The 230686-nt window shown below is 52.0% G+C and carries 196 protein-coding genes, 1 tRNA gene and 5 pseudogenes (2 of these 202 cut by a window edge); 78 read left to right on the top strand and 124 right to left on the bottom strand.

The genetic code is table 11. The annotated features are described in order from the left end of the window. The 5 genes from mglA to folE form a co-directional block, all read right to left on the bottom strand. Positions 1 to 1047, bottom strand: partial view of a galactose/methyl galactoside ABC transporter ATP-binding protein MglA gene (mglA, locus tag HV041_RS04855; protein ID WP_048211171.1) — the 5' portion only. The gene continues 474 nt to the left of window position 1, outside the view; only the first 1047 of its 1521 coding nucleotides appear in the window; it begins with the start codon at positions 1045 to 1047; its stop codon lies beyond the left edge, outside the window. Between the two features lie 71 nt (positions 1048 to 1118). Next, positions 1119 to 2117 carry a galactose/glucose ABC transporter substrate-binding protein MglB gene (gene mglB / locus HV041_RS04850; RefSeq protein ID WP_003027399.1) on the bottom strand — a complete coding sequence of 333 codons (999 nt, stop codon included), beginning with the start codon at positions 2115 to 2117 and terminating at the stop codon, positions 1119 to 1121. A gap of 295 nt (positions 2118 to 2412) precedes the next feature. Further along, the gene (gene galS / locus HV041_RS04845) at positions 2413 to 3435 is read right to left on the bottom strand and encodes an HTH-type transcriptional regulator GalS (protein ID WP_048211170.1); all 1023 of its coding nucleotides are present in this window, start codon (positions 3433 to 3435) and stop codon (positions 2413 to 2415) included. A 143-nt stretch (positions 3436 to 3578) separates the two neighbouring features. After that, positions 3579 to 4736: a DUF418 domain-containing protein YeiB gene (gene yeiB, locus HV041_RS04840; protein ID WP_061068164.1), complete on the bottom strand. Its 1158-nt coding sequence runs from the start codon at positions 4734 to 4736 to the stop codon at positions 3579 to 3581. 14 nt (positions 4737 to 4750) lie between these two features. After that, positions 4751 to 5419, bottom strand: coding sequence for a GTP cyclohydrolase I FolE (folE, locus tag HV041_RS04835; RefSeq protein ID WP_003027410.1), 669 nt, complete (start codon positions 5417 to 5419; stop codon positions 4751 to 4753). 321 nt (positions 5420 to 5740) lie between these two features. Here folE and fghA point away from each other — a divergent pair, with 321 nt between their 5' ends. After that, complete coding sequence (gene fghA / locus HV041_RS04830; protein ID WP_048211168.1) at positions 5741 to 6577, top strand: S-formylglutathione hydrolase; 837 nt, start codon at positions 5741 to 5743, stop codon at positions 6575 to 6577. A 278-nt stretch (positions 6578 to 6855) separates the two neighbouring features. Continuing rightward, a complete protein-coding gene (locus tag HV041_RS04825) occupies positions 6856 to 8841 on the top strand; it encodes a ligand-gated channel protein (protein WP_048211167.1) in 1986 nt (661 codons plus the stop codon). A gap of 728 nt (positions 8842 to 9569) precedes the next feature. Here the strand turns inward: HV041_RS04825 and lysP are convergent. Continuing rightward, entirely contained in the window at positions 9570 to 11039 is a 1470-nt protein-coding gene (gene lysP / locus HV041_RS04820) for a lysine-specific permease (protein WP_048211166.1), read from the bottom strand. 194 nt (positions 11040 to 11233) lie between these two features. Then, the gene (gene yieE, locus HV041_RS04815; protein WP_048211165.1) at positions 11234 to 12115 is read right to left on the bottom strand and encodes a DNA-binding transcriptional regulator YeiE; all 882 of its coding nucleotides are present in this window, start codon (positions 12113 to 12115) and stop codon (positions 11234 to 11236) included. A gap of 133 nt (positions 12116 to 12248) precedes the next feature. On the opposite strand from yieE, the gene HV041_RS04810 reads away from it, so the two are divergent. From HV041_RS04810 to HV041_RS04800, 3 genes are all read left to right on the top strand, one after another. Further along, entirely contained in the window at positions 12249 to 13298 is a 1050-nt protein-coding gene (locus HV041_RS04810) for a YeiH family protein (RefSeq protein ID WP_121584818.1), read from the top strand. Between the two features lie 65 nt (positions 13299 to 13363). Then, positions 13364 to 14221, top strand: coding sequence for a deoxyribonuclease IV (gene nfo / locus HV041_RS04805; protein WP_048211163.1), 858 nt, complete (start codon positions 13364 to 13366; stop codon positions 14219 to 14221). A gap of 2 nt (positions 14222 to 14223) precedes the next feature. Beyond that, positions 14224 to 15312 (top strand): sugar kinase, encoded by a 1089-nt coding sequence (locus tag HV041_RS04800; protein WP_048211162.1) that lies wholly within the window; start codon positions 14224 to 14226, stop codon positions 15310 to 15312. Between the two features lie 47 nt (positions 15313 to 15359). Here HV041_RS04800 and HV041_RS04795 read toward each other — a convergent pair whose 3' ends face one another. The 4 genes from HV041_RS04795 to hypT all read right to left on the bottom strand — a co-directional run bounded on the left by HV041_RS04795 (position 15360) and on the right by hypT (position 19783). Continuing rightward, positions 15360 to 16610, bottom strand: a complete 1251-nt coding sequence (locus HV041_RS04795) for a NupC/NupG family nucleoside CNT transporter (RefSeq protein WP_048211161.1) — start codon at positions 16608 to 16610, stop codon at positions 15360 to 15362. Positions 16611 to 16705: 95 nt separating this feature from the next. Next, on the bottom strand, positions 16706 to 17641 hold the full coding sequence (locus HV041_RS04790; protein ID WP_048211160.1) for a pseudouridine-5'-phosphate glycosidase: 936 nt from the start codon (positions 17639 to 17641) through the stop codon (positions 16706 to 16708). Further along, entirely contained in the window at positions 17629 to 18570 is a 942-nt protein-coding gene (locus tag HV041_RS04785) for a pseudouridine kinase (protein WP_048211159.1), read from the bottom strand. The genes HV041_RS04790 and HV041_RS04785 overlap by 13 nt, the downstream gene beginning before the upstream one ends. Positions 18571 to 18871: 301 nt before the next feature. Beyond that, positions 18872 to 19783 (bottom strand): hypochlorite stress DNA-binding transcriptional regulator HypT, encoded by a 912-nt coding sequence (gene hypT / locus HV041_RS04780; protein ID WP_048211158.1) that lies wholly within the window; start codon positions 19781 to 19783, stop codon positions 18872 to 18874. A gap of 351 nt (positions 19784 to 20134) precedes the next feature. Between hypT and HV041_RS04775 the strand changes: the two genes are divergently transcribed. Together HV041_RS04775 and HV041_RS04770 are read left to right on the top strand one after the other, a co-directional pair. Next, positions 20135 to 20854 (top strand): amino acid racemase, encoded by a 720-nt coding sequence (locus tag HV041_RS04775; protein WP_048211157.1) that lies wholly within the window; start codon positions 20135 to 20137, stop codon positions 20852 to 20854. A gap of 76 nt (positions 20855 to 20930) precedes the next feature. Next, positions 20931 to 22229, top strand: a complete 1299-nt coding sequence (locus HV041_RS04770) for an anaerobic C4-dicarboxylate transporter (protein ID WP_101741562.1) — start codon at positions 20931 to 20933, stop codon at positions 22227 to 22229. A 67-nt stretch (positions 22230 to 22296) separates the two neighbouring features. Here HV041_RS04770 and HV041_RS04765 read toward each other — a convergent pair whose 3' ends face one another. The 4 genes from HV041_RS04765 to fruB all read right to left on the bottom strand — a co-directional run bounded on the left by HV041_RS04765 (position 22297) and on the right by fruB (position 26452). Beyond that, entirely contained in the window at positions 22297 to 22533 is a 237-nt protein-coding gene (locus HV041_RS04765; protein WP_048211155.1) for a YgdI/YgdR family lipoprotein, read from the bottom strand. 145 nt (positions 22534 to 22678) lie between these two features. Continuing rightward, the gene (gene fruA, locus HV041_RS04760; protein WP_048211154.1) at positions 22679 to 24367 is read right to left on the bottom strand and encodes a PTS fructose transporter subunit IIBC; all 1689 of its coding nucleotides are present in this window, start codon (positions 24365 to 24367) and stop codon (positions 22679 to 22681) included. Between the two features lie 16 nt (positions 24368 to 24383). Next, positions 24384 to 25322 carry a 1-phosphofructokinase gene (gene fruK / locus HV041_RS04755; RefSeq protein WP_003027446.1) on the bottom strand — a complete coding sequence of 313 codons (939 nt, stop codon included), beginning with the start codon at positions 25320 to 25322 and terminating at the stop codon, positions 24384 to 24386. After that, positions 25322 to 26452 carry a fused PTS fructose transporter subunit IIA/HPr protein gene (gene fruB, locus HV041_RS04750; RefSeq protein ID WP_048211153.1) on the bottom strand — a complete coding sequence of 377 codons (1131 nt, stop codon included), beginning with the start codon at positions 26450 to 26452 and terminating at the stop codon, positions 25322 to 25324. The genes fruK and fruB overlap by 1 nt, the downstream gene beginning before the upstream one ends. A gap of 368 nt (positions 26453 to 26820) precedes the next feature. Here fruB and setB point away from each other — a divergent pair, with 368 nt between their 5' ends. Next, positions 26821 to 28002, top strand: a complete 1182-nt coding sequence (gene setB / locus HV041_RS04745) for a sugar efflux transporter SetB (protein ID WP_115643161.1) — start codon at positions 26821 to 26823, stop codon at positions 28000 to 28002. Here the strand turns inward: setB and HV041_RS04740 are convergent. After that, a pseudogene (locus HV041_RS04740) lies at positions 27999 to 28178 on the bottom strand (YkgJ family cysteine cluster protein); the annotation flags it as partial. The gene setB and the pseudogene HV041_RS04740 sit on opposite strands and share 4 nt — an antisense overlap. Positions 28179 to 28273: 95 nt before the next feature. Between HV041_RS04740 and HV041_RS04735 the strand changes: the two are divergent. From HV041_RS04735 to HV041_RS04720, 4 genes are all read left to right on the top strand, one after another. Beyond that, on the top strand, positions 28274 to 30190 hold the full coding sequence (locus tag HV041_RS04735; RefSeq protein ID WP_004864803.1) for a recombinase family protein: 1917 nt from the start codon (positions 28274 to 28276) through the stop codon (positions 30188 to 30190). A 510-nt stretch (positions 30191 to 30700) separates the two neighbouring features. Beyond that, on the top strand, positions 30701 to 31465 hold the full coding sequence (locus tag HV041_RS04730) for a lysozyme inhibitor LprI family protein (RefSeq protein WP_016537358.1): 765 nt from the start codon (positions 30701 to 30703) through the stop codon (positions 31463 to 31465). Next, positions 31455 to 31823 (top strand): hypothetical protein, encoded by a 369-nt coding sequence (locus tag HV041_RS04725; protein ID WP_000429602.1) that lies wholly within the window; start codon positions 31455 to 31457, stop codon positions 31821 to 31823. Before HV041_RS04730 ends, HV041_RS04725 begins: the two co-directional genes overlap by 11 nt. Further along, entirely contained in the window at positions 31807 to 32403 is a 597-nt protein-coding gene (locus HV041_RS04720; protein ID WP_016537359.1) for a hypothetical protein, read from the top strand. Before HV041_RS04725 ends, HV041_RS04720 begins: the two co-directional genes overlap by 17 nt. Positions 32404 to 32560: 157 nt before the next feature. Here the strand turns inward: HV041_RS04720 and HV041_RS04715 are convergent, their stop codons facing one another. The 3 genes and pseudogenes from HV041_RS04715 to HV041_RS24980 all read right to left on the bottom strand — a co-directional run. Further along, on the bottom strand, positions 32561 to 33250 hold the full coding sequence (locus HV041_RS04715; protein ID WP_000549951.1) for a VIT family protein: 690 nt from the start codon (positions 33248 to 33250) through the stop codon (positions 32561 to 32563). Between the two features lie 134 nt (positions 33251 to 33384). Further along, positions 33385 to 33966 (bottom strand): cytochrome b/b6 domain-containing protein, encoded by a 582-nt coding sequence (locus tag HV041_RS04710; protein ID WP_001004932.1) that lies wholly within the window; start codon positions 33964 to 33966, stop codon positions 33385 to 33387. Between the two features lie 95 nt (positions 33967 to 34061). Then, a pseudogene (locus HV041_RS24980) lies at positions 34062 to 34292 on the bottom strand (IS3 family transposase); the annotation flags it as partial. A 328-nt stretch (positions 34293 to 34620) separates the two neighbouring features. On the opposite strand from HV041_RS24980, the gene HV041_RS04705 reads away from it, so the two are divergent. Further along, positions 34621 to 36918, top strand: coding sequence for a heavy metal translocating P-type ATPase (locus HV041_RS04705; RefSeq protein ID WP_182294052.1), 2298 nt, complete (start codon positions 34621 to 34623; stop codon positions 36916 to 36918). A 495-nt stretch (positions 36919 to 37413) separates the two neighbouring features. Here HV041_RS04705 and HV041_RS04700 read toward each other — a convergent pair whose 3' ends face one another. After that, positions 37414 to 37788: a cytochrome b562 gene (locus tag HV041_RS04700; protein WP_013096889.1), complete on the bottom strand. Its 375-nt coding sequence runs from the start codon at positions 37786 to 37788 to the stop codon at positions 37414 to 37416. Positions 37789 to 37905: 117 nt separating this feature from the next. Next, positions 37906 to 38844 (bottom strand): cation diffusion facilitator family transporter, encoded by a 939-nt coding sequence (locus HV041_RS04695; RefSeq protein ID WP_001198019.1) that lies wholly within the window; start codon positions 38842 to 38844, stop codon positions 37906 to 37908. A 240-nt stretch (positions 38845 to 39084) separates the two neighbouring features. On the opposite strand from HV041_RS04695, the pseudogene HV041_RS24975 reads away from it, so the two are divergent. The 3 genes and pseudogenes from HV041_RS24975 to HV041_RS04685 form a co-directional block, all read left to right on the top strand. After that, positions 39085 to 39189, top strand: a pseudogene (locus HV041_RS24975) (reverse transcriptase); the annotation flags it as partial. Between the two features lie 350 nt (positions 39190 to 39539). After that, positions 39540 to 40154 carry a recombinase family protein gene (locus HV041_RS04690; RefSeq protein WP_007890845.1) on the top strand — a complete coding sequence of 205 codons (615 nt, stop codon included), beginning with the start codon at positions 39540 to 39542 and terminating at the stop codon, positions 40152 to 40154. A gap of 76 nt (positions 40155 to 40230) precedes the next feature. Then, a complete protein-coding gene (locus HV041_RS04685; RefSeq protein ID WP_016537363.1) occupies positions 40231 to 40677 on the top strand; it encodes a hypothetical protein in 447 nt (148 codons plus the stop codon). 221 nt (positions 40678 to 40898) lie between these two features. Here HV041_RS04685 and HV041_RS04680 read toward each other — a convergent pair whose 3' ends face one another. From HV041_RS04680 to HV041_RS04660, 5 genes are all read right to left on the bottom strand, one after another. After that, positions 40899 to 41486 carry an SLATT domain-containing protein gene (locus HV041_RS04680; RefSeq protein WP_007890843.1) on the bottom strand — a complete coding sequence of 196 codons (588 nt, stop codon included), beginning with the start codon at positions 41484 to 41486 and terminating at the stop codon, positions 40899 to 40901. Between the two features lie 5 nt (positions 41487 to 41491). Next, positions 41492 to 42850, bottom strand: a complete 1359-nt coding sequence (locus HV041_RS04675; RefSeq protein WP_016537366.1) for a nucleotidyltransferase — start codon at positions 42848 to 42850, stop codon at positions 41492 to 41494. A gap of 797 nt (positions 42851 to 43647) precedes the next feature. Then, the gene (locus HV041_RS04670) at positions 43648 to 43866 is read right to left on the bottom strand and encodes a hypothetical protein (RefSeq protein ID WP_004864807.1); all 219 of its coding nucleotides are present in this window, start codon (positions 43864 to 43866) and stop codon (positions 43648 to 43650) included. 465 nt (positions 43867 to 44331) lie between these two features. Then, positions 44332 to 45021: an inovirus-type Gp2 protein gene (locus HV041_RS04665; RefSeq protein WP_004864809.1), complete on the bottom strand. Its 690-nt coding sequence runs from the start codon at positions 45019 to 45021 to the stop codon at positions 44332 to 44334. Between the two features lie 180 nt (positions 45022 to 45201). After that, positions 45202 to 45456, bottom strand: a complete 255-nt coding sequence (locus HV041_RS04660) for a YkgJ family cysteine cluster protein (RefSeq protein ID WP_004864811.1) — start codon at positions 45454 to 45456, stop codon at positions 45202 to 45204. Positions 45457 to 45676: 220 nt separating this feature from the next. Between HV041_RS04660 and HV041_RS04655 the strand changes: the two genes are divergently transcribed. Continuing rightward, a complete protein-coding gene (locus HV041_RS04655) occupies positions 45677 to 46768 on the top strand; it encodes a DUF4236 domain-containing protein (RefSeq protein ID WP_004864813.1) in 1092 nt (363 codons plus the stop codon). Between the two features lie 36 nt (positions 46769 to 46804). Here the strand turns inward: HV041_RS04655 and HV041_RS04650 are convergent. Then, positions 46805 to 46888: pseudogene (locus tag HV041_RS04650) on the bottom strand (YkgJ family cysteine cluster protein); the annotation flags it as partial. A gap of 157 nt (positions 46889 to 47045) precedes the next feature. Between HV041_RS04650 and yeiP the strand changes: the two are divergent. After that, a complete protein-coding gene (gene yeiP / locus HV041_RS04645; RefSeq protein WP_005129255.1) occupies positions 47046 to 47618 on the top strand; it encodes an elongation factor P-like protein YeiP in 573 nt (190 codons plus the stop codon). Between the two features lie 55 nt (positions 47619 to 47673). Here the strand turns inward: yeiP and torD are convergent, their stop codons facing one another. The 3 genes from torD to torC are packed head-to-tail and all read right to left on the bottom strand — an operon-like array spanning position 47674 to position 51937. Further along, positions 47674 to 48306 (bottom strand): molecular chaperone TorD, encoded by a 633-nt coding sequence (gene torD / locus HV041_RS04640; RefSeq protein ID WP_182294051.1) that lies wholly within the window; start codon positions 48304 to 48306, stop codon positions 47674 to 47676. Continuing rightward, the gene (torA, locus tag HV041_RS04635) at positions 48296 to 50794 is read right to left on the bottom strand and encodes a trimethylamine-N-oxide reductase TorA (protein ID WP_121584819.1); all 2499 of its coding nucleotides are present in this window, start codon (positions 50792 to 50794) and stop codon (positions 48296 to 48298) included. Before torA ends, torD begins: the two co-directional genes overlap by 11 nt. A 12-nt stretch (positions 50795 to 50806) precedes the next feature. Continuing rightward, a complete protein-coding gene (gene torC / locus HV041_RS04630) occupies positions 50807 to 51937 on the bottom strand; it encodes a pentaheme c-type cytochrome TorC (RefSeq protein ID WP_121584820.1) in 1131 nt (376 codons plus the stop codon). A gap of 167 nt (positions 51938 to 52104) precedes the next feature. On the opposite strand from torC, the gene HV041_RS04625 reads away from it, so the two are divergent. Further along, complete coding sequence (locus HV041_RS04625; RefSeq protein ID WP_182294050.1) at positions 52105 to 53586, top strand: PLP-dependent aminotransferase family protein; 1482 nt, start codon at positions 52105 to 52107, stop codon at positions 53584 to 53586. Positions 53587 to 53656: 70 nt separating this feature from the next. Here HV041_RS04625 and uxuA read toward each other — a convergent pair whose 3' ends face one another. Beyond that, a complete protein-coding gene (uxuA, locus tag HV041_RS04620) occupies positions 53657 to 54847 on the bottom strand; it encodes a mannonate dehydratase (protein ID WP_121584821.1) in 1191 nt (396 codons plus the stop codon). Between the two features lie 202 nt (positions 54848 to 55049). Between uxuA and HV041_RS04615 the strand changes: the two genes are divergently transcribed. From HV041_RS04615 to yejF, 9 genes are all read left to right on the top strand, one after another. Further along, on the top strand, positions 55050 to 56516 hold the full coding sequence (locus HV041_RS04615; RefSeq protein ID WP_165712402.1) for a fructuronate reductase: 1467 nt from the start codon (positions 55050 to 55052) through the stop codon (positions 56514 to 56516). Positions 56517 to 56635: 119 nt separating this feature from the next. Continuing rightward, positions 56636 to 57622: a GTP-binding protein gene (locus HV041_RS04610; RefSeq protein ID WP_121584823.1), complete on the top strand. Its 987-nt coding sequence runs from the start codon at positions 56636 to 56638 to the stop codon at positions 57620 to 57622. Positions 57623 to 57656: 34 nt separating this feature from the next. After that, a complete protein-coding gene (locus HV041_RS04605; RefSeq protein ID WP_121584824.1) occupies positions 57657 to 58370 on the top strand; it encodes a phosphatase PAP2 family protein in 714 nt (237 codons plus the stop codon). Positions 58371 to 58783: 413 nt separating this feature from the next. After that, the gene (gene mepS / locus HV041_RS04600) at positions 58784 to 59353 is read left to right on the top strand and encodes a bifunctional murein DD-endopeptidase/murein LD-carboxypeptidase (protein WP_121584825.1); all 570 of its coding nucleotides are present in this window, start codon (positions 58784 to 58786) and stop codon (positions 59351 to 59353) included. A gap of 182 nt (positions 59354 to 59535) precedes the next feature. After that, complete coding sequence (locus HV041_RS04595) at positions 59536 to 61095, top strand: cyclic di-GMP phosphodiesterase (RefSeq protein ID WP_121584826.1); 1560 nt, start codon at positions 59536 to 59538, stop codon at positions 61093 to 61095. Between the two features lie 99 nt (positions 61096 to 61194). Beyond that, on the top strand, positions 61195 to 63009 hold the full coding sequence (locus HV041_RS04590; RefSeq protein WP_121584827.1) for an extracellular solute-binding protein: 1815 nt from the start codon (positions 61195 to 61197) through the stop codon (positions 63007 to 63009). After that, entirely contained in the window at positions 63010 to 64104 is a 1095-nt protein-coding gene (locus tag HV041_RS04585; protein ID WP_040230596.1) for a microcin C ABC transporter permease YejB, read from the top strand. Further along, positions 64104 to 65129, top strand: coding sequence for an ABC transporter permease (locus tag HV041_RS04580; RefSeq protein WP_061068180.1), 1026 nt, complete (start codon positions 64104 to 64106; stop codon positions 65127 to 65129). The genes HV041_RS04585 and HV041_RS04580 overlap by 1 nt, the downstream gene beginning before the upstream one ends. Before the next feature lies 1 nt (position 65130). Next, complete coding sequence (gene yejF, locus HV041_RS04575; protein ID WP_048211140.1) at positions 65131 to 66720, top strand: microcin C ABC transporter ATP-binding protein YejF; 1590 nt, start codon at positions 65131 to 65133, stop codon at positions 66718 to 66720. 3 nt (positions 66721 to 66723) lie between these two features. On the opposite strand, the gene HV041_RS04570 is transcribed toward yejF, so the two are convergent. From HV041_RS04570 to rsuA, 3 genes are all read right to left on the bottom strand, one after another. Further along, the gene (locus HV041_RS04570; protein WP_087051313.1) at positions 66724 to 67068 is read right to left on the bottom strand and encodes a YejG family protein; all 345 of its coding nucleotides are present in this window, start codon (positions 67066 to 67068) and stop codon (positions 66724 to 66726) included. A gap of 333 nt (positions 67069 to 67401) precedes the next feature. Beyond that, positions 67402 to 68592: a Bcr/CflA family multidrug efflux MFS transporter gene (locus tag HV041_RS04565; RefSeq protein ID WP_048211138.1), complete on the bottom strand. Its 1191-nt coding sequence runs from the start codon at positions 68590 to 68592 to the stop codon at positions 67402 to 67404. 15 nt (positions 68593 to 68607) lie between these two features. Next, positions 68608 to 69315, bottom strand: coding sequence for a 16S rRNA pseudouridine(516) synthase RsuA (rsuA, locus tag HV041_RS04560; protein ID WP_086523393.1), 708 nt, complete (start codon positions 69313 to 69315; stop codon positions 68608 to 68610). 151 nt (positions 69316 to 69466) lie between these two features. Between rsuA and HV041_RS04555 the strand changes: the two genes are divergently transcribed. After that, positions 69467 to 71227, top strand: coding sequence for a DEAD/DEAH box helicase (locus HV041_RS04555; protein WP_165712405.1), 1761 nt, complete (start codon positions 69467 to 69469; stop codon positions 71225 to 71227). Positions 71228 to 71351: 124 nt separating this feature from the next. Further along, entirely contained in the window at positions 71352 to 71636 is a 285-nt protein-coding gene (rplY, locus tag HV041_RS04550; protein ID WP_003027502.1) for a 50S ribosomal protein L25, read from the top strand. A gap of 120 nt (positions 71637 to 71756) precedes the next feature. On the opposite strand, the gene yejK is transcribed toward rplY, so the two are convergent. Further along, complete coding sequence (gene yejK / locus HV041_RS04545) at positions 71757 to 72764, bottom strand: nucleoid-associated protein YejK (RefSeq protein ID WP_005129293.1); 1008 nt, start codon at positions 72762 to 72764, stop codon at positions 71757 to 71759. 134 nt (positions 72765 to 72898) lie between these two features. On the opposite strand from yejK, the gene HV041_RS04540 reads away from it, so the two are divergent. The 3 genes from HV041_RS04540 to HV041_RS04530 all read left to right on the top strand — a co-directional run bounded on the left by HV041_RS04540 (position 72899) and on the right by HV041_RS04530 (position 75070). Continuing rightward, positions 72899 to 73126: a YejL family protein gene (locus tag HV041_RS04540; protein WP_003027506.1), complete on the top strand. Its 228-nt coding sequence runs from the start codon at positions 72899 to 72901 to the stop codon at positions 73124 to 73126. Positions 73127 to 73157: 31 nt separating this feature from the next. Further along, a complete protein-coding gene (gene yejM / locus HV041_RS04535; RefSeq protein WP_061068183.1) occupies positions 73158 to 74918 on the top strand; it encodes an LPS biosynthesis-modulating metalloenzyme YejM in 1761 nt (586 codons plus the stop codon). A 75-nt stretch (positions 74919 to 74993) separates the two neighbouring features. Continuing rightward, a tRNA-Pro gene (locus tag HV041_RS04530) sits at positions 74994 to 75070 on the top strand. A gap of 118 nt (positions 75071 to 75188) precedes the next feature. On the opposite strand, the gene HV041_RS24970 is transcribed toward HV041_RS04530, so the two are convergent. The 4 genes from HV041_RS24970 to HV041_RS04510 form a co-directional block, all read right to left on the bottom strand. Then, positions 75189 to 75389 carry a hypothetical protein gene (locus HV041_RS24970; RefSeq protein ID WP_226814018.1) on the bottom strand — a complete coding sequence of 67 codons (201 nt, stop codon included), beginning with the start codon at positions 75387 to 75389 and terminating at the stop codon, positions 75189 to 75191. Between the two features lie 335 nt (positions 75390 to 75724). Continuing rightward, a complete protein-coding gene (locus tag HV041_RS04520) occupies positions 75725 to 76024 on the bottom strand; it encodes a hypothetical protein (protein ID WP_115601761.1) in 300 nt (99 codons plus the stop codon). A gap of 13 nt (positions 76025 to 76037) precedes the next feature. Continuing rightward, positions 76038 to 87518, bottom strand: a complete 11481-nt coding sequence (locus tag HV041_RS04515; protein ID WP_275052606.1) for a hemagglutinin repeat-containing protein — start codon at positions 87516 to 87518, stop codon at positions 76038 to 76040. 12 nt (positions 87519 to 87530) lie between these two features. Next, positions 87531 to 89168 carry a ShlB/FhaC/HecB family hemolysin secretion/activation protein gene (locus tag HV041_RS04510; protein ID WP_165712417.1) on the bottom strand — a complete coding sequence of 546 codons (1638 nt, stop codon included), beginning with the start codon at positions 89166 to 89168 and terminating at the stop codon, positions 87531 to 87533. Positions 89169 to 89761: 593 nt separating this feature from the next. Here HV041_RS04510 and narP point away from each other — a divergent pair. Then, the gene (gene narP, locus HV041_RS04505) at positions 89762 to 90409 is read left to right on the top strand and encodes a nitrate/nitrite response regulator protein NarP (protein ID WP_061068186.1); all 648 of its coding nucleotides are present in this window, start codon (positions 89762 to 89764) and stop codon (positions 90407 to 90409) included. Positions 90410 to 90510: 101 nt separating this feature from the next. Here the strand turns inward: narP and HV041_RS04500 are convergent, their stop codons facing one another. From HV041_RS04500 to napF, 15 genes are all read right to left on the bottom strand, one after another. Then, positions 90511 to 91560: a cytochrome c-type biogenesis protein CcmH gene (locus tag HV041_RS04500; protein WP_121584830.1), complete on the bottom strand. Its 1050-nt coding sequence runs from the start codon at positions 91558 to 91560 to the stop codon at positions 90511 to 90513. Beyond that, complete coding sequence (dsbE, locus tag HV041_RS04495) at positions 91557 to 92114, bottom strand: thiol:disulfide interchange protein DsbE (protein ID WP_121584831.1); 558 nt, start codon at positions 92112 to 92114, stop codon at positions 91557 to 91559. The genes HV041_RS04500 and dsbE overlap by 4 nt, the downstream gene beginning before the upstream one ends. Next, positions 92111 to 94066, bottom strand: coding sequence for a heme lyase CcmF/NrfE family subunit (locus tag HV041_RS04490; RefSeq protein ID WP_121584832.1), 1956 nt, complete (start codon positions 94064 to 94066; stop codon positions 92111 to 92113). The genes dsbE and HV041_RS04490 overlap by 4 nt, the downstream gene beginning before the upstream one ends. Then, entirely contained in the window at positions 94063 to 94542 is a 480-nt protein-coding gene (gene ccmE, locus HV041_RS04485; RefSeq protein ID WP_005129319.1) for a cytochrome c maturation protein CcmE, read from the bottom strand. The genes HV041_RS04490 and ccmE overlap by 4 nt, the downstream gene beginning before the upstream one ends. Continuing rightward, entirely contained in the window at positions 94539 to 94751 is a 213-nt protein-coding gene (gene ccmD, locus HV041_RS04480; protein WP_005129320.1) for a heme exporter protein CcmD, read from the bottom strand. Before ccmD ends, ccmE begins: the two co-directional genes overlap by 4 nt. Next, positions 94748 to 95485, bottom strand: coding sequence for a heme ABC transporter permease (locus HV041_RS04475; protein ID WP_061068190.1), 738 nt, complete (start codon positions 95483 to 95485; stop codon positions 94748 to 94750). Before HV041_RS04475 ends, ccmD begins: the two co-directional genes overlap by 4 nt. A gap of 86 nt (positions 95486 to 95571) precedes the next feature. After that, a complete protein-coding gene (gene ccmB / locus HV041_RS04470; RefSeq protein WP_005129323.1) occupies positions 95572 to 96231 on the bottom strand; it encodes a heme exporter protein CcmB in 660 nt (219 codons plus the stop codon). After that, complete coding sequence (gene ccmA, locus HV041_RS04465) at positions 96228 to 96845, bottom strand: cytochrome c biogenesis heme-transporting ATPase CcmA (RefSeq protein ID WP_121584833.1); 618 nt, start codon at positions 96843 to 96845, stop codon at positions 96228 to 96230. The genes ccmB and ccmA overlap by 4 nt, the downstream gene beginning before the upstream one ends. A 13-nt stretch (positions 96846 to 96858) precedes the next feature. Beyond that, a complete protein-coding gene (napC, locus tag HV041_RS04460; RefSeq protein WP_005129332.1) occupies positions 96859 to 97461 on the bottom strand; it encodes a cytochrome c-type protein NapC in 603 nt (200 codons plus the stop codon). Positions 97462 to 97470: 9 nt separating this feature from the next. Beyond that, positions 97471 to 97920 (bottom strand): nitrate reductase cytochrome c-type subunit, encoded by a 450-nt coding sequence (gene napB / locus HV041_RS04455; protein ID WP_048212558.1) that lies wholly within the window; start codon positions 97918 to 97920, stop codon positions 97471 to 97473. Between the two features lie 132 nt (positions 97921 to 98052). Further along, positions 98053 to 98904, bottom strand: a complete 852-nt coding sequence (napH, locus tag HV041_RS04450; protein ID WP_182294048.1) for a quinol dehydrogenase ferredoxin subunit NapH — start codon at positions 98902 to 98904, stop codon at positions 98053 to 98055. Further along, complete coding sequence (gene napG / locus HV041_RS04445; protein ID WP_048211125.1) at positions 98891 to 99586, bottom strand: ferredoxin-type protein NapG; 696 nt, start codon at positions 99584 to 99586, stop codon at positions 98891 to 98893. The genes napH and napG overlap by 14 nt, the downstream gene beginning before the upstream one ends. A 6-nt stretch (positions 99587 to 99592) precedes the next feature. Next, positions 99593 to 102079: a nitrate reductase catalytic subunit NapA gene (napA, locus tag HV041_RS04440; RefSeq protein ID WP_048211124.1), complete on the bottom strand. Its 2487-nt coding sequence runs from the start codon at positions 102077 to 102079 to the stop codon at positions 99593 to 99595. Then, positions 102076 to 102339, bottom strand: a complete 264-nt coding sequence (gene napD / locus HV041_RS04435; RefSeq protein ID WP_121584834.1) for a chaperone NapD — start codon at positions 102337 to 102339, stop codon at positions 102076 to 102078. Before napD ends, napA begins: the two co-directional genes overlap by 4 nt. Further along, the gene (gene napF, locus HV041_RS04430; protein WP_048211122.1) at positions 102329 to 102820 is read right to left on the bottom strand and encodes a ferredoxin-type protein NapF; all 492 of its coding nucleotides are present in this window, start codon (positions 102818 to 102820) and stop codon (positions 102329 to 102331) included. Before napF ends, napD begins: the two co-directional genes overlap by 11 nt. A 413-nt stretch (positions 102821 to 103233) precedes the next feature. Here napF and eco point away from each other — a divergent pair, with 413 nt between their 5' ends. Next, entirely contained in the window at positions 103234 to 103731 is a 498-nt protein-coding gene (gene eco / locus HV041_RS04425) for a serine protease inhibitor ecotin (RefSeq protein ID WP_048212557.1), read from the top strand. Positions 103732 to 103828: 97 nt separating this feature from the next. On the opposite strand, the gene mqo is transcribed toward eco, so the two are convergent. Then, entirely contained in the window at positions 103829 to 105490 is a 1662-nt protein-coding gene (mqo, locus tag HV041_RS04420; RefSeq protein ID WP_048211121.1) for a malate dehydrogenase (quinone), read from the bottom strand. Between the two features lie 278 nt (positions 105491 to 105768). Between mqo and HV041_RS04415 the strand changes: the two genes are divergently transcribed. Further along, a complete protein-coding gene (locus HV041_RS04415; protein WP_048211120.1) occupies positions 105769 to 107016 on the top strand; it encodes a SulP family inorganic anion transporter in 1248 nt (415 codons plus the stop codon). Here the strand turns inward: HV041_RS04415 and mgtE are convergent. The 6 genes and pseudogenes from mgtE to HV041_RS04385 form a co-directional block, all read right to left on the bottom strand. Then, the gene (gene mgtE, locus HV041_RS04410; protein WP_048211119.1) at positions 106979 to 108415 is read right to left on the bottom strand and encodes a magnesium transporter; all 1437 of its coding nucleotides are present in this window, start codon (positions 108413 to 108415) and stop codon (positions 106979 to 106981) included. The two genes, HV041_RS04415 and mgtE, sit on opposite strands and share 38 nt — an antisense overlap. A gap of 105 nt (positions 108416 to 108520) precedes the next feature. Continuing rightward, a complete protein-coding gene (locus tag HV041_RS04405) occupies positions 108521 to 110164 on the bottom strand; it encodes a multidrug ABC transporter permease/ATP-binding protein (protein ID WP_121584835.1) in 1644 nt (547 codons plus the stop codon). A 35-nt stretch (positions 110165 to 110199) separates the two neighbouring features. Further along, a pseudogene (gene alkB / locus HV041_RS04400) lies at positions 110200 to 110890 on the bottom strand (DNA oxidative demethylase AlkB). Then, positions 110890 to 111954 (bottom strand): bifunctional DNA-binding transcriptional regulator/O6-methylguanine-DNA methyltransferase Ada, encoded by a 1065-nt coding sequence (gene ada / locus HV041_RS04395; RefSeq protein WP_048211116.1) that lies wholly within the window; start codon positions 111952 to 111954, stop codon positions 110890 to 110892. Before ada ends, alkB begins: the two are co-directional and overlap by 1 nt. Before the next feature lie 79 nt (positions 111955 to 112033). Further along, on the bottom strand, positions 112034 to 113089 hold the full coding sequence (gene apbE / locus HV041_RS04390; protein ID WP_048211115.1) for an FAD:protein FMN transferase ApbE: 1056 nt from the start codon (positions 113087 to 113089) through the stop codon (positions 112034 to 112036). Positions 113090 to 113204: 115 nt separating this feature from the next. Then, complete coding sequence (locus HV041_RS04385; protein ID WP_005129375.1) at positions 113205 to 114305, bottom strand: porin OmpC; 1101 nt, start codon at positions 114303 to 114305, stop codon at positions 113205 to 113207. A gap of 741 nt (positions 114306 to 115046) precedes the next feature. Between HV041_RS04385 and rcsD the strand changes: the two genes are divergently transcribed. Beyond that, complete coding sequence (gene rcsD / locus HV041_RS04380) at positions 115047 to 117716, top strand: phosphotransferase RcsD (RefSeq protein ID WP_121584837.1); 2670 nt, start codon at positions 115047 to 115049, stop codon at positions 117714 to 117716. A gap of 16 nt (positions 117717 to 117732) precedes the next feature. Further along, positions 117733 to 118383, top strand: a complete 651-nt coding sequence (gene rcsB, locus HV041_RS04375; protein ID WP_003027592.1) for a response regulator transcription factor RcsB — start codon at positions 117733 to 117735, stop codon at positions 118381 to 118383. A 112-nt stretch (positions 118384 to 118495) separates the two neighbouring features. Here the strand turns inward: rcsB and rcsC are convergent, their stop codons facing one another. Continuing rightward, positions 118496 to 121342, bottom strand: a complete 2847-nt coding sequence (gene rcsC / locus HV041_RS04370) for a two-component system sensor histidine kinase RcsC (RefSeq protein WP_048211112.1) — start codon at positions 121340 to 121342, stop codon at positions 118496 to 118498. A gap of 168 nt (positions 121343 to 121510) precedes the next feature. Between rcsC and atoS the strand changes: the two genes are divergently transcribed. From atoS to HV041_RS04340, 6 genes are all read left to right on the top strand, one after another. Continuing rightward, the gene (atoS, locus tag HV041_RS04365; protein WP_048211111.1) at positions 121511 to 123349 is read left to right on the top strand and encodes a two-component system sensor histidine kinase AtoS; all 1839 of its coding nucleotides are present in this window, start codon (positions 121511 to 121513) and stop codon (positions 123347 to 123349) included. Continuing rightward, positions 123346 to 124731 carry an acetoacetate metabolism transcriptional regulator AtoC gene (gene atoC, locus HV041_RS04360; protein WP_048211110.1) on the top strand — a complete coding sequence of 462 codons (1386 nt, stop codon included), beginning with the start codon at positions 123346 to 123348 and terminating at the stop codon, positions 124729 to 124731. The genes atoS and atoC overlap by 4 nt, the downstream gene beginning before the upstream one ends. Before the next feature lie 196 nt (positions 124732 to 124927). Beyond that, complete coding sequence (atoD, locus tag HV041_RS04355) at positions 124928 to 125587, top strand: acetate CoA-transferase subunit alpha (RefSeq protein WP_121584838.1); 660 nt, start codon at positions 124928 to 124930, stop codon at positions 125585 to 125587. A 2-nt stretch (positions 125588 to 125589) separates the two neighbouring features. After that, on the top strand, positions 125590 to 126240 hold the full coding sequence (locus tag HV041_RS04350; RefSeq protein WP_048211108.1) for a 3-oxoacid CoA-transferase subunit B: 651 nt from the start codon (positions 125590 to 125592) through the stop codon (positions 126238 to 126240). After that, positions 126237 to 127559, top strand: coding sequence for a TIGR00366 family protein (locus HV041_RS04345; protein ID WP_048211107.1), 1323 nt, complete (start codon positions 126237 to 126239; stop codon positions 127557 to 127559). Before HV041_RS04350 ends, HV041_RS04345 begins: the two co-directional genes overlap by 4 nt. 30 nt (positions 127560 to 127589) lie before the next feature. Next, complete coding sequence (locus HV041_RS04340) at positions 127590 to 128774, top strand: acetyl-CoA C-acetyltransferase (protein ID WP_121584839.1); 1185 nt, start codon at positions 127590 to 127592, stop codon at positions 128772 to 128774. Positions 128775 to 128817: 43 nt separating this feature from the next. Here the strand turns inward: HV041_RS04340 and gyrA are convergent, their stop codons facing one another. After that, a complete protein-coding gene (gene gyrA, locus HV041_RS04335) occupies positions 128818 to 131454 on the bottom strand; it encodes a DNA topoisomerase (ATP-hydrolyzing) subunit A (protein ID WP_115643145.1) in 2637 nt (878 codons plus the stop codon). 158 nt (positions 131455 to 131612) lie between these two features. On the opposite strand from gyrA, the gene ubiG reads away from it, so the two are divergent. From ubiG to yfaE, 4 genes are all read left to right on the top strand, one after another. After that, on the top strand, positions 131613 to 132341 hold the full coding sequence (gene ubiG / locus HV041_RS04330; protein ID WP_048211104.1) for a bifunctional 2-polyprenyl-6-hydroxyphenol methylase/3-demethylubiquinol 3-O-methyltransferase UbiG: 729 nt from the start codon (positions 131613 to 131615) through the stop codon (positions 132339 to 132341). 487 nt (positions 132342 to 132828) lie between these two features. After that, complete coding sequence (nrdA, locus tag HV041_RS04325) at positions 132829 to 135114, top strand: class 1a ribonucleoside-diphosphate reductase subunit alpha (RefSeq protein WP_121584840.1); 2286 nt, start codon at positions 132829 to 132831, stop codon at positions 135112 to 135114. Positions 135115 to 135224: 110 nt separating this feature from the next. Continuing rightward, entirely contained in the window at positions 135225 to 136355 is a 1131-nt protein-coding gene (gene nrdB / locus HV041_RS04320; protein WP_003834668.1) for a class Ia ribonucleoside-diphosphate reductase subunit beta, read from the top strand. Then, on the top strand, positions 136355 to 136609 hold the full coding sequence (yfaE, locus tag HV041_RS04315) for a ferredoxin-like diferric-tyrosyl radical cofactor maintenance protein YfaE (RefSeq protein ID WP_061068202.1): 255 nt from the start codon (positions 136355 to 136357) through the stop codon (positions 136607 to 136609). The genes nrdB and yfaE overlap by 1 nt, the downstream gene beginning before the upstream one ends. A gap of 3 nt (positions 136610 to 136612) precedes the next feature. On the opposite strand, the gene HV041_RS04310 is transcribed toward yfaE, so the two are convergent. Further along, positions 136613 to 137803 (bottom strand): MFS transporter, encoded by a 1191-nt coding sequence (locus tag HV041_RS04310; RefSeq protein ID WP_121584841.1) that lies wholly within the window; start codon positions 137801 to 137803, stop codon positions 136613 to 136615. 162 nt (positions 137804 to 137965) lie between these two features. Here HV041_RS04310 and HV041_RS04305 point away from each other — a divergent pair, with 162 nt between their 5' ends. Then, on the top strand, positions 137966 to 138844 hold the full coding sequence (locus HV041_RS04305; protein ID WP_101741533.1) for a LysR family transcriptional regulator: 879 nt from the start codon (positions 137966 to 137968) through the stop codon (positions 138842 to 138844). Positions 138845 to 138906: 62 nt separating this feature from the next. Here the strand turns inward: HV041_RS04305 and glpQ are convergent, their stop codons facing one another. Together glpQ and glpT are read right to left on the bottom strand one after the other, a co-directional pair. Beyond that, complete coding sequence (gene glpQ / locus HV041_RS04300) at positions 138907 to 139974, bottom strand: glycerophosphodiester phosphodiesterase (RefSeq protein ID WP_121584842.1); 1068 nt, start codon at positions 139972 to 139974, stop codon at positions 138907 to 138909. Between the two features lie 3 nt (positions 139975 to 139977). Further along, positions 139978 to 141336: a glycerol-3-phosphate transporter gene (glpT, locus tag HV041_RS04295; protein ID WP_115643141.1), complete on the bottom strand. Its 1359-nt coding sequence runs from the start codon at positions 141334 to 141336 to the stop codon at positions 139978 to 139980. Between the two features lie 272 nt (positions 141337 to 141608). Here glpT and glpA point away from each other — a divergent pair, with 272 nt between their 5' ends. The 4 genes from glpA to HV041_RS04275 all read left to right on the top strand — a co-directional run bounded on the left by glpA (position 141609) and on the right by HV041_RS04275 (position 146786). Next, complete coding sequence (gene glpA, locus HV041_RS04290; RefSeq protein ID WP_048211097.1) at positions 141609 to 143237, top strand: anaerobic glycerol-3-phosphate dehydrogenase subunit A; 1629 nt, start codon at positions 141609 to 141611, stop codon at positions 143235 to 143237. Next, the gene (gene glpB / locus HV041_RS04285; protein ID WP_121584843.1) at positions 143227 to 144486 is read left to right on the top strand and encodes a glycerol-3-phosphate dehydrogenase subunit GlpB; all 1260 of its coding nucleotides are present in this window, start codon (positions 143227 to 143229) and stop codon (positions 144484 to 144486) included. The genes glpA and glpB overlap by 11 nt, the downstream gene beginning before the upstream one ends. Continuing rightward, positions 144483 to 145673 (top strand): anaerobic glycerol-3-phosphate dehydrogenase subunit GlpC, encoded by a 1191-nt coding sequence (glpC, locus tag HV041_RS04280; protein ID WP_048211095.1) that lies wholly within the window; start codon positions 144483 to 144485, stop codon positions 145671 to 145673. Before glpB ends, glpC begins: the two co-directional genes overlap by 4 nt. A 183-nt stretch (positions 145674 to 145856) precedes the next feature. Continuing rightward, positions 145857 to 146786 (top strand): Rpn family recombination-promoting nuclease/putative transposase, encoded by a 930-nt coding sequence (locus tag HV041_RS04275; protein WP_121584844.1) that lies wholly within the window; start codon positions 145857 to 145859, stop codon positions 146784 to 146786. A gap of 38 nt (positions 146787 to 146824) precedes the next feature. Here the strand turns inward: HV041_RS04275 and HV041_RS04270 are convergent, their stop codons facing one another. Then, a complete protein-coding gene (locus HV041_RS04270; RefSeq protein ID WP_048211093.1) occupies positions 146825 to 148021 on the bottom strand; it encodes a nicotinamide mononucleotide deamidase-related protein YfaY in 1197 nt (398 codons plus the stop codon). A 79-nt stretch (positions 148022 to 148100) separates the two neighbouring features. Further along, positions 148101 to 148643, bottom strand: coding sequence for a YfaZ family protein (locus HV041_RS04265; RefSeq protein WP_048211092.1), 543 nt, complete (start codon positions 148641 to 148643; stop codon positions 148101 to 148103). A 318-nt stretch (positions 148644 to 148961) separates the two neighbouring features. On the opposite strand from HV041_RS04265, the gene nudI reads away from it, so the two are divergent. From nudI to arnF, 8 genes are all read left to right on the top strand, one after another. Then, the gene (gene nudI, locus HV041_RS04260) at positions 148962 to 149387 is read left to right on the top strand and encodes a nucleoside triphosphatase NudI (RefSeq protein ID WP_048211091.1); all 426 of its coding nucleotides are present in this window, start codon (positions 148962 to 148964) and stop codon (positions 149385 to 149387) included. 284 nt (positions 149388 to 149671) lie between these two features. Then, positions 149672 to 150811: a UDP-4-amino-4-deoxy-L-arabinose aminotransferase gene (arnB, locus tag HV041_RS04255; RefSeq protein ID WP_121584845.1), complete on the top strand. Its 1140-nt coding sequence runs from the start codon at positions 149672 to 149674 to the stop codon at positions 150809 to 150811. Positions 150812 to 150813: 2 nt separating this feature from the next. Further along, positions 150814 to 151797 carry an undecaprenyl-phosphate 4-deoxy-4-formamido-L-arabinose transferase gene (gene arnC / locus HV041_RS04250; protein ID WP_101741528.1) on the top strand — a complete coding sequence of 328 codons (984 nt, stop codon included), beginning with the start codon at positions 150814 to 150816 and terminating at the stop codon, positions 151795 to 151797. After that, positions 151794 to 153776 carry a bifunctional UDP-4-amino-4-deoxy-L-arabinose formyltransferase/UDP-glucuronic acid oxidase ArnA gene (gene arnA, locus HV041_RS04245; RefSeq protein WP_121584846.1) on the top strand — a complete coding sequence of 661 codons (1983 nt, stop codon included), beginning with the start codon at positions 151794 to 151796 and terminating at the stop codon, positions 153774 to 153776. The genes arnC and arnA overlap by 4 nt, the downstream gene beginning before the upstream one ends. Next, positions 153773 to 154675 carry a 4-deoxy-4-formamido-L-arabinose-phosphoundecaprenol deformylase gene (gene arnD / locus HV041_RS04240; RefSeq protein ID WP_121584847.1) on the top strand — a complete coding sequence of 301 codons (903 nt, stop codon included), beginning with the start codon at positions 153773 to 153775 and terminating at the stop codon, positions 154673 to 154675. Before arnA ends, arnD begins: the two co-directional genes overlap by 4 nt. After that, complete coding sequence (gene arnT, locus HV041_RS04235; protein WP_101741525.1) at positions 154672 to 156327, top strand: lipid IV(A) 4-amino-4-deoxy-L-arabinosyltransferase; 1656 nt, start codon at positions 154672 to 154674, stop codon at positions 156325 to 156327. The genes arnD and arnT overlap by 4 nt, the downstream gene beginning before the upstream one ends. Continuing rightward, positions 156324 to 156659, top strand: a complete 336-nt coding sequence (gene arnE / locus HV041_RS04230; protein ID WP_048211085.1) for a 4-amino-4-deoxy-L-arabinose-phosphoundecaprenol flippase subunit ArnE — start codon at positions 156324 to 156326, stop codon at positions 156657 to 156659. Before arnT ends, arnE begins: the two co-directional genes overlap by 4 nt. Beyond that, on the top strand, positions 156659 to 157045 hold the full coding sequence (gene arnF / locus HV041_RS04225; protein WP_048211084.1) for a 4-amino-4-deoxy-L-arabinose-phosphoundecaprenol flippase subunit ArnF: 387 nt from the start codon (positions 156659 to 156661) through the stop codon (positions 157043 to 157045). The genes arnE and arnF overlap by 1 nt, the downstream gene beginning before the upstream one ends. A gap of 2 nt (positions 157046 to 157047) precedes the next feature. Here the strand turns inward: arnF and pmrD are convergent, their stop codons facing one another. From pmrD to HV041_RS04180, 9 genes are all read right to left on the bottom strand, one after another. Next, positions 157048 to 157311, bottom strand: coding sequence for a signal transduction protein PmrD (pmrD, locus tag HV041_RS04220; RefSeq protein WP_048211083.1), 264 nt, complete (start codon positions 157309 to 157311; stop codon positions 157048 to 157050). Positions 157312 to 157417: 106 nt separating this feature from the next. Beyond that, the gene (gene menE / locus HV041_RS04215; RefSeq protein WP_161958611.1) at positions 157418 to 158848 is read right to left on the bottom strand and encodes an o-succinylbenzoate--CoA ligase; all 1431 of its coding nucleotides are present in this window, start codon (positions 158846 to 158848) and stop codon (positions 157418 to 157420) included. After that, positions 158845 to 159807 (bottom strand): o-succinylbenzoate synthase, encoded by a 963-nt coding sequence (menC, locus tag HV041_RS04210; protein WP_121584848.1) that lies wholly within the window; start codon positions 159805 to 159807, stop codon positions 158845 to 158847. Before menC ends, menE begins: the two co-directional genes overlap by 4 nt. Further along, positions 159807 to 160664, bottom strand: coding sequence for a 1,4-dihydroxy-2-naphthoyl-CoA synthase (menB, locus tag HV041_RS04205; protein WP_048211080.1), 858 nt, complete (start codon positions 160662 to 160664; stop codon positions 159807 to 159809). The genes menC and menB overlap by 1 nt, the downstream gene beginning before the upstream one ends. A 14-nt stretch (positions 160665 to 160678) precedes the next feature. Beyond that, positions 160679 to 161437, bottom strand: coding sequence for a 2-succinyl-6-hydroxy-2,4-cyclohexadiene-1-carboxylate synthase (gene menH / locus HV041_RS04200; protein WP_115601732.1), 759 nt, complete (start codon positions 161435 to 161437; stop codon positions 160679 to 160681). Further along, positions 161434 to 163104 carry a 2-succinyl-5-enolpyruvyl-6-hydroxy-3-cyclohexene-1-carboxylic-acid synthase gene (gene menD, locus HV041_RS04195; RefSeq protein WP_048211078.1) on the bottom strand — a complete coding sequence of 557 codons (1671 nt, stop codon included), beginning with the start codon at positions 163102 to 163104 and terminating at the stop codon, positions 161434 to 161436. Before menD ends, menH begins: the two co-directional genes overlap by 4 nt. Before the next feature lie 87 nt (positions 163105 to 163191). Next, on the bottom strand, positions 163192 to 164490 hold the full coding sequence (gene menF, locus HV041_RS04190; protein ID WP_121584849.1) for an isochorismate synthase MenF: 1299 nt from the start codon (positions 164488 to 164490) through the stop codon (positions 163192 to 163194). A 94-nt stretch (positions 164491 to 164584) separates the two neighbouring features. Further along, positions 164585 to 164890 (bottom strand): stress response protein ElaB, encoded by a 306-nt coding sequence (elaB, locus tag HV041_RS04185; protein ID WP_005129450.1) that lies wholly within the window; start codon positions 164888 to 164890, stop codon positions 164585 to 164587. Between the two features lie 53 nt (positions 164891 to 164943). Next, the gene (locus HV041_RS04180) at positions 164944 to 165405 is read right to left on the bottom strand and encodes a GNAT family N-acetyltransferase (protein ID WP_121584850.1); all 462 of its coding nucleotides are present in this window, start codon (positions 165403 to 165405) and stop codon (positions 164944 to 164946) included. 67 nt (positions 165406 to 165472) lie between these two features. Between HV041_RS04180 and rbn the strand changes: the two genes are divergently transcribed. Then, a complete protein-coding gene (rbn, locus tag HV041_RS04175; RefSeq protein WP_121584851.1) occupies positions 165473 to 166390 on the top strand; it encodes a ribonuclease BN in 918 nt (305 codons plus the stop codon). A gap of 64 nt (positions 166391 to 166454) precedes the next feature. Further along, entirely contained in the window at positions 166455 to 167459 is a 1005-nt protein-coding gene (locus HV041_RS04170) for a chemotaxis protein (protein ID WP_061068219.1), read from the top strand. A 58-nt stretch (positions 167460 to 167517) separates the two neighbouring features. Here HV041_RS04170 and nuoN read toward each other — a convergent pair whose 3' ends face one another. The 14 genes from nuoN to lrhA all read right to left on the bottom strand — a co-directional run bounded on the left by nuoN (position 167518) and on the right by lrhA (position 184318). Continuing rightward, complete coding sequence (gene nuoN / locus HV041_RS04165; RefSeq protein ID WP_048211072.1) at positions 167518 to 168975, bottom strand: NADH-quinone oxidoreductase subunit NuoN; 1458 nt, start codon at positions 168973 to 168975, stop codon at positions 167518 to 167520. A 6-nt stretch (positions 168976 to 168981) separates the two neighbouring features. Continuing rightward, positions 168982 to 170511 (bottom strand): NADH-quinone oxidoreductase subunit M, encoded by a 1530-nt coding sequence (gene nuoM / locus HV041_RS04160; RefSeq protein WP_003027692.1) that lies wholly within the window; start codon positions 170509 to 170511, stop codon positions 168982 to 168984. 251 nt (positions 170512 to 170762) lie between these two features. Next, the gene (nuoL, locus tag HV041_RS04155; protein ID WP_048211071.1) at positions 170763 to 172604 is read right to left on the bottom strand and encodes an NADH-quinone oxidoreductase subunit L; all 1842 of its coding nucleotides are present in this window, start codon (positions 172602 to 172604) and stop codon (positions 170763 to 170765) included. Then, the gene (gene nuoK / locus HV041_RS04150; RefSeq protein ID WP_000612644.1) at positions 172601 to 172903 is read right to left on the bottom strand and encodes an NADH-quinone oxidoreductase subunit NuoK; all 303 of its coding nucleotides are present in this window, start codon (positions 172901 to 172903) and stop codon (positions 172601 to 172603) included. Before nuoK ends, nuoL begins: the two co-directional genes overlap by 4 nt. Further along, on the bottom strand, positions 172900 to 173454 hold the full coding sequence (gene nuoJ / locus HV041_RS04145; protein ID WP_016153833.1) for an NADH-quinone oxidoreductase subunit J: 555 nt from the start codon (positions 173452 to 173454) through the stop codon (positions 172900 to 172902). The genes nuoK and nuoJ overlap by 4 nt, the downstream gene beginning before the upstream one ends. Positions 173455 to 173465: 11 nt before the next feature. Further along, complete coding sequence (nuoI, locus tag HV041_RS04140; protein WP_003028062.1) at positions 173466 to 174008, bottom strand: NADH-quinone oxidoreductase subunit NuoI; 543 nt, start codon at positions 174006 to 174008, stop codon at positions 173466 to 173468. 14 nt (positions 174009 to 174022) lie between these two features. After that, entirely contained in the window at positions 174023 to 175000 is a 978-nt protein-coding gene (gene nuoH / locus HV041_RS04135) for an NADH-quinone oxidoreductase subunit NuoH (RefSeq protein ID WP_003028063.1), read from the bottom strand. Beyond that, the gene (gene nuoG / locus HV041_RS04130; protein ID WP_048212556.1) at positions 174997 to 177723 is read right to left on the bottom strand and encodes an NADH-quinone oxidoreductase subunit NuoG; all 2727 of its coding nucleotides are present in this window, start codon (positions 177721 to 177723) and stop codon (positions 174997 to 174999) included. The genes nuoH and nuoG overlap by 4 nt, the downstream gene beginning before the upstream one ends. Before the next feature lie 183 nt (positions 177724 to 177906). After that, positions 177907 to 179244 carry an NADH-quinone oxidoreductase subunit NuoF gene (gene nuoF / locus HV041_RS04125; protein ID WP_005129472.1) on the bottom strand — a complete coding sequence of 446 codons (1338 nt, stop codon included), beginning with the start codon at positions 179242 to 179244 and terminating at the stop codon, positions 177907 to 177909. Further along, entirely contained in the window at positions 179241 to 179741 is a 501-nt protein-coding gene (gene nuoE, locus HV041_RS04120) for an NADH-quinone oxidoreductase subunit NuoE (protein ID WP_003028069.1), read from the bottom strand. Before nuoE ends, nuoF begins: the two co-directional genes overlap by 4 nt. 2 nt (positions 179742 to 179743) lie before the next feature. Further along, positions 179744 to 181546 (bottom strand): NADH-quinone oxidoreductase subunit C/D, encoded by a 1803-nt coding sequence (gene nuoC / locus HV041_RS04115; protein ID WP_075551358.1) that lies wholly within the window; start codon positions 181544 to 181546, stop codon positions 179744 to 179746. An 85-nt stretch (positions 181547 to 181631) separates the two neighbouring features. Continuing rightward, the gene (gene nuoB / locus HV041_RS04110; protein WP_003028075.1) at positions 181632 to 182294 is read right to left on the bottom strand and encodes an NADH-quinone oxidoreductase subunit NuoB; all 663 of its coding nucleotides are present in this window, start codon (positions 182292 to 182294) and stop codon (positions 181632 to 181634) included. Positions 182295 to 182309: 15 nt separating this feature from the next. Continuing rightward, positions 182310 to 182753 (bottom strand): NADH-quinone oxidoreductase subunit NuoA, encoded by a 444-nt coding sequence (nuoA, locus tag HV041_RS04105; RefSeq protein ID WP_040230134.1) that lies wholly within the window; start codon positions 182751 to 182753, stop codon positions 182310 to 182312. A gap of 626 nt (positions 182754 to 183379) precedes the next feature. Beyond that, positions 183380 to 184318 carry a transcriptional regulator LrhA gene (gene lrhA / locus HV041_RS04100; protein WP_005129482.1) on the bottom strand — a complete coding sequence of 313 codons (939 nt, stop codon included), beginning with the start codon at positions 184316 to 184318 and terminating at the stop codon, positions 183380 to 183382. A gap of 926 nt (positions 184319 to 185244) precedes the next feature. On the opposite strand from lrhA, the gene alaA reads away from it, so the two are divergent. Together alaA and yfbR are read left to right on the top strand one after the other, a co-directional pair. Continuing rightward, positions 185245 to 186462: an alanine transaminase AlaA gene (gene alaA, locus HV041_RS04095; protein WP_005129483.1), complete on the top strand. Its 1218-nt coding sequence runs from the start codon at positions 185245 to 185247 to the stop codon at positions 186460 to 186462. Between the two features lie 97 nt (positions 186463 to 186559). Then, the gene (gene yfbR / locus HV041_RS04090) at positions 186560 to 187159 is read left to right on the top strand and encodes a 5'-deoxynucleotidase (protein WP_003028083.1); all 600 of its coding nucleotides are present in this window, start codon (positions 186560 to 186562) and stop codon (positions 187157 to 187159) included. A 101-nt stretch (positions 187160 to 187260) separates the two neighbouring features. On the opposite strand, the gene HV041_RS04085 is transcribed toward yfbR, so the two are convergent. The 4 genes from HV041_RS04085 to yfbV all read right to left on the bottom strand — a co-directional run bounded on the left by HV041_RS04085 (position 187261) and on the right by yfbV (position 190874). Continuing rightward, on the bottom strand, positions 187261 to 189093 hold the full coding sequence (locus HV041_RS04085; protein ID WP_048211069.1) for an SLC13 family permease: 1833 nt from the start codon (positions 189091 to 189093) through the stop codon (positions 187261 to 187263). 77 nt (positions 189094 to 189170) lie between these two features. After that, a complete protein-coding gene (locus HV041_RS04080) occupies positions 189171 to 189848 on the bottom strand; it encodes a sugar phosphatase (protein ID WP_086523398.1) in 678 nt (225 codons plus the stop codon). Next, a complete protein-coding gene (locus tag HV041_RS04075; protein WP_003028086.1) occupies positions 189841 to 190335 on the bottom strand; it encodes a YfbU family protein in 495 nt (164 codons plus the stop codon). Before HV041_RS04075 ends, HV041_RS04080 begins: the two co-directional genes overlap by 8 nt. Before the next feature lie 83 nt (positions 190336 to 190418). Then, positions 190419 to 190874, bottom strand: coding sequence for a terminus macrodomain insulation protein YfbV (gene yfbV, locus HV041_RS04070; protein ID WP_003028087.1), 456 nt, complete (start codon positions 190872 to 190874; stop codon positions 190419 to 190421). Between the two features lie 339 nt (positions 190875 to 191213). Here yfbV and ackA point away from each other — a divergent pair, with 339 nt between their 5' ends. The 3 genes from ackA (at position 191214) to yfcC (ending at position 196358) form a co-directional block, all read left to right on the top strand. Continuing rightward, the gene (gene ackA, locus HV041_RS04065) at positions 191214 to 192416 is read left to right on the top strand and encodes an acetate kinase (protein ID WP_048211067.1); all 1203 of its coding nucleotides are present in this window, start codon (positions 191214 to 191216) and stop codon (positions 192414 to 192416) included. A gap of 75 nt (positions 192417 to 192491) precedes the next feature. Then, positions 192492 to 194636, top strand: coding sequence for a phosphate acetyltransferase (gene pta / locus HV041_RS04060; protein WP_101742312.1), 2145 nt, complete (start codon positions 192492 to 192494; stop codon positions 194634 to 194636). Between the two features lie 201 nt (positions 194637 to 194837). Next, a complete protein-coding gene (yfcC, locus tag HV041_RS04055) occupies positions 194838 to 196358 on the top strand; it encodes a putative basic amino acid antiporter YfcC (protein WP_048211065.1) in 1521 nt (506 codons plus the stop codon). Positions 196359 to 196444: 86 nt separating this feature from the next. Here the strand turns inward: yfcC and yfcD are convergent, their stop codons facing one another. The 3 genes from yfcD to yfcF are packed head-to-tail and all read right to left on the bottom strand — an operon-like array spanning position 196445 to position 198307. Further along, the gene (gene yfcD, locus HV041_RS04050) at positions 196445 to 196999 is read right to left on the bottom strand and encodes an NUDIX hydrolase YfcD (RefSeq protein ID WP_048211064.1); all 555 of its coding nucleotides are present in this window, start codon (positions 196997 to 196999) and stop codon (positions 196445 to 196447) included. Between the two features lie 56 nt (positions 197000 to 197055). Then, on the bottom strand, positions 197056 to 197607 hold the full coding sequence (gene yfcE / locus HV041_RS04045; RefSeq protein ID WP_121584852.1) for a phosphodiesterase: 552 nt from the start codon (positions 197605 to 197607) through the stop codon (positions 197056 to 197058). A 55-nt stretch (positions 197608 to 197662) separates the two neighbouring features. Continuing rightward, positions 197663 to 198307 (bottom strand): glutathione transferase, encoded by a 645-nt coding sequence (gene yfcF, locus HV041_RS04040; protein ID WP_048211062.1) that lies wholly within the window; start codon positions 198305 to 198307, stop codon positions 197663 to 197665. Positions 198308 to 198441: 134 nt separating this feature from the next. On the opposite strand from yfcF, the gene yfcG reads away from it, so the two are divergent. From yfcG to HV041_RS04020, 4 genes are all read left to right on the top strand, one after another. Next, positions 198442 to 199077: a GSH-dependent disulfide bond oxidoreductase gene (gene yfcG, locus HV041_RS04035; RefSeq protein ID WP_048211061.1), complete on the top strand. Its 636-nt coding sequence runs from the start codon at positions 198442 to 198444 to the stop codon at positions 199075 to 199077. Between the two features lie 54 nt (positions 199078 to 199131). After that, positions 199132 to 199494, top strand: a complete 363-nt coding sequence (gene folX / locus HV041_RS04030; protein WP_005129505.1) for a dihydroneopterin triphosphate 2'-epimerase — start codon at positions 199132 to 199134, stop codon at positions 199492 to 199494. 19 nt (positions 199495 to 199513) lie between these two features. After that, positions 199514 to 200407 (top strand): TIGR01777 family oxidoreductase, encoded by an 894-nt coding sequence (locus HV041_RS04025; RefSeq protein WP_105242182.1) that lies wholly within the window; start codon positions 199514 to 199516, stop codon positions 200405 to 200407. A 71-nt stretch (positions 200408 to 200478) separates the two neighbouring features. Then, positions 200479 to 200994 (top strand): GNAT family N-acetyltransferase, encoded by a 516-nt coding sequence (locus tag HV041_RS04020; RefSeq protein ID WP_121584853.1) that lies wholly within the window; start codon positions 200479 to 200481, stop codon positions 200992 to 200994. Between the two features lie 33 nt (positions 200995 to 201027). Here HV041_RS04020 and hisP read toward each other — a convergent pair whose 3' ends face one another. From hisP to pdxB, 15 genes are all read right to left on the bottom strand, one after another. After that, positions 201028 to 201801, bottom strand: coding sequence for a histidine ABC transporter ATP-binding protein HisP (gene hisP / locus HV041_RS04015; protein WP_061068225.1), 774 nt, complete (start codon positions 201799 to 201801; stop codon positions 201028 to 201030). A 13-nt stretch (positions 201802 to 201814) separates the two neighbouring features. Continuing rightward, complete coding sequence (gene hisM, locus HV041_RS04010) at positions 201815 to 202522, bottom strand: histidine ABC transporter permease HisM (protein ID WP_003028116.1); 708 nt, start codon at positions 202520 to 202522, stop codon at positions 201815 to 201817. Then, positions 202519 to 203205: a histidine ABC transporter permease HisQ gene (locus HV041_RS04005; protein ID WP_003028118.1), complete on the bottom strand. Its 687-nt coding sequence runs from the start codon at positions 203203 to 203205 to the stop codon at positions 202519 to 202521. The genes hisM and HV041_RS04005 overlap by 4 nt, the downstream gene beginning before the upstream one ends. A 186-nt stretch (positions 203206 to 203391) precedes the next feature. Then, entirely contained in the window at positions 203392 to 204174 is a 783-nt protein-coding gene (hisJ, locus tag HV041_RS04000; protein ID WP_003028120.1) for a histidine ABC transporter substrate-binding protein HisJ, read from the bottom strand. A gap of 247 nt (positions 204175 to 204421) precedes the next feature. After that, a complete protein-coding gene (gene argT / locus HV041_RS03995; RefSeq protein ID WP_003028123.1) occupies positions 204422 to 205204 on the bottom strand; it encodes a lysine/arginine/ornithine ABC transporter substrate-binding protein ArgT in 783 nt (260 codons plus the stop codon). A gap of 287 nt (positions 205205 to 205491) precedes the next feature. Next, complete coding sequence (locus HV041_RS03990; protein WP_121584854.1) at positions 205492 to 206061, bottom strand: UbiX family flavin prenyltransferase; 570 nt, start codon at positions 206059 to 206061, stop codon at positions 205492 to 205494. Positions 206062 to 206157: 96 nt separating this feature from the next. Further along, entirely contained in the window at positions 206158 to 207675 is a 1518-nt protein-coding gene (purF, locus tag HV041_RS03985; RefSeq protein WP_005129677.1) for an amidophosphoribosyltransferase, read from the bottom strand. Positions 207676 to 207708: 33 nt separating this feature from the next. Further along, positions 207709 to 208197, bottom strand: a complete 489-nt coding sequence (gene cvpA / locus HV041_RS03980) for a colicin V production protein (RefSeq protein WP_005129678.1) — start codon at positions 208195 to 208197, stop codon at positions 207709 to 207711. 220 nt (positions 208198 to 208417) lie between these two features. Next, positions 208418 to 209092 (bottom strand): cell division protein DedD, encoded by a 675-nt coding sequence (dedD, locus tag HV041_RS03975; protein ID WP_048211056.1) that lies wholly within the window; start codon positions 209090 to 209092, stop codon positions 208418 to 208420. Next, positions 209082 to 210350, bottom strand: coding sequence for a bifunctional tetrahydrofolate synthase/dihydrofolate synthase (folC, locus tag HV041_RS03970; RefSeq protein ID WP_048211055.1), 1269 nt, complete (start codon positions 210348 to 210350; stop codon positions 209082 to 209084). Before folC ends, dedD begins: the two co-directional genes overlap by 11 nt. Before the next feature lie 192 nt (positions 210351 to 210542). Beyond that, positions 210543 to 211457, bottom strand: coding sequence for an acetyl-CoA carboxylase, carboxyltransferase subunit beta (gene accD / locus HV041_RS03965; protein ID WP_115601722.1), 915 nt, complete (start codon positions 211455 to 211457; stop codon positions 210543 to 210545). A 149-nt stretch (positions 211458 to 211606) separates the two neighbouring features. Further along, positions 211607 to 212266, bottom strand: a complete 660-nt coding sequence (locus HV041_RS03960) for a DedA family protein (protein ID WP_003028140.1) — start codon at positions 212264 to 212266, stop codon at positions 211607 to 211609. Positions 212267 to 212290: 24 nt separating this feature from the next. Continuing rightward, the gene (truA, locus tag HV041_RS03955) at positions 212291 to 213103 is read right to left on the bottom strand and encodes a tRNA pseudouridine(38-40) synthase TruA (RefSeq protein WP_048211053.1); all 813 of its coding nucleotides are present in this window, start codon (positions 213101 to 213103) and stop codon (positions 212291 to 212293) included. Beyond that, positions 213103 to 214116, bottom strand: a complete 1014-nt coding sequence (locus HV041_RS03950; RefSeq protein ID WP_048211052.1) for an aspartate-semialdehyde dehydrogenase — start codon at positions 214114 to 214116, stop codon at positions 213103 to 213105. Before HV041_RS03950 ends, truA begins: the two co-directional genes overlap by 1 nt. Positions 214117 to 214183: 67 nt before the next feature. Next, positions 214184 to 215320 (bottom strand): 4-phosphoerythronate dehydrogenase PdxB, encoded by a 1137-nt coding sequence (pdxB, locus tag HV041_RS03945; RefSeq protein ID WP_121584855.1) that lies wholly within the window; start codon positions 215318 to 215320, stop codon positions 214184 to 214186. Positions 215321 to 215428: 108 nt separating this feature from the next. On the opposite strand from pdxB, the gene flk reads away from it, so the two are divergent. Then, on the top strand, positions 215429 to 216436 hold the full coding sequence (gene flk / locus HV041_RS03940; RefSeq protein ID WP_121585493.1) for a flagella biosynthesis regulator Flk: 1008 nt from the start codon (positions 215429 to 215431) through the stop codon (positions 216434 to 216436). On the opposite strand, the gene HV041_RS03935 is transcribed toward flk, so the two are convergent. Both HV041_RS03935 and HV041_RS03930 read right to left on the bottom strand, forming a co-directional pair. After that, entirely contained in the window at positions 216433 to 217611 is a 1179-nt protein-coding gene (locus tag HV041_RS03935) for an MFS transporter (protein ID WP_121584856.1), read from the bottom strand. The two genes, flk and HV041_RS03935, sit on opposite strands and share 4 nt — an antisense overlap. A gap of 179 nt (positions 217612 to 217790) precedes the next feature. Then, a complete protein-coding gene (locus HV041_RS03930) occupies positions 217791 to 218165 on the bottom strand; it encodes a hypothetical protein (RefSeq protein ID WP_048212552.1) in 375 nt (124 codons plus the stop codon). 171 nt (positions 218166 to 218336) lie between these two features. On the opposite strand from HV041_RS03930, the gene HV041_RS03925 reads away from it, so the two are divergent. The 3 genes from HV041_RS03925 (at position 218337) to HV041_RS03915 (ending at position 219632) form a co-directional block, all read left to right on the top strand. Further along, a complete protein-coding gene (locus HV041_RS03925; RefSeq protein ID WP_048211049.1) occupies positions 218337 to 218582 on the top strand; it encodes a helix-turn-helix domain-containing protein in 246 nt (81 codons plus the stop codon). 163 nt (positions 218583 to 218745) lie between these two features. After that, positions 218746 to 219114, top strand: coding sequence for a hypothetical protein (locus HV041_RS03920; protein ID WP_048211048.1), 369 nt, complete (start codon positions 218746 to 218748; stop codon positions 219112 to 219114). Beyond that, positions 219114 to 219632 carry a YbjP/YqhG family protein gene (locus HV041_RS03915; RefSeq protein ID WP_086523400.1) on the top strand — a complete coding sequence of 173 codons (519 nt, stop codon included), beginning with the start codon at positions 219114 to 219116 and terminating at the stop codon, positions 219630 to 219632. The genes HV041_RS03920 and HV041_RS03915 overlap by 1 nt, the downstream gene beginning before the upstream one ends. Positions 219633 to 219679: 47 nt before the next feature. Here the strand turns inward: HV041_RS03915 and fabB are convergent, their stop codons facing one another. Beyond that, the gene (gene fabB, locus HV041_RS03910; RefSeq protein ID WP_005129715.1) at positions 219680 to 220900 is read right to left on the bottom strand and encodes a beta-ketoacyl-ACP synthase I; all 1221 of its coding nucleotides are present in this window, start codon (positions 220898 to 220900) and stop codon (positions 219680 to 219682) included. A 159-nt stretch (positions 220901 to 221059) separates the two neighbouring features. On the opposite strand from fabB, the gene mnmC reads away from it, so the two are divergent. Next, positions 221060 to 223060: a bifunctional tRNA (5-methylaminomethyl-2-thiouridine)(34)-methyltransferase MnmD/FAD-dependent 5-carboxymethylaminomethyl-2-thiouridine(34) oxidoreductase MnmC gene (mnmC, locus tag HV041_RS03905; RefSeq protein WP_182294047.1), complete on the top strand. Its 2001-nt coding sequence runs from the start codon at positions 221060 to 221062 to the stop codon at positions 223058 to 223060. Between the two features lie 120 nt (positions 223061 to 223180). On the opposite strand, the gene HV041_RS03900 is transcribed toward mnmC, so the two are convergent. Genes HV041_RS03900 through prmB form a run of 6 tightly spaced genes read right to left on the bottom strand, consistent with a single transcriptional unit; the run spans position 223181 to position 227733 of the window. Then, complete coding sequence (locus HV041_RS03900; protein ID WP_101742325.1) at positions 223181 to 223459, bottom strand: YfcL family protein; 279 nt, start codon at positions 223457 to 223459, stop codon at positions 223181 to 223183. Between the two features lie 32 nt (positions 223460 to 223491). Next, complete coding sequence (locus HV041_RS03895; RefSeq protein WP_003834819.1) at positions 223492 to 224040, bottom strand: elongation factor P hydroxylase; 549 nt, start codon at positions 224038 to 224040, stop codon at positions 223492 to 223494. Further along, entirely contained in the window at positions 224040 to 224849 is an 810-nt protein-coding gene (locus tag HV041_RS03890; protein WP_048211044.1) for a sulfite exporter TauE/SafE family protein, read from the bottom strand. Before HV041_RS03890 ends, HV041_RS03895 begins: the two co-directional genes overlap by 1 nt. Then, positions 224849 to 225673: a penicillin-insensitive murein endopeptidase gene (gene mepA, locus HV041_RS03885; protein WP_061068236.1), complete on the bottom strand. Its 825-nt coding sequence runs from the start codon at positions 225671 to 225673 to the stop codon at positions 224849 to 224851. Before mepA ends, HV041_RS03890 begins: the two co-directional genes overlap by 1 nt. A 2-nt stretch (positions 225674 to 225675) precedes the next feature. After that, complete coding sequence (aroC, locus tag HV041_RS03880; protein WP_048211043.1) at positions 225676 to 226761, bottom strand: chorismate synthase; 1086 nt, start codon at positions 226759 to 226761, stop codon at positions 225676 to 225678. 39 nt (positions 226762 to 226800) lie between these two features. After that, entirely contained in the window at positions 226801 to 227733 is a 933-nt protein-coding gene (prmB, locus tag HV041_RS03875; protein ID WP_043017082.1) for a 50S ribosomal protein L3 N(5)-glutamine methyltransferase, read from the bottom strand. Between the two features lie 166 nt (positions 227734 to 227899). Between prmB and smrB the strand changes: the two genes are divergently transcribed. Beyond that, a complete protein-coding gene (gene smrB / locus HV041_RS03870) occupies positions 227900 to 228451 on the top strand; it encodes an endonuclease SmrB (RefSeq protein WP_048211042.1) in 552 nt (183 codons plus the stop codon). A gap of 93 nt (positions 228452 to 228544) precedes the next feature. Here the strand turns inward: smrB and sixA are convergent, their stop codons facing one another. Both sixA and fadJ read right to left on the bottom strand, forming a co-directional pair. Next, entirely contained in the window at positions 228545 to 229030 is a 486-nt protein-coding gene (sixA, locus tag HV041_RS03865) for a phosphohistidine phosphatase SixA (protein ID WP_048211041.1), read from the bottom strand. 208 nt (positions 229031 to 229238) lie between these two features. After that, positions 229239 to 230686 carry the 3' portion of a fatty acid oxidation complex subunit alpha FadJ gene (fadJ, locus tag HV041_RS03860; protein ID WP_121584858.1) on the bottom strand. Its footprint extends 700 nt past the window's final position, so 1448 of the gene's 2148 nt are visible here — the last part of the coding sequence; the start codon falls outside the window, past its right edge; it ends in the stop codon at positions 229239 to 229241.

The following is a 230686-nucleotide window of genomic DNA, read 5'->3' as shown; positions in this document are numbered from 1 at the left end:
TGAGCGACGCTCTTCGGTGACCAGCGCAAAACCATGGTTAATCGCTTCATTCGCGCTGTGGTTATTGATTTTTTTGCCGTGGAGCGTAATCGTGCCCGATGATTTCTCACGAATGCCAAACAACGTTTCAACAATATCGGTGCGTTTCGCGCCAACCAGGCCGGCAATGCCGAGAATTTCCCCTTTATGGAGATCAAAAGAGATATCACGAATCGACGGCTGACGCAGAGAAGTCAGGTTACGCACTTCCAGAATCACTTCTCCCGGCTTGTTCTCTTTATCCGGGAAACGTTGGTTCAGTGAGCGTCCGACCATCATGGCGATGATCTTATCCATGTCCAGCCCTTCCAGCGGCTGGGTCGCAATCCATTGACCATCACGCAGCACGGTAATTTCATCACACAGTTGAAATATTTCTTCCATTTTGTGAGAAATATACACAATCCCGCATCCACGCTCTTTCAGCTTACGGATGATGGTAAACAGATGATTAACCTCTTTCTCGGTTAACGATGAGGTCGGTTCATCCATAATGACGATTTTGGCGTCATACGAAAATGCTTTCGCAATTTCAATCATCTGCATTTGCGAAACGGATAATGTGCCGACGCGCGCACGCGGATCGATATCAATATCCAGTTCATCGAAAATCGCTTTGGTATCGCGGTACATTTTTTCCTGATCGACAAACATACCTTTGGTGGGATAGCGTCCCAGCCACATGTTGTCCATCACAGAGCGTTGTAATACCAGGTTTAATTCCTGGTGTACCATCGAAATACCATTCTCAAGCGCTTCCTTAGCAGAATGAAAATCGATTTCTTTACCCTGAAATAAAATACTACCGGAATCTTTTTGATAGATCCCAAAAAGACATTTTAATAATGTTGACTTTCCAGCGCCATTCTCGCCCATCAGAGCATGAATAGAATGTGGGCGGACTTTTAAATTGACATTATCAAGAGCCTTAACGCCGGGAAAGGACTTGTTGATGCCGCTCATTTCCAACAAGTATTCGCCTGACGACTGAGTATTAGTGCTGACCATAATTATACCTTGTTGGCCTTGCAGAGTGCGCAATTAAGGGCGCAATGAAATTGCGCCCACAGACGGAGTATTTATTTGTTGGTGAACTCTGCCAGATTATCTTTATCGACACCTACATATGGAACGCGAACAATTTTGTTCTCAATTTTCCAGTTGGTGCCGTCTGCCGCGCCTTTGCCATCAGCCAGGTTTTTCGCCAGATCAAAGGTGGCTTTCGCCTGGTTATTTGCATCGTTCAGCACGGTACCGGCCATAGCGCCAGATTTCACCAGAGCCAGGGCTTCAGGCAGCGCATCGACGCCAAATACCGGGACGCTGGTTTTGTTGTGTGCTTTCAGCGCTTCAACTGCGCCCATTGCCATCGCATCGTTGTTGGCGATAACCACTTCGATTTTGTTTGCGTTAGGACCGGACATCCACGCATCCATCTTATCTTTCGCCTGAGCGGTATCCCACATTGCAGTATCTAACTGCAGTTGTTCAGTTTTGATGCCTTTATCGTTCAGCTCTTTAATTACGTAGGTCGTACGAGCTTCGGCATCCGGGTGTCCCGGTTCGCCTTTCAGCAGAACAAACTGAATTTTGCCATCTTTGTTCAGATCCCAGTTCGGGTTAGCGGCCCAGTGCTTGGCAATCAAGTCACCCTGAATAATCCCGGACTCTTTAGAGTCGGTACCGACATAATAGGCTTTGTCATAGCTGTCCAGCGCTTTACGGGAAGGCTCTTTGTTGAAGAACACAATCGGTACGTTCTGACCGCGTGCTTTTTCAATGACCGTTCCTGCTGCTGCCGGGTCAACCAGGTTGATAGCCAGTGCTTTAACGCCTTTTGCCAACAACACGTCGATCTGATCGTTCTGTTTGGACTGATCGTTTTGCGAGTCATTCATCAGCAACTGTACATCCGGCGCCGCTTTGGCATCTTTTTCAATAGCCTTACGTACCACGGACATAAAGTTATCGTCATATTTATAGATAGTCACACCAATGCGGGTATCAGCAGCGTGCGCAGCCGCGCCGAATAACATGCTTGCCATTACAGCAGACAGGGTCAACACCTTCTTATTCATGGTATCTCCGGTTTTATTATGCAGGGTAGTGCTTGAGATAAATGCTCGGCAGGCAGAACGTTACTGAAGTGTTACTGAACGCCGAAGCTCACTTTTAAAAATATTTCTTCCGTATCTGGCAACGCTCCAAAAACAGGCTTTAATTGTTGTTTAAGACGCCTATACCTCGATGAAAGTGATTATTCACCGTTACATAGTAGTTACAGCGCAGCAAACAGTGTCATCATAGCTATCGCATTGTTAAGATACTGTGAATTTACTCACATATTGAAAGCGGTTACATAGCCCGACATTATCAGTTAGTGATCGGTGCCGCATTCTGCCGCAAAGCCACAGAATGACGTCGCACCAGCGTCGGCATAAAGCAATGCGTTGCGTCAGGATCCAGCGTTCCCGCTGCGCCTTGTAGCGCAAGCTCAGTGGCCATTTTTGCCATAGAAGCAATGGGATAGCGAACCGTTGTCAGCTGCGGGTCAGTGTAACGTGCGATGGGAATATCATCGAAGCCAATGATTGAAAGGTGTAATGGAATAGCGATACCGTTATCTTTTAGCGCCGTTAGCGCGCCAGCGGCCATATTGTCGTTATAAGCGAAGACTGCCGTCAGTTGCAGGTTACGTCCCAGCAGTTCCACCATTGCGGACTCTCCGCCCTGCATATCCGGTGAACCGGTACCTATCCAACTGTCTGCCGGGGTAACCCCCTGTTCTTTCAGGGCACTTAGCCACCCTTCTTTACGCATTGCATCGTCCTCAATGCGGTGACTGGATGCCAGGTAACCAATACGTTGATGCCCATTATTCAGCAGCATACGGGTTGCCATTTTAGCCCCGCTAATATTATCCAGACAGACGCAACGATGCGCATAGCCCGGCACAATGCGGTTGATCAGCACCATGCCAGGGATCTGATCCATGAACTCGGCCAGTTCGCGATCGCTCAACGCTTTCGAGTGAACAATCAGTGCGTTACAACGCTGACGAATCAGTACCTCAATGGCATGACGTTCTTTTTCAGCCTCATGGTAGCTGTTGCCAATCAGGACGTACTTCTGATGCTGTTGAGCAACCATATCCACGGCCTTGACCAGCGCGCCAAAAAATGCGTCTGAAACATCCATCACCACAACGCCAATCGTGTCGCTCACCTGCGTCGCCAGCGCTTGCGCGTTGGCATTCGGTCGATAGCCGAGCTGAGTAACCGCCTTCATTACCGCTTCACGCGTATCGGGACTCACCAGCGCGCTGTTGTTCAGTACGCGGGAAACAGTCGCGACAGAAACGCCAGACTGTCGTGCCACATCACGGATGGTTACCATATTCACTACCCTGTTTAAGATGCGGTTACCCGCAGACACCCCAGGCTGGGTATTTTGTCAGCACAACGAAACGGACTGCGTGAGTGATGTCACAGGAATGAAAGCGCTTACATCCATTTTGTTAATGAATGTGATCCAGATCGTTATCTGGATGTTCGCGGTAATGATGTCCCTGACGCACGCAGGGTCAATTGACGCCATAGCCATTCTACCGGGCCTTGCCGGTAAAAATGCAACCAAATGACGGAGAAAAGCAGGTTAACGGCCCAGACCGGAATGACGAAATACAGCAACTCCAGCCGGTCGAATTTCATAAATAAGCCGAATTGATAAAACAGCGTGGTGCAAATTAAGGTTTGTAACAAATAGTTGGTTAGCGCCATGCGCCCAACGCAGGCTATGGCAATGACCCATTTTAAACGGCTAAGCTGCGGCCAGAAACCGAACATCAGCGCAGCGTAACCAATGGTCTGCAACGGCGCGCCCAGCTCTCGCGGGGCTTGTAACAGGAAAGCACACCAGCGGTAGGCCCAGTCCAGATGCCACTGCGCAACGATAGCAGGCAGGTTAATCGCCATCCCAATAATGACCAATAACGCGCCGGTACGTCGATAGTGCTGCAAACTGTACTGCCCTTTCAGCCAACCGCTGCGCATCAATGCCGCGCCCAGCAGCATCATCCCCGCCAGTTGCCAGCCGTACTGCGCACCCAACGCCAGCAAGCTATTGGACATCATATCTACGCGATTGCTGACCGCTTCCATACCGCCGTTCACCTTCCAGTATTTCTCATACAGCAACGCAGAAGCATCCGGTGTCCAGGCCCGACTGGTCTCACTTCCGGAGATAAATCCCAGCAGCAACAGCACACCAACGCCCGCCAGATAGAGCAACACGCCGGTATTAAACAGACTTTTGACGGAAGGGGCATCGCGAACCAACCGCCAGCAAATCAGCCCAATCAGGCCATACGCCAGCAGGATATCGCCATCCCAGAACAGCAAACCGTGAATAAACCCCAGCAGAACCAGCAAAGTGAGTCGTGACTGGATCCAACGTTTGCCTCGCGGTAGCAGCATCTGCAGACCCGCGCCAAACAGCAGCGCAAATAACGTGAGGAATTTCACCTGCGCGAAGAGATCAAGCACGGCCCAGGTCCAGGCATCTGACGGGGTAATGTTGCCGTACCAGGCAGGGTTCAGATAGGCCGCCTTTGGCAGACCAAAGGCGCTAATATTGAGAAGCAGGATGCCGAGGATGGCGACGCCACGAATAAAATCCAGCGTGACATTACGCTCCATGGCCCCTGCCCTGATCAGTTGTGGTGACGCACGGCGCGCAGGAATTCCTGACGCGTATTCTGGCTGGACTTAAACAATCCGCCAAGCGAGGTAGTGGTGGTAGCGCTGGTCGCATCACGAATACCACGCGCTTTCACGCAGTAATGCACAGCATCAATTGAAACCGCCACATTATTCGTCCCGAGCAACGTTTGCAGCGCGGTGAGAATTTGCTGAGTCAGGCGTTCCTGGACCTGCGGGCGCTGAGCGAAGAACTGCACAATGCGGTTAATCTTCGACAGACCGATGACCGAATCTTTCGGGATATAGGCCACCGTCGCTTTGCCATCAATCGTTACGAAGTGATGTTCGCAGGTGCTGGTCAGCGTGATATCGCGAACCGTGACCATCTCATCAACCTTCATCTTATTTTCAATGACGGTGATTTTCGGGAAGTTGGCGTAATCGAGGCCGGAGAAAATCTCATCGACATACATTTTAGCGATGCGATGTGGCGTTTCCATCAGACTGTCATCGCTCAAATCAAGATTGAGCAATTGCATAATCTCGGTCATATGACCGGAGATAAGACGTTTGCGCGTTTCATTATCCATCTCTTGCACAGGCGGGCGTAGTGGTGTTTCAAGACCACGCGCGACCAGCGCTTCATGAACCAGTGCCGCTTCTTTACTGAGTGATGACATTTCTTTTTCTCCTGCAGGTGGGGCGCCTCTGCCCTGCGTGGGGCAAAGTTTTTAGGCTGTGTCACAGCCAGAACATTGTGCGTGAGGCGGCGCACATAATCCAGTATTCACCGCGATAATTATTGAAATTGGTGCTGCCTTTTAGCACACAGATTTCATATGTCGTTCAACCGGGTGAATTCGAGTGTTAATGTAAAGTTATATAGATGATGAAGTATGTTTGCTCAATGCGGAAGTGAAAGTTACTCACAGTGCAATGAATAATCTGTATTATGGTGAGTTCGCAAACACATTCAGGTTCAACACAACAAGGAGCCACGCATGGAAATGCTTGAAGAGCACCGCTGTTTTGAAGGCTGGCAACAACGCTGGCGTCATGACTCCACCACGCTAAATTGCACCATGACCTTCAGTATTTTTCTTCCACCCCCCCGGGATAACACCCCACCTCCGGTGCTGTACTGGCTGTCAGGTTTGACCTGCAATGATGAAAACTTCACCACTAAAGCCGGAGCACAACGTATTGCGGCTGAACTGGGCATCGTTCTGGTGATGCCTGATACCAGCCCGCGTGGCGAACAGGTCGCCAATGATGAAGGCTACGATTTAGGCCAGGGTGCCGGATTTTATCTCAATGCCACGCAACAACCGTGGGCCTCACATTTTCGCATGTATGACTATATGCGTGACGAGTTGCCGGCACTCATTCAGTCACAGTTTAACGTCAGCGATCGCTGCGCCATCAGCGGGCACTCTATGGGGGGGCATGGTGCACTGATCATGGCACTGAAAAACCCTGGCAAATACACCAGCGTTTCTGCCTTCGCCCCCATCGTCAATCCATGTCGCGTACCGTGGGGTGAGAAAGCCTTTAGCGCCTACCTGGGTGAGGATAAATCACGGTGGGCGGAATGGGACAGCTGTGCGCTGATGCTGGCCAGTAAACCCGCAGATGCGATCCCAACGCTTATTGATCAGGGGGATAGCGATCAGTTTCTCGCCGATCAACTGCAACCCGCAGTGCTGGCCGAAACGGCCCGTCAAACCGCATGGCCGATGACATTACGCATTCAGCCGGGTTACGATCATAGCTACTACTTCATTGCATCATTTATTGAAGATCATCTGCGTTTCCACGCCCAATATTTGCTGAAGTAACGCCTGAGTGAGGGCGTCAGCCCTCTTCATTTCTCCATCATTCCTTCACTTTTTCTCCTTTTTTATTTCACCACTATCCCACTGAATTAAAAAGATTTTCCATGCCAAATACATCAAACACAAATGATTTCTATTATCATTTGTGTTTACAAATATTCATACTTTTGTACAATCCCCCCGCTTCTTTACTGAAAAGAGTCCTTAAAAGACAAATACATACAATTGTCATGGCCTTTCACATGACACGCAGTTAGATTCATTTAAATGGAATGATACAAATGACTATACCTCACGTTAAGGCTGTAGCCGCCGCAGTATGCGTCGCGAGTCTCCCATCACTCGTCTATGCCGCCGACCAGGATACCGTGGTCGTCACTGCCACCGGGTTTGAGCAAAAAATTCAGGATGCCCCCGCCTCCATTTCGGTTATTACCAAGCAGCAGATCGAAGATAAAGCCTATCGCGATGTGACCGATGCACTGAAAGACGTCCCAGGTGTTGTTGTGACCGGCGGCGGTAGCAGCAGTGATATCAGCATCCGCGGTATGGCCTCACAATACACGCTCTTCCTGGTTAACGGTAAACGTATCAGTACACGCGGTACCCGCCCGAACAGCGACAACGCGGGTATTGAGCAAGGCTGGCTACCGCCACTGGAATCCATCGAGCGTATCGAGGTGATCCGCGGCCCGATGTCGTCTCTGTACGGCTCTGACGCTATGGGCGGCGTGATTAACGTGATCACCAAAAAAGTCTCGAATACTAAAGCCTGGACCGGCTCCCTGCATGGTGATGCCACCCTCCAGGAAGATCGGGACTCCGGAGACCTTTACCAGACAAATGCATACGCGTCCGGACCACTGATCGACGGGCTACTCGGCGCAAAAGTGACCGGGCTGTTCTCCCATCGCGGAGAAGATAAGATAGTCAATGGTTACAATGAACAACGCCTGCGCAACGGCGGACTCACCCTCAACTTCACCCCGGATGATAAAAATGACATCGACTTCGATGTCGCGCATGAACTACAGGATCGCAACAGCACACCGGGCGAATCGATGGCGGCAGAAAACTGCCGTAACGGTGTTTGTAAGCCAAACAGCAAAAGCTACAACCGTTATGAACACACAACGTATTCATTAACCCACAGCGGTTATTACGACGATTTCAACAGCACCAGCTATGTTCAGCAGGAAGAGACCAAAAACCCTGGTCGTCAGATGAAATCCTACAACACGATCTTCAATAACCAGAACCAGGTCTTCCTCGGGGCGCACACCCTGACAGTTGGCGGGCAATACCGTTATGAAAAACTGCGCGATAACGGCAACCAACTGCAAGCAGCTGACGGTTTGAACAAATTGACCCGCTGGAGTTGGGCGTTGTTTGCCGAAGACGAATGGGCGGTTACCGATACTTTCACGCTGACCGGCGGTCTGCGTATGGATAAAGATGAAAACTACGGTGACAACTGGACGCCGCGCGGCTATGGCGTATGGCACCTGAGCGATCAGTGGACCTTAAAAGGGGGAGTTTCTGCGGGCTATCGTGCACCGGATCTGCGCCAGTCATCCGCAAGCTGGGGGCAAGTGACCGGTGGCGGTCGTCTGAACGGTATCATTGTCGGCAACCCGGATCTGAAACCAGAAAAAAGCCTGAGCGAAGAGATCGGTTTGCTGTGGGATAACGGCAACGACCTCAATGCGGGTGTCACGCTGTTCAATACTGACTTCAAAAACAAAATTACCGAAGTCCGTCGCTGTAACAGCAGTGCCGATCCGGCTTGTACTATTGGCAGCACTCATTACGACTTTGTCAGCGATCGGGTTAACGTTGATAAAGCCAATATGCGCGGTGTCGAATCCACCTTCGGTTGGAAGATGACCTCCGACATCAACTGGACAGCGAACTATACCTACACTGAATCTGAACAGAAAAGCGGTCAGTTCTCGGGCCAGCCGTTGAACAAAATGCCGAAGCATATGTTCAACACCACGCTGGACTGGCAGGCTACGCAGGATATCGGTTTCTGGAGCCGTTTGAATCTGCGTGGCAAAACATCAGAATACCTGAGCCGTACCTCCATGGCGCAAGGCACCCCTTCCTATACCCAGGTCGATATCGGTATGCGTTACTATGCGACCAAAGATGTACTGCTTACTGCTGGCGTGTATAACGTGCTGGATAAACAGATTGATTACGAGACCTATGACACCGTGCTTGATGGTCGTCGTTACACTGTTGGCCTGACATATAACTTCTAAATTTTAGACCATAAAAACCCCGGCATTCACCATGCCTAATGCTGTTCAGTTAACATAAAGCATCAACATGTGTTGGCGGGGTAATGAACATGCTCTCTCAGAGAAAGGGTTCCGTTCACCTCATGTTCATCGCTTCTCTGTACACTGAACACCCGTGAACGTGTTAAGGGTGCTATCTCCGCACCCTTAACAATCCCGGCTCCCGGCAGGAAAATTGTTGCTTCGCAATCCCCTCCGCTTATTCCTCCAGGCTACCGGGCCGGGCGCGATGCAACATCCCTGTCGTTCACACCCTGAACCCGCATCCCTGCGGGTTCTCCCGGCCTTATGGATACACGTCGGCAATTATCAGCCGGACCAGCCCACACCTCACCATCTGCGTTTTTTGTTTAAACAGCAAAACAGATTTAACTGGAAGTCAGAGCGTTGAAGCGATGACCCCGGTCCGGCTGAAAATCGATGAGGCGTTGACGGTTGACCGGGACGGCCTGCAGGGAGGCGTGCCCGGGCCGGGCCGACCCGGCAGGCAGACGGAATAAGACGAATACATCGTGCAGCGGCGATTTTCCCGCCGGGAGCCAGGGTTGCAAGGGAGGCGGCGGCGAGCCTCCCTTGCACGTTCACAGATATCTGTGCTTCAGAGAAATGACACCACTAAGATGAACGGAACCCTATAGCGGAATCAAATGTTCTCCATAATGCTTACCTGGCAAGCATTATGCACTGGATTACTTCTTCACACGTTTCGGAAAGTGCATTTCGCTGTAACGAACGAAACGGGTTCCTTTGGTCAGCTTATAGCCAAACCAGATGATCAGGAACAGCGGGATACCAATATAGGTTGCCATTACACCGCCCCAGTCAATGGTATCTTTCAGGAACGCTTCGTAGTTCTGGCCGAGAGTGATAATCAGGCACAGGACAAAGGCAAAGATCGGCCCCAGAGGGAAGAAGCCTGAACGATACGGCAGATCATTAATATCATGGCCCTGCAACACGTAACCACGGCGGAAACGATAGTGGCTAATTGCAATTCCCAGCCAGGCGATAAAGCCCGTCATCCCGGAAGTGTTCAACAGCCACAGGTACACAGTCTGGTTACCAAACATGGATGTCAGGAAGCACAGACCTGCCACAACAGTCGTCGCATACAGCGCGTTACGCGGTACGCCGCCACGAGACAGTTTAGAGAAAATACGCGGCGCTTTACCGTCACATGCCAAGGTGTAGAGCATACGTGTTGATGCATACATCCCGGAATTACCCGCCGACAGCACCGCCGTCAGGATAACGGCGTTCATCACCGCCGCCGCAGACAGCAGACCCGCATGCTGGAATACCAGCGTGAACGGGCTGACGCTGATGTCTTTTACATCATTGCGCAGCAGGCTCGGATCGGTATACGGTATAATCAGGCTGATAATCAAAATCGCGAACACATAGAACAGCAGGATTCGCCAGAATACCTGACGCACCGCGCGTGGAATGTTCTTCTCTGGATCTTCAGATTCGCCCGCGGCGATACCAATCAACTCGGTCCCCTGGAAAGAGAAGCCGACGATCATCGCCACACCAATCATGGCGGCAAAACCGCCAGCAAAGGGGGCATCACCTGTCGTCCAGTTACTCCAACCCACCGGTTGAGCACCTTTGAAGATACCGATAATCATCATTACGCCAACCACGATGAAGATAATCACGGTGGTGACTTTAATCAGTGAGAACCAATACTCCGCTTCGCCAAATCCACGTACCGAGATGTAGTTCAGCAGGAAGATAACGCCAAGGAACAGCGCACTCCAGATCCAACCAGGCGTATCCGGGAACCACCAGCTCATTACCAATTGTGCGGCCACCAGGTCCACGGCGATAGTCACCGCCCAGTTGTACCAGTAGTTCCAGCCGAGCGCGAAGCCAAAGCCTTCTTCTACATAGTTCTGACCGTAGGTAGAGAACGAACCGGAAACCGGCATGTAGGCAGCCAGCTCACCGAGACTGGTCATCAGGAAGTACACCATCAGGCCAATCAGAATATAAGAAAACAGCGCGCCGCCAGGACCCGCCGCAGAAATGGTTGCACCAGATGCAACGAAAAGACCCGTACCGATGGAACCACCAATGGCGATCATCGTCAGGTGACGCGCCTTCAGTTCACGGCGTAGCGTGGGCGCTTCTGTGGTTTTAGTTTCGGAAACCATGTGAAAATGCTATCCATCCAAAAAATGAGGCGCGATTGTAGCAGACGAAATGGCATTCTTCCGGCACAAATGCGCTGTTATAAGAGACCTTCATGACTGGCCGCGGATTATAAGTAAAGCAGAAATGGGCAACGTATGACGATTGCCCTCAGTTGACGATGGGGTGTTTATTGCAGGTACGACGCATCAGCGCCTTATTCAACCTGCTCTACCTGGTCGCTATAACGTAAAAAACGCAGCAGCGAGTTTGAAAGATGTTTTTGGCGATGATGGACGCGCCAAAGCGTGCGGACCAGACGTGGCAACGGCACCGGAACTTCGCTTAACGTTCCTGCCTGCAGTTGTTCTGCAATAACCCGACGCGACAAGCAGCTGATCCCGAGACCATGGCGCACCGCATGCTTAATGGCCTCAGAGTTACCCAACTCCATTGCCATCTGAAATCTCGGTAGATGAGACAACAGCAGATAATCCACCAGCTCGCGAGTACCAGACCCACGTTCGCGCAGGATCCAGGGCGAAGCCGCAAGTTGCTCCAGCGTCACGGGCCCCGTGGTTAGCGGCGATGACGGCGCAGCAAATACCACCAGTTCATCTTCCAGCCACGGTTCAGAGATGATTTCGGTACTGTGACAGGGCCCTTCAATCAGCCCGATATCGACCCGAAAATCCAGCACGGCATTGATAACATCCTGGCTGTTGCCCACGCTGAGTTCCAGCGGCAAATCGGGGAAATCCCGCCGGTAACCTGCAATCATGGCAGGTAAAATATAGTTGCCAATGGTGCTACTGGCATAGACGCGAATCGCGCCATTATCTTCACGAAAAAGCTGTTCAATTTCTGTCGTTTGCTCGAGCAAGGCCAACGCACGCGGATAGAGTAAGCGCCCGTGCTCATTAACGACCAGTCGCTTGCCGACGCGGTCAAACAGTTGCACGCCAAGTTGCCCCTCTAAATCGGTAAGCGCAGCACTGACCGCTGACTGCGACAATGACAACATGACAGATGCCTGAGTCGTCGAGCCGCTTTTCAGTACCTCAGCAAACACTTCAAGTTGTCGCAGGGTGATATGCATAGTCGTTTTCCACCGGGTAGCCCGTGCTTACCACTTATAAAGATTAATTATAAATATATAATCAATTTTATTTTTAAGCCACTTCACCTTACAATTTTTGCCAAGAAATCATTCAAATTGTTCAGGAGGGGTTATGACTGAACTCGCCCTACAGAATCATCGTCGTACAGTGTGGCATTTTATTCCGGGGCTTGCCCTGAGTGCAGTTATCACCGGGGCCGCCTTATGGGGAGGTTCCATTCCCGCCGTCGCAGGTGCCGGGTTCAGCGCCCTCACCTTAGCCATTTTATTCGGGATGGTTATCGGCAACACCGTGTATCCACAAATCTGGAAAAGCTGTGACGGTGGCGTGCTGTTTGCCAAGCAACATTTACTGCGTCTGGGGATCATCCTTTATGGTTTCCGCCTCACCTTCGCGCAAATTGCTGACGTCGGCGTCAGCGGTATCGTGATTGATGTGTTAACGCTCAGCAGCACCTTTATGATTGCCTGCTTCCTTGGGCAGAAAGTGTTTGGTCTGGACCGCCACACCAGTTGGCTGATTGGCGCGGGGAGCAGCATTTGTGGTGCCGCCGCCGTATTAGCCACCGAGCCGGTGGTGAAAGCAGAAGCCAGTAAGGTAACGGTCGCCGTTGCTACCGTGGTTATCTTCGGGACCATTGCTATCTTCCTGTACCCGGCAATGTACCCGCTACTGGCGCACTGGTTTAGCCCGGAAACCTACGGGATTTATATTGGCTCCACGATGCATGAAGTCGCACAGGTTGTTGCTGCCGGGCATGCAATCACTCCGGAAGCTGAAAACGCAGCCGTCATTGCTAAAATGCTGCGCGTCATGATGCTGGCTCCGTTCCTCATCATCCTGGCAGCACGTGTTAAACAACTGTCTCCGTCGGCCAGCGGAGAAAAAAGTAAAATCACTATTCCGTGGTTTGCCATCCTGTTTATTGTGGTCGCGATTTTTAACTCGTTCCACCTGCTGCCGCAGTCGGTAGTGAACATGCTGGTAACGCTGGATACCATTTTGCTGGCAATGGCGATGGCCGCGCTGGGGCTGACCACTCACGTTAGCGCCCTGAAAAAAGCCGGTGCAAAACCTCTGCTGATGGCACTGGTGCTGTTTGTCTGGCTGATTGTGGGCGGTGGCGCGATTAACCTCGCTATCCACGCGCTGATGGCATAAACGAGCACGACTCCCCCCCATTAACCCGCTATACTCTCCCCTTTTGAGTATGGCGGGTTTAATTTATGAAATATATTGGAGCGCACGTAAGCGCCGCTGGCGGTCTGGCTAACGCCGCTATTCGAGCCGCAGAAATCGAAGCGACCGCATTCGCCCTGTTCACCAAGAATCAGCGTCAGTGGCGTGCCGCGCCGCTGACCACCGAAATCATTGATGATTTCAAATCTGCCTGCGAGAAGTATCACTATACTTCTGCGCAAATCCTGCCTCACGACAGCTACCTGATAAACCTCGGTCATCCGGTCAGCGACGCGCTGGAAAAATCACGCGATGCTTTTCTTGATGAAATGCAGCGCTGCGAGCAGCTTGGTTTATCCCTGCTTAACTTTCACCCGGGCAGCCACTTAATGCAGATCCCGGAAGATGAATGCCTGGCGCGTATTGCCGAATCAATCAACATTGTCCTTGCTCAAACTCAGGGCGTGACGGCAGTCATTGAAAACACCGCCGGGCAAGGCAGTAATCTTGGTTTTAAATTCGAGCATCTGGCGGCAATCATCGACGGCGTCGAGGATAAATCCCGTGTCGGCGTCTGCATCGACACCTGCCACGCCTTCGCGGCCGGTTACGATTTGCGTTCCGTTGACGAGTGTGAAAAGACATTCGCTGAATTTGAACGTATTGTCGGCTTTAACTATTTACGCGGTATGCACCTGAACGATGCCAAGAGCGCATTTGGCAGCCGCGTTGACCGTCACCATAGCTTAGGGGAAGGTAATATCGGTCACGATGCATTCCGCTGGATCATGCAGGACAACCGTTTTGACGGCATCCCACTGATACTGGAAACCATTAATCCAGATATCTGGGCAGAAGAGATTGCCTGGCTGAAAGCGCAGCAAACTGAAAAAGCGGTGGCCTAATCATGAACGACAGGGAAAAGCAGATCCTTAAGATCCTGCGACGTAATCCGTTGATTCAGCAGAATGAAATCGCCGATATTTTGCAGATCAGCCGTTCGCGCGTCGCCGCACATATTATGGATTTGATGCGCAAAGGAATGATCAAAGGTAAAGGTTATATCCTTACCGAACAAGATTATTGCGTCGTCGTCGGAGCTATCAACATGGATATCCGGGGTATTGCAGACATCCACTATCCTCAAGCCGCATCTAACCCCGGCAGCATCCACTGTTCTGCAGGCGGCGTGGGACGCAATATCGCTCATAATTTGGCGCTGCTGGGCCGTGACGTGCATTTAATCTCCGCTGTTGGTAGCGATTTCTATGGCGAAACGCTGCTGGAACAGACCCGTCAGGCTGGTGTTAACGTTTCCAATTGCATTCGTCTGCATGGACATAACACCTCCACCTATTTGTCGATCGCGAATCAGCAGGAAGAGACCGTACTGGCGATTAACGATACCCACATTCTGCAACAGCTAACGCCGCAGTTGCTGAACGGTTCACGGGATCTTATCCGCCATTCCGGCGTCGTGCTGGCGGATTGCAACCTGACTGCTGAAGCCATCGAGTGGGTATTTACTATTGCTGATGACATTCCGGTATTTATTGATACCGTTTCAGAGTTCAAAGCGGCAAAAATGAAGACCTGGTTTACACGTATTCATACGCTCAAACCCACGCAGAAAGAGCTGGGCATTTTATGGGGTAAGCCTGTCCAGTCGGATGCGGATCGCATGCAGGCCGTCAACGACCTTCATCAGCAAGGAGTAAAACGCATCTTTGTGTGTCTGGAAGACGAATCCGTTTTTTGCAGCGAAAAGGACGGCGAACAGTTTTTATTGACGCCGCCTGAGCATACGGTGGTAGACAGTTTTGGCGCCGATGACGCTTTTATGGCGGGATTACTGTACAGCTTTCTGGAAGGTAGCGAGTTTCGTGAAAGCGCGCAGTTTGCCATGGCCTGCGCGGCATTATCGCGGGCCAGCGTCAGTATCAACAACCCAACGCTCTCCGCCGATAATGCCCTGTATTTGCTGAAAACCGCTTAGATATAATGCCGGATGGCGCTCTGCTTATCCGGCCTACAAACTTTATTTTATGCCAGTCCGATAAAGAAACCGGCTATTGTGGCGCTCATCAGGTTAGAAAGCGTTGCCGCTGCCAAAGCACGCATTCCAAGTTGCGCGATTTCCGGTGCGCGCTGTGGCGCAATGGCTGAAAACGCACCGACGACAACACCAATTGAACCAAAGTTTGCAAAACCACACAAAGCAAACGAGATAATCGCGATGGTCTTCACGTCCAGCGCACCGCCCATTTGCAGATACGGTGAGAAGTTGAGATAAGCGACAAATTCGTTGATCGCCAGCTTCTGTCCAATCAGGCTACCTGCCAGCGTCGCATCGCTCCAGTCCACGCCCATAATCCACGCCAGCGGGGCCAGAATATAGCCAAAAATGCCTTCCAGAGTGGCGTGACCGAAGCCAAACCAACCACCAACGCCACCAATAATGCCGTTAATTAACGCAATAATGGCGACAAATGCCATTACCACCGTCGCCACACCTGCGGCGATCTTCAATCCGGTCATCGCCCCACTGGCCGCCGCTTCGATGATGCTTTTCGGTGGTGTCTCAGTAAACGACAGATTCTCGAAGGTAACGCGAGACTCTTCCGTTGCCGGACTCAGCATACGCGCGAACAAAATACCGCCAGGGATTGCCATCAATGATGCCGCCAACAAATAATCGATGGGTACACCCATTCCGGCATAACCAATCATCATTGAACCCGCAATAGATGCCATCCCGCTACAAATTGCAGTAAACAGCTCATTGCGATTCAGGCGATCAATAAAGGGTTTCACGATTGCCGGAATTTCGTTTTGCCCGAGAAAAATCGTCGTCACCGCGACAAATGATTCGATTTTGCTGATGTTCAGCGCTTTCTGGAAAATACCACCGAGAATACGGATCAACAGTCCCATTACGCCAATGTAGTAAAGCAGGCTTATCAGCGCGGTAACAAAAATGATCGCGGGGAGTACCCGGAAGGCAAAGATAAAACCGGCACCGTCAAACAGCACATCCATTTTAGGACCGACCAACGAGCCGAAAATAAATGCGCTTCCCGCATCGCTATATGACATGACCTTGTGGACGCCGAGTGCAGCCTGTTCAACCAGCCATTTCCCCGGAGGGAAATACAACATGATACCGCCAATGGCGATTTGCAAAACCAACGCAGCGCCAACGGTACGCAGGCTAATCCGTTTTTTATTTACTGACAGCAGAAACGCGATGGCCAGTAATACCACCATACCCACAACACTTCTCATTATATCCATAATGAAATCCCTTCATGCCAGGAAACCCGGCGCTAACGCCAGGTTTTGGTAGGTTTGATATTCACGGGCGACCGCTTTCTGCCCGAAAAATTTGGTCAGGCGAGGCGTTGGTATTCCTTCGCAATCTCGCAAGCCAGTACGGCGTTGTTGAACACCAACTGAATGTTTGATTTCAGACTGTCGCCTCCGGTCAGTTCCGCAACCCGCGCCAGCAGGAACGGCGTGCTATCTTTGCCCACAACGCCCTGTTCTTCAGCTTCCTTCACGGCCCGATCGATTGCCGCGTTAATTTTTTCCTCTGCCATGGCAAACTGCTCCGGGATTGGATTGGCGACAACCAGGCCGCCGTTCAGACCGGTTTGCCATTTCACCGCCATCGCGCGGGCAATTTCTTTTGCGCTGTCCAGACGAATACTGACGTCAAACGGGCTGGTGCGGCAGAAAAATGCTGGCAGCGATGTTGTCTGATAACCAATGAGCGGCACACCGAAGGTTTCTAAATATTCGGTTGTTAATCCGAGATCGAGAATAGATTTTGCCCCTGCGCAAATAACCGTGACATTGGTATGAGCCAGTTCTTGCAGATCCGCAGAAATATCAAATGTATGCTCAGCCCCGCGGTGAACACCGCCGATCCCCCCGGTTGCAAATACTTTAATTCCCGCCATAGCGGCAATAATCATGGTAGAGGCAACGGTAGTCGCGCCATTTTTCCCTGCGGCTACAACAAACGGTAAATCTCGGCGGCTAACTTTAGCAACGTTATGCCCTTCACGTCCTAAAAGTTCAATTTCGTCTTTACTCAAGCCAACTTTCATTACCCCGCCAATAATGGCAATGGTTGCAGGCACAGCACCATGTTTGCGAATAGTTTCTTCTACTTCAATTGCTGTTTGCGCATTTTGTGGAAATGGCATGCCATGGGAAATAATGGTTGATTCAAGTGCAACAATGGGTTTTTTACTGTTTAATGCTTCCTGAACTTCTGGAGATATTTGTAATAATTCAGAGGAAAGAGTTAATTCAGACATTCTGTGTTCTCCACTATTAAGCTAACATTCGCAACAGACAAATCAGGGTTGTTGGTATATTCACAGGCCAGTGCCATAGATGAGCAACCCTGCGCAAATCGAACCGAATCAATAAAGGGCAGACCGTCTACCCAGCAGGAAGCCAGTCCCGCCATCATGGCATCACCAGCCCCCGTGACATTAATGACGTGAGTTTTAATGGGCAGCGACCAGCCGCTACTCCCCGAGATATCACTGTAATAAACACCGTCCCCCCCCATGCTGAGCACAAGGCGGTTTAGGCCGCGTTCATGAAACCACGTGGCAACTTTGCCAACATCCTCTCGCCCGGAGAGTGCAATCCCACTCAGGGTTTCAGCTTCAAGTCGATTAGGTTTTAAGGTATGGATTTTGCCGAGCTGCTCGCGAATTTTAACGCACTTCCATGCCGATACCGGGTCAATAAACACCGGTACCTCGCCCGCATTTTCCAACACCCATGTCAGCGCGTCTTCACTGATATTACAGTCAGCGACAATGACTTTTGCTGCACGAATAAAATCACGATGTTGCGACAAAAAATCCGCTGAAATGTGGTCGGTAATACTCATATCATTTATGGCAACCAGCATCTCACCGGTATTATCAAGCAGCGACAAATAACTTGATGTATTTTCTCCAGCAACAATCAGGCATTTTTCGACATGAACGCCAGATTGATTAGTTTGCGCCAGCAATGATTGTCCATAGAAATCGTTACCAACTGCAGTCAGTAACCATGAATCTTTTCCCAACAGCGCCAAATTATGAGCGATATTGCGTCCCACGCCGCCTGGCGTAAATTTTATTTTCCCTGGATTCGAGTCCGCATAATTCAGAGAAGCATGCGAATACCCGGCGACATCCATATTGGCCGAGCCAATGGTTACTATGTATTCCTTTTCACGCATAGCACGTCCCCTGGCAATATAATTACCACTAATGAGTTCGTCAAAAATAACAATTGCTACAGCAAAGGTTATTAGAGCACATGTTCACTATCAAACATGTGTTCATGTTAGCCAGGTTTTTTGTAAAGTAAATCCATCCGCAAGATCTAAAACAAATAGATATGAACAGAGTCACAATTTTTTATAGATACAGTTTGCAAGGGAGAGAAAAAATGAGAGGCAGAACACAAATTGAGCAAACCAGAAAAAAACCTCCGGATAACCGGAGGTTTTTCAGATGTGCCAGGCAGACTGGTGTGTATTAACTGAGCGAAACCAGGTCCTCCGGCATGTGGTTGTACAAAATCCGCCAGAAGTGCTCAGCCGTTTTATTCAAGCGGGTATCCATCCGGTAAATATAGGCCTGAATAGGCACCATCAGTTCCGGCGTCTGCAGACAAACCAGCCGCTTGTCACGCAGTTCGTTTACGATAGTCCACGCCGGCAGCCAGGCGATACCATGGCCATCTAATGCCATATTTTTCAATAACTCACTCATCGAAGACATAAACAGTGTACGAGCAGAAATACCGCCCACTTCCGCCAGATGACGGTTTACCAATCTTCCCATGTAGGATGTACTGGTATAGTTCAGAATCGGCACCTGCGGCTGATAGATATCAAACAACGCCTTCCCCTTCGCATCAGCCGCACAAACGGGATACAACTCAGACTCAAAAACCTTCAAACCGCAGAAGGGTGACTGCATTAAATCTTCATCCCGAAAAGAGATAATAAAATCACTTTTCCCTTCACGCAGGGTATTCACCGCTTGCACCACATCAATCGCCTCGACGTGATAAACAAACTCTTCCCCCCAGGCCGCCATTGAGTGCACTAATCTGGGCAACATCGTCAGCGACAGAGAATGTGCCGCCGCTATTTTAATATTGGGAACCCCAAGCAGGTTGTGCCCACTTAGCTCATCCAGATTGCATTCCAGCTGTTGCAGCAGGCTACGGGTTTGCGAATGGAATAGCTTGCCCTCCTCCGTGAGTTGCAGTGGACTCGTCGTGCGATCAAAAAGCTGTACTCCCACGGCGGATTCGAGCGCCTTGATCCGCCTGCTAAATGCCGGTTGGGATATATTGCGTTCCTCAGCCGCCTGGGAAAAATGACGACACGCCTCCAGCGTCAGGAAATCATATAACCATTTTGTCTCAATATTTTTCATGCCTGTCACGCGGATGTTTAAATAGGGTGATTAACCTAAAACATCATGCCAGAGGCGTTCCAGAGATGATATTGGCGATTAGCCACTGATGATTCGTTTTTTGCATCAAGCCTTCGTTTTTGGCATTAACATGTTGGCTTCGCCATTCAGTCATCCCCCTTCTCTGCAGGCAAAACTTCAGGTTTCGCACGCTTTCCGAACCTCATGGGAGGACGAAAGAAACTACAGTCATGCAGTTTTTGCATTTAGACAAACATTATTGCATTTCTCCTCTCGACTCTCTGCTGTTAAACATTAGGGCAAGATAAAAACAGCCTGAATATTATTTAACGGTAAATCGAGGTATATATCGTGAAAGGTTTAATTGGTGTACTGGGTGGTATGGGGCCAGCGGCAACCGTCGATCTATTTAATAAATTCGTCACCTTTACCGCGGCACAACGTGACCAGGAACATATCCCATTAATTATTTCATCTATTCCTGACATTCCTGACCGAACTGACGCGTTAATGCATCATGGTAATTCCCCACTCCCGGCAATGCGCGATTATATGCATAAACTCGAAGATGCTGGCGCTGAGTGTATTGTCATCCCCTGTAATACCGCCCACTTTTGGTTTAATGAATTAAAAGAGTGCTGTCACACAGAGCTGCTCAGTATCGTTGAAACGACCATCAGTGAGGTCAGGAACTGTGGAAAATCACGTATTGGACTACTCGCCACCAACGCCACGTTGTACATGGGTCTCTATCAAAAAGGCATTGAATCTCTTGGGTTAACCTGCATCAGTCCTGACTCTGCCAGTCAGGAAAAAGTGATGGAAAGTATCTATTGCTTAAAAGCCGGTGATGTTAAGCGGGCGCAAACGCTGATGAATGAACAGGCTCAAGCACTCTTCTCTCGCGGCGCACAAGTTATCGTACTGGGATGTACTGAAGTTCCCGTCATCCTTGCTGAGGCTGTCAAAACGTCACCTGAAAAATATATTGATTCAACCGGTTCGTTGGTTCGCGCCGGTATTAAATGGTACGAGAAACGCGTTGGTAAAGATCATCTTTTGGTGCAATGAAAATCTATGCCTGGCTAATTATTGAATTAAATAAACACCCATTTTAATAACGAATTATTCTCTGGCGGAGGCCATTATGATTTGGCTGGAAATTATCGTAGTGTTGGGCGCAATATTTTTTGGTATCCGCTTCGGCGGTATTGGTATTGGTTTATGTGGCGGGCTGGGGCTGGCTATTTTAACACTGGGATTTGGGTTGCAAATTGGTTCGCCACCCGTTGACGTGATTCTCATTATTATGACGGTGGTAGTGGCTGCCTCAGCACTACAGGCCGCGGGTGGTATGGATTATCTGGTACGCGTTGCCGGGAATTTTATGCGGCGTAACCCTAAATATATCAATGTTATTGCGCCCATTATTACCTGGTCGATGACCATTATGGCGGGGACCGGATTTATTGTCTTCTCTACCCTACCGGTCATTGCCGAAGTAGCAAAAGAGTCCGGTATCCGCCCCTCACGCACGCTCGCAGGATCCGTCGTCGCCTCCCAGGTGGCAATATCCGGCTCGCCGATCAGCGCTGCAATGGCCGCAATGTTGACCATCATGGAGGGAAACGGCGTCAGCTTTATACAGGTCATGGCAGTATGCCTGCCGGCCTCGTTCGTTGCCGCAATGGTGGCGGCATTAATCGCTTCACGCCAGGGGTGCGAGCTACAGGATGATGAAGTGTATCTGCAACGCCTGCAAAAAGGTCTGGTCCGTAAATATGAAAGCCAGAGTAGCACGACGCCGGGTGCCGTGCTTTCCGTTGCCCTGTTTATGCTGGCAACGGTCGTCATCGTTATTCTTGCAGCATGTCCTCAACTACGTCCTGGATTCGATGCAGGTAACCCAATGAATACCCGGGATATCATCATTATCTGCATGTTATCTGCCGCTTGTCTGATGGTCGTACTGTGCAAAACATCGACAGATGCCATTGTACTGACATCCACTTTTCGAGCAGGTATGAGTTCGCTGGCCGTCATTCTCGGCATTGTTACACTGGGAACCACATTCATTGACGCACACTTAGCGGAAATTAAAGACATCGCGGGTAATATTCTACAGGCCTACCCGATGCTGTTGGCTCTGGTACTGTTTGGGACCTGCGCGCTGCTCTATTCGCAGGGAGCCACCACGCCGCTGATTATCCCGCTTGCCGTCGCGCTCGGCGTACCCACCTGGGCCATTCTGGCTTCCTACGTGGCAGTGACAGGTGTGTTTGTTCTACCCACATACCCCACTTCACTGGCGGCAATGGAGTTCGACACCACCGGGACAACGCGCGTGGGCAAATATGTCTTAAACCATCCGTTTATGTTGCCAGGACTGGGTGGGATCATCGCGGGCGTTGCCTTTGGTTTTATCATCGCGCCAATGATTGCCTGACCCGTTTTATTCAGGGGGCCGAAAGCGATATCGCCTCCTGAATACTTCGCGACTTACCTGACCTGACTCACCATAGCAATACCGTCTTACCTTTATCTATTTGCTTCACATCGCTGCTTTTAATCACGCGGTGATAGCCATAGGTGTCAGCATATTTTGTCAGTCCAGTCCCGGAATCCTGCTCAGGCTTGCCTTGCGTCTCTATCGTTGCCCCTGATGTTGTTGTCATCACCCAGGTGGTTGAGCACCCCGTAAGCAACAGCGTAGCGAGTGACAGAGAGGCAAAAATGTGCGTTTTTTTCATATTCGATTTCCGTGACGAGTTTGATTTAAGGGCACTTTATCGAATTTGGTTAAGACAGGATGGATTATTGTGGCGGTGCCGCAACTGCCGGGATCAAAGAATAAAAAAGGGCAGAGAAATCTCTGCCCAGGGAAGTAAAGAAGAGTTAGGCTACTTTCGCGACAGCGTCCACTTCCGGGCGCTTCAGCACCGCGTAGGAGAGACCGGCCACCAGCGTACCAGCAACAATCGCCAACAGGTAACCCAGTACAGGGGTAATGGCGCCTGGGATCAGCAGTACAAATAGTCCGCCGTGTGGCGCCATCAACTTCGCACCCACAGCCATTGAGATTGCTCCCGTCACCGCGCCACCGACGATACAGCATGGCAGAACACGCATCGGATCGCGTGCCGCGAACGGAATTGCCCCTTCGGTGATAAAGCATAAACCCAGAACCAGCGCCGCTTTGCCACCTTCCTGTTGTGCTTTGTCGAACTTGCGACGCGCAACCAGCGTTGCCAGACCCAGCGCCAACGGTGGCACCATACCTGCCGCCATAATGGCTGCCATCGGTGCATAAGTTTGCGTACTCAGCAGCCCCACCCCAAACGCGTAGGCCGCTTTGTTCACCGGACCGCCCATGTCGGTACACATCATGCCGCCAAGAATAGCGCCAAGCAGAACCGCATTCGCCGTCCCCATGGTTTGCAGCCAGTGAGTCAGGCCTTCCAGAATGCCCGCAACCGGTTTACCAATCAGGTAAATCATTGCCAGACCAACGACCAGGCTCGAAAGCAGCGGAATAATCAGAATCGGTTTCAGCGCTTCCATACTCTGTGGGAGTTTCAACTTCGTGCTGATGAGCTTCGCCACATAACCGGCAAGGAAACCGGCGATAATCCCACCGATAAAGCCAGAACCGGTGCTTACCGCCAGCATACCGCCGATAAGACCCGGCGTCAGACCAGGGCGGTCAGCGATAGAAAATGCAATGTAACCTGCCAGAACGGGCACCATCAGTGCGAAGGCTGAGCCCCCACCAATCTGCATCAGTGCTGCCGCAAGCGTTCCCTGCTCTTTGAATGCTTCAATACCAAAGGCGAATGACAGCGCAATACACAGACCGCCCGCAACCACCATCGGCAGCATGTAAGACACACCGGTCAGCAGGTGACGATACGCGCCCGCGCCCTCTTTTTTTCCTTCGGTGGCCGCAGTCTGATTTTTCCCGGCTGGCTGATACGGGGTCGCTTCATCCAGCGCTTTATCCAGTTCCTGCTTCGTTTTCTTCAGCGCCAGGCCCGTAGACGTGCGATACATCGGTTTTCCAGCAAATTTCGCCAGATCAACCTCAATATCAGCCGCCACAATCACCAGATCGGCCTCGGCAACCTCTTCCGGCGTAATGGCATTACCTGCCCCTACTGAGCCGCGGGTTTCCACTTTCACCCACCAGCCGCGTTTTTTCGCTTCGGTTTCGATAGCTTCAGCAGCCATAAACGTATGTGCGACGCCTGTCGGACAGGCTGTCACTGCCACCACACGTTTTGGACCATTGCTTGCCGCTGGCGTTGCCACAACCGGCGCACTATATGGCTGCGCATGACCTTTTGCTTCACTGAGAAAAAGCTCGGGATGCGCAACCGCACGACCGATGTCACCCAGCCAGACTTTTTTGCCGTTCAGCGAATTGTCGACAGGTAGCTTATCGCCCAGGACAATCGCCAGCTCTGCATCATTTGGATTGTCGATGATCTCCAGATGCGCTTTCTGTGCCGCCGCTCCAAGCAGGGTTTTCGCCATATAGGCGCGAGCCTGGCCGAGATTAGCGTCAATAATCAGCAGCGTTTTCATTATGCCTCTCCTGCTGTCAGTTAAACGGTTTTAAGTCGACACGCGCCATCATTGCGGCCAACTGAGGACGATCGGTAATACCCACATTACTTTGGCTTACCGCCAGGGCGGCAACTGCCGTCGCCAGACGCAGGGTATGTTCGCTGGATTCACGCATCAGCAAGCCATAAATCAGACCGCCAACCATCGAATCACCCGCACCTACAGTGCTGACCACCTCAACTGACGGTGGCTTAGCAATCCATTCACCCGAAGCGTTGACCCACAACGCGCCTTCCGCACCGAGTGAAATCACCACGTGCGCAATGCCTTGCTCACGCAGAGCATGTGCCGCATCGATAACATCTTTCATTTCTGGCAGCTTACGGCCAGCCCAGATTTCCAGCTCACGACGGTTTGGTTTCACCAGCCACGGAGCTGCCTTCAGGCCAGCGACCAGCGCTTCACGACTACTATCAAAGATAATGCATGGACACTGGCTGCGCAGGCGCGTCATCCAGTCAGTGAATGCTTCAGGGCTCACGCCGGTCGGCAAGCTGCCGCTGACGCACACCATATCGAATTGCCCCAGCCAGCTTAGTGAGTCATTCACAAAGCGTTCCCAGTCAGCCGGGGTGACTTCAAAGCCGGAGAAATTGAAGTCAGAAACTTCACCATCTTTTTCAGTCAGCTTGACGTTAATTCGGGTACGCCCCTGCACCACCTGAAAACGGTTAGCGATGCCCAGTTCACTGAACAATTGCTGAAAACCATCCTGGTTGTCCTTACCCAGAAAGCCGCCGACCGTCACGTCAATCCCCAGGTCCTTAAGTACTTTTGCGACGTTAATCCCTTTTCCCGCCGCATGCAGACCGGTCGTTTTCACCAGATTGACTTCACCGCGTTCAATTTCCGGGCAAAAACCGACCAGATCGTAAGCCGGGTTCAGGGTGATAGTTGCAACACGTCTGCTCATTATGCGCCCTCCCCAAGGCCTGCCGCGATGGCATCGCCAATGGCTTTCAGCGCCTGTTCAGCATCTTCACCCTGTGCGGTGAAGCGCAGGTGGTGTCCTTTTTTCACGCCCAATGCCACAACTTTCATCAAACTGCGTCCATTTGCCGGTTTTCCGGTTCCATCAAGATTTGTCACGGTTATTTCACTATTAAATTGTTTAATCGTATTCACCAGCATGGTGCCCGGACGGGCGTGTAAACCATGCTCATTACGCACCACAAACTCGGCACTCAGTACATCATCAGTTAATGCATCATCGCTGGTCAGCATCGCTAACACCGTTGCAGCATCCGCCTTCAGCAAACGGTCAGCTTTATTGCTCAGCAACAGATCGCCCAGACGCTTCAACACCGCAACGGGCTGGTCATCATTCATCGCGACAGTCACCAGCAGCGCAGCGGCTTCGCCCTGCACCTCAAATGCGGTTGCCGCACGACTGACCGCGACGGCGCTGCGCACATTGCCTTCAGCACAGTCATTCAGCCAGATGCCCTGACCAAGATTCATTGGTTGCTCGTTAATCGTTCTGGCCACAAAGGTGGCATCTACTGCACCGGCTTCTTTCAGACGCGCGGCGTTCAGCGCCTGCAGCGTCACCAGCGAATTGGCGACGACGTCCAACGACAGCGTTTCGTTATCAAGCTTCAGTTGCTCGCTCTGCTTTTCGCCCATCAGCAATGCGCGTAATTCTTCTGCCGTGGTGGCTGATTTCAGCTGTTCCGCAACCGAGTCATCACTCAATACATGAGTCAGCTGACGCAACAACCCAAGGTGCTCATCTGAGCTGGCCGCAATGCCGATAGCCACATACGCAATCTGACCTTCGCCCCACGTCACACCCTGCGGAAACTGAAACACCTGCACCCCGGTTTTCAGCACCTGATCGCGTGTGTCTGTCGTACCGTGAGGAATGGCAATACCATTGCCGAGAAACGTCGATGTTTGTTGTTCGCGCGCCAGCATGCCATTGACATAGCCGTCCGCAACGTTGCCCGCTTGCACAAGGGCTGCGGCAACCTGGCGAATAGCCTCTTCTTTGTTCCCGGCCTGTTCGCCCGGGTGAATATCCTGAACAGATAACTGGAACATGATTCTCCTCTCCTGCTGAATTGAAACGATTCAGCTAACATGAGAAAAAAGGCGTCACCCGACTCCATCAGTTAAGGCAAGATGACGCTGAAACGTTTCAAGGAGTCTGGATCTTTCTGCTTCATCACGCAAGTAAAGTTAACAATTAACTTGCTGAATTTAGATGTACCGCACATTTTCTCGACGTTTCTTTGAAACAAGCTGACGAAAAAATGTGTTCAGCTACTCAACTTCAGCATCGTCAGCATGTGGACTTCTCAGACTGAAATGACATTTTGATTTTCCATACCGATTTTGATTTAGTGCCCTGTTTATTTTCTGGCTAGCAGCGTAAACTCCGCCTCTCTTCACTCCACTGATAGCTAAACATGCATAACACCCCCGTAGCCGCCACACCCAAGGCGTTTGATTTAACGTCTTCGGCGTTCCTGCTTGTCGCTTTTCTCACGGGCATCGCCGGGGCATTACAGACGCCCACGCTCAGCCTTTTTCTGACCGATGAGGTCCATGCCCGTCCCGGTATGGTTGGGTTCTTTTTTACCGGCAGCGCCGTGATCGGCATTTTGGTAAGCCAGTTTCTGGCCGGACGCTCTGACAAAAAAGGCGATCGTAAAAACCTGATCGTTTTTTGCTGTGTGCTGGGTATGCTGGCCTGCGTGTTGTTTGCCTGGAACCGTAACTATTTTATTCTGCTGTTTATCGGGGTATTCCTCAGCAGCTTTGGATCGACTGCCAACCCGCAAATGTTTGCGCTTGCTCGTGAACACGCCGATCGCACAGGCCGGGAAGCCGTCATGTTCAGCTCGATTTTACGTGCCCAGGTTTCACTGGCCTGGGTGATCGGCCCACCATTGGCCTACGCGCTGGCCATGGGGTTCAGCTTTACGGTGATGTATCTCAGCGCCGCGGTGGCGTTTGTTGTCTGCGGCGTGATGGTCTGGTTTTTCTTACCGTCAATGAACAAAAGCGTACCTCTCGCAACAGGGGCGGTTGAAGCTCCACGCCGTAATCGTCGTGATACGCTGCTGCTTTTTGCTATCTGCACATTAATGTGGGGCACCAACAGCCTCTATATCATTAATATGCCGCTGTTTATCATCAACGAACTGCATCTGCCTGAAAAACTCGCCGGTATCATGATGGGCACCGCCGCAGGACTGGAAATCCCAACCATGCTGATTGCGGGATATTTTGCGAAACGTCTGGGCAAACGTCTGTTGATGAGAATCGCCGTCATCGCCGGGTTCTTTTTTTATGCCGGCATGCTGTTGGCACATTCACCGGCTGTTTTGCTTGGCTTACAGTTGCTGAACGCGATTTACATCGGCATCCTCGGCGGGATTGGCATGCTTTATTTTCAGGATTTAATGCCGGGGCAGGCGGGATCAGCCACAACGTTGTACACCAATACCATCCGCGTCGGCTGGATTATTGCCGGCTCACTGGCGGGGATTGCCGCTGAAATCTGGAACTATCACGCGGTGTTCTGGTTTGCGTTGGTGATGATCGTCGCGACGGTTGTGTGCCTGGCGCGCATCAAGGACGTTTAAGGCGCGGTCAGCGCTTCAAGCTCGATGAGATAAATCATGGCCTGGTGCGTCGTCTGTCCGCACATTTCCGCACTGGGCTGTAAACCGCCGCACACTTTTGGTCGCAACGGAGACGCAAAAATTTTGCAACGCAGGGATTCATCCAGCTGAACGCATGGCGTATTAGCAGGTTTGCCTAACATATAATTATTCACTGTTTAAAATTCACATTCCTGCTGTTAGCATCAGGTCCATCTGATCAATCAATACCATCCGAAGGGAATCACACTTAATGAAACCTAAGCTGTATTCGTACGTGCGTTTTTCATCTGTGAAACAACGGGAAGGCAACTCCCTGGAGCGTCAGCAAGATACCGCTCTAAAAATTGCGACCCGTTATAATCTCGAACTTGATACAACGGCTTTCCATGATCTCGGCATGTCCGCGTTCAAAGGAAAAAATGCTCATGAAGGGAAGCTATCGGAGTTCATCAAGCAGATTGGGGTTAAAGTTCCCGTTGGTTCGTGGCTGGTAGTCGAAAATCTTGACCGCATTAGTCGTGATGATGCCTGGAGCGCTTTGGATATATTCAAGAGCATACTTAGCAAGGGGATAGTCGTTGTTACTGGTATGGATGAAAAGGTCTATAAGTACGCGGACGTAAAGAATAATCCAACCGATTTAATCATTTCGTTGTTGATGTTCACACGCGCCCACGACGAATCGTTGACAAAAAAGAATCGGGTTGAAGCCCAGGCTCGTTCGCTGATACGACACAACCTGACAAGAGAACCGGGAACACCAGCAAAAGCCATAGAATCAGTAGGTCAGAATGTCTGGTGGGTAGACACAAAATCAGGATACGTTACCCCACACTCCATTTATTTTGCCGCAGCGCAGAAGATTATCGAACTAAAACAAAACGGTGAAACTCTTCTTGGTATCCAACGATATCTTAACGAACACTACACTGCCCCTAAAAAGAGGGTTTATAAAGACAAGACAGGTCAAGCGCTGACACCCAAAACGGAGCAATGGGGCAAACATTTGATCAGAACCTTTTTGAATCCCACTGTTCACGGACAAAAAATCTTCACGCTGGATAAACGCGATGAATCAGGTGCCATCATATACGATTCCGAATCAGATGAACCGTTGAAAGAAACATTCATTATTCCGGATTACTATCCAGCACTTATGTCGGAAGTAGACTACTTGACACTTTCGAAGTTAGATCGACATCGTGCTGTCACTCGTAGTTCATCAACATATCCAGGAGGTAATCCTGAACCTGAAATACCGCTACTCTCAGGTATCGGTATTCTTTTTTGCGGTAAATGTGGATCTTTCATGTTCAAATCTGGTTCAAGTGAAAACAAGTACCGATATATATGTGGTTCAAAAATCGTTCAGGGTAAACCTTGCGGTAAAAAAGGGTTTACGTCATACCAACTTGAGCACACTGTTTTACAACTAATCGCTGATCACGTCTGGAACAACCACCAAGAGGATAAAACAGCATGGTACGAATCTGAGATTGAAAAGGCATCTGAAGCGGTTAAGAAGCTGCTAAAACTAGCAACTTTGACAGACAACATCGAAGAATTGGCAGATCAGATTAATGCCAATAAACAAAAAAAAATTACGCTTGAGAAAGAATTTCAACAGTACAAAATCAGCCGTTCAGAAATTCAAACTACTGGCTGGGATCAATTCCGACATTTCGATGTTCATGACACAAAGAATCCTGAGCGTAAGCGGATTAGACTGAAGGTAAAGCAAGCTATCAAACGTATTGATTGTTATGACATTGATGGTCGGCACAGTCATTTTGAAGTGACCTTCGCCGACGAAACAAAGCAGAGAATAGTGATTAAGTTTAATCGCAACAGATCACCTGGTATTTCGTATGTAGAGGCACAAACAGTAAACGATCATGACTTACTAAAAATGCAGGGACTTGTGTTGCACTCCTTCATTGATGAACTGATTTCACCTGAAAAATTTGCGCAGCATATTAAAGACAAACACGAAGTCAGCATTCTAAACCCGACATTTATAACCGAGCTGGAGGATGGCGTAACCCGAGACGAAGACAGTGGAATGGCTATCAGGGTAGATGGCATTACGAGCAAATCATATGCAACTGTCAACGGCATTAAGTACGAGATTAACTCACTGGAAGACTTAGAGAAACTTTCACAGTAAATAACACGCTAAATCACTCTCCCCTTGCCTACCTGACAAGGGGAAAGCAACCAAACCGTCCCCCAGAAACCATTCCATACCAAAGCCCCGTAAAACTTTATACCGAGCGTTTTAGAGCAAGGGTTCAAATTACATCGTATTCATTATGTCTACGAACTGTGCGAGTTGCACCGCTTCTTATCGAAACACCTCTATGGTTGCCGGAAACCCCGCACAAAGTAGATGGTTATGTCTTTCAATCGCAGTATTCAAGACTAAGCGCAGCCCCGCCCCACATTAGCATCAAGCATATGAACCATACAAAAACCCTGTAAATACAATCGACTTAGTAACAATCCCCTCTCTTCCTCTCATGTTAATTGATCGTTTTTATAGATCAATTAAGCAATATTGATAGATTTTATAGATCGATGTAAGATCATGATTCTTCGGTTGGTGTTTCTCGTAAACAAGACTCATGGAATGAATACTCTGTCCACGATGGAGTGAGAACGATAGAAGGCATCCAGAATGACTATCCTTATAAAAACCTTAAAAATCATGGCGTCAGGTGTTGTTTTCGTTTCAGGTATAACCACCGCCACCAGTACCGTCTATTTCTTGCCAGAGGCAAAATCAGCAGGTGTCGCAAGCAGCGACAAAAACGCCCTGATGTTTCTCGGGATGGACAGGGATGTAAATCTGAAGGGGATATGCTTCGCGATGACAAAGCAATCCTCATCAATCGTTCCGCTGGTAGATATCACTGCTACAACTGATAACGGCAGATTCACGATGCACGGACTGCGCCCAAAGAATAACGACGATACGAAGGAATTGGTCTGTTCTCTTGGTTCAGAAGCCGGGGATTTCTTGACGGGCATTTCGAAGTCAACAGTCGTTAACGTGAAGCTGGATTTCAACGGCGAGATCCGCAGTTACAGCTTCAACACTACAGAGTTCGGAAAGATATTGACTACCAATGGGCAAGACGTGTGGGAAGAAGCAGCTAAAGGCTACGCTCAGGGAGTACGTGCCCCCGTTTTCTATGGAAGCGGCAGCGAGGCCCCCAAAAACAATAAAGTAACCTCAAATGTCGATACACCCAGTTATGAAGCAAGCGATGAGAAACTTAATGCTGTCTGGAAAAGACTTAGTCCTGAAACACGAAAACGTTTACTCCCTTCTCAAAGAGAATGGATAAAGCAAAAATCCGCCTGCAATAATGAGCAGAAATGTCTTATCGACATGACGAACAATCGCATTCGTGAACTGGAATCTGAACATGGAAAATAATGCGCTGGCTTTGGTTTTAAAAAACGATTGGGTAGCTTTATCTTCTTCTAATGCCTATACAGGAAAATACACGGTCGGACGATTTCACCTGACAGATACGTTTATCATTGAGTATATGAAGTTGATACATGAAATCGAAATACCTGATTCATGGGTCAGTAGCAGTTTCACTAACATACCAGATACCGATACCCGTAGGGTTATGTATATGGAAGGCTGCGATATGTTATCGAAAGAAACAATGAACGAAATTCGTAATACGGTGAAGTCCCCAACAGACAATATGAAAATACACCGCAATGGCAATCATGTTACCAAAATAGAATTCATGGAAGAACGAAATGAAATCACCCTATGAACGTTATATTAAAATAGCAGTCATAACCGTCGCAATAGCCTACGGCATCAATCTCCTTTACGGGCTGACGCCCCCCCCATATCAGCCTAAAACCCCCGAAGTGAAGGCCAAGGTAAATGCTGATACCGTAACTCAGCAACAACCTGAGCAACCATCCAAACCATCGATAATCGATATACTTCCGCGAATGTATACAACAGGGGAAGTTTATGCGCGGTTTGAACAACATGAATTCAGGGCAACAAATGACTTCAAAAAATGTCAGTTAATGGTAACAGGAAAAATAACTGGTATCGGTACTGTTACTTTCAGAAAAAATCCTGTAGTAACATTGGGTATTCCCGGTTCAGATGAAGGCCTGAAGTTCATATTTGAAGATACGAATTACAATAACGATAAAGTTGCTGCATTGAATATTGGGGATCTGATTATAATCGCCGGGAAGAATGCACGACCAGGAACCTTTGGTGGTATCTTTCTTGATGACTCGAAGATAATGACTGATATGATTTCAAAGAAGAAACGACAAATTTTGGTTGTCAATGGTGGCGTTTACGACCGGGAAATTTGCCAGAAGTAGCGTTGTCCTTGCCCTTGAAATGGAGGGGGAGAATCCCCTCCATCACCCCTTCAACAGGTATTGGCGCAAGCAGGAATCGAGTTTGAAGGGAGCTGCATTGCAAATTGTTTTGCGAAGCATCGCCAGTAAGATGGTACTCGAATTGTGCTTCATAACATTAAAGCAGGGCCTGCCCTGCAAAATGACCAATCCCCATAGACAAAAGCATAGCCATGGTACTCCAGAACGTAATTCTTATGATCGCCCTGACAGGAGAGGCTTTACTCAAAACCGAAGATATATAGCCAAGGACTGCCAGTGAAAAAAGGGTGGAAAGGATTATCAACAAAAAAGCCAGTTTCAGAGGGGAGAGCCATGCCACGATTAAGGGTAACACCGCACCAGCGGAAAAACTCAGGGCAGAAAAGACAGCTGCCTGTAGGGGCTGTGCAGAATTTATATCCGTCAACCCCAGTTCTTCACGGGCATGAGCATCCAGGGCATCTTTGACCATAAGTTGCTCCGCAACCTGCCGGGCAAGCTCTGGCTCCAGTCCACGTTGCATATAAAGTGAAGTCAGTTCCCGCACCTCTCCCTGATAATCAGTTTCCAGCTCCCTTTTTTCCTGGGCAAGTGCTGCGTTTTCGGTATCCGCCTGAGATGAGACGGAAACATATTCCCCTGTAGCCATTGACATAGCTCCGGCAACCAGTCCTGCAACACCTGCAAGTAAAACACCGGAAGGACTGCTATTTGCAGATGCAACCCCAAGAACAAGGCTCGCTGTCGAAACAATTCCGTCATTTGCCCCCAGTACAGCTGCCCTCAGCCATCCCACTTTTTCGATACTATGTCGTTCAAGATGCATATATTTTTTCCTTCAAATACGCATACTCATCGGAATTACGGATAAATAGAAAATGCATTGACGGATAAATGCGCGGTTATAGTCTGTTTTAGCCAACCATTACAGGGCATCTTATCCATCATAAACCTACAGCACTATTCGGTAACGGGATTTTTCCTTTGGCTACGAACGGTGAGGAAGATATGCAGCAACCCCATCGCACCATGTGCCCAGAAATAGGTTTCAATAAATACAGTCAGAAACTTATGCACATGCAGGACGGTTTCTGTCAGCACAGGTGACGTGCCAAGAGCAGTATTGAGAGCAAACCAGAATCCACCACATAATGCAACGCCCAATAGTGCAAGTACACCAAGCCCCTGAACCAGAGCAGCAATCCCACCAGCATGAGCTTCAGGAAGACGGAATGATATCAGCATTTTGATATCTTCAACCACACCTCGAAAATCAAGGACCACCCAGGCAAAATAGTAACGAAATCCTCGTTGTGTCAGCATCCATGCAAGCATGACAAACCCAAGGACAATCAGTGATAATCCAGTGATAACATGGAACCATGTTACGAACCCAGTGAGAGTATAGTCACTAAGCGCATCGCTTTCGGTAAGGTTTGAATTAATAATCTGCAATAAAATCAATACAGCTACGATGATATGCAGCACACGTAGAAATGGTGTGTTTTTGTGAGGAAGAGCATTACGTAAATTTTCGTTCATAATTTAGCCACTTTTTTTAAGGTTGGTTGACCACTCAATATTATGCCTTTTTATTAATGATAACCTTAACTTCTCAAAACCAAGATGCACTCAGTAATATCCAAACCATGTTCAAAGGCCCAGTACTCGACAGGTAAATTCAGGTTCCTGAGTGGTTCTTATCGTCGCCAGATAGCCACGAAACAACGCAATGCTGTACAGAATGCTTATATCTGAACGCTTGAAATTCCAAAAGCGACGTGGATCGTACGGCACTTAATCCGACGACCGATGAAGAGTGCAGCCATGACAAAATCCATTCACCAAGCCACATTAGGTGACGTCGGAAATGATCTTCTTACGGCAAAGCACATGGCTTAGAATCCCTGTTCCAGCCTCGAAGAGGATACTGATGATTTATTTGCCGGAAAAAAGCATCTTCATGAGGGTCTCATACCGATGATGAAGACATTACGGGCATCAGTGTGTTAATCAACGGGGAGCAGGTCAATAACTTTTGGTATACTAACTGACTCCAAATATCAAAATTGATGATACAGGTTTTCATGAGAAAGCAACTGGCACACTTATTATGATTCCTTTATCATCATTTCAACGATAACTGCCCCACGGTTCCCATGCTTTTCTGAACGCGAAAAAAACGGAACACTATTTATGAAATATAACCACCTGTTGTCAGATATCGCGCTGTTGTGTTTCCCCCTGTTGGCATTAATGTTGAGCTTTTTCAACCAGAACGCTCAATGGGGGATCAATTCAACAATTGTGTTGATCTTATCCACTCTTCCTTCGTTATTGTTAACAAGTTATGAGATGGTTAAATCTTTGCTCAAACACCAGGTTGGGGTTGATGTCCTTGCGATTATTTCAATGTCTGGTGCACTTTGGATGGGAGAGTCGGCAACGGCAGCAGTGATTGCCGCTATGACCGCCACAGGCAGATTGCTTGAAAGCTATGCTCAGGGCCGTGCCGAACGAGAAATGACCTCTCTGCTTTCTAAAGCACCTCGTTCAGCGAATAGACTTCTTAAAAACGATATTCAGGTTATCCCCGTAGAATCTATTCAGCCCGGTGATTTGCTCTTAGTTAAGCCGGGAGAAACTATTCCTGTAGACGGTCCACTGGTGAGTGCGAGCGCTGTCTTGAACGAATCCTCAATTACCGGAGAATCATTACCCGCCCCCCGGAAGGCTGGTGCACTGATGCTTAGTGGTGCAATTAATGCGGGAGATGCCCTGAAAATGTATGCAGCCCGTTCAGCAAAAGACAGCACGCTTCAGGGTATTATCCGTGTGGTAGAGCAGGCCAGTCAGTCACGTGCGTCAACAGTACGACTGGCAGACCGTTATGCCGTCTGGTTTATCCCCTTTGCCCTTGGCATTGCTCTACTGGCATGGGCCGTGAGTAACGAACCCGTTCGCGCATTGGCTGTGCTGGTTGTCGCAACCCCCTGTCCACTTTTACTGGCTGTACCGGTGGCGTTGGTCTCCGGCATTTCCCGCTCTGCACAGAGAGGGGTACTAATTAAAGGAAGTGCCGCACTGGAGCAACTGGCTCGGGCAGATCACCTATTTTTTGACAAAACAGGGACCCTGACAGGGGGGACTGCAAAACTGACGTCGATTCAGAGCCTTAATCCACATTATACGCAGCAGGATTTACTCAGGCTGGCAGCAAGTCTGGATCAGTTTTCCTGTCACATTATCGCCAGCGCTATTTTACAGGAGGCACATGAACAAGGCTTAGGCTCTTTACCAATACCGGAATCAGTGCAGGAAGTGGCCGGAGCGGGTCTGACAGGAAAAATCAACGATCAGCAAGTATGTATTGGTACATTGGATTTTGTTCTGAGCCACGCCAGAAGTGGTAGCTGGTTTGAGTCCGCACGTCAGCGCTTGTTCATTGAAAATGTGACGGTAGTTGCGATCGCAATTGATGCGGAGTTGGTCGGCTGGCTATTGCTCTCTGATCAGTTACGGCTGGAAACACCAAGAGCTTTGCGCATGTTGCGAAAAGCCGGTGTGCGCGAGATAGTTATGCTGACAGGGGACAGGCAGGAAGTGGCGGACAGTATTGGTACAGGCCTTGGTGTCGATCGTGTTCTGGCTGAACTGACCCCGGAGATGAAACTGGCGCATATATTAGATGCCTCAGACTCTTTTTGCACGATGATGGTTGGTGACGGGGTAAATGATGCCCCGGCACTTGCAGCAGCTGGGGTCGGAGTCGCAATGGGGGCAAGGGGAACCGCTGCGGCAGCAGAAAGTGCTGATATCGTACTGCTGACAGATCAGTTAGACCGATTGGTTGATGCCAGACAAATAGCCAGACTTTCCATGCGTATCGCCACACAAAGTGTCTTGCTCGGAATGGGGTTATGTTGCATAGCTATGGTTATTGCAGCCCTTGGTATGTTACCACTGTTTGAAGGTGCACTTTTACAGGAATTCATTGATCTCCTGGCTATTCTCTCAGCTTTACGGGTGCTGACCTGTCGGGTTACACGCCCACTAGACAAGGCTATAAGTAACCAACAGCTTGAAACATTGAGAAACGAGCACAAGCATTTACAACCTGTTCTTCAATTTTTGGCTGAAGTTGCTGCACGTTTCCCCCTAGCAGATCAGGAAGAGCAACGTATGCTCCTTAAGGAGCTGCATGAACAACTGGTCCAGAAGATCCTGTCTCATGAGCAACAGGATGAACAAGATCTGTACCCTTCATTATCGACAATGCTGGTCGGCGATGACCCCCTTGCTGCTTTGTATCGTAGCCACAAGGAAATATATCAGGAAGTAAGGAAGTTAGGTCGACTCAGTGAACTCCTGCAGAACACAGATGTTTCAGCTGATATTATTCGTGATGTACAACGTTCCTTGTATGGGCTTGAGGCTATTCTGCAGCTACATTTTGCTCAGGAAGAAGAGTTATACAACAGTCTTCAGGCTTAAATCTTATCCACATATCCATGGTGATCCTGCAGATCTCACTATAGGTGTCTTTAACTCCTATTGAAGTGGCATACCGATGAAATGCCAGAATTTATATACAATAAGTAGTTTTATTACCGTTAGGTTTGTTCAACTTTTCCAGGATTCCAAACATACAGCCTAGTGTGTATAAAACGAAATAAGTACCTATGTACTTCATGACCAACAAACAAAACACAGACTGACGCGTGACCACCAAATATAATTTGGCCCCCTGAATCCACCCCGCGCAACACCAATAGGTACTTAACTTATGTTGAGGCAACAAACTAAAATATGTAGCATTGATAATGCATGTTTGTTACCCCAACATTTTTATATGTATTTTGCAGATAAGATAACGTTGTGAAATTTCCTCACCAGTGCATAGCTATCTGCTTGATTACAGGCACGTGTATCATGTCAGTTCAGGGATATCTTTCCAGCATATCTACCTTCACCGAATAATTCCCGGTCTCAGTCAACACCTAGTTTATTGTGGTATTTTCTCATCAGACTGCCTAGTTTCTGTGCTGCAATTTTCCCGGCGTCAAGACCTTCCTTCTCAGCGGTACTTTCAACGGCAGTTACCTCATCAATTAGAAGTGACATGCCTGCAACATACGTTTCCCTGTCATACCCTTCTACAGGGCTGTTCAGGATGGACTCTGCTGTTGCTTTCAGTTCCCGCATATCTTTCCTGAAGGATGTAACGTCCTCCTCCTTAAGTGCTGCGCGGTAGCTTTTATTCATCATCTTCATGGCATGTTCAACACCGTCAGAACCAGCCATTACACAGGGGGATAAAAGAAGAGTGGCTCCTATCACAACAGTACGCATAATTTTTCTCATAATAGCCTCCATATTGTTTACTCTCGTTTTCACAGTCAGAAGGGGTAATATTGCGCAAAAAAATAATCCCTTCCCAATCTTCTCAAAAAACAGCAGCATTCATATTATTTTTCAGGATTATTTGCCCCCGCAACCAGGACTATTATCACCTTTAAAATAAGGGTCAACATGTGTCATAACATTTAAAACATGATGATTATCTAAAACTGATTTCCTGGCCAAAACAGCAATGTCATGTCCTACTTTCACTGATAAATCACCATCAATTTCCAGATGAACATCAACAACAACAAGGTCCCCCATTTTTCTGGTCTTGAGGTCATGGATGCCTTCGACCCCAGGCGTGGACAATAATGTTGTTTTTATACTATTTTCAGTTTCAATATCCACGGCCCTGTCCATCAAGTCATGAAGCGAATCTGACATAAATGAATATCCCATTCTGGTCACAATCAGTCCCACAACCAGTGCAGCTACCGGATCAAGCAATTTAAACCCTGATAAACTACCAATAATACCAATAGCCACCACCAAAGATGAGGCGGCATCAGAGCGGGCATGCCAGGCATTGGCAACCAGCATAGTGGATTTTACTCGGGTTGCTACTGCCAGCATATAGCGAAAAAGAAGCTCTTTGATAACCAGTGCGGCTAAGGCCACCCACAGAGCAACAATATGTACCTGAGGAATATCATCTGGTTGTTGCATTTTATTTGCTGCTGACCATAACATCCCGATGCCAACAATGAATAAAATTGTCCCCAGAATTAATGATGCACCATTTTCATAACGATGATGCCCGTAGTGATGGTCATCATCGGGATTTTTTTTACTTTTATGATTAGCAATAAGCACCACAAAGTCTGAAACTAAATCAGACAGAGAATGGATACCATCCGCAATAAGCCCCTGAGATCCGGAAAATACGCCAGTAATCACTTGCCCGGATGTCAGAAAACAATTAACAAGCACACTAACCCATGTGCTTTTACGGGCCGCGAGGAAACGCTCATGAGAACTAATATCAATATCATCCGTAAGTTTGTTTACCTGCACCTGAAACTCCTAATAACAGCATCTACAGTTAATACTAAGCAGCCAATACTACCCGGCCAAGTTCAGTTTTGGTATATGAAATTTTGAGGTACTGTGGTGAAAATATAAAAATGGTGAGATTTATTCCTGTAAAGACCGCGCCATGGTGGCGATAACATTTATTTATCATAACGCCTGAACATTAATTTATTCTGAACAGAAGAGAGAAGAAAAGTTGACAGTTATCACAACTATACACTTACGCCCAGTGTGGATGGGTTCAACAAACTAAAATTGCAAACCCGATTAACTGAGGAATTGAGCGCTCTCGAAGAGGAGTTGCTTTCGGGTAGCTGTCAACCATTGCAAAATGGTAAACAACATCCTTTGGGTCCCCAACTGTGTGGCCACTGTAGTGACTGTGGTGGGTGATAGAACTGGTCACATTGATGCCAGACTTTTTCGTGCCGCATGTATGGCACACTGAATTTGATTAAGACCTGCTGAAATGAAACCGGAGTGCTTCAGCTACAGAAACTGACCAAATCGTATACCCCAAGCAAGATCTGAATACCATCCGAACAATATCTCTTTTAGGTATACCTGATAAAGACCATGACACACAGTATCAATAGGGTTAAATTTGACTCTATTGACAATAAAAACACGCACTGTATCATATGGGTATCAATTTAATACTCAAAAGAGAATGCATAATGAATGTCCGTATCTATTGCCGTGCATCTACCGAAGGCCAACATGCTGATCGTGCATTAGTTAGCCTGCGCGAATTTGCGCAAAGCAAAAACTGGCAAGTAGCCGGAGAATACATTGAGAATGCCAGCGGTGCGAAGCTGGAACGTGTGGAACTGATGCACCTACTTGCCGAAGCACGGCCTGGCGATTTGCTTCTAATTGAAGCGATTGACCGTCTCAGTCGTCTTCAACATGAAGAATGGGCTGAACTCAAAGCTACGCTGAACAGTAAAGGACTGGTTATTGTTTCGATGGATTTGCCAACAAGCTGGCAGATGGTTGAAATGTCTGGTAACGACCTTACTAGCGGCATTCTTCGGGCAGTCAATGCTATGCTGATCGATATCCTTGCGACAATGGCACGACAAGATTATGAAACCCGCCGTAAACGCCAGGCACAGGGGATCGAGAGAGCAAAACTGGCAGGTTTGTATACGGGGAAAGAAAAAGATATGGAAGCCCGTGAAACTGTTCGCGAAATGCTGGCGCAGAATGTTAAACCAGCCCACATCATGAAAGCGGCAGGTATCAGCCGCGCCACCTTTTACCGAATCAAGAAAGAGCTTTTGTGTTAAAAACGGACTTGATAACAGTATTTGCTGCCCATATGTCCTGACTTTGAAACGCTCATATTATAATTAAGGATATCCCATGGTAGGTAACTTATTCTTCAAAGGTGTTGATGAAAAAATAGGCAGACAAAAACAAGAGCAGATTGAAGAAAAAGAAACGTTAGCCCAGGAACGAGAACGCTTATCGGAAATTATTGAATCTCTCGTACCAGAAGTTGAAACGTACAAAAATGGTTTACTTGAAAGAGGAATCCACGCTGAAATTTCTACATCTGCACGGCATATAAGCTTCAATATGAAGTATAAAGACGGCGGGAAGCATGAACTTTTATTATCAGAAACTGAGCGATTTGATGGCCGCTATTCGATAACGACATTTTCTACAAACGATAATGGTCGTACTTTTAGTTCTACAAACGGTGCATCTTATAGTTCAACTACTTGGTCGAATGATGATTTCTTTAAAGCTTTAGAACGGCATATCAATTATTTCTTGTTCTATGCGAATCGTCATGGTGGTCTTTAAACAACGACCGTTGTATAACAAGCCTCGCTGAAGTGCGAGGCTTTATTTTATCCATACCGATGCTCGATTTCGATAACACCAACACATTCATCAAACCAGCAACAGTCAAATACTTTCATATATTCAGTCTAAACTGTTGTAAAATTTATCAATAGTCTGACTTTGACAAATTCATTTAATCTAATTCGTAATTTTACTTTTCAAATTAGGTTATGAATGCATCAAATCCAATTCAACCTGTGGCAGATCAAAAAAACAACCATACCTAAAATTATAATCAAAAATATTTTTAATGTATTTGGAAATTTATCTTTCCAAAAAGTTAAGGATAACTGTTCCTCAATCCATCGCTTCTCCAATTCACTGTAAAATTTATAGTGAGCATACCAATTACTACCACAAATTTGTTTAGTAATTGTGCTATTATCAAAATCTTGCATCAGAACTTCAAGTTCCTGAATATACTTAGCTGAATCTGGCTGGCTCTCTGATTTTGCATCGTAATACAGTCGTTCAATCTTTCTGAAGATGTCAGTTTGCCTTTTCCCCGCCTCTTCATATTTACTTTTATCACCATCATAGAAATTAATGTATAGGCTACCAATGCTCAGAATAATAAAAATTGCAGAAATATTCTTAGAACTCATTTCATCCATATAAAGACCAAGAACAGATACTGCGAGTGATATTATGCCAATCCAGCCAGGAAGCTTACTTACAATGTCAAATGTTGCAAAGGTTTTCTTTGCTCCGAACCCAACGTTGTATCCAGCAGAAGCAATATGATTCAGCAAGTCATTTTTTAGCATGTTTTTCACTCAATTGGAATGTCGATAGTAGCCTGGGCAATTACTATATGATTCTTAACGATATAACACCACACCTTATGACTACCTCTGAACTTTGTATGTTCAGTATGGGTAGTTTGACCTAAAATTATTTGACCTCGAATTTCATCACGTTCTTCAGCCTCTTTACCTCTATTCAATACTTTCCAGTATATGTCATAAGGTTCAGGAATCAGATCTAAACTTGCTTGATTGATCGAGAATGATAAAGTCTTATTAGGAGGTAACCAAGGTCGAGCTATATCCGAAAGGTAAGCTCTAATCGAGCGTTCCCTATACCCACTTTCTTTGACAATACAGTTTACTTCAAGTGGATATCTAATATCGACATCATCAAATTTTTCATCCGTAAATTCTTCCGTATTACGCCATGTGCGGGCAAAATATGATTCATTAACGAAATTATCTGACCCCAGCCCCAGAGAGTCTTGCATTTCCGTTGCTGCTTTAGGAAAAGTAAGTCCGAAAACTTCCCGCCAAAGTTCATGACATTTCTTTGTATAGCCATTCTCGTACGCGTCAATCGCTTGCGTGCATAGTTTGAAGGCACGTTTTGATTGTCGCTGGAAATTTTTGTAGACCTTAACCCTTTGTCCACTGCCTATTGCAGCATAGTGTTCATGAACGTCTTCTTTTTGCAAAAAATCAAAAAAGTCACGGCACATGAAACCATAACTAACCATTCCAGTTTCATCATAATCATCGGTTTGTTTAAGGAACCTCCATGCTAACGTGTCAATAAGAAGTCCTCCCATGTCTACTGTATTTCTGTTTTTCCAAGCTCGCAACATGCGACAAAGATTATGGAGATTACGACTTTTGTTATTTCGGAAATTCCTCATTTCGGTAATTTCCATACGAGGTTTAGTTACCCGCCACCCACCATTACCATTGTCAGCTTTCGTATCAGGGTATTTAAAATGATCTCCGTCAGCAAAGACTGGTTGCACCTCTATATGGAAAGAGTCAAAAACAATCTGCACTACTAATCGATCAACCTTGACTTCTTGCTGCGAAAAGGTTTGTTTTAAAGCATCTTTTACATCACGAAGTAAACGTCGTTGAGGATTCAAACCTACTTGATAAGCCTCCCACAACCCTGAAGGCATAATGTACAGCATATCTAAATCTGACGTTTTGCTGACCGCCGTACGACGACCTGCTGAACCAACCTTCAGTCGATTATTGAAACCGTTTTCAGTTTCCCGAAACCTTATGTTAAGCCTTCTTGTGGCATTTTTATAATGTGTTGCAATTGCCGTCATTCGTTCATTAGGTATTTTCAAATTGTCCAGGAAAATACGAAACATCTCTGCTGTTTGCATCTAATTATCCTTAACTGTCCAGAGGTTACACAATGTGCTGGTACTAACGCTAGTAATCACACCTTTTCATTACTTTCGTAAAATCAAGCACTTTTGAAGCCTGCATTTTAGAAAGCTTTAGAAGGCATACGGAGGCTAATGCTAATACAAAAAGTGTGTTTTTCATCCTTTTTCACACAATTACATAATCTCGAATAAAATACTAATTATATCAATAGACTACACATTGCATAGAGAACTAAAGAAGGTCTTGACCGAGCAAGGAAGGTAGGTAAAAGTTAGGCGGTTGCAACAGATATTCGTAAGCGACTTCTGGAAGCCAATATGAAGAGGTCTCAGCCAAGCAAAAAGTGGGATTAAGTCTTCCTACGATCAAAGGGAACTGGAACATGCATCAAGAATGACGGGCACGTTCCAACAACCCAAAAACAAGACCGCGAGCGAAGCGAGTTCCGTCAAGCGAAGCGAAGACGGATAGTTAGCGTTGATTAAAAAACATACGGAAATGTACTGTTTTTTCTATATATAAAATATAAATATTATAAACAGTACATAGTACACAGACACTCACTACGTTCGTGTCCCTCGCTTCGCTCGGAATTTTGAAGGAATGTATTATTCTATAAGCAAAGCAACTATAGTTGAACTATCATGCATCTGACCGAAGCATAAAGTTAACCAGCTACAAATTATGCCTTAAAACGCTCTGAGCGAGACTGTAAGCGATTTTCATGATATGGGTAATGCGATTGCATACCTTGGAAAGAAAAACGCGCTACGGGCTTCCTGTGCGATATTTACGAATTTAGTGCTTTACGACTCAATTTTGATGTTGAGTACATGCGTGTTCCCTTCCCTGTTTGCGCTTTACCACGTTCTTTTGCCAGGTAAGAAAGCCAGAATACCGGACCTTCGAGTGATGAAGGATGTTCACGATGAATGACGTAGTGATCGGGATAGTCTTTAGTGGCTTTAGACAAGTTTACCAGCGTTGCTTTACCACCTTTCAGTTTCATCCAGATTTCCGTAATAATACCAGCAATCCCTCTTTCATATACTCGTAAGCGAGTTCAGGAAGCGAGGAGCAGAGGTCTTAGCCAGTCAAAAGCGGCTGCTGGAATTAGGGTTGAGTCTTCCGACCATCAAACGGAACTGGAACCTACAGCAAGCCTGATGCAGCCACTCCCAGCGACTTCGCAAACATAGGAGGCAGCTCTGCGTTATACTGAAAAATAGCGTGACACTACTCACAAATCATAAACGTATTCATGAGAAACTAAAACCAATCAGTTATAATGAAAGGTTTATCAAACAAACATTGAAAACCGCTCTAAAACAGCCTGTATGAAGCTATAAGAGGTTTAAATCACGCAGGTAATGCGAACGTACTACCGCCCCCTTAGAAAGGCTTAGAATGTGTTACAGGAAGAATTTGTATTTTCTGTTCAAACTGACCTACACGAAAGATTTTGCCACCTGCGTTAATTACTCTCTTTCATTCTGAGCTTAGACGTTGAAAAGATCCTCTGCCCTTCCCCAGATGAAAACTTACCGCTGTTTTTCGCGAGGTACGATATACGCTCAACAAAATCCACAAGACTATCGTGATCACCCCTTACAATAGAGTATCGACTATTCTCGGCTAAATGCACGCGACTGATATTGTCTGTTAATTCATCCCAAAGCTCACTTATCAACCCAATCATGCCTGTGTTACCAAAGCCAGCAGTTTGAACCTGGAAGTAAGGTAATGCAATCCAGCAGTGGTAATGAACCTGATTAGCAGCTTTTTTTTCTCGAACCCAGCCATAAGCAAATTTTTTGATCGGCTGTTCATTCCACGCCTTCTTTTTGAAACGACCTCTCAGCCGCTCAAAAAGATTACTCACTAAGACATTACTTTCCGTAACGTGCATCCCTTCCGGCACTGATAAGTCAAATCGGAAAGCAAAAATCTTACTGTAGTGCGATTGCATAGCCTGTAACTGCTTAATGAATGCATCAATGATTTCTTTTCTGATCGGATGATAACCTTTCTTCATCGAATCATAGTTCAAACGGTATATAAGCCCATCAAGCACATATTCAGAGCTATGGATAAGTGAGTAACGGCCATCATCACGATGGTTGGTTATTTTTTGAACGACAGGAAAAAGCAGATCTACGGACATATAACTAACACCACATAACAGATATTAATAATAACCAGTATGAGGGAGAGAATCCCAAGGAGGACCAAGCCCTACAGCCACTGGCATAAATGCGGTGTTAGTAGACAAATAGAAACTCCGAAAAGTTTCCACAGCAAATTTTTATTACTATACACCATCAAATTATTTATGGCAACAACTTCATGATGAGGTCAGCTTTTCAAGATGAATCAAGTAACCCATAGCCTCATCACGATTTGTATGGCACATATCGAGTGAAGGGCGCAGATTGCTACACACCTTGGGGCGGTGGATTGACCCAAAGATGTTGCATAAATTATCTTCCGATAACTGCACACATCTTACATTTGCTGGCTTGCCTTGTGGCATCCCGGGAATAGGGCTTGATATAGAAGGAGCAATGCAACAGGCCCCACAGTCGATTCGGCATTCCATCAGGACCTCTTAAATTCTTTGTCTTCGAATAAAACATTAACACACTGTCACAATCGGAGCGATAGCATGTAACCCAGAACTATTCCCCTATAAAATGAGCGATTTTCCTCTTAGATGGGTTAATGTTCCTTTAAAAATATGAAACATATGCTGTAAAATCCACCAGTTACACCGCCCTAGCTTACGATGAATTAAGCCCCTCGTTTTACAAGGAGTTACCATGAGCTTTTACATTAAGAAAAGCATTCGAGTCGGACCGATGAGATTTAACCTATCCAAATCAGGAGTCGGTGCATCTATTGGTATAAAAGGACTGAGGTTTGGTACTGGCCCAAGAGGAAATTACATCCACATCGGTGCTGGCGGAGTCTATTATCGTGCTTCGCTTTCACCAAGCCTGGTCCCACAGAACAGAAAGAAAGTTCAACATGTACCAGACCACTCCCCAATAGAACATGACACTACACATGCACCTCTCGAGGAAATCGAGTCATCCCATATCTCGGAAATCGTTGATTCAAGTTCCCGAGAACTGCTTGAAGAGTTGAACAACAAACGTAAGAAGTCACAAATATGGCCCCTGGTCATGTGCCTTTCGATTGCGCTGTTACTTTACGGTTTTTCACAGACATGGCCTGATTGGTGCCTCGCTATAGGCTTTATCGTAGGGGTAGCAATCTCTGTTTTTGCTTACATGTACGATCAGCTAAGAAAGACTACTGTTCTTTTTTATGACTTTGATGATCAAATGATGGCATGTTACCAGCAACTTCATGAAAGTGGAGCCAAGCTCGCAAGCTGCTCAAAAGTATGGCATATAGAAGCTTCTGGAGCCGTTTATGACCCCAAGTATCATGCCGGAGCTGGTAACTTACTACGTAGAAAAGTCACCTCAATCAGCAAATCAAAGCCTCCCTTTGTTAAAACAAATATTGAGACGATTGCTATCAATGTCGGTCGCCAAACATTGCATTTTTTTCCAGATAGAGTACTGGTTTATGACCGTGAAGGTGTAGGCGCTGTTGGTTATAACCAGCTATTCGTTAATGTAGATGATAGTCGATTCATTGAGAGCGAAGGTGTACCTGGAGATGCCATAGTCGTTGGCAGGACATGGAAGTATGTGAACAAGTCTGGAGGCCCAGACAGAAGATTTAAAGACAATTCAGAACTTCCTATATGTCTTTATGAAAACCTTTCGTTTACAAGTCATTCTGGGCTAAATGAGTTATTACAACTGTCTAAAACTGGCTATGGAGAAAGCTTTTCACATTCAATTGAAACACTTAGCAAAAAAGTCATTTCTGCTTAGCTATGTCATTTTTTATACTGAGAATAATTGACTGTTAGGCTTGCCATCAGGCATGCCAGGGATGGGACTGGAGATTGAAGGCGCGGTGCAGCATGCACCACAATCCGGACGGCATTCCATACAGTACTCTCTTTATCGTAAACCATCGGATTGTGCGGGAAGCGCACAGTACCACCTTTTTGGCACCAGCAAAAGCATGAATTCCGCTTGCCTGAATGCCCCGGCGCGAGTAGTTTTACGCGATATTTTAGACACTCCTCACTACAGGATTTTTTCGATGCCAAGAGCGAACGAAATTAAAAAAGGTATGGTACTGAACTACAACGGCAAGCTGCTGATTGTAAAAGATATCGATATTCAATCACCGTCCGCACGTGGTGCAGCTACGCTGTACAAAATGCGTTTTTCTGATGTCCGTACCGGTCTGAAAGTTGAAGAGCGCTTCAAAGGTGACGATATCGTGGATACCGTCACCCTAAGCCGCCGCGGGGTTGATTTCTCCTACGTTGATGGCAACGAATATGTCTTTATGGATAAAGAAGACTATACCCCGTATACCTTCACCAAAGACCAGATTGAAGAAGAGCTGCTGTTCATCCCGGAAGGCGGAATGCCAGACATGCAGGTACTGACCTGGGACGGCCAGCTGCTGGCGCTTGAACTGCCACAGACCGTAGACCTGGAAATCGTTGAAACCTCACCGGGTATTAAAGGTGCTTCAGCGAGTGCACGTAACAAGCCAGCAACCCTGAGCACCGGTCTGGTGATCCAGGTTCCTGAGTATCTGAGTGCGGGTGAGAAAATCCGTATTCATATCGAAGAACGCCGCTATATGGGCCGTGCAGACTAATTTTCTGCCGCACATTGACGTATAAGGGACAGCGCAGGCTGTCCCTTTGTCATTTTCAGCGCTGACTGCTGAGGTAAAAATCATCCATCAACAATGATTCCAGATACTGCTCATCTTCCCGTATAAAACCCACAATGACGCTAACCGCCCACGCATAAAATCCCTTCTCATCACGCTGCAGGCAGCTATCACGAAACAAGGGTGCCCAACACATAATATGATGATGTAAAAAGTAATATTGTGCAGATAGCGTTTCCTCTTTGGCTGCCATCCTCGCCATCAAAGCCAGCTGTATAGCGATATGATCGGAGGGCTCATTTTCCTGCGCAGCCAGCCCGTGTTCAACCAACAGTACATTCATTTGTCGACGTTCTTCGGCCGCCGTTGTGTGCGGATAATGTCCCGCATACGGGGAAACACCGCCAGGCGGCGCCAGCAGAAATAACGTTGCAAAATCTGCGGCCAGCTCCAGTTGTCGGCTTTCACGACGCAGAGCCTGCGTCAGGCTACGCTCCAGTTTTTTGACATCCAGCGAAAGCCCAGGGATACCCGCCAGCGACGCAAGCCACTGTCGGGTATCCTCGCTTTCAAGACGAGCGAGTTGTTTCTGGTCCAGCTCACGAAACAGCAATTGTGAAAACCACTGATAGACCGCGGCACGTTGCTGGAAAATAAGGCTATGCTGCATTGTCCCCCTCCTCTTTTACTATCTCCGGCCCACCAAATCCCGTGACCGGTGGAACATGTTGCTGATAGCGCTCGACATCCACCAGCACGGTATGCGCTGAAGGCCCTTGCGCCAGTTGAGACGTACCAATATCCGCGCTCAGGACATTAGGATCGCCATAGGTACATAGCGTCCCGGCTTTCCCACCTTCCTGTGGGGAATACCATGCCCCTTCATGAATGCGGATCACGCCAGGGGTAAAATCAGGGCTAATCACCACCCCCGCCAGCACCTGACCGCGCGCGTTAAAGACCCGCGCAATATCCCCGGCTTTTAACCCCCGCGCGGCAGCATCTTGCTCGCTGATGTAAAGCGGTTCTCTTCCCGCTACCGCATACGTGCTGCGAAACGCATCACTTGAGCACAACTGGGAGTGCAGGCGTTTATCCGGATGACAGGATTGCAGGTGCAGTGGATATTTATCTTTCCTACTCTGATGGCTACGTTCAAACGGCTCCATCCACACCGGATGTCCAGGGCAATCGTCATACTGAAAACCGGCAATCGTTTTGCTGTAAATTTCAATCAGACCGGATGGTGTGCCCAGGGGATTAAGATCGGGCTGATCGCGAAATTCGCCATGACGCACCCACGGTTGTCCCGCGGGATATTCAACATACCCTTCACCTTTCCAGAACGTGTCAAAGTCTGGCAACGTAACACCGAGCGAGGCCCCCATTTTGACCCCTTCGTCATAAAGCGCTTGTACCCACTGCATCTCATCGCGGTTTTCCCGGTATACCGACTCCTTGTCAAAACGTTTACAGAGTCCGGCAAACACGTCGAAATCATGCCGCGCTTCATATTGCGGTTTGACGACCTGATGCAGCGCCATCAGTCCCTTATTCGAATGGGTGCCAAACTGCTCAATATCGTTACGTTCAAAGCGTGTGGTAACAGGCAGGACGATATCGGCAAAACGACAGGATGCGGTCCATTGGTGATCTAACACCACCACGGTCTCCAGTTTCTTCCACGCCTCGATCATCCGGTTGCGATCCTGCTGGGCGTGGAACGGGTTAGCCGCGCTGAAGATCGCCATTTTGATGTCAGGGTAGATTAACGTCTCACCGTTAAACGCAATCTTTTTGCCCGGCTCCAGCAGGCAATCAACAATACGTGAGGTAGGAATATGCTCGGATACGCCGCGAAAATCTGGTTTATACTTCGCCTCTGGCGGATTGTTAATGCTCCCCAGACCAGAAAGTACCGGCCCGGCTGACGTCACCGTCCCTCCGCCGTTGTAGTGCCAGCCGAACCCCACACCGCCGCCCGGTAAGCCAATTTGACCAACCATACTGGCCAGCACCACCAGCATCCAGGGATACTGTTCGCCGTGGTGCATACGCTGTACGCACCAGCCGCCCATAAACTGCGTCCGACCTTTCACCAGCAGCCGGGCAAAGTCACGTATCTGATCCGCCGTTAGCCCACAGATTTCAGCAGCCCACTCGGCGCTTTTCGGTTGTTTGTCTGTTTCTCCCATCAGGTAGGGTAAAAACTGCTCGAAGCCGACGGTGTAGTCGTTAATGAATGCCGTGTCGAACAGTTTTTCTGCATACAGGGTATGTGCGAGCGCCAGCAGTAACGCAACATCGGTCTGTGGTCGTAACGCCAGCTGTTCACACCCCAGAAAATTTTGCGATTTGCTGCGCACCGGATCAACGCTGATGACGCGCATTTTGCCCTGGGCGACGGCCTCTTTGATCTGCTGCCAGTAGCCAAACGCATCGTGATCGGGAACCAAAAATTCAATCTGCAAGTTCTTAATGGGATCACAGCCCCACAGTACGATGGTATTGCTGTTCTCGATAACCAGCGGCAGCGAGGTTTGCTGTTCATAGACTTCAAGCGAACCAATAACATGCGGCAAAATCACCTGGGCTGCAGCCGCTGAATAGTCGCCTACGGTCGTCACATAGCTACCATGCAGGCCGAGCCCTCTGTCCATTGCACCGCCAGCCTTGTGGTATTTGCCCACCATTTGCCAATCTGCCAGCCCGGTAAAGACGCCGGATGAACCGTAGGTTTTTTGCACCCGCTCAAGCTCTTCATAAAACAGGTCCAGCGCCTGATCCCAGCTAACCCGCACAAAACGATTATCTCCCCGCTGGCTACGATCCGACTTCTCACGCTTGCGTAACCAGTCCAGTCGAACCATCGGATAGCGAACCCGTGAAGGGTTGTAGACGATTTCACGTACCGCATTGAGCATATCGCACGGGTGTTTGTCATGTTTGAACGGACGCGTTTCCGTCCACTCGCCGTTAACCACTTTGGCTTCAAAAGCACCATAATGTGAGCCGGACTGGATCCATTGTTCGGGGTTTTCCCCCGCCGCCCATACTTTTGATATCAGCGGATTAGGCGCCAGCGCACTGGCTGCGCCAACCGCCAGCATTCCGGTCAGAAAACGACGGCGGGACGGATTAAAGTCATGAATATCCATATCTTATCCTTATTATTTGTTGGGTTCAGACACATCGCTGGCGTGTGTCTGGAGGTATTTCAACAACGTACGTTCTTCCACCGGATTGAGTCGATAATACGTCGACATCGCTTTCAGTCCGGCAATCCAGCCATTGGCGGTGTATCGGGTAGCCGGCGGCGTGCTGTGACAGGCGCTACACGTCGATTGCAGCATCTGATCTGAGTACTCCCATACCGGAGTAATGCTATCGATGAGTCCCTGCGCGGAGGTCCATGCGGTCACGCTCACCTGCTGCCATTCCTGATGCGAACCTGGGTCAGTCTGGGTTTGCAGGACTTTCACGTTTTCCATCAGTGAAGCATCCAGAACCGCGGAGAATACGCGTTTACCCATATACTGGGTGATCACCCGCCCACGCCCCTTGCTTTCACGCCAGCCCGTCACTTCCAACTGGACGTTGCCTCCCTCTTTTTGCAGCACCTTGACCTGGGTCGCCGGAAATAACAGCGCTTTCCCTGCTGGTGCCCCTGCCGTGGCTGTCAGTGTTTTTTCGCTTAACGAAAACAGCGTCATCGCAGTTGACAGTTTTTCTCCCTGCTGTTGTAGCTGCTTGTAGCGATCGCGAAAACCACTGCTCATGTCCGGTTTGTGGTGCGCGATCCCTTTGTGGCAATCAATGCAGTTGCTGTCCTTCGCCGCTGCCGCCGTCATCTGCGCCGCGGCATTGGCGGATTGTTTTCCATGATCCATTGCTTCATAGCTGTGACACGATTTACAGGCTGCCGAGTTGTTGGCGCTCATCCGCGCCCACTCTCGCTGGGCGAGCTCAGCCCGTTTAGCATTGAATTTTTCCGGGGTATCGATAGAGGGTGAGATAAAGGTGTGATAGAGATCGTTTAGGGCTTCGGTTTTACGCATCAACGTCGGGACGACTCCCGGGGGAATGTGGCAATCCTTACACTCCGCTCGCACGCCAGAGGCATTACGAAAATGCACGCTGGTTTTATACTCCTCTCCAGGTGTGCGCATCGAGTGGCACGATAAACAAAACTCCGTAGTGCTGGTGTAATGGACTCCTTGCCATGTTCCCCAAATAACAATGGCCATTACGACAGCGCCACCTAACGCACACCAAAGCGCGTTCTTTTTTATCCACGACATACCTGCCTCCATTTTTTTAATAGCGTCACGCTAAGGGATATTAAAAAGCAAAAATAGAGACAGCGATTTCAGATTATAGGAACAGCCTTAACTCTATGAGGCGTGTCAAAATAGCAATATTCTGAAACGTGTAATATGCCGCTATTGTTTAAACAAGGAATTTCCTCATGCTGGCACTGTTTCTCAATAGGGAAAGTCGCACCCCGCTACAATTACAGATCTTTCAATTCTACTTTCAGGCAATTCAGCAAGGCGATTTGCTTTGTGGGGATAAACTGCCCTCTATCCGCGAACAGGCACAGACGCTAAACGTGGCCAAAATCACGGTGGTGATGGCGTATGAAAAACTGATGGCGGCCGGTTTTATTAAGAGCAGGCAGGGTATCGGCTATGAAGTCACATTTACGGCACCTATGCGTAGTCCCCCAACACACGTGCCATCTGCGGAAGGCTCACCACCGATAAAGCCTAAGCCTGCCGGTGTTTCTACCGATGTTTACGCTGAAATGGGACGTGAGTGCTATTGCCGGATGGGCGTCCCTGACCCCAATGCGTTTCCCTGGTCAAGCTGGCGTAAATGGAATAATGCCCCCAGCGTACTTAAAGAGCAGCTACTGACTCGATATCATTCACCAAATGGATTATTTTCATTGCGTGAGCAAATTGTCAGATACCTTAATTTATCCCGTGGTATTAATACCAGTGCACAAAACATCATCATTACTGATGGAATTCAGGAAGGGTTGTCACTGCTCAGTCAAATATTCATTATTCATCATGCACTAAGCCAGAATAAAAAGTGTCACGTGGTCGCCGAATCACCTTGTTATTCTGGCGCATGGCATCTGTTTAATTATTATGGTGCCGATATTACGTCTATTGCCGTGGATAATCACGGGCTGTGCACCAATAATTTACCCGAGGTTGAAACCCAGCTTTGTTATGTGACACCTGCTCACCAGTATCCAATGGGCAGTGTTCTGTCACTTGAACGACGTAAGTCATTACTCACGTGGGCACAGCGAGTGGGCGCCTGGATTATTGAAGACGATTACGATGCCGTATTTACGTATGGCGAGAATCCCCTTCCGGCACTGAAAGCCATGGATTACCACAACCGGGTTATCTATATGGGGACCTTCTCAAAAACGCTGGGACCGGGGGCACGTCTCGGTTACCTCGTTTGCCCCGATGAGCTGCTGCCCGCCGTTCAAAATATGAAAGCGCTGAACAACAATGGTAGCCAGTGGTTATTGCAGCAGTTTTTAGCCGAGTTAATGCAAAACCAGGTGTTTTATACCCATCTCGGTAAGCTAGCCTGCAACTATGCAGCACGCCTCGCATTACTGCGTGATGGCTTATCAGCCCTGTTCCCTGAAGGAAAGATCGATGGTGCCACGGCAGGGTTACATCTCTCATTACGCATTGACTGGTCGCCTGACGTCATCGCAAAACTACGCCAGCGCTGCCTGCAGGCAGGGATGCGCTTTGATACATTACAGGAAATTGAAAACGGCTCAGAAACAGCGTGGCGGCAAAAAAATTCCGATGCGGTGATGTTCTTTGGTTTTGGCGGACTGCAGGTGCCGCACCTCAGAAAGGTATTAAACGTACTGGAGCAGGAGAGGTGTGCGTTATTACAGCAATAACAACGCACCTGAGTATTGCCGGGGGCGGGACAAGCGCCATCCGGCAATTTATCGCCTGGTGTTGGGCGAATTACAGCAGATCGCGGAACTGCGTTTTTTTCAGCGCCAGCTCCACGCCGCGAACTTCTGCCAGTCCTTTCAGGCGACCAATCGCGGAATAGCCCGGATTCGTTTTCTTATGCAGATCGTCAAGCATCTGATGCCCATGATCCGGGCGCATTGGGATCGGACGCAAATCACCCGCTTTCTTACGGCGTTGCTCTTCGCTCAAAATAGCTGCCACCACCGATACCATATCCACATCGCCCTGCAAGTGTGCGCCTTCGTGGAAGGTTTTCGGGTTTTCTTCACGGCAGGTTGAACGCAAGTGTGTGAAGTGAATACGATCGCCAAAGGTCTCAATCATTTTTACCAGATCGTTATCGGCGCGCACGCCGTACGAACCGGTACACATGGTGAAACCGTTATTGATACTGTCTACCGTTTCTTTCAGCCATTGCATATCTTCAATGGTCGACACGATACGTGGCAGACCGAGGATTGGCCTTGGCGGATCGTCAGGATGCACTGCCAGACGTACACCAACTTCCTCAGCAACAGGCACAATCGCCCGCAGGAAGACAGCCATGTTATTGCGCAAATCATCTTTGCTGATCCCATCATATTCCGCCAGGCGCGCGCGGAACTGATCCAGCGTATAACCTTCTTCGGCACCGGGCAGGCCAGCAATAATGTTGCGGGTCAGCTTTTCAATGTTGGCAGCGGTCATTGCATTGAAATAATCCAGCGCCTGGCGCTGCTCTTCAGGGGTGTAATCGGCTTCGGCACCGGGACGTTGCAGAATGTGCAATTCAAAAGCCGCAAACGCAATCTGGTCAAAACGCAGCGCTTTGGACCCATCCGGTAGCTGATATTCAAGGTCGGTACGCGTCCAGTCGAGGATCGGCATGAAGTTGTAGCACACGGTATCAATACCGCAGGTCGCCAGGTTACGAATACTTTGCTGGTAGTTTGCAATCCACGTCAGATATTGGCCGGACTGTGTTTTGATGTCTTCGTGGACGGGGATACTTTCCACCACCGACCAGGTCAGCCCTTTTTCGGCCAGAATCGCCTGGCGCTTTTGAATTTCTTCTACGGGCCACACTTCACCGTTTGGAATATGGTGCAAGGCGGTCACAACACCCGTTGCGCCAGCCTGACGCACATCATCAAGCGATACTGGATCGTTTGGTCCGTACCAACGCCAGGTTTGTTCCATTGCTTCACCTCACAAGTTGTTATACCAAATTAAACGACTTTTATGACGACTACCATACAGGCATCCGGTATACGATCAACATATCACCCATCATTGATTGATCCAGCTCACACTACCCGGATAAATGAGGCACACCAATTTAATTTGTTGTCATATAACTTTATACTGACATTGTTAATTAATGGTTAATCAGGTGTATTAAATGAAGACTATTGCCTCAGCGTCTCTTGCGGAAAATGTCATGATGCCTCAGTACGATCGCCAACAGCTAAAAACGCGGATCGTACATTTTGGTTTCGGTGCATTTCATCGCGCCCATCAGGCGTTATTGACTGACCGGGTGCTAAATTCGCAGGGCGGAGACTGGGGGATTTGTGAGATCAGCCTGTTCAGCGGCGACCGGTTGATGAGCCAGCTACGTGAACAGGATCATTTATTTACCGTGCTGGAAAAAGGTGCGACCGGCAACCAGCCGATTATCGTCGGGGCCGTCAACGAGTGCCTGAATGCAAAGCTGGATTCACTGGCGGCTATTATCGAAAAATTCTGCGAGCCTCAGGTCGCGATTGTCTCGTTAACCATTACGGAAAAAGGCTACTGTATTGATCCTGCCACCGGGTCACTCGATATCGCTAACCCGCGTATTATTCACGATCTGCAAGTACCGACTGAACCGCACTCCGCGCCCGGAATTATTGTTGAAGCACTGCACCGCCGACGTCAACGTGGGCTGCAACCGTTTACCGTCCTCTCCTGTGATAACATCCCGGACAATGGTCATGTGGTAAAAAACGCCGTACTGGGAATGGCGGAGAAACGCTCACCTGAACTGGCTAACTGGATTCGGGAGCACGTCAGTTTCCCGGGAACCATGGTAGACCGGATTGTCCCGGCAGCGACTGAAGAATCACTGGATGAAATTGCCCGAGAATTAGGCGTGGCAGACCCTTGCGCAATCAGCTGCGAGCCGTTTATTCAGTGGGTCATTGAAGATCATTTTGTCAGCGGCCGTCCGCAATGGGAAACGGCCGGTGTACAGATGGTTGATGACGTTTTGCCGTGGGAGCAAATGAAACTGCGGATGCTGAACGGGAGTCATTCGTTTCTCGCTTACCTCGGTTATCTGGCGGGATTCCAGCATATCAGCGACTGTATGCAGGACCGCGCATTTCGCGAAGCGGCTCACCGCCTGATGCTCAGCGAACAAGCCCCGACGCTGCGCATCACCAATGTTGATTTAGACCAGTATGCCGACAGCCTGCTGGAACGCTTTGCCAATCCGGCGCTGAAACACAAAACCTGGCAAATCGCGATGGATGGCAGCCAAAAATTACCGCAACGTATGCTGGACGGGATTCGCGTTCATTTAGCACGTCAAAGCGAGTGGCCGCTGCTGGCACTTGGCATTGCGGGCTGGATGCGCTACGTAAGCGGGATTGATGATTCAGGTGCAATTATTGATATTCGTGACCCGATGAGTGACAAAATCCGCACTATCGTCGAACAGAGTACGGAATCAGAACGCGTCAGCGCGCTGCTTTCACTGCACGAAATCTTCGCCACTGACCTCGCACAGAACCCACACTTCGTCGATACCGTGGAACGCGCCTGGCAACGTATCGCCCAATACGGTGCACATCAGGCGGTCATCGAGACGTTAAAAAGTTAACGATTTCTGCCATTAAACAGGACGAAGTTCGTCTTCGTCCTCTCTGCCCTTCTCTTTTCCCCCGTTTTTCGCCAGGATTGTTAACAGCCATTACGGTAATTTATGATTCTGGAGTAAACGTGACAAAAACCAATCTCATCACGGGTTTTCTCGGCAGTGGCAAAACCACCTCTATTCTTCATCTATTGGCCAACAAAGATCCCGCAGAGAAGTGGGCTGTGCTGGTCAATGAGTTTGGCGAAGTGGGTATCGACGGCGCACTACTCGCCAACAGCGGCGCAATGCTCAAAGAGATCCCCGGCGGCTGTATGTGCTGCGTTAATGGTTTGCCCATGCAGGTTGGCCTCAATACGCTGTTACGTCAGGGAAAACCAGATCGGCTGCTGATTGAGCCCACCGGTCTCGGGCATCCCAAACAGATTCTGGATTTACTGACCGCGCCGGTTTACGAACCGTGGATCGACTTGCGCGCAACGCTTTGTATCCTGGATCCACGCCTGTTGCTGGATGAAAAAAGCGTAGCGAATGAGAATTTCCGCGATCAGCTGGCCTCTGCCGATATCATCGTTGCCAATAAATCCGATCGTGCCACGACAGAAAGCGAAATTGCGCTGCAAACCTGGTGGCAGCACTACGGCGGTAACCGCCAGTTAGTTCATGCCGATCATGGACAAATCGACGGACAACTCCTGGATTTGCCCCGGCTGAATCTGACGGCGCTTCCCTCCAGCGCGGCACATACTCACCAGCATGCTGATAAAAAAGGGCTGGCAGCACTAAGCCTGCCTGCGCAGCAACGCTGGCGTCGCAGTCTGAACAGCGGTCAGGGGCATCAGGCCTGCGGCTGGATTTTTGACGCTGACACGGTGTTCGATACCATCGGCCTGCTGGAATGGTCACGTCTCGCCCCTGTCGGCCGCGTAAAGGGAGTGATGCGTATTAAAGAGGGGCTGGTGCGTATCAATCGTCAGGGTGAAGACTGGCATATTGAGACGCAAAACGTCGCCCCTCCTGATAGCCGTATTGAACTCATCTCCGATACCGAGACCGACTGGAATGCATTACAGAGTGCATTGTTGAGGCTTCGTTTAGACGTTGGCGCGTAAGGTTGCCTCCGTTTTATGGCAATGGTAAACGACGATGAAAACCCGATACCCACTCATACTCCTGCTTAATATTGCTGGTCTGGCGCTATTTCTGTCCTGGTATCTTCCACACGGGCATGGGTTCTGGTTTTCTCTTGATTCGGGCATCTTCCACTTCTTCAATCATAAGCTGGTTGAGAGCCCGCTCTTCCTGTGGATCGTCGCTATCACCAATAACCGGGCATTTGACGGCTGTTCATTATTGGCGATGGGTACATTAATGCTGAGTTTTTGGCTAAAAGAAACGCAGGAAGGCCGTCGCCGTATTGTGGCAATTGGGCTGGTGATGCTGCTAACAGCGGTGATATTAAACCAACTGGGCCAGGCGCTTATTCCGGTTAAGCGCGCCAGCCCCACTCTCACATTCGATAATATTAATCGCGTCAGCGAGCTGCTGCATATTTCAACAAAAGATGCGTCCAGAGACAGTTTTCCTGGCGATCACGGCATGATGCTGCTTATTTTTTCCGCATTTATGCTGCGTTATTTCGGAAAAGTCGCAGGAATCATCGGCCTTATTATCACTGTGGTTTTTGCCTTTCCACGCGTAATGATCGGCGCACATTGGCTCACAGATATCGTAGTAGGTTCAATGACCGTCGTATTGATTGGCTTGCCCTGGTGGTTAATGACGCCATTAAGCGATCGCCTGGTTATGCTGTTTACCCATTATCTTCCCGGCAAAAACAAACAATTTTTAAACAAATAACGCAGAGTAATTAACATCATCAGGGATACTTCTGATTTCCTGATGATATCTGCCGGAAAACTATCATTCTGACTGTCATTCTCCTGTCATATTATTCCTGTTTAAAATGAATGAATTGCGTGTTTTTTGCCCTATCTGTTCTTAATTTAGCCAATGCAGTTTATTCACTTTCTGTATCACTTTTTCTTATAAGAAATCACATAAAATCACTCGCAATGACCGGAGCGATCGGGTAACCTCAGACTCGTTTTGCCTCGCGGGATAATTATTCACTATAAGAATAAATTTGTGCGTTCTGCCACAGATTTGACCTTAAAGAATTGTCTCATCATGCGTTGGTAATTAGTCTCGTCACGTTTGGCATTTTTTATAACGATATTTATCGTTAAGGACTTCAAGGGAAAACAAACAAAATGGTCAAATCTCAACCGATTTTGAGATATATCTTGCGGGGGATTCCCGCGATAGCAGTTGCGGTTCTGCTTTCTGCATGTAGCACAACGAACACCGCGAAGAATATGCATTCTGAGACGCATGCTGTGGGTAATGGAGATAACTCTTCACTGCAAGCCTCTCAGGATGAATTTGAAAGTATGGTACGTAATATCGATGTTAAATCACGTATTATGGATCAGTACGCTGACTGGAAAGGCGTGCGTTACCGCCTTGGCGGCAGCACTAAAAAAGGTATTGATTGTTCAAGCTTCGTACAGCGTACGTTCCGCGAGCAATTTGGTTTAGAGCTTCCGCGCTCAACCTACGAGCAACAGGAAACGGGCAAATCCGTTTCGCGCACTAATCTGCGTACAGGCGATCTGGTTCTGTTCCGTGCGGGCTCCACAGGCCGTCACGTCGGTATCTATATCGGCAATAACCAGTTTGTACATGCCTCGACCAGCAGTGGCGTTATCATTTCCAGCATGAACGAGCCTTACTGGAAAAAACGTTACAACGAAGCTCGCCGGGTCCTGAGCCGCAGTTAATTTCGTTTGGCAGCTATCCCTTGGCTATCCTGATGAGACTTATCAAAAGCACTGCTTCGGCAGTGCTTTTTGCGTTGCGCTATGTTTAAGAAAAATCTCACTATACGGATCAATCCAGGTTATAGTTTTACAGATCAAGCCGTTTAATAATAAGCAGATACCCCAGGTAAACATAAGGAACTATGTTCAGACGTCCTTCATCTTCCAGTCGAAATGTCCTTTTTACCTGTATTTTTACGGGGGTAGTCGTCGCGGTACTTGTCAGCACCCTGCAGTTTTTTGCCACCTGGCACAAACGAGATGTTAAGTACGAAACACTTCTTTCCGATATCGAGTATTACATCAGCAGTTACCTCTCAGACCTCAAAAGCACAACAGATGCCCTGCAGCCGCTAGTCTCATACAATTGCCAACAAGTTGCCGCCAGGCTGACCGCCAGCGCAGCGTTTAACCTCAATGTACGCGCTTTTTTATTGGTAAAAGATGGTATTGCTTTCTGCTCCTCCGCAACTGGCGCGATGGACTCGCCTATTCTGTCGCTGGTTCCGAAGCTGGATCTCAAGCAAGATGTCGATGTGGAATTACTGTCCGGTACCCCGATGATGCCGGACAATCCGGCGATCATGATTTGGCAGCGGAATCCTTCATTTAAGAATAGCGGCGTGTTTTCCTCACTGAATATCAATCTGGCGCCTTACCTGCTCTATACCGCCCGAGAAGATGATTTTGACGGTATTGCAATTATTGTTGGTGATACCGCTATCACGACATTTTCATCCCGACTGATGGACGTCTCCGCGCTGCCGGATACCACCTGGCGCCAGACGACGCTGAAAGGGATCCCGATGAAGATCCGGCTATACGCGCAAGAGTGGACGTACACTGACGTCTGGTATGCCGTCATGTTGGGATGTATGGCCGGGATCATGACCGGGTTGCTTTTGTGGTACTACAACTACGCCGTTCGTTTACGCCCGGGAAAGGATATTCTCAACGCTATCAAGCACGATCAGTTTTATGTGGTCTACCAACCGGTCGTTGAAATGCAGACGCTGGAAGTAAAAGGCGTTGAAGTATTGTTACGCTGGCGTCACCCGACAACAGGTGAGATCCCGCCAGATGCGTTTATTCACTACGCTGAATCACAGCAAATGATCGTGCCGCTGACGCAGCATTTGTTCAAACTGGTGGCCCGTGATGCCCCCGCATTAAAAAACGTGTTACCGCAAGGCGCAAAGCTCGGGCTCAACATCGCCCCAACGCACCTGCATGGTGAGAGCTTTAAAGACGATATTCAGCGCCTGAACGCCTCCCTGCCGCCACACCATTTCCAGGTTGTACTCGAAATCACCGAACGCGATATGCTCAATCAGCATGAAGCATCAAAGCTTTTTGAATGGCTACACGCTGCCGGATTCGAAATTGCAATTGATGATTTCGGCACCGGCCATAGCGCACTCATTTACCTGGAACGCTTTACCGTTGACTATCTGAAAATCGACCGAGGATTTATCAACGCCATTGGGACAGAAACCCTAACGTCTCCGGTACTGGATGCGGTGTTGACACTGTCTAAACGTCTTAATATGCTGACGGTTGCCGAAGGGGTAGAAACGCCTGAGCAAGCCCGATGGCTGCGCGATCGCGGGGTTCATTTCTTCCAGGGATACTGGATCAGCCGCCCATTAATGCTTGATGATTTTGTGCGTTGGATGGCGCAATACGATAAGCCAACGTGGTGATCACACCAGGCGATTATATATTTTCACTCGCCACCCCAACCGCTATTTCTCGGGCAAGAAGCCTGTCGGGTTGTGGCAGGACAAGGAAACCTCTGTGATATGATTCCTCGCGTACTGCTTCTGTTTATCGCCCTTATCGGGTTTAACGTTCATGCCCAATCCATCAAAGAAAGCTACGCCTTTGCCGTGTTGGGCGAACCTAAGTATGCGTTTAATTTTAATCACTTTGATTATGTAAACCCCGCAGCCCCCAAAGGCGGGCAGCTCACCCTCTCCGCCCTGGGTACCTTCGACAACTTCAACCGCTACTCGATGCGCGGCAACCCTGGCGCACGCACCGAAACGCTCTACGATACGCTGTTTACCACCTCGGATGACGAACCCGGCAGCTACTACCCGCTCATCGCTGACAGAGCGCGTTACGCCGATGATTATTCGTGGGTAGAAATCGCAATTAATCCGCGGGCCCGTTTCCACGATGGTTCCCCCATTACCGCACGCGATGTCGAATTCACCTTCCATAAATTTATGACCGAAGGCGTACCGCAGTTTCGTTTGGTCTACAAAGGGACAACGGTAAAGGCAATTGCCCCGTTAACAGTGCGAATTGAACTCGCCAAACCGGGCAAAGAGGATATGCTCAGCCTGTTTTCCTTACCCGTTATGCCCGAAAAGTACTGGAAAGATCACAGGCTTAGTGACCCCTTGTCGTCGCCACCGCTCGCCAGCGGCCCTTATCGCATCAGTCAATGGAAAATGGGACAGTACATTGTTTATTCGCGCGTTAAAGATTATTGGGCGGCAAACCTGCCCGTCAATCGCGGACGCTGGAACTTTGATACCATCCGCTACGATTACTATTTAGATGATAACGTCGCTTTTGAAGCATTTAAGGCTGGAGCATTCGACCTGCGACTTGAAAACGATGCCAAAAATTGGGCAACCCGTTATACCGGTAAGAATTTCGCGAATCATTACATTGTCAAAGACGAACAAAAGAATGAGTCCGCGCAGGATACACGATGGTTAGCCTTTAATATTCAACGTCCAATGTTTAGTGACCGACGTGTACGGGAAGCCATCACGCTGGCCTTTGATTTTGAATGGATGAATAAAGCTCTGTTCTATAACGCCTGGAGCCGGACCAACAGCTATTTTCAGAATACCGAATATGCCGCGACAAAATACCCAGATGCGGATGAACTGGTGATACTCGCGCCTTTGAAAAAAGATATCCCCCCTGAGGTCTTTAGCCAAATATACCAGCCGCCAAAATCAAAAGGCGATGGCTACGATCGTGAAAACCTGTTGAAAGCCGATACGTTACTCCAACAGGCGGGATGGATACTGAAAGGGCAACAACGGATAAATAGCACCAGCGGTAAACCGCTGACCTTCGAGTTATTACTCCCGGCAGGTAGCAACAGCCAGTGGGTGCTGCCGTTCCAGCACAACCTGCAACGCTTAGGCATTACGATGAATATCCGCCAGGTCGATAACTCGCAAATCACTAACCGTTTGCGCAGTCGCGACTATGACATGATGCCAAGGTTGTATCGCGCAATGCCGTGGCCAAGCTCAGACCTGCAAATTCTCTGGGCCTCTGAATATATAGACTCCAGCTATAACGCGCCCGGAGTGCAAAGCCCGGTCATTGATAAACTGATTAGCCAGATCATTGCCGCACAAGGGAATAAAGCTAAACTGATCCCGTTGGGGCGGGCACTGGACCGGGTATTAACCTGGAACTACTACATGTTGCCGATGTGGTACATGGCTGAAGATCGTATCGCCTGGTGGGATAAGTTTTCGCATCCGGCGATCCGCCCGATTTATACCATTGGCATCGACAACTGGTGGTATGACGTCAACAAAGCGGCGAAGCTTCCCGCAGCCAGACGACAGGGAGAGTAAATGGGCGCTTATTTGATTCGACGTCTGCTGCTGGTGATCCCAACGCTTTGGGCCATCATTACTATCAACTTTTTTATCGTACAGATAGCACCTGGCGGTCCTGTTGAGCAGGCCGTCGCCGCCATTGAGTTCGGACAAAGCGGCGCGTTGCCCGGTGCGGGCAGCGAAGGTGTTCGCGCCAGCCACGCGCAAACCGGCGTAGGGAATATCAGCGACAGTAACTACCGTGGCGGTCGGGGTCTGGATCCGGAAGTCATCGCGGAAATTACCCGTCGTTACGGATTCGATAAACCCATTCATGAACGCTATTTCAAGATGCTCTGGGACTATATCCGTTTTGATTTTGGCGATAGTCTGTTTCGCAGTGCCTCTGTTCTTACGCTAATCAAAGACAGCCTCCCGGTGTCCGTTACCCTGGGGCTGTGGAGTACGCTCATCATCTATCTGGTGTCGATACCGCTTGGGATCCGCAAAGCGGTTCACAACGGCAGTCGTTTTGACGTCTGGAGCAGCGCATTTATTATTATTGGCTATGCCATTCCGGCCTTTCTGTTTGCCATTTTGCTGATCGTTTTTTTTGCCGGGGGCAGCTATTACGACCTGTTCCCGCTACGTGGGCTCGTGTCCGCTAACTTTGATGCCCTGCCCTGGTATCAAAAAATTACCGATTATCTGTGGCACATTACCCTGCCAGTGCTGGCAACCGTCGTAGGTGGGTTCGCCGCGCTGACCATGCTGACCAAAAACTCATTTCTGGATGAGGTTCGTAAGCAGTATGTCGTTACTGCGCGCGCCAAAGGCGTTAGTGAGAAAAATATTCTATGGAAGCATGTGTTCCGCAATGCCATGTTGCTGGTAATCGCAGGATTTCCCGCCACATTTATTAGTATGTTTTTCACCGGCTCACTGCTGATTGAAGTGATGTTTTCGCTTAATGGTCTGGGATTACTGGGGTATGAATCTACCGTATCGCGCGACTACCCGGTGATGTTCGGCACACTCTACATCTTCACCCTGATTGGCCTGTTGCTCAATATCCTCAGTGATATCAGCTATACGTTGGTCGATCCTCGTATTGATTTTGAGGGACGCTAATGTCGCGATTAAGCCCCGTCAATCAGGCCCGCTGGGCGCGTTTTCGTCATAACCGCCGCGGCTACTGGTCATTATGGATTTTTTTGGTGTTGTTTGGCCTGAGCATGTGTTCCGAGCTGATCGCTAATGATAAGCCGCTGTTGGTACGCTATGACGGCAGCTGGTATTTCCCTCTGGTTAAAAACTACAGTGAGAGCGATTTCGGCGGCCCGTTAGCAACAAAGGCTGATTATCAGGATCCGTGGCTGCAACACCGTCTGGAGAGACAGGGTTGGATACTATGGGCCCCCATCCGGTTCGGTGCTACCAGCATTAACTTTGCCACCGATAAGCCCTTCCCCTCTCCACCCTCTGCGCAAAACTGGCTGGGTACTGACGCAAATGGTGGTGACGTGCTGGCGCGTATCCTTTACGGCACCCGCATCTCAATTCTGTTTGGCTTGATGCTGACCCTGTGTTCCAGCGTCATGGGGGTGATGGCTGGCGCGCTACAGGGCTATTATGGCGGTAAGGTAGACCTGTGGGGACAACGGTTCATCGAAGTGTGGTCCGGTATGCCAACGCTGTTTCTGATTATTTTGCTATCCAGCGTCGTTCAGCCTAACTTCTGGTGGCTATTAGCGATCACCGTGCTGTTTGGCTGGATGAGCCTGGTGGGCGTGGTACGCGCGGAATTTCTGCGCACCCGAAACTTTGATTATATTCGTGCCGCTCAGGCGCTCGGGGTTAGCGATAGCAGTATTATTTTGCGTCATATGCTACCCAATGCGATGGTTGCCGCCCTGACCTTTTTACCGTTTATTTTATGTGCCTCAATCACCACACTCACCTCGCTGGATTTTCTCGGGTTTGGATTACCGCTTGGCTCGCCATCACTGGGAGAATTGCTGTTGCAGGGTAAAAACAACCTGCAGGCGCCGTGGCTTGGCATCACCGCGTTCATCTCCGTTGCCCTCTTATTATCGCTACTGATTTTTATTGGTGAAGCGGTACGCGACGCATTTGATCCCAATAAGGCGATTTAAGATGACACAACCTCTGTTAGCTATTGACAATTTATCGGTAGGTTTTCGCCAACAGAACACCGTGCGCACCGTGGTCAACAGTCTGTCACTGCGCGTTGATGCCGGACAAACGCTGGCGCTGGTGGGCGAGTCCGGCTCAGGTAAAAGCGTCACCGCGCTTTCGGTGTTGCGTCTGTTGCCCACGCCGCCTGCGGTGTACCTCTCCGGTGATATCCGCTTTCACGGCGCATCACTACTTCACGCTAACGAGCAGACGCTTCGCGGTGTGCGGGGAAATAAAATCGCCATGATTTTCCAGGAACCAATGGTGTCGCTAAATCCACTCCACAACCTGGAAAAGCAGCTTTATGAAGTGCTGTCGCTGCATCGGGGAATGCGTCGGGAAGCCGCACGGGCAGAAATTCTGACCTGTCTGGATCGTGTAGGCATTCGCCATGCAGCGAAACGCCTTACAGATTATCCGCACCAGCTTTCCGGCGGTGAGCGCCAGCGCGTAATGATTGCTATGGCGCTGTTAACCCGCCCGGAGCTGCTAATTGCTGATGAACCAACCACCGCGCTGGATGTCTCTGTGCAGGCGCAAATTTTGCAACTGCTGCGGGAGTTGCAGCGTGAGCTGAACATGGGATTGCTGTTCATCACTCATAATCTCAGCATCGTGAGAAAGCTAGCCGATTCCATTGCCGTCATGCAGAACGGTCAATGCGTTGAACAAAACCGTGCCGAGCCACTGCTTGCCGCGCCAACCCATTCCTACACACAGAAACTGTTAAATAGCGAACCCTCCGGCGATCCAGTCCCTTTAGCCGCCGGACAACCGCCATTGCTGGAAGTGAATGGGCTCAGGGTCGCCTTTCCCGTACGCAAGGGTATCCTCAAGCGCGTGGTGGATCATAACGTCGTGGTTAACAACGTCAGTTTTACCCTCAGACCCGGTGAAACACTGGGACTGGTGGGTGAATCAGGCTCCGGGAAAAGTACCACTGGTCTGGCGCTACTGCGATTAATCACATCGCAAGGCAGTATTGTGTTCGATGGTCTGGCGCTGCATACCTTAAATCGCCGCCAACTGTTGCCAGTACGTCACCGCATTCAGGTGGTCTTTCAGGACCCCAACTCTTCACTGAATCCGCGTTTGAGCGTATTACAAATTATTGAAGAGGGATTGCGCGTTCACCAGCCAACGCTTTCCGCTGAACAGCGTGAAGCGCAGGTAAAAGCAGTGATGGCTGAAGTCGGACTCGATAGCGAAACCCGCCATCGTTATCCTGCAGAGTTTTCTGGCGGTCAACGCCAGCGCATAGCCATTGCCAGGGCATTGATTCTCAAACCCTCGCTGATCATTCTGGATGAGCCAACATCCTCGCTCGACAGAACCGTACAGGCGCAAATCCTCACGCTGTTAAAGTCCTTACAGGAAAAGCATCGTCTGGCTTATATTTTTATCAGCCATGATTTGCATGTTGTACGTGCATTATGCCATCAGGTAATTGTGTTACGGCAGGGAGAAGTCGTGGAACAGGGGCAATGCGAGCACGTATTTAACGCGCCACAACAGGCCTATACGCGTCAGCTGCTCGCGCTAAGCTGACGCTCAAAACGGATTGTTGTTTGAAAACGGTTCTGCGATGGCCACGCCGAAATTTTTCAGTCTGCAGGTCGCGGCAAACTCATCCTGGCGATTCACAAACAGGCACGGTTCCCCTTCACATTCCAGCACGGAACAAGGTACCTCAATGTCGCTGAGAGCCTGGCTAAGTTTATGCATGACTGACCATGCGCTGTCACCATCAGGACTAAGCAATTTGAGGGCCACCAGGCTGTTCTCATTGCTCTGACCGTTGTGCGGAATCGGTTCAACCTTTGAACCTGCGAAACCCACCGACCAACGATAGCACTGCGGCAGACGATGAACGATTGAGAGTTGTAATGTCATCACTTTCTTTCCCTGGAAGTACAATCACTTCACAATTATTTTACATCAATATTAACACATCATTGACAATACGTCTTTAGACAGTTGGTAAACGTTTACACCCAGTCTTTATGCCGCTTTCCGAACCCACTATTTAAATTTATTCAACGGTTCAGGCATGTTTCCGCGCTATATGTACTCGTTTCTGCGATCTAACTCAACCTTTTTAACTACAATGATGTGACTTTTTACATAAATTGATTTTACATAAAATAAACATAAGCGGGGAAAATGATAGATTTGCGGTTGATGTACATCAACTCTGGAGGCCTTATGACCCCCAGGTTGTGTAATAGATCACCGTTTTTTGGCGCGACTGGCGTAGAGATAGAAGAGAATTGAGCTGGTGGCGCAAAACGCTATCGACCATATCATTGGCCAGGCCGAGTTAAAGGTTGCCAGAGATAACAGCGCGCCAACAATCGCGCCGATGCCAAAACGAAACGTCCCCGCCAACGATGAGGCCGTCCCGGCCATGTGTGGAAACTCATCCAGAATGACCGCCATCGCATTTGATGACACCATCGACACACAACCTACAAACGCCGCAACACCGACAACCAGTGCCCAGAATCCAACGCCGAACAGCGCGCTGAATACCATCCAGCCCGCCATCACAAACTGGATCCACAGCCCGGTACGGAACATATTTAGTGCACCAACCCGCCGAACAAAGCGGCTGTTGATGATGGTCATCACGAACAGGAACACAATATTCAGCGCGAAGTAATAGCCGAAATTCTGCGGTGAAACGTGGTTGATCTCAATGTAGACAAAAGGTCCGGCGCTCAGGAAAGAAAACATCCCGGCAAAGCTAAACCCACTGGCCAGCATGTAACTCAGCACGCGCTTGTGGCGAAACAGCGAGGCAAAGTTGCCCAGAGTCGTGCGCAAGCGAAACGGCTGGCGACGCTCTACGGGCAAGGTCTCTTTGATCAGCGTAAAGATCATCACCGAGGCCAGAATCGCCGCCACAGCGAGGATCCAGAAGATATAGTGCCAACTCAGCCATACCAGCACCCAACCGCCCACAATAGGTGCCATCAGTGGCGCAATCGTCGTCACCAGCATGACAAATGACATCATGCGCGAGAATTCTTCTTTCGGATAGATGTCGCGCATCAGGGCATTGATGACCACGCTTGCCGCCGCAGCCGCCAGACCATGGAAGAAACGCATAGTGATCAACTGATCGATAGTTTGCGCCAACGCACAGGCGACCGCTGCTGCCGCAAACACCAGAGTCCCGCCCAGTATCACCGGTTTACGCCCGATGCTGTCGGCCATCGGACCATAGATCAACTGCCCAACCGCGAACCCCAGAATATAGGTACTGAGGGTCATTTGCGCGCTGCCTGCCGGCACGCCAAATTGAGCAGAGATCACCGGCAGTGCCGGAAGATACATATCAATCGACAACGGCATCAACATGGCCAATAAGCCAAGGATAAAAACAATGGCAATTGAAGAGTTCTGCCGGGTGGTCACATTTAGCTCCTGAAATTAACGCGGGGTTAAGTTAACGCTGGCGATTTCTTCTTCGGTCAATGGACGGTATTCTCCGGGCGCCAGATCCTCATCAAGCTTGATGGCACCGATGCGTTCACGATGCAGTTCCACAACGTGGTTACCCACGGCGGCAAACATACGTTTAACCTGATGATAGCGCCCTTCACTGATGGTCAAACGTACCTGAGTCGGCGTAATCACTTCCAGCACGGCGGGTTTGGTCAGGTCTTTCTCATTGTGCAACTGTACGCCACGGGCAAACTGTTCGGCGGTATCATCTGCCACTGGCGACTCCAGCGTCACCAGATAGGTTTTCTCACAATGGTGGCGTGGCGAAGTGATGCGATGAGACCACTGTCCGTCGTCGGTCATTAACACCAGTCCGGTGGTATCGATATCCAGACGCCCTGCCGCATGCAGTTTGTAGGCCACTGGTTCATCAAGGAAATAGAGCACAGTCGGGTGATCCGGGTCATCCGTTGAGCAAACATAACCCTGGGGCTTATTCAGCATAAAATAGCGCGGGCCATTTTGTTGAACCAGGGAATTACCGTCATATTCTACGTCGTGCTCTGGCAGTAGCTTAAAAGCGCTATTTCTGACGATTTCGCCGTCGACGGTAACACGGTTACCACGGATCTCACGCCCGGCAATAGCGCGGCTGACGCCGAGTTGCTGAGCGATAAATTTATCAAGTCGCATGAGTGTGATTTTGCCTGTAACAATACGGAAATCGGGCGTTATGCCCGAAAAGTGGAGCCGTTTTCCGCTCAGTATAACGAGCTAACAACTTCCCTCAAGGGAAAAAGATTCGTGGCATACTATACGCGAGACTGTTACATATTGTGAGCCCATGATTTTTACTCTTCGTCCTTACCAAAAAGAAGCCGTGGATGCCACGCTCAACCATTTTCGCCATCACCGTACTCCGGCAGTTATCGTCCTCCCCACAGGCGCAGGCAAAAGCCTGGTGATTGCCGAGCTGGCCCGCGTGGCGCGGGGTCGCGTACTGGTACTGGCGCACGTCAAAGAGCTGGTCGCGCAAAACCACGCGAAATATTGCGCGCTGGGGCTGGAAGCCGATATTTTTGCCGCAGGTCTGAAGCGTAAAGAGAGTCACGGGAAAGTGGTATTTGGCAGCGTACAGTCGGTGGCGCGCAATCTGGACGCCTTTCAGGGAGAATTCTCCCTGCTCATCGTCGATGAATGCCATCGCATTGGTGATGATGAAGAGAGCCAGTATCAACAAATCCTGACACACCTGACCAACGTAAACCCTCACTTACGCCTGCTCGGGCTTACCGCCACGCCTTTTCGTTTGGGCAAAGGCTGGATTTATCATTTTCATTATCACGGAATGGTGCGCGGCGATGAAAAAGCACTGTTTCGCGATTGCATTTATGAATTACCGCTGCGCTACATGATTAAACATGGCTACCTGACGCCGCCAGAACGCCTCGACATGCCGGTCGTACAATATGATTTCAGCCGCCTGCAGGCGCAAAGTAACGGCCTGTTTAGCGAAGCGGACCTGAATCAGGAACTGAAAAAGCAGCAGCGAATAACGCCGCATATCATCAGCCAGATTGTCGAGTTTGCTCAGACACGCAAAGGGGTAATGATTTTCGCCGCTACCGTTGAGCACGCCAAAGAGATAGTCGGCCTGCTGCCTGCTGATGATGCGGCGCTTATCACCGGGGACACGCCTGGCGCTGAACGCGACGTGTTGATTGAAGAGTTCAAAGCCCAACGTTTTCGCTATCTGGTGAATGTGTCGGTCCTGACCACTGGCTTCGATGCCCCGCACGTCGACCTTATCGCCATTCTGCGCCCGACCGAGTCAGTTAGCCTTTACCAACAAATCGTTGGACGAGGGTTGCGCCTGGCGCCGGGTAAAACCGACTGTCTGATCCTTGATTACGCCGGGAATCCGCACGATCTGTACGCCCCGGAAGTGGGTGCGCCGAAAGGGAAAAGTGACAACGTTCCGGTACAGGTGTTCTGTCCTGCCTGCGGATTTGCCAACACCTTCTGGGGCAAAACAACGGCCGACGGCACGCTGATTGAGCACTTTGGCCGCCGCTGTCAGGGATGGTTTGAAGATGATGACGGCCATCGCGAACAGTGCGATTTTCGTTTTCGTTTTAAAAACTGCCCGCAGTGCAACGCGGAAAATGACATCGCCGCCCGCCGTTGTCGGGAGTGCGACGCGGTACTGGTTGACCCGGATGACATGCTGAAAGCCGCGCTCAGGCTTAAAGATGCGCTGGTTCTGCGCTGCAGCGGGATGGCGCTACAAAATGGGCAGGATGAAAAAGGCGAATGGCTGAAAATTACCTATTACGATGAAGATGGCGCCGACGTCAGCGAACGCTTTCGCCTGCATACTCCCGCGCAGCGTACAGCCTTCGAGCAACTGTTTATTCGCCCGCACACCCGAACGCCCGGCATTCCCTTACGCTGGATAACCGCCGCCGATATCCTCGCCCAGCAAGCGCTGTTACGTCATCCTGATTTCGTGGTCGCGCGCATGAAAGGTCAGTACTGGCAGGTCCGTGAAAAGGTCTTCGATTATGAAGGACGCTTTCGTCGGGCACATGAATTACGCGGTTAATCGTACTTTTGATTGATGTACCAGCCGTTTGAGTATAGAATCTCGCCCGCTTTTGCATACGCAAAGCAGATCACTTACCTGTTGCTGGGTCGCCTGTAGCAGGAATTATTAAAGAGAGATTTAAATGTTTACTATCAACGCTGAAGTACGTAAAGAGCAGGGTAAGGGTGCGAGCCGCCGCCTGCGTGCCGCTAACAAGTTCCCGGCAATCATCTACGGTGGCGCAGAAGCCCCGATTGCTATCGAACTGGATCACGATGCAGTTATGAACATGCAAGCTAAAGCTGAATTCTACAGCGAAGTTCTGACCATCGTTGTTGACGGTAAAGAAGTTAAAGTTAAAGCTCAGGCTGTACAGCGTCACCCGTTCAAGCCGAAGCTGTCTCACATCGACTTCGTTCGCGCGTAATCGCAAACAAGTTGAAGAAAAACCCCGCCAAGGCGGGGTTTTTTTATGGGATTTTGTAATCGATACTGATGGTTCTCGTCGACCGGATAAGGCGTATACGCTCTCACCCGGCAAACGGTTTTATTTCCCGCCCGACGTGCGACGCTGGAGCTGATCGCGCAGGTTCGGCGGCGTACCTTTGATGGTCAAAGTATCTGTAGCCGGATCCCAGAAAATACGTTCACCCAGTAACATGGCGTCGAAGTTGATGGTTAACCCACCGCCGCTTCCGGCAAATTTGGTTAACTGACGCAGCGTACTGCGATCCGCCGGAAAGCTCTCTTCCAGCTCGTAGCCTTTATCTGCGGTAAATTCGCTGAAGCTGACTTCACTGACGCCGGAAAGCTCTTTGGACAGCGACTCCAGCTCGATCTCTTCACCGGCTTGTAGCTGTTCGTTGCAGTAGCTGTACACCTGCTGACGCACGTTCTGGCGTTCAGCTTTATCGAGCTGCGCCTCGGCAGTAAAGTCGTCCACTGCCTGCAGCAGGCCACGGTTTTGCGCTTTGGCATTCAGACCTTCGCTGGCACCGAGGAAATCCATAAAGAAATCGGCGACTTTGCGCCCTACCCGCCCTTTCAGGAACGTCAGATAGCGCGTGGACTCCGGATTGGTTTCCCACTCGGTTAAATCAATACGCGCGACGATATCCGCATGATTGATATCCAGATAGTGCGTCGGGTTGATATCCAGATTTTCATTGACGCGCATGCTGCTTAAATTGTTCAGCACGGCGACCAACAGATACTCTACCGCCAGATAACGGTAATGGCAGAACAGGACAATACCGCCGTCGGCAAAAGGATATTTCGCCAGCTCGTCCCGCAAGCGTCCGGTCGCGGCACGACTAAATGCCAGAAAATCCTCTTCACCCTGACGCTGTAAACGCAGCGTTTGCGCCAGTTCACTCTCTTCGCTAAACAGGCCATAGGCTTTATTCTTGGCGCTATACACCCGGTGCAGCTCAGCCATCATCTCGACAACCGTCGCTGTCGGTTCCAGTAATGAATCGCGCAAGACCAGCTCAAGGTTCTGCTCGTCACGTTTGATAAGCTGGTGCAGGGCAATCTGGTTGATATCCAGACTCATGATAAACTCTCCTTTTAGACCGGGCGGTATTCAACCACCTGCCGGGCAGTGACGCAATAGAAGATAAAAAAGCAGAAAAAAAACTGTCTGTACGGTAATATGTTGCCCTTTCATGAACAGACTGATTTCGATTTATGCCACAAATTTCCCGCTATAGTGACGAACACGTTGAACAACTGCTGAATGAGATGCTCAACGTACTGGAAAAACATAAGGCGCCAACCGATCTTTCCCTGATGGTATTGGGAAATATGGTGACTAACCTTATCAATACAAGCATCGCACCGGCCCAGCGCCAGGCGATTGCCAACTCTTTTGCCCGCGCATTGCAGTCTTCGGTAAACGACGACCAAGCGCATTAAGAGCCTGCTCCGGGGAAACGAACAACAGTTTATGGTAACTCATCGTCAGCGCTACCGTGAGAAAGTCTCCCAGATGGTTAGCTGGGGGCACTGGTTTGCCTTGTTCAACATTCTGTTGGCCATGGTACTCGGTAGCCGTTACCTGTTTGTCGCCGACTGGCCGACAACGCTTGCAGGGCGTGTTTATTCCTATGTAAGCCTGGTCGGACATTTTAGTTTTCTGGTGTTTGCCACCTATCTGCTAATCCTGTTTCCTCTGACGTTTATCGTCATGTCCCAGAGGCTGATGCGATTCTTATCAGCCATTCTGGCGACAGCAGGTATGACGCTGTTGCTCATCGACAGCGAAGTGTTCACCCGCTTCCACCTGCATCTCAACCCCATCGTCTGGGAGCTGGTCATTAACCCTGACCAGAATGAAGCGGCGCGTGACTGGCAACTGATGTTTATCAGTGTGCCAATCATTCTGCTAATCGAAATGCTGTTTGCGACCTGGAGCTGGCAGAAACTGCGCAGCCTGACGCGTCGCCGCCATTTTGCCAAACCGTTAGCCGCATTCTTCTTCATTTGCTTTATCGCCTCGCACGTGGTGTACATCTGGGCTGATGCCAACTTCTATCGCCCGATTACCATGCAGCGCGCAAACCTGCCGCTCTCTTACCCGATGACGGCGCGTAAGTTTCTGGAAAAACATGGTCTGTTGGATGCGCAAGAGTATCAACGCCGCCTGATTGAACAGGGTAATCCGGAAGCGGTCTCCGTCCAGTATCCGCTCAGTGAGCTGCGTTACCGTGATATGGGAACGGGTCAGAATGTCCTGCTGATCACCGTTGACGGTCTGAACTACTCGCGCTTTGAACAGCAAATGCCTGCTCTGGCAGAATTTGCCGGGCAGAATATCTCCTTTACGCGCCACATGAGTTCGGGAAATACTGCCGACAACGGGATTTTTGGCCTGTTTTATGGCGTTTCACCAAGCTACATGGACGGCATTTTGTCGACCCGAACGCCTGCCGCGCTAATCTCTGCGCTGAATCAACAAGGCTATCAGTTGGGATTGTTCTCCTCTGATGGCTTCACTAGCCCACTGTATCGCCAGGCATTGCTGTCAGACTTTTCGATGCCAAACGTGCAAACGCAATCTGATCAACAAACTGCAAGCCAGTGGATTAACTGGCTGGGCCGCTATGCGCAAGATGATAACCGTTGGTTCTCATGGGTTTCCTTTAACGGAACGAACCTTGATGACAGCAACCAGAAGAATTTTGCCAAACGCTACGCCAGCGCGGCGCAAGATGTGGATGCCAACATCAACCGTATACTCAGCGCCCTGCGTGACTCCGGCAAACTGAACAACACGGTGGTCATTATTACCGCGGGCCGGGGCGTGCCGTTGACGCAGGAAGAGAATAACTTTGCCTGGTCGCGTGGCCATCTACAGGTGCCTCTGGTTATTCACTGGCCGGGAACACCTGCGCAGCGTATTAATAGCCTGACCGATCATACTGACCTGATGACAACACTGATGCAGCGCCTGCTCCACGTCAGTACCCCAGCAAGCGAGTACTCACAGGGTCAGGATTTGTTTAATGCAACACGCCGCCATTACTGGGTCACGGCAGCTGACAGCAGCACCATGGCCATTACCACACCAGAGATGACGCTGGTGCTTAATAACAACGGTAATTACCAGACCTATAATTTACGCGGCGAGAAAATTAAAGATCAGAAACCGCAGCTAAGTTTGCTGCTGCAAGTGCTGACGGATGAGAAACGATTTATCGCTAACTGATTAATTATAAATCAGTTAGCAGTCCATCCTCTTGCATTCGTGGTGGAAAGCAGTAGTATTAGCAGCCATAAGTGTCGGCACGTAGCGCAGCCTGGTAGCGCACCGTCATGGGGTGTCGGGGGTCGGAGGTTCAAATCCTCTCGTGCCGACCAAAATTCCCCAAAAAAACCAACCTTCTACGGTTGGTTTTTTTATGCCTGTTTTCTGTATGGGGAAGCAATGGGGAATTATCGGGGAAAAACCCCGGCGCACAGTGTAAATAGACCCGTTTTAGTTCCATGCTTTTTTTGAGATCCCGGCCAAATTGCCCCTAGCTCCCAGGTCTTTACCAACATCCTTTTCTGATTGTTTATGTGAAGGCAGACCATTAGCGATTCCACCGCCACCTTTCATCAACTCTCCGTCAACATCCTCAATCCCAATTTTCAGCATCGGATTGATATCAAAGATACCGGGCTTATCCTTGCTCAACGAGTTATTCTCAACAACAACTTTTTCCGTTGCGAAGTCAGCCTGTGAACGACAGTTTTTCCTGTGTACTCAGCAAGTTACAACCCAGTTTTCCTGCTGCATTTTGCTGTACTGGACCCAACGCCCCGATACGCGGTTTTCGCCCCCGGCACGCTACCGCCTCGCCGTGGTGTTTGTACCTGCACCCCGCATCATAGCAGCGATGTCAGCCGCTGCTATTACCGTTGAGCGCCTGTACACCGGCGAACTGCCGGTGTACAGGCGCGGGGGCGGGCATTGTGGGCAAGTCTGACGGCTGATAACACGATCCCAGCACAGAGCCGGGATCTTCATTATTACTCTTTTCTTAGATATACCAGTAAACCATTTGTATTCTTTATCCTCTGTGGAGAATCAAGGCGCTGAACTGTTGTATCTACAGTAAAATCATCATCAAAATCGGCAATAATTTCCGTTTCTATTACCGACGCAAGCTCTTCGTCGTCATCATCAACTTCACCTTCAAAATAAAAAAGTAAGCTAATGTTCTTACCAGATAATTCAGCAATAACGGCTCTAATATTAGGGGTCACGTTTCCCAACAAAGCCCTCTGCAATGAAAGTCTCAGGTATACACTTAAATCAGATAAAACCATTACTTCTCCCTTATTATTCTGAAGGTCTTGCGGGAACAATATGCACACCATTTTTACCATAGTGGACTATGCCATTTGTAGTAGGAGTAGATACTCCTGTCTGAGGGTCAATATAGTTTCCAATATTTTGACCATAATTTATGCGCTCCTTAGAACCAGGAACACCTACGGGAGTATTACCTACCTGCTGACCCGTTCCCAATTTGGGTAGCAATGAATCAGGTGCTAGGGTAAGAACACTTTTATTCAAACCCGCTTCGGAAGCTATTTTATACTCGTTCGTTCCTGGTAAGTGCTTGTTCTGTTGTCCTTTATTAATCGTGAACTTACCAATGCCACCACCACCTTTCAACGGCTCCCCATCAGTGTCCAGCACATTTGGTTTCAGCGGATTGATGTCGAAAATATTGACCGGTAACTTGTCCTTATCACCAAGTGCATTATTCTCAATCGCATTTTTCCCGGCCTGCGCCCCGGCAGCCGCCGACGCCGTGCTATCGCCCGACAGACCACCGGCCATCCCTGCTGATATCGTTGCCAGCGTGCTGATGGTCTGCTTCTGATCCTCACTCAGTTGCGACAGGTCAGTCACATCAGGATACAGCATACCTGCAATCGCCCGGGCCGCAAGTTCACCCGTTGCCGCACCCGCTGCGCCCGCCGCCGCGCTGTTGCCCTGCATCGCCGCCACTGCGCCGCCCAATATCGCGTGGGCAATGACATTTACCGCAGTATTGCCCTCTGTCGATTTAAGCAGATGCGCCAGCTCCGGTGCCGACGCCCCCGCCAGCGCGGCCCCCATATCACCGCCAGCCAGCCCCTGAAGCGCCGCCGTTGCCGCCTGAATCCCCCGCTGAATATCGCTGCCCGTGCCATACTTCGCCAGTTCTTCCTTATACTTCGGCGTATCTTTCAGCTTATCCGCAGGCAGATTCGGATTGTCCCTGCGCGCCTCTTTCAGCGCATTTATCTCTCCCTGTGTTCTGGCAATATCCGCTGCCTGACCGCCAATATCACCGATGAGACTTACCGTCTGCAGCCGCTTCTGCTCTTTCTCTTTGTCAAAAATCGGGCTGATGCTGTCGTTCGCATGTTCCGTATCACGGCTCAGACCGGATACATCCTGCTGCTGGTTCGCTGTATCACGAACCGTAATTGTTCCTTCCGCTACCGCCGCCTGCGTAGTTCCTTCCGCATGCCCGCTGTTGCCACCCGCTGAAATCATTCCACCCGGCATATTGCCTTTGAACGCGTCGCCGCCAAAAGAACCGCCGCCGCTCAGGCTGACGCCTGAATGACTGACCTTAAAATCCGCTTCGTTATGAATGTCCCTGAACCCCAGCGTTCCGGTATCCAGGCTGTTTTTGTCCCCCGTTGCCGTCGAAGCGATTACCGCGCCATCCAGTTGCGTGTGACGTCCCACCGTCACATCAAATCCGCCATCGCCGGCAAAAAGCCCTGTCTGCTCCTGAACCGAGTCATAAGTGCTTTTCATCTTGTCCTGGCTGGCGCTGATATAGCCCGAACCGGTCATGCTACCGAAGGTAAAACTGCCGCCTGCCGCTACGCTGTTCTGCTTCGATTTGTAGTCGTTGCTGTCCTGCTGGCTGCTCATCCACAGGTCGCGACCAATATCCGCGACCACTTTATCGCCGCTGACCTGCGCGCCATTCAGAAGGGCATCGCGACCACTGGTCATCGATACAATGCCACCGCTGTCCAGCGTGGTCTCCGTCCACGCCGTGCCGTTACCCTTCTCATGTCCTTTTGCCGCATTCACGTTGGCGAAGACGCTGATACCATAGCCATTGGTTCCTCCGCCAATGCTGACCCCTACACCGCCGCCGCTGCTGCTATTTTTCCCGGTTGTCTGTTGAGTGTTTGCCGCACCGCTCAGTACGATATCATTCGCTGCTGCAAGCGTGGTGTCCCCACCCGCCTTTATCTGGCTGCCGCCGTTCAGAATATCGCCGCTGTTCCCGCTCTGACCTTTACCCGTCGCCGTAATAGCCAGATTGTTGCCTGCATTCAGGGTGCTGCCTGCCACAGTATCACTCCGGGCATGCTGCTCAGACTTTGATTTCTGGGAAGTCAGAGAAATGCTGACGCCTATACCGTTATTCGGATCGCCGCCAGCCTGAGCAACTGCAACCCCCTGCGCAGCCTGCACGCCGGAAAGCGCCGCTTTCGTTGCCTTCAGAGCCGCAAGACGATCGTCACTCTCATCTTTCGCATCCTGCGCTGCTGAAACCGCGCTGTTCACCGCACTGCCCACAGCCCCTGACAACGCCACCGTCAGTCCGCTGGTTTTCTGCTCAAACTTCTCATCACGGGTGCGTTTGTCGTGTCCCGGTTCAATAAGTACACTATCGCCGCCAACAGCAATATCTTTCTGGGCGATGATATCCGCGCCGCCGATATGTGCCTGCTGGCCTGCGGTGATACTGACGTTGCCCCCCGTAGAACCGACCGTACTGAAGCTCTCGCTTTGGGTGGTGCCTTTTTCGCGCAGATCGTGCGTCGTTTTACTGCTACCGATGGTGAAGCCGATCCCGCCCGACCCCATCAGCCCGCTCTTTTTCGTCTCTTTAAAGCGCCATGAGGTATCCGTATTGGTGGCAGCAACGATATCCACATTGTTGCCAGCCCCCAGCGCCACATTGCCGTCACCGACAACGGCTGAGCCCTGTACCAGAATGTTATTCCCGGCGGCGACAGTCACATTGTCCCCGCTCAGCAACGCGCCTTTTTCCCGCGTAGCACTGTCTTCTTCAATCGTATGGGTAGTCTTTTTACTGAGGAATCCTTTTTTGGTTTTCGTGGTTTCCTGGTAGTGATAATCGCTCTCTGTGGCGGTCGTGAGATTCACATCCCGGCCTGCCGTGACGCCGATATCGCCCTGCGCCGTAACATCCGCTGCCTGCGCACTCACATCGCGCCCGGCGATAATGACCGTGTCGCCACCGCTGGCAATTTCCGTCCCCTGCTGGCGTACGGCGTCATTGACCACGGTTTTCTTCTTCGCACGATAGCTGTTGCCGTCGGTTGTTGCTTCAGCCAGCAGGTTAACATCACGCCCGGCCAGCAGACCCACATCATTTTCCGCTGCCAGCCCGGCCGCGTGAGAATTAATATCCTGACCCGCTTTCAACACCAGATTGTCACCCGCTGAGACGGTGGTACGGGAAAGCCCGGTGCTGTGCGATTCACTGCCGCCGTTACGGCTATTCTGCTGAGTGGTGGCCGCATTCAGATTGAGATCGTTACCCGCTGTAAGCTGAGCATTCCCCCACGCGTTAACATTGCTGGCGGTGACGTTGAGGTTATTCCCGGCATTGATACCGAGGTTACCGCCCGCGCTGATGGTGCTCCCCTGCCAGTCCACGGACGAACGACCGGTCTCTGTGACCCTGCGTCCGGAATGGCTCCGGGCATCGTTAATCTGGTTGGCATTTACCGCAATATCTCCCCACGCAGCCATCAGCAATGAGCCACCCGCAGAGAGATTCGCGCCAGTAACGGTGATATCCTTGCCTGCCGAGAGCGACAATCCGTCCTGCGCGGTAATGGACGCCACAGAACCTAGCAACGTATCTTTAAAGCTCACATTGCGGTATTTGTCCCTGGCACTTACATCAATCTGCTCCGCCAGCGTCAGGTTATTGATGTTGCCGCCCAGGCTTTCCAGCGTCACCGTTTTTCCGCTAATGGCGGAGCTGACGTTGTTGATATCGCCAATCGCACTCAGCTCAAGGTTGCCCCCGGCCTGCATCAGACTATTGTTAAGGTTGCTGATGCTGTTCTGACTGTCGAGAGTGAGATCGTTTCTCGCCAGCAGCGTACTGCCAGCGTTGGTGATATTCCCGCTGGTAAGCTGAACATTATTCCCGGCAATGACGCTACCGTTGCTCACCGTGATATCTTTCGGCGAGAGATACAGCTTCGGTATCATTACCGTCTCACCGTTGACGGTCGCGGCTTCCCACCACAGCATGCTGTGCTCAAGGGACGCTATCTGATCGGCCGTCAGGGCCACCCCAAATTTCAGCCCCAGCGACTGCTGGGTACTGGCAGCGCTGTCCATCAGGTAACGCATCTGCTCCAGGTCAGAACCTATACCGTTGATGTAACGACTTCCCGTCTTATTCAGCATGGCGTTACTGACATAGCGGGTATCGAACGCCGCATCACCGAGGAAACGGTAGTCATATTCCGGGTTCAGTTTGAGACGATCGAGCATATAGGCCGATCCCAGAAACTGGTTTTGATCGGTATACGCAACGTTAGTTTCACGCGGCGCTTTGCCCGGTTTGATACCCAGCATGGCATTCAAATCACCAAACAGGCTGGGATCGAGTTGACCAAGGCCATTCAGTTTCGGGTTGACGTTGATCAGGTACGGGCTTTTCGGATCGTCGGAGACGACGAAATAACCGTTCTTTCCGGAAGGCAACGGATACGCGCTGGTATCCACCGTTTTGCCCTGATTTTGCCCGGCGATATTCACGCCCTTCTCGCCTGGGTTAATCAGGCCATTGAGTTGACCGAGGCTGGCATCACCTTTCTGCGTGGTAGAAACAGAGCTGAGCGTGGCGTCTGATACGCCACCGCTTTCCAGCGCGCCGCCGCCGGTAATCTGCTGTAATGCATCCTGCAGTTGGTCGTTCCACTGTGGGGAACTGACGTTCACCGTGTCATTGTCTGCCAGCGCCTGTTTTTGCCCCCCGGCGTCAATGGTCTGGTTGCTGAGGGTGTTGAGGGTTGGCACAGAAATAGTGGTGCCAACGCCACTGTTTGCTGTTGTATTGGTATTACTGATGTTATGAGTGAACGTCGCGCTGATATTGCCAGCGGCGCTTATCACCGCACGATAAGCATCACCATCAGCGACAAACTCAGTTTTTCTTTCACCCAGGATATAGGAGACCGATGTCCTGTCACGTTCTTTGTCCCGCCACCAGTACCATTTATCCCCCTCACCAGAAAGTGGGCGCCAATCCTCACTGCCGCACTCATTACTGAACCATTCACAACGGTACTCTGCCTGAATATAAGTTACTTGCCGCCCGCTCTCAGCGGAGAGATTATTCAGTGTTTCTCCGGTAAGCCCTGCATTGCGTCCGGCCAGTATCTGGCTGGCGCGATTATCCAGGTTACTGGCATCAACAATAATATCGCGGGCGGCCACAATACGGGCTGCCCCCCCCGCCACAGAGACCGTGACAACCGACTCACTCTGTACAAACTGACGGATATCATTACCTGTAAGAAGGTAAGAAACGCCAGTCCGGCAGTTGTCATTCTTACCACCTGTACAACGCTCCCACTCCTTCCAGACGACATTATCACCCCGGTCAATCCACTCGTTCAGACTGACAGCAAAATCCGCATATTGGCCCAGAGAGCTGGAGTAGGCAGGATACTTTTCCGGAGCAGGAACAGCATCCGGATAGTTTTTATCGAACTGGTTAATCGTCAACCCATCCCGCTGGTTCAGCAGATGCCCGGTTTTGATGGTGATATCACCGTTCTGGGTTTCGATATTGCCGGAGGTGTTGACCACTTCGCTGTTGGCATTTCCCGCCGCATCTCGCTGCATCCACAGATTGTTGCCTGCAAGGATATCGCCGCGCTGGTTGGTAATGGTGTTGGCATAAAGCGCCAGATTATTTGCCGCGTACAACAGCGCCGTATTAACGATAGCGCCAGGCGCATTGAGCGTCAGAGAACCACGCGTGCCGGTGAAACCATCGACTGAAATATTACCGCGACTGGTCAGCGTAATATCCCCACCGCCCTGTAACGTTCCGGCGGCATTGAGCGCCACGTTGCTGCCGCTGAGGTGGCTCGCACCGTTGCCCGTTGTGATTTGCCCGTTATTGCTGAGCTGCCCGCCCGCCGTCAGGTTGAGCGACTGCCCCTGAAGCACGCTACGGTTGTCGATAGCACCTTCGCTGGTCATGGTCAGCGTTTTACCCGCGGCAAACGCGCTTTGCGCAGTAAAGCCATTCACCAGTTTCAGCGTCAGATTACCCAGCGCAACCACCTGCCCCAACGCATCCAGCCCGTGGCTTTCAACGGACAGGTCGCCACCGCTGAACAGTTTGCCTGCTGCATTCTGATTAACCTGGCTGGCATTAACACTCAGTTGCGAGTTGCCCAACAGCGTACCGTTATTCGTCAGTTGCGTGTATTTCACCGCCAGTTGACCGGCCTGTGTCGTTCCCTGGTTGGTAAAATTGTTACCTGTAAGCGTGGCGCTGTCGGCCAGCCAGTTCCCGCCATTGGTGGCCGTTGCCGCATTCAGAATGAGGTTTGTCGCCTGTAACCAGCCTGCGCCGGAATACTGCGGCGTGGTCAGTGTCATTCCCGCGCCGGAAAGCAGTTTACCGTCATTGAGCGCGCGAGCTGTGGCGTTAAGATGGGTTTCTCCACCGCTCTGCATTAAACCGTAGTTGGACAGCACTGGAGTAGAAAGCGTCAGCCCCTGACGGCTGACAATCTCCCCGGAAGCCTGGTTTATCAAATCGCCGCTCAGCGACAGCGTTGCGCCATTATCCCCTTGTAGGCGTCCGCTGTTGGTCAATGCGCCGGACGTCATGCCCAGCGTCGCCCCCTGAATTTTGCCCTCGTTGGTGACTGACGCCGCAGTCAGATCCAACGCGCCGCCGCTCAGCATACTGCCCGCTTTCTGCTGCCTGACCGCGCCGTTCATGGCAAGCGTGAGCGCATTTACGCCGCTAATTGCCGCGCTGTTATCGAGGGTTGCCCCCTTCAGCGTAAGATTTTTCGCCGTCCATTGCCCGGCGTTAGTCAGAGAAAGCGCCTGTAGCGTCGCGTTACCCAGCGCGGTAATTTTGCTGCCCGCCGCAGAAGTCAGGTTATTCGCGAGCGTAAGCTGCAGAGCGTCGGCGCTGTGTATTGCCCCATTGTTTGTCAGCGCTTGCGCATTGAGCAGAATCGACTGCCCCTGCCATGTGCCATTATTCGTCACATCGCCAGAAGTGAGTTTCAGCGTTCCCTGCGTCAGCAGTGAACCACCTGCTGCGTTAATCAATTCCTGTTGCGGTGAAGCCATCGCCATGCGCGCCATCAGACGCTGACGCGCTTCCAGCGTCAGGCTTTGCAGGCCGGTCAGCGTGCCCTGGTTGTGGATCCGGTTTTGCTGCAGGGTCAGGGTCTTTCCCTGTACCGTGCCGCTGTTATCAAGCTGTGCGCCGTCGAGCGTTACGTCGCTTTCGCTGAGCAGCTTTCCGCTGTTATCAAGCTGCTGCGCGGTCAGTGACATTCCGCCATGACTCATCACATCGCCTGACGTGGTAAGGCCGTTGTTTACAGTCGCCGTCAGATTACCCTGGCTTATCAGCGAGCCTTTGTGCAGCCAGTCATCAGCGGTCAGCGTAAGTTGCTGCCCCTGCAGCGTTCCCTGCGTCGTAATATTGCCGACATCGAAGGTCAACGCGCCACCGCTCAGCGTACGGGACGTTATACCCGTCGTGAGCACATCGCCAGACAGCGCAAGCCCGTTCGTCCCCTGCCACAGGCCAGTATTGTTTAGCGTCGAGGCTGCAAGTGTCAGCCTGTCACCGGCAATACGCCCGGCGCTGTTGATATCATCAGCCGTCAGCGTCAGTGCGCCGCCACTTTGAATGTATCCGGGGTTGATAAGTCGCCCGGATAGCTTGCCTTCCAGGCCATGTAAACCGTTAAGCACGCCGCTGTTATTCAGCGAGTCGGCAGTGAATGTCAGGACATCGCCCTGCAGTACACCGGCGTTTTCCATCGCACTGGTATGCACCAACAGCGCATTACCGGCCAGCCATTTACCAGTGGCATCCGTGGTGAAGGTATTCGCAGAAACCGAGGTACTGTCATTACCCTGAACCAGACCGCTGTTACGGATGGATTTTCCATCCAGAGTGACACTTTTCGCCGCCAGCGTACCGCGGTTATCCAGAGAGGCGGTATTTATCGACGCCCCCTGTTTCGCCACCAGGTTACCCTGGTTTTCAACTGAGTTTGCCAGCGTCAGATCCAGGGAATCGGCCTGAATATCACCGGCGTTAATTAATGTGCTGCCGCGCAGCGTGAAGTCGGTATTCGTCAACAGCAGACCGTGGTTTTCCAGCGTGTCGAGGCCTAAATCCAGCCCCGCGCCGCTAACCAGTTGTCCCTGCTGACCATTAAACAGATTGCGGGTGGTGAGCTGTAGCACCGAATTACCCTGCACAGTGCCGTTATTCATAAGCTCCGGCGCGGAAATGCTAAGGGATTTTGCTGCAATCGTTTTGTCGTTAAACAACTGCGCTGCAGCCAGTTCGAACAGATTCAGACTGCGCAGCGCTCCCTGATTGTCCAGTCGCTCGCTGGCAGTGATCTTCAGGCTATTCTGAGCCTGAATACTGCCGCCGTTCCGCAGGATGTCCAGCGTAATTGCCGCCGTACGGGCCTCCAGTTGGCCATCGTTGTCGATACGCTTTCCGCTAAGATGCAACGCTTCGCCGCCGGTTACCTGCCCGCCAGCAAGGTTAGTGAAGCGATTGCCATCCCAGCCGAGCATCTGATTCCCCTGCAGGATCCCGCTGTTACTGAGATCGCCGTGTAATGCCAGCACCTTCGCCGCCAGCAGTCCGCCGTTATTCACGCTGGCGGCATGCACGGTCATACCCTGTTGGCTGAGTACGTTGCCCTGGTTAGTGAACACGTCGTGTACCGTTGCCGTTACCCCTGTTTCACCCAACGCATTACCGCTGTTTTGCCACGTATTTGCTTCCAGATTCAGCGTGCTGCCCTGCAGCAAGCCGGCGTTGTGGAGGGTCTGATTCTTCAGGATTAATTCCCCCACCGACAGCACATTGCCGTCGTTATTCACGTCCCGACTGTTCAGCACAAGCGTATCGGCGGCCATGAGTCCGAGGTTATCTGTCTTCTGTCCGTTAACAGATAATGACGTGTCCGCCAGCAGGCGCCCCGCGGTTTCGTTTTTTACCGTCGCATATTCACTTTGCAGATCAACGCCGTTAATTTCTCCGCCGTTAACCAACTGGCGACCGTTGAGGTGCAATGAACCGTCGGTAGTAATCAGCCCATGGTTGGTCAGATACGGTATATCCAGCGCCAGAGAACGCCGGGCATAGAGCGAGCCGCCGCTAAGGTTATCTAACGTATCAATCTGCAGGTCCATTGCCGCGTTGCCCTGCATCAGACCGCTATTCACAACATGCTGACTGTGAAGAGCTAGCGTTTCGGCTACCAGAGAGCCGCTGCTGGTGAAAAGTTCAGGGGCAATAATCGAGATGCGTTCAGCGCTGGCGCTACCGCTATGAGTCAGCGTCGCCGTGCTGAGCATCAGGGTATCGGCCAGCAGTTCACCCTGGTTATCAACTGACTGCTGCGCGCTGAAACCAACGCGTGTCCCGGTGGATTTTCCGCCATGACTGAGCCTGTCCGCCGTTACGTCCAGCGAACCTTTTGCCGCCTGTACACCGTCCAGCGTGACGCTGTTGCCGGTAATCGCAAGGTCCAGACCACTCTGCAGATGGCCGTCCTTGCCAGTAGCCAGCTGCTTTGCGCCCACGTTAAGCGCACCAGCGGCATTAACCTGACCGTTCAGGTTCAGGTTTTGCGCAGCGTTTAACTGTATGCCCTGTTGCCCGGCGATCAGCGAATCTTTCGCGGCGGTGAGGTTTTCAGCATTGACTGTCACCCCCCGGCTGCCAGAGAGGACGCCATATTGTTCAACTGTCGCGGCCCGCACCGTTAATGAGCCATCAGAGAGCAACGTTCCACCGTTTAGCAGCGTGGCATCTGCCCGGATATCCGCATCGTTTTTCGCGCTGAGGGTGCCCTGTTGGTTCAGCGTTGTTGTCTGTACTGAAAGCAGGCCACCGCTCGCCAGTGTGCCCCTATTTTCCAGCGACCCGCTATGGACCGATACGCTGTTACCCTGCATCAGCCTCCCATTTTCGAGGCGGGTTACCGACGCATCAAGATGGCCGTTCGCAGCCAGTTGACCACCATTCACGAGGTGGTCACCGGAAAGAGACAACGCGCCTCCCGCATTGACCTGTCCCTGGTTGTTCATTTCGCTACCGGCCAGGCTTAATGCTCCTTTCGCATCGGCCCGGCTGGCGTTATCCAGTGCTATGCGCTGTGCCTTCAGCGTGAGTCCGTTACCTGCAGAGAGCAATCCCCCTTTAGCAGACAGATTGCCGTGACTGTTAAGGCTGACATCAGCATCACTCCCCAGCGTGGAACGGGTCAGCGTCATCCCATTAGTGCCCGCGACATCCAGTTTTTCTTTACTGGTCAGGCTGCCGTCGGTGATTGTCAGCGAACCGTCGCTACGCAGTGAGGTGTTTTTCTGGCTAACCAGAGTTGTTGCGGCAATGGCTACATCCTGTTTAGCCGTAATCTGCAACTCTCCAGCTGCGGCAACCCCGCCACCATCGATCGTCATCTTGCCATCGCTACCCAGCAGCATGCCTGCACCACTGGAGAGATTTGCACCTTGTAGCGCTAACGCCCCGGTGCTGTTGATGGCCATCCCGCTTGCGGTCTTATGACTACCGGTCAACGTGACACCTTCTCCCCTGGCAGAAAGACCACCGTTTGCCAGACTGTTGCCGATCGTTAATTTCCCGTTAGCATTGAGGGTGATATCACCCTGGCGGGCATTCAGATCCCCGAGGTTGACCCCCAGCCCTTTCTCGCTGGAGACCAGATGAATACGGTTAGCGTACATCCCACCTAATGCGCCAGTGTCTACCGCGATTTTCGGTGCTTCTCCTTCGCCATTCAGCGGGCTCGTCTGGCCATTCGCCGCGATGCGATTCGCGCCGACGATAACATTCAGATCTTTGGCGTGTAGCGCTGCGTTAATTTCCGTGGCGCGGGCAATAATTGACACCGCATCGCTCTGGCTTCCATCCAGCCCTTTGCCTTCAATGGTAATGCTGCCTTTGCTCACATCCAGCGACTGCAGGTTACCGTTAGCATCCAGCACCGGTTTACCGGTAGTCAGTGTGGCGTTAGGCGTGTTGATAAACCCGCACCCGTTACAGGTAATGCCGTAGGGGTTGGCGACCATGACGTTGGCGGCTTTCCCTGCGACTTCGGTATAGCCCTGTAGCTGCGAACGGTTAGCGCCGGTAACTTCGTTGATGATCCCTGATGCTTCCTTTCCGGGACGCAGGTTCGGGTTATTCTGGACGATGCCGCCGAGCTGGGTTTGGGTAAATTGCCCGGTCGCGTTGTTGAGGATCAGTCCCTCTTTTCCCACGTTGTAGTCGTTATATTTGTTGTGTGAAATCCCGGACTGGTTCGGCGTGGCAATATTCACCACCGGAACACCATTGGCGGCTTTATCCATCTGCGTATTGCCTTCAGGCGTGATGGCGGCAGCCATCGCCGGGAGCAGTGGTTGGGTAGCCAGCAGGAAACTCAACATGCCACTTAGCAAACGCTGGGAGAAACGAACCTGATCCTTTTTCATCATCCTTGTTCCTTAAAAAGCCACCGCAACGCGGTAATACACATTGAGATGATCCGGTGCCAGCCAGTCCGGATAATTCACCGGTGTTCCTACGGTAAACTGACTGGAGAACCAGCGCCCTGAGCTGGTTAATCCCAGCGCGGCCCCCCACAACGTGCCAGAGGCATACCTGTCAACGCTATCTTGTTTCAGCCAGCCGCCGTCGAATGCCGCTATCGCGCCAATCTGTCCCAACACCGGCAGCGTAAAAAGCGAGTAATTCACTTCGTTGCGCCAGTAGCCGCCGTTATCTCCTGAAATGTATTGTTCTTTATAGCCGCGTACCGATGTTTCACCGCCCAGCGTCAGGCGTTCGCTGCCGTAAAGGCGGTCCGGTGACCATTGAAAATAGAGGCTGCTCAGCCACCACAGTTTTTCTGTCAGCGGGCGCTGAAAACTGCCGCTGACGCTCCATTTGCGAAATTCTGCCTTTGGCACATCACCCTGTTTATCATTGTCATCCTCTGCGCCAAACCACGGCACGCCCTGGGTGAATGTGGGGTTAAACGTCGCAACGCCAGACGCAATTTTTTGCGTATGGTTGATACCCAGCGAAACGCTGGAAAGCTTGCGGCTACTGGTTTCCAGCAGCACATCGTTCAATCTGTTACGGTTGATTCGATGCGTGAGACCCAGCGATGCTGCGGTTTTGATATCACCGTTGCGAAACAAAACCCAGGAGCCGGTCAGACGATGGGTTTCACTGTCACCAGTGGAGCGCCAGGCATAGCCATTGTTATTAATGGTGCTGAGATAGTTACTCCAGCTGTAGCTGTAATCCAGCAATCCGTAGCCGTAAGGAACACTCACACCAGCAGCAACGTTCTGCGCATCTTTACTGCTCGAAAAATCGCTGCTACGCCCGCCGCTGATAAACCATTTATCCGCCAGCCCAAGCATATTATTGAAAAATAATGCCCCGCTTAGTTGTCCGGTTCCGGTACTCTTTTGTCCGCTGTTATCAAAACTGACGGAGCCGTTAACGGGGAATTCAGGCGTGGCGCTCAGATTAACTATTGATAACCCCTGCTGGCTGCCCGGCAAAATTTCAATTTCCACCGGCGTCTGGCGAACCCGGTTCAACTGCTCCATACCCTGTTCAATGTCACGCAGATTGAGAATCTTTCCTTCCAGCCCAGGAAAGATCATTTTCAGCGTGCGCGATGGGACACCTTCCAGACGTATTTGCTGCAATTTTCCCTCAAGCACCGCAATGTGCAGCACCCCAGAGGAGAGATCCTGTTCGGTTAAAAAGGCACGACTGGTGATGTAACCTCGGCTGATATACCAGTCGGAAATTGCATTTGTCAGTTCCGTCAGGCGAGGAATATCCAGGCATTGATTCACCCACGGCGCGGTAAGCTTTGCCGAGGTAGCGACGGACAACTTCGTTGCGCCGTCAATATCAATGCGCGAAATCATAAAACATGGTCCTTCAGTCCGGGCTGGCGTTTCCGGCGTGACGGCTTCGGGCAGCGTAACGCTACGCTCCAGCTCTTCACGCTGGCGCTGGTTTTCATTAAGTAGCTGCTGTTGTTGCTGCTGAATGGTATTACGATCCGCAGGAGAGAGTAGTGCGGCAGAAACCGTTGTGAACGGCAAAACTAACATCCCAATCAGTAATGCCAACTTTCTTTCATCCCTGAACTTCACCCTACCCCCCAAAAAGTACGAAACCGAACCTGGCTGTACGACTCTTGCCAAAAAAGCACAAAATGCAAACAAAAGTAAAGGCAATAAATGCGTTTTCACTTTATTCCTATTGCATTTCAGGATTTTTTATATTCTTAAGTTAAATTACTCTATTGGCCCAATCCCATAGCTAGTCGCCTATTTGCAGGAAGATCGCGGGGATGAGTATGTCGCGCACGTCGTGCCGCATGGGTGACGTCTGCGAAGTTTTCTTCCAACTGCTCGCACCCTTAATATCAACATTGCTTATTATTGCCACTTATTAATGTTGATATTTAATTAATGTTGTCAAACAGCAAATCGAGAATACTTTCGTCTCGCAAACCGCCAGCACCTTGATTCAAATCATAAAGAGTTTTCTTTGTAAAAATTCCAATGAGAGCTTTTTGAGTCAGGATATACTATTTGCACCTGTGAAAAGTAAGGTCACGTTGCCTTATCATCTACGTGATAAATCAGGATTATCCCATGCCCCGGAATATAACGAAATTAAGAGTGCTCAGGAGAAGAAGATGCCTGAATTAACACCTTTTAAGGTGATGATTGTTGACGACCACCCACTCATGCGGCGAGGAATCAGTCAATTACTGCAGCTGGATAGCGCATTTGACGTAGTTGCCGAAGCCGGCGATGGCGCAAGCGCTATCGATCTGGCAAACCGTCTGGATCTTGATGTGATCCTGCTGGACCTCAATATGAAAGGCATGAGCGGACTGGACACCCTGAATGCGCTGCGCCGGGATGGCGTCACAGCGCAAATTATTATTCTTACCGTTTCGGATGCCGCCAGCGATGTGTATGCCTTAATTGATGCCGGCGCGGATGGCTATTTACTTAAAGACAGCGATCCTGAAGTCCTGCTGGAAGCCATTCGCGCTGGCGCAAAAGGAGGTAAAGCCTTTAGCCAACGCGTCAGCGATTATCTGCGGGAACGGGAACTGTTTGGCGCCGAGGAAGATCCGTTCAGCGTACTCACCGAACGCGAGCTGGATGTGTTACATGAACTGGCTCAGGGATTATCGAATAAACAGATTGCATCCGTACTGAATATTTCCGAGCAAACGGTGAAAGTGCATATCCGCAACCTGCTGCGAAAACTTAACGTCCGCTCTCGCGTTGCCGCCACCATCCTGTTTTTACAAACACGCGGCATGCAGTAATCAGATATTGCCCGATGGCGCTACGCTTATCGGGCCTACAAGTCACGTGCATCAGTAGGCCGGAAAAGACGCTTTGCGTCGCCATCCGGCATCTTCCACTCTTACTTCTCCTGCGGCGTTAGCTGCTCCATCGCCTGTTTGATGCTGCGCTCAATTACCGCCCGACGGGTATCATTGGCGGGCAATAATTTCAGCATCATCTCCCACGCCGCAACCGCCTCGCCAAAGCGCTGCTGTTCAAAAGCGTTAAACGCATACATGCTGAGAACCCGCACGTTGGCATGTTCGCCGCGTACCAACTGGCGTAGCAGCTCCCCTCCCCGACGGTTATCGTCAGGATCGGAAGAACGGGTCAGCGCTTCCGCATAGCCCAGCGCAGCATCGCTGTTTTTCGGATCCAGTCGATAAGCATTGGCATAGGCTTCAGTAGCCGTACTGGCGTTACCAAGTACCATGCCAATGCGCCCAAGCATGATCCAACCTTCAACGTTGGCAGGATCGGCTTGTAAGCGAGTGCGCAGACCCAACGCCAGACGCGTCATATCTTCTTCATTGAGCGGATCAGCTTTTGGATCCAACGCCCGCTCCAGCAGCGCCGGAGCCTGAGCAGTGGCCTGTTGCCAGACCTGAACCTGCTTATAGTTGCCGGTTTCATAATAGCTCACTGCGCCAACCACCAGCGCTACCACGATACCAGGCACAAACAGCCCAAATCCACCGCGCTTGCCTTCCGGGATAACGTCGTCAGGAAACGCTTCCTGTTTCACCCGGACACGTCGGCGAGTACGGGCGAAAATAATCCAGCCACCCAGACCAATCGCGACCACCGGCATCACCCACAGCAGCACGGTCAGCGGCGTCAACGGCGGATCGTAAGTCACGAAGTTGCCGTAGCGCGCCACCATGTAATCGACAATTTCTTTCTGGCTTTTCCCTTCCTGCATCAGTTCGTAAACCTTCTGACGCAGATCGGTGGCAATCATTGAGTTAGAGTCAGCAATGCTGTTGTTCTGGCACTTTGGGCAGCGTAACTGTTCAGTGAGCTGACGGAACTGCTGTTCCTGCGCCTCATCTTTGAACTGCATCACGTCAATAGTGGCCAGCGCCGATCCCGAGATAACCAGCATCAGCAGGCCCAGAAAGAACCTCATTGCGTAGCCTCCTTACTGTATTTATCCCACAATGGTTTGATCTCACTCTCCCACACCCTGGCGTTTAAGTCGCCGGCATGGCGATAGCGAATAATGCCTTTACCGTCGATCAGGAATGTTTCCGGCGCGCCGTACACGCCAAGATCCAGACCAAGCATCCCGTCGCCGTCAAACAGGCTCAGCGCATATGGATTGCCCAGCTCTTTCAGCCAGACAATGGCTTTCTGACGATCGTCTTTATAGTTCAACCCAACGACCCTCACGCCTTGTGCCGACAGCTGATTCAGATACTGGTGCTCAGCGCGACAGGTCGGACACCAGGTCGCCCAGACGTTCAGCAGCACCGGTTTCCCCTGTGTCAACACATCAGCCTGGTAATGCTGGCCCGGATTTTCCAGTGACTCCAGACGGAACGTCGGCACCGGCTTACCGATTAACGCCGATTCCAGATTCGTCGGGTCGTCTCCCTGTGCGTTACGTGCCAGTTGCCACAGCAGCGCCGCTGCAATGATGAGAAAAATAATAAATGGAATTAACAATGCATTGCGCTTCATACAGCCTCCTGCGCGTTTTTTTGCGCAGCAGCACGAGGACGCGTGCGCTGGCGATAGCGTGGATCAAACAGGCAGAACAACCCGCCCAGCGCCATCAGCAACCCTCCGGCCCAAATCCAGCGAATAAACGGTTTATAGTACAGACGTACAGCCCATGCGCCGTTATCCAGCTCTTCGCCCAGCGCAGCGTACAGGTCACGCGTGAATCCGCCGTCAATTGCCGCTTCAGTCATCATTGAACTGGTGCTGTTGTAAAAGCGTTTTTCCGCATGCAGCGTCGCTTCCGGCTTGCCGTCACGGGTAACACCAATCACGGCCACGCCCCCCCGGTAGTTAGGTCCGGTAATATCTTTTACTTCGCGGAAAGTGAACTGATAATCATGGATACTGACGCTATCGCCCGCCTTCATGCGCACATCACGTTCAACGCTGTAGTTCTGGCTAAAGGCAATACCGACGATGGTAACAGCCAGTCCTATGTGACCTGAAACCATGCCCCAGTAGCTCGGCGTCAGCTTCGTGCCGCGCGAAATACGCAGGAACGCCTCGGACATCGCCAGCACGAATATCCAGCATGCCATTGCCATACCCACGACCGTCATGGCAGCGATGCGGTCTTCAAACAGCCACGGCAGCAGCAGCGACAGTACCAGCGTGGTGACAAACGCGACAATCAGTAGCGTTTTCAGCTTGCGCGGTCGGTCACGGCCCCAACGCACTAATGGCCCTATTCCCAGCAACAGCGCGAACGGTGCCATCAGCCAGGTAAACATGGTGTTGAAGAACGGCTCGCCAATCGAAATGCTACCCAGCCCCAGCTGTTTGTGCACCAGCGGCAGCAGCGTACCCAATAGCACCACCAGCATGGCGGCAATCAGCAGCACGTTATTACCCAGCAACAGCGATTCACGCGACCACAGCGCGTTATTAACCCGCGAGCGGACCTTGTGACCGCGTACAGCAAACAGCAGCAGGGAACCGCCGATAACCAGCACCATGAAGGCCAGAATAAACATCCCGCGTGACGGATCGGAGGCGAAGGCATGCACCGACACCAGCACGCCAGAGCGCACCAGGAACGTCCCTAACAGGCAAAGCGAGAAGGCGCAGATTGACAGCAGCAACGTCCAGGCTTTAAAGCTGGCGCGCTGTTCAGTCACTGACAGCGAGTGCATCAGCGCAGTCCCCACCAGCCACGGCATAAACGACGCGTTCTCTACCGGGTCCCAGAACCACCAACCGCCCCAGCCCAGTTCGTAATAGGCCCACGCAGACCCGAGCACAATACCCAGCGTCAGAAACACCCATGCAGCCAGCGTCCACGGACGCGAAAAACGGGCAAAGGTGCTATCCAGACGCCCGCTCATCAGTGCGGCAATCGCAAAGGCAAACGCCACGGAGAAACCGACATAACCCATGTACAGCAATGGTGGGTGGAAAATAAGCCCAGGATCCTGCAACAGCGGATTCAGGTCGCGGCCTTCAATAGGAAAATCTGGCAACGTGCGGGCAAACGGATTGGAAGTAAACAGGATAAACAGCAGGAAGCCAACGCTGACCATGCCCATCACCGCCAGTACGCGGGCGACGATATCCAGCGGCATCCGCTGGCTGAACAGCGCCACAGCGAACGTCCAGCCGCTCATCAGCAACACCCACAGCAACAATGAGCCTTCATGCGCGCCCCATGTCGCGGCGACGCGATACCAGACCGGAAGTTGCGTATTGGAGTTGCTGGCGACATAGGTCACGGTAAAGTCATTAACCACGAAGGCGTTTACCAGCACCAGAAACGCACCCATCACACAGATAAACAACACCCAGGCAAAGGGTCGCGCAGAGGCCATCATCCGGACATCGCCACGCGCAACACCCCACAGCGGATAAACCGACAGCAACAGTGCAACGCCAAGCGCAAGGCACAACAGCGCGTTGCCAATTTCAGGCATCATGACGTTTTATCCTTATAAACACTTTCCGGACGACGATGGTTTTCCTGCATCGCTTTTTCGACTTCCGGCGGGGTGTAATTTTCATCATGCTTGGCAAGGACCTCTTTGGCCTGCACATGATTTCCCTGATCCAGTTCTCCCTGAACAACGACGCCCTGCCCTTCACGGAACAGATCCGGCAGGATACCTTCATAGGTCACATCCACCACGCCTTCGGCGTCATAGATGCTGAAGTTAACTTTCAGCGACTGCGGGTCGCGCTTCACACTGCCCGGCATAACCATACCGCCAACGCGCAGGCGTTGACCGACTTCCGGCATCTGCTGAGTTTCGCGCTTGCCGTAGAGTATTTCTCCCGGCGTATAGAACAGATCGATATTGGAACGCAGCGCATAGAGCACCAGCGTGATGGTCAAAGCCAGGCCCGCCAGCACCGCACAGGCTATCCATAGCCGATTTTTACGTCGAATATTCACGCCGCCTCCCGTTGCACTTGCGCTGCACGCATACGCGCTTCTCTCGCCCGCTGCTGCGCCACACCGCGTAAGATTGCGCGATGCTGTAGTGCAGAATGCAGCACCAGCACCAGCAACGGAATTACACTCATGGCCACGGCCAGCCAGACATATAAGGCGTAACCGCCCATCGCGAAAAAATCACTCCATGATGCAAATGCAGGGGTCATTGGCGGCCTCTTTTTAAGATCAGTTCACTCACCCACGGGCGGCGTTTTTCCATCAATAAAATCAGATTACGCATGCGCATCAGCGCCAGCGTGACAAACAGGAGCAGATAGCCGACGATCGCCAGGCGCAGTGGCGTACGCATCGCCGGATCAATACTTTGCTGCATGCGGGTCGACCCCTGATGCAGCGTGTTCCACCACTCAACCGAGTAGTGAATAATCGGTAAGTTCACGACACCAATCAGCACCAGAATGCCGGCAGCGCGCCCCGCCAGGCGGCGGTCATCAAAGGCATGCCACAGCGCAATGGCGCCAACATAGAGAAACAACAGCACCAGTTCAGAGGTGAGTCGGGCATCCCAGACCCACCAGGTCCCCCACATCGGTTTGCCCCATGCTGAGCCCGTCACCAGTGCAATAAAGGTAAACACTGCGCCAACTGGCGCCATCGCCGCCAGCGCCAGATTAGCCATTTTCATCTGCCAGACCAGGCCGATAAATGCGGCAACCGCCATTGATGCGTAAATGCCCATCGACCAGATTGCTGCCGGGACGTGCAGATAGATAATGCGATAGCTCTGCCCCTGCTGATAATCCGCTGGGGCGAAGCCAAATCCCCAAACCCATCCTGTTACCAGTACCACTGCGCTGGCAATCGCCAGCCATGGAATAAACCAGCCACAGACCTGATAGAGACGTGGGGGCATCGCCAGTTGATGAAGTGTTTTCCACATAGTTCAGTCACCAGACTCAATAAATTAGTAAATTTCCGTTTTACCGGAGGGCGGCTTCGCCTTGTCCGGCACAAGTCATATCTGCGCTATTGCACGCTGATACGTAACGCCGCCGCCGTCGCAAAGGGACTTAACGTGGCGCTTCCTACCAGCAACGCGCCAAGAATCGCCATGTACCCTTCAACGGGTAAGTGCATCGAGGCGGCGTCCATCGCAGCGGTCGCAAAAATCAACAATGGAATGGTTAGCGGGAGTACCAGCACGCTCAACAGCACGCCACCGCGTTTTAACCCCACCGTCAATCCCACGCCCGGTGCGCCGAGAAAACCCAGCGTCGGCGTTCCAAGCAGCAACGTCAGCGCCATAATTTGCCAACCGTACATATCCATTCCCAGCAGCAATGCCACCAGCGGCGAGAGGATCAGCAGCGGCAAACCGGTTACAACCCAGTGCGCCATCACCTTCGCCAGCACCACGGCCGGTAGTGGCAATGGCAGCAGCATCAATTGTTCGAGGCTGCCATCCTGTAAGTCATCCCGGAATAAACGTTCCAGCGCCAGTAATGAGGCCAGCAATGCGGCAACCCAGATAATGCCCGGTGCGATGCGCGCCAGCAGCTGTGGCTCCGGCCCAATGCTCAGAGGGAACAACGTGATAACGATCAGGAAAAACCATAACGGATTGGCGATCTCTGCACTATGACGGAACGCAACCCGCAGTTCTAAACGGAAGATTTGCCACATCATTGCGCGGCCCTCTCGCTGGTCAGCGCAATACGTCGAACTTTATCGGTCTCAACACCCAGAGGCTGGTGCGTTGTAAGGATCACAATACCACCCTGCTCTGTATGCTGTGCCATGCGCTGAGTCAGTCGCTCAACGCCGTGCACATCAATTGCCGTAAAGGGTTCATCGAGGATCCACAGTCGCGCGCGGGTCAGCCAGAGGCGAGCCAGTGCCACGCGCCGCTGTTGTCCGGCGGAGAGTTGATTAACAGGAATATCTTCATATCCGGCAAGCCCTGCCTGCGCCAGTGCCGCCAGACAGTCGCCATCGTGATGGAAAAATCGCAGATTCTCCAACGCCGAAAGCCGGGTTTTTATCCCCGGCTGATGTCCGATCCACAGTAGTTCCTGATGGTAGCTGTCCCGCACCTGGTGCAGCGATTTCCCTTGCCAGCAAACCTCTCCGGCGTCAGGACGAGCCAGCCCGGTAAGCAACCGCAGCAGGGTGGTTTTCCCTGCGCCATTGCTCCCGGTAATTTGTACCCATTCCCCTGCATTGACGCGAAATGACAGAGCGCTAAACAGTATTCTGTCATCTCGCTCGCAGAGCAGTTCTCTGGCCTCAAGCATCCTGATTATTTACATCCTGTTAAAAGCCCGGTTTGACTTCGCGCATATCAGGCAGTTTGTGCGCTATCCCTTTATGGCAGTCAATACAGGTTTGCCCTTCTTTCACGGCCTGATCATGCATTTTAGCCGCTACGCCTTTCTGGGCGGTTAAATCCATAAACTCGAAGTTGTGACAGTTCCGACACTCTTGCGAATTATTGTCTTTCATACGCCGCCATTCATTTTGCGCCATCGATAAACGGTGGTCTTCAAATTTTTGCGGTGTATCTATTAACCCCAGTGCTTTCGCGTACAGCTCCTTGCTGGCCTTGATTTTACGGATCATTTTCGGCCCCCACTCATGAGGGACGTGGCAATCAGGGCAAGTCGCGCGCACACCGCTGCGGTTGTTGTAGTGTACGGTTTCCATGTATTCCTGGTATACCGTGTTGCGCATTTCGTGACAGCTAATGCAGAACTCTTCAGTATTGGCCTTTTCCATACCGGTATTAAAGCCGCCCCAGAAAATAATGCCGCCCACAAAGCCGATTAACAACAGCGTGCCGAGCGCCAGACGGCTGGGGCGACGCCACCATTGCCAGACGCGCTTAATCCAGCCTGGTTTACGGTTAGAATTTTCCATAATGACCTCTTATTTCCCGTAACCTTTCGAGGGGGTGAAGGTATTTTCAACAATCGGCGCGGCGTCAGCCTGCGGGACATGACACTGCAGACAGAAGTAACGACGCGGGGCGACTTCAGCCAGTACCTTGCCGTTGCTGTCCATAAAGTGCGTCGGGCTGATGCGCGGTGCACCGGTGGTGCGGTAGCTTTCAACACCGTGACACTGCAGGCAACGGTTGGTATTGGTCGTCACCTGGTAACCGTCAACACTGTGCGGAACCATCGGTGGCTGATTCACATAATTCAGCGGCATACGCTCCTGCTCTTTCGGCATGCGAATCGCCCCTTCCTGTGTCCCTGAGACCTCCGGTGACTGGCTCAGATCCACTCCGTTTGCAGCCCAAACGGCCCCACTGACTACCAGGGCCAGCGCGGCTGTCCATTGACTCAGCGCTTTAATCAGGTCATGGCTTTTCATTGTTTCGCTCCCGAACTCCATCGCATTTACACTTCATCCTTTAAGCTGCCTCTTTGTTGGCTGCGCTCCGAAACCCCAGTCACATAGTTACTATGCTCCTGGGGAATTTCTCGCTTGCCGCCGCGATGCATCTCAAATGATTTTGTGTATCGTTATTGTAAAAACATCCTCAGAACAGACATCCACACAGCGACCGCAGGCCATGCAATCGCGACTGGTCACCTGCACCGGGCTTTGCTCATCCAGCACCGGCGCACGTAGCACATGCGGTTCCGGGCAAACATGAAAACAATCCATACAGCGGTTACATCTCTTACGTTCTTTTGCTGATACGGTTATTGCACCTTTACTGCCCAATGCGCCATACAGCGCACCCAGGGGGCAGAGATGTCCGCACCAGCCATGCTCAACGACCAGTAAATCAAATAAAAACAGCGCGAGAATAAGCAGCGCACCGCTGCCAAAGCCCATGACCAGGCTACGTCCCAGCAAAGAAACCGGGTTTATCCACTCCCACAGCAGCGTTCCTGTCAGGGCAGAACCGACCAGGATAACCACCAGCAGGACGTACCGTATATGGCGCGGCAGGGTCGCAGACTGATTCAGGTCAAACCTTCTGCGCAGCCAGCTCGCCAAATCAGTCACCGGATTCATCGGGCAGACCCAACTGCAAAACAGTCGCTGACCTGCAAGGGCATACAGAACCGTAATAATGGCGGCCCCTGTTAACGCGACTGTTGCTGGCAGGTGCCCGCTGGCCAGGCTTTGCAGGGTAATGAGTGGGTCGGTTAACGGAATGGTATCCAGCAACAGGCTGCTACTGTAATTACCATGCAGGATCCACACGCCAAGCCACGGACCGCTGAGGAACATCGCCAGAACCAGGAACTGGCTCAGGCGACGCAACACCAGCCAGCGATGGCTCTTCCACCACCCTTTTTTCGCTTGTGCTTCACGCCCCGCATCACGTTTACGATTTGCCATTGTTCCCCTCCAGCCAACCGAAGCGGTAATGGTGTCCTAACTCCCCTTTCGCCAGCGACAGCGGCAGCACTTTTATTGCCGGCTGCTCCAGTACGCAGACTTTTTCGCATTTCCCACAGCCAGTACAGGCATCGCTGTGCACGGTCGGAATAAACCGCGCATGCTTACCAGTACGCATGTTGCGGTCCAGCTCCAGGGTGATAGCCTCATCGATTTTCGGGCACTCGCGATAGCAAACGTCGCAGCGTAGCCCCTGATAGTTGAGGCAGTTTTCGTGATCCAGCAGAACCGCCAGTCCCATACGCGAATCGTCAATGGATGCAATTTCCCTGTCCAACGCGCCGCTGGGGCAGACTTTGGCGCACGGAATGTCTTCACACATTTCGCAGGGGATGTCGCGAGCGACAAAATAGGGTGTTCCGGCCGCCAGCCCGGAGGCCAGCGTTGCCAGTTTCAGCGTGTCATACGGGCAGGCCTGGACGCACTGGCCACAGCGCACACAGGCGCTGGCAAATGCGTCTTCACTCAGAGCCCCAGGCGGGCGCAGCCGCACGCCGGTTGCGCGTGCGGTTTGCTGTTGCAACCCCAGCGCCACGCCAACGACAGCCAGCCCGCCTGCTGCGCGAACCATATCGCGCAGGAAGCGGCGGCGGCCATTTTGGGGTTTTGCTGACCGGGACATAACGCGTTACACCTTCGCCAGTTTCACAGCGCACTTCTTGAAATCCGTCTCTTTAGAGAGCGGATCCGTCGCATCCAGCGTCAGGTTGTTCACCAACTGTGCGGCGTCGAAGAACGGCATGTACACCAGCCCCTGAGGCGGACGGTTGCGGCCGCGTGTTTCAACAATCGAAATCACTTCACCACGACGGGATACCACTTTGACCTTGTCGCCACGGCGAAGATCGCGCGCTTTTGCATCCAGCGGATGGATAAACAGTACCGCCTCCGGGAACGCACGGTGCAGTTCCGGCACGCGGCGCGTCATGCTGCCAGTATGCCAGTGCTCCAGCACGCGACCGGTGGAGAGCCACAGATCGTATTCTTTATCCGGTGCTTCAGCCGCCGGTTCAAATGGCAGCGCGAAGATAACGGCTTTCCCATCCGGTTTGCCGTAGAACTTGTAGCTTTCTCCAGCCTTCACGTACGGATCGTTGCCTTCGCTGTAGCGCCACTGAGTCTCCTTACCATCGACCACTGGCCAGCGTAACCCGCGCGCCTTGTGGTAATCATCGAACGGTGCAAGATCGTGTCCGTGTCCGCGACCAAACCAGGCGTACTCTTCGAACAGACCTTTTTGCAGGTAGAAACCGAGTTCGCGAGATTCATCGTTCAGTTGATCTTCAGCCAGTTCGCTGACCGGGAATTTCGTTACTGCTGGCGTGGCGAACAGCACGTCATACAACGTCTTACCGCGCAGCTCGGGTTTCTTCGCCAGCAGTTCCTCCGGCCAGACGTCTTCCGTTTTGAATCGGCGGGCAAACTGCACCATCTGCCACAGGTCAGATTTCGCTTCACCCGGTGCTTTAATCTGCTGGCGCCAGAACTGAGTACGGCGCTCGGCGTTACCGTAAGCCCCTTCTTTCTCTACCCACATCGCTGTTGGCAGGATCAGGTCGGCAGCCAGAGCACTGACCGTCGGGTACGGATCGGAAACGATGATAAAGTTGCGCGGATCGCGCCAGCCAGGCATACGCTCTTCGTTGATGTTCGGCCCAGCCTGCATGTTGTTGTTACACATCACCCAGTAGACATTGAGCTTGCCATCTTTCAGTGCGCGGTCCTGCGCCACAGCATGCAGACCGATTTTCGCCGGAATGGTCCCCGCCGGAATATTCCAGTGTTTTTCACAGATATCGCGGTGTTTCTCGTTCGTCACCACCATATCCGCAGGCAGACGGTGAGAGAAGGTCCCGACTTCACGCGCGGTACCACAAGCGGAAGGCTGACCCGTCAGCGAGAATGGGCCGCAGCCTGGCTGAGAAATTTTACCGGTCAGCAGGTGCAGGTTATAGACAAGGTTGTTAGCCCATACGCCACGGGTATGCTGGTTAAAGCCCATCGTCCAGTAGGAGATGACTTTCTTCTTAGGATCGGCATACAACTGCGCCAGCTGTTCCAGCTGATCTTTTGGCACGCCGGTCATTTCTGCAGTTTTATCCAGCGTATACTCCGCAACAAACGCTTTGTACTCTTCAAAACTGATCGGTTCCGAGGCATCGGAACCCGGGTTTTTCGCCGCTTTTTCCAGCGGATGGGTTGGACGCAGACCGTAGCCGATATCCGTTGCCCCTTTACGCAGGTTAACGTGCTTGCTAAAGAAGTCCTGGTTTATCGCATTGTTTTGAATGATATAGTTTGCGATGTAGTTGAGGATCACCAGGTCGCTTTGCGGCGTAAAGACGATGCCGTTATCCGCCAGCTCAAAGCTACGATGCTGGAAGGTAGAGAGAACGGCGACGTTGACGTTAGGATCGGACAGACGACGGTTGGTGATGCGCGACCACAGGATCGGGTGCATTTCCGCCATATTAGCGCCCCACAGGACGAAAGCATCCGCATGCTCGATATCGTCATAACAGCCCATCGGCTCATCCATGCCAAAGGTACGCATAAAGCCCACAACGGCTGACGCCATGCAGTGACGCGCGTTCGGATCGATGTTGTTCGAACGGAAACCGGCTTTGAACAGTTTTGCGGCAGCGTAGCCTTCCCAGATGGTCCACTGACCGGAGCCAAACATACCAATAGCGTCTGGCCCTTTCTCTTTCAGAGAGGTTTTAAATTTCTCTTCCATCACATCAAAGGCCTGGTCCCAGCTAATCGGGGTGAATTCGCCTTCTTTGTGATATTTGCCGTCTTTCATGCGCAGCATCGGCTGCGTTAAACGGTCTTTTCCGTACATGATTTTCGGCAGGAAGTAACCTTTGATGCAGTTGAGCCCACGGTTAACCGGCGCATCCGGGTCACCCTGACATGCCACAACACGCCCTTGTTGAGTGCCTACCAATACGCCACAACCGGTACCGCAAAAACGGCACGGGGCTTTATCCCATTTGATCGCTTCTTGCTGACCGACTACCGCACGGGCTACGCCCGGCACGCTTAACCCGGCAGCCGCCGCAGCGGCCGCAACGGCGTTAGCTTTCATAAAGCTACGACGACTGAGTTTCATGGTGTTTCCTCACCTTGCTCATCCTGCTGGTGATAAACCAGCGACACCGCCAGCACGCCCGCAACGTTGCGCACTGACTCAATTGTTTTCATTAGCGTTTCACTGTGCTCTGCTTCCACCACCACAATCAGTTGACCGCTTTCCACATCGCTGAGAGCAACTTCGCAACCCGGAAACGAACGTAACTGCGTAGCGATATCACTGATGTGCTGACTTTTGGCCTGAACGATCAGGCTGCAGACCTGCCAGTTAGTGTCCATGGTTGTACTCCGCATTAATGGCTGATACCGGACAGATAGCGACACACGCGCCGCATCCGTTACATGCCTGATTGTCGAGCTGTGGCTGATAAATACCGGACAGCGTGGGACGAAAGGTTATGGCCATGGGTTCACAGCTATCCTGACAGCGATGGCATTCAACGGACTGATGCGCGAGACAGTTGTCACCGATCGAAAAATTCAGATCCCATGCCCTGGTGTGGCGCGGAAGAAAAAGTGATTCGGGACAGGCCTCTGCGCAGGCGTAACAAAAGCTGCATTCGCCGTGTTTGAAATTTACGCTCGGGTAACCACCCTGGCCTCGCTGCAGGATGTCGGTTTCACACGCCTGGATGCAGGCGTCACAACGGAGGCAATGAGCCAGAAAATGTGAGTCTTCCATGCTCCACGGCGGACGAATCCCATTGCTGGCTTTACGCCAACTGCCTGTCAACATGCCTCGACGGGATAAATCAACCATGACATTGTCCTTCCATAATGACGCTCTCCCTCGGCGGGTTGAACGACAATAAAAAACGCACTATTTATGAGTAGTTATTTTTAGCCGTAAGATATTTCAGGATGTGTTTGAGGTGCATACCCCAATTGGGGTAAATGCTGTTGCCGGATCAAAAGAGTGTTGAGTTGGCGGGAAAAAGTGCGCTTTTGCTCACATTTCAATGAGTTATATAATCAATTATATAGCGAAAACATAAAACAGAGAATAATCTCACAATTAAGATAATTCCTGGTATTTATCGCTACACAAATTATAAACCTTTAATTAATGCACTTAAAATATAAGTAAATTTAGATTAATAGACGATATGAATATGCTAACCTGCCCTTGATACGTTCATAAGACAGAAGAAAGGAAACACTGTGAACAATAAGATGAAGACAATTGTCCCTGCCGTACTCCTTGCCGCCTTCGCCAGCACCTCTGTGTGGGCGACAACCACCGATGCCAGCGCTCAGCCGCTGGAAAAAGTCGCCCCTTATCCTAAAGCGGACAAGGGAATGAAGCGTCAGGTTATTCAGCTTACTCCTGAGAAAGATGAATCTACTCTGAAAGTAGAACTGCTGATCGGACAAACGCTGGAAGTTGATTGCAACAAACATCGCCTTGGCGGAGAGCTGGACAGCAAAACGCTGGAAGGTTGGGGTTATGACTACTATGTATTCGACAAAGTCACTTCTCCGGTTTCAACCATGATGGCCTGCCCGGACGGTAAGAAAGAGAAGAAATTCATCACCGCGTATCTGGGTGAAGACGGTATGCTGCGTTACAACAGCAAATTACCGATTGTGGTCTACACCCCGGAAAACGTGGAGGTGAAATACCGCATCTGGAAAGCAGAAGATAAGATTCAGGATGCCGTCGTGCGATAAGTGAGAATGTGCCGGATGGCGGCGTACCGCCTTATCCGGCCTACAGACGCATGAAGTAGAAGTAGGCCGGATAAGCGCAGCGCCATCCGGCCTTTTTTTACAGTGCGATATCCGCCACAGCTTTCTGCTCAGGCTGCGGTTGCGCCTGAGGTTTTAGCTGTGGTTTCGGCGCTTCATCAGCAACCTGCGGTTTATCGTACTTCAGACCCAGTACTTCGCTGGTGTATTGCAGCTCTTGCTCCGTAGCCTCAACGTTACCGTTCAGCTTAGTACCATAAGACGGAATGATGGTTTTCAGCTTCGCCTGCCATTCCGGGCTGGCAACTTTATCTTTAAACACTTTTTCCATCAGATGCAGCATGATCGGTGCCGCGGTTGATGCCCCCGGTGATGCGCCCAGTAGCGCAGCAATGGTTCCCTCTTTATCGCTGACCACTTCGGTTCCCAGACGCAGAACGCCGCCCTTCTCCGCATCACTTTTGATAATCTGCACACGCTGGCCTGCCTGCCATAAACGCCAGTCTTCTTTTTTCGCCTGTGGATAGTACTCTTGCAGCGCGGCAAAACGGTCGTCGTCGCTGAGCATGACCTGGCTTACCAGATATTTGACCAGATCGAAGTTATCCAGACCTACGTTAACCATCGGCATAAAGTTCGACCTGGTGGTAGAACTGAGCAGATCCCACAATGAACCGTTTTTCAGGAACTTAGTGGAGAAGGTTGCGAACGGCCCAAACAGCACTACGCGTTTACCATCCAGAATACGGGTATCGATGTGCGGTACGGACATCGGCGGCGCACCAACGGAGGCCTGACCGTACACTTTCGCCAGATGACGATTGACCACATCAGGGTTTTCCGCCACCAGGAACTGCCCGCCAACCGGGAATCCGGCATAGCCTTTCGCTTCCGGAATGTCGGTTTCCTGCAACAGCTTCAGGGCAGCGCCACCGGCACCGATAAAGACAAACTTCGCCTTAATAGCGTGTTCCGCTTCGTTGTTTTTCAGATCGGCAACCGTGACGGTCCAGCTATTATCCGCGTTACGCTTAAAGCCGCGAACTTCGGTGCTCAGTTGCAGCGCAAAATTAGGTTTTTTCTGCAACGATGCAATCAGCTGGCGCGTAATTTCACCGTAGTTCACGTCAGTACCGATCTCGGTACGCGTTGCCGCAACTTTCTGCTGCGGATCGCGACCTTCCATAACCAAAGGCGCCCATTCTTTAATCTGCGCGTGATCTTCAGAGTAGCGCATACCGCGGAACAGGGTGCTTTGCTGGAGTGCCGTGTAACGGGCACGCAGGAAATTCACGTTCTCGTCGCCCCAGACAAAGCTCATATGGGGAACAGTGGTGATAAACGAGCGGGGTTCATGCATCACGCCGTTGTTGACCTGATACGCCCAGAACTGGCGGGAAATCTGGAAGGCTTCGTTAATTTCGACTGCCTTTTCAATACTGATGCTACCGTCAGCCTTTTTGGGCGTGTAGTTCAGTTCCATCAGTGCGGAGTGGCCTGTTCCGGCGTTGTTCCAGCCGTTTGAACTTTCCTGAGCAACGCCATCCAGTCGCTCTACCATGGTCATTGACCATTGCGGTTCCAGCTCCTGTAAATAGGTTCCCAGTGTGGCGCTCATGATGCCGCCGCCAATCAACAGTACATCCGTTTCCTGCTCTTCCGCCGCTTTCGCTTTTGCTGCCATCGAGACAACATTCAGCCCTACAGCCATGGTGAAGAGCATGGCAGTCACTTTTTTCATAATGTTAATGCCTTACTTTTAGTATCGCTTTTTGCTTTTTATGCAGGTGAAAATCGAGCGGTAACAACGGTAACACTTAAGTAAAAATAATTAAATATTGTTTATAAATTATATTTAAATTTTAAAAATGTTATTAATACGTTTATTCTTTATATGGTTATTGACAATCATTTCTGGAAACCTCCCCGTCAGACGGGTACTATGCTGCGCTTTGCTATTCACCGCACGGATGCCTGTCGGTCTGCTGTCATCAGGCCTTTTCTGACCTGAGAGTAACTATGTCTGCAACACACTCTTCCCCTGCCGCGGTGGCAGAACACACCACCCACACCGTGTTACGCCACCCCCGCCTGCTGGTTCGTGAAACGCTGGCCGGTGTGGTAACCGCCCTGGCGCTGATCCCGGAAGTGATCTCTTTTTCCGTTATTGCTGGCGTCGATCCGAAAGTCAGCCTGATAGCCTCGGTCGTACTGTGCCTGGCGATGTCCTTTTTAGGTGGGCGTCCGGCAATGGTTACCGCCGCTGCAGGATCGGTTGCATTAGTCATTGGCCCGATGGTGCATCAACACGGCGTGCAGTACATCCTGCCTGCGGTAGTGCTGGCCGGGATTATTCAGATCCTGTTTGGTGTGTCAGGAATGGCGCGTTTGATGCGGTTCATCCCTACGGCCGTGATGACAGGATTTGTCAACGCGCTGGGTATTTTGATTTTCTTTGCCCAGGTCCCGCATTTCTGGGGGAAAAGCCCGCTCATCTGGGGGCTGTTCGTCCTGACGCTGCTGATTGTGCTGTGGGTTCCGCGGTTTATCAAAGCCATCCCCGCGCCGCTGATCGCTATCGTGCTGCTGACGGTGTTCACTGTCACCAGCGGGCAACTGTTACCGACCGTCGGTGACGAAGGTTCAATGAGCGGCGGTCTGCCGGGCTTGACGCAGTTACTTGTACCACTCAACCTGCAAACGTTAGCCATTATCTGGCCCTGCGCGCTGAGCATCGCTTTTGTTGGATTGATGGAATCGCTATTAACTGCCCGGCTGGTTGACGACCTGACGGTCACCCCGTCGAATAAAAACCGTGAAAGTACCGGACTGGGCGTAGCCAATATCCTGGCCGGTTTTTATGGCGGCATCGCCGGATGCGCGATGATCGGTCAAACGATTGTCAACGTTGAGATGGGGAAAGCTCGCAGCCGCGTTTCCACGTTTGCCGCCAGCCTGGTCTTGCTGCTGCTCGTCACCGCACTCAGCGAGGTGATGGCAAAGATACCAATGTCAGTACTGGCGGGAATTATGGTGATTGTGGCGGTAAAAACGTTTAGCTGGCACAGCATCCGACCCGCGACGCTGACCAACATGCCGGTCACCGAAACGCTGGCAATGTTGGTTACCGTCGCCGCGACAGTCTCTACCGGCAACCTGGCGATTGGCGTGGTTGCCGGCGTGATCACGATGTTGATACTGCCGCGCATCGTCAGTAGGAAACGGGCGTCTACATCAAAAACAGCGTCGCCAGACCCAGAAAAATAAAGAATCCGCCGGTGTCGGTGATAGCGGTAATCATGACGCTGGAGCCGACCGCCGGATCGCGCCCGAGCTTCACCATCGTCATCGGAATGATAACGCCCATCAGCGCCGCCATCAGCAGATTGAGCATCATTGCCAGGGTCATCACGCCGCCCAGCGCCATATCATCGTACAGCCACCAGGTGATGCCGCCCATGATGCCGCCCCAGACAAGGCCGTTGATCAACGCTACCCCCATCTCACGCAGGATCAGAAACGTCAGGTTGCCGGGCTGAATATTCTGCAACGCCAGCGCCCGGACAATCATGGTGATGGTCTGATTACCCGTATTACCGCCAATCCCTGCCACAATTGGCATCAGCGAGGCCAGCGCCACCAGTTGTGAAATGGTGTGCTCGAAACCGTCGATTACCCGCGAGGCGATAAAAGCGGTACAGAGATTAATTGCCAGCCACGCCCAACGGGTTTTTACCGCTTTAGTGACCGGAGCGAATACATCCTCTTCGGCACTTAAGCCCCCCATTCGACGCAGATCGGTATCGGTTTCTTCATAAACCACGTCGACGATCTCATCGATGGTTAAGCGTCCCATCAGTTTGCCTGAGGGATCAACCACCGCAGCACTAACCAGGTTGTCACGTTCAAACGTACGCGCAGCATTCTCGGCGATATCTTCCGGAGAAAATGTGAGCGGATCATCCTCCATCACTTCGCTGACTTTACGCTGCACGTCATTGAGCAGAATACAGGTTAGCGTCAGTTCACCCACCAGCACTTTATTGCGATCGGTTACGAAGAGTTTATCGGTGTTCTCCGGCATTTTTCCCAGCCGCCGCAAGTACCGCTGCACCACTTCCAGCGTCACGTCCGGACGTACGGTGATGACTTCGAACTCCATGATCGCACCGACGCGATTCTTCTCGTAGTGCAGCACCTGACGTACGCGCGCACGCTCTTCAGCAGGCAATGATGCCAGCAGTCGACCGGTAAGGTTACGGGGTAAATGCTGTACCAGATAAATCTGTTCGTCGATATCGAGATATTGCAGCGCATCCAGTAGCTCGCGGTCGCTCATCTCGTCGATCAGGTCATCCCACACATTTTCTGATGCTTCAAGCAGGACGTTGCCGCGTTTTTCACTTTCGACCAGTCGCCACAGGGCGTGACGCTCTTCGGAGGGCAGTGCTTCAAGGGTATCGGCCAGATCGGGTGGCGGCAGATGCGCCACCAGAGCCCCTACCTCAGCAATATCGTCGGCTAACGTGCCGACGTCATATTGCTCAGCCAGGGTAAGCTTGCCCAACAGTGTTGAAATAATGGCTTTATCAGTGGTCAGCAGCCAGATTAGACGCGCACGCTCTTCATCACGTAGCCTGGCGCTGTTTTTGTTTATTGCGGACATTAATCATAAATCCATGATATGAAATATCATCAATCATGATGCCGAATTATGTAAATAACAATAAACGAGGCCGCCGGGTGGATAAAAAACCGGCGGCATGTGGGATCATGCAGTGCGCGCCACCGCATCGCGCGAAGCCGCATCGCGTTCATCGCCCAGCAGTTCACTCAATTGCCCATTACGCATTTCCAGCAAACGGTCTGCATGAATAAAGTAATGATCGTCATGACTAATGGCGAAAATGGTTTTGCCCATCTCCTGCATCAGCGGCAGCAACACCTGGTAGAATTCACGCCGGAAATGCGGATCCTGATCGGCGGCCCATTCATCCAGCAGAATAATGTCGCGCTCCTCTGCTAAGGCCAGCAACAGCGCCACACGCTTTTTCTGCCCTTTCGACAGCTTCAGGTTGAGAATGCGCCCGTCGTTCAGTTCCAGCTTGTGCGCCATTTGCAGATGATCCAGCCACTTCGCTACCAGCGCCGGAGAAGCGTCTCTGCCTTCAGGTCCCAGCAATTTGTCAAACAGCCAGACGTCGGTAAACACCGCGGAGAACAGCTTGCGGTAGTCCTCCGGTTTTTCGACAGCAACCGCCTTGCTATCCAGTAAAATCTCACCAGACTGCGGCTGGTATAGCCCGGTCAGCAACATCGCCAGCGTAGATTTCCCACTGCCGTTACCGCCAATCAGGAAGATCAGTTCACCACGATGAATGGTCAGATTCACTGGCCCAACGGCGAACGCATTATCCTGATAGCGGAAAACCACGTCGCGCAACTCCAGCGTTTGCCAGTCCGGAAATGCGGTTGGCCGTGGGAATTCAGCCTTGAAGGGGGCCAGGGAGAACTTATTCAGCTTGTTGAACGCCACCTGTGCAGTCAGCAGCGTTGGCAGCGCGCCGACGGCAGAGAGCAGCGGCGTGCGCAGGAATAGCAGCGTCAGCGAATAGGTCGCCGCCACGGCGGTATCCGCCCAACCCAGACTGTTGGCCATCCAGAACACCAGGCCAATGGCGCCCAGCATCATAATGTTCGACCAGTTGACCGCGCTCAGGTGGAAGGTATCGGCACGGATAATATGATGACGGTACTCTTTGGCATCCGGGACGTACAGCTGATTAAAGATATGCTCCGCACGTTCCCGGTTGAGCGTCAGCTCTTTGCGCCCTTCCAGCACCGTCTGGTAGTCGTTGTACAGCTTGTCTTCGGTTTCACGCAGGGTAGCCATGTGTTTATACACCCGCGCCACCAGCACAAATCCGCCCCAGATGGTGATTGCCATCCAGATTGCCGTCACCAGCAGCATTTTAGTCGACAGCATGGCCAGATACGCCGCCGACCCCATGGTCAAAATAATCCCCTGTACCAGCTCAGGCAGGCGGACAAAGGCAATGGTAATGTTACGGATATCGCTGGTTAAACCGGCCAGTAACGAGGCGCTACCGATTTGCTCGATACGCTCGACGTGGGTGTCCAGAATTCGTTTGATAAATTCGCTACGCAGACGGTAGACAAAGTGGTGCCCCAGCGTGGTGAGCGCCAGCTGTGAACCGAGGGTGACGACCATCAGTAACAGCAGCAGGCCAAGAAACTCCGGTAGCACCATCAGCGTGGTGTCGACCGTTTCAATCAGGCGCTGATTAATAAACGCAATCAGCCCAATCCCCAGCGCGGCACTGACAAGGCTGAGCGCCATGACGCTGATAAATGGCCAGCGATACTGCCGCCAGACAAGAAGTAAAAGTTCCATGCAAACAACCCGGACAAGTAATAACAGCCCGCAGTTTAAACATCTCTTCGCTGACAGCAATAATAATTCTTATTTTTATTCTTTTTTACCTGCCTGGCGAAACGTCAGGTTATAACGACAATCTCCCGTCAATGGATGATACCCCGTCTTAAGCGGCTGGACGCCATGATAAAACAGCCGCGAGTTTCCCCCCCATACCACCACATCACCATGCTCCAGCAATACTCGCTTTAAGGGATCGTTGCGCCGTAAGCCGCCAAACTGAAAAATCGCCGGCAGGCCCAGCGATACAGAGACGATAGGCGCTCGCAGGTCAGGCTCATCTTTATCCTGATGTAAAGACAGTTTTGCCCCCGGCGTATAGCGATTAATAAGGCAAGCATCCGGTTGAAAATCAGGATAGCCTGCGGCCGTTGCCGCCTGTTGGCACAGCTCAGCAAAGACCTCGGGTAATGGCGGCCAGTGAACGCCGGTTAATGGATCGACCGGTGAATAGAGGTAGCCATGTTGATCCGTTGTCCAGCCCAGATGGCCGCAATTCGTCATGGCTACCGACATCGTATAACCGCCAGGGGTGACCATCTGGCGAAACGGCGACAGTCTGGCTGTCGCCGCGATTGCCCGCAGTAAAGCGGGGGCGGATTCAAATGCAAAGCGCCGCAAAATCACCGCACCTGACGCCAGCGGCTCGTGCCAGGGTTTCTCATCTGCAAAGAGATCGAGCATTACGTTTCCTCGCGGGTGGCTTCACGTTGCAACAGTTGCGCCTTGCGCGTTATTCCCCAACGATAGCCAGAAAGCGCGCCATCACCGCGGATTACGCGGTGACACGGGATCACAATCGCCAGCTTGTTCGCCGCGCAGGCGCTGGCTACGGCACGCACCGCCTTCGGCTTGCCGATAGTGCTGGCAAGTTGCTGATAACTCACCGTCTCACCACAAGGGATTGCCCGCAGCGCTTGCCATACCTGCTGCTGAAAGGCGGTTCCCTGAATATCCAGCGGCAGTGACAGTGCGGTATTGCGCGTGTTAATCACGGCGATCACCTCACGCACATGTTGTTGAAACTCCGTATCGGCGGGCTCGTCACGTGCCGTCGGAAACAGTTCATGCAATTCTGCTATCAGCGTAGCATCGTCGTCGCCCAGCAAGATCGCGCAGATACCCCGTTCACTTTCCGCCACCAGGCAACGGCCGAGGGCGCAATCTGTGAGGGTATAGCGCACAGAAACATTACCGCCGCCTTGACGAAATTGCCTGGCGGTCATGCCTAACGCCTGATCCGCTTTGCGGTAATAGCTGCTGCTGTCGGGGAATCCGGCGTCAAGAATCGCCTGCGTGACCGGTGCGCCTTTTGCCAGCGCGTCACGCAGGCGACGGGCACGCCACGACTGTTGCCAGGCTTTGGGGGTCATCCCGGTGGTGGCTTTGAACAGGCGATGCAGGTGAAACGGGCTCATCGCAACATGCTGCGCAAGAGCCTCCAGTGTGAGGGGGGACTCCTGCTCCAGCAACTGACAGGCGTGGGCTATTTTGTCCAGCCGCTGCTGTTGCGCGCTATCTTTGTCCGGTCGGCAGCGTTTGCAGGGACGAAACCCTGCCGCCTGTGCCTGCTCGGCATCCGCGAAGAAACTGACATTTTTGCGCAGCGCATGTTTTGCCCGACAGGACGGTCGACAAAAAATGCCTGTAGTCTGAACAGCAAAAACAAACTGACCGTCAGCCCTGGCGTCACGATCCAGCACAGACTGCCAGCGTTCATCATCAGTGATGTGTAAGAGATTTGTCATGATGGACTCCTTTGTTAAGCATAGCGCTTAGCCTCAGTGTGTCCGCATTGCGGGTTATAAAAACCCGCAATCTTGCTTTTTAATTTTTTTCGCTGACCAGGAAGCTTTTAAACTGCGGCGACATCCAGGTGCTAAACCCTTCGCCTTCTTTAACAATCATATACACCGCTAACCCTTCGCGACGCACAACCTCTTTGGCTTTTTGCGGGCCAAGCACCATTAGCCCGGTATCCCAACCATCAGCCTCCAACGCCGTGGGTGCAATCACCGTCACAGAGACCAGATTGTGTTCAATCGGACGGCCGGTTTGCGGATCGATGACATGGGAAAGACGCTTGCCATCCAGTTCGTAATAGTTGCGATAGCTACCGGAGGTGCTGATACCATGCCCATTGATATCGACAATCGCCTGGACCGCGTTTTCACGATCGGTCGGTTTCTGTATTGCCACACGCCACGGTTGCCCCTCGGCATTCATTCCACGGCTGTTTAGCGCGCCGCCAACTGAGACCAGATAACGGGCGATCCCTTCCTGCTCCATTAATCGAGCCAAATGATCGGCGGCGTACCCTTCGCCAACGGTAGAGAGATCCACATACAGATCCGGCAAGTCTTTTTGCAGGTAGTTCTGATGCGCTTCATTCACGACCTTCAGATGTGAAAGTCCGGTTTGCGCTTTTGCAGCGTCAATTTGCCCTTGGGTGGGAATATGTAACGGTTGCTGATCCGGGCCAAAGCCCCACAGGTTGACTAACGGCCCCACGGTGATATCCATAGCCCCATCGGTTTTTGCACCAATGCGTAGCGCCGAGGTCACGATATCCGCCATGGCGTCGCTAACCGGCCACGGCGACAGACTTTTCGACAGGTTAAAGCGCATCAATGCAGAGTCATTTTTATAGGTGGAGAGCAGTTGATCATCGGCATCAAGCTGAGTCTGGATCTTCACCTGTAGTTCTGCGGCGCGTTTTGCATCGACGCCCACGACACTGACCCGCCAGAAAGTACCCATGGTTTTGCCCTCCAGGACTGTCGCGGTTGAGGACGGGGTCTGGGTTGATTTCGGGGCCTCATCGCACCCGACAAAAAAGAGTGTTACAGCCAGGAGCGCTGCACGACAAAAAATCATATCCATACGTGATTACCCTTATGAAAACGGGCGCAAGAGTACACCAAAAAAGAGTGTTTGTACGTCAGAAAAACGGCATTAAAAAAGGCCCCGTAGGGCCTTTGATAGAAATAGATACAGATTAGAACTGGTAAACCAGACCCAGTGCTACGATATCATCGGTAGAGATACCTGCATTACGGGTGAACTGGTTGTCATCCAGCAGGTTGATTTTGTAATCAACATAGGTAGACATGTTTTTGTTGAAGTAGTAGGTCGCGCCAACATCAACATATTTCAGGATATCCTGGTCGCCGTAGCCGTTGTCCAGATCTTTACCTTTTGACTGCAGGTAAGCCACGGACGGACGCAGACCGAAGTCGAACTGGTACTGCGCAACAGCTTCAACGTTCTGTGCTTTGTTAGCCCAACCCAGTTTACCTGCACGCGTTGCGTTGTAGGTCTGGGTGTACTGTGCTGCCAGGTACACATTGTTCGCGTCGTATTTCAGACCGCCAGTGTAGGTTTCAGCACGATCGCCGGTACCGAAGTTCAGCTTGTTTTGCTCATCAGTACGTTTGGAGCTGGTGACCGCGGTACCCAGGGAGAAGCCTTCACCGATATCATAAGTGATAGATCCGCCGACGCCGTCACCGTTCTGATTCAGTGCGTCACGACCGTTGCCAGTCACGCCGGTCATGCCTTCACCTTCCGGACTACCGTTTTTACCCTGGTACTGCAGGGCAAAGTTCAGACCATCAACCAGACCGAAGAAATCGGTGTTACGGTAGGTTGCAAAGCCGTTACCACGCTGCTGCATGAAGTTGTCAGAACCGTAGGTATCGCCGCCGAATTCCGGCAGAACGTCGGTCCAGGACGTGACGTCATAAACCACGCCGTAGTTACGACCGTAGTCGAAAGAACCTGCATCAGCGAATTTCAGACCGGCAAACGCGACACGCGTCCAGGCGTTGTTTTCGTTTTCAGAGGAGTTACCCATGATCTGGTATTCCCACTGGCCGTAACCGGTCAGTTGGTCGTTAACCTGGGTTTCACCTTTGAAGCCGATACGCATATAGGTCTGATCACCATCTTTAGTAGAGTCATCAGAGAAATAGTGCAGACCGTCGACTTTACCGTACAGATCTAATTTGTTGCCGTCTTTGTTGTAAATTTCAGCCGCATTTGCTGCGCCTGCTACCAGCAGAGCCGGTACCAGGAGGGACAGTACTTTAACTTTCATGTTATTAACCCTCTGTTATATGCCTTTATTGCTTTTTTATGCCACTGCTCACTGGCTAACCCTCATTAACCAGTCGGCAACTTCATTCTCCGCAAAAACACAGAATAATCCAACACGAATATGATACTAATACTTTAAAGATGTTTCATTTATCTATGTAGATGTTTCAAAATATTAACAAAAGGGAACTTTTTTTAATTAAGAAAATGGAGAGAATAAGCACGAATAGTCAAGAACCATTACAAAATACATATAAATCAATAAATTACACAAAGCACAGCCATAGCACTGAATGATAAAACAAAATCTTCACTCGCAACTAAAATAGACTCGCTATCATCATTAACTTTATTTATTACCGTCATTCATTCATGAATGTCTGTTTACCCCTATTTCAACCGAATGCTCTGCGTTCGGTTTTTTTTTACCCTTCTTTACACAAACATCGCGGTTCTGTGCTACCGATGAAAAACTATAACGACTATTAACTATCTCACCTGTTCACCATCGCATATAAATCAGGCAAATAATTTCTTGTTATTTAATGCTAAATCTGTAGGTTTCATACCTTTATTTGTACTGATAGTGACCGGCTGTACACGTTTGCATTGCCTGCCTGGCAACGATACACAGCAATAAAAAACACAGCTCCGCAGATGTTGCGTAAGTATGGCAATTCATACATTACCCTTTATACTGCCCCTTCATCTTTAGCGTCGTTTTAACAGGTCATAAACACGAATGAGTCAGTCTGACACAACGGCTTCTACCCGATTCTCCCTGCTTCCGGGAAGTATTACCCGTTTATTCTTATTATTGATCGTGGTGCTGTTGGTGATGATGGGCGTGATGGTCCAGAGCGCGGTCAACACCTGGCTTAAAGATAAGAGCTATCAGATTGTCGATATCACCCACGCTATTCATAAAAGGGTAGATACCTGGCGATACGTGACCTGGCAAATCTATGACAATATTGCAGCGACAACCAACTCATCGACTGCCGACGGGTTACAGGAAACCCGACTCAAGCAAGATGTCTACTATCTTGAAAAACCCCGTAGAAAGACTGAAGCGCTGATTTTCGGCTCGCATGACAGTTCTACGCTGGAAATGACCCAGCGGATCTCAACCTACCTGGATACACTGTGGGGCGCGGAGAATGTCCCATGGTCTATGTATTATCTGAATGGTCAGGACAATAGCCTGATTCTTATCTCAACATTGCCGCTGAAAGATCTCACCTCCGGCTTTAAAGAATCGACAATTGGCAACATTGTCGACTCGCGCCGCGCTGAGATGTTACAACAGGCCAATGCGCTCGATGAGCGTGAAAGCTTCTCGTCCCTTCGCCGGCTAGTCTGGCAAAACGGTCATTACTTCACGTTACGCACAACCTTTAATCAGCCAGGGCATCTGGCAACCGTGGTCGCGTTTGACCTGCCGATTAATGATTTGATCCCCCCGGGCATGCAGTTGGACAGCTTTCATCTGGAGCCCGATGCCACGTCTACGGCTGAACATCTCAGTGAAAAAGAGTCGCCTGACAGCGTCAGCATCAACTTTAACAATAGCAAGATTGAGATCTCTTCAGCGCTAAATTCAACGGATATGCGACTGGTCTGGCAGGTTCCCTTTGGTTCATTACTGCTTGATACGCTGCAAAGCATTCTGCTGCCGCTGTTACTGAATATCGCTCTGCTGGCGCTGGCGCTGTTTGGCTATACCACTTTCCGCCACCTCCCTGCCCGCTCAAACGAAGTGGCGCCAAACCTTGCCGCAAATAATGAACTCCGGGTGCTTCGTGCAATCAATGAAGAAATTGTTTCGCTGCTGCCGCTGGGGTTATTGGTACACGACCAGGAATCCAACCGCACGGTTATCAGCAATAAAATTGCCGACCACCTGCTGCCACATTTAAATCTGCAAAATATCACCAGCATGGCGGAGCAGCATCAGGGGGTAATCCAGGCCACAATCAATAATGAATTGTATGAGATCAGGCTGTTCCGCAGCCAGATCTCAGCCCGCACGCAGATCTTTATCATTCGCGACCAGGACCGCGAAGTGCTGGTAAATAAAAAGCTGAAACAAGCGCAGCGACTGTATGAGAAAAACCAACAGGCTCGCGCCGCCTTTATGCAAAACATTGGTCGCGCACTGAAAGATCCCGCCAAAACGCTGGCCATCAATGCTGCCGCACTCAATACGCCCGACAGCCACAAACTGGCAAACCAGGCAGACGTTCTGGTACGTATGGTCGATGAGATTCAGTTGGCCAATCTTCTGGAAAGCGATGACTGGAAAAGTGAATCAACGCTGTTTTCCGTGCAGGCGTTAATTGACGACGTAGTGCCTGAAGTACTACCCGCCATCAAGCGTAAAGGGTTGCAGCTGCTGATTAAAAATCACCTGAGCGCCAATGATGAGCGCCGCGGCGACCGCGATGCCCTGCGTCGTATTTTGCTGCTACTCATCCAATATGCCGTGACCACAACGCAGATTGGCAAAATTACGCTGGACGTCGACCAGGATGAGTCGGAGGCAGAGCGTCTGACCTTCCGTATTCTGGATACCGGGGAAGGCGTCGCGCTGAATGAAATTGATAATCTGCACTTTCCGTTCAGCAATGACACGCAGAGCGATCGATATGGCAAAGCGAATCCACTCACGTTCTGGTTGTGCGATCAGCTAGCGCGCAAACTGGGTGGACATCTGAATATTAAAGCGCGGGAAGAACTTGGAACGCGTTATATCGTCCATGTTAAGATGCCGCTGCATGACCAACATGCTGATAATGAAGAACGGCTGTTAGATGACGTCTGCGTGATGGTTGACGTCACCTCGAATGACGTACGCAGCATTGTATTGCGTCAGCTGGAAAACTGGGGAGCAACCTGCATCACGCCCGATGAGCGACTGAATAGTCAAGAATATGATCTCTTTATCACTGATAATCCGTCTAATCTTACTGCCTCGGGCTTGCTTTTAAGCGATGATGAGTCTGGCGTGCGAAAAATTGGCCCCGGTCAGCTGCGCGTCAACTTTAATATGAGCAATGCTATGCAGGAAGCTGTCCTGGAGCTAATAGAAGAACAACTGGCGCAAGAAGAGATCCAGGAACTCCCCCTCGGCGGTGATGAAAACGCCGAACTTCATGCCAGTGGTTACTATGCACTCTTTGTAGACACAGTACCGGATGATGTTAAGAGGTTGTATACTGAGGCAGCAACCAGCGATTTCGCTGCGTTAGCCCAAACGGCCCATCGCCTGAAAGGCGTGTTTGCCATGCTTAATCTGGTACCCGGCAAGCAGTTATGTGAAGCGCTGGAACATCTTATTCAAGAGAAAGATGCTCCAGGTATAGAAAAGTACATCAGCGACATTGACGTTTACGTCAAGAGCTTGCTGTAGCAAGGTAGCCCAATACATGAACACTATGAACGTAATTATTGCCGATGACCATCCGATTGTACTGTTCGGTATTCGTAAATCACTTGAACAAATCGAATGGGTGAACGTTGTCGGCGAATTTGAAGACTCCACTGCACTGATCAACAATTTGCCTAAATTAGATGCTCATGTGTTGATTACCGATCTCTCAATGCCGGGAGATAAATATGGTGATGGGATCACGTTAATTAAATATATCAAACGCCATTTCCCGAGCCTGTCGATCATCGTTTTGACCATGAACAACAACCCGGCCATCCTGAGCGCGGTACTGGATCTCGACATTGAAGGGATCGTGCTGAAACAAGGTGCGCCAACTGACCTGCCGAAGGCGCTGGCGGCGCTGCAAAAAGGTAAGAAATTCACCCCGGAAAGCGTCTCTCGCCTGCTGGAAAAAATCAGCGCCAGCGGTTATGGCGACAAACGCCTGTCACCGAAAGAAAGTGAAGTTCTGCGCCTGTTTGCCGAAGGCTTCCTGGTGACTGAAATCGCTAAAAAACTCAATCGCAGTATTAAAACCATCAGTAGCCAGAAAAAGTCTGCAATGATGAAGCTCGGCGTGGAAAACGATATCGCCCTGCTGAATTACCTGTCATCCGTGACGTTAAGCCCGTCAGACAAAGAGTAATTCGGTTTCATATCATCTGCCTGATGGCACCGCGTTTATCTGGCCTACGAACAATACAGTGTTGTGTATGTTCTGTAGGCCGGATAAGGCAAACACCGCTACCCTGCCTCTTTTATCCCCGCGTTTTTCTTACGCGATCCGCATAGACCGTTAGCGTCTGCTTCAGCACGTCTAGCGTCACTGGCTTGGATAAGCAACTGTCCATTCCCGACTCCAGACAACGCTGCTTCTCTTCCGCCAAAGCATTGGCCGTCACACCAATCACCGGCAGCGTTAACCCCAGTTGGCGAATACGCTGCGTCAAGCGATAACCATCCATATTCGGCATGTTGACGTCGCTCAGCACGATATCAATATGGTTTTTACTCAACACATTGAGCGCGTCCACACCGTCGTTGGCGGTTTTACACTGATATCCCAACGATCCCAACTGATCGGCCAGTAAACGACGGTTAATCGGATGATCGTCAACCACCAGAATCATCATGTCATCGTTTGTGGCTCCCACTTTGTCCGGAGCTGGCAGTGCGGTGGAAAGCGCTTCACTGCCCAGTTCAACGCTGTAGATATGCGCCAGCAGCCCCGGCAACTCGTGCGGTGATGCCACGCTGTGCACCCACTCGCCAGGCGTTCTTTCCAGCGGAATACCAATGTGGCGACGACAGAAAATCACCGTGGCTCGTCCCTGCCACGCCTGATCCAGCACATCATCAGCAATCAATACATCATTTGCATCAGGTTGCTGCCCCTCATAACGCAGCACCGTCATCCCGGTACGCGTGAGGCTGGATTCGATAAAGTGATAGAGTGACGCGTTTCGCACCGCCAGCCAGCAGCGGGTACTGGCAAGACCGTCCACACTTTTATTCTGTGGATACTGGGCTCCATACAGCGGTATCCGCAGCGTAAACTGGCTCCCCATCCCCGGTTCAGAATCAACGGAAATATCCCCGTCCATCATGCTGATCAGTTTTTCACAGATAGCCAGACCTAACCCGGTCCCCTGGAAATTACGCTGCACGCCCGTCCCCACCTGGAAGAAGGGATCGAACAGACGAACGACTTCTTTGGCCGGGATCCCCACGCCAGTATCACGCACACGAATGCTGAGGTAGTCGCCGCTGCACTGAACGTGCAGCACAATACAGCCGGTATCGGTGAATTTAATAGCATTACTCAACAGGTTAGAAATGACCTGCTGCAAGCGCATCGGATCGCCATTTAATGCCACAGGCACATCCGGTTCAATGAAACAGTACAATCCCAGTTGCTTGCGTACCACCAGCGGCAGATAGTTGGCCGTAATATGGCTCATCACTTCCCGCGGTGAAAATTCGCGCGGTTCAATCTTCAACTGTTCGGATTCAATTTTCGAGAAATCAAGAATATCGCTGATAATCTTCAACAACAGGCTGGAGGAGTTATTCATCGCCGTCACCAGGCGATCCACTCCGCTGGGCAGTTCTTTCGTTTGCAGCAGGTCAAGGTTACCGATAATGCCATACAGCGGCGTGCGTAGTTCATGACTCACCGTCGCAAGGAACATTGATTTTGACTGGCTGGCCTGTTCCGCCGCCTGCGCCATCTCCTGTAACGACTCTTCCATTTTCACACGCGCACTCACATCGACCAGGACGCATATGGCTACGTTCTCATTACGATAACGTGAATGCACAAAGCTGATTTGCAGATTGGTATTATTGCTGGTCAACACATCGACGAAATTAACCTGCTGGCCGCAGATAATTTGCGTCAACCGTTGCCTGTCTTCATGCGTCAGCATGTTGAGATAGGTATGCGCCAGCTCGTTGCTCAGAATGTTAATGCCATCAATTGTGCGCAGAATACAAATACCGACCGGCGCAGAAGCCACAATTTTACGGTTAAACTGTTCATGCTCTTCCAGGCGCTGGGCATCGCTTTCCGCTGGAATAAAAATACGCCGCTCATACATGCGCGTCAGCATAAACAACGCCGCACCTACCAGCACATTCAGCAGAACCGCATTCAGGATCATCATGCGTATCCGCTCCAGCACCAGATCGACCGGCACGGAGTACACAATACTGAGCGATGATGGCGGCAGGTTTTTCTTCAACACCAGATTGCGAAAACCCGGCGTGTAGCCAAACCACGAGCGCTCCTGCATCCAGCGCGGTTCAGACTGAATATTGCCTTCAGGACCGGTGAGTGAAATCAGCGCATGACCATTTTCATCAAGGATTGTCACCCCCATCGGCAAACTGCCCGGCGTGAAGAAGTTCTCCATACGAATCGGCTGTTCCACACCCAGCAACGCCTGCAGACGATTGGCAAGATAGACCGGCGTCAGCGCATAAAAATACCCCACGCCCGGACGCGGTCCCTGGCTTATCCAGAACAGGTTATTGCCGTTTTCTTCCTGCGGCGCATTGCGATACTTAATGATGCGCTCATGCAGTGCTTTCAGCGCCTCGTCACGTTCGACAGGCATATCCCGCAGACCGAAATTGGCCATGCAGAGGTTATCGCTGCCGATCAGGAACACACGGTTCAAATCATAAGCCGCTGAGAAATTGTCGCGCCAGTAGCGCATAAACCACGCCAATGACTCCAGCGAGCCACGCCAGGCATTACCCATCACCGCACAGTCGGAATCGGCAAACAGCGGTTCAAAATTCGGCACCACGGTTTTATCATCCCGTGCCCGCAATGACATCACGCCGTTTTCTGCCGTTAATCGGTTTTCAGCAATATATTTCAGCTCTTTTATCACGTCAGAAGTACGCTGAATGTAGCGTTGAGCCTGGTCGGAGCTGAGATTAAACTCCTGGCGGATCTCAGACTCTCGCTGGTGCAACGCATTCACAATGTAGAACACCGACGCAAAAGCAATCAGACACCAGACCAGTAAGGCCAGCGCTCTGAACAGGTAGCGTGAGACTTTTAGAGTTGAATGAACGGAAGCAAGGTATTTCAAAGGGGCGAAGCTCCGCCTCAGGATATCAATAGAGTGTGGTTAAGGTAGCGGTAAATGTCCGACGTCGCAATGCCCTCTCTTTACGGGAATATGATACACCGCTCTGACACCGTTGTCTTAACCCCTGATAATCGTCGTTTGCCTAAAAAACACTGCACGGATGTGAGAATGCGCAAGCTGAGATGGCTGACGCGTCGTTTATACCCGCGACGTTTACGCAACCAAATGATCATGATGGCCATTCTGATGGTCATTGTGCCGACGATTTCTATTGGTTATATCGTAGAAACCGAAGGCCGGTCAGCAGTCTTATCTGAAAAAGAGAAAAAACTGTCATCGGTGCTCACTCTGCTTAACGGCGCGCTGGGCGATCGCTTTAGCCACTACGCGGATTTACCGCGTGAAGCGCGCATTCGGGCGCTGAATCTTGAGTTGGGGCCCATCACCGAACGGATCACCCAGGCATTTCCTGGCATCGGTGCGGGGTATTACAACAAAGCACTGGATGCAATCATCACCTACGCCCCCTCTGCGTTGTACCAAAGTAATGTCGGTATCACCATCACCGAGGATCACCCCGGTCGCGAAGTGATGCGCAGCAACGCACCTGTGGTTTTTTCCGGACGACAGGTTCGTGGCGACATCCTCAACTCCATGATCCCCATCGAACGGCAAGGTGAAGTCATTGGCTATATCTGGGCGAATGAACTAACGGAAGATATCCGCCAGCAAGCCTGGAAAATGGACGTCAGGATCATTGCCGTACTGGCTGCCGGACTCATCAGTAGCCTGCTGTTGATTGTGCTTTTCTCTCGCCGTCTCAGTGCGAATATCGATATTATCACCGACGGCCTCTCCACGCTGGCGCAAAAAACACCTGCCCGCCTGCCTGAACTGCCCGGCGAACTGGGGCAAATCAGCCGCAGCGTCAATGCGCTGGCACAAACGCTTCGGGAAACCAAAACCCTTAACGACCTGATAATTGAGAACGCAGCAGACGGCGTCATTGCCATCGACAGACAGGGTGATGTCACCACCATGAATCCGGCGGCAGAGCAAATCACTGGCTATCAGTTGCATGAACTGGTCGGACAACCCTATGCAACCCTCTTTGCCGATACTCAGTTCTCCAGCCCGGTACTGGATACGCTGGAGCACGGCACCGAACATGTCGCCCAGGAGGTGAGTTTTCCTGGCCGCGACCGCACTATTGAAATAAGCGTCACCACCAGCAGGATCCATAACGCGCATGGCGAACTAATCGGAGCTCTGGTGATCTTCTCTGATTTAACGGCCCGCAAAGAGACACAGCGCCGGCTGGCACAAACGGAAAGGCTCGCGACGCTCGGCGAGTTGATGGCTGGAGTGGCGCATGAGGTACGTAACCCGCTGACGGCAATCCGTGGCTATGTACAGATCATCCGCCAACAAACATCTTTACCAGAACATCAGGAATATTTATCCGTTGTGCTGAACGAAATTGACTCAATCAATAAAGTCATCCAACAACTGTTGGATTTCTCACGCCCGCGACAAAGCCAGTGGCAGCAGGTACAGCTCAATGCGTTGATTGAAGAAACGCTGATCCTCGTGCAAACCGCGGGCCTACAGGCTCGAATCACGTTTACCACGGAATTAGATACCAGCCTGCCAGCCATCGTCGCCGATCGCGAACTCCTCAAGCAGGTGATCCTCAATATTTTAATCAATGCGGTGCAGGCGATAGCCGCACGGGGCGAAATTCGAATCCGCACCTGGCAATACTCGGCCTCACAGCAGGCGGTGATGATTGAAGATAATGGCAACGGTATCGATATTGCCATTCAGAAGAAAATATTCGACCCCTTCTTTACGACCAAAGCATCAGGTACGGGTCTTGGACTGGCGCTAAGCCAGCGCATTATCAACGCGCATCAGGGGGATATCCACGTGACAAGTATGCCGGGCTGCGGCGCAACCTTCACCCTGATTTTACCTCTTAACCCGCAGGGAAATCCGTCAGAATGAAAACGACCTACCGTATTCTCATCGTTGATGACGAAGAAAATGTTCGCCGTATGCTTGCCACTGCGTTTTCCCTGCAAGGGCATGAGACGCACTGCGCCAGCGATGGAAAAGCCGCGCTGACTCTGTTTGCTGATACGCATCCTGACGTGGTACTGATGGACATCCGCATGCCAGAGATGGACGGTATTGATGCTTTGAAAGTCATGCGCGCCCAGCAGCCGCGGATCCCCGTTATTCTGATGACGGCCTACGCCGAAGTGGAGACCGCAGTGGAGGCTCTCCGTAGTGGCGCGTTTGACTATGTGATTAAACCCTTTGATTTGGATGAGCTCAATCTGGTCATTCAGCGCGCACTACAGCTTCAGGCAATGAAGCAGGAGATCCGCAATCTACATCAGGCGCTAAGCACCAGCTGGCAATGGGGGCATATCCTGACTAACAGCCCGGTGATGATGGATATTTGTAAAGACACGGCAAAAATCGCCCTCTCACAGGCGAACGTACTGATTAGCGGTGAAAGTGGCACAGGAAAAGAGCTGATTGCCCGCGCCATCCACTACAACAGCAGACGCGCCAACGGTCCCTTTATCAAAATCAACTGTGCGGCCTTACCGGAATCATTACTGGAAAGCGAACTGTTTGGTCACGAAAAGGGGGCATTTACCGGCGCACAAACCCTACGCCAGGGACTGTTCGAACGTGCGCATCAGGGAACGCTTCTGCTCGACGAGATTGGTGAAATGCCGCTGGTTCTGCAGGCCAAACTGCTGCGTATTTTGCAGGAAAGAGAGTTCGAGCGCATCGGCGGACACCAAACTATTCGCGTCGATATCCGTATTGTTGCCGCCACCAATCGCTGCCTGCAAACAATGGTGAAGGAAGGAACGTTCCGTGAAGACCTGTTTTACCGGCTCAACGTGATTCATCTGACCCTTCCCCCGTTACGCGAACGCCGCGAAGACATCGCTCTGTTAGCGAATCACTTTTTACAAAAATTTAGCTCAGAAAATCAGCGGGATATCATTGAGATCGATCCAACGGCGATGTCCATGCTTACAGCCTGGCCATGGCCAGGAAACATTCGTGAACTGTCTAACGTCATCGAACGTGCAGTGGTCATGAATACCGGCGCGGTGATTTTTGCCGAAGACCTGCCTGCGCAGTTCCGATCACCTGTCAGTACCGTAACAGAAGTAAAAGCAGTTCAGACCGGAGAACGCAATCTGAAGGAAGAAATTAAGCGTGAGGAAAAACGCATCATCCTTGAGGTGCTCGACAATCAGGATGGCAACCGCACCCGTACCGCGCTAATGCTGGGGATCAGTCGGCGCGCTCTGATGTACAAATTGCAAGAGTATGGCATTGATCCGTCAGGCTCCTGATACCTAAATTTGCTATGCAGAATTTTGCACACTGCGCAAAACTCTGCATAGCAACTCCACCTTCCTCTCGCCAGACAATAAAAAATAAACCATAAAATTCAAATAATTAAAAAATAATTTTGCCATTTATCATTCTGGCACCCGGCTTGCAATTCCCTGAGCGTACCCAAAATGGAGTATGCAAAAGGGAAACATAATGAAAACAAAACTGATTACTTTACAAGACGCAGCGAGCTTCTTTCGTGACGGCATGACCATCATGGTCGGCGGTTTTATGGGGGTTGGCACGCCACCTCGCCTTGTCGAAGCCTTACTTGAATCTGGCGTCAGAGATTTGACGTTAATTGCCAACGATACCGCATTTGTCGATACCGGTATCGGCCCCTTAATCGTCAACGGTCGCGTGAGCAAAGTGATTGCCTCGCACATTGGCACCAACCCTGAAACCGGTCGCCGCATGATTGCCGGCGAAATGGACGTACAACTGGTGCCGCAAGGCACTCTGATTGAGCAAATTCGCTGCGGTGGCGCAGGCCTTGGCGGTTTTCTGACGCCAACCGGTGTCGGCACCGTAGTAGAAGATGGCAAGCAGACCATGACGCTCGATGGCAGAGTCTGGTTGCTCGAACGTCCATTACGTGCCGATCTGGCGCTGATCCGCGCACACCGCGCAGACACGCTTGGCAACCTGACCTATCAACTTAGCGCCCGTAATTTTAACCCACTGATTGCCCTTGCCGCCGACATCACACTGGTAGAACCGGATGAAATGGTCGAGATGGGTGAACTCCAGCCAGACCAGATCGTCACCCCTGGTGCCGTTATCGACCATATCGTCATTCCACAGGAGAGCTAATCATGGATGCTAAACAACGTATTGCGCGCCGTGTGGCGCTTGAGCTTCACGATGGGGATGTCGTCAACCTGGGGATTGGTCTGCCGACGATGGTTGCCAACTACCTGCCCGCTGACATTCATATCACATTGCAGTCAGAAAATGGTTTTCTCGGTCTGGGTCCGGTCACAACTGCGCATCCCGACCTGGTAAACGCTGGTGGGCAACCGTGCGGTATTTTGCCAGGCGCGGCCATGTTTGATAGCGCCATGTCGTTTGCGTTAATTCGTGGGGGCCATGTCGATGCCTGCGTGCTCGGTGGGTTACAGGTCGATGAGCAGGCCAACCTCGCTAACTGGGTCGTTCCCGGCAAAATGGTTCCCGGCATGGGAGGAGCGATGGATCTGGTGACCGGTGCGCGCAAAGTGATTATCGCCATGGAGCATTGCGCAAAAGACGGCTCAGCGAAGATCCTCCGACATTGCACCATGCCGCTGACGGCACAACATGCGGTGCATATGCTGGTCACCGAACTCGCCGTTTTCCGCTTCATTGACGGCAAAATGTGGCTTACGGAAATCGCGGAAGGATGCGATATCGCCACGCTGCGTGAAAAAACCGAAGCGCAGTTTGATGTCGCCGCCGAGCTGATTATCCTGCGAGGTGATGCATGATCGGCCGCATTGCTCGTTTTATGACGCGCGTGGTCAGCCGCTGGCTGCCTGATCCGCTAATTTTCGCCATGCTGCTAACGCTGTTGACCTTCGGCATCGCGCTGTGGCTGACGCCACAAACGCCAGTCAGCATGGTGAGATTCTGGGGTGATGGTTTCTGGAACCTGCTGGCGTTTGGTATGCAGATGGCGCTGATCATCGTCACAGGCCATGCGTTAGCCAGTTCAGGACCGGTGAAAAGTCTGCTGCGAACGGCGGCGTCTGCCGCCAAAACCCCCGCTCAGGGTGTCATGCTGGTGACGTTTTTCGGTTCAGTCGCCTGCGTCATCAACTGGGGTTTTGGTCTGGTAGTGGGGGCGATGTTTGCCCGTGAAGTCGCACGCCGGGTACCCGGCTCCGACTATCCCCTGCTGATTGCTTGTGCCTACATCGGTTTTCTCACCTGGGGGGGTGGCTTCTCCGGTTCAATGCCATTGCTGGCGGCAACGCCAGGCAACCCGGTTGAGCACGTCGCAGGGTTAATTCCGGTCGCAGACACGCTATTTACCGGTTTCAACATCTTCATCACCGTGGCACTGATCGTCGTAATGCCGTTCATCACACGCATGATGACGCCAAAACCTTCCGATGTGGTAAGCATCGATCCGAAGCTGTTACTGGAAGAAGCTGATTTCCAGAAAAAACTGCCACCCGACGCTCCACCATCGGAAAAACTGGAAGAGAGCCGCATTCTGGCCCTGATCATCGGGGCATTAGGGATTGCTTATCTGGCCCTCTATTTCACCGAGAAAGGCTTCAACATCACCATCAACACCGTCAATCTGATGTTTATGATTGCCGGTCTGCTGCTGCATAAAACGCCGATGGCCTATATGCGTGCCGTTAGCGCTGCCGCACGGAGCACCGCCGGCATCCTGGTGCAGTTCCCCTTCTACGCCGGTATTCAGCTGATGATGGAGCACTCTGGTCTCGGCGGATTGATTACCGAGTTCTTCATCAACGTCGCCAACAAAGACACCTTCCCGCTGATGACCTTCTTCAGTTCAGCACTGATTAACTTTGCCGTGCCATCCGGCGGTGGCCATTGGGTTATTCAGGGACCGTTCGTCATGCCTGCCGCTCAAGCTCTGGGTGCCGATCTTGGCAAATCTGTCATGGCCATCGCCTACGGAGAGCAATGGATGAATATGGCACAGCCGTTCTGGGCACTCCCTGCTCTGGCCATCGCCGGATTGGGGGTACGCGACATCATGGGGTACTGCATCACCGCCCTGCTCTTCTCCGGCGTCATTTTTGTTATTGGATTGACCTTGTTCTGACGGCAACCTCTTATTTAAAGGAACTGAAAAATGAAAAACTGTGTCATCGTCAGCGCGGCTCGTACCGCAATCGGCAGTTTTAACGGCGCACTGGCAACTACGGGGGCCGTCGAGCTTGGAGCAACCGTCATTAGAGCCGCTCTTGAACGCGCTCACCTTGACCCACAGCGCGTGGACGAGGTGATTATGGGCAACGTGTTGCAGTCAGGGCTCGGGCAAAACCCGGCGCGTCAGGCATTATTAAAAAGCGGTCTCTCCGACACCGTTTGTGGCTTTACCGTCAACAAAGTGTGCGGCTCCGGCCTGAAAAGCGTGGCGCTTGCCGCCCTGGCAATCAAAGCGGGACAAGCCCAGGCGATCGTCGCGGGGGGGATGGAAAACATGAGCCTGGCCCCCTACCTGTTAGACGCGAAAGCCCGTTGGGGATATCGCCTTGGCGACGGGCAATTGTCTGACGTCATTCTGCGCGATGGACTGATCTGCGCCGAGCATGGTTACCATATGGGGATCACCGCAGAAAATGTTGCCAAAGAGTATGGCATCAGCCGCGAAATGCAGGATGAACTGGCTCTGCAGTCACAGCGTAAAGCCGTTGCCGCAATCGAGTCTGGCGCATTTCAGGCTGAAATCGTGCCCGTGAGCGTGTCATCACGGAAGAAAACCATCATTTTTGATCGTGACGAATTCCCCAAAGCTGACTCGACGGCAGAAGGTCTCGCCGCCTTACGTCCTGCCTTCGATAAAGCAGGAAGCGTCACCGCAGGTAACGCTTCAGGGATTAACGACGGCGCGGCGGCATTAGTGATAATGGAAGAGTCTGCGGCACTGGCGGCAGGGTTAAAACCGCTGGCGCGGATCAAAGCCTGGGCCAGCGGCGGCGTCGCCCCGGCGATGATGGGCATGGGACCCGTTCCTGCCACGCAAAAAGCGCTACAACGGAGCGGGCTGCAACTGTCGGATATCGATCTTATCGAAGCTAACGAAGCCTTTGCCGCGCAGTTTCTTGCCGTGGGTAAAACACTGGGGTTTGATGCACAAAAGGTCAACGTTAACGGCGGTGCGATTGCGCTGGGTCACCCTATCGGCGCCAGCGGCGCGCGTATTCTGGTCACATTGCTGCACGCGTTACAGGCACGGGATAAAACGCTCGGTCTGGCAACGCTGTGTATCGGCGGCGGCCAGGGTATTGCGATGATCGTGGAGCGCATGAACTAAAAAAAAGGGCCGGATTTCTCCGGCCCTTCTCATCACAACTTAATTACTCTTCTGCGTCGTCTGCCGCATCATCGTCGCTTTCAGCTTCAGGAGCGATATCCTCGTCCCCTTCCGCAGCGCTGCCGTCGATGGAGTCGAGCTCTTCATCATCAACCGGTTCAGCAACACGTTGCAGGCCCACAACGTTTTCATCTTCCGCAGTACGGATGAGGATCACGCCCTGGGTGTTACGCCCTACCACGCTGATTTCCGACACGCGTGTACGCACCAGCGTACCGGCATCGGTGATCATCATGATCTGGTCAGTATCTTCAACCTGTACCGCGCCAACAACAGAGCCGTTGCGTTCGGTGACTTTGATGGAGATAACGCCCTGCGTCGCACGAGACTTCGTCGGATACTCTTCCGCTGCGGTACGCTTACCGTAGCCGTTCTGCGTCACGGTCAGGATGGCACCTTCACCGCGCGGAACAATCAGAGAAACAACTTTATCTTCCCCGGCCAGCTTGATACCACGTACACCGGTCGCGGTACGCCCCATCGCACGAACGGCGTCTTCTTTGAAGCGCACCACTTTACCGGCAGCAGAGAACAGCATGACTTCATCGGAACCGGACGTCAGGTCAACGCCAATCAGTTCGTCGCCTTCGTTCAGATTAACCGCAATGATACCGGCTGAACGCGGACGGCTGAACTCGGTCAGCGCCGTTTTCTTCACGGTACCGCTGGCGGTCGCCATGAAGACGTTAACGCCCTCTTCGTACTCGCGTACTGGCAGAATCGCGGTGATACGCTCGTTAGCTTCCAGCGGCAGCAGGTTGACGATTGGACGTCCACGCGCGCCACGGCTGGCTTCTGGCAACTGATAAACCTTCATCCAGTACAAACGACCGCGGCTGGAGAAGCAGAGGATCGTGTCATGGGTGTTGGCCACCAGCAGGCGGTCGATAAAGTCTTCTTCTTTAATGCGTGCTGCTGATTTGCCTTTACCGCCACGACGCTGTGCTTCGTAGTCGGTTAACGGCTGATATTTCACGTAGCCCTGATGAGACAAGGTCACGACAACATCTTCCTGGCTAATCAGATCTTCGATGTTGATGTCAGCGCTGTTCGCGGTGATTTCGGTACGACGCGCGTCGCCGAACTGCTCGCGAACCAGCTCCATCTCTTCACGGATAACTTCCATCAGACGATCGGCACTGCCCAGAATGTGCAACAGTTCGGCGATCTGCTCCAGCAGCTCTTTGTATTCGTCGAGCAGTTTTTCATGCTCAAGGCCGGTCAGTTTCTGCAGACGCAGATCCAGAATCGCCTGGGCCTGCTGTTCAGTCAGGTAGTACTGACCATCACGCACGCCAAACTCAGGTTCCAGCCACTCAGGACGCGCAGCGTCATCACCCGCACGTTCCAGCATGGCAGAGACGTTCCCCAGTTCCCAGGAGCGCGCAACCAGCGCCGCTTTCGCTTCTGCCGGGGTCGGCGCACGACGGATCAGTTCGATGATCGGATCGATGTTGGCAAGAGCAATCGCCAGCGCTTCGAGGATGTGCGCACGGTCGCGGGCTTTACGCAGTTCAAAAATAGTACGGCGAGTAACCACTTCACGACGGTGACGAACAAATGCAGCGATAATCTCTTTCAGGTTCATGATCTTCGGCTGACCATGGTGCAGCGCAACCATGTTGATACCGAAAGAAACCTGCAGTTGGGTCTGGGAGTAGAGGTTGTTCAGCACCACTTCCCCGACCGCATCGCGTTTCACTTCAATCACGATGCGCATACCGTCTTTGTCAGACTCGTCACGCAGCGCGCTGATGCCTTCAACGCGTTTATCTTTTACCAGCTCGGCGATTTTCTCGATCAGGCGTGCTTTGTTCACCTGATACGGAATTTCATGCACGATGATGGTTTCGCGGCCAGTTTTCGCGTCAGCTTCAACTTCTGCACGTGCGCGAATGTATACCTTGCCGCGACCGGTACGGTAAGCTTCTTCGATACCACGACGACCATTGATGATCGCTGCGGTCGGGAAGTCCGGACCCGGAATATGTTCCATCAGCCCTTCAATGCTGATGTCTTCATCGTCAATATATGCCAGACAGCCGTTGATCACTTCCGTCAGGTTGTGCGGCGGAATATTGGTTGCCATACCTACCGCGATACCGGACGAACCGTTCACCAGCAGGTTAGGAATTTTGGTTGGCATAACGTCTGGAATGCGTTCGGTGCCGTCGTAGTTATCGACGAAATCAACCGTTTCTTTTTCCAGGTCAGCCATCAGCTCGTGGGCGATTTTCGACATACGGATTTCCGTATAACGCATCGCAGCTGCGGAGTCGCCATCGACAGAACCAAAGTTACCCTGACCATCCACCAGCATGTAACGCAAGGAGAATGGCTGCGCCATACGAACAATGGTGTCGTAAACGGCGGTATCACCATGAGGGTGGTATTTACCGATTACGTCACCAACGACACGGGCAGATTTTTTATAGGCTTTATTCCAGTCGTTGCCCAATACGTTCATGGCGTAAAGTACGCGACGGTGTACCGGCTTCAGGCCATCTCGGACGTCCGGCAGCGCACGGCCAACAATGACCGACATCGCATAATCCAGATAGGAGCTCTTCAGCTCTTCCTCAATGTTGACCGGTGTAATTTCTCTCGCAAGGTCGCTCATCTAACCGCTATCCCTCTACTGTATCCCGGATTCAAAGGTCGCAAATTATAACACATACGTGAAGATTCAGGTAAATGGATTCCCCCAGACAGAGGCTTTATTCATCCCGTCAGGCTGATATACTCGTTTGCATCGCAAATTTAGGAGTAGAAGCCCCAATGAATGCCGAAAAACCCCCGGTAACTCACAACGTTGACCATGAAGAAATTGCCAAATTTGAAGCAGTCGCGTCGCGCTGGTGGGATCTTGAGGGTGAATTTAAGCCTCTGCACCGCATAAATCCGCTGCGTCTGGGCTATATCGCCGAACGGTCAGGTGGTCTGTTTGGTAAAAAGGTACTCGACGTCGGCTGCGGCGGCGGGATTCTGGCAGAAAGCATGGCGCGTGAAGGCGCAACAGTCACCGGCCTGGATATGGGGTTTGAACCCTTACAGGTGGCAAAACTGCATGCGCTGGAAAGTGGCATTCATGTTGAGTATGTGCAGGAGACAGTCGAAGAACACGCCGAGAAATATGCGCACCAGTATGACGTCGTCACCTGTATGGAAATGCTGGAACACGTACCAGACCCGCAGTCGGTTGTCAGGGCCTGTGCCAGACTGGTTAAACCGGGCGGCGAAGTCTTTTTCTCCACGCTTAACCGCAACGGCAAATCCTGGCTGATGGCGGTGGTCGGCGCGGAATATATTCTGCGCATGGTGCCGAAAGGTACGCACGATGTGAAAAAATTTATTAAGCCCGCTGAACTGTTAGAGTGGGTTGACCAGACCGTACTGAAAGAGCGTCATATGACCGGCCTGCACTACAACCCCATTACCAACACCTTTAAACTGGGCCCCGGCGTGGATGTGAACTATATGGTGCATACCACCGCCAAAAGCGAATAAACCGGCTCTCATGGCCTGATGACGCTGGATTGTAGGCCGGATAAAGCGCGCCAGCGCCGCCATCCGGCACGACTCCGGGCTTTAACGCCTGATGGCGCTTCGCTTATCAGGCCTACGTGATTATGCATCGCCTACTGATCCTGAGTAGGCGTCTCAGGGCAATTTTTGTGCCAGATCATAAGAACTTTCTTTGCCTTAGATGAAGAAATCAGCACTCGATCAAATTTTCTATTTTTTTTCTCAATTATTGACATCCCCGCCAGGCCTTATAAGACGCGCACTTAGCGATTCTTACCCTTTTGCAACCTCAATTTAACCTCAAAATCAACTCTTGTGCTGAAAAGAATCCCTACTAGAATACTCACCATATAGCGTCTATTTTATCAAACAACCCCTACATATAGTATTTATCCACAGACTTAGTCACAACGTGGCACTGTGGATAATATGGGGGATATTTTTTCTTTCACGGACAGGTAAAAACCACATGAATCAGAGTCTGCTGGTGACAAAGCGTGATGGTAGTACAGAGCGCATCAATCTCGACAAAATCCATCGAGTTCTGGATTGGGCGGCAGAAGGACTGAATAACGTATCGATTTCACAGGTCGAGTTGCGCTCCCACATTCAGTTTTATGACGGTATCAAGACTTCCGATATCCATGAAACAATCATCAAAGCAGCTGCAGACCTGATCTCCCGCGAAGCGCCGGATTATCAGTATCTGGCCGCCCGTCTGGCAATTTTCCACCTGCGTAAAAAAGCCTACGGCGAGTTTGAGCCGCCAAAACTGTTCGACCATGTGGTCAAAATGGTTGAAATGGGCAAATACGACAATCATCTGCTGGAAGACTACACGGAAGAAGAGTTCAAGCAGATGGACTCGTTCATCGTGCACGACCGTGATATGACCTTCTCTTATGCTGCAGTGAAGCAGTTAGAGGGCAAATATCTGGTGCAAAACCGTGTTACCGGTGAGATTTATGAAAGCGCACAGTTCCTCTACATTCTGGTCGCTGCCTGCCTGTTTTCTAACTACCCGCGTGAAACCCGTCTGGAATACGTTAAACGTTTCTACGACGCCGTTTCTACGTTTAAAATTTCGCTGCCAACCCCCATCATGTCCGGCGTGCGCACCCCAACCCGTCAGTTCAGTTCCTGTGTACTGATCGAGTGTGGCGACAGCCTGGATTCGATTAACGCCACGTCCAGCGCGATTGTAAAATACGTTTCTCAGCGTGCAGGCATTGGTATCAACGCGGGTCGCATTCGTGCGCTGGGTAGCCCTATTCGCGGCGGTGAAGCGTTCCACACCGGCTGTATTCCGTTCTACAAGCACTTCCAGACGGCGGTGAAATCCTGCTCCCAGGGCGGCGTTCGCGGCGGTGCTGCCACGCTGTTCTACCCGATGTGGCATCTGGAAGTTGAAAGCCTGCTGGTGCTGAAAAACAACCGCGGCGTCGAAGGCAACCGCGTGCGTCACATGGACTACGGCGTACAAATCAACAAGCTGATGTATACCCGCCTGCTGAAAGGCGGTGACATCACCCTGTTCAGCCCGTCCGATGTTCCGGGTCTGTACGACGCATTCTTCGCCGATCAGGACGAGTTTGAACGCCTGTACACAAAATATGAAAACGACGACAGCATCCGCAAACAGCGCGTGAAAGCGGTTGAGCTGTTCTCGCTGATGATGCAGGAACGTGCTTCTACTGGTCGCATCTACATTCAGAACGTTGACCACTGCAACACCCACAGCCCGTTTGATCCGGCTGTCGCACCGGTACGCCAGTCCAACCTGTGTCTGGAAATCGCCCTGCCGACCAAACCGTTGACCGACGTTAACGACGAAAACGGTGAAATCGCGCTGTGTACGTTGTCCGCATTCAACCTGGGGGCAATCAAAGATCTGAGCGAGCTGGAAGAGCTGGCCGTACTGGCTGTGCGTGCTCTCGATGCGCTGCTCGATTACCAGGATTATCCAATTCCGGCCGCTAAACGTGGCGCCATGGGCCGTCGTACGCTGGGTATTGGCGTAATCAACTACGCCTACTGGCTGGCGAAAAACGGTAAGCGTTACTCTGACGGCAGCGCGAACAATCTGACTCACAAAACCTTTGAAGCTATTCAGTATTACCTGCTGAAAGCCTCTAACGAACTGGCAAAAGAGCAAGGCGCATGCCCATGGTTCAACGAAACCACCTATGCGCAGGGTATTTTGCCGATCGATACCTATAAGAAAGACCTCGATGCCATTGCCAACGAGCCGTTGCACCTGGACTGGGAGCAACTGCGTGAGTCCATTAAGACCCACGGTCTGCGTAACTCCACGCTGTCCGCGCTGATGCCGTCGGAGACCTCTTCGCAGATCTCCAACGCCACTAACGGCATTGAACCGCCGCGCGGCTACGTGAGCATTAAAGCATCGAAAGATGGCATTCTGCGCCAGGTTGTGCCGGACTACGAACACCTGCACGACGCGTACGAACTGCTGTGGGAGATGCCGAACAATGACGGGTATCTGCAACTGGTAGGGATCATGCAGAAATTTATCGATCAGTCGATTTCTGCCAACACCAACTACGATCCGTCACGCTTCCCATCAGGAAAAGTGCCGATGCAGCAGTTACTGAAAGACCTGCTCACCGCCTACAAATTTGGTGTCAAAACGCTGTATTATCAGAACACCCGCGACGGTGCGGAAGATTCTCAGGACGATCTGGTGCCATCCATTCAGGATGATGGCTGCGAAAGCGGCGCATGTAAGATCTGATGAATGATGCCGGGTGGCGCTACGCTTACCCGGCCACGATTGCACGGTTTGTAGGCCGGACAAGGTGCTTGCACCGCCTCCGGCGCTCATCCCACAAAGGATTCACATCAATGGCATACACCACTTTTTCACAGACGAAAAATGACCAGCTCCTGGAACCGATGTTTTTCGGCCAGCCGGTGAACGTCGCCCGCTACGATCAGCAAAAATATGACATCTTCGAAAAACTGATCGAAAAGCAGCTCTCTTTCTTCTGGCGTCCGGAAGAAGTCGACGTTTCACGTGACCGCATTGACTTCCAGGCACTGCCGGAACATGAAAAACATATCTTCATCAGCAACCTGAAGTATCAGACGCTGCTGGACTCTATTCAGGGACGTAGCCCGAACGTGGCGCTGCTGCCGCTGATTTCTATCCCTGAGCTGGAAACCTGGGTGGAAACGTGGGCGTTTTCTGAAACGATCCATTCCCGCTCCTACACCCACATCATTCGTAACATCGTGAACGATCCTGCGGTGGTGTTCGACGATATCGTCACCAACGAACAGATCCAGAAACGCGCGGAAGGCATTTCCAGCTACTACGATGAGTTGATCGAGATGACCAGCTACTGGCATCTGCTGGGCGAAGGCACCCATACAGTCAATGGTAAAACGGTTGTCGTCAACCTGCGTGAACTGAAGAAAAAACTGTATCTGTGCCTGATGAGCGTTAACGCGCTGGAAGCGATTCGCTTCTACGTCAGCTTTGCCTGCTCTTTCGCTTTTGCAGAACGCGAACTGATGGAAGGTAATGCAAAAATCATTCGTCTGATTGCCCGTGATGAAGCCCTGCATCTGACCGGCACCCAGCATATGCTGAACCTGTTGCGCAGCGGCGTGGACGATCCGGAAATGGCGGAAATCGCCGAAGAGTGTAAACAAGAGTGCTATGACCTGTTTGTACAGGCCGCGCTGCAGGAAAAAGAGTGGGCGGATTATCTGTTCCGTGACGGTTCGATGATCGGTCTGAACAAAGATATCCTGTGCCAGTACGTTGAGTACATCACCAATATCCGTATGCAGGCTGTTGGCCTTGACTTGCCATTCCAGACACGCTCTAACCCGATCCCGTGGATCAATACCTGGCTGGTATCCGATAACGTCCAGGTTGCACCGCAGGAAGTCGAAGTCAGCTCTTACCTGGTCGGCCAAATCGACGCCGAAGTTGATACCGACGACCTGAGTAATTTCCAGCTCTGATGGGGCGCGTTACTCTGCGCATCTCTGGCACACAACTGCTGTGCCAGGATGAACATCCTTCCCTGCTCGCCGCGCTCGAATCGCACAACATCGAAGTCGAGTATCAGTGCCGTGAAGGTTACTGCGGTTCCTGCCGTACCCGCCTGGTGGCGGGACAGGTTGACTGGATTGCAGAACCTCTGGCCTTTATTCAGCCGGGTGAGATATTGCCCTGCTGTTGCCGGGCAAACGGGGATATTGAGATTGAAATGTAGTGCTTAGTGGACTTCATGCGTGGAGACCAATACCACGTCTGGGCGTTTTTTCATCTGCATGATATACAACGCCCCGGCCAGCACCACCAGCAAAGCCCCGACCAGGTAAATCGCCCGATACCCCACGCCTTCAACCATCATCCCCATAATGAACGCACCAATCGCCATTCCCGCGTCCATTGCATTGAAAAACAGCGAATTGGCAACACCAATTTTGTGCGGTTCCACTGAACTAATAATTTGTGTCTGAAATACCGGCGTCACTGAGCCATAACCAATACCAATTAATCCTCCGGCAATAATCATCATGATGCTGCCGTTGGTATAGCCCAGCGCTACCAGCCCAACGGTGAAGGCCAGTAAGCACGGATAAACCACGTATTTCGGCCCTTTTCTATCACAGATATTGCCGGTAAAGGTTCGGCAGACCATCAGGCAAATAGCGTAGCACAGCAGGAAATTACTGGCGGCTGCCATCAAATCCAATTCGCGGGCATACAGTGCCAGGAAGGCGGAAACGCCTGCGTAAGAGAAGGTCATGAAAAACGTCACCAGTGCGAAAGGCAGCGCGGCGCGATCAAACATGGCGGCAAAGCCCAGATTCGGTTTGGAACCATCAGCGTGACAAATCACTGGCGGTACGGCGACAATCAGTGACAGCACAATCCCCAACGCCGCCACAACCGTGCACAACCAGAATGCAGCAGTATAGGCTTCCCAGCGCGCCATGTTCAGCCCTACCCATGGCCCCACAACCATTGCCAGTCCCATGGCTAAAGAGAAAAAACTGATGCCCTCCCCACGTCGGGAGGCCGGTATCAACCGCGCGGAAATCGTTCCTTTTACCGTGGTTATAACGCCAAACGTTACACCATGAAGCACCCGAATCAGCAGGAGTGATTCAATTGAATGGCAAACCGGATACAGCGCAGTGACCACCAAAAAGGCCAGAGAAGAGAGCACCAGAATCGTTTTATTCGAATATTTCCCCACCCACTGCCCGGCAAAAGGACGAACAAGAATGGCAGAGCCCAAAAAGAACGTGACTAATAAACCGGCCTTATCAGGAGTAGCATGCAGGCGATCCGAAATATAGATCGGAAGCAGGGTCAGCAGGACATAAAAAACAAAAAAGATAATAAAGCTGATAATCGTTATTGCCCAGAAATCCTTCGTCCACAGTTTTTCTTTCATATTCGACAACCTTGTCCAGACGGCGCACGCAGGCAACGCTCAGCACAACTGAACGACGGACAAGTGCGTCAAAATGTGAGTTAAACACCAGAACGCCAGTATAAATAGGCTCATGATATTAGAGAAATTAATCGTTTTAATATTATTAATTAGAAGGAACTAATGACACTAACACAGATCCACGCTTTGCTTGCCGTGCTCGAGTACGGCGGTTTTACCGAAGCCAGCAAGCGGCTGTACATGACCCAGTCCGCCGTGAGTCAGGCAATTTCAGCACTAGAGGAAGAGCTGGGCGTTGATATTTTAATCCGCGAACGCCGCAAAGACATCAGGCTCACCCCGGCGGGACACCGGATCGTGCCACGCCTGCGAGCCATCGTGTCAGAAACCAACGCGGTGAAAGAAATTGCCGAGCAGGAACGACAAAACCCAGCCCGAACCCTGCGTATCGGCTGTTTTCCCAGCGCCTGCGCCTGCATTTTACCTGGCATTATCCGCCACTTTGAACAGCAGCATCCGCACATCAAAATTATCCCCTTCGAAGAGAACAGCCCGGCGATCGTTGATTCCCTGCGCAGCGGGGATATCAATGCTGGATTTGTGCATTTCCCGGTCAATGGCATGTACTGCGTACCGGTCTACCGCGATAAATTTACCGTAGTGGTCCCCGAAAGCCACCCACTGGCAGCCAACACCACTATTTCGCTGGAAGAACTGATGGGAGAACCGCTGATTATCAGTAAAGGTCGCTATGAATTAAGCATCATGACGTTGTTTAAAGAAAAAGGGATTGAGCCAATTATTAAATACGAATTTAACCACCCGGATACCGCAATGAGCTTTATTCGCCAGGGGCTGGGGATTGCATTATTACCGGAACTCACGCTGAAGGCGGTTGGCGGGGAAATTCGCTCAGTGGCGCTGGAGCCAACGTTTTATCGACAAATATCGTTATTGGCAAAAGAGCCGCCGGTAGACGGCAGCCCTTTATTTCTACTGCAGGCATATATGGAATCGTTGACTGCTGACGGCCTCATCTAGCAATCTGCTCACGCTTCACAAATAAGGCCTGCGGGAATACGTTCATCGCAGGCCTTCTGCCCTTACTCTTTATGCAGGAATTTCACCGCTTTGTCGGGAAAGTCGGTGAACAGCCCGTCAACGCCCGCCTTGTTGTACAACACGTCATACAGCTGGTTTACATCCGTTGCATAATCCGGCAACTGATCGGCACGAACAGTATAAGGATGCACCACCATCTTGTTCTGGTGCGCGTCCTGTACCATACCCGTCAATGAGATGTTGCCCTTACTGGACTTCTCATCAACCAGCATATGGTAGTCCGGCCCAATGCCGTCCGCATACTGCGCAACCTGCTTCATGGCACCCGGTTTAAACATCCAGTCGTAGTTGTAATTCACCCAACTGCCGTCTGGCTTTTTCTCCTGAGTTTCATTCCAGTCAGTGTACGCAATCAACTGCACCAGATTGAGATCCATCCCCATCTTCGGTTCCAGTTCATTCTTAATGCGTTTTAACTCCGCAACATCAAAGCACTGCAGATAGACATTGTCTTGTTTACTGGTGTACCCGTACTTTTTCAGCACTTCCAGCGTCTTAGCGGCGATATCCTTCCCTTCCTGGTGATGGAACCACGGCGCTTTCATTTCCGGGTAAATACCGATATTTTTGCCGGTTGAATGATTTAATCCCTGAACAAATTCAATTTCTTCTTCGAAAGTGTGCACACGGAAATCAGATTTACCCATCGGGAAACGCCCTGGATATGTCTGTACCTTTTTGCCATTTTCGATATCGAAACCTTCGGTAAATTTCAGCGATTTGATCTCATCCAGCGTAAAGTCGATGGCATAGTAACGCCCATCTTTACGCGCACGATCCGGGAAGCGATCAGCAACATCGGTGACGCGGTCAAGATAGTGGTCATGCAGGACGACCAGATGGTCGTCTTTAGTCATCACCAAATCCTGCTCCAGAAAATCCGCGCCCTGAGCATAAGCCATCGCTTTCGCAGGTAACGTATGCTCCGGTAAATATCCGCTGGCGCCACGGTGCGCAATGACAATTTTATCTGCGGCAACCGCCGCACTGCTCACAACCATACCTGCCAGCATCAGCGCCACGCTAAGACTTTTCAATGTGGTTTTCATCTATTAGCCCCCGTTACGCTTGAGCAGCATCTCTTCATGATGGCGTTTTTCACCAATCATGACGACTACCAGCAGAATCACCGCCAGCACGCTACCGCCAATCATCACCATAAAGCCGCCGTCCCAACCGAAGAAGTCGACGGTGTAGCCGACAATGGCGCTCGCCGCGACAGAACCGCCCAGGTAGCCGAACAGTCCAGTGAAGCCTGCCGCCGTCCCCGCCGCTTTTTTCGGTGCCAGTTCCAGCGCATGCAGACCGATCAACATGACCGGGCCGTAGATCAGGAAGCCGATGATAATCATACAAGCCATATCCACGTTCGGATTACCTGCCGGGTTCATCCAGTAAACGACCGTCGCGATGGTAACCAGCGTCATAAAGAACACGCCGGTGGCACCACGGTTACCACGGAAGACTTTATCCGACATCCAGCCACACAGCAGCGTGCCAGGAATCCCCGCATATTCATACAGGAAGTAGGCCCAGGATGATTTATCCAGTGCAAAATGCTTCACTTCTTTCAGGTAAGTCGGCGACCAGTCGAGGATGCCGTAGCGCAGCAGATACACAAACACGTTGGCGATAGCGATGTACCACAACAGTTTGTTCGGCAGTACGTATTGCATGAAGATCTGCTTGGCAGTCAGCTCTTCTTCCGCTTTTTCGTTGTAATCATCCGGATAGTCGTTCTTGTACTCTTCGATAGGCGGCAGGCCACAGGACTGCGGCGTATCACGCATCATCGCAAAAGCAAACAGCGCAACGACTATCGCACCAAAGGCAGGCATGTACAGCGCCGCTTTCCAGTCGTTAAACCAGGCCATACCCAGCAGGAACAGCAGCGGAGGCAGACCGCCACCTACGTTATGCGCACAGTTCCAGACAGAAACGATACCGCCACGCTCTTTCTGCGACCACCAGTGCACCATAGTACGACCACACGGCGGCCACCCCATCCCCTGGAACCAACCGCAGAGGAACAGCAGCACAAACATGACTGCAATGCTGGATGTCGCCCACGGCACGAAGCCCATGAACAGCATCACCGCAGCAGCCAGAATCAGACCCGCGGGCAGGAAAACGCGCGGATTCGAGCGATCTGAGACGGACCCCATGATGAATTTCGAAAATCCGTATGCAATGGAGATACCGGACAACGCAAAACCCAGATCGCCACGCGAGAAACCCTGCTCAACCAGATACGGCATGGCCAGAGCAAAGTTCTTACGTACCAGATAGTACGCGGCATAACCGAAAAATATTCCCAGGAAAATCTGCCAGCGCAATCGACGATAAGTCGGATCGATCTCCGCTGCAGCTAAACGCGCTTTGTGTGGCGCAGGTTTAAAAATGCTCAACATATATAGTAGCCTCCGTGGCCGTCTTTCATTCGAAGGAAACACTGCAGATTGCCGTAACAACCCTACCGCTCCCAGTGTGGCCGCGATGTTAAGGAAACATTCCGGGCAATAATGTGAATTACAGCACAGATTGTTACACATTTATGACAAATGTTCATAAAAGCGCACGGAATCACGTTTCATTTTCGAATTATGAGCGATTATGCGCGAAATCAAACAATCCATGTTTTTTATGTGGCTAAATGATAAAAAACGAACTGTGAGGAAAAACAATGAAAACTCGCGACTCGCAAACAAGTGACGTGATTATCATTGGTGGAGGAGCAACAGGTGCAGGGATCGCACGCGACTGTGCCCTGCGCGGATTGCGCGTCATCTTAGTAGAACGCCACGATATCGCGACAGGCGCGACGGGCCGTAACCACGGTCTGCTGCACAGCGGAGCACGTTACGCCGTTACTGACGCTGAATCTGCCCGCGAATGCATTAGCGAAAACCAAATTCTGAAACGTATCGCCCGCCATTGTGTTGAGCCGACGGACGGTCTGTTTATTACGCTGCCGGAAGATGAACTCTCTTTCCAGGCAACCTTTATTCGTGCCTGTGAAGACGCGGGCATCCGCGCAGAAGCGATTGATCCACAACAGGCGCGTATTATCGAACCTTCGGTAAACCCACAACTGATTGGCGCAGTGAAAGTACCAGACGGTACCGTTGATCCTTTCCGCTTAACCGCCGCCAACATGCTGGATGCACGAGAGCACGGTGCGATTATCTTAACGGCCCATGAAGTGACGGGGCTGATTCGTGAAGGTGCGACGGTGTGCGGGGTAAACGTACGCAACCATCTGACGGGCGAGATGCAATCTCTGCATGCGCCGGTGGTCGTGAATGCCGCCGGGATCTGGGGTCAGCGCATTGCGGAATATGCCGATCTGAGCATCCGTATGTTCCCGGCGAAAGGTTCTCTGTTGATCATGGATCATCGCATAAATCAGCATGTTATCAACCGCTGCCGTAAGCCATCTGATGCCGATATTCTGGTGCCTGGCGATACCATTTCGCTGATCGGTACAACCTCACAACACATTGATTACGACGATATCGACAGCAACCGCGTCACCGCAGAAGAGGTGGATATTCTGCTGCGTGAGGGTGAGAAGCTGGCACCAATTATGGCGAAAACTCGCATCCTGCGTGCTTACTCCGGTGTGCGTCCGCTGGTGGCCAGCGACGACGATCCGACCGGTCGTAACGTCAGCCGCGGTATTGTGTTATTCGATCACGCAACGCGCGACGGACTGGACGGATTTATCACCATTACCGGTGGCAAACTGATGACCTACCGCCTGATGGCGGAATGGGCCACCGACGCAGTATGCCGCAAACTGGGCAATTCTCGCCCTTGTACAACCGCAGAGACAGCTCTGCCAGGCTCACAGGAGTCGACCGAACACACGCTTAAACGCGTTATCTCTTTGCCAGCGCCACTGCGCGGCTCGGCGGTCTACCGCCATGGCGACCGCACCCCGGCGTGGCTTAGCGAAGGCCGTCAGCACCGCAGCCTGGTCTGTGAATGTGAAGCCGTCACCGCAGGTGAAGTGCAATATGCCGTTGAAAATTTAACCGTCAACAGTTTGCTCGATTTACGTCGTCGCACCCGCGTCGGGATGGGGACCTGTCAGGGCGAATTGTGTGCCTGCCGCGCTGCAGGTTTGCTACAACGTTTTAATGTCACCACCGCCGCACAATCTATCACCCAGCTTTCTGAATTCCTCAACGAACGCTGGAAAGGCGTGCAGCCTATCGCGTGGGGAGATGCGCTGCGCGAAAGCGAATTCACGCGTTGGGTCTATCAGGGATTGTGCGGTCTGGAAAAGGAGCACCAGGATGAAATTTGATACCGTCATTATCGGCGGCGGTCTCGCCGGGCTGATGTGTGGCCTACAACTGCAAAAAAGCGGGTTGCGCTGTACGATTGTTACCCGCGGCCAAAGCGCGCTGCACTTTTCCTCCGGCTCACTGGATTTGCTCAGCAACCTGCCCGATGGTCAACTGGTAACCGACATTGAAGCGGGGCTGAATGCGCTGCGTACTCAGGCACCTGGTCATCCTTATAGCACCATCGGCACGCAGACCGTACTGGCGCTGGCGCAGCAGGCGCAGAATCTGCTGGAAGAGTGCGGAACGCATTTGCACGGTAAGGTTCATCAGGCTCATCAACGTGTAACACCGTTGGGAACCCTGCGTTCAACCTGGCTTAGTTCAGCGGAAGTGCCGGTCTGGCCGTTATCAGCACAACATGTCTGTGTGGTGGGAATTAGCGGCTTACTGGATTTCCAGGCGCACCTTGCCGCGGCCTCACTGCGCCAGCGTAACCTCAGCGTCGAAACGGCTGAAATCGATTTGCCAGAACTGGATGTCCTGCGTGATAACCCAACCGAATTTCGCGCCGTCAACATTGCACGTCTGTTAGATAACGAAGATAAATGGTCGCTGCTCTATGACGCCCTGTTACCAATCGCGAAAACCTGCGACATGATAATTATGCCAGCCTGTTTCGGCCTGGCTGACGATCGGCTATGGAAGTGGCTCAATGACCGCCTGCCCTGCTCACTGATGTTATTACCAACTTTACCGCCGTCAGTGCTGGGCATGCGCCTGCATAACAAATTGCAGCGCCAGTTTGTACGCCAGGGTGGAGTGTGGATGCCCGGTGATGAAGTGAAAAAAATCACCTGTCAGGATGGCGTTGTCAGCGAAATCTGGACCCGCAACCATGCCGATATTCCATTGCGCCCACGCTTCGCCGTACTCGCCAGCGGTAGTTTCTTTAGCAGCGGACTGGTCGCCACGCGCGAAGCCGTTCATGAGCCGATTCTCGGTCTGGATGTGCACCAAACCGCCACACGTGCGCAGTGGTATCAGCGTGACGTCTTTGATCCGCAACCGTGGCAACAGTTTGGCGTAACCACCGATGCTGAACTGCGTCCATCGCTTGCAGGAAAAACAGTAGAGAATATGTTTGCCATCGGATCGGTACTTGGCGGTTTTGACCCTATCGCCCAGGGTTGCGGAGGCGGAGTGTGCGCAGTGAGCGCTTTACACGCCGCACATCATATTGCGAAACGTGCAGGAGGCCAGCAATGAGCGACACACGTTTTGAAAGTTGTATCAAATGCACAGTGTGCACCACTGCCTGCCCGGTAAGCCGTGTCAACCCAGGTTACCCTGGCCCTAAACAAGCCGGCCCTGACGGTGAACGTCTGCGTTTGAAAGATGGTGCGTTATATGACGATGCGCTGAAATATTGCATCAACTGCAAACGCTGTGAAGTGGCCTGCCCTTCGGATGTCAAAATTGGCGATATCATCCAGCGCGCGCGTGCCAAATACGACACGACACGTCCGTCGATACGTAACTTTGTCTTAAGCCATACCGATTTGATGGGCAGTGTTTCTACGCCGTTCGCACCCATCGTGAACACCGCGACTTCACTGAAACCGGTGCGCCAGCTTCTTGATTATGCACTAAAAATCGATCATCGCCGTACGCTGCCGAAGTACTCCTTCGGTACCTTCCGCCGCTGGTATCGCAGCATAGCCGCACAGCAGGCGCAGTATCAGGATCAAGTTGCATTTTTCCACGGTTGCTTTGTGAACTACAACCATCCGCAACTCGGTAAAGATCTGATAAAAGTGCTGAACGCGATGGGTACTGGCGTACAACTGCTGAGTAAAGAGAAATGCTGTGGCGTACCACTGATCGCCAACGGTTTCACCGATAAAGCACGTAAGCAGGCGGTAAGTAATGTGGCTTCACTGCGAGAAGCGATTGACGGAAAAGGCATCCCGGTTATTGCCACCTCTTCAACCTGTACCTTTGCGCTACGCGATGAATACCCTGAAGTGCTGGATGTCGACAACTCAGGGCTACGCGAACATATTGAACTGGCTACACGCTGGCTGTGGCGCAAGCTGGACGAAGGGAAAACGTTGCCGCTGAAAACGTTGCCGCTAAAAGTGGTCTATCACACACCATGTCATATGGAGAAAATGGGCTGGACACTCTATACGCTGGAACTGCTGCGACAAATTCCGGGACTTGAACTGACCGTGCTGGATTCACAGTGCTGCGGGATCGCCGGAACTTACGGATTCAAAAAGGAAAACTATCCGACGTCACAGTCAATTGGCGCACCGCTATTCCGCCAGATTGAAGAAAGCGGCGCGGATATCGTCGTGACCGACTGCGAAACGTGTAAATGGCAGATTGAGATGTCGACAAGTAAGCGTTGCGAACATCCTATCACCCTGCTTGCCAAAGCGTTGGGGTAACTCAGTTGCCCGGTGGTGTTTGCTACCGGGCATTTTTGTGCATCCAGTTCCGTTTATTTGAATACGTTGCAGTCGGGCGTATTTATCTCTGATTCACCCACGCAAAGAATCAATTTCTCATATACAGCACTTGCGAAAAGTGGATACCGTCACGCCATCTTCTCTTTCTGGTGACGGACTACCATGGCTAAACCCACCACATCCACACCGCATGATGCGGTTTTTAAAAAGATCATTTCTTATCCTGAGATGGCCCGGGATTTTCTGGAGATTCACCTCCCCGTCACATTACGTGAGATTTGCAATTTGCAAACGCTGAAGCTGGAGTCCACCAGTTTTATCGAACAGGATCTCCGCGCGTACTACTCCGACATATTGTGGTCGCTAAAGACCCACGAAGGTGATGGCTATATCTATTGTGTCATCGAACATCAGAGTACAGCTGTGCAGCACATGGCATTCCGCCTGATGCGCTATGCCACCGCTGCGATGCAGCATCATCTTGATACCGGGAATAAAACGCTGCCGCTGGTGATCCCCATGTTGTTTTATCACGGTCAACAAAGTCCCTATCCCTGGTCACTCAACTGGCTGGATGAATTTGACAACCCACAACTGGCGCGACAACTTTATTCAGAAGCTTTTCCGCTGGTCGACATTACCGTGATTCCTGACGATGAAATCGCGCAACATCGGCGTGTTGCGTTGCTTGAATTGATGCAAAAACATATCCGCGATCGCGATTTGATGGGATTAGTGGACCGACTGGTCTCGTTATTAGTTACAAGCACCGCTAATGACAGCCAGCTACAGACGCTATTTAATTATCTGCTACAGTACGGCGACGTTTCTCACGTCAACGAATTTATCCATAAAGTTGCCGAACGTTCCCCTCATAACAAGGAGAGGCTGATGACAATCGCAGAGAGACTCAGACAAGAAGGCCACCACGATGGGCTGCAACAAGGGTTACAACAAGGATTGGAACAAGGAGTACAAAAAGGTACGCAAGAAGAAGCAATACGGATCGCTCGCATGATGCTGGAACAAGGGATTGATCGTGATTTGGTTCAGTTAATTACCGGGTTATTGCCAGACGATGTCACAGCGTGAGTCAGACAGGGAAGGTTTGTAACCTTCCCTGCCGCTAATCAAACCGTCAGGAATTCCACCACATCGATCCAGCCGTGTTCCCCGGCGATATCCTGACCATTTAGCCAACGCCGCAGCATATTAAGCGCCATCATTGCGCAAACCTCCTGACGAACAGCCAAACTATAGCGATTTGCATTGAGTCGCACCCGCAAGGCATGCGTGCCGTCAGGTGTTGCCAGTGCGAAGTTAATATGTTCGTTTTCGAAACCCGATACCGCCAGCGCCAGTTCGGCATAATGGTTGCCGCGTCGCTCGGTTATCCAGTGCGCCGTTTGCGCCAGCGTTTCTTCCTGAGATGGCACTACCTCGCTCGCTAACAACGGGGCACTGGCGCGAGACAGCTGCAGGGCAATTAAGCCTCCGGTAAATTGCTCGCTCAGCGTCAGACTGTACTGGCGCTCCTGGAGCTTACGGGCAATTTGCGCAGGTAACCCTTCGGTACCTTCAAAAATCATATTCTGGCCAGCAACGCGTTTCACCTCTGGCCATAGCGCCAGCATCGCTTCACGTTGGGAATCGGGTCCGGTTAACTTCAGCTCGATAATCGGCATCGACGAGCGATAGCCCATTGTCACCCCGGGCGGTAAAACCAAAGGATCCAGGCTCTGCGCCAGATCGCTTTCAGAACGACCAAAGGTCGTTAAGCGCAGGCATAGCGGGGGTTGAGAGAGAGAGAAACGCTCTCGCAGGCGCGGCAGGATCTCATGTTCAACCATGACTTTAAATTCTGACGGCACACCCGGCGTAAAGAACATCAGGCAGCGATTAAGCTTTACGGCGAACCCGCAGGCAGTTCCGACCGGATTATTAATAAACTCCGCACTGGCCGGAAGCTCAGCCTGTTTGCGATTGCTCGGCGCCATGACGCGTCCCCGCTCACGGAAAAAACGCGCCATTTCGGCCAGCCACGCTTCATGCAGCACCAGCCCTTCACCTTTTGCGGTTGCCGCCGCCAGTGCGCTCAAATCATCGCTGGTCGGCCCTAAGCCGCCATTGACGATCAGCACATCAGCATGTTCGCTACGCTCACGCAGAATAGCGACCAAATCGTTCAGATTGTCGCCAACTGTATTGCGGCGTGTTAACGGTAATCCCTGATTAAAGAAAAAATCGGCCAGCCAGGCGGCATTAGTGTCGACGATTTGTCCGTGCAACACTTCATCCCCGGTGGATAGCATCTCCACGTTTAACATCGTGTTCTCCTGCTTTTATGATGAAAACACTATAACGCATGGAGGGGGGAAGGCGCGACTGAACGCCGCGCCTGGTCGATTAGAAACTGGCGTTTACCCCGATGTATGGGCCGTCAGCAATCGCGTTATCGCGGTTGCCATCTTTACCCGCCAGATTCAGGTAACGGTAACCTGCTTCAATGCTCAGCGGACGCATAATCGTCAGGCGCGCACCGGCATTTGCTTCTTCGTAGCTGTCGATCCCGCTGGAGAGTGAATCCGGGGAGTAGTAGTATTCACCAAACAGACGGAAACTGTCGCCAATCGGCCACTGTAAACCACCACCGACAGCTGCCGCGTAGCCTTCATCACCGTCTTTCGGGTTGGTATAGATACCTTTCCCACCGACTGTTGCCAGCAACGGACCCAGAGGGATATTCAGACCAAGGCCAAGCCCTGCAACATCACCGTCGTCATCGTTATGCATCCAGTTGCCGCTAACAGCCAGTCCAGTGGACTCAGTACCCATACCGAAACCGAGGTTGGTGTAATCTTCGCCTGCCTGACCGCTAATGCTAATCGCATTCGCCGACGCAGAAACAAACAGCATTCCGGCAAAACCCAGTAATAAACTTTTTTTCATTTTCTATCCTTTCCAGCAAGAATCAAAACATAGCCCCAAAACCGCTGGATTGTACTGCCAGATGGCGAGGAATCAATGAGCTAAAAAAGCGATGCAATGACATATTGTAACTAAATACTACCCGCAATGTTTCAGTAAGGTTAAGTTCTTACCCGAAATAGACGATAAAAGGCACCTGATTGCCGTTTTCAACAGACAACGTCATCTTCCCCGGCAAAGCTGGCTTAAACGGCAATGAAGCGTTTTTTCTGTCGCCTGCAAAAGGTAAGATGTGTTAACAATGGACTCCTCCGCCCCTCCCCTACAAGGAACAGACTTATGCGTCAAAGAACGATTGTTTGCCCACTCATTCAAAATGAAGGCTGTTTTTTACTGTGCAAAATGGCCGACGATCGCGGTGTTTTCCCTGGTCAGTGGGCGCTGTCTGGCGGCGGCGTTGAGCCAGGTGAGCGCATCGAAGAGGCTTTGCGTCGGGAAGTGAGGGAAGAGTTGGGTGAACAACTGGTATTATCAGAAATTACTCCGTGGACCTTCAGCGATGATATTCGGACCAAAACCTATGCCGATGGCAGTCAGGAAGAGATTTATATGATTTATCTCATCTTCGATTGTGTGGCGGCTAATCGTGAAGTGAACATTAACGAAGAGTTCCAGGACTTCGCCTGGGTTAAAGCGGAAGATCTTGGCACCTACGACTTAAATATCGCCACGCGTAAAACGTTGACCTTGAAAGGGTTACTGTAAATCCCACGAGTTTAAACGTAATATAAACGATGTTCACAATAGCGGTATTGTTCTCAGCATTCAGCAACAGAGACCAACGCCGCCATAACGACTAAAAACACTTTATATTCAAATAAATAAATCACCCCTCTCTGTTTTTATCTTTATACCCCAAACCTTAAACTCTTAAGGATAAATTAACCTTCAGTCTTTAACCTTTGTGGCCTGATGAAATAATTAACGATGCCCCTGTTTATCACTAAAAATAAAACTGCGGTGGCGTTAAATGGCTTGAAGGAATAATGATGTCTGACTTTTTGCCTTTCTCCCGTCCGGCAATGGGTGATGAAGAACTTGCCGCAGTTAAGGCGGTTCTGGATTCAGGGTGGATAACCACGGGTCCTAAAAATCAGCAGTTGGAAGACGCTTTCTGCCAGCTCACAGGAAACCAAAACGCCGTTGCCGTCTGTTCCGCGACGGCAGGTATGCACATTACGCTAATGGCGCTGGGTGTGGGTGAAGGCGATGAAGTGATCACCCCGTCGATGACGTGGGTATCTACACTCAACATGATTGTCCTGCTGGGCGCCACACCCGTTATGATCGATGTTGACCGCGATACGCTGATGGTGACTCCCGAACAAATTGAAGCCGCTATCACACCACGAACCAAAGCTATTATTCCCGTGCATTATGCCGGGGCCCCAGCCGATCTTGATGCCATTTACGCCATCGGTGAACGCTATGGAATCCCTGTTATTGAAGACGCAGCACACGCCGTCGGAACGTTATACAAGGGTCGTCATGTCGGTGCTCGTGGTACCGCAATCTTTTCCTTTCACGCTATCAAGAATGTGACCTGTGCTGAGGGTGGACTGATTGTTACTGACGACAGCCAGCTCGCTCAACGGCTTCGCAGCCTGAAATTTCACGGCCTGGGTGTAGATGCGTATGACCGTCAAACCTATGGCCGCGCGCCGCAAGCTGAAGTTCTCGCGCCGGGATATAAGTACAACCTGACTGATATCAACGCTGCCATCGCCCTGGTACAGTTGAACAAGCTGGCTCGTCTGAACGCACGCCGTGCGCAAATTGCGCAGCAGTATCAACAGGAGCTGGCCGATACGCCGTTTCAACCGCTCACCCTGCCTCAGTGGTCACATGTGCACGCCTGGCATTTGTTCATCATTCGCGTGGATGAAGCCCGCTGCGGGCTGAGCAGAGATGCTCTGATGGAAGCACTAAAGGCCAGAAATATTGGCACAGGCCTGCATTTTCGCGCGGCCCACACGCAGAAATATTATCGCGAACGTTTCACCGATCTTTCTTTGCCTAATACCGAATGGAATAGCGCACGCATATGTTCACTGCCGCTATTTCCCGACATGACCGACGATGACACACAACGCGTCATTACGGCACTTCGCCAGATTGCAGGACAATAAGCATGTTTGAAGCCACACCGATTAGTAAAGTCTCGGTGGTCATTCCCGTTTTTAACGAACAGGAAAGCCTGCCAGAATTAATCAGGCGCACCAGCGCCGCCTGCGAAAAACTGGATACTGAATATGAAATCCTGCTCATTGACGACGGTAGCAGTGACAATTCGGCTCAACTGATGATGGACGCCTCCCAGGCACCGAACAGCCATATTGTCTCTATTCTGTTGAATCGAAACTATGGGCAACACTCGGCGATTATGGCCGGTTTCAGCCACGTCACGGGCGACCTGATCATCACGTTAGATGCTGATTTACAAAACCCGCCAGAGGAGATCCCGCGGCTGGTTGCCACGGCAAAAGAAGGCTTCGATGTCGTCGGAACGGTGCGTCAGAACCGCCAGGACAGCCGCTTTCGTAAGACCGCCTCACGGATGATCAACCATCTGATTCAGCGCACGACCGGTAAAGCCATGGGCGATTATGGCTGCATGCTGCGCGCCTATCGCCGTCACATCGTCGATGCCATGTTGCATTGCCAGGAGCGCAGCACCTTTATTCCGATCCTGGCTAACATCTTTGCCCGCCGCGCCACGGAAATCCCGGTACACCATGCCGAACGTGAATTTGGCGACTCTAAGTACAGTTTCATGCGTCTGATAAACCTGATGTATGACCTGGTAACCTGCCTGACCACCACGCCATTGCGTATGTTGAGCCTGCTGGGCAGCATCATTGCCGCCACAGGCTTTACCCTGTCGGTCCTGCTTGTTGTTCTTCGCCTGACGCTCGGCCCGCAGTGGGCGGCAGAAGGTGTGTTTATGCTGTTTGCCGTGCTGTTTACCTTTATCGGCGCGCAATTCATTGGCATGGGATTACTCGGCGAATATATCGGTCGCATCTATAACGATGTCCGCGCACGCCCTCGCTATTTTGTTCAACACGTTATCCGTCCACAAACCACGCAGTCAACTGAGGAAAACCGCGCATGAAAGCCGTCGTATTTGCCTATCACGATATGGGATGTCAGGGAGTTCAGGCCCTGTTGGATGCGGGTTATGACATCGCTGCTATTTTTACGCACGCCGATAACCCAGGTGAAAAAGCGTTTTTTGGCTCAGTTTCCCGCCTCGCTGCCAGCGCAGGTATTCCGGTGTACGCTCCGGACGAGGTCAATCATCCGCTGTGGATCGAGCGGATCGCCCAGCTCGCCCCCGATGTGATCTTCTCATTCTACTATCGCCATTTACTCAGCGATGAGATCCTGCGTCTTGCACCTGCGGGGGCCTTTAATCTGCACGGCTCATTACTGCCCAAATATCGTGGCCGTGCACCGCTGAACTGGGTATTAGTCAATGGCGAAACCGAAACAGGCGTGACGCTGCACCGCATGGTCAAGCGCGCAGATGCCGGTGCCATCGTTGCCCAACAACGCATTACCATTTCCCCCGATGACGTGGCGTTAACCCTGCACCATAAATTATGCCAGTCTGCCCGCGAGGTACTGGCGCAGGCGCTGCCAGCCATCAAAGCCGGTGATTTTCAGGAGTATCCACAACAGGAAGCCGACGCCACCTGTTTTGGTCGCCGCACGCCGGAAGACAGTTTCCTCGACTGGAACAAACCCTGCGCACAACTGCATAACATGGTTCGCGCCGTGTCCGATCCATGGCCAGGTGCATTTAGCTATGCCGGTACGCAAAAATTCACCATCTGGTCATCGCGCCAGAGTGCAAATACATCTGCAGCGCTGCCGGGAACGGTTATCTCCGTATCGCCATTGCTGATTGCCTGTGCCGATGGCGCACTCGAAATCATTACCGGGCAAGCGGGTGATGGCATTACCATGCAGGGCTCACAGCTGGCACAAGTTTTGGGTCTGGTTGCCGGTTCTCGCCTCAACAGCCAGCCCGTTTCCGCCAGCAAACGTCGTATCCGCGTGTTGATCCTTGGCGTTAACGGTTTTATTGGCAACCACCTGACCGAACGCCTGCTACGCGAAGATAACTACGAAATCTACGGGCTTGATATTGGCAGCGATGCGATTGAGCGTTTTCTGCAACACCCACGATTCCATTTTGTGGAAGGTGATATCAGCATTCACTCCGAATGGATTGAATATCATGTGAAAAAATGCGACGTCGTGCTGCCACTGGTCGCCATTGCCACACCGATTGAATATACCCGCAACCCGCTGCGCGTCTTCGAACTCGATTTTGAAGAAAACCTGAAAATTATTCGTTACTGTGTCAAGTACCGCAAACGCATCATTTTCCCGTCAACATCTGAAGTCTACGGTATGTGTACCGATAAAGACTTCGATGAAGACAGCTCCAACCTGATCGTCGGCCCGGTTAATAAACCGCGCTGGATCTACTCGGTCTCTAAACAACTGCTGGATCGCGTTATTTGGGCATACGGTGAAAAAGAAGGGCTACGTTTCACCTTATTCCGTCCATTTAACTGGATGGGACCGCGTCTGGATAGCCTGAACGCCGCACGTATCGGCAGCTCACGCGCCATTACCCAACTGATCCTGAATCTGGTGGAAGGCTCCCCCATCAAGCTGATTGAAGGCGGCAAGCAGAAGCGTTGCTTTACCGACATTCGTGACGGTATCGAAGCCCTGTTCCGTATCATTGAAAACGACGGCGGGCGCTGTGATGGCGAGATCATCAATATCGGTAACCCGGATAACGAAGCAAGTATTCAGGAACTGGCTGAAATGCTCCTTTCCTGCTTCGAAAAACATCCGTTGCGCCAACACTTTCCGCCGTTTGCTGGTTTCCGCGACGTTGAGAGTAGCAGCTACTATGGTAAAGGCTACCAGGACGTTGAGCACCGCAAACCCAGTATTCGTAACGCCAAACGTTGCCTGAACTGGGAACCAACAATCGATATGCAAGAAACGGTTGAAGAGACGCTGGACTTCTTCTTACGCAGTGTGGACATCACGGAACACACATCATGACCAAAGTGGGCTTGCGCATAGATGTCGATACATTCAGGGGGACACGCGAAGGCGTGCCCCGCCTGCTGGAGACATTGAACCGGCATAACGTTCGGGCTAGTTTCTTTTTTAGCGTCGGGCCCGACAACATGGGACGCCATCTCTGGCGTCTGGTGAAGCCGCAATTTTTGTGGAAGATGCTGCGCTCAAACGCAGCCTCACTCTACGGGTGGGACATTTTACTGGCCGGCACCGCCTGGCCTGGAAAAGAAATTGGCCTGGCTAATGCGGCCATCATTTCGCAAGCTGCCCGGTATCACGAAACAGGCTTACACGCCTGGGATCATCATGCCTGGCAATCACGAAGTGGCAACTGGAACGATAAACAGCTGATTGATGATATTTCGCGGGGCATTAATGCACTCGAAACAATCATCGGCCAAACCGTTACCTGCTCTGCCGTCGCTGGCTGGCGTGCCGACTCGCGCGTCGTCGAGGCGAAAGAAACATTCCATCTGCGCTATAACAGCGATTGCAGGGGGACATCGTTATTCCGTCCTGTACTTGAAACGGGAGAAATAGGGACACCACAAATTCCGGTCACGCTACCGACATGGGATGAAGTAGTTGGTCAGGAGGTGCAAGCAGCGGACTTCAACGACTATATTCTCTCCCGCATTCAGAGGGACAAAGGCACCCCGGTCTACACGATTCACGCAGAGGTGGAAGGCATTGCTTTTCAGCAGCAATTTGACGAACTGCTCATTCGTGCCGCCGACGCCGGGATTACGTTTTGTCCACTGGGCGAACTGTTACCAGACGATATCAGTACACTGCCAACGGGCCAGATCGTTCGTGGCAAAATACCCGGCAGAGAGGGATGGCTCGGCTGCCAGCAACCCGCGAGTGTGACACCATGAAATCCGCACGTTACGCCCTGGCATTTGTCGCATTTATTGCACTGTATTTTATTTTACCCATCAATAGCCGCCTGCTCTGGCAGCCCGACGAAACGCGCTATGCTGAAATCAGCCGGGAAATGCTGACGTCTGGCGACTGGATCGTCCCACATTTTTTAGGACTACGCTATTTTGAAAAACCTATCGCGGGATACTGGTTAAACAGTATCGGGCAATGGTTATTTGGCGCAAACAACTTTGGCGTCAGAGCGGGGGCTATTTTTGCAACCCTACTGACTGCACTCCTGGTCGCCTGGCTGGCAATGCGGCTATGGCGTGATAAACGTACGGCCCTACTCTCTGCCGTCATCTTTCTAACATTTTTCTCTGTTTACAGTATCGGAACCTATGCGGTACTTGATCCCATTATCGCGCTGTGGCTGATGGCAGGTATGTGCTGTTTTTGGGAGGGAATGCAAGCCACCACCAGAACACGTAAAATTGTCGCCTTTTTGCTGTTAGGATTTACCTGCGGCATGGGCGTGATGACCAAAGGCTTTCTCGCGCTCGCTGTCCCTGTCCTCAGCGTGTTGCCATGGGTTTTCGTGCAAAAGCGCTGGAAAGAGATCTTTATTTACGGCCTGCTGTCGATTATCAGCTGTATTGCCATTGTCCTGCCGTGGGGACTGGCGATTGCGCAACGCGAACCCGACTTCTGGCACTACTTTTTCTGGATTGAGCATATTCAGCGTTTTGCGCAGGATGATGCCCAGCATAAAGCGCCATTCTGGTACTACATACCGGTTTTCGTGGCGGGTGCCTTACCCTGGCTCGGGCTACTACCGGGCGCATTGCGAACCGGCTGGCATGAACGGGATGTACCACGTAGCGCCTTATACCTGCTGAGCTGGATTATTATGCCGATCCTGTTTTTCAGTATCGCCAAAGGGAAGTTGCCAACCTATATTCTTTCCTGCTTCGCACCGCTGGCAATCCTTACCGCGCGGTTTGGCTTGCAGGCTGCTGAAAAAGGTTCTGCAGCCCTGCGCGTCAACGGTTGGATCAACATTCTGTTCGGTGTTATTGGTATTGTCGCCACATTTATCGTGTCCACGCTCGGACCGTTGAAGACACCGGTCTGGTCGCATATCGAAACGTATAAAGTGTTTTGCTCATGGGGTATCTTTATCACCTGGACGCTATTTGGCTGGTATACGCTTAACAACAGTGAAAAAAACTGGAAATTAGCAGCGCTCTGCCCGCTGGGACTGGCGCTGTTGTTCGGCTTCTCAGTACCTGACCGGGTAATGGAATCCAAACAGCCACAGTTTTTTGTCGAGATGACCAAAGAGTCGCTGGAGTCGAGCCGTTATATTTTCACCGACAGTGTTGGCGTTGCCGCTGGCCTGGCCTGGAGCCTGAAACGCGATGACATCAACATGTACGGGCAAACAGGTGAGTTAAAATACGGCCTTAATTATCCGGATGCCCAGGGACGCTTCGTCAGCCGGGATGACTTTGCCGGCTGGTTGGCGCAACATCGTCAGGAAGGGATCATTACGCTTGTGCTGTCAATTTCGAAGGATGAGGATATTAATCAGCTTGCCATTCCTCCCGCTGACTATATCGACAATCAGGGGCGCCTGGTCTTGATTCAGTACAGGCCTAAATGATCTGGCTAACCTTAGTCTTTGCCAGCCTGCTCAGCGTCTGTGGGCAATTGTGCCAGAAGCAGGCCACCCGCCCGGTACCCGCCCACGCGCGAACACGCTATATCGCGCAGTGGATTGGTCTGGCGCTGGCCTGTCTGGGACTGGCCATGCTGCTCTGGCTGGCAGTATTGCAGAATATTCCCGTCGGTATCGCCTACCCAATGCTAAGCCTGAACTTTGTATGGGTCACGCTGGCGGCATGGAAAATCTGGCGTGAACCTGTCACAACGCGTCACTGGCTGGGGGTTGGGCTACTCATCACCGGCATCTTTATTCTTGGGAGCGCGGTGTAATGGGCATTTTTTGGGGGCTGTGTAGCGTGATTATTACGTCGGTTGCTCAGCTAAGTCTGGGTTACGCGATGGATAATCTGCCGCCCATGCTGCAACCGCTGGCGTTTATCTCCGCCGTTTTTGCAACCAGCAGCAGCGCATTCGCCTTATATGGCGGGCTGGTAGGTTATTTACTGTCAGTGATGTGCTGGCATAAAGCCCTGCATCAACTCGCGCTGAGCAAAGCCTATGCCTTGCTCAGCCTCAGCTATGTGCTGGTGTGGATCGCATCAATGATTTTACCGGGCTGGCAAGGAACCTTTTCAGTAAAAGCCCTGGTGGGTGTGCTGTGTATTATGGCGGGATTAATGACCATATTCTTACCTGCCCGCCAACACACGCCCTGAGATCATTTATCGTCAGACAGTTGTCGCAGACGCTCCCATTCTTCGGCGAGATACTGTCTGGCATCAATGATTTTAATCACTCGCGATGCGTCACGGTTAATACAATACTGGGCATCTTTTAACGGTGACAGGAGATCGCCTGCTTTTACACGCTCGCTGGCTTGCGCTTCAGCCAACATTTTCAACGAACCACCGCTATCACAAAGTACAATATAGAGCCTCCCTGCTTTTTGGTTACAGCAAGACTTCTTCACATGCCATTCCATAGCGCACCTTTTGCTAATGATTTTCACACCAGGTTACACTTTAGCAGATAAACCAAAGGACAATGGCCAGGGAATGGCAATTATGCGAGATAAATTTAATGTTTTCTTAAGCTTTACCGCGGGTACGGACCCACTCCAGCAACGCCCGGCGAGAAACCTTAATACCACCGCTTTTTAGTTCTGCGGGTAAGGTTAGCCAACGAACGGGTTGCTGGAAACGTGCCAGCTTATCTTTCACCCATTCTGCCAGATCAAGTCTTCCGGCTTCAGTATCGTACTCCACAACCGCAACGGGGCGGTGGCCAAACTCTTCATCTTCTATTGGAACAATAAAAGCTTGCAGAACATGGGGATGCGATACAATAACGCGCTCCACCTCTTCCGGTTGGATCCCTTCTCCACCGCTAAAGAACAGATTGTCCATACGCCCGACTATGGTTAGCTTGCCATCCTTTAACACGCCGCGATCGCGGGTGGCAAACCAGCCTTGTGCATTAACCAGTGGATAAAGCTGTCCGTTGCGCCAGTACCCTTGCGCCATGCTGGCGGCACGAAGCCAGACTTCATCATCAACAATCCTGACTTCTCTGCCTGGTAGTGCAGAGCCGACATCCGCCTTACCATCGGCCTCTTTCGCACACACCGTGGAGGCAAATTCCGTTAACCCGTAACCACACCAGCAGCGAATACCCTGCTCACGCGCTTGTTCAGTCAATTCAACAGGAATCGCTGCACCGCCCAGCAACACGGCCTTTAGCGATACCGGTGTGTGATTGACCAACAGTCGCCAAAGCTGCGTGGGAACCAGCGAAGCATGGGTACAACCCGCCAGCATCTGCTCTAACGGCTGCTTATCGCGCACGGTCATACGCGCGCCGGCGAACAACCATCGCCACAAAATGCCCTGCCCGGAAACATGAAACAGCGGCAATGAGAGCAGCCAGTCATCTTCAGCGCCAAACGGCATTAATGACAGCACGCCCTGTGCGCTCGCCAGATGCGCCTGACAGGTATGTACCGCTGCTTTAGGCAGTCCGGTTGAGCCGGAAGTTAACGTCATTGTGCTCAAGCGCTGAGGCAACCAGACGGCAGCATGCTCGCCAGACTGTTCCAGCATCCGCAGCGGTGCCAACCCCGGGAGCGGACTTTCGCCTTCCAGATCCAGCGCAAAACGCAGCGTTAACTCCGGGACCAGCGCATCAAGCAGCGACTGAGGCAACTGTGGGTTCACAGGTAAAACCCGCGCCCCACACTGCAACAGTGCCAGCCATGCCAGCAGCGGACGGGGATGATTCCAGGCGCGGAGCAATATGCCATCGCCCTCTCCCACCCCTTGAGCCGCAAAGCCGCTTGCCAGACGATCGACTCGCGTACAGAGATCGCCCCAGCGTAACACCTCATCGTTGAGGCGTAAGGCTGGCGCGTCAGTACGAGCCTGTCGCCAGTGACGCCACGGCCAGTCGGTAAAATCAGGCGTATCGGACAACCGTTCCAGGCCCGATGCGCTTGCGCCATCGGGCATTTCCCGCTGGGTCATAGCAATCGTTCCAGCGCATCAATCTCAATGCACGGCAACGTACTGCCAGGCCACGCGCGTACCTGCTGGCACTGCATCAGGCTGAGCGTATCCAGACCTGGGATAGTCTGTGGGGTCAACAAGGCAGCAATGCGCGCCAGCTGGGTTAAGCCCAGGCTCGATTCGATAGAGGAGCTGATCACGGCGGTGAGACCTATCGCGTGTGCGGCGGCAACCTGCTCACGCACCTTGTCGAGGCTACCCGTCAGCGTAGGCTTGATGACGACTGCCTTCACGCCCTCTTCGGCTTCGAAGGTGAAATCCGCTTCACGCAGACTTTCATCCCAGGCAATGGCAATCCCTGTTTCACGCGAGAACGCGCGGGAATCATCACGGGTTTTACACGGCTCTTCGAGGAAGGCAATGCGCCCGCGATACTCAGGATTGACATATTTCGCAAACTGCTGGGCTTTCAGCGGCGTCCAGGCACGATTGGCATCAAGCCGCAGGTGCAGTTCCGGGATCGCCTCCAGCAACAGGTTGACGACCATACCGTCGCGAACAGCTTCATACAGACCGACTTTGACCTTCGCAACTTTCTCACCCGGCATGTCCGCCAGTTGCAGCACCAGATCATCAGGATCGCCCGTACACAGCGGCGCAGCACGGTAGTCCGCCGCCTCTGGCAGAGTGCCTGCCAGTTCGGCCAGCGCGCAGCTTGCGCCAAAGGCGACCGAAGGCATTTGCGGTAAGGAAGCATCGCCCTGTAGCCAACCCTTCACCCAGGCCAGCAGCTCAGTTTGCGCCTCTTCCCAGCTTTCCTGACTGAAGCCCGGCAGGGGGGAGCTCTCTCCCCACCCTTCGCGCTCGCCGTCACGAAGACAAACGTACAGCCCGTCACGCGTTTTTAACCGCCTGTCGCGCAGAATCACCCCCGCGTCCATGGGGATCTGCCAACGGTATACCTGCGCGCTACGCATTACGGATTCCGTTTGAATTTGCTGAAGTCAGGCTGGCGTTTCTGGTTAAAGGCGTTACGGCCTTCCTGACCTTCTTCCGTCATGTAGAACAGCATCGTGGCGTTACCCGCCAGCTCCTGCAGACCCGCCTGACCATCGCAGTCGGCGTTCAGCGCAGCTTTCAGGCAGCGCAGCGCCATTGGGCTGTTTTGCAGCATTTCGCGGCACCAGCGTACGGTCTCTTTTTCCAGATCGACCAGCGGAACCACGGTGTTTACCAGGCCCATATCCAGCGCTTGTTTTGCATCGTACTGACGGCACAGGAACCAGATTTCACGTGCTTTTTTCTGACCGACGATGCGCGCCATGTAGGACGCGCCCCACCCGCCGTCGAAGGAACCGACTTTCGGCCCGGTCTGACCAAAGATGGCGTTTTCAGCCGCAATGGTCAGGTCACACATCATGTGCAGCACATGACCACCGCCGATGGAATACCCTGCCACCATCGCGACAACCGGTTTCGGACAGGTACGAATCTGGCGCTGAAAGTCCAGTACGTTCAGATGATGCACGCCGGAGTCATCCTGGTATCCGCCGTAGTCGCCACGTACTTTCTGATCGCCACCCGCACAGAACGCTTTGTCGCCCGCACCGGTCAGAATAATCACGCCGATATTGTCATCATAGCGGGCATCCGCCAGCGCCTGGATCATCTCTTTCACAGTGACCGGACGGAAGGCATTGCGTACCTGTGGACGATTAATGGTGATTTTTGCGATACCGTCGGTGGATTTCTCGTAGAGAATATCGGTGTAGCCTTCAGAGCAATCGTTCCATTCTACCGGTGCGTAAAGCATTGTTTCATCAGGATAGATCATAAAATGTCCTATAGTCAGCGACGCAGAATCTGAGCCAGACAGTCCACTACACCCGCGGGGTTGTCCCGATGCGCGTTATGTCCGGCATTACGAATCACATGGTTTGGTACTGATATTTCCGCCGCCAGAGCGCGGAATTTATCGTCACGTTCACCACATAAATAATAAAACGGAAATGTGCGCGTTTTCAGTTGCACACGTAAATCAGGTTGTATGGCCAGCGAAGTGGCCTCCAGCATTGCTGCCAGCATTTGCCCGTTATTCTGGCTACGCATATCGACCAGCGCCTCTCTTTGCGCGACATTCAGTGAGGAAAAGACCGGCTGTTGATACCAGTCATTAAACACCTCGCGCAGCGGCTCAGTACGAAAACGCGCGGCCCAGCGGCCATCCGAGAGACGACGCTGGGTGCGTTCATTTTCACTTTGCAGCCCTGGATGCCCACCTTCAACCACCAGACCACACAGTCCGGGCAACGCCTGACAGGCCGCCATCATCGCGACTCTGCCGCCAAGGGAATATCCCACCAGCCAGTAGTTAAGTATGTTGTAACTAAGCAGCGTATTACGCAACAAATCGCTGACGTCATCGAATCCGCTCACGCTGATGTCAGCAGAACCGCCGTGGCCAGGCAGGTCGATATACAACCGCGAAAACTCCGGGAATGCTTCACCGACCGCCTGCCATTCCCGGCAATCACCGGAAAATCCGTGCAGGAAAACCAGCCAGGGGAAATCCACCTGACCCGTGTTCGCCTGCGCGTGCAGGATCATAGATGACTTACCTGCGCCAGCAATTGCTGCAGGGTTTGCGCCCCGTCAGTTTCATTCACTACCAGCTCAATCACCGTTGCCACCGGAGTACGCCAGGCATTCGTCAGCGCGCTCTCCAGTTGCGCCCAGTTCTCCGGACGGTGATATTTGAGGTCAAACATGGCGGCAGCATGCTCAAAATGGACGTTCTGCGGCATCAGGTAGAACCGTTCACGTTCGCTTGCTGGCGTCGGCAGCAGGGAAAAAATTTGTCCACCGTTATTATTGACCACGATCAGGACAAACGGCGCGGAAACCTGACGCAATAACGCCAGCGCATTCAGGTCATACAATGCAGATAAATCGCCGACGATAGCCAGCGTCGATTTTGCGCTGGCGCGCTGTACGCCAGCTGCGGTTGACAGCAGGCCGTCAATGCCGCTCGCGCCACGATTGCTATAGACCGGGTAACCAGCCGGAAGCTGCGACAACGCATCAATCAGGCGCACCACCAGGCTGTTGCCCACAAACAGCTGTCCCTGCTCTGGCAGATACTCGTGAATACGGTGTGCCAGCTGTGCTTCGCCAAACGTATCACGGCGGGCTTCTACCGCCTGCCATGCCTGTTTCGCCAGCCGCGGGATCTCCACACACCAGGGCTGGCGTTTCTCCGCCGGATGCAGCTCCAGCCAGTCGCCAACCTTCGCGACCAGCCTGCGTCCACGATGGTGAGCCGGATCGAGGCGGCCTTCGATATTATCAACGATCCAGTATTCCTGCGGATCGCAGCTGGCCTGCCATTGCAGGAGTCGCTTTCCGGTCAGGCTGCTGCCAAGCTGCACCACAATCTGCGCCTGCTGTAACTCTGCCACCGCTTTCGAATTCCCGAGCCACAAATCGGCACACGGCAACGGTTGTCCGGTTTGCGACAGAACATCGCCAATCAACGGCCAACCTAACGTCTGCGCCCAGAGAGCAACTTTCTTGCCCTCTTCGGCGCTCATGCGCCCGGCAAGTACCACGCCACGTTTTTGCCGCCAGAAAAACCAGTCACGCTGTTTGTCGCTTTCCAGCCGACGCGCTTCACGCAGCCAGGGCTTGTCATCCTGCCACCAGTCACCAAGACGCTGCTGCCAGGCAACCCCTGTTTCATCCATGTCACCATACAGCGGTTCCGCAAATGGGCAATTGATATGCACCGCCCCGCTATGTAGCGCGGCTAAGGCGTTATCGATGGTAGACACCAGCCAGCTTGCGGGAATGTCCTGCGTCGGACGCGGTAAAGAGAGCGTTTGCGACGGATGCGAGGCAAACATACCGGCCTGACGAATCGCCTGGTTAGCGCCACAATCGATAAGCTCAGGCGGTCGGTCAGCCGTGAGTAAAATCAGTTTTTCACCGGTCAGGCCCGCTTCAATCAACGCGGGATACAAATTCGCCACCGCTGTACCGGACGTCACAATCACGGCAACAGGTTGCCTGCTGACTTTTGCCAGACCTAAGGCCAGATGCCCAAGCCCACGCTCATCAAAATGAGTATGGTGGATAAAAGCGGGGTTTTCCGCTGCCGCTAAAGTCAACGGCGTCGAACGAGAGCCAGGGGCAATACAGACATGCCTGACGCCGTGGCGAGTGAGAGCTTCCAGAATGACCGCCGCCCAGCGTCGGTTAAATGCGCTTACTGACATGAGATTGTCCGGTATCAATATTGCGACACAGTATAAAGAATCGAATAAATGGATTTTTGATATGAATCGGGAATATACACGAAATCATTATCCTTCCATCTGTAATAAAGTACGTAACCCTGCCGCTTTATTATCTATTTCTTGCCATTCTTGCTCAGGATCGGAACCGCGCACGATCCCCGCCCCGGCATACAGACGTACGACATTTGCGCTAATTTTCGCTGAACGTAATGACACGCAAAACTCGCTCTGACGCAGTGAAAGATAACCCGCAGAACCGGCATACCACTCGCGTTCAAAGGGTTCATTATGTTGGATAAATTCGCGCGCCAGCTCGCGTGGAATACCCGCTACGGCCGCAGTAGGCTGTAGCTGTACCAGACAGAGCGTATCATCCGCCTGATTGAGCGCAGTCCAGATACAGCGGCGCAGATGCTGTACTTTGCGCAGCCTGAGTACCTGCGGCGGCAGGACATCGAGGGTTTGCGTACAGTTCTGCAGCCGTTGGCAAATATCTTCCACTACCAACATGTTCTCACGCTGATTTTTATCGTCCTTCATCAGCCATTCACCCAACTGCCAGGCGCGATGATCGTCAGGGTGATTGGCAACGGTTCCGGCCAGCGCCTCAGTGCGCAGTGCCATGTCACGCCGCCGATACAGACGTTCAGGGGAAGAGCCAAGAAAAGCAGATTCGGCGGAAAACGCCATATAGAAGTGGTAACAGTTGAGATTTAAACGACGGCTGGAGGCCATAACCGCCGCGGCATTAACTGGCTGAGAAAACTGTAAATCGGTCGCCCGCGCCAGTACCACTTTGTCGAGTTCTTCCCCGGCAATAGTTTGCGTGGCAAGCTCAATAAGGCGCGTCCAGCCTGCTTTATCTGGCCAGTGTTGTTCACCGGTTAAATTCAGGCGCAGTGCGGGAAGCGGTTTTACCTGCGCAAGTGCTGAAATAAACGCAGCGGCCTGCGCGGCATCTTCACGCAACGACACGTCGCTATACAGGTGTAGTCGTAAGGTCGCAACCCCGGCACAGCGTCGCCATTCCAGTCGCGGCAGCAATAAATTACCGCGCTGCGGCTCAAACGCATTCAGGCCCCAGACGCGCAGTTCGGGGTAATTATCATGTTGGCGTAAAAACCGTTGGGCAGAGTCCAGTGAGGAAAATGCGGCGACGGCTCCCAGTACGGCAGCCTCTTCGTCACCGTTACGTTGCTGCCAGTAAAACTGAGGCCAGACGGTCTGGCTGGCCAGCCATCCTAAAGCGTCAAACGCATCATTCAGAGGGAAAGGTATATCGTAAATACGAATTCCAGGTGCGGCTGGTATCTCTTGCGACAAATGACGCATCAGACTTTCCAGCGCAGTAGTGATTGAATGCACGCGGACCTCTCCCTGTTAAAAACCTCACATTATACGGGGTACTGAGCAGAAAAAGCAGTACCCCCGTATAGGGAGTGCGATGACAGCGCTATATTTATCGCCGTGCCAGCAATAATCCCATCACTAAACCGACTGTCGCCCCCACGCCGATCCCACGCCAGGGTTTTTCGTGTACATAGTCATCTGCCCGGCAAACAGCCTGCTTTGCACGATAATAGTAACTGTCAGAGGCGTGACTAACGCGATTTCTCACCTCTTCTAACGCCTGCTCAGCCCGCGCTTTCAACTCAAGGTATTTTTGGTCGGCAGGATCGCCGGAAGAACGTAGCACTTCTTCCAGCGTTTCGCTCAACAATTCCAAATCGTCATCAATACGTGATTCGTAAGAATGAAAAGACATTGTATTCTCCCTTTCTATTGACGTACCCGCTAACTATAGACGACAGGGGCTGTTTACGCTTGATGCCCCTCACGCGCCATGCCGATGTGTGGAATCCCGTCTTCGTCATAGACTTCCGTGACTGGAACAAACCCAAATCTCGCATAAAACGATTGCAGATGTGCCTGAGCCCCCAGGTATAACGCCTTATGCGGCCAATGCTGCGCACAGGATGCCAGTGTTTGCGTCATTAACTGCTGCCCCTGTTTTTCACCGCGCAGCGCTTCGCTGACAATCACCCGGCCAATTACTACCGGCTCCAGATCATCGTCACTTTTCAGAATCCTCGCATACGCCACCAGTTCATCGTTATGCCATCCCAGAATGTGACGGTTCTCGCCGACTAAGTCGTCGCCATCCACGTCCTGATACGGACATTGTTGCTCAACAACGAATACCGCGCAGCGAAGCTGAAGAATGGCATACAGCTCCTGAACACTCAGCTTTGCATGATGAAGATCTTGCCAGTGGATCATTGTCTGCCCCTTTGTTGTGATAACCTGAACACCCTGCCTCATTGATGGCGAAAAGTGTAACGTAAAGATGGAATTACTATTTTTAGGTACGTCAGCGGGAGTTCCCACACGCTCTCGCAATGTAACGGCAATTTTACTAAATCTGCAACACCCGACTCAGGCAGGTTTGTGGCTTTTTGATTGCGGCGAAGGGACGCAGCATCAAATGCTTAGCACGCCATTTAATCCGGGAAAACTCGATCGTATTTTTATCAGCCATTTACACGGCGACCATCTGTTTGGTTTACCGGGGCTGCTGTGCAGTCGTTCAATGGCCGGGAACGTCCAGCCGCTAACGCTCTACGGACCCAAGGGGTTGCGAGAGTTTACCGAAACCGCGTTACGTCTGAGCGGCTCCTGGACCGATTACCCGCTGGATATTGTAGAAATTACCGCCGGTGAGGTTGTGGATGACGGCCTGCGCAAAGTGACTGCGTTTCGACTGGAACATCCACTGGAGTGCTACGGTTTTCGTGTTGAAGAACACGACAAACCCGGCGCGCTTAATGCCAGCGCCCTGAAGGCGGCAGGCGTTAAAGCGGGCCCGTGGTTTCAGGATTTGAAAGCCGGGAAAACCATCGTACTGGAAGACGGTCGCGCGATTAACGGTGCCGATTTCCTCTCCCCGGCAACCCGAGGGAAATCCGTGGCTATTTTCGGTGATACCGGGCCCTGTGCGAGCGCTATCAAACTGGCAAAAGGGGTGGACGTGATGGTACATGAAACCACGCTGGACGCCTCAATGGAGGAAAAAGCCAACAGCCGCGGGCATAGCTCCACCCGGCAGGCCGCACAGCTGGCACGGGACGCCGGTGTGGGCAGACTCATCATGACCCACGTCAGCTCACGCTACGATGCAAAAGGCTGCCAGCGGTTATTTGAAGAGTGCAGAGCGATTTTTCCAGACACGGAACTGGCTCACGATTTCGCCATTTTCACCGTTTAGTGCTCCATTTTTCCGCCTCAGTGCCGATAACAGTGGAAAGGCTGGCTTTCACACTGAGGACAGGATGAACAATTTCCAGAAAGATATTGATGACAGGACAAACCTAACCTTGTCTAACCGTTTTGAACTGCTGCTGTTTCGCCTTGGCAAATCCGTTGAGGAGCAGAAATCAGAGCTGTTTGGCATCAACGTATTCAAACTGCGTGAAATCGTACCGATGCCGACCTTTACACGCCCTGCCGGCATGAAGGCTCCGTTGTTAGGCATGGTGAATATCCGGGACCAGGTGATCCCGGTGATCGACCTGCCTGCTGTCGCCGGGTGTAAACCCGAAACCGGGCTTAATATCCTGTTGATCACAGAGTACGCCCGCAGCGTACAGGCCTTTGCGGTGGAGTCAGTAGAGAACATTATGCGTCTCGACTGGCAACAGGTGCACACTGCTGAGAAAGCTGTTAATGGTCGCTACATCACCAGTATTGCTTGTCTGGATGACAACAAAGAGACCAACAACCTGGCGCTGGTGCTCGACGTTGAGCAGATCTTGTACGACATCGTACCGGCGAACCACGACCTGCGCGCAACCGATCTGAAAACCAATAAATTCAACATCACGCCGGGTGCGGTGGCGATTGTGGCAGATGATTCCAAAGTGGCCCGCGCAATGTTGGAAAAAGGGCTTAACGCGATGGAAATCCCGCATCTGATGCATGTAACGGGCCAGGATGCGTGGGAAAAAATACAGCAGCTTTCCGCAGAAGCGCTGGCGGAAGGTAAGCCAATCAGCGAGAAGATTGCCCTGGTGCTTACCGATCTGGAAATGCCGGAGATGGATGGTTTTACGCTGACCCGTAAGATAAAAACCGACGAACGTCTGAAGAAGATCCCGGTCGTCATCCACTCTTCACTTTCCGGTAGCGCCAACGAAGATCACGTCCGCCGGGTTAAGGCCGATGGCTACGTGGCAAAATTCGAGGTCAACGAATTATCTTCTGTGATTCAGGAAGTGATGGAGCGCGCAGCAAAAGATGTTAGTGGTCCTTTGGTGAGCCGTCAGCTTTCCGCCTGATAGCCTTGCCCCCATAAAAAAACCCGCCGAGGCGGGTTTTTTTATTCCAACGTGTCGCTTACATCAGCGGCGCCGCCAGTTGCACGATACTGATCAGCGGTTGCGGGTAGATACCCAGCACCAGCACCAGCAGTGCAGAGATCAGCACTACGATACCGCCCGCGCTGTACTGCCAGTTAGACGGCGCATCACGGTTCAGTTGCTGCGGTGCGCTCAGATACAGGCTCACAGCAACGCGCAGGTAGTAGTACAAACCAATCGCCGAACCGACCACCACGGCAGCAACCAGCCACCACAGGTTAGCCTGCACACCGACAGCCAGTACGTAGAATTTACCGATAAAGCCCAGCGTCATCGGGATACCCGCCAGAGACAGCATCATCACCGTCATCACTGCCGCGAGGATCGGACGATGCCAGAACAGGCCGCGATAGGAGAACAGAGAATCCGCATCCGGACCACGGTACGGGCTGGACATCAGACTGACCACACCGAACGCGCCAAGGCTGCTGAACAGATAACCAGCCAGATAAACGCCAACGGCTTCCATCGACATCTCGCCGCTCTGCAGGGCAATCAGCGCCACCAGCAGATAACCGAGGTGAGAGATGGAAGAGTAGCCGAGCAGACGTTTGATGTTGGTCTGGCTCAGCGCCATCAGGTTACCGAAGATGATAGAAGCAAAGGCAATCACACCCAGCACGATACGTACCGCTTCGCTGTCGCCAACCGGCGCGTACAGGAACAGACGCATCACCACGCCGAAGATAGCGATTTTGCTCGCCGTCGCCAGGAAGGTGGAAACCGGAGCCGGAGCCCCCTGGTAGACGTCTGGCGTCCACAGATGGAACGGAACCAGCGAGAGTTTGAAGCCGAGGCCAACAATCATCAGACCGAAGCCCGCCAGCAGCAGCGGTTCGCTCAGCATGCCGTCGCCGAGGCTCTTACCGAGCGCGACAAACGACAGATTGCCAGACTGCGCGTACACCAGCGCCATACCGAACAGCAGGAAGGAAGACGCTGCGGCAGACAGAATGGTGTATTTGATACTGGCTTCCAGCGAACGTTTCTGACGGAACGCATAGCCGACCAGGCCAAACAGCGGCAGAGAGATAAGCTCAATACCAAGGAACAGCGCCGCCAGATGGTTAGCGTTAGCCAGCAGAATACCGCCGAGCGCGGCAATCAGCACCAGCAGGTAGAACTCTTCCCGGTTGTCGTCGTAGCCTTCCAGCCACGGGTAAGCGAAGGTACAGGTGGCAAGACTCGCCAGCAGCACCAGCCCGGTGTAGAGCATGGCGAAACCGTCAACCCGCATCAGCGGGGTGACGTCCATGGCGCCCGCCTGGCCAACAAACCAGAGCGAAACCAGCGCGGCGTTAAGCCCAATGACTGACAACGTGGCATTGAGGAAGTGATTGCGTCGCCACGCAATGGAGAGCATCACAACCACCACCGTCAAGCCGACGATCAGCAGCGGTAGCAGCGCAATCAGGTGTTGTGGAGTTATTGTCATGGCGATTTACGGCCTTGTAGTAGTAACGGAATTAACAAACCACTGCTGGATGTTGCTCATCGCAGAATGCGAGGTATCCAGAATCGGCTGCGGATAGAAGCCAAGCAGTACCAGAAGCACGACCAGCAACAGGATGATAAACAGCTCACGCAGCGACATCCCTGGCAGTTCAACACTGGCAATCTGGCTTTTCGCCTTACCGAAGTAAGCGCGATGCAGCATCGCCAGCGAGTAAACAGAGGCAAACACCAGACCAAAGGTTGAGATCACGGTAATGACCGGAACCACCTGATAGCTGCCGAACAGAATCATGAATTCGCCAACGAAGTTACCGGTACCCGGCATACCCAGCGTACACACTGCAAAGAACATTGACAGCGCAGGCAACCATTTCATTTTGCCCCACAGGCCGCCCATCATACGCATATCACGCGTGTGCAGACGTTCGTACAGCTGACCACACAGGATGAACAGACCGGCTGCAGAAAGACCGTGCGCAATCATCTGGATAACCGCACCCTGGTACGCCAGTTGGCTGCCGGTGTAGATAGCAATCAGCACGAAGCCCATGTGCGATACAGAGGTGTAGGCAATCAGACGTTTGATATCGTACTGATTAAAGGCCATCCACGCGCCGTAAAAGATGCCGATTACGCCAAGCCACATAGCGATAGGTGCAAACTCTGCCGACGCGTTCGGGAACAGCGGCAGGGAGAAACGCAGCAGACCGTAGGCCGCCGTTTTCAGCAGAATCCCCGCCAGATCAACGGAACCTGCGGTCGGTGCCTGGGAGTGCGCATCCGGCAACCAGCCGTGCAGCGGAACCACCGGCATTTTCACCGCAAACGCGATGAAGAAGCCCAGCATCAGCAGATATTCCACGCCGTGGGACATCGGGGTATTCAGCAGTTCTTCATAGTTGAAGGTCCACACGCCGGTCGCTTTGTAGTGCACAAACACCAGCGCCAGGATGGCAATCAACATCACCAGACCGCTTGCCTGGGTATAGATGAAGAACTTGGTGGCCGCCGTGATACGCGTTTTACCGTCAGAGGCTTTATGCCCCCACAACGCGATCAGGAAGTACATCGGCACCAACATCATTTCCCAGAAGAAAAAGAACAGGAACATGTCGATGGCAAGGAATACGCCGATTACGCCGCCTAAGATCCACATCAGGTTCAGGTGGAAGAAGCCCTGGTATTTTTCGATTTCATTCCAGGAGCACAGTACCGCCAGAACACCGAGCAGACCGGTTAGCACCACCATCAGCAGCGACAAACCGTCGATGGCTAAATGAATAGAGATGCCAAAACGTGGGATCCACGGCAGGACAAACTCAGACTGCCACTGCGGAATGCCAGCGGATTGCGTCAGTGAATAGCCGCCCTGCAACCACAGTTGCAAGCCAAGCGCCAGCGTCAGTCCCATGGTAATCAGCGCTATCCAGCGCGGCACCTTCACGCCAAAGCGTTCGGTCTGCCAGCACAGGAAGCCACCGATAAAGGGGATTAATATCAACCAGGGTAATAACATAGCTAAGTATGTCCCTTATATTTACTCCTGCTCAGGCTATCTCACTCATCAGCCCAAATCCCGGCAGTGCTCGCAATCCTCACGTACTTCAGTACGCTCCGGTTGCTCTGCGCTGGCGGTATTCGGTCTGACTTCGCCGATGACGCCTGTACTTCAGGAACAGATTTTCAACGAATTCTAAAAATTATTTTTGGGTTTGTAGGCCGGATAAGCGCAGCGCCATCCGGCAGTCGTTCATCCAGCCAACAAACTCAACGCAGTACCATCAACAGTGCCAGCACAACAACGGCGCCGATGCTCATTGATGCCACATACCAGCGCAGATAGCCGTTCTCGCTTAACAGCAGGCCTTTACCTGCAAAGCGAGACAGGATCGCCGGAATGTTCATCATTGCGTTCAGCGGATCGCGTTTCAGCAGCCATGCAACACCGAGGAACGGCTTGACGAATACTTTGTCATACAGCCAGTCGAAGCCCCAGGCGTTATACCACCAGGTACCCAGCAAACGGCCTGGCGCACTGTTGGCAATCGATGTCACAAGCTGGCGTTTACCCAGCCACAGCCATGCTGCGATCAGGATGCCCGCAATCGCGACGATACCGGAAGTAATTTCCAGCGTCATGACGCGACCATGCTCAAGCTCGGTCGTCGCAGGCAGTACGCCATGCAGTGGCGGCACAATCAGCGCGCCAACAAAGGTGGACAGGATCATCAGCACAATCAGCGGCAGATGATGGGTAATCCCCTTCCCGGCGTGAGCGTGAATTTGTTCTTTACCGTGGAACACGATGAAAATCATACGGAAGGTATACAGCGAGGTCATGAACGCACCGACCAGACCTGCAACCATCAGATTGATATGACCGTTCGCCATCGCACCGGCAAGAATCTCATCCTTACTGAAGAAGCCAGCGGTAATCAGCGGCAGAGCCGACAGCGCCGCGCCACCAATCAGGAAGCAGAGATACACCAGCGGAATAGACTTACGCAGGCCGCCCATCTTGAAGATGTTCTGTTCGTGGTGGCAGGCCAGGATAACCGAGCCGGATGCCAGGAACAGCAGCGCTTTAAAGAAGGCGTGCGTCATCAGGTGGAAAATCGCCGCATCCCACGCCTGAACGCCAAGCGCCAGGAACATGTAGCCAATCTGGCTCATCGTGGAGTAAGCGAGAACGCGTTTGATGTCGGTCTGTACCAGCGCAGCAAAACCCGCCAGTACCAGCGTGATAGCACCGATAATCCCCACCAGATGCAGGATTTCCGGGGTCATCAGGAACAGGCCGTGCGTACGTGCAATCAGGTAGACACCGGCGGTAACCATCGTCGCAGCGTGGATCAGCGCAGAGACAGGCGTCGGGCCTGCCATCGCATCAGCAAGCCATGTTTGCAACGGCAGCTGTGCAGATTTACCGACCGCACCGCCCAGCAGCATCAGGGTTGCCCACATCAGCATGTTGTTACCGTCTGCAAAGTGCGCAGGCGCCAGTTCCACCATTTCGCGGAAGTTCAGCGTGCCCAGCTCGTTGTAGAGAATGAACAGTGCGAACGCCAGGAATACGTCACCAACACGGGTTACCACGAAGGCTTTCATTGCCGCAGCGCCATTCTTCGGATCGGTATAGTAGAAACCAATCAGCAGATAGGAGCACAGGCCCACGCCTTCCCAGCCGAGGTACATCAGCAGCAGGTTATCCGCCAGCACCAGAACCACCATGCTGGCGATAAACAGGTTGGTGTAGGCGAAGAAACGAGAATAGCCCTCTTCTCCGCGCATATACCAGGAGGCGAACATGTGGATCAGGAAACCGACGCCGGTCACCACGGAGAGCATGGTCAGCGACAGGCCGTCCAGCACCAGGTTGAAACCGATGTTGAAATCACCGACTGACATCCACGTCCACAGCGGCTGGCTGTAAGCCTGCTGGCCATTGGCAAAGAAATCAACGCCAACAAACGCAGTCACCAGCGCGGCCAGACCAATCGACCCGACACCCACGGTAGCGGACAGATTTTCTGACCAACGACCACGAGAAAACGCCAGTAATACAAAGCCAATAAATGGCAGAATAATGGTTAAGGCAAGCATGTTCATCCACGCATCTCACTTACTGAATCGATGTTCAGGTTCTGGCGACGGCGATGAAGTTGCAGCAACAGCGCAAGTCCAATGCTCGCTTCCGCAGCCGCAAGGCTGATGGCGAGAATGTACATCACCTGACCATCGGTCTGGCCCCAGTAGCTTCCGGCGACCACAAAGGCCAGCGCGGAGGCGTTAATCATGATTTCCAGCCCGATCAGCATAAACAGCAGATTGCGGCGGATAACCAGACCGGTCAAACCCAGGACGAATAAAATCGCAGCGAGGATCAGTCCATGTTGTAAGGGGATCATGCGTGCTCCTCCGTTTTTCTTTTCGCGCGGTCATCGGTGCGATTGCTCAGCACCTCACCTGAACGCTCTTCGCGCCCCACGTGGAAGGCCACAACCAGACCCGCCAGCAGCAGCATCGAAGCCAGTTCGACCGCCAGTACATACGGTCCGAACAGGGAAATACCGACTGCTTTCGCGCTGATTGGTGTCCCGTCGATGCCCTGATCGTTAACGCCCAGAATGGCGTAAACAATCACCGCCAGCATGATGGCCGACAGAATCGCCGGTCCAATCCACACCTGAGGTTTCAGCCACTGGCGTTCCTGTTCAATTTCAGAACCACCGAGGTTGAGCATCATTACCACGAATACGAACAGCACCATGATGGCGCCCGCGTAGACGATAATTTCCAGCGCACCCGCGAAGTAAGCGCCTAACGAGAAGAACACCCCGGAAATCGCCAGCAGCGAAATAATCAGATACAGCAGTGCGTGTACCGGATTGGTGTGGGTGATCACCCGCAAGGTTGCGAGAATGGCTATCAGGCCACAGATATAAAAAGCGAACTCCATTGCCCCTCTCCTTACGGTAACAGGCTCTTGACGTCGATAGGCTTAGCTTCGTTCTCTGCTTCGCCCTTATCTTTGCCGTCGATTGCCATACCTGCCATCCGGTAGAAGTTATATTCCGGGTATTTACCCGGACCGGAGATCAGCAGATCCTCTTTCTCGTAAACCAGGTCCTGGCGCTTGTACTCACCCAGCTCGAAATCTGGAGTCAGCTGAATAGCCGTTGTCGGACAGGCTTCTTCGCACAGGCCGCAGAAAATGCAGCGTGAGAAGTTAATGCGGAAAAACTCCGGATACCAGCGGCCATCTTTGGTCTCTGCTTTTTGCAAAGAGATACAGCCTACCGGACACGCTACCGCACACAGGTTACAGGCAACGCAGCGCTCTTCTCCGTCCGGGTCACGGGTCAGAACGATACGACCACGAAAACGGGGCGGTAGATAGACCGGCTCTTCCGGGTACATCTGCGTTTCGCGTTTCGCGAACGCATGCAGGCCGATCATCCAGATACTGCGTACCTGGGTGCCGAAACCTACGAACAATTCTTTTAAGGTCATGGTCTTTGTGTCCCTTATTGCGCCTGCCAGAGAATGACAGCCGCCGTTACCAGCAAGTTGACGAGCGTCAGCGGCAGACAGACTTTCCAGCCGAAGGACATTACCTGGTCATAACGAGGACGCGGTAACGACGCACGAATCAAAATGAACATCATCATGAAGAACGCGGTTTTCAGCGCGAACCAGACGAATGGTGGTAAGAACGGGCCATGCCAGCCACCGAAGAACAGGGTAACCATCAGCGCAGAAATGGTGACGATACCGATGTATTCACCCACGAAGAACAGACCGAATTTCATACCGGAATATTCAATGTGGTAACCGTCGGCCAGTTCCTGCTCGGCTTCTGGCTGGTCAAACGGGTGACGGTGACACACCGCCACGCCCGCGATGGCAAAGGTGACAAAACCAAAGAACTGCGGAATAACGTTCCAGATATCAGCCTGGTTGTTGACGATGTCGGTCATGTTAAATGAACCGGCCTGCGCCACCACGCCCATCAGGGAAAGTCCGAGGAACACTTCGTAGCTCAGCGTCTGCGCAGACGCACGCATCGCACCGAGCAGGGAGTATTTGTTGTTACTGGACCAACCGGCGAACAGCACCGCGTATACCGCGAGGCCCGCCATCATCAGGAAGAACAGGATCCCGATGTTCAGGTCGGCCACTACCCAGTTCGGACTCACCGGCACGATGGCGAAAGCCAGCAGCAGCGAGGTGAAGGCGATCATCGGTGCCAGGGTAAAGATGACGCGATCCGAGAATTTCGGGATCCAGTCTTCTTTAAAGAACATCTTGATCATGTCCGCAACCAGCTGGAGCGAACCGCCCCAGCCAACACGGTTCGGTCCGTAACGGTTCTGGAACAGACCCAGCAGACGACGTTCGCCAAAGCTCATGAATGCCCCGCAGGTGACCACCACCAGCAGGATCACCACCGCTTTGAGAATGCTCAGCAGGATCTCAATCAGATCGGGTGTAATCCAACTCATTGTTGTGCCTCCTGCAGATCCTCAAGACGCGCACCTGCCAGAACCGGCGCGATGCCAGGCATGCCCATCGGCAAACCAACCTGCCCTGCCGTTAATCCTTCAGCGATTTCAACCGGCAGCGTAACCGTGTTGCCATCGTAGCTGAAAGAAACGCGCGTACCGGCATTAACACCCAACTTCGCGGCATCAGCCGGGTTGAGTTTGATGTACGGCTGCGGCATACGGGTCTGGAAGACCGGCGCACGCTGGGACATTTCGTCACTGCCAAACAGATGGTAGTACGGCGCGATACGCCACTGACCATCCTGAGCCTGGAAGCTCGCCGGAACGGTAGTGAAGTAATCCATACCATCCGCAGAAGCTTCGATCAGACGCACGCCCGGATCGCCATGACGCAGTTTACCGCCCACTTCATCCTGGAACTTGTTCCACGCCTGTGGGGAGTTCCAGCCCGGAGCCCAGGCAAACGGAATTTGTGAACGCGGTGCAGACGGCTGGTTGTTCCCTTCCATAGAGAAAGCGAACATGGTGTCTTTGTCCTGCGGTTGACGCGGTTCGTGTACGCTGATGTTGGCGCGCATTGCGGTACGCCCACTGTAGCGGTGCGGTTCACGCGCCAGCTTCTGTCCACGGATACGGAAGCTTGCGTCCGGTGCGGCATCTTTAATGCCCGCCAGCTGCGGCAACTTCTCAACGACCGCGTCGATAACGTGGTCGAGCTGCGTCCAGTCCACTTCACGGCTCTGCACGGTGCTGTGCAGCGAGTGCAGCCAGCGCCAGCTTTCCAGCATTACGGTGTTGCTGTCGTAGTAGGATGGGTCATAGACCTGGAAGAAACGCTGGGCGCGGCCTTCGTTGTTAATCACCGTACCATCGCTTTCGGCGAAGCTTGCAGCGGAAAGCACCAGATGGGCGTTTTCCATAATTGCCGTACGCTGATGGTCAACAACCAGTACCAGCGGCGCTTTCGCCAGCGCGGCATCAACGCGGGCGGCTGAAGCATGGCGATGCAGGTCATTTTCCAGCACCACAACGGCGTCAGCGCGACCTGTTTCCAGCTCGGTCAGCGCATCGTCAAGAGAACCACCGCCCATCATGCCGAGGCCCATGCTGTTAACAGAGCGAGCAATCATGGTGATGCCGACATCTGCGCCACGGCCTTTCAGCGCCTTCGCCACGTTGGCAGCAGCCTGAATCACCTCAGCGCTACCGGCGTTGGTGCCGGAAATAATCAGTGGTTTCTTCGCCCCGGCCAGTGCCTGAACGATAACGTCAATTTTGTTCTGCAGGTCACGGTCGATACCGTCAACCGCCGGCGCGTTGTTATCCAGCGCGTGGGCGATAGCGAAACCTAAACGCGCCTGATCTTCAACCGGCGCACGGTAGGTCCAAGCGGCGATATCGTCCAGACGGGTGTTATCGACGTTGGTGACGAACAGCGGATGCTTGGCACGCTGGCCGATGTTAAGGATTGCTGCGATCTGCCAGTCAGCCACTTTCTGTGCCGCCGCCATTTCGCGAGCTTTACCTTTCACCGCCTGACGCACCGCCAGCGCAACACGCGCACCGGTTTGGGTGACATCTTCGCCCAGTACCAGAACGGCGTCGTAAGATTCTATTTCACGCAGTGCCGGGGTATGAATACCGCCGTCACGCAGCACGCTCAGCGCCAGTTGCAGACGTTCCTGCTCACCCTGGGCGATACCGGTATAGAAGTTATCCGCACCGACCAGTTCACGCAGCGCGAAGTTGCTCTCAACGCTGGCGCGCGGAGAGCCGATACCGATCACTTTCTTCGACTGACGCAGAATATCTGCCGCGCCCTGCATCGCCTGCTCGGCGTTCAGCGTGATCAGATCATCGCCACGACGCTGTACCGGCTGACGCGGACGGTCTTTCAGGTTCACGTAACCATAGCCAAAACGACCACGGTCGCAGAGGAAGTAGTGGTTAACGGTACCGTTGTAGCGGTTTTCGATACGACGCAGTTCACCGTAGCGCTCACCCGGGCTGGTGTTACAGCCAATGGAACACTGCTGGCAGATGCTCGGGGCAAACTGCATATCCCATTTACGGTTATAACGCTCGGAGTGCGTTTTGTCGGTAAACACGCCGGTCGGACAAATTTCTACCAGGTTACCGGAGAATTCGCTCTCAAGCGTACCGTCTTCCGGACGACCGAAGTAGACGTTGTCATGTGCGCCATACACGCCCAGATCCGTGCCATCGGCGTAATCTTTGTAGTAACGTACGCAGCGATAGCAGGCGATGCAGCGGTTCATTTCGTGAGAGATGAACGGCCCCAAATCCTGGTTGCGGTGTGTACGCTTCGTGAAGCGGTAGCGACGGAAGCTATGACCAGTCATGACGGTCATATCCTGAAGGTGGCAGTTACCGCCCTCTTCGCAGACCGGGCAGTCGTGCGGGTGGTTGGTCATCAACCACTCGACGACGCTTTCGCGGAACTGCTTCGCTTCTTCGTCATCAATAGAAATAAAGGTACCTTCGGTGGCCGGTGTCATACAAGACATCACCAGGCGACCACGCGTGTCTTCCGCGTTCTGATATTGCTTCACCGCACACTGGCGGCAAGCACCGACGCTGCCCAGCGCCGGGTGCCAGCAAAAGTATGGAATATCAAGGCCGAGAGACAGACAAGCTTCCAGCAGGTTGTCCGCTCCATTGACCTCATATTCTTTGCCGTCTACATGAATCGTAGCCATAGTCAGCATGCTTCCAGTTGGCTCGGTCAGTGACCAAGCGTTAATCGAATTTCTTTTCCGCTTTATCCTTCAAGCTGCCTCGGCGTTGGCTTCCCTCGCTCACCCCAGTCACTTACTTTAGTAAGCTCAGGGGTTCTCTCGGTTGCCGCCTTGACGCATCTTGAATGCTTTCGCGTAAAACGTTTACCAGCGCTCTTTCAGCAGGTTCGGCTGAATACCACCAATAGCGTGGGTATTGCTGAAGGTCTGCTTAATGCCAGCTTCGAATTCTTCGCGGAAATATTTAATGGCGCTCTGTAGCGGTTCCACCGCACCCGGTGCGTGTGCACAGAAGGTTTTACCCGGGCCGAGGAAACGACACAGTTGCTCAAGTGTCTCGATATCCCCAGGCTGGCCTTCGCCACGCTCCAGCGCACGCAGAATTTTCACACTCCACGGCAGACCATCACGGCACGGCGTACACCAGCCACAGGACTCGCGGGCAAAGAACTCTTCGAGGTTACGCACCAGCCCAACCATGCCAATCTCGTGGTCAACCGCCATCGCCAGCGCGGTGCCCAGACGGCTACCGGCTTTACCAATGCTTTCGAATTCCATCGGCAGGTCGAGATGTGCTTCAGTCAGGAAGTCAGTCCCCGCGCCGCCCGGCTGCCAGGCTTTGAACTTCAGGCCATCGCGCATGCCGCCCGCGTAATCTTCGAGGATTTCACGCGCAGTAGTGCCGAACGGCAGCTCCCACAGTCCCGGATTCTTCACGCGACCAGAGAAGCCCATCAGTTTGGTGCCCGCGTCTTTGCTCTTCGAAATGTTCTGGTACCACTCCACGCCGTTTGCGAGGATAGCCGGTACGTTACACAGGGTTTCGACGTTGTTAACGCAGGTCGGTTTACCCCATGCACCAGAGCTCGCCGGGAACGGCGGCTTGGAGCGCGGGTTCGCACGGCGACCTTCGAGGGAGTTAATCAGTGCAGTTTCTTCACCGCAGATGTAACGCCCTGCCCCGGTGTGCACAAACAGTTCGAAATCGAAACCGGTGCCCATGATGTTTTTGCCAAGCAGACCGGCTTCGGTCGCTTCGGCAATCGCGCGGCGCAGATGCACAGCCGCTTCGATATATTCACCGCGCAGGAAGATGTAACCACGGTACGCTTTCAGCGCAAACGCGGAGATCAGCATGCCTTCCACCAGCAGGTGCGGCAGCTGTTCCATCAACAAGCGGTCTTTATAGGTGCCGGGTTCCATTTCATCGGCGTTACACAGCAGGTAACGGATGTTCATGGATTCGTCTTTCGGCATCAGGCTCCACTTCAGACCGGTGGAAAAGCCTGCGCCGCCGCGCCCTTTCAGGCCAGCGTCTTTTACCTGGTTGACGATTTCATCCGGTGACAGCCCGGTCAGGGCCTTACGCGCACCTTCATAACCGTTCTTGCTACGATATTCGTCCAGCCATACCGGCTGTTTGTCATCACGCAGACGCCAGGTCAGCGGATGCGTTTCGGGAGTACGGATAATGTCTTTCATTTATACCGCTCCAGCAGTTCGGGAATGCCTTCCGGGGTCAGATGAGCGTGAGTATCTTCATCGATCATCATATTCGGCCCCTTGTCGCAGTTCCCCAGGCAACAGGTCGGCAGCAGCGTAAAGCGACCATCAAAGGTCGTCTGCCCCGGCTTGATGTTGAGTTTTTTCTCAAGCGCAGCCTGGATCCCCTGGTAGCCATTGATATGGCACACGACGCTGTCGCAATAGCGGATCACGTGGCGACCGACCGGCTGACGGAAGATCTGGCTGTAGAATGTCGCAACACCTTCGACGTCGCTTGCCGGGATACCCAGCACGTCAGCGATCGCGTAGATCGCCCCATCCGGCACCCAGCCACGCTGCTTCTGAACGATTTTCAGCGCTTCAATGGACGCCGCACGCGGGTCTTCGTAGTGGTGCTTCTCGTGCTCAATCGCTTCACGCTCAGCCGCACTCAGCTCAAAAGCCTCGGTTTGTGGTTGTTGGTTCTCGTGCATAATTAGCGGTCCACATCTGACATAACAAAATCGATACTACCCAGATGGACGATCAGGTCGGACACCAAGCTGCCACGTACCGCTACCGGGATCTGCTGCAGGTGCGCATAGCTCGGGGTACGGATACGGGTACGATAACTCATGGTGCTGCCATCGCTGGTCAGGTAGTAACTGTTAATACCCTTGGTCGCTTCCACCATCTGGAAGGACTCGTTTGCCGGCATAACCGGTCCCCACGAAACCTGCAGGAAGTGGGTGATCAGGGTTTCGATATGTTGCAGCGTGCGCTCTTTCGGCGGCGGCGTCGTCAGCGGGTGATCCGCTTTGAACGGGCCTTCCGGCATGTTATTGAGGCACTGCTCAAGGATGCGCAGACTCTGGCGCAGCTCTTCAACTTTCAGCATCACGCGGGTATAGCAGTCGGATACACCACCGCCAACCGGGACTTCAAAGTCAAAGTTTTCGTAGCCAGAGTACGGACGCGCTTTACGCACGTCGAAATCAATACCGGTCGCACGCAGCGCAGCACCGGTACAGCCCCAGTCCAGCGCTTCTTTCTTGCCGTAAGCGGCAACGCCCTGCGAACGGCCTTTCAGGATGGTGTTACGCAGTGCGGCTTTCTCGTAAGAATCCAGACGTTTTGGCATCCAGTCGAGGAAATCACGCAGCAGTTTGTCCCAACCGCGCGGCAGATCGTGTGCCACACCGCCGATACGGAACCAGGCCGGGTGCATACGGAAACCGGTGATCGCTTCCACGACGTCGTAGATTTTCTGACGGTCGGTAAAGGCGAAAAATACCGGAGTCATCGCGCCGACGTCCTGAATGAACGTGGAGATGTACAGCAGGTGGCTGTTGATACGGAACAGTTCAGAGAGCATGACGCGAATCACGTTGACGCGATCCGGTACGGTAATACCCGCCAGCTTTTCGACTGCCAGCACGTACGGCATTTCGTTCACGCAGCCGCCGAGGTACTCGATACGGTCAGTGTACGGAATATAGCTGTGCCAGGACTGACGTTCGCCCATCTTTTCAGCGCCACGGTGGTGGTAGCCGATGTCAGGTACGCAGTCGACGATTTCTTCGCCATCAAGCTGCAGGACAATACGGAACGCACCATGGGAAGACGGGTGGTTAGGACCGAGGTTGAGGAACATAAAGTCCTCGTTTTCGGTGCTACGCTTCATGCCCCAGTCTTCAGGTTTGAAGGTCAGCGCTTCCATTTCCAGATCCTGTTTGGCTTTAGTCAGCTCAAACGGATCAAATTCGGTCGCACGCGCCGGGTAGTCTTTACGCAGCGGATGGCCTTCCCAGGTATGCGGCATCAGCAGACGCGTCAGGTGCGGGTGACCTTCGATGTCGATGCCAAACATTTCCCAGGTTTCACGCTCATACCAGTTGGCGTTCGGGAACAGTTTGGTGAAAGTCGGTACGCGCAGATCGTTTTCAGACAAAGCCACCTTGAGCATGATATCGCGATTGCGTTCAATGGAGATCAGGTGATAGAAAACGGAAAAATCCGCGGCGGGTAACCCTTCGCGGTGCGTACGCAGACGTTCGTCCATGCCGTGTAAGTCAAACAGCATGACGTAAGGTTTCGGCAGTCTCTTTAAGAAATCGCCAACTTCGAGTAACTGTTCACGCTTGACCCAGACAACGGGTACCCCAGTGCGAGTAGCCTGAACGGTAAAGGCATCCGGCCCAAAACGGTTGCGCAGTTCGCCAATGACCGGGTCATCAAGGTGATCCCGTGTTTGCCATACGGCGTCTTGCGCGGTTAAGTCGGTCATATTGTTCACCATTGCAAATGGTCCGTGGTGGTCGGCAGTGCTTCGCGCTATTTATGTAGTGGTAAGCGAAGGAAGTGCTGCTGCCGACAGGCGCAAATTAAATCTCGTCTGGTGTACGAAGATTCGTTACAGCAATACGTTCGCCGCGTTTACGCTCGCGTTCTGACTGCATATTGGCGCGATAAACGCCCTGATCGCCAACCACCCAGGAGAGCGGACGGCGTTCTTTGCCAATGGAATCTTGCAGCAGCATCAGTGCCTGCATGTACGCTTCCGGACGCGGCGGGCATCCCGGGATGTACACATCGACCGGAATAAATTTATCAACGCCCTGCACTACCGAGTAGATATCGTACATACCGCCGGAGTTGGCGCAGGCGCCCATGGAAATAACCCATTTCGGTTCCAGCATCTGATCGTAGAGGCGCTGAATAACCGGGGCCATTTTGGTAAAGCAGGTTCCGGCTACGACCATCAGGTCAGCCTGACGCGGCGATGCACGCAATACTTCTGCACCAAAACGGGCCACGTCATGCACGGCGGTAAACGAGGTCACCATCTCTACGTAGCAGCAGGAAAGGCCAAAGTTATATGGCCAAATTGAGTTTTTACGGCCCCAGTTAACCATGTCATGCAGTTTGCCCATGAACACGTTTTTGTTAACTTCCTGCTCCAGGGGGTCGGTTACGATCTCCTGTTTTTGCAGGGGGTAACGGTCGTTCTCACCGTTAGGATCTATGCGGGTGAGCGTATAATCCATCTTAATGCCTCGCGGTTAGCGTTGACGATTAGCGATACTGTTCGTTTCCGGGTTCATACGCTCGCGGCGTGAACGCGCGGGCGTCCAGTCCAGCGCGCCAATACGCACCAGATAAACCAGACCTGCCAGTAACACAAAAATAAAAATTGCAGCTTCCACAAAGCCAATCCAACCGCTTTCACGGATAGAGGTTGACCATGCGAACAGATACAGCGCTTCAACGTCGAAGATAACGAAGAACATGGCTACCAGATAAAACTTGGCAGACAGGCGCAAGCGGGCGGTGCCGACCGAGTCGATACCTGATTCAAACGGCACGTTTTTAGATCTCGCGCGCGCGCGACCACCTAAAAACCAGCCGCCGACGAGCATCAGGCAGCACAGGCCAATGGCGACAATAAGAAAGATAGCGAATGCCCAGTGATGAGCGATGACTTCAGTGGATGTTGACATACTCATTGCTTACTCATCAAAAGTAGCGCCAAATTCTCTGCTCTTTTCGGCAGATGAACGCCACATCGATTCATGGGGAGGAATAAAAAAAACCTTACAATCACTGTGAAAAATCATTTTAGACAGCTAATTGATGGGGTTTTTTACTCCTTTCTATAACCTTTTGTCAACTTTAACAAAAGTTTCCTCACATTATTTTACACAACTCCAACACCATTAACATAAAGTGCTATTTAGACCCATTTCGATCGCGTCATCGGTCATTTTTAATGTTGTTGAATCGTGTCCGTAGTGAAGTAAAAAAATGATACCCGTCTATTTTGACAGGAATTCACACAGATGCCTCCCCCTAAATGGGAGTATTTTCTTGATCTGTGACACGCTTTTGTTAATTCACCATAAAAAACAGCAACAATTTCTCTAGTTTTTTAACATGAAAATGAATAGCGCCTCGAGTGATTGTTTTTTGCACTATTTGTAGGTGATTTTTTTACCTACTGATTTTGTTAAGTTTTGGTATACAAAATGCCATCTCCGACCATTATTTGCATAAAAAAAGAGCCACTGGATGTTTTTTCATCACCAGCGACTCTTTTTTGCACTTACATTTTATAACGATTATTTATGGTACATCACTCAAAGTCGCCTTCGACAATCAGCGAATCGTCTCCCCCTTCAGGGGTAAACTGGTTGTATTGCCAGGGATTTTGATAGGTCTGCATCGACTTAAAGATCACCTGAGCCAGCTCATTTTGTGATGCAGGGTCGCAGCACAGCAAGTACTCCGTTTCCGGCAACGGTGGCAATCCGTCCGCCGCGCCCAGTACGCGTAAATCCGGGCTCATCATTTCTACAGGACGGGCAGTCACGCCCAACCCCGCCTTCACTGCCGCACGAACAGCCGCTAATGTTGAAGCAACATAGGCCAGACGCCACGGGATCTGTGCAGCGTTCAGCGTTGCCAGTACCATATCGCGGAACGGACTCGGATCATCCAGCAGCACCAGCGGCACCGGCTCACCTTTTTGTAAAATATATTCGGCCGCACAATACCAGTGCGTAGGTGAGGTACGCAGATTCAGACACTCAAAATCGCCTGGCCGGTTGGTTGTCACCACCAGATCAACGTCTTGTGACTTCAGCATATCCACCATGTAAGCGTTGCGTTTCACTCTGACATCCAGCGCAAGCTTCGGATAAACCGAACTTATCCGGTTCAGCAGAAAAGGAAGGATAGTATCCGCTGACTCATCAGAAGCGCCAATAGTTAACACTCCCTGAAGATTGTTAAACATCAATGATGAGCATGCCTCATCATTAAAACGCAATATTTTTCTGGCGTAACCCAGCAACTGAATCCCATGCTCGGTCAGTAGTTTGTTACGTCCATGGCGCGCGAACAACTCTTTCCCCACAAGTTGTTCGAGACGTTGCATTTGCTGACTCACCGCAGACTGAGTGCGACATACCGCAGCTGCCGCAGCCGCGAAGGTATTCAGATCGGCAACGGCAACGAAGGTTCTCAGCAGATCGAGATCGAGGTTAATTATCGGACGATTTGCATTTATCATAATTTTTCACTTACTCGCGGGTCATACCGGGTTAATGCTGTGCATTCAGAAACAAACAACTCCATTTGTAATGGGCCTCCCTCGCAGTTTCACCAGGTGTAACCAGGTGAAAATAAGGATGTATTTGCTTTAACAAACGAAACAATTCCCTTTCAGCGCTATATAATACCCGTGACACTCATCGGAATATAGCAACGAGAAAGAGTCATTTTTTTAGCTGTTGGATGATTCTGACTAATGGAAAACATGTAAATTTTGTAAATTTGAAAAATAGTTAACGAACACTAATTTACACATTAAAAACTAACTTTTCAGTATGTTAGAAACTCTTAACTAACATTAGAATTATCGCAAAACACAAGTTGCGTACCATTTCATGGGACTTATCTTAACCTAAAACCACTATATTTATAAGTGTTATCGCGAATTAATCGAAGCAAAAAGGTGATAACTCAGACTGGCAGTTTTCGTATTATTAACGCGTTCAATAAATACTGTTTAAATATTAAATAATAATTAATTAAGAATGCCACCATTCATTAATTATACTTAACAATAGATTCACACCGCGTCGTTGTCAGATCAGGCCGATAACAGTTTGTCAGGCTCAAACCTCAGTATTTTCGAATTGCGCAATACAGCAGATACTCCCGACCGCGCCCCGTTTTGCACATCTCACTATTTTTACCAAAACAAATCACCATACCCTAGCCGCCACATCGAAACATATAACCACAAAATCAAAAATATCAAGATTATAATTCTATATTAATTTCATTATTTAGTTATTAACAGTTAATTATAACATCGCAACTTTCGAAATCTTCTACTAAAGACCCTTCAAAACTCACCGTCGGGGGAGTACATTGTTCTGTGCTGACTTCCACGGCAGGGAGTGGCATTCACAGCTAAAAAGGTCAAGATTCATGTCCCCCATTGAAAAATCCAGCAAATTAGAAAATGTCTGTTATGACATTCGTGGCCCGGTTCTGAAGGAAGCAAAGCGCCTGGAAGAAGAAGGCAATAAAGTTCTGAAACTCAACATCGGCAACCCTGCGCCATTCGGGTTTGAAGCACCAGATGAAATTCTGGTCGATGTGATCCGCAATTTGCCTACCGCACAAGGGTATTGCGATTCAAAAGGTCTTTATTCAGCCCGCAAAGCGATCATGCAGCATTACCAGGCCCGCGGGATGCGCGATGTTACCGTGGAGGACATTTATATCGGTAACGGCGTTTCTGAATTAATCGTTCAGGCGATGCAGGCGTTGCTGAACAGTGGGGACGAAATGCTGGTTCCTGCACCTGATTACCCGCTGTGGACAGCGGCAGTATCGCTCTCTGGCGGTAATGCCGTGCACTACCTGTGTGATGAATCGTCAGACTGGTTCCCGGACCTTGATGATATTCGGGCAAAAATCACCCCGCGCACTCGTGGGATCGTCATCATTAACCCAAACAACCCTACCGGCGCCGTTTACTCTAAAGAGCTGCTGATGGAGATAGTTGAGATTGCTCGCCAGAACAACCTCATTATCTTTGCTGACGAGATTTATGACAAAATTCTCTATGATGATGCCGAGCATCACTCAATTGCGGCAATGGCCCCGGATCTGCTGACTATTACCTTCAATGGCCTGTCAAAAACTTATCGTGTTGCGGGGTTCCGCCAGGGTTGGATGGTACTGAACGGACCGAAGAAACATGCCAAAGGGTATATTGAAGGTCTTGAAATGTTGGCCTCCATGCGTTTATGCGCCAACGTTCCAGCGCAACACGCCATTCAAACCGCGCTGGGTGGATACCAGAGCATCAGCGAATTTATCATGCCAGGCGGACGTTTGTATGAACAGCGCAACCGGGCCTGGGAATTACTTAATGATATTCCGGGCGTCTCCTGCGTGAAGCCACGCGGCGCGCTGTATATGTTCCCGAAAATTGATGCCAAACGCTTCAATATTCACGACGACCAGAAGATGGTTCTCGACTTTCTGCTGCAGGAAAAAGTCCTGCTGGTTCAGGGAACGGCTTTCAACTGGCCGTGGCCGGATCATTTCCGTATCGTCACACTGCCGCGTATTGACGATATCGAAATGTCGCTAAGTAAATTCGAGCGCTTCCTGTCAGGCTATCACCAGTTGTAATTAAACAAAGGCTGTCGGACCAGTATGACGAGTATTTGCATCTGACAGCCTTCTCTGCGCACAATGACTCTTAGGTTGCCATCATATAAGGGTCGTTATGAAGCAGAGCCATTTTTTTGCCCACCTATCCCGTCTGAAGCTCATTAACCGCTGGCCGCTGATGCGCAACGTGCGCACCGAAAACGTGTCTGAACACAGTCTGCAGGTTGCCATGGTTGCTCATGCGCTGGCCGCGATCAAAAACCGTAAATTTGGTGGTCAGGTAAATGCTGAGCGTATTGCCCTGCTGGCGATGTATCACGATGCGTCAGAGGTGTTAACCGGCGATCTCCCTACCCCAGTGAAATATTTCAACTCGCAGATTGCTCAGGAATATAAAGCAATAGAGAAAATTGCCCAGCAAAAACTGGTCGATATGGTTCCCGACGAGTTGCGGGATATTTTTGCACCACTCATTGATGAACATGCCTTAAGTGAAGAAGAAAGATCGATTGTTAAACAGGCAGATGCCCTGTGCGCGTATCTGAAGTGCCTGGAGGAACTCTCCGCCGGTAACAACGAATTTCTGCTGGCGAAAACGCGTCTGGAAAAAACGCTGGAGTCACGACGCAGCGAAGAGATGGACTACTTTATGGACGTGTTCGTCCCAAGCTTTCACCTCTCATTAGATGAAATCAGTCAGGATTCACCGCTTTAAGCGATTTTGCCGGATGGCGGCTAACGCCTTATCCGGCCTACAGGTAGCGTGATATCCGTAGGCCTGATAAGCGCATCGCCATCAGGCGTTTACTGCGGCGGTCAAAACGGGAACAGCATCGGGATCATCACCACGCACACTGCCATGACAATCACCGTAAACGGTACGCCAATCTTCACGAAGTCGCTAAAGCTGTAGTTACCCGGCCCCAACACCAGCGTGTTAACAGGTGAAGACACCGGTGTCATAAAGGCGGCAGAAGCCGCCATCGCAATCACCATCGCAAAAGGATACGGCGAAACGCCCATCGACTTTGCCGCCGCCAGCGCAATCGGCGCCATCAGCACCGCTGTTGCGGTATTCGAGATAAATAAACCAATGGTCGCACACAGGACAAACAGGCAGCCCAGCATCATATACGGGCCGTACCCACCACCAACGTCCATTAGCCCTTTCACCACCAGATCGACGCCGCCCGTTTTCTGTAACGCCAGCGCAAAAGGCATCATCCCGACAATCAAAATAATGCTTGGCCAGTGGATCGCCTTATAGGCGCTCTCTGCATCAATACACCGGAATTTCCCCATCAGCAGGCAGGCGATAATTGCGGCCACCGTATTGGGTATTTCATCCGTCAGCATTAACGCAACCATCAGAACCAGGCAGAAAATCGCGTGCGGTGCCTGGCTGTGCGCCGGAGACGCTTCACTGACTTCGACCGGCATGTTCAACACCACAAAGTCGCGGCCTTTTTTACCCAACGATGTGATAAGTTTCCAGTTACCCACGACCAGAATGATATCGCCCATCAGCAACGGTTCATCCACTACCGCGCCGTCCATCGCCGTACCATCACGCTTCACCCCGACGACATTCAGGCCGTAACGCGTACGAAACGCGATTTCCCTTACCGTTTTACCGATTAATTCTGATTCCGGGATCAACGAAATCTCAGCCATCCCCACATCAAGCGCCTGTTCGGAAAAATACTCGCCGCGCAGCACCATCGGCTCCAGCAATTGTTCACTGCAGAATTCGCGCAGATCAACATCAGCGGCGGACATATCAATGAGCAAAACGTCACGGGCACGGAACTCAGAGACCCCATTAACGTCCACAATTACGCGCCGAAAGCGACGCCAGCGCTCAACACCAATCACGTTCGCCCCGTAGCGCTCACGCAGCTTCAGGTCGTCAAGACGCTGGCCAATCATCGGCGAGCCGGGACGAATAGCCAGGCGGCGGGCGCGCCCCGTCAGACGATACTCTTTGATAAGATCGCGAAAGGTCCGGCGTTTCCAGCCATCCCCCTGTTGCCCGGAGTCCTCACCTTTGAGCATAAAACGCATCAGCAGCATGTAAATGATGCCGAGCACCAGAACAACCAGCCCAAGCGGGGTCACGCTGAAAAAGCTGAAACCGTTGAGTCCCTCGCGCAGTAACTCACTGTTGACGACCAGGTTGGGCGGCGTCGCCACCAGCGTCATCATGCCGCTGATAAGCCCCGCGAAGCTAAGCGGCATCATCAGACGCGAGGGCGAGGTTTGCATGCGCATAGATACGCTTAAAACAACAGGAATAAAAATCGCGACTACGCCGGTGGAACTCATAAAGGCACCGAGCCCGGCGACGGTGATCATCAGCAAAACCAGCATTTTGACTTCACTACTGCCGGCCACCTTCACCAGCCATGCCCCCATCACCGTTGCCACCCCGGTACGCACCAGGCCGTCACCAATGATAAATAAAGCCGCAATCAAAATAACGTTAGGATCGCTGAAACCCGAAAAAGCCTCTGAGATGCTCAGTGTTCCACTCAGAACAAAGGCAATGATGACCAACAGAGCAACTGCATCCATACGCACTCTGCCAGTGGCAAACAAAACGACGGCAATCGCCAGCAATGAGAGAACCCATATCAATTCACCGTTCACAACATATCCTTGTTAAATGAGAGGGATGAGTCGATTCTGCCATAAAAAAGCCCCAACAATCTGGGGCTAAATCATGATCAGGTATTTCTTACTACGACCACATTTCCGTTGGGTTGCTTGGTCACGGAAATCTGTTCCAGACTGGTCAACGAAAAGTCGACCTCATCCAGACGCGGCGTGTCCGCAGGCGCATTGACCGCGATCACATGACACCCAGCCGCCAGTCCTGAAAGCACACCAGCGGGCGCATCTTCAACCACGGTACACTCTTGCGGTGCGAGACCCAGCAGTTGAGCGCCTAACAGATAAGCGTCTGGTTCTGGTTTCCCTCTTTTTACCCGTTCGGCGGTGACAAACACTTCAGGCGCGGGAAGCCCCGCGACACGATGGCGCGCTCGTGCGACTGGCATAGAACCGGAGGTCACAATCGCCCACGGAATACCCGCTTTATTGAGGTGGTTGAGCAACTCAACAGCCCCCGGCAGCGCGGTGATCCCAGCGGTTTCCGTCGCTTCGATCTGCTCAAGACGGGTGAACTCCGCAGCGATCTCAGCCTCAGATTTGCCCACCATAAAGTGTCGCAGAGAGGTAATGGCCTGCTTGCCATGAATAAAGCCGAGCACCTCGTCGTGATCGAGGCCAAAACGATCGGCCCAGTTGCACCACGCGCGTTCTACTGCGGGTAAGGAATCGACCAGCGTTCCATCCAGATCAAACAGAAAACCTTTGCACTGCACGCTCGCCCCCTCAGGCATTAATGATTTGGTTAATTTCATTCGCGCTCAGGTGATACTGGCGCGGGCAAGAGTGCCAGACGTTCAACATACGCTGATATTTTTCCCACATCGGGGTCTGGGCGTTGAAGCCATGCGTACCCGCATCAAAGTGGGTATAGCGACCTTCCACATTGACCATAAAGCGAACGTATCCGAGGAAACGGGCTTCCGTTGCAGCGTCAAAACCGAGGAAGGTCACGCGGCGCTCATCAATGGCCTGTGCATCCTTAAGATTAGTCCAGGACACATGTAATGCGTGATACATCTCCATAATATCGATAATCGTACGGCAGGTTTCTTCCGTCAGCTCACCAAACTCACGATCCAGCTCGCGCATCTGCAAACCGTAACCGCGTTCAATAATCGTCTGCAAACGACGATAACGCTCGGCGTTAGTGGGATCGAGCATAGTCATCATTTTGTACTGATTCGACAAAATCAGACGTTGAGCGTTGGTCATTTCCATTTGGGACTCCTGTATCACTACTACTGCGATGAAAAAAAAGAAGGCATCTTGTGCCTTCTTTTATATGCGTAATCAGGGGTCAATTACAAATCATCGAGGAAAGTTTTATCCAGTTGTTTGAAGGCACGCTTAAGCGTGTCAGCCAGCGCCTGGTAATCAGGCTTCCCTTCAACCGGCGATAACGCCTGTCCGGCTTCTTGTAATTTCCCCCGAACTTCGTAGAACCAGTTGAGAATCGAAGGCGGCAGCGGTGTCACGGAACGCTTACCCAACCACCACATGCCCTGCATTGGCAGGCTCAGCGCAAATAGCGCCGTTGCCACAGCCGGTCCCAACTGACCACCCAACGCAATTTGCCAGCATAAGGTGAAGACGGCGATAGGCGGCATAAAACGGATTGCGTAACGTGTCATACGGATCACGCGGTTCTCTACAAACACGGGCGCGAGGCGCTTTTCCATTGGCCACGTCTTCGCGTAGTGCTGTCCCCGGCGGAACAAGCTAAAAAAATTGACGGAACGATTATCCGGTGTCGACATGGCGGTTACCTCAACTTCACATATAAAAATTAAAAAATTTGTGCAAAACAACAACTACAAAGGACATCGTTCAAAACATTTTGTCTTTGATACCCACATTCAGGTATCCTGTGCCGGCCTGTAAGGCCTTTAGTCCAAAATCATTGAGTCGTCAAATTGACACATAGTATGCCATTGGCTGAAAAATACGCAAAATGACATAGACTCAAAGGTATTTATTCCATCGTGCCCAAAAAGACCCTGGCGCATGATGTTAATCATAAACGTCGGTGTCATCATGCGCTACGCTCTATGACTCCCTGACGTTTTTTTAGCCACGTATCATAAATAGGTACTTCCATGTCGAGTAAGTTAGTACTGGTTCTGAACTGCGGTAGCTCCTCACTGAAATTTGCCATCATCGATGCAGTAAACGGTGAAGAATACCTTTCTGGTTTAGCCGAATGTTTCCATCTCCCAGAAGCACGTATCAAATGGAAAATGGATGGCGGTAAACAAGAAGCGGCTTTAGGTGCAGGCGCCGCTCACAGTGAAGCGCTGAATTTTATCGTTAATACTATTCTGGCACAAAAACCAGAACTGTCTGCTCAGCTGACTGCGATTGGTCACCGTGTTGTTCACGGCGGCGAAAAATACACCGGCTCTGTAGTTATCGACGATTCCGTTATTCAGGGTATCAAAGATGCAGCCTCTTTTGCACCGTTGCACAACCCTGCACACCTGATCGGTATCGCTGAAGCGCTGAAATCCTTCCCGAATCTGAAAGACAAAAACGTGGCCGTATTCGACACCGCGTTCCATCAGACTATGCCGGAAGAATCTTACCTCTATGCCCTGCCGTACAGCCTGTACAAAGAGCATGGCGTTCGTCGTTACGGCGCGCACGGTACCAGCCACTTCTTCGTGACTCAGGAAGCGGCAAAAATGCTGAACAAACCGGTTGATGAACTGAACATAATCACTTGCCACCTAGGCAACGGCGGTTCTGTTTCTGCAATCCGTAACGGTAAATGTGTTGATACCTCCATGGGTCTGACCCCGCTGGAAGGTCTGGTGATGGGTACGCGTTCCGGTGACATCGACCCGGCGATCATCTTCCACCTGCACGACACCCTGGGCATGAGCGTTGACCAGATCAACAAAATGCTGACCAAAGAGTCTGGCCTGCTGGGTCTGACCGAAGTCACCAGCGACTGCCGTTATGTTGAAGACAACTACACCACCAAAGAAGACGCTAAACGTGCAATGGACGTTTACTGCCACCGTCTGGCGAAATACATCGGTTCCTACACCGCGCTGATGGATGGTCGTCTGGATGCGGTTGTCTTCACCGGTGGCATTGGTGAAAACGCCGCGATGGTTCGTGAACTGTCTCTGGGCAAACTGGGCGTTCTGGGCTTCGAAGTTGACCACGAACGTAACCTGGCCGCACGTTTCGGCAAATCTGGTTTCATCAACAAAGAAGGTACCCGTCCTGCGGTGGTTATCCCAACCAACGAAGAACTGGTTATCGCGCAAGACGCGAGCCGTCTGACTGCCTGATTTCACACCGCCAGCCTAGCTGGCGGTGCTGTTTTGTAACCCGTCTAAATTGGCGGTAACGAAAGAGGATAAACCGTGTCCCGTATTATTATGCTGATCCCTACCGGAACCAGCGTCGGCCTGACCAGCGTCAGCCTTGGCGTGATCCGTGCTATGGAACGCAAAGGCGTTCGTCTGAGCGTCTTTAAGCCTATCGCTCAGCCTCGTGCCGGTGGCGATGCGCCTGACCAGACTACCAGCATCGTGCGTGCTAACTCTTCTCTGCCAGCCGCTGAGCCGCTGAAGATGAGCCACGTTGAATCTCTGCTGTCCAGCAATCAGAAAGATGTGCTGATGGAAGAGATTATCGCGAACTACCACGCGAACACTAAAGACGCTGAAGTTGTACTGGTTGAAGGCCTGGTCCCAACCCGTAAACATCAGTTCGCGCAGTCTCTGAACTACGAAATCGCGAAAACGCTGAACGCGGAAATCGTCTTCGTCATGTCTCAGGGTACCGATACCCCGGAACAGCTGAACGAGCGTATTGAACTGACTCGTAGCAGCTTCGGCGGCGCGAAAAACACCAACATCACCGGCGTAATCGTTAACAAACTGAACGCACCGGTTGATGAGCAGGGCCGTACTCGCCCGGATCTGTCTGAGATTTTCGACGACTCTTCCAAAGCGAAAGTGATCAAAGTTGATCCGGCTAAACTGCAGGAGTCCAGCCCGCTGCCGGTTCTGGGCGCGGTGCCGTGGAGCTTCGATCTGATCGCCACCCGTGCAATCGATATGGCGCGTCACCTGAACGCCACCATCGTGAACGAAGGCGATATCAATACCCGTCGCGTGAAGTCTGTGACTTTCTGCGCACGCAGCATTCCGCACATGCTGGAACACTTCCGCGCAGGTTCTCTGCTGGTGACTTCCGCTGACCGTCCGGACGTGCTGGTTGCTGCATGCCTGGCAGCGATGAACGGCGTGGAAATCGGCGCCCTGCTGCTGACTGGCGGCTATGAAATGGACGCGCGCATCACTAAACTGTGCGAACGTGCATTCGAAACTGGCCTGCCGGTATTCATGGTCAACACCAATACCTGGCAGACCTCTCTGAGCCTGCAGAGCTTCAACCTGGAAGTTCCGGTTGACGATCACGAGCGTATTGAGAAAGTTCAGGAATACGTTGCTAACTACATCAACGCCGACTGGGTTGAATCTCTGACCGCAACGTCTGAGCGCAGCCGTCGTCTGTCTCCACCAGCGTTCCGCTACCAGTTGACCGAACTGGCGCGTAAAGCGGGCAAACGCGTTGTTCTGCCGGAAGGCGACGAACCGCGTACCGTTAAAGCGGCCGCTATCTGTGCTGAACGCGGTATCGCAACCTGCGTTCTGCTGGGTAACCCGGATGAGATCACCCGCGTTGCGGCGTCTCAGGGCGTTGAACTGGGCGCTGGCGTTGAAATCGTTGACCCGGAAGTGGTTCGCGAAAGCTACGTTGCACGCCTGGTCGAGCTGCGTAAAAACAAAGGTATGACCGAAACCGTTGCCCGCGAACAGCTGGAAGACAACGTCGTTCTCGGCACCCTGATGCTGGAACAGGACGACGTTGACGGTCTGGTTTCTGGTGCAGTTCACACCACCGCGAATACCATTCGTCCACCGCTGCAGCTGATCAAAACTGCACCGGGCAGTTCTCTGGTATCCTCCGTGTTCTTCATGCTGCTGCCGGATCAGGTTTACGTTTACGGCGACTGCGCGATCAACCCGGATCCAACCGCAGAACAGCTGGCAGAAATCGCGATTCAGTCCGCTGAATCCGCGATTGCCTTCGGTATCGAACCGCGCGTAGCAATGCTCTCCTACTCCACCGGTACTTCTGGTGCAGGTAGTGACGTAGAGAAAGTTCGCGAAGCGACCCGTCTGGCACAGGAAAAACGTCCTGACCTGATGATCGACGGCCCGCTGCAGTACGATGCTGCCGTTATGGCTGACGTTGCGAAATCCAAAGCGCCGAACTCTCCGGTTGCCGGTCGCGCTACCGTGTTCATCTTCCCGGATCTGAACACCGGTAACACCACCTACAAAGCGGTACAGCGTTCTGCCGACCTGATCTCCATCGGGCCGATGCTGCAGGGTATGCGCAAGCCGGTGAACGACCTGTCTCGTGGCGCGCTGGTAGACGATATCGTCTACACCATCGCTCTGACCGCGATCCAGTCTTCCCAGCAGCAGCAGTAATTTGCTGCGTGTGCCGGATGCTTTATCCGGCAACACATCCTGCTTATCAAACCGGAAATAGCTAATATTTCCGGTTTTTTTATATCTGTTTTTCCCATTTGCATAATCTGAAACATTTATCAGGATGCGCTGCATCAATGAATAACTATTCTCCTGTTTGCATACTTACCCTCTTTTGCATTGCAACAGGGATAGTCTTTGATGTCAGCAGTAACAGAAACACGGCCAGCCAAAAAGTGGGCGATGCCCGACACGCTGGTGATAATTTTTTTCGTCGCCATTTTAACCAGTCTGGCGACCTGGGTTGTTCCCGTCGGGATGTTCGACAGTCAGGAAGTGCAGTATCAGGTTGATGGGCAAACCAAGACCCGCAAGGTTGTTGATCCCCACTCATTCCGTATTCTGACCAATGAAGCCGGTGAAGAGCAGTATCACCCGGTTAAGTTCTTTACCACCGGTGACGAAAGTCCTGGTCTGATGAACTTCCCGTTTGAAGGGTTAACCTCCGGTTCTAAATTCGGTACTGCCGTTGGCATCATTATGTTTATGCTGGTGATTGGCGGTGCGTTTGGCATCGTGATGCGCACCGGAACCATTGATAACGGCATCCTGGCGCTCATCCGCCATACCCGGGGTAACGAGGTCTTGTTTATCCCGGTGCTGTTTATTCTCTTCTCATTGGGTGGCGCGGTATTTGGCATGGGGGAAGAGGCTGTCGCCTTTGCCATTATCATCGCGCCGCTGATGGTACGCTTAGGTTACGACAGTATCACCACCGTGCTGGTGACCTACATTGCCACCCAAATTGGCTTTGCCAGTTCGTGGATGAACCCATTCTGTGTGGTTGTCGCACAGGGTATTGCCGGTGTCCCTGTGCTCTCGGGTTCGGGTCTGCGCATCGTGGTGTGGGTTGTGGCGACGATGATCGGCTTGACGTTCACGCTGGCCTACGCGGCGCGCATCAAAAAGAATCCGCTGCTGTCACGCGTGCATGAATCAGACCGCTTCTTCCGCGAACAGCAGGATGAGGTCATTGAGCGCCGCTTCACGCTCGGCGACTGGCTGGTACTGATGGTGCTGACGGGCGTGATCGTGTGGGTCATTTGGGGCGTTATCGTCCACGCGTGGTTTATCCCGGAGATTGCCAGCCAGTTCTTCACTATGGGGTTGGTGATTGGCATTATTGGCGTCGTCTTTCGGCTCAACGGCATGACGGTTAACATCATGGCGTCCTCATTTACTGAGGGTGCGCGTATGATGATTGCCCCTGCCCTGCTGGTTGGTTTTGCCAAGGGGATATTGCTGCTGGTAGGCAATGGTGAAGCGGGCGATGCCAGCGTACTGAATACCCTGCTGCACAGCATCGCCAACGGCATTAGCGGTCTGGATAACGCCATTGCGGCGTGGTTTATGCTGCTGTTCCAGGCGGTATTTAATTTCTTCGTTACCTCCGGCTCCGGTCAGGCTGCGTTGACCATGCCGCTGCTGGCACCGTTGGGCGATCTGGTTGGCGTCAACCGTCAGGTCACCGTTCTGGCATTCCAGTTTGGTGACGGATTCAGTCATATTATCTATCCTACGTCGGCATCACTGATGGCAACGTTAGGCGTTTGTCGGGTGGATTTTCGTAACTGGCTGAAGGTAGGCGCCACGCTGTTGGGACTGCTGTTTATTATGTCCAGCGTGGTGGTGATTGGCGCGCAGATAATGGGCTACCATTAAACAACAAGGCCGGATAATGCGCATCAGCGGCTTATCCGGCCTACAACGACGCCCGATCCCGTCACCCAGGATCGGCGGTGCTGAATTTACTCAGCTTCTTCGTGTTTTTCGGCTTTCGCACTTTCATTCTTGGCGTTGCGGGTCATCCACAGCGCCAGTGCCTTCAGTGAGTCCGGTGTAAATTCATCACAGCGCGCGGTAATTTCTTCCGGCGTCAGCCAGCACACTTCACTAATTTCTTCTTCCTGCAGCGCAAACGGTCCGTGAGAAACGCAGCTAAACAGCCCGCCCCAGACGCGACAGTTCTGGTCTTCAAAATAAAACTGACCGTGCTCGGCAAACGGGACACCGGCAATGCCCAATTCTTCTTCAGCTTCACGACGCGCGGAGTCCAGAAGCTGCTCATCAGCCTGAACAACCCCCCCCGCGGTAGCATCCAGCATACCGGGCATAAAGTCCTTTGTCTCAGTGCGACGCTGAACCAGAATTTTACCCATACCATCGTGTACAACGATATACGTTGCACGGTGGCGCAAGCATTGTGCCCGCATTTGTTCCCGGCTGGATTGTGCGATGACTTCATTGTCTTCATTCACAATATCCACCCATTCAGTACTTGCCAAACGACGCTGTTCCACCATCAGGAAACCTTCTTTTTTCTAGCGCTCTTACGGCGCGTTTACGTTTGTGGGGTAACTTACGGATTAATCTCGACCTGCGCAATAATACTTTGATCATTGAGTGCCATCACGCTGAGAACATTATCATCCAGAATCCCGTAGCTTGCCGTAAATCCCCCTTTCGGGATGCTTACCGAACCGGGGTTAAACTGGTAGATATCCCCACGTCGCTCTGCCACCGGCAGATGCGTATGTCCATAAACCAGCACATCGCCGGCGTTGAGCGGTGGTAAGTTATCCGGACCAAAAAGATGTCCGTGCGTCAGAAAGAGTCGCTGGTTGTCAGTCAGAATTTGCTGCCACGGCGCGGTTATTGGAAAATGCAGAAGCATCTGATCCACTTCGCTGTCGCAATTACCACGTACCGCAATTATCCGCGACGCCTGCTCATTCAAACGCTCGGCGACCTGCGCTGGCGCGTAGCCCTCTGGCAGCGCATTACGCGGCCCATGGTTCAATACATCGCCCAGTATCACCAGCCATTGCGCACCGCTTTGGGCAAACCGTTCAAGTACGCATTCCGTAGCCGGCAACGAACCATGAATGTCCGATGCGAACATCAGTTTCATCACTCACCCCTCGTTGAAAAATACCTTTCAATGATACTGGATTACGTCCCTACTTTCAGCAGGAACGCTTCGCTGAAAGCGCGATAAAACGTTGTACCGAAGCGCGTTGCCACTGGAAGGTGGCATACTCTGCGAGCTGTTCCGGTACATCATCGCCATTCAGAACCAGTCGATTAAGCATTAGCGCTAAATCGCTGTCTGCGATACACCATTCACCAAACAAATTCTGCTTACCGTGCGCCAGTAAACTGCCCGCCGTGGCAAACAATTTTTCCGCACTGGCCCTTCCTGCTTCCGTCAACGGACCTTTCTTCACGCCAGCAAAAACCACATCCGTCGAACGCTCTTCCCGGATAGGCATCAGATCGCTACGGAGCCAGGCCTGAACCTGGCGGGCGCGAGCCCGTTTTTGTAGATCGTGCGGATAAATGCGCTCCCATTGTGGTGGAGCGAAACGCTCTTCCAGGAACTCGGCAATCGCCGAGGATTCACTCAGTTCAAAACCGTCAATGTCAAGAACCGGTACGCGCCGCGTCAGCGCATACCCTTGCCATGAAGGTTGCAAGTGTTCGCCACTATTGAGGTTGACAGTTTTCAGCGTAAAAGGCAGCCCTTTCTCTTGCAGAGCGACATAAACAGACAGTACATAAGGGGAGAAAAAGTTGGCATCTGACCACAGCGTAATTGCAGGTTTGCTCATAATGTCCTCTGAAGTGTATTGGCTTTCTTTCAAAATATAGAGTCTTTCTCTCGCTGTCACTTGATGAAAACTCACACACGTCGGCAGCTTCTATACTTGTAGTGACCCGGTTCATGACAAAACGGACGCTGAAAATGATCGACCTCTACTACACTCCATCGCCAAACGGGCACAAAATCACACTGTTTCTCGAAGAGGCGCAGTTAAAATACCGTCTGATTCATGTAGATATCAGCAGAGGCAGCCAGTTCCGCCCTGACTTTTTGCTGATTTCACCGAATAATAAAATTCCGGCCATCATCGACTGCGCCCCGGAGGATGGCGGAAAACCCATTAGCCTGTTTGAGTCTGGCGAGATTTTACTCTACCTGGCGGAAAAGAGCGGTAAGCTACTCAGCGGCGAATTACGCGAGCGCCACACCACGCTGCAGTGGCTCTTCTGGCAGGTTAGCGGACTTGGGCCAATGCTGGGACAAAATCATCACTTCAGCCACTTCGCACCGCAGACTATCCCCTACGCCATTGAACGGTATCAGGTGGAAACCCAGCGACTGTACAACGTCATGAATAAACGCCTGGAAATATCACCCTGGCTGGGTGGCGATCATTACAGCATTGCCGACATTGCCTGCTGGCCGTGGATTAATCTCCACCAGCGCCAGCGTATCGACCTCGACAACTATCCGGCGGTCAATAACTGGTACGAACGTATCCGTACTCGTCCCGCAACAGAACGGGCGATGCAGCAAGCGCAGAGCGAGAAAAGTTAACGCGATTCGGTTCTCGTGTATCATGAAAAGGTTCATACATGGAGGAAACCTGCAATGTCACAACCTGACGCAATTATTCGTATAAAAAACCTTCGTCTGCGCACTTTTATCGGCATTAAAGAAGAAGAGATTCTGAACCGACAGGATATCGTCATCAATATTGCCATCCACTATCCAGCAGACAAAGCCCGGACCAGTGAAGATATCAACGATGCGCTGAATTATCGCACCATCACCAAGAGCATCATTTCGCACGTTGAGAGTAACCGCTTCTCATTGTTGGAAAAATTAACGCAAGATGTGCTCGATATCGCACGCGAACATCACTGGGTCACTTATGCTGAAGTGGAGATCGATAAACTTCACGCATTGCGTTACGCCGACTCCGTTTCCATGACATTGAGCTGGCAGCGCTAAACGTAACCCGGGAGGCGACATGCAGATTCTGATTACCGGCGGTACTGGCCTGATTGGACGTCATTTGATCCCCCGCCTGCTGGAACTGGGGCATCAGATTACCGTAGTGACACGTACTCCTGATAAGGCTCGTCAGATTCTGGACTCCCGGGTCACGCTTTGGAAAGGGCTGGAAGAGCAGCAAAACCTCGATGGCGTTGATGCTGTCATCAATCTTGCCGGAGAGCCTATCGCCGACAAACGCTGGAGCGCTGAGCAAAAAGAGCGTTTGTGCCAGAGCCGCTGGGGGATTACGCAGAAACTGGTCGATTTAATCAAGGTCAGCAACACGCCGCCTGCCGTACTCATCTCCGGTTCCGCTACGGGATACTACGGCGATCTGGGTGAAGTCGTTGTGACGGAAGAAGAACCGCCACATAATGAATTCACCCATAAGTTGTGCGCCCGGTGGGAACAGATCGCCAGCGCTGCGCAAAGCGACAAAACCCGCGTATGTTTGCTGCGTACTGGCGTTGTATTGGCCTCTACAGGCGGGATCCTCGCAAAGATGGTTCCACCGTTTCGTCTGGGGCTTGGCGGTCCTATCGGCAATGGGCGTCAATACCTGGCCTGGATCCATATTGACGATATGGTCAACGGGATTATCTGGCTGCTGGATAACGATCTGCGCGGTCCCTTCAATATGGTTTCGCCATACCCGGTTCGTAATGAACAGTTCGCCCATGCGCTGGGTCATGCCCTAAACCGCCCGGCGATCCTGCGCGTTCCGGCAGCCGCTATGCGGCTGCTGATGGGCGAATCCTCGGTGCTGGTCCTCGGGGGGCAGCGCGCGTTGCCCAAGCGACTGGAGGGGGCAGGTTTTGCGTTTCGTTGGTACGATTTGGAAGAAGCGCTGGCCGATGTCATCCGATAATGTCTGATATCCCTTCACTGTTGCCATTGTGGTGGTATGGTTAAAAAACCAAATACCACAATGGCGACGTTATGGCGATAATATCAACACCCCGACTTACTCTCTCTTTATACCAACTCGCTGACTGGCCTTTTTTCCAGCGGCTACGAGAAAATCCGGACGTCATGCGTTTCATGGGTGATATCGCCCCAACCAAAGATACTCGCCTGCTCTTCGCCAGACGCCTTTCCGCTCGACATACCTTTGTTATCCGGGAGCACAACAACACGGTGCAACTGGGCGATATTGGCTTACAGATAAGCCATCTTTATCCTCAGGAAGCTGATATTGGCTATGCCATCACGCCGCGGGCGCAGGGAAAAGGGATTGCCAGCGAAGCCGTACGTGCCGTGTGCGATTATGCCTTTCAACAGGCTGGCGTAACGGCGATAAATGCCTATGTATTAGCCGGAAATACCGGGTCGATACGCATTCTGGAAAAAACAGGATTTATACGCACTCAGGTGCTTGAAAAAGCCTATGAAGTGAACGGCATAGCGTATGACGACTGGGCTTATCGTCTGGAGTACAGCGCGTTAAAGCGGTAGGCCCGGAAAGCGTAACGCCTCCGGGCAACTCACTTATTTCAGCGAGCCCTTGAGAAACTGCTGCAAACGCGGGCTTTGCGGATTACCGAATACCTGCTCCGGGTCGCCCTCTTCCTCAATTTTCCCCTGATGCAGGAAAATCACGTGCGTGGAGACATGTCGAGCGAATCCCATTTCGTGGGTCACGACCACCATGGTTTTACCCTCTTCGGCCAGCTGTTGCATAATACGCAACACCTCGCCCACAAGTTCTGGGTCAAGCGCCGATGTGGGTTCATCAAACAGCAACACTTCCGGTTCCATCGCCAACGCACGCGCAATAGAGACGCGCTGCTGCTGACCACCGGACAGATGTACCGGATATTTGCCCTGCGCGCGCTCATCAATACCGACTTTGGCCAGATACTTCACCGCACGTTCGCGGGCTTCCTGCTTGCTCAGCCCCAGCACCTGAATCGGCGCTTCCATCACGTTTTCCAGCACCGTCATGTGGCTCCACAGGTTGAAGTGCTGAAAGACCATCGTCAGTCGCGTGCGTAGCAGACGCAGCTGATTTTTATCTGCAACCTTCAACTGACCGTCTTTGTCGCGCACCAGGCCAATATTCTGACCGCTAACCACAATCGTTCCGGCACTCGGCTTTTCCAGAAAGTTAATGCAGCGCAGGAAGGTACTTTTACCCGAACCTGACGAACCAATAATACTGATAACATCACCCGCATTGGCCTGCAGCGATACCCCTTTCAGCACTTCATGTTCGCCGTAGTGCTTATGTAAATCGATAACGTTTAATTTATTTTCAGACATCGTGTTACTCGAATCATTTAGAGGATACATGCTGCAACCAGCGTTTTTCCGCTTTACGGAACAGGCTAATCAGGACATACGAAATAATCAAATACAGTACGGCGGCAATACCGAAGGCGGTAAACGGCTGATACGTTGCCGAGTTGATATCGCGGGCGATCTTCAACAAATCAGGCACCGTGGCAGTAAATGCCAGCGCCGTGGAGTGCAGCATTAAAATGACTTCATTGCTGTAAGCCGGCAGCGCAATACGCAGCGCGGAAGGCAAAATAATGCAGCGATACAGTTTGAATGACGAGAAACCGTATGCGCGCGCGGCTTCAATCTCACCATGGGGTACGGAACGAATAGCCCCGGCGAAAATCTCCGTCGTGTAGGCACAGGTATTCAGCGTCAATGCCAGCACGGTACAATTCAGCCCACTGCGGAAAAATGCGTTAAGGAAGTCCGTTCCTTTGACGATCTCCAGCGTATACATCCCGGAATAGAACACCAGAAGTTGAACGTACAGCGGCGTGCCACGAAAAATATAGGTGAACAGCCAGATGGGAAACTGGATAAATTTATTACTGGAAACGCGACCAATCGCCAAAAACAGCGCCAGTATCCCGCCCATCACCACCGACGAAATCAGCAGCCAGAGAGTGATAGCAACGCCAGTGTAGCGATATCCGTCAGTCCACAGCAGGGACTTCCAGTATTCCTGAATAATCTCAATCACAGGTCAGCCCTCTTCACACCCACGGAGTAGCGGCGCTCAAGGTACAGCAGCACACCATTAGACACGGTGGTAAACACCAGATAGATGACCCCGCACACCACGGCAAAATAGAACGGCTCCCAGGTACTCTTCCCGGCAAGCTGAGTGGCTTTCACTACGTCTTCAAGTCCAAGCAGTGACACCAGCGCCGTGGCCTTAAGAATGACCTGCCAGTTGTTGCCTATTCCCGGTAAGGCATAGCGCATCATCGCCGGGAACATAATGCGGCGAAATATTTGTGAGCTGGTAAAACCGAATGCCGTCGCGGCCTCAATATGACCTTTTGGCACAGCCATGAACGCACCACGGAACGTTTCGGTAAAATAGGCGCCGTAGATAAACCCAAGCGTAATTATACCCGCGACCATCGGATCGATATCAATCTGGCCGATACCGATGGCATCGGTAATGGTATTCAGCGCAATTTGTAACCCGTAGAAGATGAGCAGCATTAAGACGAGATCGGGAACCCCGCGGATAAGCGTTGTGTACCCTTCGAAAATAAGCCCCATTGCCCGGCTTTGCGACAGCTTAGCTGCCGCGCCGACAAGACCTATCAGAACCGCCAGTACCACCGAGCTGAGTGCCAGCTCCAGCGTAACAATTGCGCCCTGTAAAATAACACCTGAAAAGCCATACAACATGCTGCCTGTCCTGTCGTGTGTGGTGGAGTAGTAAGCCTCTTTTGATTTCAGACTAACCGTTAAATGCCGGATGGCGGCTTTGCCTTATCCGGCCTACAAAATCACCGTAGGCCTGATAAGCGCAGTGCCATCAGGCATAAATTCAACGCGTCAAAAATCTACGGGCTTTATCAGCACCTGCGGTGATTAACCGCCGTAAACATCAAAATCGAAATACTTTTTCGCCAGCTTCTCGTAAGTCCCGTCAGCGCGCATTTCAGCAAAGGCTTTGTTCAGCGCTTCGCGCAGCTCGTTATCGTCTTTGCGCAGCCCCATACCGGTACCCACGCCGAATAACTTCTCGTCTTTCACAGACGGGCCGCCGAATTTGTAATCTTTACCGACCGGCTGTTTCAGGAAGCCTTCGCTGGCCGCGACTTCATCCTGGAATGCGGCGTCAATACGCCCGGCAGTCAGGTCAGAATAGATATTGTCTTGTCCCTGATAGGAGACAATTTCAATGCCTTTTGGCGCCCAGTGCTCGTTACCGAACGTTTCCTGAGTCGTGCCCTGCAGCACGCCGACACGTTTACCTTTCAGCGACTCAATAGTCGGCTGAATAGCAGAATCTTTAGCGACAACCAGACGCGAGTCGGCTGCATAAAGCTTGTCGGTAAAGGCAATTTCCTGCTGGCGTTTTTCAGTAATGGAAAGCGAGGACATGATCGCATCGATTTTTTTCGCTTTTAGCGAAGGGATCAGCGCGTCCAGCGGGTTTTCCACGAAGGTACATTGCGTATTGATACGTTTGCACAGCTCTTTAGCCAGATCGATATCAAAACCGACTAATTCACCCTGCGCATTTTTCGATTCGAACGGCGCATAAGTAGGATCGGTACCGATACGAATTTTTTGCGGAATGGCGGCAAATGCTGCGGTAGCACTGGAGAAAGCCAGAACCAGAGAAAGAGACAACACCAGTTTTTTCATAACTATCCTCAACAGACTGTCTTTTATAGGGGATCTTTACAGGACCAGGTGCAGTTATCGTGCCATTAATCAGGCCGACAAGGCAAAGCATTCTACCCTGTCGGCGGTATTTATTTGCATGAAAAGCGCTTAAGTATGCACTCATGCTTATTAAGCCAACGACAAAAGCACCAAAAAAGTGCACTGAATGTATTATGCACCGTAATGGTTACCCGCAATGGTGCAGTCAATTCCCCGCTGCGGCGTATTAATCGCCGTAGACATTGAAGTTAAAATACTTACTCGCCATTTTGTCGTAAGTGCCGTCTTTGCGCAGTTCACCCAGCGCTTTATCAAAAGCGGCTTTCAGCTCGGTGTCATCTTTGCGCAAACCAATCCCGGTTCCGTCGCCAAAGTATTTTTTATCTTTTACCGAAGGACCTGCAAAGTCGTAGTCTTTACCGGCAGGCTGCTTCAGGAAGCCTTCGCTGGCCGCGACTTCATCCTGCAACGCCGCGTCGAGACGACCCGCCGTCAGGTCAGAATAAATGAGATCCTGGTTCGCATAGGCCACCACATCCACGCCTTTGCTACGCCAGTTGTCATTGGCATAGGCTTCCTGAGTAGAGCCTTGCAGCACGCCAACGTGTTTACCCTTGAGGGAATCCAGAGTCGGTTTAATTGGGGAACCTTTCGCGGCGATCAGACGTGAGTCTGCTGCGTAAAGTTTGTCTGAGAACGCAATCTCTTGCTGACGCTTCTCGGTGATAGAAAGCGAGGAGATAATGGCGTCAATTTTTTTCGCTTTCAGCGACGGGATCAGAGCATCAAAATCGCTGGCAACCCAGGTACATTTGATCTGCATGCGCTTACACATCTCGTTTCCCAGATCGATATCAAAGCCGACAAAGTCGCCTTTGGCATCTTTAGAGGAAAAAGGTGCGTATGTTGTATCTGTACCAATACGAACCGTCTGCGGAAGTGCTGCGTAGCTGGCCGCGGTGGCGGAAAGTCCTACCAGCAAAGACAAAGCAAGAACCGTCTTCTTCATACATAACCCTCAAGTGGCGTAATTTTATTATGTTTTACGTTGTGTTGTGTGTTTGCAGACTTTTTCATGCAGGTCTTATGCCATTTTCGCGTCGATGAGGATATTCGACGTTAAATATGTTAATAAAACGTTGCAATAATGTCCTGATTTTGAAGATAGCAGGTCTGACGGTTGAACCGCAGCGTTTCGTTGAGTTTTAACGAATTAAATGTTGAGGATATGATCGCGGTTACAAAATTGCCCTGAAACAGGGCAACAGATGTTTCTTTGCACGCTGATGGAACGGCTTAGGCCCCTTGCCAGCGGGTGAACAGGTCCTGCGGAAGGGTAATATCAAACTGGTCAAGCACGCGGTTAACCGTTTGATTAATCACATCATCGAGCGTTTGCGGGCGATGATAGAACGCCGGGACAGGCGGCATAATCACTGCGCCAATTTCTGCCGCCTGGGTCATGAGGCGCAGATGCCCCAAATGCAGCGGCGTTTCGCGCACGCACAGCACCAGCGGGCGGCGTTCTTTCAACACCACATCTGCCGCACGGGTCAGCAGCCCATCGGTATAGCTGTGGACGATGCCGGAAAGCGTTTTAATGGAACACGGCAGGATAACCATTCCGGCGGTCTGAAAAGAGCCGGAAGAGATACTGGCGGCGATATCGCGCGTATCGTGAATCACATTCGCCAGCGCCTGTACGTCACGCACGGTGAGGTCCGTTTCCAGCGCCAGCGTCTGCCGGGCAGCGGCACTCATCACCAGATGGGTTTCCACATCGGTAACGTCACGCAAAACCTGCAGCAGGCGCACGCCGTAAATTGCCCCGCTTGCGCCAGAAATACCAATGATGAGTCGTTTCATGTGTAATCGCCCTTACTTGCTCAGGGCCGACTTTGCAGGAAATTACGGTGAGTTGCAAGCAAGGGTGCAGGTTGCGCCCTTGCTTGCGAGCAAACATTAACCTTCGTTGTGCATCTCAAGGTTTTCCGCTTCGTTCTGACGCAAAATCGCTTTGGCGTCGTCATTACGCAGGGAGTCGAGGAAATCGAGATATTGCTGGTCGACGTCTTTGGTGACGTACACGCCGTTAAACACGGAACATTCAAACTGCTGAATATCCGGGTTCTCAGCACGGACGGCTTCAATCAGATCGTTCAGATCCTGGAAGATAAGACCATCTGCGCCAATTATCTGGCGAATCTCGTCCACTTCGCGACCATGAGCAATCAGCTCCGTCGCCGTAGGCATATCGATACCATAAACGTTCGGGAAGCGAATTTCCGGAGCAGCAGAGGCCAGATACACCTTCTTCGCTCCTGCCTCACGAGCCATCTCGATAATCTGTTCTGAGGTCGTACCGCGCACGATGGAGTCATCCACCAGCAACACGTTTTTATCACGGAATTCCGCACGGTTGGCGTTCAGTTTACGGCGCACGGATTTACGGCGCAGCTGCTGGCCTGGCATGATAAAGGTACGGCCCACGTAGCGGTTTTTCACAAAACCCTGACGGTACGGCTTACCGAGAATACGGGCAATTTCCAGCGCGATATCACAGGAGGTTTCCGGAATCGGGATCACCACGTCAATGTCCAGATCTTCCCATTCACGAGCAATTTTTTCGCCAAGCTTGGTACCCATGTTTACGCGGGCGCTGTAGACGGAAATCTTGTCGATAAAGGAGTCAGGACGTGCGAAGTAGACGTATTCAAACAGGCACGGATTGCTGACCGGGTTATCGGCACACTGGCGGGTAAACAACTGACCTTTTTCTGTGATATAAACCGCTTCGCCAGGGGCAACGTCGCGCAGGAATTCAAAGCCCAGCGTATCCAGCGCTACGCTCTCGGAGGCCACCATGTATTCGGTACGACCATCGCCGATATCACGTTTACCCAGCACCAGCGGGCGGATGCCGTTCGGATCGCGGAAAGCAACCATACCGTGGCCGATAATCATCGCCACGCAGGCATAGGCGCCGCGGATCTGGCGGTTGGTTGCGGCAATAGCAGCAAAAATATTGTCGGCTTCCAGCGGATAGTGGCGGAAATTATCCAGCTCGCTGGCGAAAATATTCAGCAGAATTTCAGAATCTGAAGTGGTATTGATGTGGCGGCGCTTTTCTTCAAACAGCTTTTTACGCAGCTCATGTGCGTTGGTCAGGTTGCCATTGTGGGCAAGCGTGATGCCATACGGTGAGTTGACGTAGAAAGGTTGGGCCTCAGAGGCGCTGGAGCTGCCAGCCGTTGGGTAACGCACATGACCAATGCCCATGTTGCCCTGCAAACGCTGCATGTGGCGCGCTTCAAAAATGTCGCTCACCATTCCGTTCGCTTTACGCAAGCGGAAGCAGTTGTTGGCATCAATGGTGATGATGCCAGCGGCATCCTGGCCACGATGCTGGAGCACCGTTAACGCGTCATAAATCGACTGGTTTACCGGCATAACACCGGCGATACCGACAATACCGCACATACGTCTTTTCCTCGTTCAGCAACAACCCAAAGTTTATACTTTGGGCAAGAAACTTGACGAGCTTTGCAGATAGTCAAAGAACCATCTGATGATGAAACTGAACTGCGGGATCAGCTGCGACTTACTCCAGTCTTCACTTTTCGACAGACCGGTAAATGTATCGAGAAAGAACAAGATGGCGGCGACGATCAGCGCCCCTCTCAGAGCTCCGAAGCAAATCCCCAACACCCTGTCGGTACCCGACAAGCCTGTTTTCTCTACCAGCTGGCCTATCACAAAGTTAACGATAGCGCCGACGATAAGTGTCGCGATGAACAGTATCGCGATAGCAATCCCATTTCGAACCAGTTCGTCTTCAAAGCCCGTAAACCAGACAGACAGGTAAGTGTAGTAATGGCTGGCGACAAAGAAAGCACAACCCCAAGTCACCAACGATAATGCTTCACGAACAAAGCCACGGATCAGGCTAACCAGACAGGAAAAACCAATCACCGCGATAATGGCGTAATCAATCCAGACCATATGTGTCCCACGATTTTACGCCCTGTCGTCCTGTTCGGGGCGCATTCTAACAGAAAAAGAAAACGTTTGCGTAGGGATTTCCTTTCCACGCGTAAATAAAAATGGCGCTGAAAAAATCTTCAACGCCATACCGTTTTATGCCTCTTCGGGCACTGCCGGATAGCGGTAAAAACACCGTATCCGGCCTGAATCAGAGCTGCGCCGTAAACAGCGCAATCCCTTAATTAGGGGTGTACCCCATCACGACGCCACTCAGACCAGAGATCTTCTGCAGCTCGCCCAGCGAGTTTTTCAGCTTATCTTTGGAGGCGTCCGGCCCCACGAGAATGCGGGTTATTTTACCCTGCACCGGCGTTGACGGAGAAGTATATACCCGGAAGCCCGCGCCACGAAGTTTACCCACGATCTCATTGACCTTATCCGCATTTTTCAACGCACCAAGCTGCACAACGTACGCTTTGCCGGTCGGCGCTGGCGGTTCCTCAGCAGCCGGTTTAGGCGCTGGGGCTGGCGCAGGAGCAGGAGCAGGCGTCGGAGCGACGGCAACAGGCTGCGGCTTCGGTTTGGGTTTCGGCTGCTCTACGGGCGCTGGGACAGGATCTAACTCCGCGCTGTTTGCCGTCGTCAAACGTGAAGGATCCAACGATGGCGCGGCAGCATCTCCCGCACGCACCTCTTCTGCCGCCCCTTCCGGCGGCTGGGTCGGCAGCGCCTGCGTTGCCGCTGGCATCATATCTGGTTCATCGCGATCGCCGGGTTTCGGCACCAGAGGGATCGCCGCAAACTCATCCTGATAATGTTTTTTCTGCCCGTCAAGCAGCCCAGGGAGCACAATCACCCCCAGCGCGACCAGCACAATTGTGCCGACTAATCGATTCTGAAACTTACTCGCCACCGCTTCTCCCCACGTCTATTACTTCCATGACATGTGCGACAGTGTGAAACGATCCACACACCAACACGGTATCTTCTGGCTTCGCCTCAGCCAGTGCCGCAGACCATGCCTGCGCCACGCTATCGTAGGCGTCGCCTTTGCCCAGATGCTCCAGCAATTGTTCTGCCGTTGCGCCACGCGGCCCTTCCAGGGGCGCACAGTACCAGACGTCAACCACGCTTTTTAACCAGGCTAACGTACCGGCAATGTCTTTATCATGTAGCATACCGATAACCGCAAGTACACGCCCGCTTTTCACTAACTTTTTCAGACGTCCGGTCAGATACTCTGCCGCATGCGGGTTATGGGCAACATCGAAAATCACTCGCGGCGACTCGCTCACAATCTGGAAGCGTCCCGGCAAAATCGCGTGTTCGATGCCGTCACGAATGGCCTGCTCGCTAACGTTCAGCCCGCTTGCACGCAGCGCGGCCAGTGCGGTAGCAGCGTTAGGTTGTGGAACCTGCGGCAACGGCAGATGCGCCAACGTTCCGTGAGCGTCCGTAAATGACCAGTCGTCCTCGGTTACCGCATAGCGCCAGTCCACGCCGCAGCGTTGCAAAATTGCCCCGCACTCTTGCGCGACATCCGCGATGGTGTAAGGCATTTCAGGTTCGCCGACGATAGCCGGTTTCTCTGCACGGAAAATGCCCGCTTTCTCACGACCAATGCTTTCACGATCCGGGCCCAGCCAGTCGGTATGATCAAGCGCAATACTGGTGATCACCGCCACATCAGCATCAACGATATTAGTGGCATCAAGGCGCCCGCCCAGCCCCACTTCCAGAATAACGACATCCATCTGCGCCTGTTTAAACAGCCAGAGCGCCGATAACGTACCGTATTCAAAATAGGTCAGAGAAATGTCGCCACGCGCGTCTTCGATCTCAGCAAACGATGCGGTATGCGCTGACTCCGGCAGTTCACGCCCCTGCACGCGCACGCGTTCCGTATAGCGCACCAGATGCGGCGAACTGTACACCCCGACTTTATAGCCTGCTGCGGTCAGCACCGATTCCAGCGTACGACATGTCGTGCCTTTTCCGTTGGTTCCTGCCACCGTAAACACAAATGGCGCGGGTTTCAACACACCCAGTTTGCGCGCCACCTGGCTTACACGTTCAAGGCCAAGATCGATGGTTTTACTGTGCAGGTTTTCCAGATAAGAAAGCCACGACGCCAGGGGCGACGCGGCTTGAGGAATACGTTTATTGTCCATGATGCCTGTAATTTTATTACGTAGAAAAAAGCAAAAGGCAGCGCCAGTTGGCCCTGCCCTTTTTTACTCGTCGTCTTTCAAGCTGCAGGTGTGTTGGCTGCTCTCGCTCACCCGAATCACTTGCCTGTGCAGGCTCATCGGGGTTCACTCTCATGCCGCCTTCCTGCAACTCGAAATCCATAGAGTAAGTTATCAGGCCTCTGATTCCTGATCGGGTACCGGAGGTACCACCTCGCCTTCACGCGGCTCATCCGGATTCGGCGCAGGAAGATTCATCAGCTTCGCCAGAATGCTTGCCAGTTTCAGGCGCATTTCCGGACGGCGGACAATCATATCGATAGCGCCTTTTTCAATCAGGAACTCGCTGCGCTGGAATCCCGGCGGCAGTTTCTCACGTACGGTTTGCTCGATAACGCGCGGACCTGCAAAGCCGATCAGTGCTTTCGGCTCAGCAATGTTGAGATCGCCCAGCATCGCGAAGCTTGCAGAAACACCACCCATGGTAGGGTCAGTCAGTACGGAAATGTACGGTAAACCACGTTCCTGCATTTTCGCCAGTGCGGCAGAGGTTTTCGCCATCTGCATCAGAGACATCAGCGCTTCCTGCATTCGCGCCCCGCCAGAAGCGGAGAAGCAGATCAGCGGACAGTTATCTTCCAGCGCCTGCTCAACGGCACGGACAAAACGCGCGCCGACCACAGAGCCCATGGAGCCGCCCATAAACGCGAACTCGAATGCTGCAGCAACGACCGGCATACCATGCAGCGTGCCTTTCATCACCACCAGCGCATCTTTCTCGCCGGTTTCTTTTTGCGCAGAAGCCAGTCTGTCTTTGTATTTTTTGGAATCACGAAACTTCAGCACGTCTTTCGGCTCAAGCTCGCTACCCAGTTCCACGAGAGAACCTTCATCTAACAGGCTATGCAGGCGATTACGCGCCGACATGCGCATGTGATGGTCACACTTCGGACAGACCTCAAGATTACGTTCCAGCTCAGCACGGTATAAAACCTGACCGCAGCTATCACACTTGGTCCACACCCCTTCAGGAATGCTTGCCTTGCGGGTGGGAGTAATGTTGCTTTTAATTCGTTCAATCCAGCTCATTGGTGACCTTTCTGCCTGAACCCTAGTCAGCTTTGTTATAAGGGGCGCATAATGCCATTTTTGCCCCTAACAGACCATGAATGTTGCACATTAAAACATAACAGCCCGAAACTTTGGATAAAAAAGTGGTCGAACCGCTGAGTTACTTTCTATTTTGCCGCCCGTGACGCAGCACGCTTATGGCGAATCACTTCAATTACGCCCGGCAATACGGAAAGAACGATAATCGCCACAATCAGTAATTTCAGGTTTTCCTGAACGATCGGCAAATCGCCGAACAGGTAGCCTGCGTAGGTGAACAACAATACCCACAGCAGCGCGCCTACGACGTTATACATCGCAAAATGACGGTAGGACATGTGTCCCATACCGGCAACAAACGGCGCAAATGTCCGTACGATAGGAACGAAACGCGCAAGAATAATGGTTTTACCGCCATGACGCTCATAGAACGCATGGGTTTTATCCAGATAGCTGCGGCGGAAAATTTTGGAATTTGGGTTACTGAACAGCTTCTCGCCAAACAATCGCCCGATGGTGTAGTTCACCGCATCGCCCACAATCGCCGCCACTATCATTAACGCCACCATCAGATGAACATTAAGATCGTTCGTTGGCAGCGCAGAAAGCGCACCAGCAACAAACAGCAGCGAATCGCCTGGCAGGAACGGCGTCACCACCAGTCCCGTTTCGCAGAACAGAATCAAAAACAGAATAGCGTATACCCAGATACCGTATTCCGCGACCAGCTCCGCCAGGTGCACATCAATGTGCAGGATAAAATCAATAAGAAAGTAAATCAGGTCCATAGTTATGCCTTTATACGACTCAAATTAGTCCGCCAGAAATAGCGGGCCCATAGGCGGTTTTGGCAGGTCGAACCGATCCGGGTAATCTACTGCAACCAGATACAGTCCTTCCGCTTTCGCCGTTGCCGCTGCCAGCGTTCTGTCCTTCGCCGCTAACAGTTCTGCTATCCAGCTCTCCGGCTGGTTGTGGGCACCTACTTCCATCAGGCTGCCGACAATATTCCTGACCATATGATGTACAAAGGCATTCGCTTTAATATCCACCACCACATACGCACCGAAACGTTCAACGTTAATGTGCATCACGTTACGCCACGGTGTGCGCGACTGACACTGCACCGCCCGAAACGAGGTAAAATCATTTTCGCCAATCAGACACTGGGCTGCACGATGCATACGCTCAGCATCCAGCGGCTCATAGTAATGGGTTACCCCTTTACCTAAAATCGCAGGACGCAACCGATGATTGTAGATGATGTAGCGATAACGGCGAGCCGTAGCGCTAAATCGGGCATGAAAATCATCGGGTACAGCTTTCACCCAGCGTACAGCGATGTCACCCGGTAAATTCGCATTTACCCCCAGTGTCCAGGCCGCATCTTTACGCTGCGCCGTCGTTTCAAAGTGAACAACCTGCCCTGTGCCATGAACGCCCGCATCCGTGCGTCCCGCACAAAAGACATTAATGCGTTCATTCGCCACCTGAGAGAGCGCTTTTTCCAGTTTTTCCTGAACGCTACGCACTTCGTTCTGGCGCTGCCAGCCATAATATTTGCTGCCATCGTACTCAATGCCCAGCGCAATTTTATGGGTTGACGGCTGTTGCTGGTCAGACATTAGTACAGGTACTCCTGCACAAGTTTTTCCGCAATTTTCACCGCCATTAACGCGCCGCCAAAGCGCACGTTGTCTGCCACAGACCAGAACTGAACTTGCTCAGGCATGCCGTAATCATTATGCACGCAGCCAATGGAAAGGTGCGGAGTACCTGACGCGTCGCCAACCTGAGTCGGGAAATCGGTCTCTTCTGACAGAACAATATCTTCACCACGAGAAAAGGCATCACGCGCCTCTTCTGCGGCCAGCGGGCGCAGCGCTTCAAAATTCACCATCTGCGCATGACCGTAGAACACGGGTGACTGCACGATGCTGGCTGAAATTAACAGGCCGTCATCCTGCATAATCTTGCGCACTTCATCAACAATACGACGCTCTTCCCGCACGCTACCTTCGCGATCGGGCAGCAGCGGCAGCATATTGAACGCCAGCTGACGGCCAAAAAAATCATCTTCGTCAATCGGGATGCCGTTAAGCAATTTCGCGCTTTGTCCGGCTAGTGCGTCTACGGCTTTTTTACCGTGAGCGGAAGCCGAAATAATATTGGTCACCGTAATACGTGAGAGGCCACCGTCATCAATCAATGGTTTCAGCGCGGAAAGCAGTTGGCTGGTCAGGCTGTTTGGCACCGCGATAACGTTACGATTGCGGTAATCCGCCAGTACAAATGGGTTAACGTCCGGGACGACCAGCGGAACGTCAGGCTCGAGCGCAAACAGACCACTGCTGTCAATAACCAGACAACCGGCATTGGTTGCTTCTTCAGCCCATGCCGCAGTGGCTTCAGTGCCCGCAACAAAAAATGCCAGCTGTGCCTGCGTCCAGTCAAAGTCAGCGACATCCTGCACTATGACTGATTTACCGTTAAAACGCAGGTGTTCACCGGCACTTTCATTGCGTGCCAGCGCATAAATTTCACCGACCGGGAACTGGCGTTCAGCCAGCGTATCGAGCAGGGCTTCGCCTACGGCGCCCGTTGCGCCCAGAATGGCAATATTCCAGCCTTCAGACATGGTGATTTACTCCAGAAATACGTAAGTGTCCCTGTCGCATTATTCGACAGGGAGCATTAAGAAGACATTAATGTGCCGGGTGATGAACGGCGTTAAAACCCAGCTTACACAGCAGGGCAGCAGCGGCTGCGTCGTCACACATCACATATAAAGACGACCATTCACGGCGCTCAAGATAATTCTTGCGCAGTTTATCAAATTCACCCGGAATTCCAGCGACTTTGCGCAGCGGCGCATCATCGCGGCGCACATCATACACTAAATGAACCAACCTTTTCAGCGTTGGCTGATCTAACGGGCCATGCAGGGTGATACGACCAAATTCCGGTGCGGGTAACAGGGTACTGAGCGCAACGTGCTGCTCGTGACCAATAAACTTACTATAGGCCTCAAAGACCTGCGTGGTGCCACGCGCTTTTCCTTCGAGGGTATACCCGGCAATGTGCGCCGTACCGATATCGGCTTTCTCCAGCAACGCCACATTGAGATCCGGCTCTCCTTCCCAGACATCCAGCACAACGCTCAGCGACTGACCGGCATTCAGCCGGTTCAGCAATGCTGTATTGTCGATGACCGGCCCACGGCAGGCGTTGATCAGAATAGTGCCCGGCTTCAGTCGGCTAATCAGCGCATCATCCGCCATGTGCAGCGTTTTGTAGGGGCCGTCTTTAAACAGTGGCGTATGGAAAGTCAGCACATCGGCTTGCTCTACCAGTTCGTCCAGCGAGCGGAAATCGCCCTCGTCACCGCGATCGGCTCGCGGTGGATCGCACAGCAGCGTGCGGATCCCCAGCGCTTCCAGACGCGCCTGCAAACGCCCACCCACGTTGCCCACACCCACAATGCCTACGGTGCGATCGCGTAACGCAAACCCGTCACGCTCCGCCAGCATCAACAATGCTGAAAAAACATATTCCACGACCGCAATCGCGTTACAGCCGGGCGCGGCGGAAAAACCGATCCCCGCCTGTGCAAGCCAGGCGTCATCCACATGGTCTGTACCAGCGGTTGCCGTACCGACAAATTTAACCGGTTTTCCACTAAGCAGTGATTCATTTACTTTCGTCACCGAACGCACCATTAACGCATCCGCCTCATCCAGTTCTGTGACGGGAATCGGACGACCGGGAACCGCTTTGACCTCCCCCAAACGACTGAACAGTTCGCGGGCATAGGGCATATTTTCATCAACGAGGATTTTCACGTCTTTCGCACCTGTTTGAGAACGAGAGTTAACCGGGCAAGTGTGCCATAATCTCGCCGCCAGGCATACTGCGAGACCTGGCCAGGACAGATTTAAGGAACAGAGATGATGCAGCCCATTTCAGGTACGCCCGCCCGCCCTCCCGGCGAAGGCCAAAATGCCCCTTCCGCTGCGGGTGAACAACCGTTATCCACGCAACAACGTACCGTACTGGAACGACTGATTACCCGTTTGATTTCGCTTACCCAACAGCAAAGCGCTGAGGTGTGGGCTGGAATGAAGCACGATTTGGGCGTTAAAAACGATACACCGCTGCAGTCACGTCACTTCCCCGCAGCAGAACAAAACCTGAATCAGCGTCTGGGGGTTGCTCAGCAGAATCATGCTAACCGTCAGGTTCTGTCGCAGCTCACTGAATTACTGAGTCAGGGAAATAATCGCCAGGCGGTGAGTGATTTCATCCGTCAACAGTACGGGCAGACAGCGCTCAGCCAGCTCACGCCAGAGCAGTTGAAGAACGTGCTCGCGCTGTTGCAGCAGGGGCAGCTTTCAATTCCGCAGCCACAACAGCGGCCGGCAACCGATCGCCCTTTATTACCCGCCGAGCACAATACGCTGAACCAGTTGGTCACTAAGCTGGCGGCCGCCACGGGAGAGTCGGGGAAAATGATCTGGCAGTCGATGCTGGAGCTGTCTGGCGTAAAAAGCGGCGAGCTGATCCCCGCCAAACAATTTACGCATCTGGTGACATGGTTGCAGGCGCGTCAGACCCTCAGCCAGCAAAATGCGCCGACGCTGCAAACGCTCCAGGCGGCGCTAAAACTGCCGCTGGAGCCAAATGAGCTAACGGCAATAAAAGAGTACGCACAGCAGACGTATCAGATCCAACCACAATCGATTCTGACCACGGTGCAGGTGCTGGACTTGCTCAATCAAATCTTCCTGCGCCGCGTGGAACGTGACCGGGAGCAGGAATTAAACGATCCGCGTCATCTGCAACCCATTTTCAGCCCGTTCGCACCAGTGATTGAAACGGTAAAAACACTGTCGGCACGACCGGGGCTGATGTTTGTCGCCTTGCTGATCGCATTAGCCCTGTTCTGGTTGCTTGCTTAACCTTTTCGCAGAGTCAGCAGCGTCACGAAAATGCCCACCACCGCGGAAATCGCCCCGGCAAGGAATACCGAGGAGTAACCGTATGCAGTGGCCAGAACCCCGGCAACAGGACCGCTTATGCCGTAGGAGATATCCTGAAACGCGGCGTAACCGCCGAGAGCCGTACCACGAACCTGGGCAGGCACTCGCTTCACGACCTCGACGCCCAAGGCCGGGAAGATAAGCGAACACCCGGCCCCGGTTAATGCCGCTCCCAGCAGTGCAACCCAGGCTGTTGGGGCCTGCCACAGCAGAATCAGTCCAGCGGTTTCCACCAGCAAAGAGACAACGGCAACCTTCACGCCGCCGAACCGGTCCGGCATCCAGCCAAACAGAATGCGCATCAGCACAAACGCCCCGCCAAATGCGGTCAGGGTGAACCCCGCCATCGTCCAGCCGTTGCTGACAAAATAGAGTGAAATAAATGTACCGATCACCGCAAAGCCAACGCCCTGCAGCGCCAGGCCCAGGCCCGGTTTCCAGATAAGCCCTACCACACTCCATAACGAAGGACGCTCTCCTGCATGTGCAGGCACTTTGCGCACGGTGCCATTGAATGCCCATGCTAGCAGCGGTAATACCATCGTGGTTCCTGCCAGCGCCGCAAAGCCAAAGTGGCTGTGGATCAAAAGCCCCAGCGGCGCCCCCGCGGCCAGCGCGCCGTAAATCGCCATCCCGTTCCACGACATCACCTTGCCGGAACGCGTTGGCCCAACCAGCCCCAGCCCCCAGGTCAGCGTTCCGGTGAGCAACTGGCTTTCGCCAAAACCAAGGATCAAGCGCCCGACAATCAACAACGCAAACTTCACCGGAACGGAAACGGGCAATAGCGCGGCTAACAGCCACGCCGCGCCCGCCAGCGCACAGGCAAACATCCCCTGTAGCGCCGAACGTTTAGCACCATATTGATCGGCTAAGCGCCCGGCGTAGCCGCGCGTTAATACCGTTGCCAGAAACTGTACGCCAACGGCGATACCGACCATGGTGTTGCCATAGCCCAGCTCCTGGTGCACAAACAGAGGAATGACGGGCAAAGGTAAACCGACCGTCATATAGGTCAGGAAAACCGCAAAAGCGATACGAAACAGCGAAAAATTCGCCGAAGGTGTTTTTTCTTGTTGGGTTACAGCTGTCATGCGTTACTCCAAAATGCAGAGTAAGGCGAGGAATGTCCACGCCCCCTCTACCTGACTATCAGGATTAAGGTGCGTTGGATAACGTTAAACGCTTACGCATTATCAAGAGGATAATGTTGAAGCTGGAGTCTGCCTGCGAGTGGCCCTGGCTGTCAACTGTGAAAGCATAGCAGTGCGTTTCAAAGCGATGACTTCTCTACGAACAAAAAGGGAAATACCGCTTCAACGCCTTTCGTTCTGAACCGCCCGGTTACCTGTTCACGCTGCTGCGGCGTCAGGAGCAGGAACATCATATCCCAAATCTCTTTGGGTCCTGCTTCCTGCACGATGTTGCAATCTGGTGCTTCTGTTTTCTCATTTTCATTCAGATACGAGCGTACATACAGTGGGAACACAGAAATATGAAATTCCTCGGCCTTAGATTTCGCTCGCTTGCGCTTAACGCCCTCTTTCCCTTCACTGTAGGTATTTAAGCGCAGGCGTACAGCGGGTGCGCTTCCAGGAAACCCCGGTAATTCAAGACACTCCTTGACCGTGAACCACTCTTTTACCATCAGTTTCTTTCCTTTCTGCTGATGAAATAAAAATATTTTTTCTTTTTCGCGAAATTTCAAATTAATTCTGGCAATATTCCTACGACAAAAAGAAAGTAACGTTCTTTTGTCTTTCTAATTTATAACCTGAAAAATATCGGTGCCGATAACACATCTTCTTAGGATTACAGAATGGAACAAAAAAGCCAAGACTGGCATCGTGCAGATATTAAAAGTGCACTGGAAAAAAGAGGTATTACACTCAGAGAGTTGTCACGTTCGGCAGGTTTATCTCCTGACTCGCTGCGTAATGTATTTACCCGCAACTGGCCCCGAGCAGAACAGATCATCGCACAGGCGCTGGAAACCACGCCGGACGTGATTTGGCCGTCACGTTATCTCTCAAAATCAGCAAAAAAAAGCCGTTACAAAGAATAATCATTAATTATAAATATATCTTTAAGAATTTACCCAGCAAATTGATTAATATCTCAATTAAATATATTTATGATATTAATAGCACTATCGGCTATTCCCATCAGATTAAATCCTGTTAAAGCAATACACGAACTTATTACATATTTCATTAACAGGAGTCATGATGAGCTGGAATAAAACAACAGCAGTTAATTACGCTAAATCACACGCGAGTTCACATTCTCAAGGACGCTGCGCGGAATTTACCCGCAAAGCCATTCAGGCAGGAGGTATCACTCTTGGGCATACTTATCATGCTAAAGATTATGGCCCCATGCTAAAAAGTGCCGGTTTCAGCCCTATCGGCACATTTGAACAACCCCGAGAAGGCGATGTCGTCATCATTCAGCCTTATGAAGGAGGAAACCCAAGCGGGCATATGGCGATATTTGACGGTCAGGCGTGGTACTCCGATTTTAGACAACGCGATATGTGGGCCGGACCTGGCTATCGGGCGGCAAAACCGTCATACACTATTTACAGGAAGCAGTAATGAAAGCATTCTCGTTGATTGCTCTGGTGCTGTTACTTTGCGGCTGCTCTACACCGCGCCACGATAGCTCCCGGGATGTAAAACAATTCTATCTCGCGTGGATGTCCGCCTACACACAAGAGCGGGATACATCCGCACTCATGCAACGCTATGTGGCGAAAGACGTTATCAATCGTCTGGCGCTGATTGACGGCCTTTATGAGCAGGAAATTCTGGACTCGGACTACTTTATGTACGTACAGGATTACGACCCGGAGTGGATCCCGCTGTTACGGGTTGGACCGGCTCAACCTTTTCTCGGTGGCGAAAAGGTGGAAGTACAATTAGGTGGGCCGACAGGTGAAGTCCCCATGCTGTTGGAGGTATATACGCGTTGGGAAGACAGGCGCTGGAAAATTTATCGCGTTCGCGATATTAGCGATCGTTATGAACAGCCCATCTACAGTACCGGGGATATTACCCGTGCGAAAGCTTGGTCTGCGGAGATCGCACCGGAGTACGAAAAGATGAATAAGTAAAAAAGGGAGCCTGACGGCTCCCTTTCGTGTACTGCATTAGCCGAGACTTATGCTTTCAGCTTACGCATAACCAGCGTGGCGTTGGTGCCGCCAAAACCGAAGCTGTTAGACATAACAGTCGTCAACGCTTGCTCGGTCGGTTTAGTCACGATGTTCAGACCTGCAGCCTGCTCGTCCAGCTCTTCAATGTTGATGCTCGGCGCGATAAAACCGTGTTCCAGCATCAGCAGAGAGTAGATAGCTTCCTGAACGCCAGCCGCACCCAGTGAGTGACCGGTCATGGCTTTGGTTGCAGAAATGGCCGGGCTGTTATCGCCAAAGACTTCGCGGATTGCGCCCAGTTCCTTCACGTCGCCTACCGGAGTAGAAGTACCGTGGGAGTTCAGGTAGTCGATCGGCGTGTCTACGCCGTGCATCGCCATCTGCATGCAACGTACTGCGCCTTCGCCAGACGGAGCAACCATGTCTGCGCCATCGGACGTTGCGCCGTACCCGACGATTTCCGCATAGATGTGCGCGCCACGGGCCAGAGCGTGTTCCAGCTCTTCGACCACCACCATACCGCCGCCGCCTGCGATAACAAAACCGTCACGGTGTGCATCATAAGTACGGGAAGCTTGAGACGGGTTATCGTTATATTTGGTAGACAGCGCGCCCATTGCGTCGAACTCGCATGCCATTTCCCAGCACAACTCTTCGCCGCCGCCAGCAAAAACGATGTCCTGCTTGCCCAACTGAATTTGTTCAACAGCGTTGCCGATACAGTGTGCAGAAGTTGCACAGGCGGAGCTGATGGAGTAGTTGACGCCGTGGATTTTGAACGGCGTTGCGAGGCAGGCAGAAACGCCGGACGCCATCGCTTTGGTGACCACATACGGGCCAACCGCTTTCAGACCACGCGGGCTACGCATTGCGTCAGCGCCGAATACCTGAAAACGCGGGGAGCCGCCGCCGGAACCTGCAATCAGGCCAACGCGCGGATTGTTCTGATAATCTTCTGCAGCCAGGCCGGCATCAGCCACTGCCTGCTCCATAGAAAGGAAAGCATAGATGGATGCGTCGCTCATAAAGCGCACTACTTTGCGGTCAATGAGGCCAGTGGTATCCAGTTTTACGTTGCCCCAAACGTGGCTACGCATGCCGGAGTCCTTCAGCTCCTGAGAGAAAGTGATCCCTGAACGTCCTTCACGCAGAGATGCCAGGACTTCCTGCTGGTTATTACCGATGCTGGAAACGATGCCCAAGCCAGTAATCACTGCACGTTTCATTCAATACCTCTGTAAGTCGCACTATTTTAAAGTTTCGAGTGGCACAATAGCGTACACTTGTACGCCGAACAAGTCCGATCAGCCATTTTGTGTGGAAATTTGCGCAGCCAGGCACTCCTCGTTAAGATCGGGGCACAGCCTGTCAGACGAGTAACTTACGTGAAACAATACGCTATACAACCTGCCAACCTTGAATTCAACGCTGAGGGTACACCTGTTTCCCGAGATTTTGACGATGTCTATTTTTCCAATGATAACGGGCTGGAAGAGACACGTTACGTCTTCCTTGGCGGCAACCACCTCGCCGAACGTTTTCCTGTGCACCCACGCCCGGTGTTCGTGGTGGCAGAAAGTGGCTTTGGTACCGGGCTAAACTTCCTCACGCTCTGGCAGGTATTCGCCACCTTTCGCAACGCACACCCTGACGCTACCCTGGAAAGATTACATTTCATCAGTTTTGAAAAATTTCCGCTGACGCGTGAGGATCTGACACTAGCGCATCAGCGCTGGCCGGAACTGGCGTCGTGGGCAGAGCAACTCCAGGCACAGTGGCCACTGCCGCTGGCGGGTTGCCATCGTCTAGTGCTTGATGAGGGGCGGGTTACTCTGGATCTGTGGTTCGGCGACATCAACGAACTCACCAGTAAGCTGGACGAGTCTCTGAACCAACAGGTTGATGCCTGGTTCCTGGACGGCTTCGCCCCAGCCAAAAATCCGGATATGTGGACGCCAACACTCTTTAACGCCATGGCCAGACTGGCCCGACCAGGCGGTACGCTGGCGACCTTCACTTCGGCTGGTTTTGTACGCCGGGGATTGCAGGAAGCCGGATTTACGATGCAAAAATGCAAAGGTTTTGGTCGCAAACGTGAAATGCTCTGTGGCGTAATGGAACAAACTCAGGCGCTGCCTTCCTCAGCCCCCTGGTTTGCACGTACGGGAACTGAGAAGCGCGAAGCCGCCATTATTGGCGGCGGTATTGCCAGCGCATTGCTGTCTCTGGCGCTACTGCGTAGAGGCTGGCAGGTCACACTCTATTGCGCGGACGATAAGCCTGCGCAGGGCGCATCCGGTAATCGCCAGGGCGCGCTCTATCCGTTACTCAGCAAGCATGACGCGGCTATTAATCTCTTTTTCCCCACCGCGTTTACCTTCGCCCGTCGACTGTATGACACCCTCCCCGTTGAGTTCGCGCATGACTGGTGCGGCGTAACGCAACTCGCATGGGACGAAAAAAGCCAGCAAAAAATCGCCCAGATGTTGTCCCTTGAACTGCCCGAAGCGCTCGCCGTCGGCGTGGACGCCGATCAAATTTTGCAAACAACAGGCGTAGTGACCGAATGTGATGGCATCCAGTACCCGGCCGGCGGATGGCTGTGTCCGGCGCAGCTTACCACTGCCGTTCTCGAGTATGCGATAACGCTTGGGTTACGTACTTACTACCAACACACACTGACCTCACTTGCTCATCAAACCGATAGCTGGCAGTTGCAGTTCGCCAGCGGGGAAGCGGCAACACATGAGGTCGTGGTTCTGGCGAATGGGCATCGCATTAACGGCGTTGAACAGACGCAGTCGCTACCGGTGTACTCCGTAGGCGGTCAGGTGAGTCACATTCCTACTACGCCTTCGCTTTCAGCGCTGCATCAGGTGCTGTGCTATGACGGCTACCTCACGCCGCACAACCCGCAAAATCAGCAGCACTGCATTGGCGCCAGTTATCATCGCGGAAGTGAAGAAACGGTGTATCGTGCTGACGATCAGCAGCAAAACCGTCAGCGCTTAATAGATTGTTTCCCGAATGCCGCGTGGGCAAAAGAAGTAGACGTTAGTGGCAATGCCGCACGTTGTGGAGTGCGCTGCGCCACGCGCGATCACATGCCGATGGTCGGTAATGTGCCGGACTATAACGCCACACTCAGCCAGTACGCCACGCTTGCCGAAGACAAAGAGCATGCTTTAAGCGCACCGATATACCCGGATTTGTTCATGTTTGGCGCGCTGGGGTCACGTGGGTTATGTTCTGCCCCGCTATGTGCAGAAATTCTGGCCGCGCAAATGAGTGATGAACCGATCCCAATGGATGCCAGCACGCTGGCGGCGCTGAATCCGAATCGTCTGTGGGTACGGAAGTTATTGAAGGGTAAAACGGTGAAATAAAAGGATGGGGTGTCAGCCGATCATTGCCCGATGGCGCTACGCTTATCAGGCCTACAAACACCCGCCCACGTGTGCCGGATAAGACACCTCAGTGTCGCCATCCGGCACACGCTACTGTACTTATTGTTTTGTCGCCTTCAGGAACAAGGTGTCCCACATATCTTTCACTAACGCCTGGTCACGCGGCGAGAGTTCGCCCGCGCTGATGGCTTTCTCCAGACTGCTGGTCACATTGGCGTACAATGCCTCAGCGGAATGGTCCTCGCCAGCATCCAGCTCAGCCACAGCCAGCGTCAGGTGCCCACGCAAATAACCACTGGCAAACAACTCATCATCGCTGGCGTGCTCTACCATATCGTCGATTAATGCCAGAATGCGTGATTCAAACTCCGCGATCATCTTCTTTCCTCATTGTAAACGTGGCAGCGGCTTCAGTTGAGCGCTTCGGGCCACGGGAATTGTTCCGCCGTAAGTTCAGGCGTGTGATAATAATTCTGTAACGCGTTAATAAAACGCGCCGGACGTTCAGGGATCCCCTTTTCCAGGTACTCCATTACCTGAGCATGAACACGGCGCTGGAATACCACGCGATCTGGTTCAAAGTCCCCTTCCAGGTTGTCGCAACTGACGTTAAACGGGTAACCCGCCGCCATGCAAAACAGCCAGTCAAACGCCTGCGGCTTCACTTCCACATCTTCAAACTGGCATTGTGTCTTCGCGTCGCGTCCGTCCGGGCAGTACCAGTAACCAAAATCGACCAGCTCACGACGGGCTTTACCGGCGATGCACCAGTGTGAAATTTCGTGTAAAGCACTGGCGTAATAACCATGCGCAAAAACGATACGGTGATACGGTAATTCCGCATCCGCAGGAAGATAGATCGGTTCGTCGTCGCCTTTAATCAGACGGGTATTAAATTCATCGGCAAAGCAGCCGTTAAAAATCTCAATTAACTGTTCGTAGTGATGCGTATTATTCATTAGTTCATCCCCAGCCAGTGGAGAATCTCCTGTCCATGATTATCATAAAGTAGCTTGGCACTCATCACGGCGGAGACAATAACGATCATTGGCCGAATGAGTTTTTGTCCTTTGCTGAGCACCAGTCGAGAGCCCATCCGTGCACCAATAAACTGGCCAATAAGCATCACAAAGCCCGTCGCCCAAATCACTTTGCCGCCGAGGGCAAACAGCAATAGCCCACCTATATTCGAGGTGGCATTTAATACTTTGGCGTGGGCCGTCGATTTCGCCAGGTTGTAGCCGCACAGCATGACAAAGGCCAGCGCGTAGAACGACCCCGCCGCCGGGCCAAAAAAGCCATCGTAAAAACCGACGCAGCCTCCGGCCACCAGCGCGAAAGGCAGCCCGTGCAATCGACGCTGCCGGTCCTCTTCCCCTACTTTCGGCATTAACAGAAAGTAAAGGCCAATACAGATAACCAGAACCGGCAGGATCTGGCGCAAAATGTCTGACTGCACATGCTGAACCAGCAGCGCGCCGCTCATTGAGCCGATAAAGGTCATGAAGATATTGAGCTTCTGATCCGCCAGATTAACCACGCCACGACGAATAAAATAGAGGGAGGAAGAGATAGATCCCCCGCAGGCCTGCAATTTATTGGTGGCCAGAGCTTGCGCAGGTGGCATCCCGGCCGCCATCAATGCCGGGATGGTGAGTAAACCACCGCCTCCGGCCAAAGAATCAATAAAACCTGCCAGCATCGCCACAAAAAAAAGCACACCTAACAGCAGTGGCGTCACCATAAACAGAGAGGCAAAATGATCCATTAGAGTACATGCTCGTCCAGTAGCGCCTGGCAGGAAGGCGGCAACGGCGGCGGTGTCTTCTTCTCAGGCTTGGTGGTTCCAGGTTTCGGAGGTTCGAACCAGCTTTGCAGCTCCGCGCCGCAGCCGTCACCCGGTGGCGGTAACGGTTGATCTTCGCACTCAAGGCTGTCGGCAGGGCAACGTAACCGGACGTGCATATGCGCACGGTGCTGGAACCATGGCCGCACTTTACGCAACCAGTCCCTGTCGGTCCCTGCATCCAGACAAAGTTGTTGCTTAATCGCCGGATTCACGAAAATACGCGTTACTTCATTATCTTTTGCAGCCAGCCTTACCAGGCTGAAAATCTCCGGCTTCCACAGGGACGGTACAACACGTTTACCATCCTGCGAGACCAGATCTAACGCCTGTGGCCGCAGCAGTTGTGACTGGGTCCAGCGCGTTTTCGGCAGTTGCAGGAAAATATCCACATCCAGCCCGGTCTGGTGACTGGCATGACCGCCATTAAATCGCCCACCGGCCGGCATACCCATATCGCCGATTAACACCGTGCCCAGCCCCTGACTATTAGCCTGATTACTCAGACGCTGGATAAACCTCACCAGATCCGGATGGCCAAAGTAACGACGCTGATCGGTGCGCATTACCTGATAGTGTTCTGACTGTACAGGCAGCGTCTCTGCGCCAACTATACAGCCATTGGAAAACGCGCCGATAGACTGCGCGCTGCCCGCAACCGGATGGGTAATTTTCTGCCAGGGCGTCGCCGCCAGACAGGCGGTACTGGCAAACAGAGCCAGCGCCGCAAGTGCCGTTTTTTTCATTTTTACCAGCGTGGAATATCGGTCTTCACATCCGCATTTTGCGCCCGCTGACGCAGCAAGTGATCCATCAACACGATCGCCAGCATTGCTTCAGCGATCGGCACTGCGCGGATCCCAACGCACGGATCGTGACGACCTTTAGTGATCATGTCGACTTCTTCACCAAAGCGATTAATGGTGCGCCCTGGTACGGTAATACTGGACGTCGGTTTCAGCGCCATATGGGCAATAATTTGTTGCCCGCTGCTGATCCCGCCCAAAATGCCGCCCGCATGGTTGCTCTGAAAACCGTCTTTGGTGATTTCATCGCGGTTCTGACTGCCGCGCAGCGCTACAACGTCAAATCCGTCGCCAATCTCAACGCCCTTAACGGCATTTATGCTCATCAGCGCATGGGCGATGTCGGCATCCAGACGGTCGAATACAGGTTCGCCGAGACCCGCAGGTACGCCGCTTGCAACAACGGTTACTTTCGCCCCGATGGAGTCGCCCTCTTTCTTCAGCCCGCGCATCAGTTCATCCAGCGCTTCAATTTTATCCGGGTCCGGGCAAAAGAAGGGATTCAATTCGACCTGAGACCAGTCCTTGATCTCCAGCGGAATATCACCCATCTGTGTCAGACAGCCGCGAATTTCGACGCCGAATTTTTCCGCCAGATATTTTTTGGCAATCGCGCCAGCCGCAACGCGCATCGCCGTTTCACGTGCGGATGAACGTCCGCCGCCACGGTAATCGCGCAGGCCATATTTCTGCTCATAGGTATAGTCGGCGTGTCCTGGACGGAAAACATCCTTGATCGCGCCATAATCCTGTGAACGTTGATCGGTATTTTCGATCAGCAGGCCAATGCTGGTGCCGGTAGTAACGCCCTCGAATACGCCGGAGAGGATTTTCACCTGATCCGGCTCACGACGCTGCGTAGTGTAGCGCGAAGTGCCAGGACGACGTCTGTCGAGATCGTGCTGCAGGTCAGCTTCTGTCAGAGAAATGCCCGGCGGAACACCATCGACAATACAACCGAGCGCCAGCCCGTGTGATTCGCCGAAGGTGGTTACGCGAAAGAGTTGCCCAATTGTATTTCCTGCCATCACGGCTCCGTTATGCGTGTTGTGTATGTGCGCGTGTATTTAGTCTTTGTAAATGCTGAAGTGCTCACGAGCGGCGATCAACTGCTCTTTGGTCAGCATGAATACGCCGTCACCGCCGTTATCGAACTCCAGCCAGGTGAACGGTACATCCGGATATTGCTCTATCAGATGTACCATGCTGTTTCCGACTTCACAAATCAGAATACCGTTATCTGACAGGTAGTCCGGGGCGTTACCCAGAATGCGGCGGGTAAGTTTCAGCCCATCGCTACCGGAGGCCAGGCCCAGCTCAGGCTCATGGCGGTATTCGTTTGGCAGATCGGACATATCTTCTGCATCGACATACGGCGGATTGGTCACAATCAGGTCATACTGAACCTTCAGCAGATCGCGGAACAGATCGGAGCGGATCGGCGTAACATGATGGATCAGGCCGTGCTCTTCAATGTTGTGCTCGGTCACCGCCAGCGCATCAGTGGAAATGTCCACCGCATCGACTTCGGCTTCCGGGAAGGCATACGCGCAGGCAATGGCAATACAGCCGCTGCCGGTACACATATCGAGGATATGCTGCGGCTGCTCATTAATCAGGCCCGCAAAGCGGTTATTGATAAGCTCGCCGATCGGTGAACGTGGAACCAGCACGCGTTCATCGACATAAAATTCATGCCCGCAGAACCAGGCTTTGTTAGTCAGATAAGCCACCGGAATGCGCTCGTTGACGCGGCGAATCACGCGTTCAACAATACGATGGCGTTCGCTGGAAGTCAGACGCGCAGTGCGCATATCTTCTGGGATATCCAGCGGCAAATAAAGCGACGGCAGCACCAGTTGTACGGCCTCGTCCCATGGGTTATCCGTGCCATGGCCATACCAGATATTCGCCGCGCTAAAACGGCTGACCGCCCAACGCAACATGTCCTGAATGGTATGCAGTTCACTCACGGCTTCATCGACGAAAATTTTATCCACGTATTTCTCCAGGGCATGCTCGTATTAATTTCGGCGGCTAGTTTGCCACGAAGACGGCGATAAATCAGCATTCACGCGGAGCCTGAGCGCGAAAATTGCGTTTTAAGCGATCGGATGCCCGCCGAGTCGGGTTAAACTAACGGAAAATAAAAGATGAGACGCTCGAATGAAAAAGAAAACATCGCTCAGCGAGGAGGATCAGACGCTGTTTCGCCAGCTGATGACCGGCACGCGTAAAATTAAACAGGACACTATTGTTCACCGACCGCCACGTAAAAAAATCACCGAGGTTCCGGTTAAAAAGCTGCTGCAGGAACAGGCGGATGCCAGCCACTATTTCTCGGACGAATTTCAGCCGCTACTGAATACGGACGGCCCGGTAAGATACCTGCGTGCCGACGTCAGCCATTTCGAACTGAAGAAAATGCGCCGTGGTGATTACTCCCCGGAGCTGTTTCTCGATCTGCACGGGCTGACCCAGCAGCAGGCCAAACAGGAGTTAGGCGCGCTGATTGCCGCCTGTCGTCGTGAGCATGTGTTTTGCGCCTGCGTGATGCACGGCCACGGGAAGCATATTCTTAAGCAGCAAACGCCGCTCTGGCTGGCACAACATCCGCATGTGATGGCCTTTCATCAGGCGCCGAAAGAGTACGGTGGTGACGCCGCGCTGCTGGTGCTGATTGAAGTGGAAGAGTGGCTGCCGCCCGAACTTCCCTGATGCAGAAAACAGAAAGAGCCGCATTTGCGGCTCTTTGATTTTCCGGATGGCGGCTGTGCCTTATCCGGACGATGAAACGTGGCACGGGTTCGATTAAATCGCCTTTGCCATTTTCAAATTACACGGGCTCATCTGCCAGTTGAAAATGCCCTTTCCGCTCTCATCAAGCGTTACGCTGGCAATCGCAGATGTGGTAAACATCGGCGGCGTTTCACCCGGGCAAAGCTCAGACACCAGATATCCCACTAACGGTAAGTGAGAAATTACCAGTGCCGTGGCGATACCTTCATTGGCCAGAGCCTGTAAATAGGCGCTGACCAGACCGACATCGCCGCAGGGAGTCAGCTCCGGCAAAACATCCACACCGGCTGGCAGGTTCATACACTCTCCCACCACATCCAGCGTCTGTTCGGCTCGTAGGAACGGGCTCACCAGAACACGTTCGATATCCACTTTTTGACCTTTAAGCCAGTTCGCCATCAGGCGAGATTCGTCACAACCACAAGAGGTTAAAGGACGAACCGAATCACTGGCGGCATCGAGGGCCGCGTCGCCGTGACGCATGATAAAAACTTGCATATTGCACCGCTTTTGTTAACCAGGATCACCAACACCTTTATTCACCGCCCCTATTGACCGTGGTAACGATGTGGTGGCCGGCATTGTGCCTTATCCATTCACCGAATGAAACGCTGTTTTTTACCTCAACGGCGTAAGTATAGTCAATCTCTGTTTACATTTTGAGCGCGACCCATACATTCGGTGCGGATTCATCCTACCTTTGACCTCATGAATTCAGGTCAGTTTCCCCGATATCCCAGAATCTTTCACCACGTTCCGCCATCTGCAATAACTGTGCACACGGCGTAAACCGTGAGCCATATTGCGTGGACAGTCGTTGCAGAACCGCAACTACTTCACCCGTACCGAGAGAATCCATATACCGGAACGGGCCGCCGAGGAATGGCGGAAAACCAATACCAAATACAGCGCCGATATCGCCATCACGTGCGCTGCGGACGACCTGCTCACCAAAACAGCGTGCTGCTTCGTTAAGCATTAACATGACACACCGCTCTGCAATTTGCGGGGCTGTGAGTTGGCCCTGACCCTGGACGCCAATAAGCGTATAAATTGCAGGGTCGACCTGTTTTTTGCTTTTACGCCCTTTCGCGCCATAAAGATAGAAACCCCGACCATTTTTTCTACCTTTGCGATCATCATTCAAAATTGAAGCAACAACATTTGCAGGTGCGCTAAAACGTTCTCCATAGGCGGCCTCAAGCACTGGTATAATTTTAGTGCCCGTATCAATTCCGACCTCATCCAAAAGTTGGATTGGCCCTACAGGAAAACCAAACTTAACCAGCGCGGCATCAATCGTCTCGACGCGCTCGCCTTCGGTCAGCATGCGAATCGCTTCGTTGATGTAAGGCGCTAAAATACGGTTAACGTAAAAACCAGCCTTATCCTGGACAACAATCGGCGTTTTGCCCTGTTTTTTCGCTAACTTAACGGTAGTGGCAATCGTCTGCTCAGAGGTTGTTGCATGTGGAATCACTTCCACCAGTGGCATTTTTTCTACCGGGCTAAAGAAGTGCAGACCAATTACCTGTTCAGGTCTGGTAGCATTAGCCGCAATATCGCCAATCGGTAAAGATGAGGTGTTTGACGCAAAAATAGTATGAGGGGCACAATTCTGCTCAACTTCTGCCACCATCTGTTGTTTTAACGACAGATCTTCGAATACCGCTTCAATAATCAGATCGCGATGCGCAAAACCGCGATAATCGGTGGTTCCCGAAATCAACGCCAGCTGTTTATCACGCTCGCTGGCTTTGATATGACGGCGGCGAACCTTCGTTTCAAGCTGCTCCCAACTGTACTTCAGCGCGTGGTTGATTCCCTTAGCATTAATATCTTTGATGCGCACCGGCAAGCCACCTTTACAGGCCGTGACGTAAGCAATACCGCCGCCCATCAGGCCACCGCCCAAAATACCGACGCTATTCAGCGGGCCGGGCTTCGCTTCACTACCGGGATCTTTTTTTACATCGGTATTGGCAAAAAAGATGTTCCGTAGCGCCTTAGACTGCGAAGTCATCGCCAGCTCGCCAAACGCGCGGGCTTCCGCCTCATAGCCGCTGCTGCTGCCCTGCGCGAGACCGGTTTCGATCACCTCAAGAATGCGGTCCGTCGCAGGGTAGTTACCCTGCGTTTTTTGCGCCGTCTTTT

Source organism: Citrobacter sp. RHBSTW-00029 (genome assembly GCF_014104295.1).
GTDB classification, from domain to species: domain Bacteria; phylum Pseudomonadota; class Gammaproteobacteria; order Enterobacterales; family Enterobacteriaceae; genus Citrobacter; species Citrobacter youngae.
The sequence above is the reverse complement of the archived record's forward strand: the minus strand, read 5'-3'. Positions and strand labels throughout refer to the sequence as shown.

Coding starts and splice junctions, on each gene's coding strand:
- HV041_RS04595 (WP_121584826.1), top strand. CDS start 59,536: ATGTTCAGACGTCCTTCATCTTCCAGTCGAAATGTCCTTTTTACCTGT.
- HV041_RS04075 (WP_003028086.1), bottom strand. CDS start 190,335: ATGGAAATGACCAACGCTCAACGTCTGATTTTGTCGAATCAGTACAAA.
- atoC (WP_048211110.1), top strand. CDS start 123,346: ATGAAAACGACCTACCGTATTCTCATCGTTGATGACGAAGAAAATGTT.
- HV041_RS04685 (WP_016537363.1), top strand. CDS start 40,231: ATGGTAGGTAACTTATTCTTCAAAGGTGTTGATGAAAAAATAGGCAGA.
- HV041_RS04590 (WP_121584827.1), top strand. CDS start 61,195: ATGATTCCTCGCGTACTGCTTCTGTTTATCGCCCTTATCGGGTTTAAC.
- menE (WP_161958611.1), bottom strand. CDS start 158,848: ATGACCCAGCGGGAAATGCCCGATGGCGCAAGCGCATCGGGCCTGGAA.
- nuoA (WP_040230134.1), bottom strand. CDS start 182,753: ATGAGTATGTCAACATCCACTGAAGTCATCGCTCATCACTGGGCATTC.
- napG (WP_048211125.1), bottom strand. CDS start 99,586: ATGTCCCGGTCAGCAAAACCCCAAAATGGCCGCCGCCGCTTCCTGCGC.
- HV041_RS04540 (WP_003027506.1), top strand. CDS start 72,899: ATGCCACAAATTTCCCGCTATAGTGACGAACACGTTGAACAACTGCTG.
- napH (WP_182294048.1), bottom strand. CDS start 98,904: ATGGCAAATCGTAAACGTGATGCGGGGCGTGAAGCACAAGCGAAAAAA.
- yfcC (WP_048211065.1), top strand. CDS start 194,838: ATGTCAGCAGTAACAGAAACACGGCCAGCCAAAAAGTGGGCGATGCCC.
- apbE (WP_048211115.1), bottom strand. CDS start 113,089: ATGGATATGATTTTTTGTCGTGCAGCGCTCCTGGCTGTAACACTCTTT.
- arnB (WP_121584845.1), top strand. CDS start 149,672: ATGTCTGACTTTTTGCCTTTCTCCCGTCCGGCAATGGGTGATGAAGAA.
- HV041_RS04310 (WP_121584841.1), bottom strand. CDS start 137,803: ATGAAAGAAAAACTGTGGACGAAGGATTTCTGGGCAATAACGATTATC.
- HV041_RS04305 (WP_101741533.1), top strand. CDS start 137,966: ATGACACTAACACAGATCCACGCTTTGCTTGCCGTGCTCGAGTACGGC.
- glpT (WP_115643141.1), bottom strand. CDS start 141,336: ATGTTGAGCATTTTTAAACCTGCGCCACACAAAGCGCGTTTAGCTGCA.
- HV041_RS04690 (WP_007890845.1), top strand. CDS start 39,540: ATGAATGTCCGTATCTATTGCCGTGCATCTACCGAAGGCCAACATGCT.
- HV041_RS04415 (WP_048211120.1), top strand. CDS start 105,769: ATGTCTGCAACACACTCTTCCCCTGCCGCGGTGGCAGAACACACCACC.
- napB (WP_048212558.1), bottom strand. CDS start 97,920: ATGAAAAGCCATGACCTGATTAAAGCGCTGAGTCAATGGACAGCCGCG.
- ubiG (WP_048211104.1), top strand. CDS start 131,613: ATGAATGCCGAAAAACCCCCGGTAACTCACAACGTTGACCATGAAGAA.
- mepA (WP_061068236.1), bottom strand. CDS start 225,673: ATGAAAAAAACGGCACTTGCGGCGCTGGCTCTGTTTGCCAGTACCGCC.
- HV041_RS04730 (WP_016537358.1), top strand. CDS start 30,701: ATGACTATCCTTATAAAAACCTTAAAAATCATGGCGTCAGGTGTTGTT.
- elaB (WP_005129450.1), bottom strand. CDS start 164,890: ATGTCTTTTCATTCTTACGAATCACGTATTGATGACGATTTGGAATTG.
- rsuA (WP_086523393.1), bottom strand. CDS start 69,315: ATGCGACTTGATAAATTTATCGCTCAGCAACTCGGCGTCAGCCGCGCT.
- HV041_RS03950 (WP_048211052.1), bottom strand. CDS start 214,116: ATGTCTGAAGGCTGGAATATTGCCATTCTGGGCGCAACGGGCGCCGTA.
- truA (WP_048211053.1), bottom strand. CDS start 213,103: ATGTCTGACCAGCAACAGCCGTCAACCCATAAAATTGCGCTGGGCATT.
- eco (WP_048212557.1), top strand. CDS start 103,234: ATGAAGACAATTGTCCCTGCCGTACTCCTTGCCGCCTTCGCCAGCACC.
- HV041_RS04715 (WP_000549951.1), bottom strand. CDS start 33,250: ATGCATCTTGAACGACATAGTATCGAAAAAGTGGGATGGCTGAGGGCA.
- mgtE (WP_048211119.1), bottom strand. CDS start 108,415: ATGTCCGCAATAAACAAAAACAGCGCCAGGCTACGTGATGAAGAGCGT.
- nuoI (WP_003028062.1), bottom strand. CDS start 174,008: ATGACCTTAAAAGAATTGTTCGTAGGTTTCGGCACCCAGGTACGCAGT.
- HV041_RS04490 (WP_121584832.1), bottom strand. CDS start 94,066: ATGATGCCTGAAATTGGCAACGCGCTGTTGTGCCTTGCGCTTGGCGTT.
- aroC (WP_048211043.1), bottom strand. CDS start 226,761: ATGGCAGGAAATACAATTGGGCAACTCTTTCGCGTAACCACCTTCGGC.
- arnA (WP_121584846.1), top strand. CDS start 151,794: ATGAAAGCCGTCGTATTTGCCTATCACGATATGGGATGTCAGGGAGTT.
- argT (WP_003028123.1), bottom strand. CDS start 205,204: ATGAAGAAGACGGTTCTTGCTTTGTCTTTGCTGGTAGGACTTTCCGCC.
- rcsB (WP_003027592.1), top strand. CDS start 117,733: ATGAACACTATGAACGTAATTATTGCCGATGACCATCCGATTGTACTG.
- lysP (WP_048211166.1), bottom strand. CDS start 11,039: ATGGTTTCCGAAACTAAAACCACAGAAGCGCCCACGCTACGCCGTGAA.
- dsbE (WP_121584831.1), bottom strand. CDS start 92,114: ATGAAGCGCAATGCATTGTTAATTCCATTTATTATTTTTCTCATCATT.
- HV041_RS04660 (WP_004864811.1), bottom strand. CDS start 45,456: ATGGAATGCCGAATCGACTGTGGGGCCTGTTGCATTGCTCCTTCTATA.
- nuoG (WP_048212556.1), bottom strand. CDS start 177,723: ATGGCTACGATTCATGTAGACGGCAAAGAATATGAGGTCAATGGAGCG.
- mqo (WP_048211121.1), bottom strand. CDS start 105,490: ATGAAAAAAGTGACTGCCATGCTCTTCACCATGGCTGTAGGGCTGAAT.
- HV041_RS03920 (WP_048211048.1), top strand. CDS start 218,746: ATGAGCTGGAATAAAACAACAGCAGTTAATTACGCTAAATCACACGCG.
- fruA (WP_048211154.1), bottom strand. CDS start 24,367: ATGAAAACGCTGCTGATTATTGACGCTAATCTCGGCCAGGCTCGCGCC.
- HV041_RS04405 (WP_121584835.1), bottom strand. CDS start 110,164: ATGGAACTTTTACTTCTTGTCTGGCGGCAGTATCGCTGGCCATTTATC.
- torD (WP_182294051.1), bottom strand. CDS start 48,306: ATGCAGCATAGCCTTATTTTCCAGCAACGTGCCGCGGTCTATCAGTGG.
- sixA (WP_048211041.1), bottom strand. CDS start 229,030: ATGCAAGTTTTTATCATGCGTCACGGCGACGCGGCCCTCGATGCCGCC.
- HV041_RS04710 (WP_001004932.1), bottom strand. CDS start 33,966: ATGAACGAAAATTTACGTAATGCTCTTCCTCACAAAAACACACCATTT.
- purF (WP_005129677.1), bottom strand. CDS start 207,675: ATGTGCGGTATTGTCGGTATCGCCGGTGTTATGCCGGTAAACCAGTCG.
- gyrA (WP_115643145.1), bottom strand. CDS start 131,454: ATGAGCGACCTTGCGAGAGAAATTACACCGGTCAACATTGAGGAAGAG.
- nuoJ (WP_016153833.1), bottom strand. CDS start 173,454: ATGGAGTTCGCTTTTTATATCTGTGGCCTGATAGCCATTCTCGCAACC.
- fghA (WP_048211168.1), top strand. CDS start 5,741: ATGGAAATGCTTGAAGAGCACCGCTGTTTTGAAGGCTGGCAACAACGC.
- arnC (WP_101741528.1), top strand. CDS start 150,814: ATGTTTGAAGCCACACCGATTAGTAAAGTCTCGGTGGTCATTCCCGTT.
- HV041_RS03925 (WP_048211049.1), top strand. CDS start 218,337: ATGGAACAAAAAAGCCAAGACTGGCATCGTGCAGATATTAAAAGTGCA.
- HV041_RS04765 (WP_048211155.1), bottom strand. CDS start 22,533: ATGAAAAAAACGCACATTTTTGCCTCTCTGTCACTCGCTACGCTGTTG.
- torC (WP_121584820.1), bottom strand. CDS start 51,937: ATGTCGTGGATAAAAAAGAACGCGCTTTGGTGTGCGTTAGGTGGCGCT.
- HV041_RS04345 (WP_048211107.1), top strand. CDS start 126,237: ATGATCGGCCGCATTGCTCGTTTTATGACGCGCGTGGTCAGCCGCTGG.
- HV041_RS04735 (WP_004864803.1), top strand. CDS start 28,274: ATGAAACCTAAGCTGTATTCGTACGTGCGTTTTTCATCTGTGAAACAA.
- hisJ (WP_003028120.1), bottom strand. CDS start 204,174: ATGAAAAAACTGGTGTTGTCTCTTTCTCTGGTTCTGGCTTTCTCCAGT.
- HV041_RS04790 (WP_048211160.1), bottom strand. CDS start 17,641: ATGTCTGAATTAACTCTTTCCTCTGAATTATTACAAATATCTCCAGAA.
- yieE (WP_048211165.1), bottom strand. CDS start 12,115: ATGCATATCACCCTGCGACAACTTGAAGTGTTTGCTGAGGTACTGAAA.
- narP (WP_061068186.1), top strand. CDS start 89,762: ATGCCTGAATTAACACCTTTTAAGGTGATGATTGTTGACGACCACCCA.
- HV041_RS04500 (WP_121584830.1), bottom strand. CDS start 91,560: ATGAGGTTCTTTCTGGGCCTGCTGATGCTGGTTATCTCGGGATCGGCG.
- nuoC (WP_075551358.1), bottom strand. CDS start 181,546: ATGGTGAACAATATGACCGACTTAACCGCGCAAGACGCCGTATGGCAA.
- yfbV (WP_003028087.1), bottom strand. CDS start 190,874: ATGTCGACACCGGATAATCGTTCCGTCAATTTTTTTAGCTTGTTCCGC.
- yfcE (WP_121584852.1), bottom strand. CDS start 197,607: ATGAAACTGATGTTCGCATCGGACATTCATGGTTCGTTGCCGGCTACG.
- menD (WP_048211078.1), bottom strand. CDS start 163,104: ATGTCAGTAAGCGCATTTAACCGACGCTGGGCGGCGGTCATTCTGGAA.
- ccmD (WP_005129320.1), bottom strand. CDS start 94,751: ATGACCCCTGCATTTGCATCATGGAGTGATTTTTTCGCGATGGGCGGT.
- galS (WP_048211170.1), bottom strand. CDS start 3,435: ATGGTAACCATCCGTGATGTGGCACGACAGTCTGGCGTTTCTGTCGCG.
- mglB (WP_003027399.1), bottom strand. CDS start 2,117: ATGAATAAGAAGGTGTTGACCCTGTCTGCTGTAATGGCAAGCATGTTA.
- HV041_RS03900 (WP_101742325.1), bottom strand. CDS start 223,459: ATGATCGCGGAGTTTGAATCACGCATTCTGGCATTAATCGACGATATG.
- HV041_RS04705 (WP_182294052.1), top strand. CDS start 34,621: ATGAAATATAACCACCTGTTGTCAGATATCGCGCTGTTGTGTTTCCCC.
- HV041_RS04665 (WP_004864809.1), bottom strand. CDS start 45,021: ATGTCCGTAGATCTGCTTTTTCCTGTCGTTCAAAAAATAACCAACCAT.
- pmrD (WP_048211083.1), bottom strand. CDS start 157,311: ATGGAATGGCATGTGAAGAAGTCTTGCTGTAACCAAAAAGCAGGGAGG.
- HV041_RS04670 (WP_004864807.1), bottom strand. CDS start 43,866: ATGAAACTGAAAGGTGGTAAAGCAACGCTGGTAAACTTGTCTAAAGCC.
- rplY (WP_003027502.1), top strand. CDS start 71,352: ATGTTTACTATCAACGCTGAAGTACGTAAAGAGCAGGGTAAGGGTGCG.
- arnE (WP_048211085.1), top strand. CDS start 156,324: ATGATCTGGCTAACCTTAGTCTTTGCCAGCCTGCTCAGCGTCTGTGGG.
- ada (WP_048211116.1), bottom strand. CDS start 111,954: ATGACAAATCTCTTACACATCACTGATGATGAACGCTGGCAGTCTGTG.
- HV041_RS04810 (WP_121584818.1), top strand. CDS start 12,249: ATGACTGAACTCGCCCTACAGAATCATCGTCGTACAGTGTGGCATTTT.
- nrdB (WP_003834668.1), top strand. CDS start 135,225: ATGGCATACACCACTTTTTCACAGACGAAAAATGACCAGCTCCTGGAA.
- yfcG (WP_048211061.1), top strand. CDS start 198,442: ATGATCGACCTCTACTACACTCCATCGCCAAACGGGCACAAAATCACA.
- HV041_RS04180 (WP_121584850.1), bottom strand. CDS start 165,405: ATGATCCACTGGCAAGATCTTCATCATGCAAAGCTGAGTGTTCAGGAG.
- yejM (WP_061068183.1), top strand. CDS start 73,158: ATGGTAACTCATCGTCAGCGCTACCGTGAGAAAGTCTCCCAGATGGTT.
- HV041_RS04720 (WP_016537359.1), top strand. CDS start 31,807: ATGAAATCACCCTATGAACGTTATATTAAAATAGCAGTCATAACCGTC.
- HV041_RS04675 (WP_016537366.1), bottom strand. CDS start 42,850: ATGCAAACAGCAGAGATGTTTCGTATTTTCCTGGACAATTTGAAAATA.
- hypT (WP_048211158.1), bottom strand. CDS start 19,783: ATGAAAAATATTGAGACAAAATGGTTATATGATTTCCTGACGCTGGAG.
- HV041_RS04795 (WP_048211161.1), bottom strand. CDS start 16,610: ATGGATATAATGAGAAGTGTTGTGGGTATGGTGGTATTACTGGCCATC.
- rbn (WP_121584851.1), top strand. CDS start 165,473: ATGGAATTACTATTTTTAGGTACGTCAGCGGGAGTTCCCACACGCTCT.
- HV041_RS04275 (WP_121584844.1), top strand. CDS start 145,857: ATGGCTAAACCCACCACATCCACACCGCATGATGCGGTTTTTAAAAAG.
- nuoL (WP_048211071.1), bottom strand. CDS start 172,604: ATGAACATGCTTGCCTTAACCATTATTCTGCCATTTATTGGCTTTGTA.
- menC (WP_121584848.1), bottom strand. CDS start 159,807: ATGCGTAGCGCGCAGGTATACCGTTGGCAGATCCCCATGGACGCGGGG.
- HV041_RS04080 (WP_086523398.1), bottom strand. CDS start 189,848: ATGCCTGAGGGGGCGAGCGTGCAGTGCAAAGGTTTTCTGTTTGATCTG.
- HV041_RS04520 (WP_115601761.1), bottom strand. CDS start 76,024: ATGGTTTTATCTGATTTAAGTGTATACCTGAGACTTTCATTGCAGAGG.
- HV041_RS04700 (WP_013096889.1), bottom strand. CDS start 37,788: ATGAGAAAAATTATGCGTACTGTTGTGATAGGAGCCACTCTTCTTTTA.
- HV041_RS04605 (WP_121584824.1), top strand. CDS start 57,657: ATGAAAACCCGATACCCACTCATACTCCTGCTTAATATTGCTGGTCTG.
- nuoF (WP_005129472.1), bottom strand. CDS start 179,244: ATGAAAGACATTATCCGTACTCCCGAAACGCATCCGCTGACCTGGCGT.
- folE (WP_003027410.1), bottom strand. CDS start 5,419: ATGTCATCACTCAGTAAAGAAGCGGCACTGGTTCATGAAGCGCTGGTC.
- nuoN (WP_048211072.1), bottom strand. CDS start 168,975: ATGACAATAACTCCACAACACCTGATTGCGCTGCTACCGCTGCTGATC.
- atoD (WP_121584838.1), top strand. CDS start 124,928: ATGAAAACAAAACTGATTACTTTACAAGACGCAGCGAGCTTCTTTCGT.
- nuoB (WP_003028075.1), bottom strand. CDS start 182,294: ATGGATTATACGCTCACCCGCATAGATCCTAACGGTGAGAACGACCGT.
- setB (WP_115643161.1), top strand. CDS start 26,821: ATGCATAACACCCCCGTAGCCGCCACACCCAAGGCGTTTGATTTAACG.
- HV041_RS04515 (WP_275052606.1), bottom strand. CDS start 87,518: ATGAAAAAGGATCAGGTTCGTTTCTCCCAGCGTTTGCTAAGTGGCATG.
- arnF (WP_048211084.1), top strand. CDS start 156,659: ATGGGCATTTTTTGGGGGCTGTGTAGCGTGATTATTACGTCGGTTGCT.
- HV041_RS04340 (WP_121584839.1), top strand. CDS start 127,590: ATGAAAAACTGTGTCATCGTCAGCGCGGCTCGTACCGCAATCGGCAGT.
- HV041_RS03895 (WP_003834819.1), bottom strand. CDS start 224,040: ATGAATAATACGCATCACTACGAACAGTTAATTGAGATTTTTAACGGC.
- napF (WP_048211122.1), bottom strand. CDS start 102,820: ATGGTTGATTTATCCCGTCGAGGCATGTTGACAGGCAGTTGGCGTAAA.
- glpQ (WP_121584842.1), bottom strand. CDS start 139,974: ATGAAAACCACATTGAAAAGTCTTAGCGTGGCGCTGATGCTGGCAGGT.
- HV041_RS04020 (WP_121584853.1), top strand. CDS start 200,479: ATGGCGATAATATCAACACCCCGACTTACTCTCTCTTTATACCAACTC.
- HV041_RS04655 (WP_004864813.1), top strand. CDS start 45,677: ATGAGCTTTTACATTAAGAAAAGCATTCGAGTCGGACCGATGAGATTT.
- nuoE (WP_003028069.1), bottom strand. CDS start 179,741: ATGCACGAGAACCAACAACCACAAACCGAGGCTTTTGAGCTGAGTGCG.
- atoS (WP_048211111.1), top strand. CDS start 121,511: ATGCGCAAGCTGAGATGGCTGACGCGTCGTTTATACCCGCGACGTTTA.
- flk (WP_121585493.1), top strand. CDS start 215,429: ATGCAGCCCATTTCAGGTACGCCCGCCCGCCCTCCCGGCGAAGGCCAA.
- ackA (WP_048211067.1), top strand. CDS start 191,214: ATGTCGAGTAAGTTAGTACTGGTTCTGAACTGCGGTAGCTCCTCACTG.
- HV041_RS04270 (WP_048211093.1), bottom strand. CDS start 148,021: ATGTTAAACGTGGAGATGCTATCCACCGGGGATGAAGTGTTGCACGGA.
- HV041_RS04825 (WP_048211167.1), top strand. CDS start 6,856: ATGACTATACCTCACGTTAAGGCTGTAGCCGCCGCAGTATGCGTCGCG.
- nfo (WP_048211163.1), top strand. CDS start 13,364: ATGAAATATATTGGAGCGCACGTAAGCGCCGCTGGCGGTCTGGCTAAC.
- folX (WP_005129505.1), top strand. CDS start 199,132: ATGTCACAACCTGACGCAATTATTCGTATAAAAAACCTTCGTCTGCGC.
- yeiP (WP_005129255.1), top strand. CDS start 47,046: ATGCCAAGAGCGAACGAAATTAAAAAAGGTATGGTACTGAACTACAAC.
- yeiB (WP_061068164.1), bottom strand. CDS start 4,736: ATGGAGCGTAATGTCACGCTGGATTTTATTCGTGGCGTCGCCATCCTC.
- yfbR (WP_003028083.1), top strand. CDS start 186,560: ATGAAGCAGAGCCATTTTTTTGCCCACCTATCCCGTCTGAAGCTCATT.
- HV041_RS04025 (WP_105242182.1), top strand. CDS start 199,514: ATGCAGATTCTGATTACCGGCGGTACTGGCCTGATTGGACGTCATTTG.
- HV041_RS04625 (WP_182294050.1), top strand. CDS start 52,105: ATGCTGGCACTGTTTCTCAATAGGGAAAGTCGCACCCCGCTACAATTA.
- yfcD (WP_048211064.1), bottom strand. CDS start 196,999: ATGGTGGAACAGCGTCGTTTGGCAAGTACTGAATGGGTGGATATTGTG.
- fruK (WP_003027446.1), bottom strand. CDS start 25,322: ATGAGCAGACGTGTTGCAACTATCACCCTGAACCCGGCTTACGATCTG.
- HV041_RS04385 (WP_005129375.1), bottom strand. CDS start 114,305: ATGAAAGTTAAAGTACTGTCCCTCCTGGTACCGGCTCTGCTGGTAGCA.
- HV041_RS03935 (WP_121584856.1), bottom strand. CDS start 217,611: ATGACAGCTGTAACCCAACAAGAAAAAACACCTTCGGCGAATTTTTCG.
- ccmB (WP_005129323.1), bottom strand. CDS start 96,231: ATGATGTGGCAAATCTTCCGTTTAGAACTGCGGGTTGCGTTCCGTCAT.
- HV041_RS03915 (WP_086523400.1), top strand. CDS start 219,114: ATGAAAGCATTCTCGTTGATTGCTCTGGTGCTGTTACTTTGCGGCTGC.
- glpA (WP_048211097.1), top strand. CDS start 141,609: ATGAAAACTCGCGACTCGCAAACAAGTGACGTGATTATCATTGGTGGA.
- arnT (WP_101741525.1), top strand. CDS start 154,672: ATGAAATCCGCACGTTACGCCCTGGCATTTGTCGCATTTATTGCACTG.
- HV041_RS04725 (WP_000429602.1), top strand. CDS start 31,455: ATGGAAAATAATGCGCTGGCTTTGGTTTTAAAAAACGATTGGGTAGCT.
- yejK (WP_005129293.1), bottom strand. CDS start 72,764: ATGAGTCTGGATATCAACCAGATTGCCCTGCACCAGCTTATCAAACGT.
- fabB (WP_005129715.1), bottom strand. CDS start 220,900: ATGAAACGTGCAGTGATTACTGGCTTGGGCATCGTTTCCAGCATCGGT.
- rcsD (WP_121584837.1), top strand. CDS start 115,047: ATGAGTCAGTCTGACACAACGGCTTCTACCCGATTCTCCCTGCTTCCG.
- nuoH (WP_003028063.1), bottom strand. CDS start 175,000: ATGAGTTGGATTACACCCGATCTGATTGAGATCCTGCTGAGCATTCTC.
- HV041_RS04770 (WP_101741562.1), top strand. CDS start 20,931: ATGATTTGGCTGGAAATTATCGTAGTGTTGGGCGCAATATTTTTTGGT.
- glpC (WP_048211095.1), top strand. CDS start 144,483: ATGAGCGACACACGTTTTGAAAGTTGTATCAAATGCACAGTGTGCACC.
- HV041_RS03890 (WP_048211044.1), bottom strand. CDS start 224,849: ATGGATCATTTTGCCTCTCTGTTTATGGTGACGCCACTGCTGTTAGGT.
- HV041_RS04170 (WP_061068219.1), top strand. CDS start 166,455: ATGAACAATTTCCAGAAAGATATTGATGACAGGACAAACCTAACCTTG.
- HV041_RS04265 (WP_048211092.1), bottom strand. CDS start 148,643: ATGAAAAAAAGTTTATTACTGGGTTTTGCCGGAATGCTGTTTGTTTCT.
- mepS (WP_121584825.1), top strand. CDS start 58,784: ATGGTCAAATCTCAACCGATTTTGAGATATATCTTGCGGGGGATTCCC.
- smrB (WP_048211042.1), top strand. CDS start 227,900: ATGAAAAAGAAAACATCGCTCAGCGAGGAGGATCAGACGCTGTTTCGC.
- napC (WP_005129332.1), bottom strand. CDS start 97,461: ATGGAAAATTCTAACCGTAAACCAGGCTGGATTAAGCGCGTCTGGCAA.
- HV041_RS04615 (WP_165712402.1), top strand. CDS start 55,050: ATGAAGACTATTGCCTCAGCGTCTCTTGCGGAAAATGTCATGATGCCT.
- arnD (WP_121584847.1), top strand. CDS start 153,773: ATGACCAAAGTGGGCTTGCGCATAGATGTCGATACATTCAGGGGGACA.
- menB (WP_048211080.1), bottom strand. CDS start 160,664: ATGATCTATCCTGATGAAACAATGCTTTACGCACCGGTAGAATGGAAC.
- lrhA (WP_005129482.1), bottom strand. CDS start 184,318: ATGATAAATGCAAATCGTCCGATAATTAACCTCGATCTCGATCTGCTG.
- HV041_RS04785 (WP_048211159.1), bottom strand. CDS start 18,570: ATGCGTGAAAAGGAATACATAGTAACCATTGGCTCGGCCAATATGGAT.
- cvpA (WP_005129678.1), bottom strand. CDS start 208,197: ATGGTCTGGATTGATTACGCCATTATCGCGGTGATTGGTTTTTCCTGT.
- HV041_RS04475 (WP_061068190.1), bottom strand. CDS start 95,485: ATGTGGAAAACACTTCATCAACTGGCGATGCCCCCACGTCTCTATCAG.
- napA (WP_048211124.1), bottom strand. CDS start 102,079: ATGAAACTCAGTCGTCGTAGCTTTATGAAAGCTAACGCCGTTGCGGCC.
- HV041_RS03990 (WP_121584854.1), bottom strand. CDS start 206,061: ATGAAACGACTCATCATTGGTATTTCTGGCGCAAGCGGGGCAATTTAC.
- folC (WP_048211055.1), bottom strand. CDS start 210,350: ATGGACAATAAACGTATTCCTCAAGCCGCGTCGCCCCTGGCGTCGTGG.
- HV041_RS04680 (WP_007890843.1), bottom strand. CDS start 41,486: ATGCTAAAAAATGACTTGCTGAATCATATTGCTTCTGCTGGATACAAC.
- fruB (WP_048211153.1), bottom strand. CDS start 26,452: ATGTTCCAGTTATCTGTTCAGGATATTCACCCGGGCGAACAGGCCGGG.
- HV041_RS04580 (WP_061068180.1), top strand. CDS start 64,104: ATGTCGCGATTAAGCCCCGTCAATCAGGCCCGCTGGGCGCGTTTTCGT.
- HV041_RS03960 (WP_003028140.1), bottom strand. CDS start 212,266: ATGGACCTGATTTACTTTCTTATTGATTTTATCCTGCACATTGATGTG.
- nuoM (WP_003027692.1), bottom strand. CDS start 170,511: ATGTTATTACCCTGGTTGATATTAATCCCCTTTATCGGTGGCTTCCTG.
- menH (WP_115601732.1), bottom strand. CDS start 161,437: ATGATCCTGCACGCGCAGGCGAACACGGGTCAGGTGGATTTCCCCTGG.
- HV041_RS04005 (WP_003028118.1), bottom strand. CDS start 203,205: ATGTTGTATGGCTTTTCAGGTGTTATTTTACAGGGCGCAATTGTTACG.
- yfcF (WP_048211062.1), bottom strand. CDS start 198,307: ATGAGCAAACCTGCAATTACGCTGTGGTCAGATGCCAACTTTTTCTCC.
- HV041_RS04555 (WP_165712405.1), top strand. CDS start 69,467: ATGATTTTTACTCTTCGTCCTTACCAAAAAGAAGCCGTGGATGCCACG.
- alaA (WP_005129483.1), top strand. CDS start 185,245: ATGTCCCCCATTGAAAAATCCAGCAAATTAGAAAATGTCTGTTATGAC.
- yfaE (WP_061068202.1), top strand. CDS start 136,355: ATGGGGCGCGTTACTCTGCGCATCTCTGGCACACAACTGCTGTGCCAG.
- nudI (WP_048211091.1), top strand. CDS start 148,962: ATGCGTCAAAGAACGATTGTTTGCCCACTCATTCAAAATGAAGGCTGT.
- HV041_RS04350 (WP_048211108.1), top strand. CDS start 125,590: ATGGATGCTAAACAACGTATTGCGCGCCGTGTGGCGCTTGAGCTTCAC.
- yejF (WP_048211140.1), top strand. CDS start 65,131: ATGACACAACCTCTGTTAGCTATTGACAATTTATCGGTAGGTTTTCGC.
- nrdA (WP_121584840.1), top strand. CDS start 132,829: ATGAATCAGAGTCTGCTGGTGACAAAGCGTGATGGTAGTACAGAGCGC.
- uxuA (WP_121584821.1), bottom strand. CDS start 54,847: ATGGAACAAACCTGGCGTTGGTACGGACCAAACGATCCAGTATCGCTT.
- hisP (WP_061068225.1), bottom strand. CDS start 201,801: ATGTCTGAAAATAAATTAAACGTTATCGATTTACATAAGCACTACGGC.
- napD (WP_121584834.1), bottom strand. CDS start 102,339: ATGGACACTAACTGGCAGGTCTGCAGCCTGATCGTTCAGGCCAAAAGT.
- HV041_RS03930 (WP_048212552.1), bottom strand. CDS start 218,165: ATGGTAAAAGAGTGGTTCACGGTCAAGGAGTGTCTTGAATTACCGGGG.
- HV041_RS04585 (WP_040230596.1), top strand. CDS start 63,010: ATGGGCGCTTATTTGATTCGACGTCTGCTGCTGGTGATCCCAACGCTT.
- accD (WP_115601722.1), bottom strand. CDS start 211,457: ATGAGCTGGATTGAACGAATTAAAAGCAACATTACTCCCACCCGCAAG.
- HV041_RS04510 (WP_165712417.1), bottom strand. CDS start 89,168: ATGTTAGTTTTGCCGTTCACAACGGTTTCTGCCGCACTACTCTCTCCT.
- torA (WP_121584819.1), bottom strand. CDS start 50,794: ATGGATATTCATGACTTTAATCCGTCCCGCCGTCGTTTTCTGACCGGA.
- nuoK (WP_000612644.1), bottom strand. CDS start 172,903: ATGATCCCCTTACAACATGGACTGATCCTCGCTGCGATTTTATTCGTC.
- glpB (WP_121584843.1), top strand. CDS start 143,227: ATGAAATTTGATACCGTCATTATCGGCGGCGGTCTCGCCGGGCTGATG.
- HV041_RS04800 (WP_048211162.1), top strand. CDS start 14,224: ATGAACGACAGGGAAAAGCAGATCCTTAAGATCCTGCGACGTAATCCG.